This window comes from Pseudomonas sp. GW821-FHT10B02, assembly GCF_059415665.1.
Genome location: NZ_JBWKNR010000004.1, coordinates 57672 through 283319, shown reverse-complemented (window position 1 = coordinate 283319; position 225648 = coordinate 57672). Strand labels below are relative to the sequence as shown.

The 225648-nt window shown below is 61.6% G+C and carries 212 protein-coding genes, 2 tRNA genes and 2 pseudogenes (2 of these 216 running past the window's edge); 106 read left to right on the top strand and 110 right to left on the bottom strand.

Translation table 11 applies throughout. The features are described 5' to 3' along the window. From AC07OF_RS09150 to rarD, 3 genes are all read left to right on the top strand, one after another. Positions 1-542 carry the final stretch of a PhoX family protein gene (locus AC07OF_RS09150; protein WP_157190906.1) on the top strand. It extends 1360 nt beyond the left edge of the window, so the window shows 542 of its 1902 coding nt (coding positions 1361-1902); its start codon lies beyond the left edge, outside the window; the stop codon is at positions 540-542. A gap of 121 nt (positions 543-663) precedes the next feature. After that, the gene (locus AC07OF_RS09145; protein ID WP_038605942.1) at positions 664-1638 is read left to right on the top strand and encodes a serine/threonine protein kinase; all 975 of its coding nucleotides are present in this window, start codon (positions 664-666) and stop codon (positions 1636-1638) included. A gap of 63 nt (positions 1639-1701) precedes the next feature. Next, the gene (gene rarD, locus AC07OF_RS09140; RefSeq protein ID WP_157190905.1) at positions 1702-2589 is read left to right on the top strand and encodes an EamA family transporter RarD; all 888 of its coding nucleotides are present in this window, start codon (positions 1702-1704) and stop codon (positions 2587-2589) included. Positions 2590-2800: 211 nt separating this feature from the next. Here rarD and AC07OF_RS09135 read toward each other — a convergent pair whose 3' ends face one another. Then, positions 2801-3319, bottom strand: a complete 519-nt coding sequence (locus AC07OF_RS09135; protein WP_157190904.1) for a glycine cleavage system transcriptional repressor — start codon at positions 3317-3319, stop codon at positions 2801-2803. A 433-nt stretch (positions 3320-3752) separates the two neighbouring features. On the opposite strand from AC07OF_RS09135, the gene AC07OF_RS09130 reads away from it, so the two are divergent. Then, complete coding sequence (locus AC07OF_RS09130; RefSeq protein ID WP_157190903.1) at positions 3753-5930, top strand: malate synthase G; 2178 nt, start codon at positions 3753-3755, stop codon at positions 5928-5930. 67 nt (positions 5931-5997) lie between these two features. On the opposite strand, the gene AC07OF_RS09125 is transcribed toward AC07OF_RS09130, so the two are convergent. Next, complete coding sequence (locus AC07OF_RS09125; protein ID WP_495072778.1) at positions 5998-6441, bottom strand: response regulator; 444 nt, start codon at positions 6439-6441, stop codon at positions 5998-6000. Between the two features lie 236 nt (positions 6442-6677). Here AC07OF_RS09125 and AC07OF_RS09120 point away from each other — a divergent pair, with 236 nt between their 5' ends. The 8 genes from AC07OF_RS09120 to AC07OF_RS09085 all read left to right on the top strand — a co-directional run bounded on the left by AC07OF_RS09120 (position 6678) and on the right by AC07OF_RS09085 (position 17698). After that, positions 6678-8615: a DUF294 nucleotidyltransferase-like domain-containing protein gene (locus AC07OF_RS09120; RefSeq protein WP_157190901.1), complete on the top strand. Its 1938-nt coding sequence runs from the start codon at positions 6678-6680 to the stop codon at positions 8613-8615. Beyond that, positions 8612-9316: a 3'-5' exonuclease gene (locus AC07OF_RS09115; protein ID WP_038605930.1), complete on the top strand. Its 705-nt coding sequence runs from the start codon at positions 8612-8614 to the stop codon at positions 9314-9316. The genes AC07OF_RS09120 and AC07OF_RS09115 overlap by 4 nt, the downstream gene beginning before the upstream one ends. Before the next feature lie 95 nt (positions 9317-9411). Continuing rightward, positions 9412-9930: an RNA polymerase sigma factor gene (locus AC07OF_RS09110; RefSeq protein ID WP_191831326.1), complete on the top strand. Its 519-nt coding sequence runs from the start codon at positions 9412-9414 to the stop codon at positions 9928-9930. Further along, the gene (locus tag AC07OF_RS09105; RefSeq protein WP_157190898.1) at positions 9927-10892 is read left to right on the top strand and encodes a FecR domain-containing protein; all 966 of its coding nucleotides are present in this window, start codon (positions 9927-9929) and stop codon (positions 10890-10892) included. Before AC07OF_RS09110 ends, AC07OF_RS09105 begins: the two co-directional genes overlap by 4 nt. 203 nt (positions 10893-11095) lie before the next feature. After that, positions 11096-13519 (top strand): TonB-dependent siderophore receptor, encoded by a 2424-nt coding sequence (locus AC07OF_RS09100; protein WP_157190897.1) that lies wholly within the window; start codon positions 11096-11098, stop codon positions 13517-13519. Between the two features lie 8 nt (positions 13520-13527). After that, on the top strand, positions 13528-14646 hold the full coding sequence (locus AC07OF_RS09095; protein ID WP_157190896.1) for a PepSY-associated TM helix domain-containing protein: 1119 nt from the start codon (positions 13528-13530) through the stop codon (positions 14644-14646). Next, positions 14643-14834, top strand: a complete 192-nt coding sequence (locus tag AC07OF_RS09090; protein WP_157190895.1) for a hypothetical protein — start codon at positions 14643-14645, stop codon at positions 14832-14834. The genes AC07OF_RS09095 and AC07OF_RS09090 overlap by 4 nt, the downstream gene beginning before the upstream one ends. 68 nt (positions 14835-14902) lie before the next feature. Next, on the top strand, positions 14903-17698 hold the full coding sequence (locus AC07OF_RS09085) for a dermonecrotic toxin domain-containing protein (protein WP_157190894.1): 2796 nt from the start codon (positions 14903-14905) through the stop codon (positions 17696-17698). Here AC07OF_RS09085 and AC07OF_RS09080 read toward each other — a convergent pair. The 8 genes from AC07OF_RS09080 to glnE form a co-directional block, all read right to left on the bottom strand. Then, positions 17671-19113, bottom strand: a complete 1443-nt coding sequence (locus AC07OF_RS09080; protein WP_157190893.1) for a lipopolysaccharide kinase InaA family protein — start codon at positions 19111-19113, stop codon at positions 17671-17673. The genes AC07OF_RS09085 and AC07OF_RS09080 overlap by 28 nt on opposite strands. Next, entirely contained in the window at positions 19113-19865 is a 753-nt protein-coding gene (locus AC07OF_RS09075) for a lipopolysaccharide kinase InaA family protein (protein WP_157190892.1), read from the bottom strand. Before AC07OF_RS09075 ends, AC07OF_RS09080 begins: the two co-directional genes overlap by 1 nt. Next, positions 19862-20596, bottom strand: coding sequence for a lipopolysaccharide kinase InaA family protein (locus AC07OF_RS09070; protein ID WP_157190891.1), 735 nt, complete (start codon positions 20594-20596; stop codon positions 19862-19864). The genes AC07OF_RS09075 and AC07OF_RS09070 overlap by 4 nt, the downstream gene beginning before the upstream one ends. After that, positions 20596-21402, bottom strand: coding sequence for a lipopolysaccharide core heptose(I) kinase RfaP (gene rfaP / locus AC07OF_RS09065; protein WP_157190890.1), 807 nt, complete (start codon positions 21400-21402; stop codon positions 20596-20598). Before rfaP ends, AC07OF_RS09070 begins: the two co-directional genes overlap by 1 nt. Continuing rightward, complete coding sequence (locus AC07OF_RS09060) at positions 21399-22523, bottom strand: glycosyltransferase family 4 protein (RefSeq protein ID WP_157190889.1); 1125 nt, start codon at positions 22521-22523, stop codon at positions 21399-21401. The genes rfaP and AC07OF_RS09060 overlap by 4 nt, the downstream gene beginning before the upstream one ends. Continuing rightward, entirely contained in the window at positions 22523-23581 is a 1059-nt protein-coding gene (waaC, locus tag AC07OF_RS09055) for a lipopolysaccharide heptosyltransferase I (protein ID WP_157190888.1), read from the bottom strand. The genes AC07OF_RS09060 and waaC overlap by 1 nt, the downstream gene beginning before the upstream one ends. Further along, positions 23582-24631, bottom strand: coding sequence for a lipopolysaccharide heptosyltransferase II (gene waaF, locus AC07OF_RS09050; RefSeq protein ID WP_157190887.1), 1050 nt, complete (start codon positions 24629-24631; stop codon positions 23582-23584). A gap of 157 nt (positions 24632-24788) precedes the next feature. Continuing rightward, a complete protein-coding gene (gene glnE, locus AC07OF_RS09045; protein ID WP_495072777.1) occupies positions 24789-27725 on the bottom strand; it encodes a bifunctional [glutamate--ammonia ligase]-adenylyl-L-tyrosine phosphorylase/[glutamate--ammonia-ligase] adenylyltransferase in 2937 nt (978 codons plus the stop codon). Positions 27726-28108: 383 nt separating this feature from the next. Here glnE and aceE point away from each other — a divergent pair, with 383 nt between their 5' ends. The 5 genes from aceE (at position 28109) to AC07OF_RS09020 (ending at position 36739) form a co-directional block, all read left to right on the top strand. Next, positions 28109-30754, top strand: coding sequence for a pyruvate dehydrogenase (acetyl-transferring), homodimeric type (gene aceE / locus AC07OF_RS09040; protein ID WP_157190885.1), 2646 nt, complete (start codon positions 28109-28111; stop codon positions 30752-30754). A gap of 13 nt (positions 30755-30767) precedes the next feature. Beyond that, a complete protein-coding gene (aceF, locus tag AC07OF_RS09035) occupies positions 30768-32402 on the top strand; it encodes a dihydrolipoyllysine-residue acetyltransferase (RefSeq protein ID WP_495072776.1) in 1635 nt (544 codons plus the stop codon). A gap of 266 nt (positions 32403-32668) precedes the next feature. Then, entirely contained in the window at positions 32669-35362 is a 2694-nt protein-coding gene (locus AC07OF_RS09030; protein WP_157190883.1) for a putative bifunctional diguanylate cyclase/phosphodiesterase, read from the top strand. A gap of 69 nt (positions 35363-35431) precedes the next feature. Next, positions 35432-36097: a peptide-methionine (S)-S-oxide reductase MsrA gene (msrA, locus tag AC07OF_RS09025; protein WP_157190882.1), complete on the top strand. Its 666-nt coding sequence runs from the start codon at positions 35432-35434 to the stop codon at positions 36095-36097. A gap of 9 nt (positions 36098-36106) precedes the next feature. Next, positions 36107-36739, top strand: a complete 633-nt coding sequence (locus AC07OF_RS09020) for a glutathione S-transferase (RefSeq protein ID WP_495072775.1) — start codon at positions 36107-36109, stop codon at positions 36737-36739. Positions 36740-36911: 172 nt separating this feature from the next. On the opposite strand, the gene creD is transcribed toward AC07OF_RS09020, so the two are convergent. The 4 genes from creD to rloA2 form a co-directional block, all read right to left on the bottom strand. Further along, positions 36912-38246: a cell envelope integrity protein CreD gene (gene creD, locus AC07OF_RS09015; RefSeq protein ID WP_157190880.1), complete on the bottom strand. Its 1335-nt coding sequence runs from the start codon at positions 38244-38246 to the stop codon at positions 36912-36914. A gap of 95 nt (positions 38247-38341) precedes the next feature. Then, positions 38342-39775: a two-component system sensor histidine kinase CreC gene (gene creC / locus AC07OF_RS09010; RefSeq protein WP_157190879.1), complete on the bottom strand. Its 1434-nt coding sequence runs from the start codon at positions 39773-39775 to the stop codon at positions 38342-38344. After that, positions 39775-40455 (bottom strand): two-component system response regulator CreB, encoded by a 681-nt coding sequence (gene creB / locus AC07OF_RS09005; RefSeq protein WP_157190878.1) that lies wholly within the window; start codon positions 40453-40455, stop codon positions 39775-39777. Before creB ends, creC begins: the two co-directional genes overlap by 1 nt. An 89-nt stretch (positions 40456-40544) precedes the next feature. Beyond that, positions 40545-41048: a retropepsin-like aspartic peptidase RloA2 gene (gene rloA2 / locus AC07OF_RS09000; RefSeq protein ID WP_038605873.1), complete on the bottom strand. Its 504-nt coding sequence runs from the start codon at positions 41046-41048 to the stop codon at positions 40545-40547. A gap of 181 nt (positions 41049-41229) precedes the next feature. On the opposite strand from rloA2, the gene yihG reads away from it, so the two are divergent. Both yihG and AC07OF_RS08990 read left to right on the top strand, forming a co-directional pair. Beyond that, on the top strand, positions 41230-42132 hold the full coding sequence (gene yihG / locus AC07OF_RS08995; RefSeq protein ID WP_157190877.1) for a 1-acylglycerol-3-phosphate O-acyltransferase, YihG family: 903 nt from the start codon (positions 41230-41232) through the stop codon (positions 42130-42132). Between the two features lie 103 nt (positions 42133-42235). After that, on the top strand, positions 42236-43600 hold the full coding sequence (locus tag AC07OF_RS08990) for an APC family permease (protein WP_157190876.1): 1365 nt from the start codon (positions 42236-42238) through the stop codon (positions 43598-43600). Positions 43601-43606: 6 nt separating this feature from the next. Here AC07OF_RS08990 and AC07OF_RS08985 read toward each other — a convergent pair whose 3' ends face one another. The 8 genes from AC07OF_RS08985 to glyA form a co-directional block, all read right to left on the bottom strand. Next, positions 43607-44173, bottom strand: a complete 567-nt coding sequence (locus AC07OF_RS08985; protein ID WP_157190875.1) for a DUF2780 domain-containing protein — start codon at positions 44171-44173, stop codon at positions 43607-43609. A gap of 171 nt (positions 44174-44344) precedes the next feature. Beyond that, on the bottom strand, positions 44345-45544 hold the full coding sequence (gene fdhA, locus AC07OF_RS08980; RefSeq protein WP_028942224.1) for a formaldehyde dehydrogenase, glutathione-independent: 1200 nt from the start codon (positions 45542-45544) through the stop codon (positions 44345-44347). Between the two features lie 168 nt (positions 45545-45712). Then, positions 45713-46570 carry a formyltetrahydrofolate deformylase gene (gene purU, locus AC07OF_RS08975; protein ID WP_157190874.1) on the bottom strand — a complete coding sequence of 286 codons (858 nt, stop codon included), beginning with the start codon at positions 46568-46570 and terminating at the stop codon, positions 45713-45715. 11 nt (positions 46571-46581) lie between these two features. Then, the gene (locus AC07OF_RS08970) at positions 46582-47214 is read right to left on the bottom strand and encodes a sarcosine oxidase subunit gamma (protein WP_157190873.1); all 633 of its coding nucleotides are present in this window, start codon (positions 47212-47214) and stop codon (positions 46582-46584) included. Between the two features lie 37 nt (positions 47215-47251). Continuing rightward, complete coding sequence (locus AC07OF_RS08965; RefSeq protein WP_157190872.1) at positions 47252-50269, bottom strand: sarcosine oxidase subunit alpha; 3018 nt, start codon at positions 50267-50269, stop codon at positions 47252-47254. After that, a complete protein-coding gene (locus tag AC07OF_RS08960) occupies positions 50266-50595 on the bottom strand; it encodes a sarcosine oxidase subunit delta (RefSeq protein ID WP_157190871.1) in 330 nt (109 codons plus the stop codon). Before AC07OF_RS08960 ends, AC07OF_RS08965 begins: the two co-directional genes overlap by 4 nt. 14 nt (positions 50596-50609) lie before the next feature. After that, on the bottom strand, positions 50610-51860 hold the full coding sequence (locus tag AC07OF_RS08955) for a sarcosine oxidase subunit beta family protein (protein WP_038605844.1): 1251 nt from the start codon (positions 51858-51860) through the stop codon (positions 50610-50612). A 20-nt stretch (positions 51861-51880) separates the two neighbouring features. After that, positions 51881-53134, bottom strand: coding sequence for a serine hydroxymethyltransferase (gene glyA, locus AC07OF_RS08950; protein ID WP_157190870.1), 1254 nt, complete (start codon positions 53132-53134; stop codon positions 51881-51883). Between the two features lie 277 nt (positions 53135-53411). On the opposite strand from glyA, the gene AC07OF_RS08945 reads away from it, so the two are divergent. Then, complete coding sequence (locus AC07OF_RS08945) at positions 53412-54452, top strand: threonine aldolase family protein (RefSeq protein ID WP_157190869.1); 1041 nt, start codon at positions 53412-53414, stop codon at positions 54450-54452. Between the two features lie 94 nt (positions 54453-54546). Here AC07OF_RS08945 and AC07OF_RS08940 read toward each other — a convergent pair whose 3' ends face one another. From AC07OF_RS08940 to AC07OF_RS08925, 4 genes and pseudogenes are all read right to left on the bottom strand, one after another. Next, positions 54547-55275, bottom strand: a complete 729-nt coding sequence (locus AC07OF_RS08940) for a methyl-accepting chemotaxis protein (RefSeq protein ID WP_408635415.1) — start codon at positions 55273-55275, stop codon at positions 54547-54549. 132 nt (positions 55276-55407) lie between these two features. After that, positions 55408-56439: pseudogene (locus tag AC07OF_RS08935) on the bottom strand (HAMP domain-containing protein); the annotation flags it as partial. 201 nt (positions 56440-56640) lie between these two features. Next, positions 56641-56943 carry a cell division protein ZapA gene (locus AC07OF_RS08930; protein ID WP_028942233.1) on the bottom strand — a complete coding sequence of 101 codons (303 nt, stop codon included), beginning with the start codon at positions 56941-56943 and terminating at the stop codon, positions 56641-56643. Further along, positions 56940-57170, bottom strand: a complete 231-nt coding sequence (locus AC07OF_RS08925) for a hypothetical protein (RefSeq protein ID WP_038605832.1) — start codon at positions 57168-57170, stop codon at positions 56940-56942. Before AC07OF_RS08925 ends, AC07OF_RS08930 begins: the two co-directional genes overlap by 4 nt. A 240-nt stretch (positions 57171-57410) precedes the next feature. Here AC07OF_RS08925 and AC07OF_RS08920 point away from each other — a divergent pair. Both AC07OF_RS08920 and AC07OF_RS08915 read left to right on the top strand, forming a co-directional pair. Then, positions 57411-58214, top strand: a pseudogene (locus AC07OF_RS08920) (MCP four helix bundle domain-containing protein); the annotation flags it as partial. Continuing rightward, positions 58197-59069 (top strand): methyl-accepting chemotaxis protein, encoded by an 873-nt coding sequence (locus AC07OF_RS08915; RefSeq protein WP_371261986.1) that lies wholly within the window; start codon positions 58197-58199, stop codon positions 59067-59069. The pseudogene AC07OF_RS08920 and the gene AC07OF_RS08915, both read left to right, overlap by 18 nt. On the opposite strand, the gene gbcB is transcribed toward AC07OF_RS08915, so the two are convergent. Further along, positions 59070-60167 (bottom strand): glycine betaine monooxygenase reductase subunit, encoded by a 1098-nt coding sequence (gbcB, locus tag AC07OF_RS08910; protein WP_038605826.1) that lies wholly within the window; start codon positions 60165-60167, stop codon positions 59070-59072. It abuts the gene before it with no gap. Between gbcB and AC07OF_RS08905 the strand changes: the two genes are divergently transcribed. Beyond that, positions 60166-60309, top strand: coding sequence for a hypothetical protein (locus AC07OF_RS08905; protein WP_157190866.1), 144 nt, complete (start codon positions 60166-60168; stop codon positions 60307-60309). The two genes, gbcB and AC07OF_RS08905, sit on opposite strands and share 2 nt — an antisense overlap. A gap of 144 nt (positions 60310-60453) precedes the next feature. Next, on the top strand, positions 60454-61746 hold the full coding sequence (gbca, locus tag AC07OF_RS08900) for a glycine betaine monooxygenase oxygenase subunit (RefSeq protein WP_495072774.1): 1293 nt from the start codon (positions 60454-60456) through the stop codon (positions 61744-61746). Positions 61747-62420: 674 nt separating this feature from the next. On the opposite strand, the gene etfB is transcribed toward gbca, so the two are convergent. The 6 genes from etfB to AC07OF_RS08870 all read right to left on the bottom strand — a co-directional run bounded on the left by etfB (position 62421) and on the right by AC07OF_RS08870 (position 70194). Next, positions 62421-63191 (bottom strand): electron transfer flavoprotein subunit beta, encoded by a 771-nt coding sequence (etfB, locus tag AC07OF_RS08895; RefSeq protein WP_038605821.1) that lies wholly within the window; start codon positions 63189-63191, stop codon positions 62421-62423. A 15-nt stretch (positions 63192-63206) separates the two neighbouring features. Next, the gene (etfA, locus tag AC07OF_RS08890; RefSeq protein WP_495072773.1) at positions 63207-64430 is read right to left on the bottom strand and encodes an electron transfer flavoprotein subunit alpha; all 1224 of its coding nucleotides are present in this window, start codon (positions 64428-64430) and stop codon (positions 63207-63209) included. Continuing rightward, complete coding sequence (dgcB, locus tag AC07OF_RS08885) at positions 64430-66379, bottom strand: dimethylglycine demethylation protein DgcB (RefSeq protein ID WP_495072772.1); 1950 nt, start codon at positions 66377-66379, stop codon at positions 64430-64432. Before dgcB ends, etfA begins: the two co-directional genes overlap by 1 nt. A gap of 155 nt (positions 66380-66534) precedes the next feature. Further along, on the bottom strand, positions 66535-68595 hold the full coding sequence (dgcA, locus tag AC07OF_RS08880; RefSeq protein WP_038605814.1) for a dimethylglycine demethylation protein DgcA: 2061 nt from the start codon (positions 68593-68595) through the stop codon (positions 66535-66537). A gap of 15 nt (positions 68596-68610) precedes the next feature. Continuing rightward, the gene (locus AC07OF_RS08875; protein WP_495072771.1) at positions 68611-69141 is read right to left on the bottom strand and encodes a DUF5943 domain-containing protein; all 531 of its coding nucleotides are present in this window, start codon (positions 69139-69141) and stop codon (positions 68611-68613) included. A gap of 75 nt (positions 69142-69216) precedes the next feature. Next, complete coding sequence (locus AC07OF_RS08870; protein ID WP_157190862.1) at positions 69217-70194, bottom strand: dipeptidase; 978 nt, start codon at positions 70192-70194, stop codon at positions 69217-69219. 244 nt (positions 70195-70438) lie between these two features. Here AC07OF_RS08870 and AC07OF_RS08865 point away from each other — a divergent pair, with 244 nt between their 5' ends. After that, positions 70439-70846 (top strand): lysozyme inhibitor LprI family protein, encoded by a 408-nt coding sequence (locus AC07OF_RS08865; protein WP_157190861.1) that lies wholly within the window; start codon positions 70439-70441, stop codon positions 70844-70846. Between the two features lie 7 nt (positions 70847-70853). Beyond that, complete coding sequence (locus AC07OF_RS08860) at positions 70854-71273, top strand: DUF3010 family protein (protein WP_157190860.1); 420 nt, start codon at positions 70854-70856, stop codon at positions 71271-71273. On the opposite strand, the gene AC07OF_RS08855 is transcribed toward AC07OF_RS08860, so the two are convergent. Next, on the bottom strand, positions 71260-72219 hold the full coding sequence (locus AC07OF_RS08855) for a GlxA family transcriptional regulator (RefSeq protein ID WP_157194678.1): 960 nt from the start codon (positions 72217-72219) through the stop codon (positions 71260-71262). The genes AC07OF_RS08860 and AC07OF_RS08855 overlap by 14 nt on opposite strands. A gap of 170 nt (positions 72220-72389) precedes the next feature. On the opposite strand from AC07OF_RS08855, the gene choX reads away from it, so the two are divergent. From choX to AC07OF_RS08830, 5 genes are all read left to right on the top strand, one after another. Beyond that, a complete protein-coding gene (choX, locus tag AC07OF_RS08850; RefSeq protein WP_157190859.1) occupies positions 72390-73334 on the top strand; it encodes a choline ABC transporter substrate-binding protein in 945 nt (314 codons plus the stop codon). 61 nt (positions 73335-73395) lie between these two features. Continuing rightward, positions 73396-74280 (top strand): 3-dehydrocarnitine:acetyl-CoA trimethylamine transferase CdhC, encoded by an 885-nt coding sequence (gene cdhC / locus AC07OF_RS08845; RefSeq protein WP_157190858.1) that lies wholly within the window; start codon positions 73396-73398, stop codon positions 74278-74280. A 15-nt stretch (positions 74281-74295) separates the two neighbouring features. Next, a complete protein-coding gene (locus tag AC07OF_RS08840) occupies positions 74296-75261 on the top strand; it encodes an L-carnitine dehydrogenase (protein WP_157190857.1) in 966 nt (321 codons plus the stop codon). 13 nt (positions 75262-75274) lie between these two features. Further along, positions 75275-75745 (top strand): thioesterase family protein, encoded by a 471-nt coding sequence (locus tag AC07OF_RS08835; RefSeq protein ID WP_157190856.1) that lies wholly within the window; start codon positions 75275-75277, stop codon positions 75743-75745. A 319-nt stretch (positions 75746-76064) separates the two neighbouring features. Continuing rightward, entirely contained in the window at positions 76065-76325 is a 261-nt protein-coding gene (locus AC07OF_RS08830) for a hypothetical protein (RefSeq protein WP_157190855.1), read from the top strand. 96 nt (positions 76326-76421) lie between these two features. Here the strand turns inward: AC07OF_RS08830 and gbdR are convergent, their stop codons facing one another. Both gbdR and AC07OF_RS08820 read right to left on the bottom strand, forming a co-directional pair. Further along, positions 76422-77525: a choline metabolism transcriptional regulator GbdR gene (gene gbdR, locus AC07OF_RS08825; protein WP_038605789.1), complete on the bottom strand. Its 1104-nt coding sequence runs from the start codon at positions 77523-77525 to the stop codon at positions 76422-76424. A 392-nt stretch (positions 77526-77917) separates the two neighbouring features. After that, positions 77918-79294, bottom strand: coding sequence for an L-serine ammonia-lyase (locus AC07OF_RS08820; protein ID WP_157190854.1), 1377 nt, complete (start codon positions 79292-79294; stop codon positions 77918-77920). A 451-nt stretch (positions 79295-79745) separates the two neighbouring features. On the opposite strand from AC07OF_RS08820, the gene AC07OF_RS08815 reads away from it, so the two are divergent. From AC07OF_RS08815 to choV, 3 genes are all read left to right on the top strand, one after another. Then, positions 79746-80693 carry a choline ABC transporter substrate-binding protein gene (locus AC07OF_RS08815; protein WP_342623955.1) on the top strand — a complete coding sequence of 316 codons (948 nt, stop codon included), beginning with the start codon at positions 79746-79748 and terminating at the stop codon, positions 80691-80693. Positions 80694-80759: 66 nt separating this feature from the next. Next, positions 80760-81608 carry a choline ABC transporter permease subunit gene (gene choW, locus AC07OF_RS08810; protein ID WP_174446953.1) on the top strand — a complete coding sequence of 283 codons (849 nt, stop codon included), beginning with the start codon at positions 80760-80762 and terminating at the stop codon, positions 81606-81608. Next, on the top strand, positions 81605-82783 hold the full coding sequence (gene choV, locus AC07OF_RS08805; protein WP_157190852.1) for a choline ABC transporter ATP-binding protein: 1179 nt from the start codon (positions 81605-81607) through the stop codon (positions 82781-82783). Before choW ends, choV begins: the two co-directional genes overlap by 4 nt. 99 nt (positions 82784-82882) lie before the next feature. On the opposite strand, the gene hisF is transcribed toward choV, so the two are convergent. From hisF to AC07OF_RS08775, 6 genes are all read right to left on the bottom strand, one after another. Next, the gene (gene hisF / locus AC07OF_RS08800) at positions 82883-83653 is read right to left on the bottom strand and encodes an imidazole glycerol phosphate synthase subunit HisF (protein WP_038605774.1); all 771 of its coding nucleotides are present in this window, start codon (positions 83651-83653) and stop codon (positions 82883-82885) included. A 10-nt stretch (positions 83654-83663) separates the two neighbouring features. Next, positions 83664-84401, bottom strand: coding sequence for a 1-(5-phosphoribosyl)-5-[(5-phosphoribosylamino)methylideneamino]imidazole-4-carboxamide isomerase (gene hisA, locus AC07OF_RS08795; protein WP_038605771.1), 738 nt, complete (start codon positions 84399-84401; stop codon positions 83664-83666). A gap of 42 nt (positions 84402-84443) precedes the next feature. Then, on the bottom strand, positions 84444-84704 hold the full coding sequence (locus tag AC07OF_RS08790) for a DUF2164 domain-containing protein (RefSeq protein ID WP_038605769.1): 261 nt from the start codon (positions 84702-84704) through the stop codon (positions 84444-84446). Next, the gene (gene hisH, locus AC07OF_RS08785; protein WP_157190851.1) at positions 84704-85342 is read right to left on the bottom strand and encodes an imidazole glycerol phosphate synthase subunit HisH; all 639 of its coding nucleotides are present in this window, start codon (positions 85340-85342) and stop codon (positions 84704-84706) included. Before hisH ends, AC07OF_RS08790 begins: the two co-directional genes overlap by 1 nt. Beyond that, complete coding sequence (gene hisB / locus AC07OF_RS08780; RefSeq protein ID WP_476446394.1) at positions 85342-85935, bottom strand: imidazoleglycerol-phosphate dehydratase HisB; 594 nt, start codon at positions 85933-85935, stop codon at positions 85342-85344. The genes hisH and hisB overlap by 1 nt, the downstream gene beginning before the upstream one ends. A 141-nt stretch (positions 85936-86076) precedes the next feature. Continuing rightward, positions 86077-87738: an OFA family MFS transporter gene (locus tag AC07OF_RS08775; protein WP_495072770.1), complete on the bottom strand. Its 1662-nt coding sequence runs from the start codon at positions 87736-87738 to the stop codon at positions 86077-86079. A gap of 359 nt (positions 87739-88097) precedes the next feature. On the opposite strand from AC07OF_RS08775, the gene AC07OF_RS08770 reads away from it, so the two are divergent. The 6 genes from AC07OF_RS08770 (at position 88098) to AC07OF_RS08745 (ending at position 93546) form a co-directional block, all read left to right on the top strand. Then, complete coding sequence (locus AC07OF_RS08770) at positions 88098-90344, top strand: AsmA family protein (RefSeq protein ID WP_495072769.1); 2247 nt, start codon at positions 88098-88100, stop codon at positions 90342-90344. After that, positions 90341-91405, top strand: a complete 1065-nt coding sequence (gene mutY / locus AC07OF_RS08765; RefSeq protein WP_157190848.1) for an A/G-specific adenine glycosylase — start codon at positions 90341-90343, stop codon at positions 91403-91405. Before AC07OF_RS08770 ends, mutY begins: the two co-directional genes overlap by 4 nt. Next, entirely contained in the window at positions 91402-91674 is a 273-nt protein-coding gene (locus tag AC07OF_RS08760) for an oxidative damage protection protein (RefSeq protein ID WP_038605754.1), read from the top strand. The genes mutY and AC07OF_RS08760 overlap by 4 nt, the downstream gene beginning before the upstream one ends. A 91-nt stretch (positions 91675-91765) precedes the next feature. Next, positions 91766-91841 (top strand) — tRNA-Phe (locus tag AC07OF_RS08755). A 144-nt stretch (positions 91842-91985) separates the two neighbouring features. After that, positions 91986-93026 (top strand): polyphosphate kinase 2, encoded by a 1041-nt coding sequence (ppk2, locus tag AC07OF_RS08750; RefSeq protein WP_476446391.1) that lies wholly within the window; start codon positions 91986-91988, stop codon positions 93024-93026. Positions 93027-93105: 79 nt separating this feature from the next. Beyond that, positions 93106-93546 carry a hypothetical protein gene (locus tag AC07OF_RS08745; RefSeq protein WP_157190846.1) on the top strand — a complete coding sequence of 147 codons (441 nt, stop codon included), beginning with the start codon at positions 93106-93108 and terminating at the stop codon, positions 93544-93546. 71 nt (positions 93547-93617) lie between these two features. Here the strand turns inward: AC07OF_RS08745 and gabP are convergent, their stop codons facing one another. After that, entirely contained in the window at positions 93618-95012 is a 1395-nt protein-coding gene (gabP, locus tag AC07OF_RS08740; protein ID WP_157190845.1) for a GABA permease, read from the bottom strand. A 608-nt stretch (positions 95013-95620) separates the two neighbouring features. Here gabP and AC07OF_RS08735 point away from each other — a divergent pair. The 5 genes from AC07OF_RS08735 to AC07OF_RS08715 are packed head-to-tail and all read left to right on the top strand — an operon-like array spanning position 95621 to position 99874. After that, positions 95621-96394, top strand: a complete 774-nt coding sequence (locus tag AC07OF_RS08735) for an ABC transporter ATP-binding protein (protein ID WP_157190844.1) — start codon at positions 95621-95623, stop codon at positions 96392-96394. 13 nt (positions 96395-96407) lie between these two features. Then, complete coding sequence (locus tag AC07OF_RS08730) at positions 96408-97169, top strand: ABC transporter substrate-binding protein (protein WP_157190843.1); 762 nt, start codon at positions 96408-96410, stop codon at positions 97167-97169. Between the two features lie 57 nt (positions 97170-97226). Continuing rightward, positions 97227-97922 (top strand): ABC transporter permease, encoded by a 696-nt coding sequence (locus AC07OF_RS08725; protein ID WP_157190842.1) that lies wholly within the window; start codon positions 97227-97229, stop codon positions 97920-97922. Beyond that, on the top strand, positions 97919-98608 hold the full coding sequence (locus AC07OF_RS08720; RefSeq protein ID WP_157190841.1) for an ABC transporter permease: 690 nt from the start codon (positions 97919-97921) through the stop codon (positions 98606-98608). Before AC07OF_RS08725 ends, AC07OF_RS08720 begins: the two co-directional genes overlap by 4 nt. 45 nt (positions 98609-98653) lie before the next feature. Beyond that, positions 98654-99874 carry a methyltransferase gene (locus AC07OF_RS08715; RefSeq protein WP_495072768.1) on the top strand — a complete coding sequence of 407 codons (1221 nt, stop codon included), beginning with the start codon at positions 98654-98656 and terminating at the stop codon, positions 99872-99874. Positions 99875-100113: 239 nt separating this feature from the next. On the opposite strand, the gene mdtI is transcribed toward AC07OF_RS08715, so the two are convergent. After that, the gene (mdtI, locus tag AC07OF_RS08710) at positions 100114-100443 is read right to left on the bottom strand and encodes a multidrug/spermidine efflux SMR transporter subunit MdtI (protein WP_157190839.1); all 330 of its coding nucleotides are present in this window, start codon (positions 100441-100443) and stop codon (positions 100114-100116) included. Then, the gene (locus tag AC07OF_RS08705) at positions 100437-100796 is read right to left on the bottom strand and encodes an SMR family transporter (RefSeq protein ID WP_495072767.1); all 360 of its coding nucleotides are present in this window, start codon (positions 100794-100796) and stop codon (positions 100437-100439) included. The genes mdtI and AC07OF_RS08705 overlap by 7 nt, the downstream gene beginning before the upstream one ends. Before the next feature lie 518 nt (positions 100797-101314). Between AC07OF_RS08705 and AC07OF_RS08700 the strand changes: the two genes are divergently transcribed. The 5 genes from AC07OF_RS08700 to AC07OF_RS08680 all read left to right on the top strand — a co-directional run bounded on the left by AC07OF_RS08700 (position 101315) and on the right by AC07OF_RS08680 (position 102948). Further along, entirely contained in the window at positions 101315-101893 is a 579-nt protein-coding gene (locus AC07OF_RS08700; protein ID WP_191831274.1) for a hypothetical protein, read from the top strand. Between the two features lie 9 nt (positions 101894-101902). Then, on the top strand, positions 101903-102109 hold the full coding sequence (locus tag AC07OF_RS08695) for a helix-turn-helix domain-containing protein (RefSeq protein WP_038605723.1): 207 nt from the start codon (positions 101903-101905) through the stop codon (positions 102107-102109). A gap of 18 nt (positions 102110-102127) precedes the next feature. Continuing rightward, on the top strand, positions 102128-102508 hold the full coding sequence (locus AC07OF_RS08690; protein WP_157190837.1) for an Aq_678 family protein: 381 nt from the start codon (positions 102128-102130) through the stop codon (positions 102506-102508). Between the two features lie 24 nt (positions 102509-102532). Continuing rightward, entirely contained in the window at positions 102533-102775 is a 243-nt protein-coding gene (locus AC07OF_RS08685; protein WP_157190836.1) for a hypothetical protein, read from the top strand. Positions 102776-102872: 97 nt separating this feature from the next. Continuing rightward, positions 102873-102948, top strand: a tRNA-Thr gene (locus AC07OF_RS08680). Positions 102949-103018: 70 nt separating this feature from the next. On the opposite strand, the gene AC07OF_RS08675 is transcribed toward AC07OF_RS08680, so the two are convergent. The 3 genes from AC07OF_RS08675 to rfaD form a co-directional block, all read right to left on the bottom strand. Continuing rightward, positions 103019-103426, bottom strand: coding sequence for a type II toxin-antitoxin system HicB family antitoxin (locus AC07OF_RS08675; RefSeq protein WP_157190835.1), 408 nt, complete (start codon positions 103424-103426; stop codon positions 103019-103021). Positions 103427-103452: 26 nt separating this feature from the next. Then, on the bottom strand, positions 103453-103632 hold the full coding sequence (locus AC07OF_RS08670) for a type II toxin-antitoxin system HicA family toxin (protein WP_157190834.1): 180 nt from the start codon (positions 103630-103632) through the stop codon (positions 103453-103455). Between the two features lie 176 nt (positions 103633-103808). Continuing rightward, entirely contained in the window at positions 103809-104816 is a 1008-nt protein-coding gene (gene rfaD, locus AC07OF_RS08665; protein ID WP_157190833.1) for an ADP-glyceromanno-heptose 6-epimerase, read from the bottom strand. Between the two features lie 174 nt (positions 104817-104990). Here rfaD and AC07OF_RS08660 point away from each other — a divergent pair, with 174 nt between their 5' ends. Next, positions 104991-106139 carry a lysozyme inhibitor LprI family protein gene (locus AC07OF_RS08660; protein ID WP_157190832.1) on the top strand — a complete coding sequence of 383 codons (1149 nt, stop codon included), beginning with the start codon at positions 104991-104993 and terminating at the stop codon, positions 106137-106139. Between the two features lie 4 nt (positions 106140-106143). On the opposite strand, the gene AC07OF_RS08655 is transcribed toward AC07OF_RS08660, so the two are convergent. Beyond that, a complete protein-coding gene (locus AC07OF_RS08655; protein ID WP_157190831.1) occupies positions 106144-107334 on the bottom strand; it encodes an MFS transporter in 1191 nt (396 codons plus the stop codon). 222 nt (positions 107335-107556) lie between these two features. On the opposite strand from AC07OF_RS08655, the gene AC07OF_RS08650 reads away from it, so the two are divergent. Further along, entirely contained in the window at positions 107557-109221 is a 1665-nt protein-coding gene (locus AC07OF_RS08650) for an FMN-binding glutamate synthase family protein (RefSeq protein WP_495072766.1), read from the top strand. Positions 109222-109250: 29 nt separating this feature from the next. Here AC07OF_RS08650 and AC07OF_RS08645 read toward each other — a convergent pair whose 3' ends face one another. Then, on the bottom strand, positions 109251-110543 hold the full coding sequence (locus tag AC07OF_RS08645; RefSeq protein WP_157190829.1) for an OprD family porin: 1293 nt from the start codon (positions 110541-110543) through the stop codon (positions 109251-109253). Between the two features lie 387 nt (positions 110544-110930). On the opposite strand from AC07OF_RS08645, the gene AC07OF_RS08640 reads away from it, so the two are divergent. Then, a complete protein-coding gene (locus AC07OF_RS08640) occupies positions 110931-113033 on the top strand; it encodes a TonB-dependent receptor (protein ID WP_157190828.1) in 2103 nt (700 codons plus the stop codon). Positions 113034-113127: 94 nt separating this feature from the next. On the opposite strand, the gene AC07OF_RS08635 is transcribed toward AC07OF_RS08640, so the two are convergent. From AC07OF_RS08635 to AC07OF_RS08615, 5 genes are all read right to left on the bottom strand, one after another. Continuing rightward, positions 113128-113751, bottom strand: a complete 624-nt coding sequence (locus tag AC07OF_RS08635) for a hypothetical protein (RefSeq protein ID WP_157190827.1) — start codon at positions 113749-113751, stop codon at positions 113128-113130. A 93-nt stretch (positions 113752-113844) separates the two neighbouring features. After that, positions 113845-114045: a hypothetical protein gene (locus AC07OF_RS08630; RefSeq protein ID WP_157190826.1), complete on the bottom strand. Its 201-nt coding sequence runs from the start codon at positions 114043-114045 to the stop codon at positions 113845-113847. Positions 114046-114227: 182 nt separating this feature from the next. Continuing rightward, a complete protein-coding gene (aguA, locus tag AC07OF_RS08625) occupies positions 114228-115334 on the bottom strand; it encodes an agmatine deiminase (RefSeq protein ID WP_157190825.1) in 1107 nt (368 codons plus the stop codon). Positions 115335-115394: 60 nt separating this feature from the next. After that, a complete protein-coding gene (gene aguB / locus AC07OF_RS08620) occupies positions 115395-116273 on the bottom strand; it encodes an N-carbamoylputrescine amidase (RefSeq protein WP_157190824.1) in 879 nt (292 codons plus the stop codon). Positions 116274-116457: 184 nt separating this feature from the next. Then, positions 116458-119364 carry an aminotransferase gene (locus AC07OF_RS08615; RefSeq protein WP_495072765.1) on the bottom strand — a complete coding sequence of 969 codons (2907 nt, stop codon included), beginning with the start codon at positions 119362-119364 and terminating at the stop codon, positions 116458-116460. Positions 119365-119554: 190 nt separating this feature from the next. Between AC07OF_RS08615 and rfbB the strand changes: the two genes are divergently transcribed. The 7 genes from rfbB to AC07OF_RS08580 are packed head-to-tail and all read left to right on the top strand — an operon-like array spanning position 119555 to position 126634. Next, positions 119555-120637, top strand: a complete 1083-nt coding sequence (gene rfbB / locus AC07OF_RS08610; RefSeq protein WP_157190822.1) for a dTDP-glucose 4,6-dehydratase — start codon at positions 119555-119557, stop codon at positions 120635-120637. Continuing rightward, positions 120634-121506, top strand: a complete 873-nt coding sequence (gene rfbA, locus AC07OF_RS08605; RefSeq protein ID WP_157190821.1) for a glucose-1-phosphate thymidylyltransferase RfbA — start codon at positions 120634-120636, stop codon at positions 121504-121506. The genes rfbB and rfbA overlap by 4 nt, the downstream gene beginning before the upstream one ends. Next, positions 121506-122051 (top strand): dTDP-4-dehydrorhamnose 3,5-epimerase, encoded by a 546-nt coding sequence (gene rfbC / locus AC07OF_RS08600; RefSeq protein WP_157190820.1) that lies wholly within the window; start codon positions 121506-121508, stop codon positions 122049-122051. The genes rfbA and rfbC overlap by 1 nt, the downstream gene beginning before the upstream one ends. Beyond that, a complete protein-coding gene (gene rfbD, locus AC07OF_RS08595) occupies positions 122048-122923 on the top strand; it encodes a dTDP-4-dehydrorhamnose reductase (RefSeq protein ID WP_476446381.1) in 876 nt (291 codons plus the stop codon). The genes rfbC and rfbD overlap by 4 nt, the downstream gene beginning before the upstream one ends. 35 nt (positions 122924-122958) lie before the next feature. Continuing rightward, on the top strand, positions 122959-124773 hold the full coding sequence (locus AC07OF_RS08590) for a sensor histidine kinase (RefSeq protein ID WP_157190818.1): 1815 nt from the start codon (positions 122959-122961) through the stop codon (positions 124771-124773). After that, positions 124770-126182, top strand: a complete 1413-nt coding sequence (locus tag AC07OF_RS08585) for a sigma-54-dependent transcriptional regulator (protein WP_157190817.1) — start codon at positions 124770-124772, stop codon at positions 126180-126182. Before AC07OF_RS08590 ends, AC07OF_RS08585 begins: the two co-directional genes overlap by 4 nt. After that, positions 126179-126634, top strand: coding sequence for a YiiD C-terminal domain-containing protein (locus AC07OF_RS08580; protein WP_157190816.1), 456 nt, complete (start codon positions 126179-126181; stop codon positions 126632-126634). Before AC07OF_RS08585 ends, AC07OF_RS08580 begins: the two co-directional genes overlap by 4 nt. Here the strand turns inward: AC07OF_RS08580 and cysQ are convergent. Next, positions 126623-127450 carry a 3'(2'),5'-bisphosphate nucleotidase CysQ gene (cysQ, locus tag AC07OF_RS08575; RefSeq protein WP_157190815.1) on the bottom strand — a complete coding sequence of 276 codons (828 nt, stop codon included), beginning with the start codon at positions 127448-127450 and terminating at the stop codon, positions 126623-126625. The two genes, AC07OF_RS08580 and cysQ, sit on opposite strands and share 12 nt — an antisense overlap. Next, positions 127447-128013: an ADP compounds hydrolase NudE gene (nudE, locus tag AC07OF_RS08570; RefSeq protein ID WP_157190814.1), complete on the bottom strand. Its 567-nt coding sequence runs from the start codon at positions 128011-128013 to the stop codon at positions 127447-127449. The genes cysQ and nudE overlap by 4 nt, the downstream gene beginning before the upstream one ends. A gap of 80 nt (positions 128014-128093) precedes the next feature. Between nudE and yrfG the strand changes: the two genes are divergently transcribed. Beyond that, complete coding sequence (yrfG, locus tag AC07OF_RS08565) at positions 128094-128756, top strand: GMP/IMP nucleotidase (protein WP_157190813.1); 663 nt, start codon at positions 128094-128096, stop codon at positions 128754-128756. Here the strand turns inward: yrfG and lysM are convergent, their stop codons facing one another. After that, positions 128757-129197: a peptidoglycan-binding protein LysM gene (gene lysM / locus AC07OF_RS08560; RefSeq protein WP_157190812.1), complete on the bottom strand. Its 441-nt coding sequence runs from the start codon at positions 129195-129197 to the stop codon at positions 128757-128759. Between the two features lie 84 nt (positions 129198-129281). On the opposite strand from lysM, the gene AC07OF_RS08555 reads away from it, so the two are divergent. From AC07OF_RS08555 to AC07OF_RS08530, 6 genes are all read left to right on the top strand, one after another. Next, positions 129282-130169 (top strand): LysR family transcriptional regulator, encoded by an 888-nt coding sequence (locus AC07OF_RS08555; RefSeq protein WP_038605654.1) that lies wholly within the window; start codon positions 129282-129284, stop codon positions 130167-130169. Between the two features lie 92 nt (positions 130170-130261). Further along, a complete protein-coding gene (gene fdhD / locus AC07OF_RS08550; protein ID WP_157190811.1) occupies positions 130262-131092 on the top strand; it encodes a formate dehydrogenase accessory sulfurtransferase FdhD in 831 nt (276 codons plus the stop codon). Between the two features lie 2 nt (positions 131093-131094). Continuing rightward, a complete protein-coding gene (locus AC07OF_RS08545; protein WP_476446379.1) occupies positions 131095-133431 on the top strand; it encodes an FdhF/YdeP family oxidoreductase in 2337 nt (778 codons plus the stop codon). Positions 133432-133642: 211 nt separating this feature from the next. After that, a complete protein-coding gene (locus AC07OF_RS08540) occupies positions 133643-134119 on the top strand; it encodes a glycine zipper domain-containing protein (RefSeq protein WP_174446934.1) in 477 nt (158 codons plus the stop codon). Between the two features lie 289 nt (positions 134120-134408). Further along, positions 134409-135224, top strand: a complete 816-nt coding sequence (locus tag AC07OF_RS08535; RefSeq protein ID WP_495072764.1) for a CheR family methyltransferase — start codon at positions 134409-134411, stop codon at positions 135222-135224. Positions 135225-135342: 118 nt separating this feature from the next. After that, positions 135343-135999: a response regulator gene (locus AC07OF_RS08530; protein WP_157190808.1), complete on the top strand. Its 657-nt coding sequence runs from the start codon at positions 135343-135345 to the stop codon at positions 135997-135999. A gap of 9 nt (positions 136000-136008) precedes the next feature. On the opposite strand, the gene AC07OF_RS08525 is transcribed toward AC07OF_RS08530, so the two are convergent. Then, entirely contained in the window at positions 136009-136437 is a 429-nt protein-coding gene (locus AC07OF_RS08525; RefSeq protein ID WP_157190807.1) for an acyl-CoA thioesterase, read from the bottom strand. Positions 136438-136561: 124 nt separating this feature from the next. On the opposite strand from AC07OF_RS08525, the gene AC07OF_RS08520 reads away from it, so the two are divergent. Together AC07OF_RS08520 and AC07OF_RS08515 are read left to right on the top strand one after the other, a co-directional pair. Beyond that, entirely contained in the window at positions 136562-137005 is a 444-nt protein-coding gene (locus tag AC07OF_RS08520; protein WP_157190806.1) for a ParC-related protein, read from the top strand. Beyond that, positions 137005-137277 (top strand): type II toxin-antitoxin system RelE/ParE family toxin, encoded by a 273-nt coding sequence (locus AC07OF_RS08515; protein WP_495072763.1) that lies wholly within the window; start codon positions 137005-137007, stop codon positions 137275-137277. Before AC07OF_RS08520 ends, AC07OF_RS08515 begins: the two co-directional genes overlap by 1 nt. Before the next feature lie 68 nt (positions 137278-137345). Here AC07OF_RS08515 and AC07OF_RS08510 read toward each other — a convergent pair whose 3' ends face one another. From AC07OF_RS08510 to AC07OF_RS08500, 3 genes are all read right to left on the bottom strand, one after another. Then, positions 137346-138887, bottom strand: a complete 1542-nt coding sequence (locus AC07OF_RS08510) for a phosphoenolpyruvate carboxykinase (protein ID WP_191831250.1) — start codon at positions 138885-138887, stop codon at positions 137346-137348. 179 nt (positions 138888-139066) lie between these two features. Then, a complete protein-coding gene (gene hslO, locus AC07OF_RS08505; protein ID WP_157190803.1) occupies positions 139067-139969 on the bottom strand; it encodes an Hsp33 family molecular chaperone HslO in 903 nt (300 codons plus the stop codon). 62 nt (positions 139970-140031) lie between these two features. Then, a complete protein-coding gene (locus tag AC07OF_RS08500; protein ID WP_157190802.1) occupies positions 140032-140433 on the bottom strand; it encodes an RNA-binding S4 domain-containing protein in 402 nt (133 codons plus the stop codon). 141 nt (positions 140434-140574) lie between these two features. Between AC07OF_RS08500 and rimB the strand changes: the two genes are divergently transcribed. Next, complete coding sequence (gene rimB, locus AC07OF_RS08495) at positions 140575-141057, top strand: retropepsin-like aspartic endopeptidase RimB (protein WP_157190801.1); 483 nt, start codon at positions 140575-140577, stop codon at positions 141055-141057. Continuing rightward, positions 141054-141959: a 30S ribosomal protein S6--L-glutamate ligase gene (gene rimK, locus AC07OF_RS08490; RefSeq protein WP_038605625.1), complete on the top strand. Its 906-nt coding sequence runs from the start codon at positions 141054-141056 to the stop codon at positions 141957-141959. Before rimB ends, rimK begins: the two co-directional genes overlap by 4 nt. Here rimK and AC07OF_RS08485 read toward each other — a convergent pair. Further along, complete coding sequence (locus AC07OF_RS08485; RefSeq protein ID WP_038605623.1) at positions 141956-143269, bottom strand: ATP-binding protein; 1314 nt, start codon at positions 143267-143269, stop codon at positions 141956-141958. The two genes, rimK and AC07OF_RS08485, sit on opposite strands and share 4 nt — an antisense overlap. Positions 143270-143396: 127 nt before the next feature. Next, positions 143397-144137, bottom strand: a complete 741-nt coding sequence (gene ompR, locus AC07OF_RS08480; RefSeq protein ID WP_045180947.1) for an osmolarity response regulator transcription factor OmpR — start codon at positions 144135-144137, stop codon at positions 143397-143399. Between the two features lie 240 nt (positions 144138-144377). On the opposite strand from ompR, the gene AC07OF_RS08475 reads away from it, so the two are divergent. From AC07OF_RS08475 to AC07OF_RS08460, 4 genes are all read left to right on the top strand, one after another. Further along, on the top strand, positions 144378-146696 hold the full coding sequence (locus AC07OF_RS08475; RefSeq protein WP_157190800.1) for a Tex family protein: 2319 nt from the start codon (positions 144378-144380) through the stop codon (positions 146694-146696). Beyond that, positions 146696-147079, top strand: coding sequence for a PaaI family thioesterase (locus tag AC07OF_RS08470; protein WP_157190799.1), 384 nt, complete (start codon positions 146696-146698; stop codon positions 147077-147079). The genes AC07OF_RS08475 and AC07OF_RS08470 overlap by 1 nt, the downstream gene beginning before the upstream one ends. A gap of 153 nt (positions 147080-147232) precedes the next feature. Next, positions 147233-148819 carry a glutamate--cysteine ligase gene (gshA, locus tag AC07OF_RS08465; protein WP_157190798.1) on the top strand — a complete coding sequence of 529 codons (1587 nt, stop codon included), beginning with the start codon at positions 147233-147235 and terminating at the stop codon, positions 148817-148819. A 1-nt stretch (position 148820) separates the two neighbouring features. Continuing rightward, on the top strand, positions 148821-149447 hold the full coding sequence (locus tag AC07OF_RS08460) for a TetR/AcrR family transcriptional regulator (protein WP_157190797.1): 627 nt from the start codon (positions 148821-148823) through the stop codon (positions 149445-149447). 113 nt (positions 149448-149560) lie between these two features. On the opposite strand, the gene AC07OF_RS08455 is transcribed toward AC07OF_RS08460, so the two are convergent. From AC07OF_RS08455 to AC07OF_RS08420, 8 genes are all read right to left on the bottom strand, one after another. Next, the gene (locus tag AC07OF_RS08455) at positions 149561-149776 is read right to left on the bottom strand and encodes a TOBE domain-containing protein (RefSeq protein WP_010221227.1); all 216 of its coding nucleotides are present in this window, start codon (positions 149774-149776) and stop codon (positions 149561-149563) included. An 18-nt stretch (positions 149777-149794) separates the two neighbouring features. Continuing rightward, positions 149795-150607, bottom strand: a complete 813-nt coding sequence (gene ssuB, locus AC07OF_RS08450; RefSeq protein ID WP_495072762.1) for an aliphatic sulfonates ABC transporter ATP-binding protein — start codon at positions 150605-150607, stop codon at positions 149795-149797. Next, positions 150604-151398 carry an aliphatic sulfonate ABC transporter permease SsuC gene (ssuC, locus tag AC07OF_RS08445; RefSeq protein ID WP_157190795.1) on the bottom strand — a complete coding sequence of 265 codons (795 nt, stop codon included), beginning with the start codon at positions 151396-151398 and terminating at the stop codon, positions 150604-150606. Before ssuC ends, ssuB begins: the two co-directional genes overlap by 4 nt. Positions 151399-151408: 10 nt before the next feature. Further along, positions 151409-152557, bottom strand: a complete 1149-nt coding sequence (gene ssuD, locus AC07OF_RS08440; protein WP_157190794.1) for an FMNH2-dependent alkanesulfonate monooxygenase — start codon at positions 152555-152557, stop codon at positions 151409-151411. Between the two features lie 58 nt (positions 152558-152615). Continuing rightward, the gene (locus AC07OF_RS08435) at positions 152616-153581 is read right to left on the bottom strand and encodes a sulfonate ABC transporter substrate-binding protein (protein ID WP_157190793.1); all 966 of its coding nucleotides are present in this window, start codon (positions 153579-153581) and stop codon (positions 152616-152618) included. Positions 153582-153674: 93 nt separating this feature from the next. Further along, entirely contained in the window at positions 153675-154268 is a 594-nt protein-coding gene (ssuE, locus tag AC07OF_RS08430) for an NADPH-dependent FMN reductase (protein ID WP_157190792.1), read from the bottom strand. 200 nt (positions 154269-154468) lie between these two features. Further along, entirely contained in the window at positions 154469-155107 is a 639-nt protein-coding gene (locus AC07OF_RS08425) for a peroxiredoxin (protein ID WP_038605590.1), read from the bottom strand. A gap of 158 nt (positions 155108-155265) precedes the next feature. After that, positions 155266-156603, bottom strand: coding sequence for an OprD family porin (locus tag AC07OF_RS08420; RefSeq protein ID WP_157190791.1), 1338 nt, complete (start codon positions 156601-156603; stop codon positions 155266-155268). A gap of 509 nt (positions 156604-157112) precedes the next feature. Here AC07OF_RS08420 and tauA point away from each other — a divergent pair. Genes tauA through tauD form a run of 4 tightly spaced genes read left to right on the top strand, consistent with a single transcriptional unit; the run spans position 157113 to position 160587 of the window. After that, on the top strand, positions 157113-158090 hold the full coding sequence (gene tauA / locus AC07OF_RS08415) for a taurine ABC transporter substrate-binding protein (RefSeq protein ID WP_476446373.1): 978 nt from the start codon (positions 157113-157115) through the stop codon (positions 158088-158090). 12 nt (positions 158091-158102) lie between these two features. Further along, positions 158103-158897, top strand: a complete 795-nt coding sequence (gene tauB / locus AC07OF_RS08410) for a taurine ABC transporter ATP-binding subunit (protein ID WP_495072761.1) — start codon at positions 158103-158105, stop codon at positions 158895-158897. Continuing rightward, entirely contained in the window at positions 158894-159733 is an 840-nt protein-coding gene (tauC, locus tag AC07OF_RS08405; protein ID WP_038605579.1) for a taurine ABC transporter permease TauC, read from the top strand. The genes tauB and tauC overlap by 4 nt, the downstream gene beginning before the upstream one ends. Before the next feature lie 20 nt (positions 159734-159753). After that, complete coding sequence (tauD, locus tag AC07OF_RS08400; protein WP_157190788.1) at positions 159754-160587, top strand: taurine dioxygenase; 834 nt, start codon at positions 159754-159756, stop codon at positions 160585-160587. Positions 160588-160686: 99 nt separating this feature from the next. On the opposite strand, the gene betT is transcribed toward tauD, so the two are convergent. Both betT and epsC read right to left on the bottom strand, forming a co-directional pair. Then, complete coding sequence (gene betT / locus AC07OF_RS08395; protein WP_038605575.1) at positions 160687-162687, bottom strand: choline transporter BetT; 2001 nt, start codon at positions 162685-162687, stop codon at positions 160687-160689. A 173-nt stretch (positions 162688-162860) separates the two neighbouring features. Continuing rightward, positions 162861-163793: a serine O-acetyltransferase EpsC gene (epsC, locus tag AC07OF_RS08390; protein ID WP_038605573.1), complete on the bottom strand. Its 933-nt coding sequence runs from the start codon at positions 163791-163793 to the stop codon at positions 162861-162863. A 192-nt stretch (positions 163794-163985) separates the two neighbouring features. Here epsC and AC07OF_RS08385 point away from each other — a divergent pair, with 192 nt between their 5' ends. From AC07OF_RS08385 to AC07OF_RS08335, 11 genes are all read left to right on the top strand, one after another. After that, positions 163986-164984 carry a D-cysteine desulfhydrase gene (locus AC07OF_RS08385; protein ID WP_157190787.1) on the top strand — a complete coding sequence of 333 codons (999 nt, stop codon included), beginning with the start codon at positions 163986-163988 and terminating at the stop codon, positions 164982-164984. Between the two features lie 107 nt (positions 164985-165091). Further along, a complete protein-coding gene (gene tcyJ, locus AC07OF_RS08380) occupies positions 165092-165886 on the top strand; it encodes a cystine ABC transporter substrate-binding protein (protein ID WP_157190786.1) in 795 nt (264 codons plus the stop codon). Further along, positions 165883-166548, top strand: coding sequence for a cystine ABC transporter permease (gene tcyL, locus AC07OF_RS08375; RefSeq protein WP_051939131.1), 666 nt, complete (start codon positions 165883-165885; stop codon positions 166546-166548). The genes tcyJ and tcyL overlap by 4 nt, the downstream gene beginning before the upstream one ends. 6 nt (positions 166549-166554) lie before the next feature. Further along, positions 166555-167316 carry an L-cystine ABC transporter ATP-binding protein TcyN gene (gene tcyN, locus AC07OF_RS08370; RefSeq protein ID WP_157190785.1) on the top strand — a complete coding sequence of 254 codons (762 nt, stop codon included), beginning with the start codon at positions 166555-166557 and terminating at the stop codon, positions 167314-167316. Positions 167317-167486: 170 nt separating this feature from the next. Continuing rightward, on the top strand, positions 167487-168209 hold the full coding sequence (locus tag AC07OF_RS08365; protein WP_495072760.1) for a hypothetical protein: 723 nt from the start codon (positions 167487-167489) through the stop codon (positions 168207-168209). Positions 168210-168384: 175 nt separating this feature from the next. Further along, a complete protein-coding gene (locus tag AC07OF_RS08360) occupies positions 168385-169626 on the top strand; it encodes an SfnB family sulfur acquisition oxidoreductase (protein WP_157190784.1) in 1242 nt (413 codons plus the stop codon). A 21-nt stretch (positions 169627-169647) separates the two neighbouring features. Then, entirely contained in the window at positions 169648-170853 is a 1206-nt protein-coding gene (locus AC07OF_RS08355; RefSeq protein ID WP_157190783.1) for an SfnB family sulfur acquisition oxidoreductase, read from the top strand. Continuing rightward, on the top strand, positions 170853-172238 hold the full coding sequence (locus tag AC07OF_RS08350; RefSeq protein WP_157190782.1) for an LLM class flavin-dependent oxidoreductase: 1386 nt from the start codon (positions 170853-170855) through the stop codon (positions 172236-172238). Before AC07OF_RS08355 ends, AC07OF_RS08350 begins: the two co-directional genes overlap by 1 nt. Further along, positions 172231-173034, top strand: a complete 804-nt coding sequence (locus tag AC07OF_RS08345; RefSeq protein WP_038605553.1) for a MetQ/NlpA family ABC transporter substrate-binding protein — start codon at positions 172231-172233, stop codon at positions 173032-173034. Before AC07OF_RS08350 ends, AC07OF_RS08345 begins: the two co-directional genes overlap by 8 nt. A gap of 1 nt (position 173035) precedes the next feature. Next, entirely contained in the window at positions 173036-174163 is a 1128-nt protein-coding gene (locus AC07OF_RS08340; RefSeq protein ID WP_495072759.1) for a methionine ABC transporter ATP-binding protein, read from the top strand. After that, positions 174153-174797: a methionine ABC transporter permease gene (locus tag AC07OF_RS08335; protein ID WP_342623897.1), complete on the top strand. Its 645-nt coding sequence runs from the start codon at positions 174153-174155 to the stop codon at positions 174795-174797. The genes AC07OF_RS08340 and AC07OF_RS08335 overlap by 11 nt, the downstream gene beginning before the upstream one ends. A 12-nt stretch (positions 174798-174809) precedes the next feature. On the opposite strand, the gene AC07OF_RS08330 is transcribed toward AC07OF_RS08335, so the two are convergent. Continuing rightward, positions 174810-175865, bottom strand: coding sequence for an HAD family hydrolase (locus AC07OF_RS08330; RefSeq protein WP_157190780.1), 1056 nt, complete (start codon positions 175863-175865; stop codon positions 174810-174812). A gap of 241 nt (positions 175866-176106) precedes the next feature. On the opposite strand from AC07OF_RS08330, the gene AC07OF_RS08325 reads away from it, so the two are divergent. Further along, positions 176107-177498 (top strand): L-cystine transporter, encoded by a 1392-nt coding sequence (locus AC07OF_RS08325; RefSeq protein ID WP_476446365.1) that lies wholly within the window; start codon positions 176107-176109, stop codon positions 177496-177498. A gap of 103 nt (positions 177499-177601) precedes the next feature. Here AC07OF_RS08325 and AC07OF_RS08320 read toward each other — a convergent pair whose 3' ends face one another. Continuing rightward, entirely contained in the window at positions 177602-178120 is a 519-nt protein-coding gene (locus tag AC07OF_RS08320) for a dihydrofolate reductase (RefSeq protein WP_157190778.1), read from the bottom strand. A gap of 63 nt (positions 178121-178183) precedes the next feature. On the opposite strand from AC07OF_RS08320, the gene AC07OF_RS08315 reads away from it, so the two are divergent. Then, positions 178184-179575: a DUF2868 domain-containing protein gene (locus AC07OF_RS08315; protein WP_495072758.1), complete on the top strand. Its 1392-nt coding sequence runs from the start codon at positions 178184-178186 to the stop codon at positions 179573-179575. Beyond that, positions 179568-180932 carry a GTPase/DUF3482 domain-containing protein gene (locus AC07OF_RS08310; protein WP_495072757.1) on the top strand — a complete coding sequence of 455 codons (1365 nt, stop codon included), beginning with the start codon at positions 179568-179570 and terminating at the stop codon, positions 180930-180932. The genes AC07OF_RS08315 and AC07OF_RS08310 overlap by 8 nt, the downstream gene beginning before the upstream one ends. Here the strand turns inward: AC07OF_RS08310 and AC07OF_RS08305 are convergent. The 7 genes from AC07OF_RS08305 to AC07OF_RS08275 all read right to left on the bottom strand — a co-directional run bounded on the left by AC07OF_RS08305 (position 180915) and on the right by AC07OF_RS08275 (position 189926). Next, positions 180915-181469: a phosphonate degradation HD-domain oxygenase gene (locus AC07OF_RS08305; RefSeq protein ID WP_157190775.1), complete on the bottom strand. Its 555-nt coding sequence runs from the start codon at positions 181467-181469 to the stop codon at positions 180915-180917. The two genes, AC07OF_RS08310 and AC07OF_RS08305, sit on opposite strands and share 18 nt — an antisense overlap. 10 nt (positions 181470-181479) lie before the next feature. Continuing rightward, entirely contained in the window at positions 181480-182607 is a 1128-nt protein-coding gene (locus AC07OF_RS08300; RefSeq protein ID WP_476446362.1) for a TIGR03364 family FAD-dependent oxidoreductase, read from the bottom strand. Between the two features lie 121 nt (positions 182608-182728). Beyond that, on the bottom strand, positions 182729-183754 hold the full coding sequence (locus AC07OF_RS08295) for a putative 2-aminoethylphosphonate ABC transporter substrate-binding protein (protein ID WP_038605526.1): 1026 nt from the start codon (positions 183752-183754) through the stop codon (positions 182729-182731). A 41-nt stretch (positions 183755-183795) separates the two neighbouring features. Then, a complete protein-coding gene (locus AC07OF_RS08290) occupies positions 183796-185520 on the bottom strand; it encodes a putative 2-aminoethylphosphonate ABC transporter permease subunit (protein ID WP_157190773.1) in 1725 nt (574 codons plus the stop codon). 1 nt (position 185521) lies between these two features. Then, complete coding sequence (locus tag AC07OF_RS08285; protein WP_157190772.1) at positions 185522-186586, bottom strand: putative 2-aminoethylphosphonate ABC transporter ATP-binding protein; 1065 nt, start codon at positions 186584-186586, stop codon at positions 185522-185524. A gap of 228 nt (positions 186587-186814) precedes the next feature. Continuing rightward, positions 186815-187684 carry a LysR family transcriptional regulator gene (locus AC07OF_RS08280; RefSeq protein ID WP_157190771.1) on the bottom strand — a complete coding sequence of 290 codons (870 nt, stop codon included), beginning with the start codon at positions 187682-187684 and terminating at the stop codon, positions 186815-186817. Between the two features lie 7 nt (positions 187685-187691). Beyond that, on the bottom strand, positions 187692-189926 hold the full coding sequence (locus AC07OF_RS08275; protein WP_495072756.1) for a heavy metal translocating P-type ATPase: 2235 nt from the start codon (positions 189924-189926) through the stop codon (positions 187692-187694). Between the two features lie 82 nt (positions 189927-190008). Here AC07OF_RS08275 and cadR point away from each other — a divergent pair, with 82 nt between their 5' ends. The 5 genes from cadR (at position 190009) to AC07OF_RS08250 (ending at position 193141) form a co-directional block, all read left to right on the top strand. After that, a complete protein-coding gene (gene cadR, locus AC07OF_RS08270) occupies positions 190009-190452 on the top strand; it encodes a Cd(II)/Pb(II)-responsive transcriptional regulator (protein ID WP_495072755.1) in 444 nt (147 codons plus the stop codon). A gap of 229 nt (positions 190453-190681) precedes the next feature. After that, positions 190682-191170, top strand: coding sequence for an Hcp family type VI secretion system effector (locus AC07OF_RS08265; protein WP_342623884.1), 489 nt, complete (start codon positions 190682-190684; stop codon positions 191168-191170). 7 nt (positions 191171-191177) lie between these two features. Continuing rightward, positions 191178-192155 (top strand): hypothetical protein, encoded by a 978-nt coding sequence (locus tag AC07OF_RS08260; protein WP_495072754.1) that lies wholly within the window; start codon positions 191178-191180, stop codon positions 192153-192155. Further along, positions 192152-192544 carry a hypothetical protein gene (locus AC07OF_RS08255; RefSeq protein WP_495072753.1) on the top strand — a complete coding sequence of 131 codons (393 nt, stop codon included), beginning with the start codon at positions 192152-192154 and terminating at the stop codon, positions 192542-192544. Before AC07OF_RS08260 ends, AC07OF_RS08255 begins: the two co-directional genes overlap by 4 nt. A gap of 231 nt (positions 192545-192775) precedes the next feature. Beyond that, positions 192776-193141: a hypothetical protein gene (locus AC07OF_RS08250; RefSeq protein WP_495072752.1), complete on the top strand. Its 366-nt coding sequence runs from the start codon at positions 192776-192778 to the stop codon at positions 193139-193141. Between the two features lie 191 nt (positions 193142-193332). Here AC07OF_RS08250 and AC07OF_RS08245 read toward each other — a convergent pair whose 3' ends face one another. Genes AC07OF_RS08245 through AC07OF_RS08235 form a run of 3 tightly spaced genes read right to left on the bottom strand, consistent with a single transcriptional unit; the run spans position 193333 to position 195958 of the window. Then, positions 193333-194304 (bottom strand): thymidylate synthase, encoded by a 972-nt coding sequence (locus AC07OF_RS08245; protein WP_191831210.1) that lies wholly within the window; start codon positions 194302-194304, stop codon positions 193333-193335. Positions 194305-194351: 47 nt separating this feature from the next. Next, positions 194352-195161 (bottom strand): prolipoprotein diacylglyceryl transferase, encoded by an 810-nt coding sequence (gene lgt / locus AC07OF_RS08240; RefSeq protein ID WP_342623881.1) that lies wholly within the window; start codon positions 195159-195161, stop codon positions 194352-194354. Between the two features lie 14 nt (positions 195162-195175). Next, positions 195176-195958 (bottom strand): sulfite exporter TauE/SafE family protein, encoded by a 783-nt coding sequence (locus AC07OF_RS08235; protein WP_038605510.1) that lies wholly within the window; start codon positions 195956-195958, stop codon positions 195176-195178. 129 nt (positions 195959-196087) lie between these two features. Here AC07OF_RS08235 and AC07OF_RS08230 point away from each other — a divergent pair, with 129 nt between their 5' ends. Beyond that, entirely contained in the window at positions 196088-196834 is a 747-nt protein-coding gene (locus AC07OF_RS08230) for an NRDE family protein (protein ID WP_157190761.1), read from the top strand. 88 nt (positions 196835-196922) lie between these two features. On the opposite strand, the gene ptsP is transcribed toward AC07OF_RS08230, so the two are convergent. Together ptsP and AC07OF_RS08220 are read right to left on the bottom strand one after the other, a co-directional pair. Beyond that, the gene (gene ptsP / locus AC07OF_RS08225; RefSeq protein WP_157190760.1) at positions 196923-199202 is read right to left on the bottom strand and encodes a phosphoenolpyruvate--protein phosphotransferase; all 2280 of its coding nucleotides are present in this window, start codon (positions 199200-199202) and stop codon (positions 196923-196925) included. A gap of 22 nt (positions 199203-199224) precedes the next feature. Further along, positions 199225-199704 (bottom strand): RNA pyrophosphohydrolase, encoded by a 480-nt coding sequence (locus AC07OF_RS08220; protein ID WP_010222140.1) that lies wholly within the window; start codon positions 199702-199704, stop codon positions 199225-199227. A gap of 140 nt (positions 199705-199844) precedes the next feature. Here AC07OF_RS08220 and AC07OF_RS08215 point away from each other — a divergent pair, with 140 nt between their 5' ends. Continuing rightward, positions 199845-200501, top strand: a complete 657-nt coding sequence (locus tag AC07OF_RS08215) for a histidinol-phosphatase (RefSeq protein ID WP_157190759.1) — start codon at positions 199845-199847, stop codon at positions 200499-200501. Between the two features lie 96 nt (positions 200502-200597). Here AC07OF_RS08215 and AC07OF_RS08210 read toward each other — a convergent pair whose 3' ends face one another. Both AC07OF_RS08210 and ilvA read right to left on the bottom strand, forming a co-directional pair. Continuing rightward, complete coding sequence (locus AC07OF_RS08210; protein WP_157190758.1) at positions 200598-201026, bottom strand: DUF2269 domain-containing protein; 429 nt, start codon at positions 201024-201026, stop codon at positions 200598-200600. Between the two features lie 38 nt (positions 201027-201064). Further along, a complete protein-coding gene (ilvA, locus tag AC07OF_RS08205) occupies positions 201065-202579 on the bottom strand; it encodes a threonine ammonia-lyase, biosynthetic (protein WP_157190757.1) in 1515 nt (504 codons plus the stop codon). 136 nt (positions 202580-202715) lie between these two features. On the opposite strand from ilvA, the gene rpiA reads away from it, so the two are divergent. Beyond that, positions 202716-203390 carry a ribose-5-phosphate isomerase RpiA gene (gene rpiA, locus AC07OF_RS08200; RefSeq protein ID WP_157190756.1) on the top strand — a complete coding sequence of 225 codons (675 nt, stop codon included), beginning with the start codon at positions 202716-202718 and terminating at the stop codon, positions 203388-203390. On the opposite strand, the gene AC07OF_RS08195 is transcribed toward rpiA, so the two are convergent. The 4 genes from AC07OF_RS08195 to AC07OF_RS08180 all read right to left on the bottom strand — a co-directional run bounded on the left by AC07OF_RS08195 (position 203377) and on the right by AC07OF_RS08180 (position 207559). Beyond that, positions 203377-204282 carry an SdiA-regulated domain-containing protein gene (locus tag AC07OF_RS08195; protein WP_157190755.1) on the bottom strand — a complete coding sequence of 302 codons (906 nt, stop codon included), beginning with the start codon at positions 204280-204282 and terminating at the stop codon, positions 203377-203379. The two genes, rpiA and AC07OF_RS08195, sit on opposite strands and share 14 nt — an antisense overlap. A 91-nt stretch (positions 204283-204373) precedes the next feature. Beyond that, complete coding sequence (locus AC07OF_RS08190; protein ID WP_157190754.1) at positions 204374-205306, bottom strand: SdiA-regulated domain-containing protein; 933 nt, start codon at positions 205304-205306, stop codon at positions 204374-204376. A gap of 148 nt (positions 205307-205454) precedes the next feature. Next, positions 205455-206120 (bottom strand): fumarylacetoacetate hydrolase family protein, encoded by a 666-nt coding sequence (locus AC07OF_RS08185; RefSeq protein ID WP_157190753.1) that lies wholly within the window; start codon positions 206118-206120, stop codon positions 205455-205457. 41 nt (positions 206121-206161) lie between these two features. After that, on the bottom strand, positions 206162-207559 hold the full coding sequence (locus AC07OF_RS08180) for an FAD-binding oxidoreductase (RefSeq protein WP_157190752.1): 1398 nt from the start codon (positions 207557-207559) through the stop codon (positions 206162-206164). A 172-nt stretch (positions 207560-207731) separates the two neighbouring features. On the opposite strand from AC07OF_RS08180, the gene serA reads away from it, so the two are divergent. Further along, on the top strand, positions 207732-208961 hold the full coding sequence (serA, locus tag AC07OF_RS08175; protein ID WP_157190751.1) for a phosphoglycerate dehydrogenase: 1230 nt from the start codon (positions 207732-207734) through the stop codon (positions 208959-208961). A 60-nt stretch (positions 208962-209021) separates the two neighbouring features. On the opposite strand, the gene AC07OF_RS08170 is transcribed toward serA, so the two are convergent. Further along, positions 209022-209498, bottom strand: a complete 477-nt coding sequence (locus AC07OF_RS08170; RefSeq protein ID WP_157190750.1) for a DUF4399 domain-containing protein — start codon at positions 209496-209498, stop codon at positions 209022-209024. A 225-nt stretch (positions 209499-209723) separates the two neighbouring features. Between AC07OF_RS08170 and AC07OF_RS08165 the strand changes: the two genes are divergently transcribed. Then, positions 209724-210491: a transporter substrate-binding domain-containing protein gene (locus AC07OF_RS08165; RefSeq protein WP_495072751.1), complete on the top strand. Its 768-nt coding sequence runs from the start codon at positions 209724-209726 to the stop codon at positions 210489-210491. A gap of 47 nt (positions 210492-210538) precedes the next feature. Here the strand turns inward: AC07OF_RS08165 and AC07OF_RS08160 are convergent, their stop codons facing one another. Then, on the bottom strand, positions 210539-211021 hold the full coding sequence (locus tag AC07OF_RS08160) for a 2-thiouracil desulfurase family protein (protein ID WP_495072750.1): 483 nt from the start codon (positions 211019-211021) through the stop codon (positions 210539-210541). 1 nt (position 211022) lies between these two features. Beyond that, positions 211023-211655, bottom strand: a complete 633-nt coding sequence (locus tag AC07OF_RS08155) for a 2OG-Fe(II) oxygenase (RefSeq protein ID WP_191831375.1) — start codon at positions 211653-211655, stop codon at positions 211023-211025. A 113-nt stretch (positions 211656-211768) separates the two neighbouring features. On the opposite strand from AC07OF_RS08155, the gene AC07OF_RS08150 reads away from it, so the two are divergent. Next, positions 211769-212518, top strand: coding sequence for a DUF2059 domain-containing protein (locus AC07OF_RS08150; RefSeq protein WP_157190746.1), 750 nt, complete (start codon positions 211769-211771; stop codon positions 212516-212518). Here AC07OF_RS08150 and bipL read toward each other — a convergent pair whose 3' ends face one another. Further along, positions 212519-213460 (bottom strand): phospholipase BipL, encoded by a 942-nt coding sequence (gene bipL / locus AC07OF_RS08145; protein ID WP_157190745.1) that lies wholly within the window; start codon positions 213458-213460, stop codon positions 212519-212521. A 99-nt stretch (positions 213461-213559) separates the two neighbouring features. Here bipL and AC07OF_RS08140 point away from each other — a divergent pair, with 99 nt between their 5' ends. Then, positions 213560-214129, top strand: coding sequence for a DUF6436 domain-containing protein (locus tag AC07OF_RS08140; RefSeq protein WP_157190744.1), 570 nt, complete (start codon positions 213560-213562; stop codon positions 214127-214129). On the opposite strand, the gene AC07OF_RS08135 is transcribed toward AC07OF_RS08140, so the two are convergent. After that, the gene (locus tag AC07OF_RS08135; protein ID WP_157190743.1) at positions 214126-214674 is read right to left on the bottom strand and encodes a sugar O-acetyltransferase; all 549 of its coding nucleotides are present in this window, start codon (positions 214672-214674) and stop codon (positions 214126-214128) included. The two genes, AC07OF_RS08140 and AC07OF_RS08135, sit on opposite strands and share 4 nt — an antisense overlap. An 84-nt stretch (positions 214675-214758) precedes the next feature. Between AC07OF_RS08135 and AC07OF_RS08130 the strand changes: the two genes are divergently transcribed. Then, positions 214759-217128 (top strand): penicillin acylase family protein, encoded by a 2370-nt coding sequence (locus tag AC07OF_RS08130; RefSeq protein WP_495072749.1) that lies wholly within the window; start codon positions 214759-214761, stop codon positions 217126-217128. Between the two features lie 93 nt (positions 217129-217221). On the opposite strand, the gene AC07OF_RS08125 is transcribed toward AC07OF_RS08130, so the two are convergent. The 11 genes from AC07OF_RS08125 to AC07OF_RS08075 form a co-directional block, all read right to left on the bottom strand. After that, complete coding sequence (locus AC07OF_RS08125) at positions 217222-218100, bottom strand: transporter substrate-binding domain-containing protein (RefSeq protein ID WP_038605460.1); 879 nt, start codon at positions 218098-218100, stop codon at positions 217222-217224. Beyond that, the gene (locus tag AC07OF_RS08120; protein ID WP_495072748.1) at positions 218097-218870 is read right to left on the bottom strand and encodes an amino acid ABC transporter ATP-binding protein; all 774 of its coding nucleotides are present in this window, start codon (positions 218868-218870) and stop codon (positions 218097-218099) included. The genes AC07OF_RS08125 and AC07OF_RS08120 overlap by 4 nt, the downstream gene beginning before the upstream one ends. Then, on the bottom strand, positions 218867-219526 hold the full coding sequence (locus AC07OF_RS08115) for an amino acid ABC transporter permease (RefSeq protein ID WP_495072747.1): 660 nt from the start codon (positions 219524-219526) through the stop codon (positions 218867-218869). The genes AC07OF_RS08120 and AC07OF_RS08115 overlap by 4 nt, the downstream gene beginning before the upstream one ends. After that, entirely contained in the window at positions 219507-220172 is a 666-nt protein-coding gene (locus AC07OF_RS08110; protein WP_157190738.1) for an amino acid ABC transporter permease, read from the bottom strand. The genes AC07OF_RS08115 and AC07OF_RS08110 overlap by 20 nt, the downstream gene beginning before the upstream one ends. A 271-nt stretch (positions 220173-220443) precedes the next feature. Continuing rightward, on the bottom strand, positions 220444-221229 hold the full coding sequence (locus tag AC07OF_RS08105) for a MetQ/NlpA family ABC transporter substrate-binding protein (RefSeq protein WP_038605448.1): 786 nt from the start codon (positions 221227-221229) through the stop codon (positions 220444-220446). 160 nt (positions 221230-221389) lie between these two features. Continuing rightward, positions 221390-222331 carry a sigma 54-interacting transcriptional regulator gene (locus AC07OF_RS08100; RefSeq protein WP_495072746.1) on the bottom strand — a complete coding sequence of 314 codons (942 nt, stop codon included), beginning with the start codon at positions 222329-222331 and terminating at the stop codon, positions 221390-221392. Positions 222332-222396: 65 nt separating this feature from the next. After that, a complete protein-coding gene (locus AC07OF_RS08095; RefSeq protein WP_495072745.1) occupies positions 222397-222978 on the bottom strand; it encodes an alpha/beta hydrolase in 582 nt (193 codons plus the stop codon). Positions 222979-223159: 181 nt separating this feature from the next. Beyond that, on the bottom strand, positions 223160-223561 hold the full coding sequence (locus tag AC07OF_RS08090) for an ExbD/TolR family protein (RefSeq protein WP_157190735.1): 402 nt from the start codon (positions 223559-223561) through the stop codon (positions 223160-223162). Position 223562: 1 nt separating this feature from the next. Beyond that, positions 223563-224285 (bottom strand): MotA/TolQ/ExbB proton channel family protein, encoded by a 723-nt coding sequence (locus tag AC07OF_RS08085; protein WP_157190734.1) that lies wholly within the window; start codon positions 224283-224285, stop codon positions 223563-223565. Positions 224286-224312: 27 nt separating this feature from the next. After that, positions 224313-225107, bottom strand: a complete 795-nt coding sequence (locus tag AC07OF_RS08080) for an energy transducer TonB (protein WP_476446350.1) — start codon at positions 225105-225107, stop codon at positions 224313-224315. A 244-nt stretch (positions 225108-225351) separates the two neighbouring features. Next, positions 225352-225648, bottom strand: partial view of a TonB-dependent receptor gene (locus tag AC07OF_RS08075; RefSeq protein ID WP_495072744.1) — the final stretch only. It continues 2046 nt past the right edge of the window; only the last 297 of its 2343 coding nucleotides appear in the window; the start codon falls outside the window, past its right edge — the gene reads right to left on this strand; the stop codon is at positions 225352-225354.

The window sequence follows — 225648 nt, the reverse complement described above, 5'->3', positions numbered from 1 at the left end:
AACGCGGGGAAGAAGGCCAGCCGGCAGGCGGCCCCAACCCACGGGAGAAAAATCTCTACGGGCAGATCCTGCGCTGGCGCGAAAGTGATAATGACCACGGCGCCATGAGCTTCGACTGGGACCTGTTCGTGGTCGCCGGCAACCCTTCGGTACACCCTGATGATGCCAAGGGCGGTTCAAGCAACATTACCCCGCAGAACATGTTCAACAGCCCGGACGGGCTGGGCTTCGATCCGGATGGCCGGCTGTGGATCCTCACCGATGGTGACTACAGCAATAGCGGTGATTTCGCCGGCATGGGCAATAACCAGATGCTCTGTGCCGATCCGGTCAGCGGCGAGATCCGGCGCTTCATGGTCGGGCCGGTGGCCTGTGAGGTGACGGGCATTGCCTTCTCGCCGGACCAGCGCACCCTGTTCGTCGGCATTCAGCATCCAGGTGAAACCGGCGGCTCGACCTTTCCCGAGCACTTGCCCAATGGCAAGCCGCGCTCGTCGGTAATGGCGATCAGCCGGGAGGATGGCGGGATCGTCGGGACCTGAGATCAGCAGGGGCTGCTACGCAGCCATCGCCGCCAAGGCCGGCGATGGGTCGCGCCAGCGGCCCCGCTGTGGGGTACCATGCCCACATGATGCGGCCACCTGCCGCACAGCAGGAGCTGACATGTCGCACCCCTTCGAAACCCTTACCCCCGACCTGGTCCTCGACGCTGTGGAGAGCATCGGCTTTCTCAGCGATGCCCGCGTTCTGGCACTCAACAGCTATGAGAACCGCGTCTACCAGGTAGGTATCGAAGAGTCTGAACCACTGATCGCCAAGTTCTACCGCCCGGACCGCTGGACCGATGCGGCGATTCTCGAGGAACACAGCTTCACCGCCGAACTGGCCGAGTGCGAAGTCCCTGTCGTAGCGCCACTTATCCACAACGGCAAAACCCTGTTCGAACACAGCGGTTTTCGCTTCACCCTGTTCCCCCGCCGTGGCGGCCGCGCCCCGGAACCCGGCAATCTCGACCAGCTCTATCGCCTCGGCCAGTTGCTCGGACGCCTGCATGCAGTCGGCGCTACCCGCCCGTTCGAGCACCGTGAAGCCCTGGCAGTGGATAACTTTGGCCACGCCTCGCTGGCCACTCTGCTTGAAGGCAATTTCGTGCCGAAAAGCCTGCTGCCGGCCTTTGAGTCAGTCGCCCGCGACCTGCTCAAACGGGTCGAAGCCATCTATGCCAGCACCCCGCACAAAACCATCCGTCTGCACGGCGACTGCCACCCAGGCAACATGATGTGCCGCGACGAAGTCTTCCACATTGTCGACCTCGATGACTGCCGCATGGGCCCCGCTGTCCAGGACCTGTGGATGATGCTTGCCGGCGACCGTCATGAACGCCTGGGCCAACTGGCCGAACTGATGGATGGCTACAACGAGTTCCACGATTTCGACCCGCGCGAGCTGGCCCTGATCGAGCCGCTGCGCGCCCTGCGCCTGCTGCACTACAGCGCCTGGCTGGCACGGCGTTGGGACGATCCGGCGTTTCCGCGCAGCTTCCCCTGGTTCGGCCAGGAGCGTTACTGGGGCGACCAGATTCTCGCCCTGCGCGAGCAGATGGCGGCGCTGGATGAAGAACCGCTGAAATTGTTCTGAAGCACGCCCAAGTCTGTCTACAATAGCGGTGCTTTTAGATAGCTGCCTAAGCAAGGAATTTGCATGCACGCCGCCAACCCGCGCCGCGGGTACATCCTGGGCTTGACCGCCTACATCATCTGGGGCTTGTTCCCACTCTACTTCAAAGCGCTGCAAAGCGTGCCAGCGGTGGAAATCATCGTCCACCGCGTGCTCTGGTCGGCACTGTTCGGCTCGTTGCTGTTGCTGGTCTGGAAGCATCCGGGCTGGTGGCGCGAGCTGCGTGAGAACCCCAAGCGTCTGGCGATCCTGGCCCTCAGTGGCTCATTGATTGCCGGCAACTGGCTGACCTATGTCTGGTCGGTGAACAACGGACGCATGCTGGAAGCCAGCCTGGGCTACTACATCAACCCGCTGGTCAACGTGCTGCTGGGCATGTTGCTGCTGGGTGAGCGCCTGCGCCGCCTGCAGTGGGTTGCCGTAGGCCTGGCGGCACTCGGTGTGGCTCAGCAAGTCTGGCAAGTCGGCAGCCTGCCCTGGGTTTCACTGGTACTGGCACTGAGCTTCGGCTTCTACGGTTTGATTCGCAAGCAGGCACCGGTCGCGGCCTTGCCGGGCTTGGTGGTGGAAACCTGGATGCTGATACCGCTGGCCATCGGCTGGCTGCTGCTCAACCCCATGGCCCATAGCGCTCAAGCGAGCTTCTATACCAGCAGCGAAGCGCTCTGGCTGATCGCCGCCGGCCCGGTGACCCTGGTGCCGCTGGTATGTTTCAACGCTGCCGCTCGGCACCTGCCTTACACCACATTGGGCTTTCTGCAGTACCTGGCGCCGACGCTGGTGCTGCTGCAGGCGGTGCTGCTGTTTGGCGAGCACCTGTCGAGCAGCACACTGGTGGCCTTCATGTTCATCTGGGCCGGTCTTGCCCTCTACAGCGTCGATGCCTGGCTGAGCTTGCGCCGGCGCAGCTGATCAAAAAACGTACAAATACCTACAGGCCACGTGATTCGTGGCCTGCAGCAACCTCTCCCAAGGTTATCCACACCCTCATCCCCGTGCTTTGTGCACAAGCCACTGATTATTGGTGGTTTTTTGCTCAATTCCTGCAAAGCCGCGGCCCGTCTGGGCTGGCGCAGGCTTCCCCCAGCTTATCCACAGGCCGGTCCCCGGCAAACCGGGATAACTATTCTTCCGGCCGCAGCTTGAGTTCCACCATCAGGTCATCCGCCAGCTCCTCAAGCTTGGCCTGCAGCACATCCAGAGAAAGGGTCAAAGGCATCGCCAGCAACGCATCGGCGTGAAACAGTGGCTCGCTGCTCATCGGCGCCGGACGCACGTCGGTGCTGAGGCGCTCGACATTGACCCCCTGTTCGGCCAGTAAGCGGGTGATGTCACGGACAATACCCGGGCGATCATTGCCCACCAGCTCCATGGCAATCGGCTTCCAGGTACAGGACGGATCGATACCGCTTTTGGCAATCAGCACGCGAATATCATGTTTGCCCAAGGCTTCCAGGGCCCGGACCAGCTCTTCGTAGGACTCGGCCGGCACCGCTACCTTGAGGATCCCGGCAAACTGCCCGGCCATCCGCGACATGCGGCTCTCCAACCAGTTACCGTTATGCTCGGCAATGCATTCAGCGATACGTTCGACCTGGCCGGCTTTGTCGGGGGCGATCACTGTCAGTACGAGATGATCCACGCGGTAACCCTCTGCTTTTAAAGGTTAGGCCCCTGAATTCAAAGGGCGCGGAGAAAGTATAGGCAAGGCGCGGCAACCTGCCGCAGCAGCCTTTGAAGACAAATCGTGTACCGTTTCAAGATTTATCTGGAACAATCTGCCACTTTTTTGAGAACATACTGATTCCCAGCGTGACCCTCTGCGACCAAATGGTCGCAGAACGACGTATTTAGTCTGATTTTCACAACCGCAGCGCATCATGTAGTATGCCGCAGCGCGGACTACAAAACGTCGAATCGATGTCTGCCAAGGCGCCTGTGAAAATACGCAACCGCTCGCCAGCCCGTCTGGCAGGCAGCACCCAGCCGCCCATCGGGCATGTTCTGGTGCCGTGTTTAGAGAAGCGCGCAAGGCCTAAATAGAAGAGCAATAGCTGAGCAGAGTGAGGCAAGCAATGACTGAACACGTTCAAGTCGGTGGCCTTCAGGTCGCCAAAGTCCTGTTCGACTTCGTGAACAACGAAGCCATTCCCGGAACTGGCGTCAACGCCGAGCAGTTCTGGGTGGGGGCAGAAAAGATCATCAACGACCTCGCTCCAAAGAACAAAGCACTGCTGGCCAAACGTGACGCACTGCAGGCACAGATCGATGCCTGGCACCAGGCGCGCAAAGGCCAGGCTCACGATGCCGTGGCTTACAAAGCCTTCCTCCAGGACATCGGTTATCTGCTGCCAGAAGCTGCAGACTTCCAGGCCTCGACCCAGAACGTCGACGACGAAATCGCCCGCATGGCCGGCCCGCAACTGGTTGTACCAGTGATGAATGCGCGCTTCGCCCTGAACGCCTCCAACGCCCGCTGGGGCTCGTTGTACGATGCCCTGTACGGCACCGACGCGATCAGCGAAGCCGGTGGCGCGGAAAAAGGCAAAGGCTACAACAAGGTTCGCGGCGACAAGGTGATTGCCTTCGCCCGCGCCTTCCTCGACGAGTCCGCGCCGCTGGCCGCCGGCTCGCATGTCGACTCCACCGCTTACCGCATCGAAGGCGGCAAGCTCGTGGTTGCCCTCAAAGGTGGCAGCAACAGCGGCCTGCGCGATGACGCCCAGCTGATCGGCTACCACGGCGACGCCTCGGCGCCGACCGCGATTCTGCTCAAACACAACGGCCTGCATTTCGAAATCCAGATCGATGCCAGCACGCCGGTCGGCCAGACCGACGCTGCCGGGGTCAAGGACGTGCTGATGGAAGCCGCCCTGACCACCATCATGGACTGCGAAGACTCGGTTGCCGCAGTCGATGCCGATGACAAGGTAGTGATCTACCGCAACTGGCTCGGCCTGATGAAGGGCGACCTCTCGGAAAGCGTCAGCAAAGGCGGCCAGACCTTCACCCGGACCATGAACCCGGACCGCGAATACAGCGCGCCGAACGGTGGCACTGTCACCCTGCACGGTCGCTCGCTGCTGTTCGTGCGTAACGTCGGTCACCTGATGACCATCGACGCCATCCTCGACAAGGACGGCAACGAAGTGCCCGAGGGCATCCTCGACGGTCTGGTCACCAACCTTGCCGCGATCCACAACCTCAATGGCAACACCAGCCGCAAGAACAGCCGCACCGGCTCCGTGTACATCGTCAAACCGAAGATGCACGGCCCGGAAGAAGCAGCGTTCACCAACGAGCTGTTCGGCCGCATCGAAGATGTGCTGGGCATGAAGCGTAATACGCTGAAGGTCGGCATCATGGACGAGGAGCGCCGTACCACGGTCAACCTCAAGGCCTGTATCGAAGCGGCCAAGGAACGTGTGGTGTTCATCAACACCGGCTTCCTCGACCGTACCGGCGACGAAATCCACACCTCCATGGAAGCCGGCGCAGTAGTGCGCAAGGGCGCGATGAAGACCCAGAAGTGGATCGGCGCCTACGAGAACTCCAACGTCGATATCGGCCTGGCCACCGGTCTGCAAGGCCGTGCCCAGATCGGTAAAGGCATGTGGGCCATGCCGGACCTGATGGCCGATATGCTCGAGCAGAAAATCGCTCACCCGCTGGCCGGTGCCAACACCGCCTGGGTACCGTCGCCGACCGCCGCTGCGCTGCACGCGCTGCACTACCACAAGGTCGACGTGTTCGCCCGTCAGGCGGAACTGGCCAAGCGCGCACCGGCATCGGTAGATGACATCCTGACCATCCCGCTGGCAGCTGACACCAACTGGTCGGACGAAGAGATCCGCAACGAGCTGGACAACAACGCCCAGGGCATCCTCGGCTACGTTGTACGCTGGATCGACCAGGGCGTGGGTTGTTCGAAAGTGCCGGACATCAATGATGTCGGCCTGATGGAAGACCGCGCCACTCTGCGTATTTCTGCGCAGTTGCTGGCCAACTGGCTGCGCCACGGTATCGTCACCGAGGCTCAGGTACTGGAAAGCCTCAAGCGCATGGCGCCGGTGGTCGACAAGCAGAACGCCAACGACCCGCTGTACCGCCCACTGGCACCGGACTTCGACAACAACATCGCCTTCCAGGCGGCGGTCGAACTGGTGGTAGAAGGCACCAAGCAGCCGAACGGCTACACCGAGCCGGTGCTGCATCGCCGTCGTCGTGAGTTCAAGGCCAAGAACGGTCTGTAAATAGCCCGTCGCGGGTCAAGCCCGCTCCCACAGGTTTTGTGGGAGCGGGCTTGACCCGCGATCAGCTTCAAGCGATTCCCAACTCCCTGCGCACCAACTCCATCAACTTGTCCGGATCGATCGGCTTGAGCAAAAAGTCGACGACACTCAAATGCATCGCCGCTATGGCGTCTGGCACGTCGGCATCACCGGACACAATGATGATCGGCAACGCCGCTTTGTCCGATTCGCGAATCTGCCGGATCAGCTCCAGGCCATCGAACGGCCCCATACGCAGATCGGTAATCAACAAACCGATATCCTGCTTACCTTCCAGACGCTCCAGGGCCTGTTCGGCATTTTCCGCCATCACGCACTTGATACCCTTGGTTTTCAGGTAACTGGCCAACGCTTCGCGAGCCAGCTTATTGTCATCGACGATCAATACTTTCTGTGGCACAGCCCGCGGCGCCGTAACCGTTGCCAGTGCTTCACGTTCGGCATCACTCAGTATGTCTTCTTGGTCGGGCATGGCTGTCTCATCATCAATGACTCGCAAAATGTCCCTCGAATCAAGTTCAGACCGCTTTTGATCACCTTGCAACCCGCCTCTCGTCGACAATTTGACACCCGTCGCGTTTCTCACCCTGGCCGTCGCCCCATTTAGACTTACGTCCAATGGGCACTGGGCACCCTGCAGCCGACCATGAGGGTCGAAAACAACAAGGTCGATATCTTCAAGGTCGACACAAAGACGCGGTAATGCTCATGAGCAAAATGGACGCCTTCTCCCAGGCCGGAAAAACTGCAGTACTGCAGAACATCCAGGGGACCCTGCAATTCCTGCAACGCTTTCCCCCCTTCAACCAGATGGAGAACGCTCACCTGGCGTTTCTCGTCGAGCAGTGTCAGCTGCGTTTCTATGCGGCCAATGACAGCATCATCAAGCCCGCTGACGGGCCGGTCGAGCACTTCTACATCGTCAAACAGGGCCGGGTGATCGGCGAACGCCAGCACGTCACCCGCCCCGGCACCGAAACCACGTTCGAGATCACCAGCGGCGAATGCTTTCCCCTGGCCGCCCTGCTCGGCGAGCGCGCAACCCGCACTGAACATCTGGCCGGTGAAGACACCTTCTGCCTGCAGCTGAACAAGGCGGCATTCATTCGCCTGTTCGCCCTCTCCGACGTGTTTCGCGACTTTGCCCTGCGCGGCGTCAGCAGCCTGCTCGACCAGGTCAATCAACAGGTCCAGCGGCGCGCGGTAGAAACCCTCGGCACCCAATACTCACTCAATACCCGTCTGGGTGAGCTGGCCATGCGTCACCCGGTGGTCTGCGAACGCCACACGCCGCTGCGTGAGGCCGTGGCGCTGATGCACGAGCAACAGGTCGGCAGCATCGTGATCGTCGATGAGCAGCGCTTTCCGTTGGGGATCTTCACCCTGCGCGACCTGCGCCAGGTGGTGGCCGACGCCAGCGCCGATTTTGCCCAGCCGATCGCCGGCCATATGACCCACAATCCGTTCTACCTGAGCCCCCAGGCCAGCGCTTTCGACGCCGCCATTGCCATGACCGAACGGCACATCGCCCACGTCTGTCTGGTCGAGGACCAGCGCTTGTGCGGGGTGGTCTCCGAGCGCGACCTGTTCTCCCTGCAACGTGTCGACCTGGTCCACCTGGCGCGGACCATCCGCCATGCCACGCGGATCGAAAGCCTGGTGTCGCTGCGCGGCGAGATCGGCCAACTGGTCGAACGCATGCTGGCCCATGGTGCGTCTTCAACCCAGATAACCCAGATCATTACCCTGCTCAACGATCACACCGTGTGCCGGGTGATCGAGTTGGCCATCGAAGAAAAAGGCGATCCGGGCGTGCCGTTCAGCTGGCTGTGCTTTGGCAGTGAGGGCCGGCGAGAACAGACCCTGCACACCGACCAGGACAACGGCATTCTGTTCGAGGCCCGCGATGCCGCCCACGCCGCCGAGATCCGTGGCCGCCTGCTGGCGCTGGCGCAACACATCAACCAGGGTCTGGCGCAATGCGGCTTTACCCTGTGCAAGGGCAACATCATGGCCGGTAACCCCGAGCTGTGCCTGTCCCGTGCCGAATGGGCGCGACGCTTCGCCGCCTTTATCCGCGAAGCCACCCCGGAAAACCTGCTGGCCTCGAGCATCTATTTCGACCTGCGGGTGGTCTGGGGCGACGAAAGCGCCTGCGAACAACTGCGCCAGAGCATTCTTGAACAGGTTGCCGATAACCGCCTGTTCCAGCGCATGATGGCCGACAATGCCTTGCGCCAGCGGCCACCGGTCGGGCGCTTCCGCGAGTTCGTGTTGACCCGTCAGGGCAATGACAAGGCCGCCACACTGGACCTCAAGGTCCAGGGCCTGACGCCGTTCGTCGACGGCGCGCGGTTGCTGGCCCTGGCCAATGGCATCAGCGCCAACAACACCCTGGAACGCCTGCGCGAGCTGGTGACCCGCGAGGTCATCGACCCGCTCGACGGCGCCGCCTATGAAGAGGCCTACCACTTCATCCAGCAAACCCGCATGCAACAACACCAGTTACAGAGCCGGCAGCACCTGCCGTACTCCAACCGCGTCGATCCGGACAGCCTCAACCACCTCGACAGGCGCATCCTGCGCGAGTCCCTGCGCCAGGCCCAGCGCCTGCAGAGCAGCCTGGCCCTGAGGTATCAGCTGTGAGCCTGTTCACCTGGCTGCGGCCCCGGCAGATCAACGAGCACATACGCCAACGGGCAGCACAGCTGGCACCCGCCGCCACCCTCAGTGAAGATTCGCTGCGCAGCCAGCGCTGGGTGGTACTGGACCTGGAAACCAGCGGCCTGAATACCCAGCGCGACCAGGTCCTGTCGATTGGCGCAGTGGTCATCGAAGACGGCGCCATCGACTTCAGCCAGCAGTTCGAGCGCACCCTGTACCAACGCGATCACAAGCTGACCTCCAGCGTCCTGATCCATGGCCTGGGGCCCAGCGCCATCGCTGCTGGCTGCGATCCGGCCGAGGCGTTGCTCGACCTGATGACCTTCATTGGCAACAGCCCGGTGCTGGCCTTTCATGCGCCCTTCGACCAGCGCATGCTCAGCCGCGCCCTGAAAGACCACCTGGGCTATCGCCTGCAGCACCCGTTCTTCGACGTGGCCGAACTGGCGCCGCTGCTGAACCCGCAGATCACCCTGCGCGAAGCCGGGCTGGACGACTGGACGGCCTGTTTCGGCCTTGAGGCGATCGAACGGCACAACGCCAGTGCCGATGCCATGGTCACGGCCGAACTGGCCCTGATCCTCTTCAGCCAGGCCCGGCGCCAGCACCTGGACAGCCCGGCGCAACTGGACCAGCACCTGCAGCGCTGGCGGCGGCGAAAGCAACAAAGTCACGGCTTCTAGCGCCATCCGATGAGCGTCAATTGCGTTCCACAAGAAGATTCTGCAACAATCGCGAATAATTCTCGTTAGTTAACGCATCTTTTTCGGGGAACGCCTTGTCGTCCGTGCAAAGCCCACACAGTGAGCTGGTCGGTACGCTCTACCGCGACCATCGCAGTTGGCTACTCGGCTGGCTACGGCGTAATATCGCCTGCGCCGAGCGTGCCGAAGACCTCAGCCAGGACACCTTCGTGCGCCTGCTGGGTCGCGACCAGTTGCCGCCACCGCGTGAACCCCGAGCCTTTCTCCTGGCCATCGCCAGGGGCCTGTTGTTCGATCATTTTCGCCGCGCGGCACTGGAGCAGGCCTATCTGGCCGAGCTGATGCTGATCCCCGAAGCCGAACAACCGTCCCCGGAAGAACAACACCTGATTCTCGAAGACCTCAAGGCCATTGATCGCCTGCTGGGCAAGTTGTCGAGCAAAGCCCGCGCGGCGTTTCTCTACAACCGTCTGGACGGCCTGAACCATGCGCAGATTGCCGAACGCCTGGGTGTTTCCGTATCCCGTGTGCGCCAGTACCTGGCCCAGGGCATGCGCCAGTGCTACATCGCCCTGTATGGCGAGCCGACATGAACAACAAGCCGGTCAGCGCCCGCGTTCTTGATGCCGCCATCGCCTGGCAGCTGTGCCTGGATTCAGGCAGCGGCACTGCTGACGAGCGCGCCGAATTCGCCCGCTGGCATGCCGCCAATGAAGAGCACGCCCGCGCCTGGATGCAACTGGGCATGCTCGACCAGCGCTTCAGTGCCGCAGCCGGGCCCGCGCGCCAGGCTTTGCTGCAGTCGCGCGCCAGCCTGCGTCAGCGTGTACGCAAAATTGGCAGTGGCGTCGCCAGCCTGGTGCTGGTGGTTGGCTTGCTGAGCTGGGTCAGCGCCTATCAGTCAGTCGGTTACTGGCTCGCCGATCAGCGCACCGGCACCGGCGAGCAACGCAGCCTGCGCCTGACCGACGGCACCCTGATCAGCCTCAATACCCATTCGGCGGTGGACATCCGCTTCGATGAAAAGGAACGCCTGATTGTCCTGCATGAGGGCGAGGTTTCCATCGAGACCGGACACAAGGATGATCGTCCCTTCATCGTCGCCACCGAAGACGGGCGCATGCGTGCGCTGGGCACACGCTTCCTGGTCAAAGTGGAAGATCAGGGTACCCGCCTGAGCGTGTTGCAGTCGGCCGTGGCGGCCAGGCCGCAGGACAGTGGCGACGAACAGATTCTGCATGAAGGCCAGCAGGTGCTGATGAGTCATGACCGGCTTGGGCAGATTGCCGGCCTCAACGTCGGTGCCGACGCCTGGACCCGCGGCATGCTGGTGGTCGACAACGTGCCTCTGAGCGAGTTGATCGACGAGCTTGGCCGTTACCGCAGCGGCTACCTGGGGGTTGCGCCGGAGGTGGCCAACCTGCGCATCACCGGTAGCTTCCCGCTGAACGACACCAACCTGGCGCTGACCTCATTGCTGCCGACCTTGCCGGTACAGATCGAGCAGCACACCCCGTGGTGGGTGACGGTGGTGGCTAAACCTAATTCGCCTTAAGGGCCTCATCGCCGGCAAAGCCGGCTCCCACAGAGGATTGGGGTGCTCAGTAAACCCTGTGGGAGCCGGCCTTGCCGGCGATGGGCTGCGCCAGCAGCCCCTTCTGGAATATAAATCAAAATAATTTTCACTAACCCCTATCACTTTTTCTCTCTCGCTCGGCAAGGAAGCTAGTTAGCACTTATTCGTCGAGGAGTTGCTGCATGTCCCGCGTTTTCCAAACCTTCCTGCGCCCCAGCTTGCTGGCCATCGCCATTGCCCTGTCCGCCCCCGTGGTGAGCAGCTCGCTGGTGGCCGCCGAGCAATCCGGCCTGCACAGTTACAACCTGCCTGCCGCACCGCTGTCGAGCACCCTGAACCAGATCGCCAGCCAGGCCGGCATCGCCCTGACCCTGGACCCGAGCCTGGCCAGCGGTCGCACCTCGGCACCGGTCAGCGGCGAGTACAGCGGCGTGGGCGCCTTGCAGGCGGCATTGCGGGGCACCGGTCTGCAACTGCAGCAAAGCAGCGCGGGCACCTACAGCCTGGTCGCGACGCCCGAAGGTAGCCTGGCGCTGCCGGAAACCAGCATCAACGCCACCGGCGATTATGAAAGCGCCTGGGGCCCGGCTACAGGATTCACCGCTACCCGCAGCGCTGCGGGCACCAAGACCGACACCCCGATCGTCGAAATCCCGCGCTCGATGACGGTCATCACCCGCGAGCAACTGGATGATCGCCAGGTCCTCAACCTCAACGACGCCCTGCGTTACACCGCAGGCGTGCAGAGCAGCGGCTACGCCTCCGACCCCCGCGCCGACTGGCTGCGGGTCCGCGGCTTCGATCCGACCCAGTTCCTTGATGGCTTGCCGCTGCCAAAAGGCTCGTTCGCCAACCCCAAGGTCGAACCATGGAACCTTGAGCGTATCGCGGTGCTGCGTGGTCCGGCTTCGTCCGTCTACGGCCAGACCCCGCCAGGCGGCATGCTCGACATGGTCAGCCGTCGCCCGCAGGCCGAAAGCGCCCACGAGGTCGAGGCGCAGACTGGCAGCAACAACCATCGCCAGATCAACTTCGACAGCACCGGCAGGATCGACGACGAGGGCCAGTTCCTCTACCGCGTCAGCGGCGTGGTGCGCGACAGTGGCTCGCCAACCGACCATGTTCCGGACAAGCGCTACAACCTTGCGCCCAGCCTGACCTGGAACATGGATGAAGACACCAGCCTGACCTTCATCACCCAGTTCACCCGCGACGATACCGGCATCTCCGGGCAGTTCCTGCCGATACAAGGCACCAAGCTGGACTCGCCGGCCGGCGATATCTCCCACCACAAGAACCTCGGCGATCCGGACTGGGAATTCTACGACCGCACCTACTACGCGCTCGGTTACGCCTTCGAACATCGCTTGAACGATGTCTGGCAGTTCCGCCAGAACCTGCGCTACACCAAGAGCGATCTGTCGTTCCAGGGCATCAACGTCGCGACCATGAACAACGGCTTTGTCGAGGCAGACGGCACGGTTCCGCGGGAAACCGGCATCGTCGATGAAGACATCAGCCAGTTCGCCGTGGACAACAACTTCCAGGCCGACTTCCAGACCGGTGCCTTGAGCCACACCCTGTTGATCGGCCTCGACCACCAGCGCTCGAACACCAACTACCAATGGGACTACGGCCTGAGCTTCAGCGTGCCGCCAGGCAACGTGATCAAGCCGCCGTATGGCCAGGACTTCTCCAACGTCCAGTACTTCACCATGTACGACTACAACCAGAAGACCCGCCAGACCGGCCTCTACGTCCAGGACCAGATTGCTCTGGACAACTGGCGCCTGACTTTGGGTGGTCGTGAAGACTGGGTACACACCGGCACCACCTTCCACAATCAGAACGATGCCACCAGCACCGAGCGCGACACGGCCTTCACCGGCAACGTCGGCCTGAGCTATGTCTTCGACAATGGCGTGACCCCGTACATTTCCTACACCGAGTCGTTCCAGCCGACCACCGGCGCAGCGGTCTCGGCCACTGAGTCGTTCAAGCCGACCGAAGGGCGCCAGTATGAAGTGGGCGTGAAGTATCAACCGGTAGGCAGCAAGAACCTGTACACCGCCGCCGTGTACGACCTGCGCCAGGAAAATGTGAAGGTTACCGAAGGCAATATTACCAGTCAGGTTGGCGAGCTGCAGGTTCGCGGTCTTGAACTGGAAGCGACTACCCAGGTAACCGACAACCTCAAGCTGATCGGTTCCTACAGCTACACCGACACCGAAATCCTCAAGGGCGCGGCCACCGAGCAAGGCAATCGCATGGCCCTGATCCCGCGTAACCAGGCGACCCTGTGGGCTGACTACACCTGGTACAACGGCCCGCTTGACGGCTTTGGCATCGGCGGTGGCGTGCGCTACGTCGGCGACAACTATGGCAACACCGCCAACACCGATCTGGCCCACGTTGGCTCCTACACCGTCTACGATGCCTCGGTCCACTACGACCTGGGCCGCAAGATCAACACCCTCAAAGGCATGACCGTAGCGGTCGAAGCCAAGAACCTGTTCGACAAGGACTACCTGGCCAACTGCGACGGCTACTGGTGCTACTACGGTGACGAGCGCAACGTGGTTGCCAGCGTGAATTACAAGTTCTAAGGGCGTTAATGAAAAGCCAGACCATACGCCGCTGGTCCTTTGTCCACACCTGGACCAGCCTGATCTGCACCCTGTTCCTGCTGATGCTGGCAGTGACCGGCCTGCCGCTGATCTTTCACCACGAGATCGACCACTTGCTGGGCGATGCTCCGCAACTGCAGGAGATGCCCGCCGACACGCCGAAACTGGACCTGCAGCAACTGGTACTCAAAGCCCAGGCGCATCGCCCGGGCGAGGTCATGCAGTACTTCGGCTGGGATGAGGACGACAGTAATGGTGTGATCGCGATCATGGCGGCCACCGCCGGTACCGAGCCGAACTCATCGCATACCTTCATGCTCGATGCCCGCAGCGGTGAAGCGGTGGAAATGCCGTCGGCCAATGGCGGCTTCATGATGACCATGCTGCGCCTGCATGTAGACATGTTTGCCGGCCTGCCCGGCAAGCTGCTGCTGGCGTTCATGGGCGTGCTGTTCGTCGTCGCGATCATCTCCGGCACGGTGCTCTATGCGCCGTTCATGCGCCGTCTGAAGTTCGCCACAGTGCGCCATGAAAAGTCATCGCGCTTGCGCTGGCTCGACCTGCACAACCTGATCGGCATCGTCACCCTGACCTGGGCCCTGGTGGTTGGCGTGACCGGGGTGATCAGTGCCCTGTCGGACCTGGTCATCGCGGCGTGGCGCAACGACAGTTTGAGCGCGATGGTGGCGCCTTACCGTGATGCCCCGCCCTTGGCGCAACTGGCACCGGTCAGCCGGGTGCTGGACATCGCCGCCGAAGCCGCACCGGGGATGGTGCCGGACTTTATCGCGTTTCCGGGCACGCGTTTCTCCAGCGAGCATCATTACGCGGTGTTCATGAAAGGCGCTACGCACCTGACTGCACACCTGCTGACCCCAGTACTGATCGATGCATCGAGCCTGGCGGTGACCGCGGTTGGCGATCGCCCCTGGTACATGGACGCGATGGGACTGTCGCAGCCACTGCACTTCGGTGACTACGGCGGCCGGCCGATGCAGATCCTCTGGGCGCTGCTCGATGTGCTGACCATTATCGTGCTGGGCAGCGGGCTGTACCTGTGGTGGGGCAAGCAACGGCGTCCGCGGGCGCAGGAGGTGGCAGCATGAGCCACCGATCGCAATCAACCCGCAGGGTCTTTGCCTGGCCGCTGGTCATTGGCCTGTCAGGTGCAGCCGGACTGTTTGCCGCGCTGCTTGGCGATGGCTGGTGGGATGCTCTGGCCTGGGTCGGCCTGGGCATTCCCGCTGTGTTGGGCCTGCGTGGGCTCTGGCGCCCCCGCACCTCAGTGTCATAACAGTGTACCGACTGCGCCCGACAGCGCGCTCCTAGCATGGCCAGCTCCTTTTCTGCAGGAGCTGGACCATGACCCCCCTTGAACGCATCGAAGCTGTCGATCAGCAAATTGCCGAGCTGCTCAAAGACCTTCCACCCCCTGAGCAACCCCCGAATGACAACCAGGGTGCGCGTCAGCATCTGCATGGCGCATTGGCGAGTTTCTGGTCGAGCGCCAATCCAGAAGGTGTCACGCGCAAGCAGCAACTTATCACCCTGCGCCGCGAGCAGTTGCTCGCTGAAATCGACCTGCGCGTGGCCGACCAGACCCTGAGCGCCGACCGGGCCTGGCAGATGCGTACCTGCCTGGAGCTTCCTCAGTCCTGGCAACGCCGGCATCTGCCACAGCAGCAGCGCCCACAGGTCTATCGGCCGCTGCTGGAGAGCAGCCAACCGAACTGGCGCAGCTACCTGCATGGCACCCTGGTGATCATTGCAGGCACCCCGGAAGGCACCCTGCTCAACCCGGGAGAGACCAGTGGCCGGGCGTTGCTATGCAGCTTGTCCCATGGCATCGAAGCCTATGCCACGCTTGCCGAGCTACACGCCGAACTGTGCGAGCGCCTGGACGATCCACAGCAAAGCAAACCCCTGCTCCATCTCTTCAGCAACCAGGAGGATGCCGAACGCGCGCGTCATGCCGAACGGCTGCGCTATGACTGGTACGCCGATGATCTGCTCGAAGAACAGATCGAGCGTCTGCTCGATACCCAGCGACAACGCCTGAGCAACGCCTGGCGGCAAGAACAACAGGGCAACCTCCTGGCCCGGCTCGACAAGGCAATGAGCCTGAAGCAAGACTGTGGCGCTCAGGCTGCACTGCAAACCCGCTACTCATTGCTGCTGGAGAAACACTTGCCTGCATGGCTGCGCAAGACCAGCGCCCAGGGGCTTAGCCACATCATGCAGACCTTACAAGAACTGGTGCTGGCCACAGAAGAAGCGGCCGCACCCGGCATCCTCACCCTCGCCCGGTTTCAACAGCAACACAGCTTGCTGGCATGGACCCGCGAGCGCCTGCAGACACGCATTCGACACGATCTGGGCGTAACGCTTGCGCCTGAGCAGATCAAGGTCAGCATCACCCGCGGGCGCCAGACCGGGCCACATCTGAACCCGCTGAACCCATCGAGTCATGTCACCTGGCAAGGCGTAGTCCGCGTTGGCGACGAACTCGTGGAGATGATCACCCAAACCTTTCCGTTAGACCTATTGGCGTTGAACAATCTGCCCTGGTTCGATTTCGACTACTGGCTGACGGCGAGGATTTCTCATGCGCAAGGAGCGGAGCTTCCCGCCGAGCTCTCCCCCGCCTATGTGAAGACGCTGATCCGCGATCTGAACGTCGGCGGGAGCTACGCCGAGTTTCTCTATACTCAATTGATCGATTCACGCGCCGGGCGTTGGCGCACGCAGGCGCACGCCCGGATCAACCGTGCCCGGATGCGCGCCGAAGCGGCCAAAGCCCGCTATGCCGGGCACTTCGCCGAAGATCGGCTGGAACGTGGGTACCGTTGGGTGACTGCCGTACTCGACGCCCCTGACAATGGCAACCGCCGCCAAGTGGAAGGCCACTCGATTCAGGTTCGGCAATTGCTGATCAAGGGACACACCCTACAAGGCGTACTGTTGATCAATGCTCAGGAGCAGAGCATTCCCTCCTTTGTCCTGTACACCCCGGACGCACCGGACAGGCGATCCTGGCGCGAATACGGCAGCGTGCGTGACTTGTTACGAGCGGTACGCGCCAGCCCGCCACTACGCCAGTACATTACCCAACGTCTGCCGCAACTCGATCCGGTCATTACCGAGCGACTGCTGACCAAAGGTCGACTGGGCCCTTATTTCACCCAGCCAGCCATCTCCGGTGATCTGTTCTTCGCTTACTACATGGCAGAAGTACGCGGCCTGCTCGCGGCGGTCAGCACCAGCAGTCGAACGACCGCCGAGGTCAACGTGCAGTCGGTCATCGATGCAGCCTGGCTGATCGTCGATTTGATCAGTCTGGTACTCCCCAATCGCGCCATGCTGGCACTGTCCACAGGTCGCCTGGCGCTTGAGGTCTGGGATGGTTTCGAAGCCTATAGACAAGAGGACCGGGAAGGCGTTCTCAGGCACCTCTACAACGCCCTTAGTCACGCCAATGACGCGGCCACCAGCTACGTTGGTACAGGCTTCATGCGCCGGGCCATCCGCGGCATACCCAAGCGACCACCGTTGCCGGTGCCAGGCCGCTTTCAGGTCAGCCCCGAAACCAGCACGTTGCGCTACCGTATCGATGGCATCTATGGCGAAGGAGTGTACGAAAAAGCTTCTGCGTTTGAAGGGCTCTCCCAGTACTACGTGAAGGATAACCAGGGGCACTATTACAAGGTCAGCTTCGATGGCCAGCGTTGGCATGTACTCGATCCCGAGGAACCGGACGCCTACCTTCAACTCCCGCTCAAACGTCGCGAGAATGGTGACTGGGTTATCGATTCACCGGTGATCTGGAACGAAGGACTGCCGGACCTGAAACGCTTGCTGGATGACTGTCGCCTGGCAGACCCGCTTGATGGCCAAGCTGTCGACGGCGGCCATGGAGTGTATGAGGACGACGGCCAGCTGTACCTGCAGGCCGGCCCCAGGCAGCTGCCTCTGCGTCGGCACCTGCTGGACAAGCACTACCACCTGATTATTCCCGACGCTCAGCGCGCCGCGATTGTTGCCTGGGCGGTGCTGCGCTGGCACCAGGGCAATTGGCGCATCAGGGTCCGCCAGACCGGCCGCAGCAGCGACTGGCTGGCGTTGCCTGCGGGCTACTCGGAGATACGTGGCAGCAACTGATCCAGGCGTTGATGCAAGGCACTGCCACTCGGCCAGTTACGCAACAGCCGCGCCCGGTCACGGGCGAAGGCCGGGGCGAAACTGAGCTGGGTGGCGTGCTGGCACATGGCGTCCAGGTCGATCAGCGACCACTGGCCGTCCTGCCAGAACAGGTTGTGGCCCTTCATGTCGCCATGGCTGATGCGCTCATGGATCAACTGTTTCAACAGCGCCTGCAAGGCCTGCAGCTGCGCCTCGGGCACCTCGCCACTGTCAACGTAAGGCGCAAAACATTCGATCAGGTCCGGCCCGTCGGCATACTCGGTCACCAGGTAGGCGCGACTGCGCAGGCCAATGACCCGCTGCTCCAGCACCGCCAGCGGCCGTGGCGTGGCAATGCCGAGAAACTCCAGGCGATGCCCTTCGATCCACGAGTGCCAGGCCCGGCTCGGGCGCCAGAAGCGCTTGAACCAATGCGCGGTGTTCTTGATGTTGTAGCGCTTGAGGACCAATGGCCGGCCGCTCACGTCAATGCGCGCGACACTGGCGGCACCACCGGTCTTGTACAGGTGACCCTGGTCGATCAGCGCATCGGCCTGCTCCAGCACCGGCAGCATGGCCGCCAGCTCGTTGCGGCGGATCGAACGCAAGCCGGAGAGACCGCGCTCGACGCTGAACAACGTGCACTCGCGCCCGGCCTTCTCCAGGTAATCCTTCAGGCGCCAGTTGCGTACCTTGTCGATCTGCTTCTGCAGGGCTTCCAGCGGCAGCGCATGCTCGGCGTTGGCCAGCAGATAGTGCACCAGCAGTTCTTCGATGAACGGCTCCAGGCGCTTGGGCAGTTGCGCGAAGAGGACACCAAGGTTCTGCAACACTTGCGGGCGAGACAGAGGTTTGCCGAGGGTTTCGGCTTTGATCCCAGCACCATCGATCAGGTACAGCTGGCCGCCATGGCGCAACAGGTTGTCCAGGTGCAGGTCTTCCTGCCACAAGCCTTTGGCATGCATCTGCCCGACTGCCGCCAGCGCTTCAGCGAGCACCAGCTGCTGCTCATCGGCCAGCGGCGGCAAGGCTTCGACTGCGGCCCAGGCATCGGCCAGGCTCTGCGCGTCTTCGAGGAATTCGAACAGTAACCAGCCACCCTCACCTTCGCGCAAGCCATCGGCAAGCAACAGCGGCGTGGTCAGGCCTTGTGCCGCCAGCAGGCGAGCACCTTCAAGCTCACGCTGGAAATGCCGCGAAGCACTGCTGCCCACCAGCAACTTTGCCAGCACCGGCTTGCCACGCCAGACGCCGGCGCCGACATAGCGCTGCCCGGGCAACACCCGCAGCAGGCTCAGCAGTTGCAGCTCGGCATTGCCAGCGGCGTCGGCCAGGCTGATGTTCAGGGGCAGGTCCGGGTGTCGCCCGGCATCCTTGAGTTCGGACAAACGCATCAACGAGCCTCTTTCGCACGGCGGCGGCGCGTCAGGCGCTGCAGCCAGGTATCGACCAGCATGCTGTCGGCAGGCTGTTCCAGGTAGGATGACAGCATCACCCGCACTTCAGCTTCGCTCCAGACCGGGGCTCGGCGCAACAGCGGTTCAAGGTCCTTGAGCCGGTCACGCATGCCCAGCAACAGCGGCCGGGTTTTCTCCAGGTCGATCAGTTGCGCCAGCCAGCCTTCGCTGCGCTCGCGCAGGAAGATGTGCTTGGGATAGAAACAGCCATGCACCTGACCGGCGGCATGCAGGGTACGCGCCAGCAGGCCGCAGGCGCGCAGGATGTCCTGGCGCTGGCCGATCTCCAGCATCGGCCACTGCCCGAGCAAGCCATCCAGATCGTCCCAGTCGTCGAGGGCACGGGTCATCAGGATCGCCCGGCGTTCGCCGTCGACTGTGCGCTCGCCATAGTAGACCGCCTGCAGCGCGGGAATCCCCAGCTTCTGATAGCGGCTGATATTGCGAAACTCACGGGCGAAGGTCGGCTCGCCGAAAGGCCGGTGCAAGGTACGGGTCAGGTAATCGCTCTGGCGCTTGAGGTAGTAGCCCTTACCCTCCAGCTCCAGGCGAAAGACGCTGCTCCAGCCGCCGCGACCGGTATTGGGCTCATCCACCGCATCGAGTTGCAGTGCCCAGAGCTGGTCGAAACCGTTCAGGCCATGGCGCTCAAGCAGTGCCGTCTCGGCACTGGCGAGAAAGTCATTCATTCGCGTCCCTCGAAAAACGTCACGACATGCCGGATCCGGCGCTTGTCCGCCGCATTCAGGCGCTCGCGTCCACGATACTGCAGGTAAAAGCGCAAACGCTGGGTGGCCGACAGGTGATACTTGGCCACTTTGTCCAGGCAGGCCAGGTCTTTGGTGATCCGGTAGCGCAGCATGAAGCCCCACCAGAAGTCGCCGGTCGGGCAATCGATGAAGAATAGCCGGGCCTGGTCATCGACCAGCAGGTTGCGCCACTTCAGGTCGTTATGGGTGAAATGGTGGTCATGCATGATCCGCGTATGCCGGGCCAGTTGACGGCTGACATGATCTACCCAGCCGCGATCGGCCAGGCGTTGATCCTTGCGCTCGGCCAGCGCCGACAGGTCTTCGGTGCGCGGCAGCTCACGGGTGATCATCGCCCCGCGGCCAAAGGCCAGGCCGTTGCGCTCCAGGCCCCAGGCCACGACTTCGGCGGTGGGAATGTCCCACTTGGCGAACTGCTTGAGGTTCTGCCACTCCGCCTTGATCCGCGGGCGCCCCAGGTAGCGGCGCAGGCCTTTGCCGGCACCGGTGTAGCGTTTGACGTAATAGTTGACGCCGTCACGCTGAACGCGGATCACCTCACTCAACGGGTCGTGCGTCAGGCGCTCGCCCTGCAAGGCGAAGACCGCCTCGATGCTGCCAAAATCTGCCGCCAGTGCCTGGCAATCAGGCGCCAGTGTCCATCCCGCCATCAGAGCGCATCCCCGTATCGTTGTTTACGCTCGTAGAGCTTCTGGGCCTTGCCTTCCAGCCAGCGCAGCAACGCGGCTTCTTCAGCAAGGATCTGACGCAGCGGTTGCTGGAAATAACCTCGCAGGAAGCGCAGCTTGTCGCGCGAGGTCAGGCCGATGTCCAGCGCCGAAAAATACAGCGCGGCCAGGTCCTTGTTACGCCAGCGTCGGGAGATGGTGGTGCGGGTCTGTGCACGGTGCAGATCGATCACCGACAGCCTGAAATCATCAGCCGTCACTTCACGATCGGTGTGCAGCAGGAAATGGCAGATGTAGCAGTCACGGTGATTGACCCCGGCGCGGTGCATCATCCCGGTCATGCGTGCCACTTCGGCAATCAGCGCATGTTTGAGACGCGGCAGCGGCGGCTGCTTGACCCAGTCGATACTGAAGTCTTCCAGGCTGATGGTCGGTGCCAGTTCTTCGGTGACGATGAACGAATGCTGCCCGGCCGGATTGCTGCCACGCTCGCCGTAAGCGACGGCGGTCATGGTCGGCACCCCGACTTCATGCAGGCGCTGGATCGCCCGCCATTCCTGGCCGGCGCCGAGCACCGGCAGCTTGGCAGTGAACAGGTTCTTGAAGATCTCGCCCCAGCCAATGCCGCGGTGGATCTTGACGAAGTAGCCACGCCCTTCGACTTCAGTACGCAGGGTGCGACGGCCTTCCAGCTCGCGGTACACCTGGCCCTGCAGGCCCTCCACGGCATCGAAGGCATCGCGCCCGGCCCACAGGCGTTTGAACGGCTCGGCCAGTATCAGTTTCATTTACGCTCCGGGGCCAGGATCACATCGGCGGCATGCTCGGGCATGCTGTAGAGATCAGCGCTGTCGGCGAAGGCCAGCCCGTTGCGCGCCCAGCTGGCGCGGGCCGCATCGTCTTCGAGCATGCGTTGCAGGTACTGGTTGAGCTGTTCCTGTTCGAACGGCTCGTCAAGCACCAGGCCACTGTCGGCCTCGGCAATGTAATGGGCATAGCCACAGACCTTTGACACCAGCACCGGCAAGCCGGCAACCAGCGCTTCGAGCAACACCGTGCCGGTGTTTTCGTTATAGGCCGGGTGAATCAACAGGTCGGCACCGAGCAGGAAACGCGGGATATCACTGCGGCCCTTGAGGAACTGCACCTGATCGGTCAAGCCAAGGGTCGCGCTTTGCAGCTGGAACACCTTGGGATCATCCTGACCGATGACCATCAGCCGCGTGCGTTTGCGCAGTGCCGACGGCAAGGCCGCCAGGGCCTTGAGACTGCGGTCGACGCCCTTGGTCTTGAACCCGGAGCCGATTTGCACCATCAGCAGCTGGTCGTCCTTGAGGTCGAACTCGCGACGAAATTCGGCGCGGATCTCGGCGGCATTGGCCGGTGCCCGGCGGTCCTGGGAAATACCCGGTGGCAGCAGATGGAAACGCTCCAGCGGGGTGCCGTAATGCTTGATGAACAGCGGTTGCTGGACTTCCGAGATCATCAGGACCTCAGTCTTGGCGTCCTTGGCAAACACCGCACGCTCGTACTCGGCAAAGTGCCGGTAGCGGCCCCAGCGCCGGTACAACGAGTTACGCAGGTTCTGCGCCTTGTCTTCGAAACAGCCATCGGCGGCGTAGTAGACATCCAGCCCCGGCATCTTGTTGAAGCCGATCAGGCGGTCGACCGGACGCTTGGCCAGGTCCGCTTCCATCCAGGCGCTGAGTTTTTCGTTGCGCCGATGGTTGAACAGCGCCTTGACCGGCGCCACCAGCACTTCGAAGCCTTCCGGCACATCGCCTTCCCAGATCAGCGTGTAGACGCGGATCTGATGGCCACGGCGCTGGCACTCCAGAGCAATACGCATGAAGTCGCGCTGCAGGCCACCGAAGGGGAAATATTTGTACAGCACAAAAGCCAGTTGCATTAACGAACATCCTCAGCCAGCAGCAACGCGCGCAATTGGCTCGCCACACGCTCGGGATTCAGGCGAGTGAAGCACAGCGGCCACTCGCGTTTGAGATCGAACCGGCGCTGGTCTTCAGCGCTCGGTTTATAGGTACATTTCTTCTGCAGGCAGGGTGCGCAGGCAAGATCGCTGGCCAGGTGGACCTGAGACTTGCCGTAGGCGCCGGTCAACCCCGGGTTGGTCGGGCCGAACAGCGACAGGGTCGGCACATCCAGCGCTGCCGCCAGATGGCCAAGACCGGTATCCACCGCCACACAGGCTTTGGCAGCCGCCAATACGCGAGCCACACCGGCCAGGTTCAATTTGGGCAGTACCTGGCAGTTATTCAAGCCCTTGGCGATGCGCTCGGCGCGCGCCTGCTCGGCCGGGTTGCCCCACGGCAGACGCACCTCCAGGCCCTGCTGGCCGAGGCGCTCGGCCAGCTGACGCCAGTAGGCCTCGGGCCAGTGCTTGGTCGCCCAGGTCGTACCGTGCAGAAACACCACGAACGGCGCGGCCGGTGGCAACTGCAGGCGATTGAGGTCCAGGCCGTAGTCGCCCAGACCGGCCGGCAGGTCGTAACCCAGGGCCAGGGCGAACAGCTGACGCACCCGTTCCACCGCATGTTGCCCACGCTGCACCGAAAAACGCCGGTCATAGAAGCGGCTGGCCAAGCCTTCGCGCGCCGAATAACGATCGAGCCCGGCCACCGGAGCCTTGACGTAGCGGGTCAGCCACGCGGACTTGACCAGGCCCTGGGCATCGATCACCAGGTCATATTTGGTCTCGCGCAAACGCTGCTTGAACTGGCGCCATTCGCCATTCTTGAAGGTCTGCCAGAGGTTCTTGCGCCAGCGGCGGATCGCCACCGGAATCACCTTGTCCACCGCCGGGTGCCAGCTGGGGATCTCGGCAAAGCCTTCCTCGACCACCCAATCGAAGCGAATACCGGGAATCGCCCGGGCCGCGTCGGTGAGTGCCGGCAGTGCGTGAATCACGTCGCCCAGGGAAGAGGTCTTGATCAGCAATACCCGCACTTAGTCGACCTCGGCCAGAACATCGATCAGGTTCGGACCGTTGAGGCGCTGCAACGCAGCCACCACCGCCTCGGGTTCGAGCTGACGCAAGCAGTTGTAATGGCCGAAACGGCAGGTACGGTCGAAGCAGGGGCTGCATTCCAGGCCCAGGCGCACCACTTCGACCTGATCGGCCAGCGGCGGAGTGAAGCCCGGCGAGGTCGAGCCGTAAACAGCCACCAGCGGCCGGTTGAGGGCAGCGGCGACATGCATCAGCCCGGAATCGTTGGACACCACGGCATCACTGCACGACAGCAGGTCGATGGCTTCGGCCAGCGAGGTTTCGCCACTGAGGTTGCTGGCTTCCTCACGCAGGCCAGGAATCAGCCGGTCGCGAATCGACTCGCCCACCGCGTGATCGTTTTTCGAGCCGAACAGCCAGACCTGCCAGCCCTCACGGATCTTGGTCTCGGCCACTTTGGCGTAATGCTCCGACGGCCAGCGCTTGGCTTCGCCGAACTCGGCGCCCGGACACAAGGCCAGTACCGGACGATCCAGGCTCAGGCCGAACTTGGCCAGGGCGGCATCGCGGCTGGCAGCCTCGATCTGCAGGCTCGGGCGCGGGTACGGCTTGGGCAGCTCGGTACCCGCCGGGTAGGCCAGGGCCATGAAGCGCTCGATCATCAGCGGATAGCGCGCCTTGTCCAGCTTGCGCACATCGTTGAGCAGGCCGAAACGCAGCTCGCCGCGCCAGCCGGTACGCTTGGGGATACCGGCAAAGAACGGCACCAACGCCGACTTCAGCGAGTTGGGCAGCAGGATCGCCTGGTCGTACTGACCGGCCAGGGACTTGCCGATACGCCGCCGGGTCGCCAGTTCCAGTGCGCCGTGGCCGAGCGGAAAGCTCAAGGCCTGGCGCACTTCAGGCATGCGTTCGAGGATCGGCCGGCTCCACTCGGGGGCCAGCACGTCGATCACACACGCCGGATGTTGCTGCTTCAGGCAATGGAACAAGGTTTGCGCCATTACCATGTCGCCCACCCAGCTGGGGCCAATGATCAAAATTCTCATGCTTTATCCAGAAACGATCAGGGAGGCTGCAGCCTGTCCGCGAACAGCCTGGCCTCCCCTCTTTATATTCAGGCTATATGTGGACCAGTGTACGCCACTCGGGCTGTAGTGTGGTCGTGGCAGGCTTCCTGCCGCCTGATTCGCCTGGTTCAACCGCTCATGTCAGCCCCAGCTCAGCCCAGATACGCCGCACTTCCTGGCGTTCCTGGACAAACTGCGAGGCATCGATCACCCCGGCCTGCTTCTGCAAGGCCTGGCGGTGCGCCGCCGAGCGGAACGCTTTGTACACCTCACGCAGCAGTATGGCGTCGCTGGCGGGCATCAGTCCGGCCTGCTCGAGCTCTTCGAGGATGCGGATGTTGTCGGTCCAGCGCAGCAGCTCCGGATGGTCGTGAGACCAGGCCAAAGCGGCGTATTGCACCATAAATTCGATATCGACGATACCACCGGCATCCTGCTTGATATCGAAGGGCACACCGGCCTCGAACGCGTTGGCACCGGTACCGGCGGCGCTGACCTTGGTCCCCAGGTTGTCGCGCATCTTGGCGCGCATCTCGCTGACTTCGGCCTGCAGCTTGGGCAAGTCGCGGGCCTGGCCCAGAATCTGCGCACGTACCGCCTCGAACGCGCTGCCCAACTGCGCGCAACCCGCCAGCACCCGCGCCCGCACCAGCGCCTGGTGCTCCCAGGTCCAGGCCTCGTTCTGCTGATAGCGCTCGAAGGCGCCCAGCGAACTGACCAGCAGGCCGGAAGCGCCGGAAGGACGCAGGCGCATGTCCACGTCGTAGAGCTGCCCGGAGTTGGTCTGGGTGGCCAGCAGGTGGATGATCCGCTGGCCCAGGCGGGTAAAGAACTGGGCACTGTCGATCGGTTTGGCGCCATCGGTTTCAGCCTGGGGGTCGCCATCATGGATGAACACCAGGTCAAGATCCGAACCATGGCCAAACTCGATACCACCGACCTTGCCATAGCCAATAATGATGAAACCGGGGTCACACAGGCTGCCATCGCTGCGTTTGGGCTGTCCATGGCGCGCCACGGTCTGGCGCCAGGCCAGGGCCAGCACCTGGTTGAGGATGGCTTCGGCCAGCCAGGTCAGGTAATCGCTGACCTTCATCAGCGGCAGATTGCCGGCGATTTCCGACGCCGCTACCCGCAGGCTGTGGGCCAGCTTGAAGTGCCGCAGCGCTTCCATCTGCTGTTCAAGATCGTCCTCGGGAATCCGCGTCAGCCGCTCGCGCAATTCAGCCGCCAGCTCCGGCGCCTTGGGCGGGCTGAACAAACGGCCTTCGTTAAGCAGCTCGTCGAGCAACAGCGGGAAACGGGTGATCTGTTCGGCAATCCACGGGCTGGCGGCGCACAGGGTCAGCAAGCGCCGCAGCGCCCCCGGGTTCTCGGTCAGCAACACCAGATACGCCGAACGCCGGGCCACCGCCTCTACCAGCGGCAGCACACGTTCCAGTACCAGGTCCGGGTCGGCGTGCTCCACCGCCTGGGCCAGCAAACGCGGAATGAAGGCGTCCAGACGTTCGCGCCCCAAGCGCTGCATGGCGCGCAGCTGCGGGCTGGAACGCAGCCCGGCGAGCTGCTTGAGTGCCTTGCCCGGATCGGCAAAGCCGGCGTCTTGCAGCTGACGGCAAGCGGCTTCTTCATTCTGGGCTTCTTCCCACAGCGGCAGCCATTCACCACCGACAATCACTTCGCCCTCTTCGTTTTCGTCCTCATCCGGATCGGCGATGACCTGACGGAAGTGCCAGTCGATCCGTCCGCGCCAGTGCATCAATTGGTCTCGGAAGCTCGCCCAGTTGCTGAAACCGAGCATAAAGGCAATACGCACACGGTCCAGTTCATCATCCGGCAACATCTGCGTCTGACGGTCGGCAATCGCCTGGATCGCATGCTCGGTGTAACGCAGGAACTCATAGCCCTCACGCAGTTCGGCAACCACTGCAGGCGGCAGGTAACCCTGGCCCTCAAGGGTCGCAAGGACTTTCAGCAAAGGCCGCTGTTGCAGGCTCAGGTCGCGGCCGCCGTGGATCAGCTGGAACGCCTGGGCGATGAACTCGACCTCGCGAATGCCGCCGGCCCCCAGCTTGATGTTGTCGGCCATTCCCTTGCGCCGCACTTCCTGCTGGATCAGCTGCTTCATGGTGCGCAGCGCTTCGATCGCGGAAAAGTCCAGGTAACGCCGGTAAACGAAGGGTCGCAGCACATCCAGTAACTGCGCGCCGGCCACCTGGTCGCCGGCCACTACCCGCGCCTTGATCATCGCGTAGCGTTCCCAGTCGCGGCCCTGGTCCTGGTAGTACTGCTCCAGGGCATTGAAGCTGAGTGCCAGCGCACCGGACGAGCCGTAAGGACGCAGGCGCATGTCGACGCGGAACACGAAGCCGTCGACGGTGATCGGGTCCAGGGCCTTGATCAGGCGCTGGCCCAGGCGGGTGAAGAACTCCTGGTTGTCCAGCGAGCGCTTGACCCCCTCGGTCTCGCCGCCTTCGGGGAAGGCGAAGATCAGGTCGATGTCCGACGACAGGTTCAGCTCGACAGCGCCAAGCTTGCCCATGCCCAGCACCACCATATGTTGCGGCAGGCCACTGCGATGCCCGATCGGGGTACCGAACTGCTGGCAATGGCGTGGGTACAGCCATTGGTAGGCCTGATCGATGCAAGCGTCGGCCAGGTCCGACAGGTCACGGCAGGTCTGCACCAGGTCGGCCTGGCGGTTCAGGTCACGCCAGATGATCCGCACCTGCTGGCGGCTGCGCTGACGCCGCAGGTTGCGCGCCAGCTCGTCTTCGCTCGTGGCAGCCTGGGTGGCAGCGGCAATCTGCGCGCACAGCTCGCCCGGCGCGAAGCTGCGATCAAGTTCGCCGCTGGCGACCAGATCGAGGAGCATGGCCGGATCACGCAGTGCTTGTTCGAAGACAAAGTCGCTGGCCGCGGTAACCCGGGCGAACTGCGCCCAACGCTGGTCCGTCCAGCTCTCGAGCGATAAAGAAGGCGTCTGGGCAACCGCGTCACGCAACGATTGCTCGCTGCGGCTGACAAACGGCGCAAGGGTGGCGGGCACATCGGCCAGCAATGGCAGGCTCATGGTCTATCCTTGATCGGCGAGAAAAGATTGGCAGCGAGCGGACGAGGGAAGCCTGACCACGGTTGGACTGTCATACAAAAGTTAGAAATAGCTGAAAAACCTGATTCTTTGGCAGAAACCATCGCAGCAAACCTTTTCTTAACTTGTTTTTAACTACCGGTATCGATTTTTCTCACAACCCGAACAGAGGCCACGAGCCATTTTTCTGTAGTTTTACTACTGCTTCTTCACTTCAAAAGCATGAAATGGTGATTCATTTGTAGTAAAACTACACAACGCCGGTACACTCTCCGGTAATCCAAGAATTTCATGTCGTCTGCCCAAAAGGCCAGTCGCAAACTCAGGCAACCGATTCTGGAAGCCTTTCCGCCCTGGAGCAAGCCATGCAAGACCTCGATCCCGTCGAAACCCAGGAATGGCTGGACGCCCTGGAGTCGGTTCTCGACAAAGAAGGCGAAGACCGCGCTCACTATCTGATGACCCGTATGGGCGAGCTGGCCACCCGTAGTGGCTCCCAGCTGCCATATGCCATCACCACGCCATACCGCAACACCATCCCTGTCACCCACGAAGCACGCATGCCTGGCGACCTGTTCATGGAACGCCGCATTCGCTCGTTGGTGCGTTGGAACGCGCTGGCCATGGTGATGCGCACCAACCTGAAAGACTCGGACCTGGGCGGCCACATTTCGAGCTTCGCCTCCAGTGCCACCCTGTATGACATCGGCTTCAACTACTTCTTCCAGGCTCCGACCGACGAGCACGGCGGCGACCTGATCTTCTTCCAGGGCCACGCCTCGCCTGGCGTCTACGCCCGCGCCTTCATGGAAGGCCGGATCAGCGAAGACCAGATGAACAACTTCCGTCAGGAAGTCGATGGCCAGGGCCTGTCGTCCTACCCACACCCTTGGCTGATGCCTGACTTCTGGCAGTTCCCGACCGTTTCCATGGGTCTGGGTCCGATCCAGGCGATCTACCAGGCACGTTTCATGAAGTACCTGGAAGCGCGCGGCTACATCCCGGCTGGCAAGCAGAAAGTCTGGTGCTTCATGGGCGACGGCGAGTGCGACGAGCCGGAATCCCTGGGTGCGATCTCGCTGGCTGGCCGCGAGAAGCTGGACAACCTGATCTTCGTCATCAACTGCAACCTGCAGCGCCTCGACGGCCCGGTTCGCGGCAACGGCAAGATCATCCAGGAACTCGAAGGCGTGTTCCGTGGCGGTGGCTGGAACGTCAACAAAGTGGTCTGGGGCCGTTTCTGGGACCCACTGCTGGCCAAAGACGTCGACGGTATCCTGCAGCGTCGCATGGACGAAGTCATCGACGGCGAGTACCAGAACTACAAGGCCAAGGACGGCGCGTTCGTCCGTGAGCACTTCTTCAACACCCCGGAACTCAAGGCCATGGTCGAAGACCTGTCCGACGAAGAGATCTGGAAGCTCAACCGTGGCGGCCACGACCCGTACAAGGTCTACGCGGCCTATCACCAGGCGGTGAACCACAAAGAGCAGCCGACCGTCATCCTGGCCAAGACCATCAAGGGTTACGGTACCGGTGCCGGCGAAGCCAAGAACACCGCGCACAACACCAAGAAGGTCGACGTCGACAGCCTGCGTCAGTTCCGTGACCGCTTCGACATCCCGGTCAAGGACGAAGAGCTGGAAAACCTGCCGTTCTTCAAACCGGAAGAAGGCAGCGCCGAAGCCCGTTACCTGGCCGAGCGCCGTGCAGCCCTGGGCGGTTTCGTGCCGCAGCGCCGCGCCAAGAGCTTCAGCATCCCGACTCCGCCACTGGAAACCCTCAAGGCAATCCTCGACGGCTCGGGCGACCGCGAAATCTCCACCACCATGGCCTTCGTGCGGATCCTCGCGCAGCTGGTCAAGGACAAGGAAATCGGCCAGCGCATCGTGCCGATCATCCCGGACGAAGCCCGTACCTTCGGTATGGAAGGCATGTTCCGCCAGCTGGGCATCTACTCGTCCGTCGGCCAGCTCTACGAGCCAGTCGATAAAGACCAGGTGATGTTCTACCGCGAAGACAAGAAAGGCCAGATTCTCGAAGAAGGCATCAACGAAGCGGGCGCCATGTCCTCCTTCATCGCTGCCGGTACTTCGTACTCGAACCACAACCAGCCGATGCTGCCGTTCTACATCTTCTACTCGATGTTCGGCTTCCAGCGTATCGGTGACCTGGCCTGGGCCGCTGGCGACAGCCGTACCCGTGGCTTCCTGATCGGCGGTACCGCCGGCCGTACCACCCTCAACGGTGAAGGCCTGCAGCACGAAGACGGTCACAGCCACATGCTGGCCGCGACCATCCCGAACTGCCGCACCTATGATCCGACCTACGGCTACGAGCTGGCGGTGATCATTCAGGACGGCATGAAGAAGATGACCGAAGAGCAACAGGACGTCTTCTACTACATCACCGTGATGAACGAAGCCTACACCCAGCCAGCGATCCCTGCCGGCGCCGAGGAAGGCATCATCAAGGGCATGTACCTGCTCGAGGAAGACACCCGCGAAGCGGCGCACCACGTTCAGCTGATGGGCTCCGGCACCATCCTGCGTGAAGTGCGTGAAGCGGCGAAGATCCTGCGTGAAGAGTTCAACGTCGGTGCCGACGTCTGGAGCGTCACCAGCTTCAACGAACTGCGTCGCGACGGCCTGGCCGTAGAACGCAGCAACCGTCTCAAGCCTGGTCAGAAGCCACAGATCACCTACGTCGAAGAGTGCCTGGCTGGCCGTAAGGGCCCGGTCATCGCCTCTACCGACTACATGAAGCTGTTCGCCGAACAGATTCGCCAGTGGGTACCGAGCAAAGAATTCAAAGTCCTGGGTACCGATGGTTTCGGTCGCAGCGACAGCCGCAAGAAGCTGCGTCACTTCTTCGAAGTCGACCGTCACTTCGTCGTGCTGGCTGCACTGGAAGCCTTGGCTGACCGTGGCGAGATCGAACCCAAGGTTGTGGCCGACGCCATCGCCAAGTTCGGTATCGACCCGGACAAACGCAACCCACTGGACTGCTGAGGAGTATTTTTAAGTGAGCGAACTCATTCGCGTACCTGACATCGGCAGCGGTGAAGGTGAAATCATTGAGCTGTTCGTCAAAGTCGGCGACCGCATCGAGGCTGACCAGAGCCTGCTGACCCTGGAGTCCGACAAGGCCTCCATGGAGATCCCGGCCCCCAAGGCCGGTGTGATCAAGTCGCTGAAGGTCAAGCTCGGCGACCGCCTGAAAGAAGGCGACGAGCTGATGGAACTGGAAGTCGAGGGCGCCGCTGCGGCGCCTGAGACTCCGGCTGCTGCCCCGGCTGCCGCGGCTCCTGCTGCCGCTCCGGTTGCAGAGGCTGCGCCTGCTCCGGCAGCTGCCCCGGCGGCTGCCACGGTTCAGGACATCCACGTTCCGGACATCGGCTCCTCGGGCAAAGCCAAGATCATCGAAGTCCTGGTCAAGGTCGGCGATACCGTCGAAGCCGACCAGTCGCTGATCACCCTGGAATCGGACAAAGCCTCGATGGAGATCCCGTCTCCAGCCGCTGGCGTGGTCGAAGCCGTGATTGCCAAGCTGGACGACGAAGTCGGTACCGGCGACCTGATTCTCAAGCTGAAAGTTGCCGGTGCCGCTCCGGCTGCCGCTCCAGCACCTGCTGCTGCTCCGGCGCCAGCTGCTGCTCCTGCTCCTGCTGCTGCAGCCGCACCTGCACCTGCGCCGGCTGCCCCAGCCGCCGCACCGGTTGCCGCCCCAGCAGCAGCCAACGGTGCCAAGGTTCACGCCGGCCCGGCCGTGCGTCAGCTGGCCCGTGAGTTCGGCGTCGAGCTGAGCGCAGTAGCGGCCACCGGCCCGCACGGTCGTATCCTCAAGGAAGACGTGCAGGTTTACGTCAAGGCCATGATGCAGAAGGCCAAGGAAGCCCCGGCCGCCGGTGCAACCGGTGGTGCAGGCATCCCGCCGATTCCGGAAGTCGACTTCAGCCGCTTCGGTGAAATCGAAGAAGTGCCGATGACCCGCCTGATGCAGATGGGCGCTACCAACCTGCATCGCAGCTGGCTGAACGTGCCTCACGTGACCCAGTTCGACTCGGCCGACATCACTGAGCTGGAAGCCTTCCGCGTTGCGCAGAAAGCCGTTGCAGAGAAAGCCGGCGTCAAGCTGACCGTCCTGCCACTGCTGCTCAAGGCCTGTGCCCACCTGCTCAAGGAACTGCCGGACTTCAACAGCTCGCTGGCGCCTAGCGGCAAAGCGATCATCCGCAAGAAGTACGTCAACGTCGGTTTCGCCGTAGACACCCCGGATGGCCTGCTGGTCCCGGTGATCAAGAACGTCGACCAGAAGAGCCTGCTGCAACTGGCTGGCGAAGCGGCGGCCCTGGCGGAAAAAGCCCGGACCAAAAAGCTCTCGGCAGACGACATGCAAGGCGCCTGCTTCACCATCTCCAGCCTCGGCCACATTGGCGGCACCGGCTTCACGCCGATCGTCAACGCGCCGGAAGTGGCGATCCTCGGTGTTTCCAAGGCCACCATCCAGCCAGTCTGGGACGGCAAAGCCTTCCAGCCGAAGCTGATGCTGCCGCTGTCGCTGTCCTACGATCACCGCGTGATCAACGGTGCAGCTGCCGCGCGCTTCACCAAGCGCCTGGGCGACCTGCTGACCGACATCCGCACCATGCTGCTGTAATGCTGTTTCCGGTCTCCCTCTGCCGAGGGAGACCGGCTCCCTTTTCGAGCTGCCACGCTCGTACCTCAACCCCGCCACTTTGGCGGGGCTTTTTTTGCCTGTGATTTGCTGGCCGCCGCGAAGCCCCCAACGTTTAAGATTCACGCTTGGGTGCCGACACAGTAGATGCAGGCTTGTCAGCCTCAAGCGCATGATGCAACCTTGCCAAAACGCGTAGCAGCAGATTGCGCTATCTTCGCGAACAGCCTTCTTGAAGCGAGCCCTCAATGAAAAGCCAACCCGATGCCGCCAGCCGTATGGTGGCCGAGGTCGTGACGCAATTGCCCGTGCCTTCGCGGCTCGGCATGCTGCGTTTCGAACGGCTGAATGAAGCCAGTTGGGCCCTGCTGTACCTCGACCCCGCCTGCGAACGCCAGTTCGGCCTGGCCGCGGTCGAGCTCTGCGCCCTGGTCGGCTCGCCCTACGCCAGCCTGATGGAGCCCGAGGCTCGCTACAAACTGCATGACGCCATCCAGCTGCAGCTGGGCCAGCGCCCGCACTACCTGGTGCGCTACACCCTGCACACCGCTCAAGGACCGCTGCACCTGCTGGAACTCGGTGAAGCCTACAAGCAGCACAACCGCCAGTTGCTGCGCGGCTACCTGATGGTCCTCGACACCCAGCCCGGTGACGGCCCGGACCTCAGCGCTGCCGACCTGGAAACCCGCAACAACCGCCTGCAGATCGCCCTGCAGCTCAACCAGCAGGCGCAGCAGGAACAACTTGAGCATCTGGAACGGGTGCGCGCCCAGCAGGAGCTGATCCTGCACCTCGCCCGTCATCGCTACAGCGCCAGCAACTCGCTGCTCGAAGCCGCCGAGCTGATCACCCGCAGCGCTTGTGAGATCTACAAGATCGAATGTGCGAGCATCTGGTACCTGGAAGGGCAGCGCCTGGAGCCTATCTCCGCGTACTACCGCGAGAGCCAGGAATACCACCTGCCCGATCCCATCGACGCCAGTTGCTTTCCCGACTACCTCGACGCCCTGCACACCAGCCGCGCCATTGACGCCCACAACGCCAGTCACGATCCGCGCACCCGGGAAATGGCTGAAAGCCTGCGCCCGCGCGACATCAACGCGATGCTCGATGCCAGTATCCGCATCGATGGCCAGGTGGTCGGCGTGCTCTGCCTGGAGCACACCGGCTCGGCACGGGCCTGGCAGTCGGATGAAATTGCCTTTGCCGGCGAGCTCGCCGATCAGTTCGCCCAGGTCATCAACAATCACAACCGGCGTACCGCCACCAACGCCCTGCATCTGTTCCAGCGTGCTGTCGAGCAGAGTGCCAACGCCTTTTTGCTGGTCAACCGCGATGGTGTGGTCGAGTACGTCAACCCGAGTTTCACCGCCATCACCCAGTACAGTACCGAGGAGGTCCATGGCCATCGCCTCTCCGAGCTACCGGCCCTGGAAAACCTCAGTGAGCTGTTGTTCGACGCCCCTTCGAGCCTGGCCATGGGCAACAGCTGGCAGGGCGAATTCAAGAGTCGGCGCAAGAACCTCGAGCCCTACTGGGGGCAGCTGTCTATCTCCAAGGTCTACGGTGACAACCGCGAACTGACCCACTACATCGGCATCTACGAAGACATCACCCAGAGCAAGCTGGCGCAGCAGCGTATCGAACGCCTGGCCTACACCGACAACCTGACCAGCCTGGGCAACCGGCCGGCGTTCATCCGCAACCTTGACGAACGCTTCGCCCGCGACAGCGACAGTCCGATCTGCCTGCTGCTGGTGGACATCGACAACTTCAAACGGATCAACGACAGCCTCGGCCACCAGACCGGCGACAAGCTGCTGATCAGCCTGGCCCGGCGCCTGCGCAACAGCCTCAGCGCCGGCGGCAGCCTGGCGCGCTTTGCCAGTAACGAATTCGCCGTCCTGCTCGAAGACACCGACCTCAAAGACGGCAAGCAGATTGCCCAGCAACTGCTCAGGACCCTCGACAAACCGCTGTTCGTCGACAACCAGCTGATCAACGTCACCGGCTCCGTGGGCCTGGCCTGCGCTCCGCTGCATGGCCGCGACCCGCAGACCCTGATGAAAAACGCAGGCCTGGCCCTGCACAAGGCCAAAGCCAACGGCAAGCACCAGGCCCAGGTGTTCACCGAAGCCCTGAATGCCGAAGCCAGCTACAAACTGTTCGTCGAAAACAACCTGCGCCGCGCCTTGACCCAGAACGAGCTGGATGTGTTCTACCAGCCCAAGCTGTGCTTGCGCAGCGGCCGTCTGCTGGGCCTGGAAGCCCTGCTGCGCTGGAACCATCCGGACAAGGGCATGATCCGCCCGGATCAGTTCATCAGCGTTGCCGAGGAAACCGGGCTGATCATCCCGATCGGCAAGTGGATCGCCCGCCAGGCCTGCAGCATGAGCCAGAAGTTGCGCACTGAAGGGCTGGGCGATCTGCAGGTGGCGATCAACCTGTCACCCAAGCAGTTTTCCGATCCCGAGCTGGTTGCCTCGATCGCCAATATCCTCAAGGAAGAAGCGCTGCCGCCCCATCTGCTGGAGCTGGAGCTGACCGAAGGCCTGCTGCTCGAAGCCACCGAAGACACCCACCGCCAGCTCGACCAGCTCAAGCAGCTGGGGCTGACCCTGGCCATGGACGATTTCGGCACCGGCTATTCCTCGCTCAGTTACCTGAAGAAGTTTCCGATCGATATCATCAAGATCGACCGTAGCTTCATTCATGAAATCCCCGACAACCAGGACGACATGGAAATCACCTCGGCGGTGATCGCCATGGCCCACAACCTCAAGCTCCAGGTGGTCGCCGAAGGCATCGAGACCGCCGAACAGCTGGCGTTCCTGCGTCGTCACCGCTGTGATGTCGGCCAGGGCTATCTGTTCGACCGCCCGATTCCGGGGGCCGAGCTGGTCAACAAACTCAAGCGTTATCCGCGTGGACCAAGCGCCTGACAGCGGCGTAACACTCGGGCACACTACGACTCTATCCCTTATCGTCCTACTTTGAAGAGGAATGGGTTCATGGTCCTGCGCTCGGAAATCCTGGTGAACAAAAACGTCCTGCCTACTGCGGAACAGGCCCTGCCTGGCCGCGAAACCCCGATGCCCCTGCCCGAGAAGCACTTTGTCTTCAAAGACACCCCACTGCTCGGGCCGTTCTTCGAGAACGTCGACTTTGCGATCTTTGGCCTGGGTTGCTTCTGGGGTGCCGAGCGGCGCTTCTGGCAACGTGAAGGCGTGGTCAGCACCGTGGTTGGCTATGCCGGCGGCTTCACCCCCAACCCGACCTACGAAGAAGTCTGCTCGGGCCTGACCGGCCACACCGAAGTGGTACTGGTGGTATTCGACAAGGACAAGGTCAGCTATCAGGAACTGCTGGCGATGTTCTGGGAACTGCACAACCCGACCCAGGGCATGCGCCAGGGCAACGACATCGGCACCCAGTACCGCTCGGTAATCTACTGCACCAGCCCCGAACAACTGCAACAGGCTCAGGCCAGCAAACAGGCCTACCAGGCTGAACTGAGCAAAGCCGGCTTCGGCGAGATCACCACCGAGATCGACCAGGCGCCGACCGTCTACTTCGCCGAGGCCTATCACCAGCAGTACCTGGCGAAAAACCCTGACGGCTACTGCGGTATCGGTGGCACCGGTGTCTGCCTGCCGCCCAGCCTGCAAGGCAACTGAGGGTTCGACATGTCCGCACCGAGCATGGTCCTGTTCTACTCGCCGGCTTCGCCCTTCGTGCGCAAGGTCATGGTGGTGCTGCACGAGACCGGGCAGACCGAGCGCGTAGCGCTGCAGAGCGTCAACCTGACGCCGGTCAGCCCGGTTGCCGAGCTCAACCAGGGCAACCCGGCCGGGAAAATCCCGGCCTTGCGCCTGGCTGACGGCAACGTGCTGCACGACAGCCGGGTGATCTGCGAATACCTCGACCTGCAGCATGTTGGCAACCCGCTGATCCCCAGGGAAGGCTGGTCGCGCTGGCATCGCCTGACCCTCGCCTCGCTGGCCGACGCGGTCATGGACGCGGCGGTGCTGACCCGTTACGAAACCTTCCTGCGCCCGCAAGAAAAACGCTGGGACAGCTGGATCGACGCCCAACAGGACAAGATCCGCCGCGGCCTGGCCAGCTTTGAGCAGGAGCATATTGCCGAGCTGAGCGCGGCGTTCGACATCGCCGCCATCGGTGTGGCCTGTGCCCTGGGTTACCTTGATCTGCGCATGCCGGACCTCGGCTGGCGTGAACAACAGCCGAAGCTCGCGGCCTGGTATGCCGAGGTCAGTCAGCGGGCGTCGATGCGGGCGACGGATCCTTCGCTCACCTGATTCAACCCCTGTGGGAGCTGGCCTTGCCAGCGATGCAAACGCCGCGCACTAGCTGACACCGCAGCGATCTCATCGCCGGCAAGGCCGGCTCCCACACTGACCTCTGCCGTCCACACATTGGCAATACCCCGTGCCAACACCATTCCCAGATGCCTTTCCTCGCGCAAGCCGCTCATTGCAGTTTCCCCTGACCAACGCTGTACCAGTCCAGTCGCCGGGTCAGAACCATGAACACACCCAACAGCCCGAACAGCAGCAGCGAGCCCATCAACAAGGCATAGTCCTCGGCGCTGAGCAGCCCGTAGAGCATGCCGTAGAGCACCGCCAGCCCGAGGGCAAAGCCCATGGCGCGCAACAGGCTGTGCAACACATGAGACAGATAGAAACCGATCAGCAGTACACAGGCGCCGGCAGACAGCAGATACGCCAGGCCAAAACCCAGATGCTCGGACAACGACAGCAACAGCAGGTAGAACAACGCCAGGGCCGCACCCACCAGGGCGTATTGAATCGGGTGCACGCTGAGGTTCTTGAGAATCTCGAAGAGGAAGAAGCCAGCAAAGGTCAGGGCGATGAACAACAACGCATACTTGATCGCCCGCTCGCTCTTGAGGTACTGATCCACCGGGTCGACAAAGCTGACCCCGAAGGCGCGGTCGCGGAAATCCGCGCAACTGGCATTGACCGCACATTGGCTCAGGGCGTCTTCCAGGTTGGTAGAGAAGAACGACGTCTGCCAGCGCGCCGAGAAGCCACCCGCGTCAATCTTGCGGCTGCTGGGCAGGTAGTTGCCGACAAAGCTTGGGTGCGGCCAGTTAGCCGCCATGCTGACACTGGTGCTGCGGCCAACCGGCAGCACATACAGCTGACCAGTGCCCTGCAAGCTGAGATCGAAGGCATAGTCGAACAGGGTTTCTGCCTTGCCGTCGAGGCGGCCCAGGGGCACGTGCACACCACCACCCAGCCAGCTCAGGCCGGTGCCGGCCTGGAAGTCCAGGCGCTGGTCATTGAACTGTAATTGCAGGCCCTTTTCGATACCGCGGATATCACTGATGCCGACCGCAAGAAAGGCTGGCTCGAAGCGATAATCCTCGAGGTCCTGGTTAATGCCCCAATTCGCCGGCACTTTGAACTGGCCACTGATGTGGTTATCGGCATGAAACAGCCGCGCCTGGTAAATCCCTCGCGAACGCAGTTCGGTGTCGATGCCCGACTTCAGCTCGAAGGTCTCCGGCAGAAAGTACAGGTGACCACTGACTTGCTTGGTTTCCACGAAGGTTTTGCCCTCTTCGGTCTTCCAGCTTCGCTCGGTCTTGCGATACGGCACCACCAGCACCGGGCCGCTGATCTGCTGGCTGAAACTCGCGCTCTGGGCGATGTCCTGTACGACGTTGTCACGCAGTTGCTGACGCTCACCAATCAGGCCGCCGATCATGAACAGCGGGATCAGCAACAGCACAATCAGCAAGGCGATGGTGCCAAGTTTCAGACTCAGGGTTCGACTCATGGGGCAACACTCCGGTTTCGATGAGCAGAGTCTGCGCAATGAAAATGGAGCGTTTGGGGAGATGTGTGGAGCTTGCGTGCAGAGTGTGTGAAGTTTCAGTCCAGGCGTTTGGCGGGCAGCCACAAACGCACGCGTACACCGTCCTCGACGTTGGCGACTTCCAGCGAACCGCCATGCAGCTGCATCACTTCCTCGACAAAGTTCAGCCCCAGCCCGGTGCTCTTGCGCCCGCTAAGCGGCCGCGGCAGCGAATAGAAGCGCTCGCTCACCCGCCCCAGGGCATAGTCGGGAATCGCCTCACCCTGGTTGAACAGGCTCAGAGCCACGCGCGCGCCCTGTCTCTCCAGCTCGAACACCAGCTTGCCGCCGGGCGGGGTGAAGTCCAGGGCGTTGTCCAGCAGGTTGGCGATGGCCTGGCGCATGAGGAACGGCTCACACAGCAGGCGGGTACTCGCCGGTACACGTTGGCGCACCTGCAGACCGTTGCTTTCGATCCGCGCACTCTGGGCCAGCAACAGCTCATCGACCAGGGCCGCCAGCGACACATGCTGCTGTTCTTCCAGAGCTTGCAGCTGTTCGACCTGCGCCAGGTTGAGCAGGCGCTCGATCAACTGCTGCATGCGCGCACTTTCGCTCTCGATGTTGTCGGCAAAGCGCTGGCGCTGTGCTTCCGGCATCGGTCCCTGGAGCAGCTCCGATGCGCCGCGAATGGCCGCCAGCGGGCTCTTCAGCTCATGGGTCAGGGTATGAACGTAGCGCTCGACATAGTCCTTGCCTTCCAGCTGGGTGCGCATGCGCTCCACCGCCGCCGCCAGCTGTCCCAGCTCACCGCCGCGATAGTGCGGTAGCGCGGTGCGCTCTCCTTCGCTGACAGCCTGGGCGTAATGGGTCAGGCGTCGTAGCGAACGGGCCAGCCACCAGGACAGCGCGGCACCGACCAGCAAGCCCAGGCCGATCAGGCCCAGTCCCAGGTACAGCAAACGCTGCTCGGAGCGATCGATATACGGCTGCAATGACTTGTTCGGCTTGGCCACGGTGACCACGCCGATGATCTTGCCTTCATCGAGAATCGGCGCGGCGACGTGCATCACTGACGACTCGGGATCCTCCGGGTCGCTACGGGTCGAACGTGCACCATACTCACCGCGCAGGGTCAGGTAGACGTCGTTCCAGCGGGAATAGTCCTGGCCCACCGCCGCACCACTGGAGTCGAGCAGGACAATGCCCTTGGCATCGGTGACATAGATGCGATGGTTGACCTGATTCTTCGACAGCCCCCAGATATCGGCATTCGGCTGACGCTGGCCGTAAGCACGCAACACCTGCGGCAAGCGGCTCTGGCCGAGGGTACCGGCCTTGACGTCGTCGTGAAGGATTTCGGCGAGCAGGTTGGCAGTGTCCACCAGGGTTTCTTCGGTGGACTGGCGCACTCCGGGACGGATCTCTTCACGCACGGTGCTGAGAATGAAGTAGCCGGTCAGCCCGACAAACAGGAAGTAGACCAGGAAGATGCGGATGCCCAGGCGCATCAGCTATGGCTCGGGCTGTAGCTGTAACCCAGGCCACGGTGGGTCTGGATCGGCTCGGCATCGGCGGCCACCTGCCGCAACTTGGCACGCAGGCTCTTGATATGGCTGTCGATGCTGCGTTCATAACCTGCGTCGGCGGGCACGCCGACGGCATCGAGCAACTGCTCGCGGCTGAACACCCGCTCGGGTTGTTCCAGCAGGCTCTGCAACAGGCGGAATTCGTGGCGGGTCAGGCTCAGGGCTTGGCCGCGGTAGCTGATCTGCATGCGCAGGGTATCGACCTGGAACAGCAGCGGTGCGCTCACCGGCTCCGCACGCGGTGCCATGCGCTTGAGGATTGCCCGTACCCGCGCCGCGACTTCGCGCGGGCTGAAGGGCTTGACCACATAGTCGTCGGCGCCGATTTCCAGGCCCACCACGCGGTCGATTTCACCGTCGCGGGCACTGAGGAACATCACCGGCACATCGCTGAAACGCCGGAGCTGACGGCAGGTTTCGAAGCCGCTGATATCCGGCAGACCGATGTCGAGGATGATCAGATCGGCTGGCCGCTGACGCTGCTGATCGAGCGCCGCACTGCCCAGGGTCACCCACTCCGTGCTGTGACCATCACCCTGCAAGGCAAAAATCAGGGTGTCGGCAATGGCCGCTTCGTCTTCGACAATGAGTATGTGAGGCATGGCGTCCGGGCCTGGCACTGGGGTGTTGCATCTTGTAGGAGATTCTCAGGGGTCTGGCAAGGCCCATAGGATGTTTTCCCCACCAGGTATCAGCACTCAGGCTTGCCCGCCGTGAAGCGTCGCGCCGGGTTCACCGCCGCCTTGAACTCACGCAAGGCCTTGGCACCGATCAGCAGTGGATAGTTGAAGCTGCTGCGGTCGGTCAGGTTGACTTCAACGGTACGCTTGACGTCGCCCAGGCACAGCTCAAGGTCCACCACCGGACGCTTGCTGATCTCCGCCCCCTCGCCGTCTTCATCTTCATCGGCGCGGTTCTTGATCTTGCTGATGCGCGCCAGCTTGTGTTCGTAAACCTTGCCGCTGGAGTCCTTGGTCGCCAGGCGGAAACGCACCCACTCTTCACCATCACGAGTAAAAAGCTCGATGTCTTTGGCCGACAACGACGCGGTCAGCGCCCCGGTGTCCATTTTCGCCTTGAGGGTTTCACCGCCAAACTCCGGCAGCGTGATGTATTCGTAGCGGCCATACAGGGTCGGCTCGGCAGCCATCACCGGAAGGGCCAGCAGCGACAGCAGTGCAAGTACAGATTTCACAGGGATCCGCTTCCTTGAGATAAGACAGTGTTTAGACTGCGAAGGCAGGATAGGTTCGCGTTAATAGCTTATTCAACACAATGTGAAACATTTGTCCCAGTCGAGCAGACCTGAGCATTTGGCGTATGCCGACAGGCTGCTTATCATTGCCGGCCGCTTACTTGAATATAAGAGCTTTCTTATGCGCCGCTTACTGACGGGCATTCTTGTGACCTTGCTGTTGCTGCTCAACACCCTGGTCCTGATCGGCCCATTGCTGGTCTTTGCCCTGCTCAAACTGGTCCTGCCCGGCCGTTACCGTGACTATGCCTCATGGACGGTGATGTGGATCGCCGAAACCTGGTCTGAAATCGACAAACTGATTTTCCGTCTGTGCATCCCCACGGTGTGGGACGTGCGCGGTGCCGATGACCTGCGCCTGGACACATCCTACCTGGCCATCAGCAACCACCAGAGCTGGGTCGATATCCCGGCGCTGATCCAGGTGCTCAACCGACGTATCCCCTTCTTCAAGTTCTTCCTGAAAAAAGAACTGATCTGGGTGCCATTGCTGGGCCTGGCCTGGTGGGCGCTGGATTACCCGTTCATGAAGCGCTACAGCAAAGCGTTTCTCGACAAACATCCGGAGCTCAAAGGCCAGGACCTGGAAATCACCAAGGCCGCCTGCGAGTTGTTCAAGCGCCAGCCGGTAACCGTGGTCAATTACCTTGAAGGCACGCGCTTCACCGAAGCCAAGCGTGTGGCCCAGCAGTCACCCTACAAGCACCTGCTCAAACCCAAGGCCGGTGGTGTCGCCTTTGTGCTGGCGGCGCTGGGCGAACAGCTCGATGCCCTGCTTGACGTCACCATCGTCTACCCCGGCGACAAGGCGCCGGGCTTCTGGGACCTGCTCAGTGGCGCTGTGCCAAAGGTGATCATCGACATCCAGGTGCACGAGCTGGATCCGGCGCTGTGGGATGGCGACTACGAAAACGATCCGCTGTTGCGCCAGACCGTGCAGGACTGGGTCAACCAGCTGTGGCGCGACAAAGATCAGCGGATTGAAGCATTGCGGGCGGAGCTGGCCCCCGCGATAGCCGATTAAAATCTGCGTTAATAATCAAGATAAGGGAATCTTCTTTGCTATTGGCGGATTAACTGGATAAAAATCGATCAACTAACAACTACAAGAAAGCCAGGATCGATCAATGGCCAACCAATCCAGCAATGCTGCCCAGGCAGATTCCGCACAACTGCGCCGCGTCCTCGGGCTTCCTGCCCTGGTGTTCTTCGGGCTGGTGTACATGGTCCCGCTGACCATTTTCACCACCTACGGCATCGTCACCGAACTCACCGGGGGACGCACCGCCGGCGCCTACCTGGTCACCCTGCTGGCCATGCTCTTCACGGCCACGTCCTACAGCTTCATGGTCCGGCGTTTTCCGGTTGCCGGCTCGGCCTACTCCTACACCAACCTGGCATTCGGGCCGAGCATCGGCTTTCTCGCCGGCTGGTCGCTGCTGCTCGACTACCTGTTCCTGCCGATGATCAATTACCTGCTCATTGGCCTGTTCCTGAACATCGCCTTCCCGAGCATCCCGGTCTGGACCATCATTCTTGCGTCGATCGCCCTGGTTACCGTGCTCAACGTCGTCGGCATCAACTCGGTGGCCAAGGCCAGCAACCTGATCGTCGGCGCGCAGATCATTTTCATCGGTGTGTTCGTCGCACTGTCGCTGAAAACCCTGGGCGGCGGGCAACCGGTCGATGTGCTCTCACCTTTTCTCGGCGATGGCACTCAGCCGGGCTTCAGCCATCTGATGGCGGGGGCGGCGGTGCTGTGCCTGTCGTTCCTCGGCTTCGATGCCGTGTCGACCCTGGCCGAGGAAACCAAAGACCCGGAACGTAACGTGCCACGGGCGATCATCCTCACCACCCTCGGCGCTGGCCTGCTGTTCACCCTGCTGGCCTATATCAGTCAGCTGGTGCTGCCAGGCAGCCATTTCGCCAATACCGACGCGGCCGCCAATGAAGTCATGTTCAAGGCTGGCGGTCAGTTCCTGGCCAACTTCTTCACCGCTGCGTTCGTCGCCGGCAGCCTCGGCTCGGCCCTGGCTTCGCAAGCGGCGGTATCGCGGATTCTCTACACCATGGGCCGTGACAAGGTCTTGCCACAACGCTGGTTCGCCACCCTCTCGCCACGCTTCGGCACCCCGGTCACCGCTACCCTGGTGGTCTCGGCGTTTTCGCTGCTGGCGCTGGTGATCGACCTCGCGACCCTGGCATCGCTGATCAGCTTTGGCGCCCTGGTGGCGTTCTCGGCGGTGAACCTGGCGGTGATTCGCACCCACCTGATCAGCGACACCTGCCAGCGCAACCTGGCCGGGTTGCTGCGTTATGGCCTGATCCCGCTGGTGGGCATGAGCCTGACCCTGTGGCTGTGGACCAGCCTGTCGACCATGACCCTGACCATCGGCCTGAGCTGGTTCGGCCTGGGCCTGGGCTACCTGATGGTGCTGACGGGCGGGTTCCGCCGCCCGGTGCGCACGGTGAACTTCTCCGAAGCAGCCTAAGCGCCGTTATACCGACGGCACTGTAGCCGGCGCGCCCCACAGGCCGCCGAGGCTCTGCAACAGCGAACCGGTAACGCCCTGCTGACCGAGGTACTGCAAGATCAGCGGGGCAAACTGGCCGATCATGCCGGTGTCCATCCCCAGGGCACTGAAGGCGTTGTTCAGGTCATTGGTGTCTTTGACGTTGCCGCCCAGGGCATTGCTCAGGGCCGACGAATTGCCGCTGTTGCCGAGCAGTTCACCCAGCCCGCTCAAGCCGCCCAAGGCGTTTTCGCCAGAGAGCAGATCAAGGCCCGGCACGGCTTTGCTCAGTTGTTCATAGTCAGTGCTGCTGAGTTGATTACGGGCCAGACCGAGCAAGGCGCCGGTGCCACCGATGGCTTGTTCCGGGGTGATTTTCAGCTCGCTACCGAGGGTGTTGAGCAGATTCGCCGAGGCGGCTGGCGCCTGCACTGCAGCGCCGTCCTTGTTGCCCTGCATGGCGGAAACGGCGTTGGCCGCATCGCTGAGGTTGAAGGCAAACACCGGGCTGGCAGCCAGGGTCATCAGGGTGACCAGTGCGAAACGTTTCATGAATGGACCTCGTCGGCCGTAAAGGCGGGGGGAAACGAGGGTTGGACTGTGAAGGTGGGGGAATGTTCCATTGGCCTCATCGCCGGCAAGGCCGGCTCCCACAATGACACTGCATGCTGTGAACACTGTGGGAGCTGGCCTTGCCAGCGATGGCGGCCCTAAAACAACTCGTCAGGCCGCGCTGAACAGCTTGTGCGGATCGATAACGAATTTCTTCGGCACCCCGGCATCAAACTCGCCATACCCTTCAGGCGCCTGATCCAGGCTGATCACCTGTACACCCACCACTTCGGCAATGTTGATGCGGTCCCACATGATCGCCTGCATCAGCTGACGGTTGTACTTCATCACTGGCGTTTGCCCGGTGTGGAAGCTGTGCGACTTGGCCCAACCCAGACCGAAGCGGATGCTCAGGCTGCCGATCTTCGCTGCAGCATCCACCGCACCCGGATCTTCAGTGACATACAGGCCGGGAATGCCGATCTTGCCGGCAACACGGACCACACCCATCAGCGAGTTGAGTACGGTAGCAGGTGCTTCATGCTTGGCACCGGCATGGCCATGACCACGGGCTTCAAAGCCTACGGCATCCACCGCGCAGTCGACTTCCGGTTCGCCCAGCAGGTTGGCGATCTGTTCGTGCAACGGGGTGTCCTGGGACAGGTCGGCAATTTCAAAGCCCTGGGCCTTGGCGTGCGCCAGGCGCACCGGGTTGACGTCACCGACGATTACCACTGCCGCCCCCAGCAAACGTGCCGAAGCTGCCGCAGCCAGGCCCACAGGGCCGGCACCGGCGATGTACACCGAACTGCCCGGGCCAACCCCGGCCGTTACCGCGCCGTGATAGCCGGTCGGAAGAATGTCGGAGAGGCAGGTCAGGTCGCGGATTTTCTCCATGGCCTTGTCGCGGTTGGGCAGTTTCAGCAGGTTGAAATCGGCGTAAGGCACCAGCACGTATTCCGCCTGGCCACCGGTCCAGTCGCCCATGTCGACATAGCCGTAGGCACCACCGGCACGCGCCGGGTTGACCGTCAGGCAGACGCCGGTGTGTTGTTCCTTGCAGGAGCGGCAACGGCCACAGGCGACGTTGAAGGGTACCGAGACCAGATCGCCGATCTGCAGGTTTTCCACGTCGCGGCCTTTTTCGATCACCTCGCCGGTGATTTCATGGCCCAGCACCAGGCCGACCTGGGCCGTGGTACGGCCACGGACCATGTGCTGGTCGGAGCCACAGATGTTGGTGGAGACCACCCTGAGGATCACCCCGTGCTCGATCTTCTTGCCACGCGGATCCTGCATTTTCGGGTAGTCAATCTTCTGCACCTCGACCTTGCCGGCGCCGAGATACACCACACCACGATTACCAGACATGCTTTTACCTCGCTAAAGTTTGTTGTTATGTAGCGGTGCAAAGTGCGCTGCCCGGGGGCGGCGCTGTGTTACTGGAATCTGTTTTGATCTTGAGGGCCTCATCGCCGGCAAGGCCGGCTCCCACAGTTGTGTTTGTGTGGGAGCCGGCCTTGCCGGCGATGGCGTCAGTCAGAGCACTACCGTCCTGTTGGCGTTCAAAAACACTCGCCGCTCAATGTGATAACCCACCGCCCGCGCCAACGTCAGGCACTCGATGTCGCGGCCTTTGGCGATCAGGTCTTCCGGATAGTGACTGTGATCGACCGACTCCACGCCCTGGGCAATGATCGGCCCTTCGTCGAGGTCGTTGTTGATGTAGTGGGCCGTCGCCCCCACCAGCTTCACGCCTTTGTTGTAGGCCTGGTGATAGGGCTTGGCGCCCTTGAAGCCCGGCAGCAGCGAGTGATGGATGTTGATCGCCCAACCGTCGAGCTTGCGGCACAGTTCCGGCGACAGCACCTGCATGTAGCGGGCAAGGATCACCAGTTCGGCACCGGATTCCTCGATCACCTGCAGCACCTTGCGCTCCTGCGCCGGTTTGTCGTGCGGATCAAGGGCGAAGTGGTAGTAGGGAATGCGGTGCCAGTGCGCCAGCGGTTCAAGGTCCGGGTGGTTGGAGATCACCGCCACAACGTCCATGCTCAATTGCCCGATGCGCTGGCGATAGAGCAGGTCGTTGAGACAGTGATCGGCTTTGGACACCATGATCACCACTTTCGGTCGATGCTTGGGCGCGGTCAGCTCGAACAGCATGCCAAAGGCCTCGCCCCGCTCAGCAAGGCCTGCGCGAAAACTGGCTTCGTCGAAGTCATCCGGCTGACGGAATTCCACGCGAATGAAGAAGCGCCCGGACAGCCGGTCATCGAACGAATGGTGTTCGGTGACGTAGCAGTGCTGCTCATACAGATAACGCGTCACCACATCCACCGTACCGAGCAGGCTCGGACAGTCAGCGGTGAGAATCCAGGTGTCCGGTGCTCGGCTCATGACGACTCTCCCTAGGCCTCGATGCTCAAACCGTATTCGGCTGCCGCGTCCTGCAGCCACAGCCACCAGTAATCGGAGAAGCTGCGACGGATCAGCAGTTCCCAGGTTTCCTCGCCGGTACGGCGGATCACCAGTTGCGACTTGGCGAATACCGTGCCCACTGCCTTGCCGACCGGGAAGTTGTTTGGATGAACATCATAGCTGGTGGATTTCATCAGCACTTCGCGCACATTCGGGCCGCTCAGTTCCAGCAGGGTTTGCCCGCCGCTGACGTTGACCACCTGGATATGCTGACCGTCGAGGGCATCGCGCAGCTTCTGCTCGACCGCCAATTCCTGGCCGCCAGGGACGATCAGCAGCCACTCATCCGGGCCCAGCCACTGCAGCGACATCTCGCCGTTGGCGACCACGGTCAGCGCCACTGGCAGTTCCAGGCCCAGGGCCTTGAACACACCACCGGCGAACGCTGGATCGCGGCCGTCGCCACGCAGGGTCAGATGACCGAGAAACTTGTGTTCCCGCAGGGTCACCCCGGCGTTCTTGCGGCCTTTGCCGACCAGGCTGGGCAGGTCGGCGTGATGCAGTGGCGACTCGGCTTTGACGTCGTTGCCGGGGCGTTGCTGGTAGACGTTGATCGTGCTCATTACTCACCTGCCTTGAATTCTATGGACCCTAAACCGGTCAAATGTTCTGCCGCTCGCCCTTTGGATCGAAGAACACCGAAGAACAGATCTCCGCTTCAATCACGCTGCCATCGGCCTGCGGCGAGTAGACCCGTTCGCCGATCCGCTTGAGCCCGCCTTTGACTACGCCCATGGCAAAGGAATAGCCCAGGGAGTTGCTGGCATAGCTGGAGGTGACGTGACCGACCATGTCCATCGGGATCGCTTGTTTCGGGTCGAACACCAGTTGCGCGCCTTCCGGCAGCCACTGGGTCGGGTCGACCGGCTTGAGCCCGACCAGCTGCTTGCGGTTTTCGCGCACGCAGTCTTCGCGGTTCATGCCGCGCCAGCCAATCCACGAGAACGGCTTGGTACGGCCCACACACCAGCCCATGTTGAGGTCGTCCGGGGTCATCGAGCCGTCGGTGTCCTGACCGACGATGATGAAGCCCTTCTCGGCCCGCAGGACGTGCATGGTTTCGGTGCCGTAAGGGGTGAGGTTGTACTGCTTGCCGGCCTCGGCGATTTTCTCCAGCACGCCCATGGCGTAGTTGGCCTGGATGTTGATCTCGTACGACAGTTCACCGGTGAACGAGATGCGGAATACCCGCGCTGGCACACCCGCGACCAGGCCTTCCTTCCAGCTCATGAACGGGAACGCGTCCTTGTCCAGGTCGATATCGGTCACTTCGCTGAGCAGCTTGCGGCTGTTCGGGCCCGACAGGGTCAGGGTCGCCCAGTGGTCGGTCACCGAGGTGAAGTACACCTTCAGGTCTGGCCATTCGGTCTGTTGATAAATCTCCAGCCACTGCAATACGCGTGCGGCGCCACCGGTCGTGGTGGTCATGATGAAGTGGTTTTCGCCGACGCAAGCCGTCACGCCGTCGTCGAAGACCATGCCGTCTTCCTTGCACATCAGGCCATAACGGGCCTTGCCCACGTCGAGCTTGGTCCAGGCGTTGGTGTAGATGCGGTTGAGGAACTCGCGGGCGTCCGGGCCCTGGATGTCGATCTTGCCCAGGGTCGAGGCATCGAGCAGGCCGACGCTGTCGCGCACGGCCTTGCACTCACGGGCCACAGCGGCATGAAGGTCTTCGCCGTTGCGCGGGAAGTACCAAGGCCGTTTCCACTGGCCGACATCTTCAAACTCGGCGCCGTTTTTCAGGTGCCAGGCATGCAGCGCGGTAAAACGCACCGGCTCGAACAGGTGCCCACAGTGCCGGCCAGCCACGGCGCCGAAGGTGATCGGCGTGTAGTTGGGGCGGAACATGGTGGTGCCCATTTCCGGGATGCTGATGCCCATCGAGCGCGCCGCGATGGCCAGGCCGTTGATGTTGCCCAGCTTGCCCTGGTCGGTACCGAAGCCCAGGGCGGTGTAGCGTTTGACGTGCTCGACCGACTCGAAACCTTCACGTGTAGCCAGTTCGATGGCAGCAGCGGTGACGTCGTTCTGTTGGTCGACGAATTGCTTCGGCGCCCGTGCGGTGTTTTTGTCGTGGGGCACCTGGAACAGCGCCACAGTGGCTTCTTCCTGACGCGCCAGGACTTTCGGCAGGGTGCCCTGCACAGCCTTGAAACCGGCTTCGGTTGCCGCACGCACGCCGCCTTCGAAACCGTCTGCCAGGGTGTCGGCCAGGGCGAACACACCGTTGATGCCACCGACACACACACGCTTCTGCGGTGCGTCGCCCGGCACGAAGCCGAGAATGTCTTCACGCCAGACCGGCTTGCCGCCCAGGTGCGAAGCCAGGTGCACGACCGGGCTGTAGCCACCGGAAGTGGCAACCAGATCGCAGTCCAGCCATTCGCCCGGGCTGGTGATTTTGTGCGCTTTGACGTCAATCGCGGCGACACGGGCTGCGGTCACATGCTTGCTGCCACGCGACTCGATCACCGCGCTGGAGGTGAGGATGCGCATGCCCTTGGCCCGCGCTTCTTCCACCAGCGAACCGCGCGGGTTGTGCCGGGCATCGGCGATGGCGACCACTTTCAGGCCGGCGTCATGCCAGTCCAGCGCCACACGGTAGGCATGGTCGTTGTTGGTCGACAGCACCAGGTTGCGGCCCGGCGCCACGCCATAACGACGCACGTAGGTGGAAACCGCGCCGGCCAGCATGTTACCCGGCACATCGTTGTTGCCATACACCAGTGGACGCTCATGGGCGCCAGTGGCCAGCACCACGCGCTTGGCACGCACCCGGTGCATACGCTGACGCACGGTGCCGATCGGTGCGCGATCGCCCAGGTGGTCGGTCAGACGCTCGTGGATGGTGAGGAAGTTGTGGTCGTGGTAACCGTTGACCGTGGCCCGTGGCAACAGGGTCACTTCACGCATGCCCCTGAGCTCGGCGATTACAGCCGCGACCCATTCAGCAGCCGGTTTGCCATCCAGGCTTTCACGGCTGTCGAGCAGACTGCCACCGAATTCTTCCTGCTCATCGGCGAGGATCACCCGCGCACCGCTGCGCCCGGCGGCCAATGCCGCGGCAAGGCCGGCAGGCCCTGCGCCGACCACCAGCACGTCGCAGTGCTGGTTCATGTAGTCGTAGCTGTCCGGATCGTTTTCCAGCGGCGCACGGCCAAGGCCGGCCGCCTTGCGGATGTACTTCTCGTAGGTCATCCAGAACGACTGCGGGTACATGAACGTCTTGTAGTAGAAGCCCGGCGGCATCAGCTTGCCGCCGACCTTGCCGAGAATCCCCATGACGTCGGTGTTGACGCTCGGCCAGCCGTTGGTGCTGGTGGCCACCAGGCCGGCATACAGGGCCTGCTGGGTGGCGCGCACGTTGGGCACCTGGGTGGCTTCGGTGGCACCGATCTGCAGGATCGCGTTCGGCTCTTCGGAGCCTGCGGCAATGATCCCGCGGGGGCGCGAGTACTTGAAGCTGCGCCCGACGATGTCCACACCGTTGGCCAGCAACGCTGCGGCCAGGGTGTCGCCGGCATAACCCTGGTAGGTCTGGCCGTTGAAGGTGAAGTTCAAGACTTTGCTGCGATCGATACGACCGCCGTTGGACAGGCGATAGACCTGGCTCATACCTTTTCTCCCTGACCACTGACTGCCAACTGCGGGCTGGTGTTTTTGCCGGTCACTTGCGGCTTGGCGCCGATCGGATAGGTTTCCAGAATTTCGTAGGTCAGCGTGTCACGGGTGGCGTTGAAGTACTGGCGGCAACCGGCGGCGTGAATCCACAGCTCGTGGTGCAGGCCACGCGGGTTGTCACGGAAGAACATGTAGGTGCCCCACTCCTCGTCGGAGCAGGCGTTGGGGTCCAGCGGCCGCGGAATGTGCGCCTGGCCTGCAGCGTGGAACTCCTCTTCGGAGCGCAGCTCGCCGCAGTGGGGACAGAAGATATGCAACATAGGGATTTCTCCTGTTAGTGGGCGACAGCGGCGGCGCCGTGTTCGTCGATCAGTGCACCGTTGTAGAAACGGTCGATGGAAAAAGGTTTGGCCAGCGGGTGCATTTCGCCCTTGGCCAGACTGGCGGCAAAAACGTTGCCCGAGCCCGGGGTGGCCTTGAAGCCGCCGGTGCCCCAGCCACAGTTGAAGAACATGTTCTTCACCGGGGTCTTGGAGATGATCGGGCAAGCGTCCGGCGTGGTGTCGACGATGCCGCCCCACTGGCGGTTCATCCGCACCCGCGAAAGAATCGGGAACATTTCGACGATCGCCTGCAGGGTGTGTTCGATCACCGGGTACGAACCGCGCTGACCGTAGCCAACCCAGCCGTCGATACCGGCGCCGATGACCAGGTCGCCCTTGTCCGACTGGCTGATGTAGCCGTGCACGGCGTTGGACATGATCACGCTGTCGATGATCGGCTTGAGCGGTTCGGACACCAGCGCCTGCAGCGGATGCGATTCGATCGGCAGGCGGAAGCCGGCGAGCCTGGCCATGTGCCCGGAGTTACCGGCGGTGACCACACCGACGCGCTTGGCGCCGATAAAGCCCTTGTTGGTCTCGACCCCGATAACCACACCGTTTTCCTTGCGAAAGCCGATCACTTCGGTCTGCTGGATCAGGTCCACGCCCAGGGCATCGGCGGCACGCGCGTAGCCCCAGGCCACGGCATCGTGACGGGCCACGCCACCGCGCCGTTGCACGGTGGCGCCGAGGATCGGATAGCGGGTGTTTTTCGAGCAGTCCAGGTAAGGAATTTCTTCGGCGACCTGCTGGGTGTTGAGCAGCTCGCCATCCACGCCATTGAGGCGGTTGGCGTTGACCCGACGCTCGGAGTCGCGAATGTCCTGCAGGGTGTGGCAGAGGTTGTAGACGCCGCGCTGGGAGAACATCACGTTGTAGTTGATGTCCTGCGACAGCCCTTCCCAGAGCTTCATGGCGTGTTCATAGAGATGCGCCGATTCGTCCCACAGGTAGTTGGAACGCACGATAGTGGTGTTGCGCGCGGTGTTGCCACCGCCCAGCCAGCCCTTCTCGACCACGGCAACGTTGGTGATGCCGTGCTCTTTGGCCAGGTAGTAGGCCGTGGCCAGGCCGTGCCCGCCACCGCCGACGATGACCACGTCGTAGACCTTTTTCGGGGTCGGCGTGCGCCACATGCGCTGCCAGTTTTCGTGGTGGCTGAGCGAGTGCTTGAGAAGGCCGAAGCCCGAGTAACGTTGCATAGTCTTCACTCCTGAACCGCTCAGCGATAAACCGGGAAATCTGCACAGAGTGCCGACACGTTCTTCGCAACATCGGCCTCGACATCGGCATCGCCGAGGTTGTCGAGGATGTCGCAGATCCAGCCGGCCAGTTCCACGCACTGGGCAACCTTGAAGCCGCGGCTGGTAACCGCCGGGGTGCCGATGCGCAGGCCGGAGGTAACGAACGGCGACTGTGGATCGTTGGGCACGGCGTTCTTGTTGACGGTGATGTGGGCGCGGCCCAGGGCAGCGTCGGCATCTTTACCGGTCAGCCCCTGGCGAATCAGGCTGACCAGGAACAGGTGGTTGTCGGTACCACCGGAGACCACATCGAAGCCGCGCTCGATAAACACCTTGGCCATCGCCTGGGCGTTGTCGATCACCTGCTGTTGATACGTCTTGAAGCCCGGCTCCAGGGCCTCCTTGAAGCACACGGCCTTAGCGGCGATCACATGCATCAGCGGGCCGCCCTGGGCACCGGGGAATACCGCGGCGTTGAGCTTCTTCTCGATCTCTTCGTTGCTTCGCGCCAGGATCAGACCGCCACGTGGACCGCGCAGGGTCTTGTGGGTGGTGGTGGTGACCACATCGGCGTAAGGCAGCGGGTTCGGATACAGACCCGCAGCCACCAGACCGGCAACGTGGGCCATGTCGACGAACAGGTAGGCGCCGACCTTGTCGGCGATCTGACGGAAACGTGGGAAATCGAGGGTTTTCGAGTAGGCCGAGAACCCGGCGACGATCATCTTCGGCTTGTGTTCCACGGCCAGGCGCTCGACTTCGTCGTAGTCGATCAGCCCGGTGTTGGTGTCGATGCCGTACTGCACGGCGTTGTACAGCTTGCCCGAGGACGACACCTTGGCACCGTGGGTCAGGTGACCGCCATGGGCCAGGCTCATGCCGAGAATGGTATCGCCGGCCTGCAGCAGGGCCAGATACACCTCGCTGTTGGCCGAAGATCCGGAGTGCGGCTGGACGTTGGCGTAGTCGGCGCCGAACAGCTGCTTGGCGCGATCGATAGCCAGTTGCTCGACTTTATCCACATGCTCGCAACCGCCGTAGTAGCGCTTGCCTGGATAACCTTCGGCGTATTTGTTGGTCAGGCCGCTGCCCTGGGCCTGCATGACGCGCTTGCTGGTGTAGTTTTCCGAGGCGATCAGTTCGATGTGATCTTCCTGGCGTTGTTCTTCGGCATTGATCGCCGCCAGCAGTGCATCGTCGTAACCCTGGATCTGGTCTTGCTTGCTGAACATCGCGTCTCTCCCGGCAGCGGCATCGGTTCTTGTCGGGCAATTGCCCTTTTGCAGCGATGGTATGACCGACGCAGACAGCCCAGATGCCTATGGACGCCACACAAAGGTGCGTTTACGACATGCGACCTGATCGCGGGGCAAGCCCGCTCCCACCGGGTTGTGCAGATCCTGTGGGAGCGGGCTTGCCCCGCGATGCGTTACCGTCCAATACAGCTGTATAGGCGACTTCATAAATCTTGTTTACAGTGCTCACCTGCGTCGTTCACAGGACAGTGTCATGACAGATAAAAGCCAGCAATTCGCCAGCGACAACTACTCAGGTATCTGCCCGGAAGCCTGGGCCGCGATGGAAAAAGCCAACCAGGGTCACGACCGCTCCTACGGTGATGACCAGTGGACCGCGCGCGCCTCGGAGTACTTTCGCAAACTGTTCGAAACCGACTGCGAAGTGTTCTTCGCCTTCAACGGCACCGCCGCCAACTCGCTGGCGCTGTCGTCGCTGTGCCAGAGCTATCACAGTGTGATCTGCTCGGAGACCGCCCACGTCGAGACCGACGAATGTGGCGCGCCGGAGTTCTTCTCCAACGGCTCGAAACTGCTCACCGCCCGCACGGTGGCCGGCAAGCTGACCCCTGAATCGATCCGCGAAATTGCCCTTAAACGTCAGGACATCCACTACCCCAAGCCACGTGTGGTGACCATTACCCAGGCCACCGAAGTCGGCAGCGTATATCGCCCGGAAGAGCTCAAGGCCATCAGCGCCACCTGCAAGGAGCTGGGCCTGAACCTGCACATGGACGGCGCCCGCTTCAGCAACGCCTGCGCCTACCTCGGCTGCACGCCGGCCGAGCTGACCTGGAAGGCCGGTGTCGATGTCCTGTGCTTTGGCGGTACCAAAAACGGCATGGCGGTAGGCGAGGCGATCCTGTTCTTCAACCGCAAACTGGCCGAAGACTTCGACTACCGTTGCAAACAGGCAGGCCAGTTGGCCTCGAAGATGCGCTTTCTGTCTGCGCCATGGGTAGGTTTGCTGGAAACCGGCGCCTGGCTCAAATACGGCGCCCATGCCAACCGCTGCGCACAACTGCTCAGCGAACTGGTGAGTGACGTGCCGGGCGTAGAGCTGATGTTCCCGGTGGAAGCCAACGGGGTGTTCCTGCAGATGTCGGAACCGGCGCTGGAAGCCTTGCGCAACAAGGGCTGGCGCTTCTACACCTTTATTGGCAGCGGTGGCGCACGGTTCATGTGCTCGTGGGACACCGACGAGGCGCGGGTGCGTGAGCTGGCGGCGGACATCCGTGAGGCCATGGGCGCCTGACAGCGCCATCGCCGGCAAAGGCCGGCTCCCACAGGAACTGCATACACCGGCCCTTGTGGGAGCCGGCCTTGCCGGCGATGAATTTCACACAGACCTACAGCCTGAACCCACCCATCTGCCGCGCCAGATCATCGGCCAACCCGCGCAACGCCTGACACTCCTCACGACATTCCTGCACTTCGGATGCCGTCTCCCGAGCCAGATCGGAAATCCCCTGAACGGTACGATTGATCTCCTCGGTCACCGCCGACTGCTCCTCGGTAGCCGTGGCCACCTGATGGTTCATGTCGCTGATGTGTTCGACCTGATCGGTAATGGTGCTCAGTGAGGCGCCGGTCTGCTGGCTGGATTGCACACCGGTGCCGGTTGCCGCCTGCCCGGCCTGCATCGATGTCACAGCGCTGCCGGCGCCGTGCTTCAGGCGCAGGATCATCTGCTGCACTTCGTCGGTGGACACCTGGGTGCGCCGGGCCAGGGTGCGCACTTCGTCGGCGACCACGGCAAAGCCGCGGCCCATCTCCCCGGCACGCGCCGCTTCGATGGCGGCGTTGAGCGCCAGCAGGTTGGTCTGTTCGGAGATGCTGCGGATGACCGCCAGCACCTCGTCGATTGACGCCACTTCACTGGCCAGCTCACCCACTGCATGGGCCGCCTGGCCTATTTCACCGGACATGCCCTCGATGTGGGCAATCGAGCGGCGCACCACTTCACGGGCGGCAAGCGCTTCAGTACGCGCGGTTTCCGACGCCTGTGCGGCATTGCCGGCGTTCTGCGCAATGTCCTGTACGGTCAGGCCCATTTCATGCACTGCCGTGGCAACCATTTCGGTCATTTCCTGCTGACGCCCCGAGCGGTCTGCGGTGTTCTCCACAACCTGGGTCACCAGTTCGACCGAACGGTGCAAGCGTTCGCTGGTGTGCAAGACCTCGCCGATGAGGTCGCGCTGGCTGTCGAGAAAGCGGTTGAACCCGCGAGCCAGGTCGCCCAGTTCATCCGCACGCGTCGCATCCAGGCGCTGGGTCAGGTCACCGCCACCATTACCAATCGCCATGAGCGCCCCGGTGACCCGGCGGATCGGCCGGACAATGCCACGGGCCAGCAACACCACCAGCAGCAGCGACACCAGCGCCACGCCGGCACCAATCAGGCTGGTCAACCACACCGTCTCGCGCACCGGGGCATAGATTTGCGCTTCCGGTACTTCAGCGACCAGAGTCCAGTTCAGGTCGCGCAGCGGCAGGCTCAGGGCCAGGTAGTCCTCGCCATCACGCTCGAAGCGGCTGCTGTGCAAGCCTTCGGTTCGGTTCAAGACAGCCTGGGCGGCCGACTCACCGATCTGCTCGGCAAGCTTGGTTTTGCCACTCAATTGCTGCTCCGGATGAACCTGGATCAGGCCATCGCCGCGCACCAGAAACACCCGGCCGCGCTCACCGAAACTGAAGTTGTGGATCAATTCCGACAGTTCGGTCATGCGCAGGCCGAGCCCGGCAATGCCGACCAGTTTTCCGGCCTTTTCCACCCGGTAGTCGATGAACAGTGCCAGTTCACCGGTACTGCCATCGGTGTCGATGTTGAGCAGGCGCGGATTGCCGCTGTCGATGAAGCCAAAGAACCATTTGTCGGCCGGATTGCTGCGGCTCAGCGTACGATCAAGGCCTTTCTCGTTGTAGTAATGGTTGGTTTCAGTCGCTGCGAACAACGCCGTGAAAGCCTGGTTTTTCTGCCGCAGCGCCTCGAGGTACTCGATAAATTGCGGCGCCTGGGCACTGTCTTCGCCCGCCGCCAGCCAGTCGCGCAGCAGCGTGTTGTTGGCAATATCGGCGGCGGCGGTGAGCGGACGGCTCAACATCCGCTCGATGTCGTTACGAATCGCCTCAATGCTGGCCGGCAACGCCGTGTCGACCAGGTAACGCTCGGTCAGGCGATTGACCGCCACCGAGTAGATGCCGACCACGATAAGAATGCTCACCAACAGGGCTGCGCCCATGCTTGCAATCAATTGCCACTGGATACTGCGCCGCCAGAACTGCATGAACCTTCCCCTGAGTAAATAAGCCTTGTGCTGCAATAGCCAGGCCAATTGTATACAGACGAAAATACAATTATTCCATTGACCCACGACAATGCCGCCCACTGCCGAAAGGGCAGTGAGCAAGCAAAAGAAGTGGAACGGTGTAGCGGGAGCCGATCAGCTGTTGCCGATGGTCCGGGCAATGACATCGACCGTGGCGCTGACTTGCTCTTGGTAACGGTCGAGGGCCTGCTGGTGCTGCTGTTGCAGTTCGATCTGCTGCGAGCACAGGTTCAGGGCTGCCAGAACCAGCAGCTTGTCACCAATCAGGGTCGGGTATTTACGCTTGGTCTCGGCCAGCGACGCGTTGAGCATCTGCACGGCCTGCGCCAGGGCCTGTTCCTGGCCTTCGGGGGCCTTGATCGAATAGTCACTGCCGAGGATCGACACGACATTGATCGGCTGTGCTGAAGTTCTCATGCGTTAACGGTACCAACGCTGGCGCGCTCGACCAGGGCCTGGATGCGCGCGGCGGTGGCGCCCTGTTTTTCTTCCTGTTCCATCAGCGCCAGTTGCAGGCTTTCGTTTTCATCTTTGGCCTGGGCCAGTTCAGCAGCGATCTGCTCGTTGCGTTCGGTCAGTTCCTGATTCTTCTGTACCAGGTCGCTGACAAGTTGTTCCAATTGACTGAGGGAAGTTTCCAACATGATTGCCTTCTCGGGATTTTCAGGGGGCGCACACGATAAAGAAAAGTCCGCGTGGTCGCCAGGGATATCGGGTTAGACGCTTCGGCCTGGTGCAGATTGACCCACCGATCACGGTCCGGTTCCCGCTGCAGATGCCCGCCCGTCAGGAAAACCGATCGCTATTTCACAGTTTCACCTTCCGCCCCTCAAGTCTGCCAAAGGTTGTCCGATAGGGAAGGCAATCCTGAATCCGGCGCCGGTATGGCGCGCCTTTTCCCCCTCCGGAAGACCACCATGTCCCTACGTAATATGAATATCGCCCCGCGCGCGTTGCTGGGGTTCGCCTTGATCGGCGCGCTGATGCTGGGCCTGGGTCTGTTCGCCCTGAACCAGATGAGCAAAATTCGCCAGGCCGGCGAATTCATCGAGCAGTCCTCGGTGCCGAGCATCACCAACCTCGATCAGCTCACCCAGCTGACCCTGCGCCTGCGCACCTTGTCCTATCGCCTGCTGCTCAACCGCGAAGCCAACACCCTGCAAAACACCCTCAAGCTGATCGGCCAGCGCAACCAGCAGATCGATGAAGCGCGCCGGGCTTATGAACCGCTGATCAGCAGTCCGCAGGAGCGTTCCGCCTACAACCAGTATGTGCAACTGCTCAGCGACTACCGCCAGCTGGAAAGCCGCATGCACCAGGCTTCGCAGAGCAACGATCTGGAAACCCTGCGCACCCTGATCAACCGCGACATGCTCAACAGCTCCGAGCAGATCAACAGCGTCATGGATCAACTGGTCAGCATCAACACCGAGCAGACCCGTACCATCAACCAGACCGCTGCCGATCAGTATTCCAACGCCATCAGCCTGGTCATCAGCCTGCTGTTGGCCGCCACGGTGCTGACCCTGATCTGTGCCCTGCTGCTGACCCGCAGCATCGTCAAACCGATCGACGAGGCCCTGCAGGCGGCCGAGCGCATCGCCGAAGGCGACCTCACCCGTACCATCGAAACCGAGGGCCACGACGAAGCCGCACGGCTACTGCGGGCCATGGCCAAGATGCAGAACAAACTGCGCGACACCCTGCAACTGATTGCCGGCTCCGCCACGCAACTGGCCTCGGCTGCCGAAGAGTTGAACAGCGTCACCGACGAAAGCGCCCGTGGCCTGCAACAGCAGAACAACGAGATCGAGCAGGCCGCCACTGCTGTTACCGAGATGACCAGCGCGGTTGAAGAAGTGGCGCGCAATGCCGTGAGCACCTCCGAAGCGTCGAAGGAAGCCACCCGTTCGGCAGGCGACGGTCGTGATCTGGTGCTGGAAACCGTCAGCGCCATCGAGCGCATGAGTGTCGATGTGCAGGGCACTGCCGAACTGATCGGCAACCTGGCGGAAGAATCGCGGGATATCGGCAAGGTCCTGGATGTGATTCGCGGCCTGGCCGACCAGACCAACCTGCTGGCACTCAACGCCGCCATCGAGGCCGCGCGTGCCGGTGAAGCCGGTCGTGGCTTTGCCGTGGTCGCCGATGAAGTCCGCGCCCTGGCCCACCGCACCCAGCAGTCGACCAGTGAAATCGAGCGGATGATCGGCAGTATCCAGGGCGGTACCGAGCAGGCGGTCAACTCCATGCGCAACAGCACCGAACGTGCCGAGTCGACGCTGAACATCGCTCGCGGTGCAGGCCTGGCGCTGGACACCATCACCGGCGCGGTCGCCGAGATCAACGAGCGCAACCTGGTGATCGCCAGCGCCGCCGAAGAGCAGGCTCAGGTGGCCCGCGAAGTTGACCGCAACCTGGTCAACATCAACGACCTGTCGGTGCAATCGGCCACCGGTGCCCACCAGACCACTGCGGCCAGTGCCGAGCTGTCGCGCCTGGCGGTTGACCTGAACGGGCTGGTGGCACGCTTCAGCGTCTGATCAGTACTCGATCCGCACGTCGCCCTTGGGCACGCTGCAGCACGACAGGATATAGCCTTCGGCGACGTCATCATCGGTGATGCCGCCGTTGTGCTCCATCTCCACCTCGCCGCCCAGCTTGAGCACCTTGCAGGTGCCGCAGATGCCCATGCCACAGGCCTTGGGAATCATCAGGCCAAGCTTGGCCGCCGCGGCATGCACGGTCTCACCCGGCGCCACCCGAATACTCTTGCCGGCAGCGGTGAACTCCACCTGATGCAGATCGGCATTGTCCACTTCCGGTGCGTCGGCCGCTTGCTCGGCGAGCTCGACGGCATCGGCCTTGACCTCGGCCGGGGTCGCGCCGAACGACTCCTCATGGTAACGGGTCATGTCATAGCCGCTGCCTTCAAGCAGACGCTTGACTGCATGCATGTACGGGGTCGGGCCGCAGCAGAAGATTTCCCGTTCCATGTAGTCCGGGGCAATCAGCTCCATCAGCTTCTGGTTCAGGTAGCCGCGATAGCCCGCCCAGGGCTCGCCCAGGCCGTGCTTCTCACAAATGATGTGCAGGCTGAAGTTGTCGATCCGCGACGCCATGTGCTCCAGCTCGCGGTGATAGATGATGTCTTTCGGCGAGCGCGCGCTGTGCACAAAGACCATGTCGACATTGCCGTTGGTGTCGTAGAACCAGCGGGCCATGGACATCACCGGGGTGATGCCGACGCCGCCACTGAGGTACAGCACCTTGGGGCTGGGGAAGTCGATGGCGTTGAACAGCCCGACCGGCCCGTGCACCGCCAGCTCCTGGCCTTCGTGCAGGGTGTCGTGCAGCCAGTTGGAGACCTTGCCGCCCGGCACCCGCTTGATCGTCACCGAGAAGCTGTAAGGCACCGAAGGCGAGCTGGAGATGGTGTACGAACGCATGATCGGCTCGCCGTCGATCTCCAGCTCCAGGGTGACGAACTGCCCGGGCTTGAAGAAGAACATGATCGGCTGGTCGGCCATGAAACAGAAGGTGCGCACATCCCAGGTTTCCTGGATCACCTTGACGCAACGGACGATGTGGCGGCCGTTGGCCCAGGTCTGGGTGCTGACCGGATTGAGGAAATTGGACATGCTCGTCTCCACGGCCGACTGCGGCCTGATGCTTGCGATTCTGCTCAAGCTGCACGGCGGACACATTCCTATCCGCGACATCGGCGTGCTTATCGCGACCAGCCCCCTGCGACAAGGGCTGGCGCGTCGGAAACGGATCTGATCATGTCGTCCATGGATATGGATCGCGGCGGCTTCGAACGCACACTCCATCGCAAATGATCCTGCTGTTATTCAGCCTTGCGTCGCCATAACAATGATTAGCCACTTTCACCGGCCACAAACACCGGCCATGAGGACCTGAACGATGGACGTCACCGCAACTTTGAGTCTGGGCGATCCACTGGAACCTGCGCGCAAGGCGACTGCCGAGATGCTGCAGAGCCGCGAGCGCACCTTCTCGCTGCCACAGCCGTTCTATTGCGACGAGCGCCTGTTCCAGATCGATATGGAAGAAATTTTCCAGAAGGAATGGCTGATCGCCGGGATGACCTGTGAAATCCCGGCCAAGGGCAACTTCCTCACCCTGCAGATCGGCAAGAACCCGATCCTCGTGGTGCGCGGTGCTGAAGGCCAGGTGCATGCCTTCCATAACGTCTGTCGTCACCGTGGTTCGCGGCTGTGCACCAGCGACAAGGGCAAGGTGGCGAAACTGGTCTGCCATTACCACCAGTGGACCTACGAACTCGATGGCCGCCTGCTGTTCGCCGGCACCGAGATGGGCGCCGATTTCGACATGAAGCAGTACGGGCTCAAACCGGTCAACGTCAAGACCGCTGGCGGCTACATCTTCATCAGCCTGGCCGAGAATCCACCGGCGATCGACGACTTTCTTGCCACCCTGGCTCACTACATGGAGCCCTATGACATGGAAAACACCAAGGTGGCGGTGCAAACCACCTTGATGGAAAAGGCCAACTGGAAACTGGTGCTGGAAAACAACCGCGAGTGCTACCACTGCAGCGGTTCGCACCCGGAACTGCTGAAAACCCTGCTGGAATGGGACGACGTCACCGACCCGCGTGCCGACCAGGCCTTCAAGGATCACGTCGCCGCCTCGGCTGCGGCCTGGGACGCCGAAAAGATTCCGTACGCCCGCGCCAGCTTCGGCCTGCGCAACCGCATCGTGCGCATGCCGCTGCTCAAGGGCACGGTGTCGATGACCCTGGACGGCAAGCAGGGCTGCCAGAAGCTGATGGGCCGGATCAAGAACCCGGACCTCGGTTCGATGCGCATCCTGCACCTGCCGCACTCGTGGAACCACTGCATGGGCGATCACATGATCGTCTTCACCGTGTGGCCGATCAGTGCCCAGGAAACCATGGTCACCACCAAGTGGCTGGTGCACAAAGATGCGGTCGAAGGCGTGGACTACGACCCACAACGCATGCGCCAGGTGTGGGACGCCACCAACGACCAGGACCGGCGTCTGGCCGAAGAGAACCAGCGCGGGATCAACTCCACGGCGTACCAGCCTGGGCCGTATTCCAAGACCTATGAATTCGGGGTGGTGAACTTCGTTGACTGGTACAGCGAGCGTATGTTGAACAACCTGGGGGCGGCGCCTGCGCCTTATCTCAAGGGTGTGGCTGCGCAGTAAAGCGGGGCCGCCTTGCGGCCCATCGCCGGCAAAGCCAGCTCCCACAGGGACCAAGAACATATGGAACCTGTGGGAGCCGGCCTTGCCGGCGATGGGGCAAACACTATCTGTACGAATTTTGACCAGCCACCGCAACGCCCCGGCCCCACTGGGCCCCTGCACACAGCAAACACTTTATCCACAGGACAGCCCACAGCTAATGTGGGCAAGTCATTGTTTTTCCCTGCAAAAAATATTGATCAATATTTGATCAAATCTCTACAAGCCTTTAAATACAAGGCTCACAGCAGAAGGCGAACACCTTATCCACAGAGACGCCAACAGACTTTGTGTGCAAAAGTCCCAAGCGTGGAAAACCGTTGTGGATAACGCCTCAAATGGCCCAGATGCACTGCATTGGCTAAGGCAAACAGGCGAATTGGGTGTTTTTTGATCAACCTCGTGAAACCCTTGCCACACGGGGCTCTCAGCCATGGGCAAACATATTATCCACAGACCCGCCAACAGCGATTGTGGGCAATATCAACCAAGGCGGTGAGAGAAAAGCCCGAAAAATCCGCCACTTAGCCTGATCATTTTTTGACCACAACGCCGAAAGGCACGCCATGCGTGCCTTGCAGCCATACACAAACACTTTATCCACAGATCGGCCAACAGACTTTGTGAGCAACTGCTCAGCGCAGCACACCCTCTTCCACCAGCAGTTTGAGGATGGCCTCGGCACCGGCTTGCGGGCTGACATCCTTGAGCACCTGTCCACCGCCACCACTGGCCTTGGCCGTGGCCGCTTTCATGCGATCGGCACCGCTCTTGGCCTTGATCACTTTCAAGCGCTTGGGCCGCGGCTTGGCCGGCTGCAGTTCGGCGCTTGTGAATAACTCGTCTTCGACAATCTGCACCTGGCGGGCGGCCAACACACCGCGCCGGGCCGGGCCAAAAGCGCTTTGGCGTGGCTTTGGCGCGGCGTTATCCACCGTTGCCAGCAGCGGCAGGCGCACCTTGAGCCGGCGCCGCTGGCCGCGTGGCAGCGCCTGCAGCACCTGGGCCACGCCATTGTGGATAGATTCCACTTCGGCCAGCCCCACCACCAGCGGCCAGCCCAGGCGTTCGGCCAGCAGGAACGGCAGCATGCCTGAGCCTTCACCGGTTTCCGCCTGGCTCCCGGTCAGTACCAGCTGGGCACCGGCATCGCGCAGGTAATCGCCGAGTACCCCGAGGGCATCGGCGCCCGACGGTTGCTCAAGTACATCCAGTTGCTCCAGGCCCATGCCCAGATAGGCACGCAAAGCCGGCTCCTGAGGATCGCCAGCATGCAGCACCTGCAAGTTATCCCCAGCCAGCTGCAGGCCCAGCTCCACCGCCCGTGCGTCCTGCTCGGCGCGCCGGGTGCGGCCGGAGCTGGGATGAGCACCGATCGAAACCAGACTGATGACCTTGGTGTTCATAGTTGTCCCCTGCCCTTATGCCGCGTCGCGCTTGGCGTCGTTGCGATAGTTTTCCACAGCCTCGATCAGCGCCTGGAGGATCGCCGCACTGTCGCCGATGACCGACAGATCGGCACGTTTGATCATGTCGCAACCAGGGTCCATGTTGATCGCCACCACCTTGTCACAGGCGCCAATGCCCTGCAGGTGCTGGATCGCCCCGGAGATACCCACAGCCACATAGACCCGTGCGGTCACCCAGGTGCCGGTGGCCCCGACTTGTCGATTGCGCGGCATGAAGCCGTCATCCACCGCCACCCGCGACGCGCCCTCGGTGGCGCCGAGGGCCACGGTGGCGCGGTGGAACAGCTCCCAGTCCTTGACCCCGTTGCCGCCGGACACAATGAACTCGGCTTCGGCCATGGCAATCGCGGCCGGGTCGACAGCCACCGGGCCGAGGTCTTCGATACGTGGCAGACTGCGCGCCACGCTTGTGGATAACTGCTCTGACAAGGCTTCGTGACGCGTTTCACTGACCGGCTCGGCGCATTCGGCCGCCGCCAGAATCAAGCGCGGCAAGCCACGTATCAGGTCCTGCTGGCCAGCACCGGCACGACCGCTGCATTGCCCGTCCTTGACCTGCCAGACCCGCGTAGCCGGGCGTTCATTGATCGCCGCGGCAAAACGCCGGCCCAGTTCGCCGCCACCGGTACGGCTGTCGGGCAGCAACCAGTGGCGCGGGTTGAACTGGTTATCCACAGCACGCAGGCCCTGCACCAGTTGCTCCGGTGCATAACCGTCGAATTCATCCCCCTCGATGATCAGCAAGCGATCAACACCGGCTGTGGAAAAGTTGTTTTCCTTGTGCTCGCCAAACACCACGGCCAACACCGCGCCGTCACTCCCGGCCAGGCTATGGGCGAGGCCAAGCAGGTCGCGATCGTGGCTGCCCAGGCGGCCACCGACCATGTCCGGGACCACGGCGATGTAAAACGCCGGTTGCAGCACTTGATGCAGCGGCAACTCCACCACCGCTGCCGCACTGCGCTTGTTGCTGGTGCCTTGTTGGGCGCCACTGCGGTCGATGCGTTTGATGCCGTTGGGGCCGATAAAGCCGACGCCATGGGGGTTCTTGCGGATGACCCCGTTGGGGCCCATCCAGCTGTGCTGCTGGCCCTGTTGCATAGCTGCGTGCAGCGGGTGCAGGCGGTTGCGGGCAATCCACTCGGCGCGCGGATCACGGCGAATAATGTCGCTCATCAGTGCACCTCCGCAGGTTCACGCTTTGCCGGGGCAGGTTTACTCGCCGGGGCCTGTTCTTCGAGCAGGGCATCGGCGACCAGCTCTGCCAGGTCCTTGATCAATGGGCGCGGTTCGACCACCCCTTCGAGCATCGCCGTGCACTGTGGACAACCCACGGCCACCAGCTCGGCGGCGGTCTCGCGGATATCCTCCATGCGCATGTCGGGAATCCGCTGCTTGCCGGGAATGTCGGTGATCGGCGCACCGCCGCCACCGCCACAACAACGCGAGCGGAAGCCCGAGCGCTGCATTTCCTTCACTTCGATGCCCAGGGCCCGCAGTACTTCACGCGGTGCCTCGTACTCACCGTTGTAACGGCCCAGGTAGCACGGGTCGTGATAGGTGACGCTGCCGCCCTTGTGCTGCCCAAGATTCAGCGCACCGGCGCCGATCAGCTCGGCAATGTAGGTGCTGTGGTGTTGCACCCGATACTCGCCGCCGAAGGCGCCATATTCGTTCTTGAGCACATGGAAGCTGTGCGGATCGCAGGTGACGATGCGCTTGAAGCTGTACTTGGCCATGGTCTGGATATTGCGCTTGGCCAGTTGCTGGAAGGTCGCCTCATCGCCCAGGCGCCGGGCCACATCACCACTGTCGCGCTCTTCAAGACCAAGCACGGCAAAGTCCACCTGAGCCGCTTTCAGCACTTTGACGAAGGCGCGCAGGGTGCGCTGGTTACGCATGTCGAAGGCACCGTCGCCGACCCAGAACAGCACGTCTGTGCTCTTGGTATCGCTGAGCAGGCTCAGGTTGAGGTCCGCGGCCCAGTTCATCCGGCCGCCCGGGGCGAAGCCGCCAGGGTTGTCGGTGGCGATCAGGTTATCCAGCACCTCGGCGCCCTTGTTTGGCGTGGCGCCCTTTTCCAGGGTCAGGTGCCGACGCATGTCGACGATGGCATCGACGTGCTCGATCATCATCGGGCACTCCTCCACGCAGGCGCGGCAGGTGGTGCACGACCACAGGGTTTCGGCATCGACCAGGCCGTTGACGATGGGCTGGTGCGGGTTGCCGCCGTGCTCGCCGATTGGCTTGCCGGGGTACGGGCTGCCGGCGAACTTGGCATCGGTGCCGCCGGCCAGGCCGACGACCATGTCCTGGATGAGTTTTTTCGGGTTCAGCGGCTGCCCGGCAGCAAATGCCGGGCACGCGGCTTCACACTTGCCGCATTGCACGCAGGCGTCGAAGCCGAGCAACTGGTTCCAGGTGAAATCCTTGGGTTTCTCGACGCCCAGCAATGCCTGCGGATCTTCCAGGTCCAGCGGTTTGAGGCCGGTGGAACGGCCACCACCGAAGCGCTCGGCGCGACGGTGCCAGGCCAGGTGCAGGGCCCCGGCAAAGGCGTGCTTCATCGGCCCGCCCCAGGTCATGCCGAAGAACAGCTCGGACACACCCCAGAGCACGCCAAGGCCGAGCAAGGCCACCAGCAGCCAACCGCCAAAGCCTTCGGGAAGGATGCCGGCCACCGGCAAGGTGGCAATGAAGAAGCTGGCGGCAAACACCAGCAGGCTTTTCGGCAAGCGCATCCACGGCCCTTTCGACAGGCGCGAAGGCGGGTTGAGCCGGCGTTTGTAGACGAACAGCGCACCGGCAAACATCAGCACCGTGGCCAGCAGCAAGGCATAACCAAGGATCTTGTTGTGCAGGCCAAAGCCGTGCACCAGGATCGCCAGCACCGCAGCCAGCACAAAGCCACCGGCGGTGGCGACGTGGGTGTTGGCCATGTATTTGTCACGGGCGACCACGTGGTGCAGGTCGACCATATAGCGCCGCGGCATGGCCAGCAGGCCGCCGAGCAGGTCGACCTTGGACGGCCGGCCTTGGCGCCACATCCGCACACGTCGCAGCGCGCCGAGGACGGCGAGGCCCAGGGCGGCGAACAGGAGGATGGGGATCAGGGTGTTCAACATGGGAAGCTCCCAAAAGGCACCTCAGTGCCTTGCCAGGGGATCACTGTGGGAGCTGGCGTTGCCAGCGATGCAAACACCGCGCAACAACGGGTATTGCGCTGATCCCATCGCCGGCAATGCCGGCTCCCACAGGGGAAGTAGCAAACCTTGTGCGATCAGAAATCCTTGCACAGGCGCAAGGCGTCGTAGATCGCCGCGTGGGTGTTGCGCTGAGCCACGCAGTCACCGATGCGATACAGCAAGTAGCCTTCGCCCGCTTGACTGAGGATCGGCTGCGGCTGGATCGCGAACAGCGCCTCGACATCGATCTGGCCCTTGTTGCGCGAACCTTCCTTGAGCCCGTAGTAGAGCGCTTCGTCCGGCCGCACGCCGTTCTCGATCACCACCTGGTCGACCACCCGCTCCTCTTTGGCGCCGGTGTATTCGTTCTCCAGCACCGCCACCAGCTTGTCGCCCTCGCGGTAGACCTTTTCCAGCGCCAGGTCGCCAGTCATGATCACTTCCTTGGGGTACATGCTGCGGTAGTAGGTCGGGAACGACGTGCCACCAATGGCCACGCCCGGTTTGATGTCGTCGGTGACGATCTCGACCTGGCTGCCTTTGTCGGCGAGGTAATCGGCCACCGACATCCCGGTGAACTCGCAAATGGTGTCGTAGACCAGCACGTTCTTGCCCGGCGCCACCTTGCCGTCGAGCACATCCCAGCTGCTGACCACCAGGCCTTCAGCAGCGCCCCAGTGCTCGTTCTGCTCGAGGAACGGATGACCGCCCACCGCCAGCACGATCACGTCAGGACGCAAGTCCTTGATGGTGTCGATATCCGCGGCGGTGCCCAGGCGCAGGTCGACCTTCAGGCGCGCCAGCTCCAGCTGGTACCAGCGGGTAATACCGGCGATCTGATCGCGTTGCGGGGCCTTGGCGGCGATGCTGATCTGCCCGCCAATGGCGTCCTTTTTCTCGAACAGAGTCACGTCGTGACCACGCTCGGCCGATACCCGCGCCGCTTCCATCCCGGCAGGGCCGGCGCCAACCACCACCACCTTGCGTTTGGGCCCGGTGGTTTTTTCGATGATGTGCGGCACCCCCATGTATTCACGGGAGGTCGCGGCGTTCTGGATGCACAGCACATCCAGGCCCTGATACTGACGGTCGATGCAGTAGTTGGCACCGACGCACTGTTTGATCTGGTCGACCTGGCCCATCTTGATCTTGGCGATCAGGTGCGGGTCGGCGATGTGCGCACGGGTCATGCCGACCATGTCGACATAGCCGCCTTCAAGGATGCGCGTGGCCTGGTTCGGGTCCTTGATGTTCTGCGCATGCAGCACCGGAACCTTGACCACTTCCTTGATCCCGGCCGCCAGGTGCAGGAACGGCTCCGGTGGATAACTCATGTTGGGGATAACGTTGGCCAGGGTGTTGTGGGTATCGCAACCCGAACCGATCACCCCGAAAAAGTCGAGCATGCCGGTGGCGTCGTAGTACTTGGCGATTTCCTTCATGTCCTCGTGGCTGAGGCCATCAGGATGGAATTCGTCACCGCAGATACGCATGCCGACGCAGAAATCCGGGCCGACCTCCGCACGCACGGCCTTGAGCACTTCCAGGCCGAACTTCATCCGCCCCTCGAAGCTGCCGCCCCATTCGTCGGTACGTTTGTTGACCCGCGGGCTCCAGAACTGGTCGATCATGTGCTGGTGCACCGCCGACAGCTCGACACCGTCCAGGCCGCCTTCTTTGGCCCGACGCGCAGCTTGCGCGTAGTTGCCGATCACCCGCCAGATTTCCTCCGGCTCGATGGTTTTGCAGGTCGCGCGGTGTACCGGTTCACGGATGCCCGAGGGCGACATCAGGGTTGGCCAGTTGAAACCGTCCCAGCGCGAGCGACGGCCCATGTGGGTAATCTGGATCATGATCTTGGCGCCGTGCTTGTGCATGGCGTCGGCCAGGTTCTGGAAGTGCGGGATGATGCGGTCGGTCGACAGGTTCACCGAGGCCCACCATTCCTGCGGGCTGTCGATGGCCACCACCGAGGAGCCGCCACAGATCGCCAGGCCCAGGCCGCCCTTGGCCTTCTCTTCGTAGTATTTGATGTAGCGCGCGGTGGTCATGCCGCCGTCAGTGGCGTAGACCTCTGCGTGCGCAGTGCTCAGGACCCGGTTGCGGATGGTCAGTTTGCCGATCTGGATCGGCTGGAACATTGCTTCGAAAGCCATGGCGAGATCCTCGACTTACAGCGGCTTGACGATGAACAGGCCGTCGTCGTGGCCTTCTTCCGAACCGCCGTAGACCTGCTCGGCGATCGTACGGATGGAACTGCCGCGAGTGGCAAGGATCTGGTCCATGGCCCCGGCGAACCAGCCGGTGAACATGTAGTCGACCTTGCGCCCGACCTTGCCGTACACATAGACGAATGCCGAGTGCTCAAGCTTGACGCTGGCGGTGCCTTTCTCCAGGTCGATGTCCTGGATCTTGAACAGGCCCCAGCCGCGCTGCGACAGGCGTTTCATGTAGTGCTCGAACACCGCCACGCCTTCCAGGCCGTGACATTCAGCTTCTTTCTCGCACCAGTGCCAGGCGGACTTGTAGCCGGCTTTGTAGAGGATTTCGGCATAGGCTTCAGCGCCCAGCACTTCCTCGATACCCATGTGGTTGTTGACGAAGAAATGCCGCGGCACGTACAGCATCGGCAGGGCATCGCTGGTCCAGACACCGGTCTCGCTGTCGACTTCGATAGGCAATTGCGGGGCGATCTTGGCCATGGAAACTGAACTCCAGAAAATTTGGTTGGCTGCCCCTGCGCCGGTGGCAGGGGTCGGAAGACGGTTACTGGCGGCTTATTCGCCCCAGACATCCTTGAGCACGTTGACCCAGTTCTCGCCCATGATCTTGCGCACCACGCGCTCGCTATGGCCGCGTTTGAGCAGGGTTTCGGTGAGGTTGGGGAACTCGCCCACGGTGCGGATGCCCAGCGGGTTGATGATCTTGCCGAAGTTGGTCAGGCGCCGGGCGTAACCCTTGTCGTGGGTCAGGTACTCGAAGAAGTCCTGGCCATGGCCCTGGGTGAAGTCGGTGCCGATACCGATGGCGTCTTCGCCAACGATGTTCATGGTGTATTCAATGGCTTCGGCGTAGTCGTCGATGGTCGAGTCGATGCCTTTGGCTAGGAACGGGGCGAACATGGTCACGCCGACAAAGCCGCCATGGTCGGCGATGAATTTCAGCTCTTCATCGGACTTATTACGCGGGTGCTCCTTGAGCCCGGAAGGCAGGCAGTGCGAGTAGCACACCGGCTTTTTCGATTCGAGGATGACTTCTTCGGAGGTCTTGGAACCGACATGGGACAGGTCGCACATGACCCCGACCCGGTTCATTTCCGCGACGATCTCGCGGCCGAAGCCCGACAGGCCGCCGTCGCGCTCGTAGCAACCGGTACCGACTAGGTTCTGGGTGTTGTAGCACATCTGCACGATACCGACGCCGAGCTGCTTGAACACCTCGACATAACCGATCTGGTCTTCATAGGCATGGGCGTTCTGGAAGCCGAAGAGGATGCCGGTCTTGCCCAGTTCCTTGGCCTTGCGGATGTCGGCGGTGGTACGCACCGGCATCACCAGGTCGGCGTTCTCGCGAATCAGTTTCTGGCTGGCGGCAATGTTGTTGACCGTGGCCTGGAAGCCTTCCCAGACCGACACTGTGCAGTTGGCCGCGGTCAGGCCGCCCTTGCGCATGTCTTCGAACAGCTCGCGGTTCCATTTGGCAATGATCAGCCCGTCGATAACGATGCTGTCGGCGTGTAATTCGGCTGGGCTCATCAGGCTGTCCCCTTTATTGGCATTACCTGCGCCGAATCGTCTGCCGGCGCTTTGGGGCCAGCATATGCCTAGGGGCCAGGTCGCTAAGATGCAAAAACGACAGGGGAATTGCCGAAAGCGTCAAACCACGACAAAGGGCTCACGCAAGTTTCATTCGGAGGGTGACGGGGCTTGCGGCTACCCTGTTCTTTGCTGCGGCGCTGAGCGAGAATCGGCGCCCATGTTCCCCGGGGAGGATGATTGAATGAAATCGATGGTATGGCTGGTTCTGGCCGCGCTGGCCTTTGGTGCCCACGCCAGTGAAGAAGACAGTACGCCGTGCGACAACGTCGAGACCGACCAGCAGAACTACGACTGCGCACTGTTCAGCCGCACCACCGCCGAACGTGAGCTCAACGCCGCGTTTAGCGACCTGCTCGATCGCATCAAAGAACAATATGCCGGGCAGGACGCGAAGATCAGTGAGGTCAGCAAGCGTTTGAACGCCGCCGAAACCTTGTGGAAACAACTGCGCGATGCCGATTGCAAGGTGGAAACCTTCGACGAAAAACCGGGCAAGACCTTCGACGCGGCCCTGAATACCTGCCTGGCCCAACGTAGCGATGACCGCTCCGAATACCTGCAGTCCCTGGGTCTGCAAAACTCCGATTGAGAACAGCATGAAAATCTGCGGAATTGAAATCAAAGGCAGCGAAGCGCTGCTCGCCGTCGCCACGCTGGACGGCGCAAGCCCGGTGCATGTTGCCCTGGCGACGAAAAAGATCGGTCTGGAAGACGATGAGCAGGCAGACAACGTCAAAGCCTTCGCCAGCCAGGCCCGGCAGTTCATCGCTGAGCACGACATCAGCCACCTGGCAATCAAGAAGCGCAGCAAGAAAGGCGATTTCGCCGGTGGCCCGACCACCTTCAAGATCGAAGGCGTGCTGCAGTTGCTGGACAATTGTGAGGTGGAGCTGGTTTCACCACAGACCGTCAGCGCTCAGGCCAAGAAGCACAACATCGAGCTGCCCGCTTCGTTGAACAAATACCAGCACGAAGCCTTCAAGAGCGCCTGCGCGGTGTTGCTCAAGCGCCGCTGAGGCTGGCAGTTCGGGCCTTGCGATCCTCCCGTGGACAACGCTCGAAACGCGCCCGGTAGCAGCGGGTGAAATACGATGCTGATTCGAATCCGCAGGCAATACTCACCTCCAGCACGCTCATGCCGGTCTGGCGCAGCAGTTGCCGCGCCTTGTCCAGGCGCAGGCGCAGGTAGAAGCCGCTGGGGGTGTCGTGCAGGTACAGGCGGAACAGGCGCTCCAGCTGACGCCGGGTAACCTGCACCGACTCGGCCAGCACCAGGGTGTTGAGCGGTTGCTCGGTGTTGCGCTCCATCTCGCCGATCACCTGCACCAGTTTCTTGTTGCTGATGCCGTAGCGTGAGGCGATCTGCATGCGCTGGTGGTCCTGGCGCGGGCGGATGCGCCCGAGCACGAACTGCTCGGACACCTGGATCGCCAGTTCCGGGCCGTGAGCCTGAGCGATCAGGTCGAGCATCAGGTCGATTGACGCGGTGCCGCCGGCCGAGGTGATACGCCGGCGATCGACTTCGAACAGTTCCTGAGTCGCCTGCAGCTGTGGATAAGATTCCTTGAACGCTTCCAGCGCCTCCCAGTGCAGGGTCACCCGGTGGCCATCGAGCAGGCCGGCCTCGGCCAGTACCACCGTACCGGTGTCGATGCCGCCAAGCACCACACCGTCGTGATCGAGCTTGCGCAGCCAGTGCTGCAGCGTCGGGCTGAAACTGCCCAGCGGCTCGAACCCGGCCACCACCAGCAGGGTTGCACCTTTGGCCAGCGGCTGCAGCGCGCCATCGGCGTTGACCGACATGCCATTACTGGCCTGCACCGCCCCGCCCTCTATGCTCAGCACCTGCCAGCGATACAAGCCGCCGCGAAAGCGGTTGGCCACCCGTAGCGGCTCGATCGCCGAGATAAAGCCGATCGCGGAAAAACCGGGGAGCAACAGAAAGTAGAAATCCTGGGGCATAGCGAACGACTCGACGGCCACGGGTCTGCGGTTAATACCCTGCAGGTCGCCACTGTGCAAGTGCGGGTCGCCAGGGTGCGTATTTTCCCGCTGCGGTGGGCGTAGTTTGATCAGCACGGCACGCAGAGGCCGCCCCTATAACAATTAGAACTGCCGTTGGAGGAGCCACCATGAACAGATTGATCAGCCGTAGCCTGCTGACGCTCGTCGGTACCGCAATCCTCAGCACCAACGTAATGGCCGCCGAACCGGCCGTATGCAAGAACGTGCGCCTTGGCGTGGTCAACTGGACCGACGTGATGGCCACCAGCGCCATGACCCAGGTACTGCTCGACGGCCTCGGCTACAAGACCAAGCAGACCAGTGCCTCGCAACAAATCATCTTCGCCGGTATTCGCGACCAGCGCCTGGACATGTTCCTCGGTTACTGGAACCCGATCATGACCCAGACCATCACCCCCTTCATCGACGCCAGGCAGGTCAAGGTCCTTGAACAACCCAGCCTGAACGACGCCCGCGCGACCCTCGCCGTACCCAAATACCTGGCCGACAAGGGCCTGAAAACCTTCGCCGACATCGCCAGGTTTGAAAAAGAGCTGGGCGGCAAGATCTACGGCATCGAACCCGGCTCCGGCGCCAACACCCAGATCAAGGCGATGATCAGCAAGAACCAGTTCGGTCTGGGCAAGTTCCAGCTGGTCGAATCCAGCGAAGCCGGGATGCTCGCCGCCGTCGACCGTGCCGTGCGGCGCAACGAGGCCGTGGTGTTCTTCGGCTGGGCGCCGCACCCGATGAACGTCAACATCGACATGGCCTACCTCAGTGGCAGCGAAGACGCCCTGGGCCCGGACGAAGGCCGCGCCACGGTGTGGACCGTCACCGCCCCGGACTACGCCGAACGCTGCCCGAACGCCAATCGCCTGCTGAGCAACCTGAAATTCAGCGCCGAAGACGAGAGCCGCATGATGCAACCGCTGCTCGAGCATAAAGACGCCCTGGCCTCTGCCCGCCAGTGGCTCCAGGACCATCCCGAGGACAAGGCGCGCTGGCTCGAAGGGGTGACCACCTTCGACGGCAAACCCGCTGCCGACAACCTCAAGCTCACCTCCAACTGACAGACCCTGTGGGAGCGGGCTTTGCCCGCGATGGCCCCAACACGCCTGAAGGAAACCGCACATGAACCACGACGTCATCATCACCTGCGCCCTGACCGGTGCCGGCGACACCGCCAGCAAGAGCCACCTGGTCCCCGTCACTCCCAAACAGATCGCCGCAGCCGCCGTGGAAGCCGCCAAAGCCGGTGCCACCGTGGTCCACTGCCACGTCCGTGACCCGCAAACCGGACGCTTCAGCCGCGATGTCGCGCTGTACCGCGAAGTGATGGAACGCATCCGTGAAGCCGACGTGGACATCATCGTCAATCTCACCGCCGGTATGGGCGGCGACCTGGAGATCGGCCCGGGTGAAACACCGCTGGAGTTCGGCGCCGGCACCGACCTGATCGGCCCGCTGGAGCGCCTGGCCCATGTCGAGGCACTGCTGCCGGAAATCTGCACCCTGGACTGCGGCACCCTCAACTTCGGCGACGGCAACAGCATTTATGTCTCAACCCCGGCCCAGCTGCGCGTTGGTGCCAGGCGCATCACCGAACTCGGCGTCAAAGCCGAACTGGAGATCTTCGACACCGGCCACCTGTGGTTCGCCAAACAGATGATCAAGGAAGGCCTGCTCGACGACCCGTTGTTCCAGCTGTGCCTGGGCATTCCCTGGGGCGCGCCGGCCGATACCGCGACCATGAAAGCCATGGTCGACAACCTGCCAGCGGGCGTGACCTGGGCCGGCTTCGGCATCGGCCGCATGCAGATGCCCATGGCCGCGCAGGCGGTACTGCTCGGCGGCAACGTGCGTGTGGGCCTGGAAGACAACCTGTACCTGGACAAGGGCGTGCTGGCCAGCAACGGCCAATTGGTCGAACGCGCCACGGAAATCCTCAGCCGTCTCGGCGCACGGGTGCTTACCCCTGCTGAAGGCCGCGCGAAAATGAACCTGACCCGTCGCTGATTGAAGGAGTTGAAGATGAGCTTTATCACCGAGATCAAGACGTTTGCAGCCCTGGGCAGCGGCGTGATCGGCAGTGGCTGGGTCGCCCGCGCCCTGGCCCATGGCCTCGACGTGGTGGCCTGGGACCCGGCGCCCGGCGCTGAAGCGGCGCTGCGCAAACGCATCGCCAATGCCTGGCCGGCCCTGGAAAAGCAGGGCCTGGCGCCCGGTGCATCACCAGATCGCCTGCGCTTCGTCGCGACCATCGAGGAATGCGTACGCGATGCCGACTTCATCCAGGAAAGCGCCCCGGAGCGCCTCGACCTCAAGCTCGACCTGCACAGCAAGATCAGCGCCGCGGCCAAACCCAACGCACTGATCGGCTCCAGCACCTCTGGCCTGCTGCCCAGCGAGTTCTACGAATCGGCGACCCATCCTGAACGCTGCGTGGTCGGCCACCCGTTCAACCCGGTGTACCTGCTGCCGCTGGTGGAAATCGTCGGCAGCAACAAGACCGCGCCGGAAGCCATCGAAGCGGCGAAAGCGGTCTATACCGCCTTGGGCATGCGCCCGCTGCATGTACGCAAGGAAGTCCCCGGTTTTATTGCCGACCGCCTGCTCGAAGCGCTGTGGCGCGAGGCCCTGCATCTGGTCAACGACGGCGTGGCGACCACCGGTGAGATCGACGATGCCATTCGCTTTGGCGCCGGCTTGCGCTGGTCGTTCATGGGCACCTTCCTCACCTACACCCTGGCCGGTGGCGATGCCGGCATGCGCCACTTCATGGCGCAGTTCGGTCCGGCCCTGCAACTGCCGTGGACCTACCTGCCGGCGCCGGAACTGACAGACGGCTTGATCGACGCTGTAGTCGAAGGCACCGGCGAACAGTTGGGCGAACGCAGCATCAGCGCGCTGGAACGCTATCGTGATGATTGCCTGCTGGCCGTGCTGGAGGCGGTAAAAACCACCAAGGCCAAGCATGGCATGGCCTTCAGCGACTGAACGGAGCCCTCGGATGCCGACACTGATCACCTACCAAACCCCGGTCCAGGCGGACTGGGTCGATTACAACGGGCATCTGCGCGATGCCTTCTATCTGCTGATCTTCAGTTACGCCACCGATGCCTTCATGGACCGTATCGGCCTTGATAGCGACAACCGCAGCGCCAGCGGCAACTCGCTGTTTACCCTGGAATGCCACCTGAACTACCTGCATGAGGTAAAGCTGGGTACTCAGGTATGGGTGCAGACGCAGGTGATCGGTTTTGATCGCAAGCGCCTGCACCTGTATCACAGCCTGCACCGTGAAGGTTTTGCAGAGGCGTTGGCGGCCAGTGAGCAGATGTTGCTGCATGTGGACCTGGCCGGCCCGCGTTCGTCGCCGTTTGCGCCGGAGGTGGTGGAGTGCTTGCAGGGCATAGTCGATGAGCAGATTGATTTGCCTGCTGCCGAGTTTGTTGGCCGGGTGATGGGCTTACCAGGCTAAAGGCCTCATCGCTGGCAACGCCAGCTCCCACAGTAGTTGGACACTGTGGGAGCTGGCGTTGCCAGCGATGAAGTCACCACCGAAACTGAGACAAAAAATAGCCCCGGAAAGCCGTGAAGCAACCGGGGCTGAAGCGGACGGTGACCAAACCTTCCTTTTCTGTGCATGGCCTCAGTGTGCAGCCTCCCTTCCCTGTCGATTTGCCCGAAAACGACCTGTTCTTAGGTAAAGCAGCCATTACGTCATTCTGTCCTTGCCGCCCTGCACCTGTGCCCACAGAATCGACTGACGATCACACCTGCAAACAAGGACAACAACCATGATGCATGCGGATTTGATTGATCAAGACGACCTGCTGGGTCAGTTGCGCGCCCTGGGTTTCGAGATGCCGGCCGACGCCAGCGCCGAACAGGCCTGCGAGTACGCAGTGCGGGGTTTGAGTGAACCACGGGCCAAAGCCCTGAAGGGCATGGTTGAGCAGATGTACACCGGCAATGCGACCATCCTGCCCGCTGTGCGTCAGGCAATCGAAAAGCAGCTTTTGCCGGCCTTGGCGCAGTTCAACAGCAATCGTGGCTGACCCCATCGCCGGCAAGGCCGGCTCCCACAGGGACCACATGTTCTGATCGATTGTGGGAGCCGGCCTTGCCGGCGATAAGGCCCGAAGGGCCTTCAGTTACAGGCGTACACTGGCAAACGTCGATTCATTGCGCGCCTGGCTCAACGCCGACATCGGCCCGGCCAGCGGCGACAGCACCAAGGCCTGCGGAATCGGCATCATCGCCACCTGTTGCGCGGTATTGGAACCCACGCGCTCATCACGCGGCGGAATACCGAAGTACTCGCGGTAGCACTTGGAGAAGTGCGGCGTGGAGACAAAGCCGCACACCGACGCCACTTCGATGATCGACATCGGCGTCTGCTTGAGCAGTTGCCGGGCACGGATCAGGCGCAGCTTCAGGTAGTAGCGCGACGGCGAGCAGTGCAGGTATTTCTGGAACAGGCGCTCAAGCTGGCGCCGCGACACTGCGACATACACGGCCAGTTCATCCAGGTCGATCGGCTCTTCCAGGTTGGCTTCCATCAGCGCGACGATTTCCTGCAGCTTCGGCTGGTTGGTGCCGAGCATGTGCTTGAGTGGCACACGCTGGTGATCCTGCTCGTTGCGAATGCGCTCGTAGACGAACATCTCGGAGATCGCTGCCGACAGCTCGCGACCATGATCGCGGCTGATCAGGTGCAGCATCATGTCCAGCGGCGCGGTACCACCGGAGCTGGTGAAGCGGTTACGGTCGAGGGTGAACAGCCGGGTACTCATGCTCACCCGCGGGAAAGCTTCCTGCATTGCCGCCAGGCATTCCCAGTGCACACTGCAATCAAAACCGTCGAGCAAACCCGCGCACGCCAGTGCCCAGCTGCCGGTGCATACCGCACCCAAACGCCGCGACTGGCGGGCCTGGCTCTGCAGCCAGGTCACGTGCTCACGGGTCACGGTGCGCTGAATACCAATACCGCCGCAGACAATCACGGTGTCCATGGCCGGTGCCTTGTGCATCGCCGCATCCGGGGTGATCTGCAAGCCGTCGCTGGCCCACACCTGCCCACCGTCCACGCTCAAGGTACTCCAGCGGTACAGCTCGCGGCCGGATAGCTGGTTGGCCATGCGCAGCGGTTCGACTGCTGAAGCCAGGGAGATGAGAGTGAAGTTGTCCAGCAGCAGGAAGCCGATGGATTGAGGTGCGCGGTTCTGGGTTGGGGTCCCGGAGTTGTACGACGTCATCGCGGTATCTCCTCACACAATGCAGGGTGCGCCTCAGGCAGGCACGGGCTTTTTTTGTCACGGCCCCGATTCGAATGCAGGGGCTTTGCCAATCACAACGCAATTGCCATGCCTGAAATTGAATGGGCATTCAATAAAACCCAAAAACGACGTCGCGCAGCGTCTAAATCGCCTTTGTTCCGAGCGCCGGTTTTAAACGGGAAAGACCGTGCTAGCGCCGCTGCGTAGGAAACATGAGCAATTCGGTAGCACTTGTGGGAAGGATGCCCAGAAACGACATCGACGATGTGTCACCCCAGGCGCAAATGACCGGGGTGACAGGCGTTTATCGAAGCGCTAGCGAGTGCTGCGCCAAAAGGTGGCATGCATGGGCATTAACGGCGCAGGCCGGATCAACATTCGATGGCGTTGACCGCCAGACCACCACGCGAGGTTTCCTTGTATTTGTCATGCATGTCGGCGCCGGTGTCGCGCATGGTGCGGATCACCCGGTCGAGCGAGATGAAGTGCTCACCATCGCCACGCAGCGCCATCTGCGCGGCATTGATCGCCTTCACCGCGGCAATGGCATTGCGTTCGATGCACGGCACCTGAACCAGACCGCCGACCGGATCACAGGTCAGCCCGAGGTTATGCTCAAGACCGATTTCTGCGGCATTCTCAAGCTGCCCCGGCGTCGCCCCGAGCACTTCGGCAAGCCCTGCCGCCGCCATCGCACAAGCCGAACCGACCTCGCCCTGACAGCCCACTTCGGCACCGGAGATCGACGCGTTTTTCTTGCACAAAATACCCACCGCCGCCGCCGCCAGGAAGAAGTCGACCACACAGGCTTCGCTGACCTCGTCGCTGAAGCGCATGTAGTAGTGCAGCACCGCCGGAATGATCCCGGCCGCGCCATTGGTCGGCGCCGTGACCATGCGCCCACCGGCTGCGTTTTCCTCATTCACCGCCAGCGCGTAGAGGTTGACCCACTCCATGGCGCTCAAGGTCGAGCCGATCACATTGGGCTTGTTCAGTTCCTGCAGGCTGCGATAAAGCTTGGCCGCCCGGCGCTTCACATTCAGCCCGCCGGGCAGAATCCCTTCGTACTTCAGACCGTTTTCGACACAGGCCTGCATGGCCTGCCAGAGCTTCAGCAGACCGGCGCGAATCTCCGCTTCGCTACGCCAGACCTTCTCGTTTTCCAGCATCAGTTGCGACACGCGCAGGTCGTTTTTCTTGCACAGTTCCAGCAGTTCCACAGCGCTGTTGAAATCGTAGGGGAGCACCGTGTTATCGGCGTCCAGCACACCACTGGCGGCCTGCGCCGCATCCACCACAAAGCCGCCGCCGACCGAGTAATAGGTATCGCGATGCAGCTCGCCCGCCGCGCCTTCAGCGATCAGGGTCATGGCGTTGGGGTGATAAGGCAGGTTCTCGTCGAGCAACAGCATGTCGCGCGCCCAGACAAAGCCGACGTGCAGCCGGCCATCGAGCAGCAAGGTGTCTGTTTCGCGCAGTGCGGCGATGCGGGGGCCGATTTGCGAGGGGTCGATAGCGTCCGGCCACTCGCCCATCAGGCCCATGATGACCGCATTGTCGCTGCCGTGACCGATCCCCGTGGCCGACAACGAGCCGTACAAGCGCACCTCGATGCGGCGCACCTGCTCGAGCTCACCACGTTCACGCAGGCCCTGGACGAACAGCGCCGCGGCCCGCATGGGCCCGACAGTATGAGAGCTGGACGGGCCGACGCCAATCTTGAACAGGTCGAACACACTGATGGCCATGCCACCTACCTCCTGATTGAGCAGCCACCCCCAAGCCAGGCCAAGGGCGTTGCAACTGCTACGCTAAATAGGCGGCAATCCGCCGAATTCGCGCATCATCAGGCTTTTGAGCGGACTTCTGACGTCTACAACCGACGCGATCTTGCCCAGCAACGCCGCCAGCTGTCACGACCGTTTCTGCGCCGTTTTTTTGCGGTGCAGAAGCAGCAAAACTGCGTTTACGGGGTGGGATAAATCTGTAAACGACCTCATCGACACTGGATGCGACCCTGTCTGTACTGGATACGACGCACCCTGTAGGCGTTTGATTTTCGCTGTTAGATGATCGGTATCGACTCGATTGCACGGCACCTGTCCCGCTATCGCCCGATAGTCAGGCCCGACCGAATGCAAACCATAAAGCACGGCGGTCCCGTGGGACATCCGAGAAAAAACATCAGGAGTCCATCGCATGAAAGGTTCACCCTCGCTATTGCTGACCGCGCTACTGAGTGTGCCGCTGTTGGCCCAGGCCGCCGAGCCTGAGCAGTGTCATACCGTCAACTTCTCCGATGTCGGCTGGACCGATATCACCGTGACCACCGCGGTGACCAGTGTGGTGCTGCAATCGCTGGGCTACAAAACCAAGACCACCATGATTTCGGTGCCCGTGACCTACAAGTCGCTGGCCGACGGCAAGAATATGGATGTGTTCCTCGGCAACTGGATGCCGACCATGGAAAACGACATCAAGCAGTACCGTGATGCCGGTACGGTGGAAACCGTGCGAGCGAACCTGGAGAACGCCAAATACACCCTGGCCGTACCGCAGGCGCTGTATGACAAGGGCCTGAAAAACTTCGCCGACATTGCCAAGTTCAAGAAGGAACTGGACGGCAAGATCTACGGCATCGAGCCGGGCAACGACGGCAACCGCACCATCCAGAGCATGATCGACAAGAACGCCTTCGGCCTCAAGGACGCCGGTTTCAAGGTGGTCGAGTCCAGCGAGGCAGGCATGCTCTCGCAGGTTGAACGTGCCCAGCGCCGCGACACTGCGGTGGTGTTCCTGGGCTGGGAACCGCACCCGATGAACACCCGTTTCAAGATGAAATACCTCGACGGCGGCGATGATTTCTTCGGCCCCGACTACGGTAAAGCCACCGTGCTCACCAATACCCGCAAGGGTTATGTGCAGGAATGCAGCAACGTCGGCCAGCTGCTGAAAAACCTGTCCTTCACCCTGGACATGGAAAGCACCCTGATGGGCAACGTCCTGGACGACAAGATGAAACCCGACGCAGCCGCCAAAGCCTGGCTGAAAAACAACCCTCAGGTACTCGATACCTGGCTGGCAGGGGTTACCACCGTTGACGGCAAACCGGGCCTGGAGGCGGCCAAGGCCAAACTGACGCAGTAAGCACTGCCTGCGGCGGGCTGGCCCCGCCGCAGGCTGTCTTCAATTTTTTGCAGGTGGACGCTCGCTATCATGCTGATCGATGAAAAACTCCCTCTGGGCCAGTACATCGCAGGCTTCGTTGAATGGTTGACGCAACACGGCGCCAACTACTTCGATGCTTTCGCTGCGGCACTGGAATACATGATCCACGGTGTAACCGGGGCACTGACCTGGTTCAATCCCTTCGTCCTGATCGGCCTGATTGCAGTGATCGCGCACCTGATCCAGCGCAAATGGGCGCTGACCACCTTCTGCGTGCTGTCATTCCTGCTGATCCTCAACCTCGGTTACTGGCAAGAGACCATGGAGACCCTGGCCCAGGTGCTGTTCGCCACCCTGGTCTGCGTGGCTATCGGCGTACCGCTGGGCATCCTCGCTGCGCACAAACCGATGTTCTACACCGCCATGCGCCCGGTCCTCGACCTGATGCAGACGGTACCTACCTTCGTGTACCTGATCCCGACCCTGACCCTGTTCGGTCTGGGCGTGGTCCCCGGGCTGATCTCGACGGTGGTGTTTGCCATCGCCGCGCCGATCCGCCTGACTTACCTGGGTATCTGTGATGTGCCCCAGGAGCTGCTCGATGCCGGCAAGGCCTTCGGTTGCTCACGCCGCCAACTGCTGTCACGCATCGAACTGCCGCATGCCATGCCGAGCATCGCCGCCGGCGTCACCCAATGCATCATGTTGTCGCTGTCGATGGTGGTGATCGCTGCCCTGGTGGGTGCCGATGGCTTGGGCAAACCTGTTGTCAACGCACTGAACACTGCCGATATCGCTCTGGGCTTCGAAGCGGGTCTGGCGATCGTCCTGCTGGCGATCATGCTCGACCGTATCTGCAAACAACCCGACGCACCGGTGAGGAGTGAAGCATGAGCATTATTCGCTTCGAAGATGTAGACGTTATCTTCTCCAGCCGACCGCGTGAGGCCCTCAGCCTGCTAGACCAAGGCCTTTCGCGGGAGCAGATCCTGAAAAAAACCGGGTTGGTAGTCGGCGTGGAAAAGGCCAACCTGGATATCAACAAAGGCGAGATCTGCGTGCTGATGGGCCTGTCCGGTTCGGGCAAGTCGAGCCTGCTGCGCTGCATCAACGGCCTCAATACCGTCAGCCGCGGCAAGTTGTTCGTCGAGCACGAAGGCTCGCATATCGACATCGCCCATTGCACCCCGGCAGAGCTGAAGATGATGCGCACCAAGCGCATCGCCATGGTGTTCCAGAAATTCGCCCTGATGCCCTGGCTGACGGTGCGCGAGAACATCAGCTTCGGCCTGGAAATGCAGGGGCGTCCGGAGAAAGAGCGGCGCAAGCTGGTCGACGAGAAACTCGAACTGGTCGGCCTGACGCAATGGCGTAACAAGAAACCCGATGAACTCTCAGGCGGTATGCAACAGCGCGTCGGCCTCGCCCGTGCGCTGGCCATGGACGCCGACATCCTGCTGATGGACGAACCCTTCTCGGCCCTCGACCCGCTGATCCGTCAGGGCCTGCAGGACGAGCTGCTGGAGCTGCAACGCAAGCTGAGCAAGACCATCGTGTTCGTCAGCCACGACCTGGACGAAGCGCTGAAGCTGGGCAGCCGGATCGCCATCATGAAAGACGGCAAGATCATCCAGTACAGCAAGCCTGAAGAGATCGTCCTCAACCCGGCAGACGAATATGTACGGACCTTCGTCGCCCATACCAACCCACTCAACGTGCTGTGTGGCCGCAGCCTGATGCGTACCCTGGACAAGTGCAAGCGCATCAATGGCTCGGTGTGCATCGATCCAGGCGGCGACTCTTGGCTGGACCTGGCCGAAGGCAACACCATCAAGGGTGCACGCCAGGGCGCCACAGGCATGGACCTGCAGAACTGGGCACCGGGGGAAGCGGTGGAAGGGCTGGGCCGCAAGCCAACGTTGGTCAGTGCCAGCATCGGTATGCGTGAGGCCCTGCAGATCCGTTACCAGACCGGTAACAAGCTGGTGCTGCAGGAAGGTAATACGGTGGTGGGGATTCTCGGCGACAGCGAGCTGTATCACGCGCTGCTGGGCAAGAATCTGGGGTGAAAGCATTTGTGGGAGCCGGCCTTGCCGGCGATGCAGACGACACGGTGCACCTGACACCGCGCTGAAAGCATCGCCGGCAAGGCCGGCTCCCACAAGGGTTCAGCGAACGACGATGCCTTGCTTGGCCATGAAGGCCTTGGCTTCCGGTACCGTGTACTCACCGAAGTGGAAGATGCTCGCTGCCAGCACCGCGCTGGCATGACCTTCCAGAATCCCGTCAGCCAGGTGCTGCAGGTTACCCACACCACCTGAAGCAATCACCGGAATGCCCAGGGCATCGCTGATGGCCCGGGTCACGCCCAGGTCAAAGCCGTTCTTCATGCCGTCCTGATCCATGCTGGTCAGCAGGATCTCACCGGCACCCAGGCCTTCCATCTTCTTCGCCCACTCCACCGCGTCCAGGCCGGTCGGCTTGCGACCGCCGTGGGTGAAGATTTCCCAGCGCGGGGTTTCGCCCGGGCCGGAAACCTTCTTGGCGTCAATGGCAACCACGATGCACTGCGAACCGAAGTGCGCGGCAGCCTCGCCAACGAACTCCGGGTTGAACACTGCGGCAGTGTTGATCGAGACCTTGTCGGCACCGGCATTGAGCAGGTTGCGGATGTCCTGCACGGTACGCACGCCACCGCCCACGGTCAGCGGGATGAACACCTGGCTGGCCATGCGCTCGACGGTATGCAGGGTGGTATCGCGACCATCGACGCTGGCAGTGATGTCGAGGAAGGTGATTTCGTCAGCGCCCTGTTCATCGTAGCGCCGGGCGATTTCCACCGGGTCGCCGGCATCGCGGATGTTCTCGAACTTGACGCCCTTGACCACCCGGCCGTTGTCCACGTCCAGGCAAGGGATGATGCGCTTGGCCAGTGCCATGTCGGAGTCCTCAGCCTTTATAGCTGTCGCAGAAGGCTTGTGCCTCGGCGACATCCAGGGTGCCTTCGTAGATGGCGCGGCCGGTGATCGCACCGATGATGCCTGGCGCCTTGGCGTCGAGCAGGGCCTTGATGTCACCCAGGTTGTGGATACCGCCGGAGGCGATGACCGGGATCTTGGTGGCCGCGGCCAGGGCGGCGGTGAAAGGCACGTTGCAGCCTTGCATCATGCCGTCTTTGGCGATGTCGGTGTAGACGATGGCCGAGACGCCGTCAGCTTCGAAACGCTTGGCCAGGTCAATGACCTGCACCGAGCTGACTTCAGCCCAGCCGTCGGTGGCGACGAAGCCGTCTTTGGCGTCCAGACCGACGATGACTTTACCCGGGAACGCGCGGCAGGCTTCGGCAACGAACTCTGGCTCTTTGACCGCCTTGGTGCCGATGATCACGTAGCTGACGCCAGCCTTGACGTAGTGCTCGATGGTTTCCAGCGAACGGATACCGCCGCCGATCTGGATCGGCAGGTTCGGGTAGCGCTTGGCAATGGCGGTAACCACTTCGCCGTTGACCGGCTGGCCTTCGAAGGCGCCGTTGAGGTCAACCAGATGCAGACGGCGGCAGCCGCCTTCGACCCACTTGGCGGCCATGCTCACCGGGTCGTCGGAGAAAACCGTGGAATCTTCCATGCGGCCTTGGCGCAGGCGTACGCAAGCACCGTCCTTGAGATCGATAGCGGGGATAATCAGCATCTGCAAAACCTGTCTATTCGGTAAACAGTGATGCTCGGGAAGTCAGTTCTTCTCGAGCGCCCACAGGTCGCTTTCGATGCTTTCGAACCGTTCCTTGAGGTGGTTCTGCACATCGAAAATCGCCCTGTTGTAGTAGTGCGGGGCAATCTCTTTGGTAAACAGATCCAGCACCTCGGCGACCTCGAACGACCCCAGCTGCAACTCGAAACGGTCTTCGAGGAAGCGCTTGAGAACATCCAGCGCCTCGCGTTCCTGTTCCGGGGCGAGGGTGAGGATCGGTGCCTTGGTCCTGGACTTGCTCATTACCAGCGGCCGTCCCAAGCGGCGAAGTTCTGCAGCAGCTGCAGGCCATGGGTATGGCTCTTCTCCGGATGGAACTGCACGGCAAAACGCGAACCTTCGGCCAGCGCGGCGGCGAAATCGACGCCATAGTGACCGCGCCCCACCACCTGCACGGCCTTGGCCGCGGTGATGTAGTAGCTGTGGACGAAATAGAAGCGCGCCAGGTCAGGAATGTTGTGCCACAGCGGGTGGTCGATGGACTGGGTGACTTCGTTCCAGCCCATGTGCGGCACCTTCAGGTGCTCGCCGTCTTCGTGCAGGTCTTTGCCGAAGAACTTCACCTGGCCTGGGAACAGGCCGATGCAGTCGACACCGTCGTTCTCTTCGCTGTGATCGAGCAAGGCCTGCATGCCGACGCAAATGCCGAGGAACGGACGGTCCTGGCTGACTTCACGCACCAGGCTGTCGAAGCCCAGGCGGCGAATTTCGGCCATGCAATCGCGAATCGCGCCGACACCCGGGAACACCACTCGATCAGCCTCGCGGATGACCGCAGCATCGCTGGTGATCAGTACCTTGCCGGCACCCACGTGTTCCAGCGCCTTGGCCACCGAGTGCAGGTTACCCATGCCATAGTCGATAACGGCAACTGTCTGCATTACAGGCAACCCTTGGTCGATGGCATTTGCCCGGCCATACGCTCATCCAGCTCGATGGCCATGCGCAGCGCGCGGCCGAACGCCTTGAACACCGTCTCGATCTGGTGGTGGGTGTTGTGCCCACGCAGGTTGTCGATGTGCAGGGTGACGTTGGCGTGGTTGACGAAGCCCTGGAAGAATTCCTGAAACAGGTCGACATCGAAACCGCCCACCGAAGCGCGGGTGTACGGCACGTGCATCTGCAGGCCAGGACGGCCGGAGAAGTCGATGACCACACGCGACAGGGCTTCATCCAGCGGCACATAGGCATGGCCGTAGCGGCGGATGCCCTTCTTGTCGCCGACGGCCTGGTTGAAAGCCTGGCCGAGGGTGATACCGACATCTTCGACGGTATGGTGATCGTCGATATGCAGGTCGCCCTTGCACTCGATGTCGAGATCGATCAGCCCATGTCGGGCGATCTGGTCGAGCATGTGTTCAAGGAAAGGCACACCGATATCAAATCGGGCCTTGCCGCTGCCATCCAGGTTGATCGAGGCCTTGATCTGGGTTTCCAGAGTATTGCGCTCGACGGAAGCCTTACGTTCGACCATCACCAGCTCCGCAAAATCATTGGGCGAAAAAGGCGATCATTATAGGCCTAGAAGCGCGTGGCATGAAACGAAGATGACATGTGGCAGGGGATTTACCTGCCACATGATGATTTTCTGCAACTTCTGACCAGAACAGAGGGGTCAGTTGAACAGCACTGCGGTTTTTTGCAGTGTCACCCAGATCCCCCAGGCCAGTGGAATCCCCACCAGCAGCCAGGCAGCGACCACCAGCGGCAGGCTTCCCGGCGCCGCATGCCACTCCAGCACCCGGGTGTTGCCGTTGCCCTGGTCATGGCTCAGCGCCTGTTCCGCCGCCAACTGTGCGTCAGTCATGAAGTACTTGTCGGCCACCGGGCGCACCAGCGCGTTGCAGACAAACCCCAGCACCAGCAGGCCGGCCAGGATGTACAGGGTGATGTCGTAGACCGCCGCACGCTCCACGCCCAGCGCCAGCTGGTACTCACGCAGGTAGGTAATCAGCACCGGCCCGAGCACGCCGGCAGCAGCCCAGGCAGTCAACAGACGACCATGAATGGCACCGACCATCTGCGTGCCGAACAGGTCGGCCAGATACGCCGGCACTGTGGCGAAGCCGCCGCCGTACATCGACAGGATGATGCAGAACGCCGCCACGAACAGGGCGATGTTGCCCAGGTGGCCCATGTTCGGCACCAGCGCATACAGCGCGACACCCAGGGCGAAGAAGGCGAAATAGGTGTTCTTGCGCCCGATGTAGTCGGAGAACGACGCCCAGAAAAACCGCCCACCGATATTGAACAGGCTCAAAAGGCCGGTAAAGCCGGCAGCGATTGCGGCAATCTGCGCCAGTTGCGTGCTGCTGAGTTCGCTGAAGCTCAAGTCGTTACCCAGCAATTTACCGGCAAAAACTTCCTGCAACAGCGGCGAGGCCATGCCCAGAATGCCGATACCCGCCGACACGTTCAGACACAGTACCAACCAGATCAAGGCAAACTGCGGCGTTTTCCACGCCACACTGACATGTACGTGGCGGTGGGTAATCATCGCGTTGCTGGCTTTCTTCAGCGGAGCGGTCCAGCCCTCGGGCTTCCAGCCGGTCGGCGGCACTCGATAGGCCAAGGCACCGCCGATCATAAACACGAAGTAGATTACCGCCATCACCACGAAGCTCTGCCAGACGCCTACACCTTCAGGGCTGGCAAAGTGGTTCATCAGCGCTGCCGCCAATGGCGCGCCGACCATGGCGCCACCGCCAAAGCCCATGATCGCCATACCGGTGGCCATGCCGCGCTTGTCCGGGAACCACTTGATCAGTGTCGAAACCGGCGAGATATAGCCCAAACCCAGGCCGATACCGCCGATGACACCCGAGCCCAGCCACATCAGCCAGAGCTGGTGGGTATAGATACCGAACGCCGAGATCAGCAGGCCACCACACCAGCACAGCGCCGAAACCACCCCGGCCTTGCGCGGCCCGGCGTGCTCCAGCCAGCCACCCCAAACGGCTGCAGAGCAGCCGAGGAACACGAAGAACAGGGTATAGATCCAGCTGAGCATCGAGATCTGCCAGTCGCATTCAGTGCTGAACAGGCGGGCGAAGAAGCTCATGTCCGGCGCACAGGCAAGCGGCGCGGTGATACCGATCGCTTGCGACAACGGCAACCAGAACACCGAAAAGCCGTAGGCCATGCCAATGCACAAATGGATGGCCAGCGCCGCCGGTGGTACCAGCCAGCGGTTGAAACCAGGCGCGGCGATGATCCGCTCCTTGGACAGAAAACCAGGGCTGCTGGTTAACGTGCCTGCCGTGATACTGCTGTTCATTTATTGTGTTCCCCGCGTAGAGATGGTCAGCTCACGGCTCACGACCTTGGCACTAAGGCAACTGATCGTTTTTTGGCACAATTGCCCTGTAGAACGCGACAAATCGCCGCACAAGGGCCTGTGAGCGGCGCAAGAGTAGCATTAGCCTCTGCCTTTGAAAGCAAACTGATATCGTCTTTTGTTCGGCAGCTGATTGCTCTGTGCAAGGAACTGTCATACCCATCGCTGTCGAAATCCTGAGCAAATCAGGCCAGCGCTGTAGGAGAAATCCTCAGTAATCCTTGAGCATCTCCAGCGACGCCAAGCGCAGCGCTATACTCTGCGGCTAAATTTTAGAATCGAACTACAAGGACTCGCCCATGAAAGCGTTCGGCAAAATCCTGGGGCTGGTGCTTCTCGGGTTGTTGCTGATCATTGTGGCTCTGGGATTTGCCCTGACCCACCTCTTCGATCCCAACGACTACAAAGACGAGATTCGCCAGCTTGCACGCGACAAAGCCCACGTCGAGCTGACGCTCAATGGCGACATCGGCTGGAGCCTGTTCCCCTGGCTGGGGCTGGAGCTGCATGAAGCCAGCATCGCCACCCTGAACAACCCGAAAGTGCCGTTTGCCGACCTGCAGATGCTCGGTCTGTCAGTGCGCGTCCTGCCGTTGTTGCGCCGCGAAGTGCAGATGAGCGACGTACGCGTCGAAGGCCTGAACCTGAGCCTGAATCGCGACGAGAACGGCCACGGCAACTGGGAAGACATCGGCAAGCCATTGCCGGTCGCTGCCGCAGCCCCCGCCGACGGCGCCGCACCTGCTGGCGAAGCCACGGCCAAGGCCGAGACCAAGAGCGACAGCAACGAGCGTCCGGTCAAGCTGGATATCGACAGCCTGACCGTGAACAACGCCCGGGTGCAGTACAGCGATGCCCGCAGCGGCCAGACCTTTGGCGCCGAAAGCATCCAGCTGAGCACCGGCGCGGTCCACGAAGGGGTGAATATCCCGCTGAAAATGACCGCCTTTGTCAGCGTCGGGCAACCGGTACTCAAAGCACGCACGGAACTCAACGGCGAGCTGCGTTTCGACCGCCGCCTCAAGCGCTACCAGTTCGAAGACATGAAGCTCAGCGGCGAAGCCTCGGGCGAGCCTCTGCAGGGTAAAACCCTGACCTTCGCTGCCCAGGGTCAGTTGCTGGTCGACCTGGCGGCCAACGTCGCCGAATGGAACGGCCTGAAACTCTCGGCCAACCAGTTGCGCGCCCTTGGCGAACTGAACCTGCGTGACCTGGACAAAACCCCGCAACTGACGGGTGGCCTGTCGATCGCCCAGATCAACCTGCGTACCTTCCTCGACAGCGTCGGCGTGACGCTGCCCGCCACAGCTGACGCCAGCGCGCTGAACAAGTTCGAACTGGTCAGCCGCCTGCAAGGCAGCCCTACCAGCCTGGCCCTGGAAGACCTGGCGGTAAAACTCGACGACAGCACCTTCAGTGGCCGCCTGGCGGTCGAAGACTTCGCCAAACAAGCCCTGCGCATCCAGCTCAAGGCCGACAAGTTCGACGCCGACCGCTATATGCCGGCCAAGAGTGAAGCGGCGGCCAGTGCCACTGCAGCGCGCCAGGCCGAGGTCAAGAGCAAGGAACAAAGCGCCCTGGCCAGTGCCGGCAACACGCCGCTACCTGACGCCCCGACCCAGGTGGCCTGGAGCAACGACAAGCTGCTGCCGGTCGATCGCCTGCGCCGCCTCGATCTGCAAGCTGACCTGACGTTCGGCCTGCTGACCCTGGAAAAACTGCCGATCGAAAACGCCCACCTGAAAACCCAGGGCCAGGGCGGCCTGATCACCCTGGAAGCCCTGCGCGGCGGCTTGTATGACGGCGACTTCGAAAGCAAGGGCACCCTGGATGTTCGCCCGGCGGTGCCACAGATCGGCCTCACCACCAAGGTCAACCGGGTGCCGGTCGAGCACTTCATCAAGAGCCAGACCGAAACCCCGCCGGTCAAGGGCCTGCTGACCCTGAGCAGCGACCTGACCGCCACCGGCAACAGTCAGAAGGCGCTGGTCGACACCCTCAATGGCAACGCCAGCTTTGTCATCAACGACGGCATCCTGGTCAACGCCAACCTTGAACAACAGCTGTGCCAGGCCATCGCCACCCTCAACCGCAAAACCCTGAGCGGCGAACCCCGCGGCAAGGACACGCCCTTCCAGGAGCTCAAAGGCAGCCTGGTGCTGCGTAATGGCGTGGCCAGCAACCCTGACCTCAAGGCGCGTATTCCCGGTCTGACGGTCAATGGTCAGGGCGACCTCGACCTGCGTGTACTGGGCATGGACTACCGGGTTGGCGTGATCGTCGAGGGCGACAAACGCGACATGCCCGACCCTGCCTGCCAGGTCGGCGAGCGCTATGTCGGCCTCGAACTGCCGCTGCGCTGCCGTGGCCCGCTTGAGCTGGGCGCCAAAGCCTGCCGCCTGGACAAAGATGCGCTGGGCAAAGTCGCCGCCAAGCTGGCGGGCGACAAAGTCAGCGAAAAACTCGGTGACAAGATCGACGAGAAGCTCGGTGACAAGGTCAGTCCGGAACTCAAAGATGCGCTCAAGGGGTTGTTCAAGCGATGAGTCCTGAGCAGTTTTCCAGCGCCGTGCTGGAGTGGTACGACCGTAACGGCCGTCATGACCTGCCCTGGCAACAGGGCATCACGCCTTATCGGGTGTGGGTTTCGGAAATCATGCTGCAACAGACCCAGGTCAGCACTGTGCTCAATTACTTCGACCGCTTCATGGCCGCGCTGCCGACCGTGCAGGCCCTGGCTGAAGCACCTGAAGACGAAGTGCTGCACCTGTGGACAGGCCTGGGTTACTACACCCGCGCGCGCAACCTGCAGAAGACCGCGAAAATCGTCGTCGAGCAGTACGCCGGCGAATTCCCCCGCGATGTCGAAAAGCTGACCGAGCTGCCTGGCATCGGCCTGTCCACCGCCGGCGCCATTGCCAGTATCAGCATGGGCCTGCGCGCGCCGATCCTCGACGGCAACGTCAAGCGCGTACTGGCCCGCTACACCGCCCAGGAAGGCTATCCGGGCGAGCCGAAAGTGGCCAAAGCCCTGTGGGCCAATGCCGAACGCTATACCCCTCACACCCGGGTCAATAATTACACCCAGGCAATGATGGACCTCGGCGCCACCCTGTGCACCCGCAGCAAGCCCAGTTGCCTGCTGTGCCCGCTCAAGCTCGGCTGCGAAGCGCACATGCTCGGCCAGGAGATCCGCTACCCGATACCCAAGCCGCGCAAGGAGCTGCCACAGCGGCGCACGCTGATGCCGCTGCTGGCCCGCGAAGGTGCCATCCTGCTTTACCGGCGCCCTTCCACGGGGCTCTGGGGCGGCTTGTGGAGCCTGCCGGAGCTGGACAGCCTGGAGCAGCTCGACGACCTGGCCGACCAGCACGGGCTGAGCCTCAGCGCCAGTCAGGCGCTGGACGGCCTGACGCACACCTTCAGCCATTTCCAGCTGGCCATCGAACCATGGCTGGTCCGGGTCGATGACACCCGGGCCCACGTGGCCGAGGCCGACTGGCTCTGGTATAACCTCGCCACCCCGCCGCGCCTGGGCCTTGCCGCCCCGGTGAAAAAACTGCTGAAACGCGCGGCCGACGTTTTGATTGCAGGAGAGTCGCGATGACCCGCACCGTAATGTGCCGCAAGTACAAAGAACAACTGCCAGGCCTGGAGCGTCCACCGTACCCGGGCGCCAAGGGCCAGGACATCTACGAGCACATCTCGCAGAAGGCCTGGGCCGACTGGCAGAAGGAACAGACCATGCTGATCAACGAGAAGCGCTTGAACATGATGAACGCCGAGGACCGCAAATTCCTCCAGGGCGAGATGGACAAGTTCTTCTCCGGCCAGGAATTCGAAAAGGCCGAAGGCTACGTTCCACCAGCCGAATAACCCCGGAAAATCGTAAGCGACGGAATTAATTTAAAAAATTTTCAAAAAGTCGTTGACGTAAATCCGAAAAAGCCTTTTAATGCGCCCCGTTGCCCAGATAGCTCAGTCGGTAGAGCAGGGGATTGAAAATCCCCGTGTCGGCGGTTCGATTCCGTCTCTGGGCACCACTAATACCGAAACCCCTGAATCGTGAGATTCAGGGGTTTTTTGTTTGCGCCATAAAAAAGCGCGGCGTTGACCACCGTCAGTACGCGCTTGCCACACCGCCGTATGCTGCCTGAAGGACATTCGAAAAAACCAACAGGCCCCCAATGAGCGAAGAATCCACTGCCCTGCCTCTGCCCTCACCGACTTCAGATACATCGGCCAGTACCAGCCAGACCCCGTCACGCGCGCCCGGCACCAGCCGCCCACGGCGACCACGCACCACCCGCAAGCCCGGCACTGTTGCCGCCGACAGTGAAATCAGCGCCATCAGCCAGCAACCCGCCGCCCTCAAGGTTGCCTCCGCCCCACGCGGCTCGAACGAAGACAGCACCACTGCAAAGCTGCCCGCCAGCTACCCCTACCGCAACCGCATGCGTCGCGCGGAGTACGACAAGGCCAAGCACGAGCTGCAGATCGAGCTGCTCAAGGTGCAGAGCTGGGCCAAGGAAACCGGCCAGCGCATCGTCGTGCTGTTCGAAGGCCGTGACGCGGCAGGCAAAGGCGGTACCATCAAACGCTTCATGGAGCACCTGAACCCGCGTGGCGCGCGTATCGTCGCCCTGGAGAAGCCTTCCGAGCAGGAAAAGGGACAGTGGTACTTCCAGCGCTACATCCAGCATCTGCCGACTTCAGGTGAGATGGTCTTCTTCGACCGCTCCTGGTACAACCGTGCCGGCGTCGAACGGGTAATGGATTTCTGCTCGCCGCTGCAGTACCTGGAGTTCATGCGCCAGGCACCTGACCTGGAGCGCATGCTCTGCAACAGCGGCATCCTGCTGTTCAAATACTGGTTCTCGGTCAACCGCGAAGAACAGCTGCGCCGCTTCATCTCGCGCCGTGACGATCCGCTCAAGCACTGGAAACTGTCGCCCATCGACATCAAGTCGCTGGACAAATGGGACGAGTACACCGCCGCCAAAGAAGCGATGTTCTTCCATACCGACACCGCCGACGCGCCCTGGACGGTGATCAAGTCCGACGACAAGAAGCGCGCACGGATCAACTGCATCCGTCACTTCCTGCATTCGCTCGACTACCCGGGCAAGGACCTGAGCGTGGCCCACCAGCCCGATCCACTGCTGGTTGAGCGCGCGGCACGGGTGCTTGTCGAGGAAGACCGTGGGGAGCTGGCACAGCCCGCCTGAGCGAAGGCCGTCGGCGGCACTTGGGTTTCTTTGCCAACTAGGCTTCAATACGCAAAATTTTACGACTCAGGATTCACCGATGGCCTCCAACAGCAAACAGCAAAAACGCGCCAAGCGCGCCGCCACCAAGGCTCGCGAGAACCGCATGGTGCGCAGCGGCCAGGCGGTCAAGAGCTCCGGCGAAAGCTCCAGCGCCAGCGTCGAGCAGGTGTTCGACAAGGCCATGAACTCGGGCAGCTACACCGCCCTGTTCGACAAGATGAAGCAAGCCCAGGAAGGCGGCCTGGTGGCCTTGATTTCGGTGTTCCTGGTCGATCCGCTACTGGCCCTGGTACTCAAAGGCCACAAGGAAGAGCACGCCACCGACTACATCGTCATGGTCTTCAGCGCCTACCGCAAATGGCTGGACGGGGCTGACGAAGCCACCACCATGGCCTGGCTGGAAAGCGACGAATTCCAGGAAGCCTACATCTCGGCCTCGGAAGCGGTGGCCAAGCAGCAACAGAAGATGTTTGGCTGAGTCAGGCCAGCAGCAATAAAAAAGGCCGCGATCCTCTCAGATCGCGGCCTTTTCATTTCAACAGCACTGAATCAGTTGTTCAGCACCGCACGCCCAGCCGCCTCGGCCTTGCGCTTGCGCGCCACCAGCAGGCCGGCCGCAACCACGGCAATCGACAGCAAGCCGGTCGCAATGATCTCGATACGGTGATCCGGACGCACCAGCATCACGGTGAGAATGGCGACGATGAAGAAGATGGTCGCCCAGGTCAGGCCCGGGAACAGCCACATCTTGAAGGCAATCTTCTCGCCACGCGCCATACGCTGGCGGCGCATGCGCAGCTGCGAGATGGCAATCACCAGATACACCAGCAAGGCAATGGCGCCGGAGCTGGCCAGCAGGAACTCGAACACCGCGGCAGGTGCCACGTAGTTGGCAGCCACCGTCAGGAACGCCGCTGCGGTCGACAGCACCACCGCAACATACGGGGTACCGCTGGAGGTGGTGCGCTGGGCCACGGCCGGTGCATCACCACGCTTGCTCAGGGAGAAGAGCATGCGCGAGGAGGTGTACAGCGCCGAGTTCAGGCAGCTGGTTACCGCGATCAGTACGACGATGTCGACGATCAGCTTGGCGTTAGGGATGCCCATCAGGTTCAGCACGGTCTGGTAGGAACCGACTTCAGCCAGCTCACTGCTGTTCCATGGAACCAGCGCCACGACCAGGAAGATCGACACGAGGTAGAACAGGAAAATCCGCCAGATCACCGAATTGGTGGCCTTGGAGATCTGCTTGCCCGGATCCTTGGATTCGGCTGCCGCGATCGTAACGATTTCGGTACCCATGAACGAGAACATGGTGGTCAGCATGGCTGCCAGCACTGCGCCCAGACCGTTAGGCATGAAGCCCTGGGTGTCGAACAGGTGGCTGACGCCGCTGACCTGGCTGTTAGGCAGGAAACCGAACACGGCCGCCGTGCCAAGAATAATGAAGCCGATGATGGCGATAACCTTGAGCAGGGCAAACCAGAACTCGAACTCGCCGTAGTTCTTCACGCTGAACAGGTTGGTCGCGGTCAGCAGCAGGGTAATGACCAGACTAAAGACCCAGATGCCGACATCAGGGAACCAGGCATGCAGGATGGCCGCTGCGGCGTTGGCTTCCAGCGGAATCACCAGTACCCAGAACCACCAGTAAAGCCAGCCAATGGTAAAGCCGGCCCAGTGGCCGATGGCCTTGTCGGCATAAGTAGAGAAGGACCCGGTATCCGGCGAGGCGACTGCCATCTCCCCGAGCATGCGCATCACCAGCACCACCAGGGTCCCGGCGGCGGCATAGGCCAGCAGAACGGCCGGACCGGCGGCGGCGATGGCGTGGCCAGAGCCTACGAACAGGCCGGCACCGATAACACCAGCAATGGACAGCATGGTGACATGCCGTTGTTTGAGCCCCTGAGCGAGGTCATTGGAATTGTGCGTACCGCTCATAAAACTACCTTTGCAAGAATTGCGTTCTGATCCTGCGACCTGAGGCGCGCCTTGGATAAAAAGATTGCTACATCCTGTTGCCGATCCATAAGGCAATATCCGCGCCAGCACGATGACCGTTCGTTCGAAATATCTCACACCCCCGTCAAACAAGGCTTACAGGCCTTTCTGCCAGAAGCTGACCGAAAGACCCTCAAAAACCCTCGGAAACCACGATTACTGAAATACCCACTTACAAATGCCCCAGGTGCACCAAAATCATCCTGCGGTAACACCTCACGCACATCGAAGAAACAAAAAGGCGCAACCCTCAGGTACAACCAAAGCCGCCATTCACGGCCCGAAGCTGTACCCAAGGTCAGAAACGACTTCCCAGCACTGGCCAAAAATGGCACCATCGCGCCTTTTTTCATCAAGGCTCCGGCCCTGGAAACGAGGGCAAGTGGTCATCCGCGCGACAGTCCGCTGCAGCGATGCGACACTCGCCCACCTGGCAACTGCTTGCCCCTCCCGACCTTGTTGGCTGTCATTCGGCCGCTATGCTAGCTTGGCGCTCGCCAAGAAGGCCGCCAACAGCAGGAGCGCACCAGAACACATGAGGACCGCACATGGCTGAGGCCACGCCCGCGCTGGAAATCCGCAACCTGCACAAACGCTACGGCGACCAGGAGATCCTCAAGGGCATCTCGCTGACCGCACGCGATGGCGACGTGATCTCGATCCTGGGATCCTCCGGCTCCGGCAAGTCCACTCTTCTGCGCTGCATCAACTTGCTGGAGAACCCGCACCAGGGCCAGATCCTGGTGGCCGGTGAAGAACTCCGGCTCAAGGCCGCAAAGAACGGCGAACTGGTGGCTGCCGACAACAAGCAGATCAATCGCCTGCGCAGCGAGATCGGCTTTGTGTTCCAGAATTTCAATCTGTGGCCGCACATGAGCATCCTCGACAACATCATCGAGGCACCACGCCGCGTGCTTGGCCAGAGCAAGGTCGAAGCCATCGAGCATGCCGAGGCGCTGCTCAACAAGGTGGGGATCCACAACAAGCGTCACAGCTACCCGGCCGAATTGTCCGGTGGCCAGCAGCAGCGCGCAGCCATTGCCCGTACCCTGGCAATGAAACCCAAGGTCATCCTGTTCGACGAGCCGACCTCGGCCCTGGATCCGGAAATGGTCCAGGAAGTGCTCAACGTTATCCGCGCCCTCGCCGAAGAAGGCCGTACCATGCTACTGGTTACGCACGAAATGGGCTTCGCCCGACAGGTGTCCAGTGAAGTCGTCTTCCTGCACCAAGGGCTGGTCGAAGAGCAGGGAACGCCGCAGCAGGTTTTTGAAAACCCGAACTCGGCGCGTTGTAAACAATTCATGTCCAGCAACCGCTAACGGAGCAACACGCATGCAGACCTATAAGAAATTCCTCCTGGCCGCTGCCGCCACGCTGGTGTTCTCGGCCAATGCAATGGCTGCCGAGAAACTGAAGATGGGCATCGAGGCGGCTTACCCGCCGTTCAACAACAAGGATGCCAGCGGCCAGGTCGTCGGCTTCGACAAAGACATCGGTGACGCCCTGTGCGCCAAGATGAAAGTCGAGTGCGAAGTGGTCACCTCCGACTGGGACGGCATCATCCCGGCCCTGAACGCCAAGAAGTTCGACTTCATCGTCTCGTCGCTGTCGATCACCGACGAGCGCAAGCAGGCCGTGGACTTCACCGACCCGTACTACTCGAACAAGCAGCAGTTCATCGCCCCGAAAAACGTCGACTTCAAGACTGACGATGCGTCGCTCGCCGGCAAGACCCTCGGTACCCAGCGCGCCACCCAGGCCGCTATCTGGCTGGACGATCACGGCGGCATGGACGGCAAGTTCAAAGTCAGCCTTTACGACACTCAGGAAAACGCCTACCTGGACCTGACCTCAGGCCGCGTCGACGCCCTGCTGGCCGACAAGTACGCCAACTACGACTGGCTCAAGTCCGAAGCCGGCAAAAACTACGAGTTCAAAGGCGAGCCGGTGAACGAAAGCGACAAGGTCGGTATCGCTGTGCGCAAAGGCGACAATGAACTGCGCAACAAGCTGAACGCCGCACTGAAGGAAATCGTTGCCGACGGCACCTACGAGAAGATCAACAACAAGTACTTCCCGTTCAGCATCTATTGATTCGCCCCGACCGGCATCGCCCTGAGGGCGATGCCGGTCCCTTGAACAAACCTGCCCATGAATATTGATCTCTACGGATTCGGTCCGGCCCTGGTGGCCGGGACGCTGATGACCGTCAAACTCGCGTTGTCGGCCCTATGTCTGGGGCTGGTACTGGGGCTGCTTGGCGCCCTGGCCAAGACTTCGCCGTACAAACCCCTGCGATGGCTGGGTGGTTTCTACTCCACACTGGTTCGTGGCGTGCCCGAACTGCTCTGGGTGTTGTTGATTTACTTTGGCACCGTCAGCCTGATGAACCGGCTCGGCGAAGCCCTGAATATTCCCGGCCTTGAGCTCAACGCCTTTGCTGCGGGCGTCATTGCTCTGGGCCTGTGCTTCGGCGCTTATGCCACGGAGGTGTTCCGTGGCGCGATCCTGGCCATCCCCAAGGGCCACCGTGAAGCAGGCCTGGCCCTGGGCCTTTCCAAAGGGCGGATCTTCTCCAAACTTATCCTGCCGCAGATGTGGCGCATCGCCCTCCCGGGCCTTGGCAACCTGTTCATGATCCTGATGAAGGACACTGCACTGGTATCGGTGATTGGCCTGGAAGAGATCATGCGTCACTCGCAGATCGCCGTGACGGTGAGCAAGCAGCCCTTCACCTTCTATATGGTCGCCGCGGTTATCTACCTGGGCCTGACCATCCTTGCCATGATCGGCATGCACTTCATGGAAAAACGTGCCGCACGCGGCTTCGTGAGGCCTAACCAATGAACTGGGAAGTCATCATCAAGTGGCTGCCACGCCTGGCCCAAGGCGCCACTCTGACCCTCGAGCTGGTAGCCATCGCCGTGATTGCCGGCCTGATCCTGGCCATTCCGCTGGGTATCGCCCGCTCTTCCCGGCACTGGTACGTGCGCGCCCTGCCCTTCGGCTACATCTTCTTCTTCCGCGGCACGCCGCTACTGGTTCAGCTGTTTCTGGTGTACTACGGCCTGGCGCAGTTCGATGCCGTGCGCAACAGCGCCTTGTGGCCCTACTTGCGCGACCCGTTCTGGTGCACCGTGCTGACCATGACCCTGCACACCGCCGCCTACATCGCCGAGATCCTGCGCGGCGCGCTGCAGGCCATACCCCGCGGTGAAATCGAAGCGGCACGGGCATTGGGCATGTCCAGGGCCAAAGCGCTGTTCTACATCATGCTGCCGCGCGCAGCGCGGATCGGCCTGCCAGCCTACAGCAACGAAGTGATCCTCATGCTCAAGGCCAGCGCCTTGGCGAGTACCGTGACACTGCTGGAGTTGACCGGTATGGCGCGGACGATCATCGCCCGCACCTATTTGCCGGTGGAGATCTTCTTCGCAGCGGGCCTGTTCTATCTGTTGATCTCGTTCCTCCTGGTGCAAGCGTTCAAGCAACTCGAACGCTGGCTGCGTGTCGACGCCTGCCAGGGTCGCTGAACCTGTATAACGGGGCTGATCACAGCCCCGTTTTCGTATCTGCCCATGACCACTGCCCGCCCGCTCGAAGATAACCAGCTGCTCAGCCGCTTCCAGGCCCTGGACGCCTTCCTGCGCGAGCACCAGTCGCTTTGGCGACCACGCCCCTTCACCCAGCTGCACCTGCCCTGGGAGACTGAGCACTCGGCCCTGTCCAGCTGGTTGCGGCAACGTTCGCTGAACGAGGCGGAAGCAGCACACAATCACCCCGAACAATTGCACGCCCCCGCGCCTTTTCCACAGCTGGCCAGCCTGGCCGCTCAGCTGTCAGAGGTCGGGGAGTTATCCACAGTCGCTCTACCCTCGGCAGGTCATCGTTTGAATGTCGATGTCCCCGGGCGCAAGTGGCAGCAGATCGAAGCGTTTGCCAGCCACCTGGGTTTTACCCGCCAACCGCAACACTGGCTCGACTGGTGTTCGGGCAAAGGCCACCTCGGGCGACGACTGCTGCAGGCCGACCGGCAACGTCTGACCTGCCTGGAATACGACGCGGCACTGGTCGAAGCAGGCCAGCAGCTCAGTCAGCATCACGGCCTGCCCAGCCAGCACCTGCTGCAGGACGTGCTGGCCGACGATGCCGATCGCCACCTGAGTAGTGCACATACCGCGGTGGCCCTGCATGCCTGCGGTGATCTGCATGTCCGCCTGATACAACTGGCCAGCCGTCAGGGCTGCCGCCAGCTGGCCATCGCACCTTGCTGCTACAACCGCATTCAGGCAGCGCAGTACCAGCCGATGTCCACTGCTGCCATTGCTTCAGGGCTACAGCTGTCCATTGATGATCTGGGTCTGCCCCTGAGCGAAACCGTTACCGCTGGCGCGCGGGTACGACGCCAGCGCGACGAGTCGATGGCCAGGCGTCTGGGATTCGATCTGCTGCAACGCCAGCTGCGCGGCAAGGATGAATACCTGCCAACACCATCATTGCCGGTCAGCTGGCTACACAAGCCCTTTGCCGACTACTGCCGGGATCTGGCTGCCCTAAAAGACCTGCAGATCGATCACGCCCCCGACTGGCAGGCATTGCAGGCCAAGGGCTGGCAGCGTCTGGCCGAGGTACGCAACCTGGAACTACTGCGCAATCTGTTCCGGCGCCCGCTGGAAATGTGGTTGGTACTGGACCGCGGCTTGTACTTGCAGGAGCAAGGCTACCGGGTGCAGTTGGGGGTGTTTTGCGAGCAACCGCTGACACCGCGCAATCTGATGCTTCTGGCCGAACGCCAGTAGCCGCTGCCAACTGTGCGCAGCCTGTGGATAAGTCTGTGGGCAACCTTTTGAAAAAACCCTGAAAAACCTTGGATCCAAGCGCTTTCGGTGATTGGTGGTTTTTTATCCAGCGGCTTATCGCCAGCAAAAACAGCCATTTGCGCAAAGACCAACGGCCTGCGTCGCTCCGACGCACGTACTGCCTGGCTGGCACGTGCGTTGTGCATAAGCGCTTTAGCGATTTGCTCTAAGCAGGCAAATCAGGCCAGTTTCAGCAGGCTCATACCGGCCAGCAACAGCACCAGGCCCAACCAGCCCCGCCCGGCCAGACGCTGACCAAACAATGCCCAGCCCATCGCCACGGTAGCGAGGATGCCGAAGCCGCCCCAAATGGCATAAGCCAGCGACAGTTCAATATCGCGAACAGCCTGGGCCAGTGCGGTAAAGGCTGCCAGCACACAGAGAATCGACAGGACGCCCAGGCCACGCTTGCGGAAGCCGTCGGAGTATTTGAGCAGCAGGTTGGCGATAACTTCCAGCACGATAGCCAGGCCCAACCAGGCAAAAGGAATCCAGTTCATGCTTAGCATGGCAGGGCCTCCATGTTGCGTTCGGCAGGTGCCGGGCGGGTACCGGCCTTGATCAGCAGGATACCGGCGATCATCACACCCAGGCCCGCGGCTTTAAGCAGGCCGAGGCTTTCACCCAGCCAGGTAACGCTGATCAGGGTGATCAGCACGATACCGATGCCTTCCCACAGCGCGTAAGCCACGCCGATCGGTACACGTTTTACTGCCAGGGCCAGGAAGAAGTACGACAGACCGATCATCGCGTACATCAAGCCATGGCCAAGCACCGGGTGCTCAGTGGCGGCGAATTTCATCGACGCGGTGCCGATCACCTCAGCGGTGATAGCGATAAACAAATAGATCCAGGAACGCATGATGCCCTCCCACGGGCGACACAAACCCGGCGCACAAACGGCGACGGCTACAGACAAAAAGAGAGAAAAAGCTGTTTGTCGGGGGAGGCGCTAGAGACCGCCGGTCCAGTGATTTTCACGGGAAGCCAGACGAGAGGTGGGGAGCAGAAACGCTTTAGTGTTCAACATAATGAACAACAAATTAGCTCAAGGCATCGTTAAAGTCAAATCGATAGAAAATGACTAATTAAATTTCGCGCCTTTGAGCACGTATTCAGGTGAAAGCCCTTAAAGGCTGCAGAAAGGTTCGTAAATTATATTACCCAACCTGCGCAATCCTCTGTGGGAGCTGGCCTTGCCAGCGATGCAGACGCCACGTAGCAACTGACACCGCGCTGATGCCATCGCCGGCAAGGCCGGCTCCCACAGACCAAACTGTTTCAAAACGCCGCACCTCCACAAAAACAACAATTAATTATTGTATTACGATAATTTCTAGAAAATAATGCCCACCGCTCAACACCGAACGGAGGCAATTCATGAACAGTAAAACAGTGGCCTATGCGCGCTCGCGCCTTCGAGTGATCGGCGCCTTCGCCGCCCTCCTCACCTGGACAACCGCCATTGCCGAATTTGGCGGCAACTTGCTGCTCTGGGTATTCGACAAAGCCCAGGTACAAAGCGCCTACCTGCAAAGCTATGGCGATCAGATGCCACTGCTGCTGGCACCCGACCATCAACCCTCGACCCTGGCCTTGAGCCTGGTACTGGCCCTTGAGCTGATCCCCAGCAGCCTCTCGGTGCTGGCGCTGTTCTTCACCGGCCTGTTCTTCATGCGCCTGTCAAAAGGACAAACCTGGACCGCGTCGAACATCAAGTTGCTGTGGTGGGTAGGTCTGCTGTGCATCTGCACACCTATGCTCTGGCCGCTGATCGGCACCCTCCAGGGCCTGGCCTTTGCCATCGACCTGCCGGCCGGGGAAAGAAGCTTCAGCGTATCGATCGGTGTATCATCCGTGGCGGTTTACGAGATCATGAAAGGGATATTGCTCTGTGCCTTTTCACTCCTCATGCGTGACGCCAAAACCATCAGCGATGAACACAACTGTTATGTCTAGCTTCCCCCTATGCCGATAATCATCCGCCTCGACGTGGTCATGGCCAAAAACAAGATCCGTTCCAAGGATCTGGCCGAAATTATCGGGATTACGGAAGCGAATCTGTCGTTGCTGAAAAACGGCAAGATCAAGGGTTTCAAGATCGAAACCCTGGAGAAACTCTGTCGCGCGTTGAACTGCCAGCCAGGTGACCTGCTGGAGTTCAGCGAGGAATGATCAAGGAAGTGGTAACTCGTGAGCAATTCACTCAAGTGGCGCGTTGCGCTGCTCCTGGCTGTCGCCCTGCTCGGCGGCTGCGGCCCCAGCTACACCTATAGATACTCGCCCCCGCCCAGCGTGATGGGCATGAACTGCATCAACAGCTGCGCCAGCGAACGCAACCACTGCAAACAGATGGCCCGCCTGCAAGAGAACAGCGAGCAGGCCCTGTACCAGGCCAACCTCAGAAGCTATCAATACTGCCAGGCCGGCAAGAGCAAAAAAGACGCACGCAAAAGTTGCTACTACCCCAGCTACCCGTACAGCAGTGGCTCGAGCTTCAGTTGTGGCAACGACTACGACAGCTGCTACCAGGCCTGCGGCGGCACCATCCAGCGCATTCTCAGCAAAGACTGAAACCTTCGGAAAACGGAATTCACTGTGAACACACTCAGCTCACTTGCCTTGCTCACCTTCATCCTGACCCTGGCCGGTTGCAGCAGCTCAAGCTACACGCCGGACGCTGGCTGGGACATGCCGAAGATGCAGGTCTTGGGCGACAACGGCCTGCCGGCTCAGCCCTACATGCACTGCAACAAACGCGGCTGCCACGATCACAAACCGATGTTGTTCGACCCGAGCAAAGCCGAACCCGACGCCACGACATTGCACCGCGGCTGGTAAGAAAATGCCTCGTGATGCCTGTTGAAAACAGGTATTGCGAGGAATGTTGCAGAAGTAGTTTACAGACGCAAACTGATCGCTATAATGACGCCCCTGTGCCGGTATAGCTCAGATGGTAGAGCAACTGACTTGTAATCAGTAGGTCCCGGGTTCGATTCCTGGTGCCGGCACCATACGCAGCAAAAAAGAGGCTCACCGCAAGGTGGGCCTTTTTTGTTTGTAGCTTTTCCTGCTCAGGCCTGATCAGGAACTCTGCAGAACCTTCAACGCAGCCTCTGCCAAAAAACCTGATCGGCTCTTCTGCTCAGGATGGTTTTTCACATACGCATCGATACGGCTTAGCAAATAAGCCGGTAACGTGATGTTCAGCTTTTCAGCCTTGCCCAGATACTTGGTGATATCGATATCAATCACCGCCCAAGTGCATCCTGCAAACGCTGGATTGGTCGCATGGGTTGTCACCTTGCTGGCTTTGGGAATCATCTGCCCATCCTGGGCAAGCATCTCAAGGTGGCCTTCGATGGCTTCGCGCGCCATCGCCATGGCATCGTCAAGATCGTCCCCTGCAGAGAAGCATCCCGGGATGTCTGGAACCTCAACCCCCCAAGCGTGCTGCTCATCACCGGGAAGAATCGCAATAGGAAAAAGCATCTTGAGATCCTCTTCCGCTCTACACATCAGAGCTGGGCTTGTTTCAATATGCTGCTCGCCGTCCTGGCCAGGAGATCCTTCTTCGGGTGAGGGATCGTCACCAGGCCAGGCTTTACCGGATGCTTGAAATGGTGATGGCTGCCTCTGATTCTCACCAGATACCAACCGTCAGCTTCAATTTGAGCAATGAGTTGTCGGCTATTCATAGTCGTCCCTGACCAGCCGATTGGTAGTTATTATAACCACCAACCAACATTCATCAACACTGTACCCACCGATACCCAGACGAGCTAATTCGCTAGAGCCAGTGACAGCGCAGTATGACAAAGGCCGTGACGCCCTCTCGCTGCGAAGTGCTGCAGCATTTTGCGATGTGGAGGTCCTACATCGGCGGCGGACTTTCGAGCCCCAGCAACCAGTCACAGTAACGCGCCACACCCTGCCCAACCGTCAGCGTCGGCGCCTGATAGCCCACAGCGCGCAAACGCTCAATATCGGCACAGGTGTAGCACTGGTACTTACCACGCAGATGCTCGGGAAATTCGCTGTACTCCAGAATGCCTTCAAGCAAGGCCATTTCCAGTGACAAGGGCGGTTGATCCTGCTGTTCACGCAGGCGGTTGATCACCGCCAAGGCCACGTCGTTGAACGGCTGGGCGCGGCCGCTGCCGACATTGAAAATGCCGCTGAGCTGCGGGCGTTCAAGGAAGAACAGATTGACCTTGACCACATCCTCCACCGAGACGAAATCACGCAGGTGCCCACCACTTGGGTAATCACCATAACTGCCGAACAGGCTGACCTTGCCATGGGCCTGGTACTGGTTGAAGCAGTGCAAGGCCACCGATGCCATCGCGCCTTTGTGCTGTTCATGCGGGCCGTAGACGTTGAAGTAACGCAGGCCGACGATCTGGCTACGCGCAACGGGCAATTGCCTGCGTACACGCTGGTCGAAGAGAAACTTGGAGTAGCCATAAACGTTCAGTGGTCGCTCACTTTCGCGCTGTTCGCGAAAGTCCCGCCCGGCGCCATACACCGCTGCCGACGAGGCATACAGCAACGGCACCTGCAGCCCTTGGGCAGCTTCGAGCAGGTCGCGGCTGAAGCGGTAGTTGTTGTCCATCATGAAGCGCCCGTCGCCTTCGACGGTGCTGGAGCAGGCACCCTGGTGCAGCACAGCGCGGACCTTGCCGAACTGGCCGCGGGCAAAGCGCTCAAGGAAGTCGTCCTTGTCGAGGTAGTCAGCAATTTCGCTGTCGGCCAGGTTGCGAAACTTGTCGCCATCGGTCAGATCGTCAACAGCGATGATCTCGGTTTCGCCGCGCTGGTTGAGGGCCTGCACCAGATTGCTACCGATAAACCCGGCGGCGCCGGTCACGATAATCGTCATGCCATTTCCCCTTCAAGGGTGGAGAGCCGACAGTCTAGGCAAGGGATTTGTACAAAAATTAACCAGGATCAATAAAAGTGCGGATAGCCGTGACGCTCGTCAGGCCGCGATTTTGCCGTGACTGTAGACTCTGCCTTATCATCCCCCACCCGCTTCTGTGCACATGGATGTCCGATGAAAGCCTTTACGCGCCTGCTGCCCGCCCTGATCGTCGCTTGCCTGACCAGCCCTGCTGCCTTTGCCGCCAGTTTCGACTGCAGTAAAGCCCGAACGCTGGTGGAAACTGCCATCTGCACCACACCTTCACTGTCGGCCAAGGATGATCTGCTCAATGAGCACTATCGTCCGCTGCAACACCTGAAGATTTTCCGTGAGCTGGAAAGGCAATGGCTGCGTGAGGTACGCAATCGCTGCACGGCGGTCCCGTGCATCGAGGAGGCTTACGATCAACAGATTTCACGGCTCACACCGGTGCCGGCCAACCCTCAAGCCGAGACACCTGCGCTAAAGCCTGCACAGGACCAGCAACCCTACCTGCAAATCGAGGATGCAGCCTGGCAACGCTTTGCCTTGGCCAGCTTCCCGCAGGTCAAGGGTGTCGACTATGCCCAGGTGGTTGACGTGGCAACCCTGGACGGTGTGCTCAACGTGGTGATTTTTGTTGGCGAGCACCTGGACCAGACCATCCGCAGCCCTGGCAATAGCTATGAGCGCCGCTACTTCGGCTCGCTGTACGAGTACTCCGACGCCCGTCCAGGCCTTCATCCGATTGTCCGTGACATCCGTTTCAGCGGCTGGAACAAGATCGGCGCCAATGATCAGGGCGAGCGCTTTGCCGGCATCATCGATGGGGTGTTTTACTACCGTCATCGCGTGAAGGGCGAAGCCGAACAAAGCATGGCCTACACCTTGGGTTCCAAGGCCGAACCACAACCTTCAACGCAGCTGTTTTCCGCAGAATCCGGGAGCAAACGCTTTTCCAAGGCGCGGATCGCCAATGACCTGAACGTCGAAAACTACCACCTGCGGCTGTACTACCCCTACGAGTACGACTCGAACGCTTACGACCAGGTAATGGACAAGAACGACAAAGGCTGGAGCCTGGTCAATCCGGTGTGGAACGAAACCCGGCCAGTGCTGTACTTCGACAACAGCGGCGACTTTGCCTGTGTCTGGCGTGTTGATCTACAGAACAAGACACTTGAAAAGATCGTCCCCGAGCATGAAGCGATTTCGGCTGTTCCGGTGGATGTTCTGGGCCACGAAGCCGTCGTGTATCTCGAAGGCGACAAGCTGATGTTCGCTATCGCCCCCGGGCAGTAATGGCTCAGCCTGGCACCGACAGTGCCACCGCGCGTCGGCGCCCGTACAGACGGCCGACGCTGATCGCCCAGTTGAGCAGGGCCACAACCAGCAGGCTGATCATCATCGCCTCGGTACCCTTGCTGACAATCAAGTGGCCCGCCAGCCAGGGAAAGCCGAACACCCCGAGAAAGTACGCCAGGCTGAACAGCAGCAAGGCCTGCGGGGTGTGCCCGGGCGGTGCCTGGTTCGCCGCCAGGCCGTTGATCACCGAATAGTTCAGGCCATAACCGACGCCCAGCAAAGCCGCCGCCAGCAAGTAACCCAGGTTGCCCTCCACGCCCCAACCCAAGCCCAGCACCGCCAGGACGATAAAGCCCGAAAGCAGGCACGACGCCCGATAGGCATCGCGTTTGACCACCCAGCCGGCGATCAGCAACCGGCAGCTGATCGCCGCGCTCATGAAGCCAATGAAAAACAACGAGTAGTCCAGGCCACGTCCCGCTGCATAGGAAGTCTGGAAGCTGCCCAGGCCACCGAAGATCGCACCGCCCAGGCCGACCATGAGAATCGGCCAGCGCGCCTTTGAACCCAGCACCTCGATACAGGCGCGGCGACTGATGCTGACCGGGCTCGAAGCCGGACGTGGCAGTCGCGCCAGATGGTTGAAAATCAGCAGGCCGCACAGCGCGGCCAGGGCTGCAGTGTAGAACGCAGTCTGTACCGGCAGATCGAAAACGCTGGCCAGCTTGCCGACCAGCGGCCCGGAACCGATGCCGCTCATCATGCTGCCTGAGAGCAGGGCAAAGCTGTGCGTGCGCCGCTGAGCATCGACCCGTTCACTGACCAGGATTGGCCCCAGGGTGTAGAACGCTCCCCAGCCAAGGCCGAGGACCAGACCACACACCATCAACCCGCTGCCTGTGCCAGGCACCAGAGCAAAGCCCAGGCACGCCGTCACCAAGCACAGTGCACAGAACGCGATGGCCCGCGCCGAACCCAGGCGATCGGCCAGATGCCCACTGCCCAGCACGGCGACTACGGTACTGAGCATGGCCAGCGAAATGATCTGCCCGGCGTCCTGTTCGTTACCGCCACGACTGCTGACCAACAGCGACAGCAAAAACGTCGAACCGTAGGACAACGACAGCAGATAGCTGGCCAGGCACAGCAGGCCAAAGCCCTGTGCCGGGGGTGCTGCGCGGGTAGCGGGCATGGTCTGGCTTCACTTGGCAAATACTGGAAATGCCTTGTAGCACGGCTGCTGCAAGCGGCAGTTATGCAAGTGCCGGAGTCAGGTTCAGCAGGCAGCGAACTAACCCGCCGAGGCCGGCCTTGCAAGCACGCCGGGGATAAAAGTCTTTTACTGATTTCACGGGTTTTCCGCCCGGGCGCTTGCCCTATCCTTGGCAGGATCTCTCATATCAGTGGAAGATTCATGAAAGCTTCGCTTCCCAGCCGCTACGCCTGTCTGGCCGGCTGCCTGCTCTTCGCCTGCATCAGCCTGCCCTTTCTTGCGAGTCATGCCTGGCTCTGGCCCTTCACCCTGATCTGCGCCCTGCTCAGCCTGGTTGGACTGAACGACCTGCGCCAAAGCCACCATGCGGTACGGCGCAACTATCCGATTGTGGGCAACATCCGTTACCTGATCGAAACCATCCGCCCGGAAATTCGCCAGTACCTGCTTGAGGGCGATGATGACAAGCTGCCGTTCTCCCGCGCCCAGCGCTCGCTGGTCTACGCCCGGGCCAAGAATGAAAGCGCCGAGAAGGCCTTCGGTACGCTCAACGATGTCTACCGGCCCGGCTTCGAGTTCATCAGCCATTCGATGCTGCCAGCAGATACCCCCGATCCCGCCTCGTTCCGTATCGCCATCGGTGGTCCGCAGTGTCGCCAGCCCTACTCCGCCTCGATCTTCAATATCTCGGCCATGAGCTTCGGCGCCCTCAGCGCCAACGCCATTGCCGCGCTCAACCAAGGGGCCAAGCGCGGCCGCTTCGCCCACGACACCGGGGAAGGCAGTATCAGCCCGTATCACCGTGAGCACGGCGGTGACCTGATCTGGGAAATCGGCAGCGGCTATTTTGGCTGCCGCACCGCTGCTGGCCGTTTCGATCCCGAACGCTTCGCCGAGCAGGCCCGCGACCCGCAGGTGAAGATGATCGAAATCAAGCTGAGTCAGGGTGCCAAGCCTGGACATGGCGGGATACTGCCCGGGCATAAGGTCAGCAGCGAAATCGCCGCTACCCGTGGGGTGGAGGTCGGCGAGGACTGTATCTCACCGGCAGCGCACAGTGCCTTTCGCACGCCGGTCGAGCTGTTGCAGTTCATTGCGCAATTGCGCGAGTTGTCCGGCGGTAAACCGGTAGGCTTCAAATTCTGCCTGGGCCACCCCTGGGAGTTCATGGGCATTGCCAAGGCCATGCTGGTGACCGGTATTGTTCCGGACTTCATCGTCGTCGACGGCAAGGAAGGCGGCACCGGCGCCGCACCGCGTGAGTTCAGCGACAACATCGGCGTGCCGATGCGTGAAGGGCTGATGTTCGTGCACAACACGCTGGTGGGGCTGAACCTGCGCGACAAGGTGCGCATCGGTGCGGGCGGCAAGATTGTCAGTGCCTTCGATATCGCCAGCGTACTGGCCATCGGCGCAGACTGGGTCAATTCGGCGCGTGGTTTCATGTTCGCCATTGGCTGCATTCAGTCGCAGAGCTGCCACACCAATAAATGTCCCACGGGGGTGGCGACCCAGGACCCGCTGCGACAACGCGCACTGGTGGTGCCGGACAAGGCCGAGCGCGTCTACAGTTTTCACCGCAACACCCTACATGCCCTGGCCGAGATGCTCGCTGCCGCAGGTCTTGAGCATCCGTCACAGCTCAAGCCCAAACACCTGGTCCGACGCACCAGCGCCAGCGAAATCTGCCTGTTTTCCCAGTTGCATGTATTCCTCAAGCCCGGTGAGTTGCTCAACGGCTCGATCGACAGTGAGTTCTATGCGCGGATGTGGCGGATGGCCCGCAGCGACAGTTTCGAGCCAGAGCCGGGTGAGGTTCCGGCAGTCAAGCCGGTGCTACGCCACAAAGAAACAACCCCGGCCTAGGCCGGGGTTGCTGGAGACGCAAACAGCAATCAGAGAATGCTGATCGGGTACTCGACGAACACGCGGACTTCGTTACCGTCGTCGTTGAGTTCGGCCTGACGCATGCTGGTGTCGGTACGCAGGAACGAGCTACGCAGTTTGATGGACAGGTCCTTGGCCGGGCCTTCCTGAACTACGTATTTGAACTGGTTGAAGATCTCACGCTCTTCACCTTCGCCGAAGCCACGGGTGTTGATGTGGTCACCACGCACGTAAGCCACTTTGTAGGTCAGGCCCGGTACGCCGAAGGCGCCGAAGTCCAGACCATAGGCCAGCTGCCAGGAACGCTCGTCTTCGTTGTTGAAGTCAGACCAGTAGGAGTTGGCCAGGTAGATGGTCGAACCACCATCACCCACGCCACCGGCGTTCTGGTAGAAGCCGTAGTTGTAGCCGGTGTTACCGGTGCTGCGCTGGTGCGCGATGGTCACCGAGTGCGCGCCGAAACCGTAAGTTGCCGCCAGGCTCCAGATGGTGTTGTCACGACGGTCGTCAGTGGCGAACTCGCGATCCAGTTTGGTCTTGTAACCGTTGAAGTCCAGGGTCAGGGACTGGTCAGACGCGAGCGGGTGAACGTAGTTGACGCCCAGGTACTGCTTCTTCAGCACGTCTTCGACGTCGGAGCCGTACAGGGAGGCCGACAGGTTCTCGGTGAACTTGTAGCTACCGCCGAATACGTTGATCGACTTCAGACCACCGCTGTCACGGCCTTCAGCACTTTTACGCGCTTCCTGGGTGAAACGACCGGCGTTCAGTTCCAGGCCCTGGATTTCCTTGGAGGTGATCAGGGTACCGGTGTAGCTCTCTGGCAGCAGGCGGCCGTCGTCGTACTGCAGTACCGGCAGTTCCGGCATCTGGTCACCGTACTTCAGTACAGTGTTGGAGACGCGGAATTTGACCGCGGCGCCACCACGGGCCAGGTTGTGCGGGGAATTCTGTGGGTTTAGCTCGGTATCACCATCAGCCGGCTTGAAGAAGTCGATACCGGCGCCGCCGTTGTGACCTTTACCACCGTCCAGACGCACAGCGTACAGACCGAAAGCATCCACACCGACACCGACGGTGCCCTGGGTGAAGCCGGAGGAGAACTTGCCGATGAAGGCCTGACCCCATTCGCGCTGGTCCTGGGTGTCGTGCTTCTTGTCACGGTTGATGAAAGCGTTGCGCAGCAAAAGGCTGGCGCTGCTGTCTTCGATGAAGCCCTTTGAAGAGGCCTGGTCATTGGCCGAAGCCTGAGTCGCCGCCATAAGCCCCAGCGCGATCAGACTGATCCTGGTTTTCAACATTTTATTTTCCTTATTACGTAGTCAAATACGCTCTGCGGCCTACGCCAAAAACCACGCCCCCTGCGTGGGTTGACGCTCGCGGGTCAGAAAATGAAAAGCCCGCCTGCGAGTGATCGCAGCGGGCCTTTTATTCTGGACTCTTGGCCTATGGGCCTACAGGCGTTGACCGAATCCTATCCGTGTGCGGATCAGCATGTCAAAAATTCGTGAAATTGAATTGATAATTGAGTCAATTCGCCGCAGACAGACACCACTGAAACAATTTGAAACATTAAACAGTAAGAGCAAATGAGAAACAATTAACGCAAGTAAATAGCAAGCATTATCATCCGCGCAAAATTTCTATCCCTTTTCCGTCTGCTACCCAACCCCCTTCGGATGTCCTTGATGCCTGCCCCTTGCCGCCTGTCACCCTTGACCCTGGGTGTGTCCCTGTTTCTGAGTTCCGGATTGGCGCTGGCCGCCACAACCACCCTGCCTGAAGTCTCGGTGACCGCCGAAAGCGATCGTGATCGCGATGATCCACGGGTCAAGGAAGTCAGTACCGCCACCCGCACCTCCACCCCGGCCCGCTACGTGCCCCAGGCTATCGACTCGGTGAAAACCAGCAACGTCCTGGACTACGGCACCAGCGATCTGGGCAAGGCGCTGAGCGGTATCCCCAACGTCAGCAACGGTGCCGACACCCGCTTCGACAGCGTGCGCATCCGCGGCTTCGATGCCAGCAACGACTTCTACCTGGACGGTATCCGCGACGATAGCCAGTACGTGCGCGACCTGCATAACATCGAGCGCATCGAAGTGCTCAAGGGCCCGGCTGCGGTGCTTTACGGACGCGGCAGCCAGGGCGGCATCGTCAACCGCGTGAGCAAGATGCCGGAAGCCGGCCGGCGCTCGACCATCGAAGCGCAAGGCGGCAGCGAAGACCTGCGCAGCCTGTACGCCGACCTCAGTGCCGATCCGTCGGAAAACATCAGCCTGCGCCTGAACATGGGCAACCAGGACAACAACAGCTTCCGCGACGGCATCGACGGCAGCCGCCAGCTATTCGCCCCGTCCATGAGCTGGCAGCTGACCCCGGACCTCAACTGGTTGGTGCAGTACGAATACAGCCGCTACAACCGTACCCCTGATCGCGGCATCCCCAGCGTCAATGGCCGCCCGGCCGATGTCGGCCGCGACACCACCTACGGCGACACTCAGCGCGATTTCATCGACGACAAGGCGCAATCGCTGCGCTCGCGCCTGAACTACCAGCTCAATGAAAACTGGCAGGTACGCCACACCCTGGGCCTGTTCAAGCTCAATAGCGACTTCGACAACACCTACCAGACCGGCTACAACGCCAGGACCAATCAGGTCACCCGGCAACGCTGGCAGCAAGACCTCAACACCCGCAACCTGTTCAACAACCTTGAGCTGGAAGGCGACTTCGACACCTTCGGCCTGCAGCACACCTTGCTGACCGGCGTTGAGTTCGGCAACCAGCGCCGCGATCCGCTGCTGTACAACGCCGCCACCAAGGGGCCCGGTGCCAGTCCGGTGCCAAGCGTGGACCTGGACAACCCCAACCGCGATCTGCAGCACAACGGCACAATGGCGCTATCGAGCAACAACCACACCGTGGTCGATAGCCGCGGCCTGTACATCCAGGATCAACTACGCCTGAACGATCAGTGGCAGGTGCTGGCCGGTGTGCGCTTCGACCAGTTCGAGGTGGAGACCACCAACAAGATCAAAGGCATTTCCGAGAAGCAGGACAGCAACAGCACCAGCCCACGCCTGGGTGTGGTCTATTCACCGTGGAAAGAGCACTCCTTCTACGCGTCCTGGAGCAAGACCTTCTCGCCGGTAGGCGGTGGCTTGATCGGTATCACTCCGGGTGCGGCCGGCAACAGCAACGAAACCAGCCCGGAAGAGACTCGCCAGAAGGAGATCGGGGTCAAGAGCGACTGGCTCGACGAGCGCCTGAGCACCACCCTGGCGATCTACGAGCTTGAGCTCTACAACCGTCGCACCAGCGACCCGAACGACCCGAGCATCACTCTGCTTACCGGCATGCAACGCTCGCGCGGCGTGGAGCTGACGGCTACCGGCAACATCGTTGGCAATTGGTATGTGCGCGGTGGTATCGGTATTCAGGATGCAACCATCGTCGAGGACAACAATGGTTTTGAAGGCAACCGTGTCAGCGACGTCGCCAAACGCAACGGCAGCCTGTTCGTTACCTGGAAACCGGAGATGGGCTGGTACGGCGAAACCGGTCTGACCCTGGTCGGCGAACGCTACGCCGACAACCAGAACACCGCCGTGCTGCCAGGCTACGGCCGTTGGGACGCCCTGGCGGGCTTCCGCAGCAAGGACTGGGACCTGCGCGCGGCGCTGAGCAACATCACCGACAAGACCTACTACAGCTCGGCCACCAGCGCCGCGCAGATCCAGTTCGGCGATCCACGCAGCCTGGTGGTTACCGGTACCTATAGTTTCTGATTTTTCCCGACCAGAAAGGGCGGCAAACATTCGATTTGCCGCTGTTGTTCTCTATACCCAAGCGCAAGCAACGCCATAGCAGGCGGTTGCGCCTTCAGACTTCATCGGGGTTATCCAGATAAGGTGCGTTGGTCTGAACGACTTTGAGGCGCAGGTGAAGCGGTTCACCGCCACCAGCAGCAACGAATGTACAAAGCTTGTCTTCATAGTGGTTTTTGCGAACACGATATCGAAAGTACCTGCTTCGCAGGCAGAGCGGTTGGCCTGTGTCCAGTGAGATCAGTCTGGTGACGAACTCTTCCCCGAGTCGGTGTTCTTCACCAATGAGGGGGTCAAAACGGAACGTGGAGCGGCCCTCATCGTTCGTGCTAAACGCACCAAAGCAGGATCTTCTGTGACCAATGTACCTACCGAAAAACTGTTGGCTTCTAACGTAAATCAAATAACCCGTGTCGGTGGAACGAAAATACCAATGCAATGTTGGTATGGCCCTGGGTTCCCCTACATGTCCGAGAACATGGGAAGCGAAATGACTATTCCCGACACCGAACCAAGAAAAATCATTGAAGGGGTTTATGAGGCTTTCCGCATGCAACTGCCCGAAATATCCAAGCGAACCGGACTCCGACGCAACGCTGGCAATAAATGATCGTTCTCGATGAGTGCCCATAGAACTACTTCCTTGTGTCAATGAAGGCAAAATCGCCTGCAGCTTCATTCTGGAAGAGCGCGCCTGAGCAACAGCTGTACTTAACTAACACCCGAAAAAAAGCCCGATTCAAAAATCGGGCTTGTTCTTGGCAAATACCACTCAGCCGTGCCAGACACCCAGCAGCGCTTCAAGCTCTGCGTCGGTAATCAGCCCCGTCGGGTAACGGGCCAGCAACGAGCGGCGCTGATCGGGCTTCCTGCCGCGGATTGCTCCATTGTCTTTCAACCACTGGGCTACCCGCTGAAGGGCCTCGTGATTCACTGCTGATGAGGGCGAAGCCGGCTCACTTACTGCATTCATTTCGACACATACTCCCTGGGCCGTGAGCGGCAAACTACTCAAACTTTGTGACAGAACGAAGCTGCCCTATCCGCTTGAAATACAATGCAAAACAAATACAAGAGATGTGCCAGCGCGCCTCGCCGATCGTCGCCCGCGCATAAAAAAACCCGTCCGAAGACGGGTTTTTGTTGGGCTTGGATTCAGCCCTTGAACGGTGCCGGTTGCTGCTGGGTCAGGCAGTGGATGTTGCCGCCCCCCAGAAGCATCTCGCGGCCCGGGATCATGACCACTTCATGCTCCGGGAACACCCGCGCCAGAATCGCTCTAGCCTCGGCATCTGCCGGGTCGTCGAAGCTCGGCGCAATGATGCCGCCGTTGACGATCAGGAAGTTGACGTAGGACCCGGCCAGGCGAACCGACGGGTTACGCTCCTGACTGCCGGCCACCGGATCGACACCCGCACACTCTTCTTCAGTGGCGAACAGCGGTCCCGGGATCGGCATTTTGTGCACGGTAAACGCGCGTCCTTTGGCATCGCGGCTGTTCTGCAGCACTTCGAGTGCAGCATGGCAACGCGCGTAGTTGGGGTCTTGCGGATCATCTGTCCAGGCCAGTAACACTTCACCTGGGCGCACGTAACAACAGAAGTTGTCGACGTGGCCATCGGTCTCGTCGTTGTACAGGCCATCGGGCAGCCAGATGATGGTGTCCACCGCCAGGTGATCGCGCAGCACCGCTTCGATCTGCTCACGATTGAGGTGCGGGTTGCGGTTGTGGTTGAGCAGGCATTCTTCGGTGGTGATCAGGGTGCCTTCACCATCGACGTGAATCGAACCGCCCTCAAGCACAAAGCCTTCGGTGTGATAACGCTGGCAGCGTTCCATCTCCAGGACTTTACTGGCCACTTGCTCGTCACGGTTCCATGGCGAGTACAGCCCGCCCTCGAAGCCGCCCCAGGCATTGAAGCCCCAGTCGACGCCGCGCACTTCGCCGCTGTTGTTGATGACAAAGGTCGGGCCGGTGTCACGCACCCAGGCGTCGTCGTTGCTGATTTCCACCACACGGATGTTCGGCCCGTCCAGACGGGCACGGGCGTTGTCGTACTGAGCGGCAGAAACGGCCACGGTCACCGGCTCGAAACGGGCGATGGCCTGGGCCAGCGTCACGTGTGCGGCCTGTACCGGTTTGCCGCCCAGGCGCCAGTTGTCCGGACGCTCGGGCCAGACCATCCATACCTGGGTTTGCGGCGCCCATTCGGCTGGCATGTAGAAGCCGTCGGCGCGTGGGGTGCTGGTCAGGGTCTTCATGAGTAAACCTTTGCAGTGTCCGACGCAGGCATCGAGGCCTGCGTCGAGGTCATTGAATGATCAGGATTCCAGCGCGCCATCGAGGGTCTTGACCGGGCCGTACAGGTTCGGACGGCGGTCACGGAACGTGCCCCAGGCGCTGCGGATGTGCTCCAGTCTGTCGAGGTCGAAAGTATGCACCAGCACGCCCTCTTCGGTCTCGTTGAGCTCCTGCACTTTCTCACCAAACTGGTTGGCGATGAACGACGAGCCGTAGAAGGTGATGTCGTAGCCGTCCTGTTCTTCGGTGCCGATACGGTTGCTGGCGATCAACGGCATCAGGTTGGCACCGGCGTGGCCCTGCTGCACACGCTGCCAGTGGTCACGCGAGGAAATGCTCTTGTCATGCGGCTCGCTGCCGATGGCGGTCGGGTAGAACAGTACTTCGGCACCGAGCAACGCCATGCTGCGCGCGCACTCCGGGAACCACTGGTCCCAGCAGATGCCGACGCCGATCTTGGCGTAGCGGGTCTGCCAGACCTTGAAGCCGGTGTCGCCCGGGTTGAAGTAATACTTTTCGTGGTAGCCAGGGCCATCCGGGATGTGGGTCTTGCGGTACACACCGAGGTTGCTGCCGTCGGCATCGATGATCGCGATGCTGTTGAAACGCGCGCGTCCCGCCAGTTCGAAGAAACTGATCGGCAGTACAACCTGCAGCTCTTTGGCCAGTGCCTGGAAATGCTCGATAGCGGCGTTGGTTTCAACCGGGGTAGCCAACTGCAGATAGTCCGGGTTCGGCTTCTGGCAGAAGTACGGGGTTTCGAACAGTTCCTGGATCAGGATGATCTGCGCGCCCTTGGCCGCGGCTTCGCGGACCAGCTTTTCGGCGGTGGCCAGGTTGTCCTGGCGATCCCAGGAGCACGCCATCTGGGTGGCGGCGACGGTGACGGTGCGGCTCATGAAAACCTCCTCGAAGGATGACTGGGCCGGCTGACCGTGCAGACGACCGATGACAGATTGCTGGGTGATGGTCGACTTTATATCCGATAAATATCGACTTTAAAAGCCAACAATAAAAATATCTAGGCGTAAAAAAGCCGCTTAAGCCGATAACAATCGACTTAAGCGGCTGTCAGCCCACGGGCTAGAGCTCTTCTGACAGGACCCTGTCGATGCTGTCGACGAAGAAGTCCACGCTTTCACGGGTCGTGCACATCGGCGGCTTGATCTTGAGGATGTTCAGGTAGTCGCCGGTAGGCTGCATGAAGATCCCCAGGTCGCGCAGGCGGTTGCACAGGGTGGTGGTTTCTGCGCTGGCCGGCTCCAGGGTGCTGCGATCGCGTATCAGCTCCAGGCCCAGGTAGAAGCCCGAGCCGTGCACGGCACCGGCAAGCGGATGTTTATCGACCAATGCCTGCAGGCGCGCCTTGAAATACCTGCCAACGTCGCGGGCGTTGTCCCACAAGCCCTCTTCCTTCATGACATCGAGTACGGCGATGCCGATCCGGCAACTGACCGGGCTGCCGCCAGCAGAGGAGAAGAAGTAACCCTCGGCTTCCAGCGCTTCGGCAATCTCCCGACGGGTGATCACTGCCCCCAGGGGCTGACCATTGCCCATGCCCTTGGCCATGGTGATGATGTCCGGCACCACGCCCTGCTGCTCGAAGCCCCAGAAATACTCACCCAGCCGCCCGTAGCCGACCTGTACTTCATCGGCGATACAGACGCCACCCGCGGCCCGGACTTTGGCATACGCCTGCTGCAGGTAACCCGTTGGCAGGGAGATGCCGCCGGCGTTGCCGTACACCGGCTCACAGATGAATCCGGCCAATTGACGCTGCTCGGCGGCCAGAGCCTGCAGCTTGGCATCGACATCGCGCAAATACTCGGCGCTGCTGTCTTCGCCGCGATAGGCACCGCGGTAAGTGTTCGGTGCAATGACCGGATGCACCCAGTCAGGCCGGGTGCTCAGGGCTTGAGGGTTATCGGCAATCGAGGTGGAAATCGCATCGGTGGCCACCGACCAGCCGTGATAGGCCTCCAGCACACTGAGCATGTCGCGGCCACCGCTGTAGGCCCACGCCAGGCGAATCGCCAGGTCGTTGGCTTCGGTGCCGCTGTTGACCAGGAACACCCGGTCCATGGAGTCAGGCGCCAGCTCCAGCAAACGCTCGGAGAACTCGGCGATAGCCGAGTAATGGAAACGTGAGTTGGTGTTGACCAGCGACCACTGCCGGGCCGACTCGCTGGCCATGCGTGGATGACCGTGGCCGAGTACCGCGACATTGTTGAGCATGTCCAGGTACGAGCGTCCCTGCATGTCGATCAGGTAGTTGCGCCAGCCGCGTTCGATATGCGGCGGCTGCTCGTAATAGTGCTTCTGCGAGCGGGCGAAGCTGGCGTCGCGGCGTTCCAGCAATTGTTGCGCATCGACCAGCGGCTCGGCCTCACAGGCGAACCCCAGCAATGCTTGCGGCGACGGACACAGTGTCTGCCAGGCGGCAGCTCGCGACGGCACAACGAAAGACGGCGGATACAGGTCCGCGACCCGGCACAGCTGGATCCGCAAGATGCCGTCAGTCTGCCCCAGGCGCTGCCCTGGGATCAGTTGCGTCCCCGAGTCAGGCGCATCCTCCAGCCCGCGCAACCACAGGCTGCACTGCTCGCCTTTGAGGCAACCCTGCCCCTCTGCCGTTTGCACCCACACCCCCGCCCAAGGCGCTTGCACCTCGGTAGTCGCCGCCACCTGCAGCTCAACATGCAAAGCAAAGGTACGCGGCTCTTGCGGGTTGTCGATATGGGTTTGCGACAGACGATACTGACCGTAGAGCGAACAGGCTGCACCTTGTGTTCCGGCCTGTTCGCGCAACAGCTGTTGGTCGATACCGGGCTGTTCCCAGTTGCCAGCCTGGAAGTGACTGCTCAATACCCCCAGGTCCACGCGGGTGACGGTGCTGGCTTGCAAGCCAGGCAGCAACTGGCTGGCCTGCAGCGGCAATATGGGCTGATCGAAACCGGCGACCTGCACAATAGCCGATTCCATCAGTTCGAACGGTACGCTGGTGGCGACGTCAAAGATTTCCCATTCGTGACTGAGGTTGTCACGAATGTAGCCGTTGCCCGGATCGACGCTCAATTGCTGCTCACTGCTGAGCACCAGCACCGCAGCGCGGGCAACGATCAGTGGCCAAAGGGCTTTGAGCTCGGCTTCAGTCAGCGGATTGAGCGCATGGTAGGCCTGGACGGCAGGCAGGATGCGCAGCGGGTCACCCTCGGCATGATGGAGCAAGGCCGCGCAGGTTACCGACAGGTCGGCGATTCGCCAGGTGTGCAGCAGATCACCGAAATCGATGACCCCTTGCAACTGCCATTGGCGCTGCTCGTCACGTTGCCAGACAGCGTTGTCATCGGTGATGTCCAGATGCACAGCCTGCATCGGCAGTTGCTCGATCAATGGCTGCAAGCACTGCTCGGCCTTGGCGGTGGCGGCTAGCAGCTGCGCCTTGCGCGGCCCGTCGGTGAGTACTGGCGACAGATGAGCGATAAGGGCCGGGGCATGGCGTGGGTCCCATTGCAGCGTGCGCTCAAGTCCTGGATGGGTGAATCCGGCCAGCGCCTGGTCGATGCGCGCACAGAGCCTGCCCAGCTCAGCGACCAACTGCGGGGCCATATACTTCAGGCGGGTCAGCGACTGCCCTTCGATGTAGTCGAGCAGGCGTACACGCAGGGGCTGGCCGTCCAGGTCCAGCGCCAGCAGTTGCTCCCCGGAACCTGCAGCGATTACGGCGGGCACCGGTAAACCACGTTCGAGCAAGTAGCTCAGAGCGGCATGCTGGGCTTCCAGTTCAGCAACGGTATAATCGCCGTGGCAGATTTTCAGCACATAGCGCCCCTGGGCGCTATCGACACGAAAGTTCAGGTCTTGCTGACTACCTAAAGGTTGCAAAGAACCACTGAGCCCATAGTGCTCCTGCAATACCCGCAGCGCCTGCTGCTCGCTGACGTCGGGACAAGGCTGGCTGGAGCGGTGGAGCAAGGTACTGAGCGGCATGGTGAGACCTCATTTTTTTGTTGCTTATATCGCCACCGCTTTTGCCGATAAGCAAGTACGGCCAGGAAAAAGCGATGAACAACGAGGTGTACCGCAGTACCCTGCCGTAGCGGCGTAACTGCCTTGCACGGGTTTGCCCGCAAGCTAGGCTTGAGCAGATCATCATAAGATTCATCAAAGGTCACTGGATATGCGCATACTCATAACCGGCGGAGCCGGTTTTATTGGCTCAGCCCTGATTCGCCACCTGATCAGCGCCACTGAGCACGAGGTTCTCAACCTCGACAAACTGACCTATGCCGGCAATCTGGAATCGCTCACCAGCATCGCGACCAATACCCGCTATGAATTCGTCCGCGCCGATATTGCTGATCAGGCAACCGTCAGTGCGCTGCTTGAGCGATTCAAGCCCCATGCAATCATGCATCTGGCGGCAGAGTCGCACGTCGACCGCTCGATCGATGGCCCGTCAGACTTCATTCAAACCAACATCGTCGGCACCTACAGCCTGCTGGAAGCAACCCGCGCCTACTGGCTGACACTGCCAGCGCAGGAGCGTGCAGCGTTTCGCTTCCATCACATCTCCACCGACGAAGTGTATGGCGACCTGCATGGTGTCGATGACCTGTTCACCGAAACCACGCCTTATGCGCCAAGCTCGCCCTACTCTGCGAGCAAGGCGGCATCCGACCATCTGGTCCGCGCCTGGCAACGCACCTATGGCCTGCCCGTACTGATCACCAACTGCTCGAATAATTACGGGCCGTTCCATTTCCCGGAAAAACTGATTCCGCTGGTGATTCTCAATGCGCTGGCCGGCAAGCCCCTGCCTGTTTATGGCAATGGCCTGCAGGTACGCGACTGGTTGTTCGTCGAAGATCATGCCCGTGCCTTGTTCAAAGTGGTAACCGAGGGCAAGGTCGGTGAGACCTATAACATCGGTGGGCACAACGAGCAGAAGAACATCGATGTGGTCCGGGGTATCTGCGCCTTGCTCGAAGAGCTCGCGCCACAGCGTCCGGCAGGCGTTGCCAACTATGCCGACCTGATTACTTACGTTCAGGACCGCCCTGGTCACGACCAGCGTTACGCCATCGACGCCAGCAAGATCGAGCGCGAACTGGGGTGGGTCCCGCAAGAGACATTCGAAACCGGCCTGCGCAAGACTGTGCAGTGGTACCTGGACAATCTGGAATGGTGCCAGCGGGTTCAAGACGGTAGTTATCAAGGCCAACGCCTGGGCGCCAGCGACTTCAAGGATCTTATTGCATGACCAAAGGTATCGTTCTGGCCGGAGGCTCCGGCACCCGCCTGCACCCCATCACCCTCGGTGTTTCCAAGCAACTGCTGCCGATCTACGACAAGCCGATGATCTACTACCCGATCTCGGTGCTGATGCTCGCCGGTATTCGGGAAATCCTGCTGATTTCCACCCCGTACGACCTGCCCCAATACAAACAACTGCTGGGCGACGGCAGCCAGTTCGGTATCGAACTGAGCTACGCCGAACAGCCTTCTCCGGATGGGCTGGCCCAGGCCTTCCTGATCGGTGAAGAATTCATTGGCGACGATTCGGTCTGCCTGATCCTGGGCGACAACATCTTCCACGGCCAGGGCTTCAGCGAACAGCTGTTGCGTGCCATCAAGCAGCCCTCTGGTGCCACGGTGTTCGGCTATCTGGTCAAGGACCCGGAGCGCTTCGGGGTTGTCGACTTCGACCAACACGGCCGCGCGTTGTCGATCGAAGAGAAACCCGCCAGGCCCAAGTCGCGCTATGCGGTGACCGGTCTGTATTTCTACGACAACGATGTGGTGGAAATAGCCAAGAACGTCAAACCGTCGCCACGTGGCGAACTGGAAATCACCGACGTCAACAACGCCTACCTGCAACGCGGCGATCTGCGTGTGGAGCGTTTCGGTCGCGGCTTTGCCTGGCTCGATACCGGTACCCACGACAGCCTGCTGGAAGCTTCGCAGTACGTGCAGACCATCGAACATCGGCAGGGCTTGAAGGTTGCCTGCCTTGAAGAGATCGCATACCAGCAAGGCTGGATCGACCGCTCGCATTTGCTGGAACGTGCCAAGACATTCGGCAAGACCGGCTACGGACAATACCTCTATGCCTTGGCTGAAGAACATTAATGAACGTAATTACTACTGATCTGCCGGGTGTACTGATCCTCGAACCGAAAGTATTCGGTGATGACCGCGGTTTCTTCTACGAGAGTTTCAACGCCAAAGCGTTCGAAGAAAAAACCGGTGTAAGCACAACCTTTGTCCAGGACAACCACTCCAAGTCGCAGAAAGGCGTACTTCGTGGGCTGCACTATCAACTGGAAAATACCCAAGGCAAGCTGGTTCGCGTGACCCACGGTGAAGTGCTGGATGTTGCTGTCGATGTCCGCCGCAGTTCCCCGCACTTCGGGCAGTGGGTCGGGGTAAGGCTGTCTGCCGACAATCGCCGCCAGCTTTGGATACCGGAAGGTTTCGCTCACGGTTTCGTCGTGTTGAGCGACAGCGCCGAGTTTCTCTACAAAACCACCGACTACTACAACCCGGCCGCTGAACGCTGCATTCGTTGGGATGATCCAGACCTGGCCATCGACTGGCAACTGACTGAAGCACCGCAGTTGTCCGCCAAGGACCAAGCCGGAAAATCGCTGAAAGAGCTGGACCTGCTCCCATGACCGCACGCCGACTGAATATCCTGATCAGCGGCCAGCACGGCCAGGTATCCCGGGAGCTGCAACAGCACCTGGGCGATCTCGGCCAGTTGCACGTCCTGGGTCGTAACCAGCTCGACCTGGCCCACCCCGAAAGCATCCGCGAGCGGGTGCAGGCGCTCAAGCCTGACCTGATCATCAATGCTGCCGCTCACACTGCGGTGGATCAGGCCGAAAGCGAGCCGGAACTGGCGTTTGCGATCAATGCCAAGGCACCGGGCATCTTCGCCGAAGAAGCCGCGAAGCTGGGAATCCCGCTGATTCACTATTCCACTGACTACGTGTTCGACGGCAACAAGGACAGTCCTTACACCGAAGACGATGTGCCCAATCCGCTGGGCGTCTACGGGCGCAGCAAGCTGGCCGGTGAACAGGCCATTGCCTTGGTCGGTGGCGAGCACCTGATCCTGCGGACCAGTTGGGTGTATTCGCGCCACGGGCGTAACTTCCTGCTGACCATGCAGCGCTTGCTGCAGGAAAAGCCTGAACTGCGCATCGTCGCTGACCAGATCGGCGCACCGACCTGGGCCGGTACCATCGCGCTGAGCACCCGGGCTCTGATCGAACGCTGGCAGGCAGGCCAGGCTGGCGCCTGGGGCACCTACCACCTGACCGCTCAAGGTGAAACCTCCTGGTTTGGCTTTGCCCAGGCCATCGGCGAGCAACTCAAGGCCCAAGGTCTGCCGTGCGCCGAGCTGCTACCGATCTCTTCAAGCGAGTACCCTACCCCGGCCCGTCGTCCGCACAACTCGCGCCTCGATTGCAGCCGCCTGCAACGCGAGTGGCAGGTCAGCCAACCGCACTGGCAGCAAGCGCTGATCGACTGCCTGAAGTAGCGCATAATGCGCCAGATCATTCTGGCGCAGTTACCATGACCAAGATTCCACCTCTTCCCCGCCGCCCTCGATGGCGCAGCCTGGCATTGCTGGCGGTGTGCCTGGCGCCCTTGCTCTGGCCCCTGCAGCACCTGGCCAAACACTATTACCAAGGTGAGCTGGCCGGCCAGAACCGCCAGACCCTGGACCTGTACGTCGCCAACCTGCTGGGCACCCTGCATCGCTATGAAACGCTGCCGCAGATCCTTGGCGACCTGCCCGCCCTGCGCGCGGTGCTGGCCGATCCGCTACGCCTGGAAACCCTGACCAACGCCAACCGTCTGCTCAAGGACATCGCCACCCAGACCGGCGCCGAAGTCATGTACCTGATGGACGCGCGGGGCAATACCCTGGCGGCGTCCAACTGGGACAAGCACGACAGCTTCGTCGGTCGCAACTTCGCCTTCCGCCCGTACTACACCGAAGCGATTGCCGGACGCCTGGGGCGCTTCTTCGGCCAGGGCACAACCTCGGCCAAACGCGGCTATTTCTTCGCCGCGGCCGTACGCGATGGTGAACAGATCATCGGCGCGCTGGTGGTCAAGGTCGATCTGGATCACACCGAAACCCTGTGGGGCAAAACGCCTGAACAGTTGCTGCTGACCGACCATAACGGCGTAGTGATCCTCACTTCACGTCCGGACTGGCGCTTTCGAGCCACCCGGCCGCTGAGCGATGCCGAACGCGAAGCGATTGCCGCCATCCAGCCCTACCCGACCCAGGCCCCGCAGCCACTGAACCTTGACCAGGCGGCCTGGTTGATCCAGACCCAGGCGATTGAGGAAACCGGCTGGCAGGTCAGCATCCTCGCCCCGCGAACCCTGATCGACCGCTCGGTAAACACCGTGGTCGCCATCGGCGCCGCCGCCCTGCTGGTACTGATGTTGTTGTTGGGCCTGATGATGCAACGCCGACGCCATTACATGGACCGCATAGACTTTGAGGCGCATGCCCGCCAGGAGCTGGAGAAGCGCGTGATTGAGCGCACCGCCGACCTCGAAGGGCTCAACAGCCGCCTGAAAGACGAGGTACTGGAGCGCGAGCAAGCCCAGCAGGAACTGGTGCGCGCCCAGGACGAGCTGGTCCAGGCCGGCAAACTGTCGGTGCTGGGGACCATGTCGGCAAGCATCAGCCACGAGCTCAACCAGCCCTTGGCGGCGATCCGCAGCTATGCCGAAAATGCCGAGATCCTGCTCGATCACCAGCGCACCGACGATGCCCGCAGCAACCTCAAACTGATCAGCGAACTGACCGGGCGCATGGCTTCGATCATTGCCCACCTGCGCGCCTTCGCCCGCCGCGACAGGCATGCGCCGGAAAGCGTGGCACTGCAGCCGGCGCTGGATGACGCCCTGGCCCTGCTGGCCAAGCGCCGCCGTGCCATGGCGGTGGAGCTGGTGCGCGACCTGCCGGACGCTACGCTGTGGGTCCAGGCCGGCGAAACCCGCCTGCGCCAGGTGCTCGGCAACCTGCTGGCCAACGCCCTCGATGCCCTGACCGAAAAAGCCAACCCGCGTAAACTCATGCTCAGTGCCGAACAGCGCGACGGCAACGTCTACCTGTACATTCGCGACAACGGCCCGGGTTTTACCAGCGAAGCGCTGGCCCGTGCGCGCGAACCGTTTTTCACCACCAAGACGCGTACCCAGGGGCTTGGCCTGGGCCTGGCGATCTGCGATACCTTGATGCGCGCGCTGGGCGGCGAATTGCTGCTCGGCAACCACCCGGAAGGTGGCGCCTTGCTTACCCTGCAGCTGCGCGTCGCCAAGCCCGGCGCCAACCTGCAAACTTCGGAGGACCCATCGGCATGACGACCGAGCCGCTCATCGACAGCCGCGTACAGGTGATTCTGGTCGACGACGACCCGCACCTGCGCCAGGCCCTGAGCCAGACCCTGGATCTTGCCGGTCTCAACGTCCTGTCGCTGAGCGATGCGCAGAACCTGGCCGCACGCATCGAACAGGACTGGCCCGGCGTGCTGGTCAGCGATATCCGCATGCCTGGCATTGATGGTCTGCAGCTGTTGCAACAGGTGCACGCCCAGGACCCGGAACTGCCGGTGCTGCTGATTACCGGGCACGGTGATGTGCCGCTGGCGGTCCAGGCCATGCGTGCCGGCGCCTATGATTTTCTCGAAAAGCCTTTCGCCAGCGACGCCCTGCTCGACAGCGTGCGCCGCGCCCTGGCCCTGCGCCGCCTGGTGCTGGACAACCGCAGCCTGCGCCTGGCTCTGAGTGACCGCCAGCAACTGAGCACCCGCCTGGTCGGGCACTCCACTCCCATGCTGCGCCTGCGCGAACAGATCGGCGCCCTGGCCGGGACCCGCGCCGACGTGCTGATCCTCGGCGAGACCGGAGCCGGCAAGGAAGTGGTCGCGCGCGCCCTGCATGACCTGTCGAGCCGTCGCGACGGCCCGTTCGTGGCGATCAACGCCGGCGCCCTGGCCGAATCGGTGGTCGAAAGCGAACTGTTCGGCCACGAGCCGGGGGCTTTTACCGGGGCGCAGAAACGCCGGATCGGCAAATTCGAGTTTGCCAATGGCGGCACGTTATTCCTAGACGAAATCGAGAGCATGAGCCTCGACGTACAGGTCAAGCTGCTGCGTCTGCTGCAGGAGCGCGTGGTCGAGCGTCTGGGCGGTAACCAGCAGATCCCGCTGGACATCCGCATCATCGCCGCCACCAAGGAAGACCTGCGTCAGGCCGCCGACCAGGGCCGTTTCCGCGCCGACCTGTACTACCGCCTGAACGTCGCGCCGCTGCGCATTCCGCCGCTGCGTGAACGCGGCGATGACATTCTGGTGTTGTTCCAGCATTTTGCCGATGCCGCGAGCGAACGCCACGGTCTGCCAGCGCACAGCTTGCAGCCAGCACAGCGCGCGCTGTTGTTGCGTCACAACTGGCCTGGCAACGTACGTGAACTGCAAAATGCCGCCGAACGCTTCGCCCTCGGGCTGGAGCTGGCACTGGACGGTGAAGCACCGGCACAGGTCCACGAACAATCAATCGCTACCAGCAGCGGCAACCTCAGCGACCAGGTCGAGCAGTTCGAACGCTCGCTGATCGCCGCCGAACTGGCCCAGCCGCACAGCTCCATGCGCAGCCTTGCCGAAGCCCTGGGTATTCCACGCAAGACCCTGCACGACAAACTGCGCAAGCATGGCCTGAGCTTCGCCGACAGCAATACCAGCCCTGACGAGATGGAGGACAACCGCCCATGACCACGGACAGCCGCTACCTGGAATCTGTGCTGCACGGCGACATTCCGCTGACCCGCGAAATGGGCTTGCAGGTGCTCGACTGGCAGCACCAGCAACTGCGCCTGCAGTTGCCGCTGGCCGCCAACGTCAACCACAAGAGCACCATGTTCGGCGGCAGCCTGTACTGCGCTGCCGTGCTGGTCGGATGGGGCTGGTTGCACCTGCGCTTGCGTGAGGTGGGCATCGACGATGGTCATATCGTCATTCAGGAAGGACAGATCAGCTATCCGCTGCCGGTCACCGGGGCGGCCATCGCCGTGTGCGCAGCACCGGAGGAGAAAGTCTGGGAACGCTTCGTTGCTACTTACCAACGTCGCGGCCGGGCGCGCCTGAACCTGCACACCCAGGTCAGCAATGCGGGTAGCGATGAGGCCGCCGTGCTGTTCAGCGGCCAGTACGTGCTACATCGTTGAAGCCAGTTGCAGCAGCTTGCCGCGCCACGGCGCGGCGGCTGGCAAGGCGAGGAAGAAGGGGTTGAGCAGCGACTCGCGCGGCGGGTAGGCAAAGGCCTGGCCATCGAGATCGAGGACTTCCCCACCAGCCCCCTCCAGCACACCTTGCGCGGCTGCAGTGTCCCACTGGGACGTTGGCGCCAGGCGCGGATAGCAGTCGGCAGCCCCTTCAGCCAACAGACAGAACTTCAGCGAGCTGCCGATATTGGCAAGCTCAAGCTCACCGACCGCTGTACTCAAACCGGCCAGCAGGGCTTCCTGCTGCGGGCTTGAATGGCGTCGGCTGGCGACCACGGTGAAGCCCACGCCCACGGGTGGGGCCAAGCGAACCTTGATGGTCTGCGGCGCCGCATCGGCTTCGGCGCACCAGGCACCGAGGCCCTGGCCGCCGTAGTAGCAGCGACCATTGGTGGGAATCGCCACCACGCCAAACACTACGCGGCCCCGCTCGATCAGGGCGATATTGACGGTGAACTCTTCCGTACCGGCGATGAACTCCTTGGTGCCGTCGAGCGGGTCGACCAGCCACCAGCGCTGCCACTGCTGACGCTCGCTCAAGGGGATATTGCAGTCTTCCTCAGACAGCACCGGAATCTCCGGTGCCAACGCCTGCAGCCCCTTGGCAATCACTTCATGGGCGGCCAGGTCAGCAGCGGTGACCGGTGAATCATCAGCTTTCGCCGTTACCGCGACATCGGCGCGCCAGAACGGCAGGATGGCCTTGCCCGCCTCGCGTGCCAGGCCAACCACCTGTTGCATCAGTTGCTGGTCATTCATGCGCTGAACACCCCACGTTGCGTCAGCAGGTCGCGCACCAGGTACAACGCTGCCAACGCGCGACCTTCGGAGAACTGCGGGTGCTGGGCCAGCGCTGAAAGTTCGCGCAGGTTGATCTTGTCGACGCGCATCGGCTCCGGCTCATCGCCTTCCAGGCGCTCTTCGTACAGATCAGTGGCCAACACCACCTGGATCTTCTGGCTCATATAGCCCGGCGACAGCGACAGTTCGGTCAGGTGCTCGAGCTGACGCGCTCCAAAGCCGGCTTCCTCCTTGAGCTCGCGGTCCGCCGCCGCCAACACATCCTCGCCTGGCTCGATCAGGCCCTTGGGCAAGGACAGCTCGTATTCGTCGGTACCGCCGCAATACTCCTCCACCAGCACCGCGTGCTCGGCATCGAGCATCGCCACGACCATCACCGCACCATAACCGTTGCCGCGCCCCACCAGACGCTCGTAGGTGCGCTCGTTACCATTGGCAAAACGCAATTGCACAGCTTCGACCCGAAACAGACGGCTGCTGGCGACAATTTCGCGGGAGAGGACGGTGGGTTTCTGGCGCATGGGGCGGCTCCTGGGCGTGAACGGGTTACTATACCGTGGCTTGCCCGGCCACCGCTGCCCTGACTGTCCGAGAATTTCATATGCCCGTTTTAGCCTGGTCCACCATCGACACCGTCCTGCTGGACATGGACGGCACCCTGCTGGACCTGCACTTCGACAACCACTTCTGGCTCGAACACCTACCCCAGCGCTATGCCGACCTGCACGGTATCAGCCGGGCGATGGCCGAGCTGGAAATGCAGCCCCTGTTCGAGCAGCACGCCGGCTCGCTGAACTGGTACTGCCTGGATTTCTGGAGCCGCGAGCTGAATCTGTCAGTGCGCGACCTGAAGCTGGAAACCGCCCACCTGATCGCCTTGCGCCCGGACGCTGACACTTTTCTCCAGGCCATCAAGCAGGCCGGCAAGCGGGTGATCCTGATCACCAACGCCCACCGCGACTCGCTGTCGCTGAAACTGGAGCGGGTGGAACTTGCGCCCTACTTCGAGCGCCTGATCAGCTCGCATGACTACGGTTATCCCAAGGAAAACCCGCAGTTCTGGGAAGCCTTGCAGGCCGATATCAATTTCACGCCTGAGCGCAGCCTGTTTATCGACGACACCTTGTCGATCCTGCGCAGCGCCCGTGATTTCGGCGTGGCGCACCTGCTTGCGGTGCGCCAGCCGGATAGCCGCAAAGGGCCACGGGATACCGAAGAGTTCGCCGCGGTCGAAGACTACCGGGCGCTACTCGAAGGTTTGTGATTACTCGGGAATGCGCAGCGACTGGCCCGGATAGATCTTGTCCGGGTGCTTGAGCATCGGCTTGTTGGCTTCGAAGATCTTGTTGTACAGATTGGCGTTGCCATACACCGCCAGCGAAATCGCGCTGAGGGTATCGCCCTTTTTCACCACCACAAAGCGCGCAGCGGCGACGACCGGTCCGGTCACGGTGATCTGATCATCCACGCTAGCCACGCCGGCAATGTTGCCCAGCGCCAGAAGAATCTTCTCCTTTTCTTCCTGGCTGGCCACTTCTCCAGTGACCGTCACCTTGTCGCCATCAACCGTGGCTTTGATGTTCGGGTTACCGAGGCCAACCGCTTCCACGTGCTTCTGCAGTTGGTCGCTGGCATTGGCATTACCCGGGGTCAGCAGGTCGATGATTTTCTCACCGGCCTCTTTGATGAAACTGAAAATGCTCATACCGCTCTCCTTGGTGATGAATCTCGGAGCCTGGAGTCTAGGACAGGTTAGAATGCTCCGCCTGCTTTGCGCCACGGAGCGACGATGGACATCAAACAACTCAAATTCCTCATCGCCCTGGATGAAACCCGCCACTTCGGCCAAGCCGCGGCCCGCTGTCATGTCACCCAACCGACCTTGTCCATGCGCCTGCGCAACCTGGAACAAGAGCTGGACCTGGCGTTGGTCAACCGTGGCCAGCGCTTCGAAGGCTTCACCGCCCAGGGCGAGCGGGTGCTGGCCTGGGCGCGTACGGTGATTGCGGCTTACGATGGCCTGCACGCTGAAGCCGCTGCCTGTCGCGGTCACCTGGTCGGTAACCTGCGCCTGGGCGTGGTGCCGCTGTCGAGCTTCGATCCGTTGCCCTTGCTGCAACGCCTGCACCAACACCACCCGGACCTGAACTTCGAACTCAGCGCGCTGAGCTCCGAGCAGATTCTTGAGCAGTTGACCAGTAACCGTCTGGATCTGGGGGTGTCCTACCTCGAACGCCTGGACCACGAGCGTTTTCTGTCCCTGCCTCTGGGTGAAACACGCATGGGCCTGTTGTATGACCCAGATCATTTTCGCTTCGACGAGCAGCCCTTAAGCTGGCAGGCATTGACCGAACTACCGCTGGGCCTGTTGACCGCCGGCATGCACTTTCGCCAGTCGATCGATCACAACTTTCACAGCCGGGGGCTGGAGCCGCGGTTGCTGCTACAGACCGATGCCGTCCATCAGCTGGTCCAGGCGGTCGGCGGCGGTTTGTGTTGCGCGATCATGCCGCTGGCGGCGGGCCTGGAAGTCCTCACCGAACGGCTGCGCCTGCAACCGATCGAGCAGGCCAGCACCCTCGCGCCACTGGGCCTGATCATGCGGCGCACGGCGCCACGCTCGGCCCTGGCCGAAGCCTGCCTGGCTGAATTCCAAGCCTTGCAAAGCGGTGCCTGATCGACGCCATCTATCAAGGCATCAGCATTAGCGATTAGACGATACCCGAGCGCAAGCCTAGGCTTAAACCAGACCAGCCGCCGGTATCTCTAATGAGCACAACACCTCCGGCCTGCGCGGCGTCCGCCCCCCTGACTGCGCCCGCGGCCAGCAACCGCTATGACTACAGCCACCTGACCGATGACAGCCAGGCCAGCACACCGCTGGCCGAAGAAGTCGCCCTGGGCATTGCCTACAACGGCATCAACCAGGCGGTAATGCTGGTGAGCCCGACCGACCTTGAAGACTTTATCGTCGGCTTCAGCCTCGGCAGCGGCATCATCACTTCGCCTGACGACATCTATGACCTCAAGCTCACCGGCCGGGGTTCGGCGATCAGTGCAGAAGTAGAAATTGCCAGCCGCGCCTTCTGGAACCTGAAAGACCAACGCCGCCAGCTGGCTGGCACCAGTGGCTGCGGTCTGTGCGGTGTCGAAGCCCTGGAACAGGCGCTGCCGGAACTGAAGGCGTTGCCTGGCGCTCCGCTGCCGCCCGCGCACTGGCTCGACGGCCTGCGCCAGCGCATCGATGCTTTCCAGCCGCTGGGCCAGCACTGCGGTGCGGTACACGCGGCACTGTTCATGAACAACCAGGGTGAACTGCTGCTGGGCCGCGAAGACATTGGCCGGCACAACGCCCTCGACAAACTGATCGGCGCCCTGTTGCGCCAGCACATCAGTCTCGACGGTGGCCTGGCGATCGTCACCAGCCGCTGCAGCCTGGAGCTGATCCAGAAAGTCCTGCGCGCCGGCATACAGACCCTGGTCAGTCTGTCGTCGCCGACCGGTCTGGCCCTGCAATGGGCACGTCGCCACAACCTCAACCTGATCCATCTGCCCAAACACAGTGCGCCACGGGTGTTCAGCCCCGTGCTGGAGAATTGACCGTGAGCCTGCATCACCAAGCCGATCAGAAGCCCGTCCCGCGTTACAAGCCCTACCACGGTGCCGCCGGCGGCTGGGGCGCGCTGCGCAGTGTGGCCCAGGCCTGGATCGGCAGCGACAACGCGCTGAAGAACATCCGCGCCCTGCTCAAGACCAACCAGAATGGTGGCTTCGACTGCCCGGGCTGCGCCTGGGGCGACTCGCCGGAAAGCGGCATGGTCAAGTTCTGTGAGAACGGCGCCAAGGCAGTGAACTGGGAAGCCACCAAGCGCCGCGTCGATGCCGCGTTCTTCGCCCGCCACAGTGTCACCTCACTGCTGGCCCAGAGTGATTACTGGCTCGAATACCAGGGGCGGCTGACCGAGCCGATGGTCTATGAACCAAGTACCGACCGCTACCGCCCGATCGACTGGGATGGCGCTTTCGCCCTGATCGCCAGCCACCTGCAAAACCTCGCCAGCCCCGACCAGGCCGAGTTCTACACCTCGGGCCGGGCCAGTAACGAGGCGGCTTATCTGTACCAGCTGTTCGTGCGCGCCTACGGCACCAACAACTTCCCGGACTGCTCGAACATGTGCCACGAGGCCAGCGGCGTGGCGCTGGGCCAGAGTGTCGGGGTCGGCAAAGGCACGGTGACGTTTGACGATTTCGAGCACGCCGATGCGATTTTCGTCTGGGGCCAGAACCCCGGCACCAACCACCCGCGCATGCTCGAACCGCTACGTGAGGCGGTCAAGCGCGGCGCCCAGGTGGTGTGTATCAACCCTCTCAAGGAGCGCGGCCTGGAGCGCTTCCAGCACCCGCAGCATCCGCTGGAAATGCTCACCAACGGCGACCGTCCGACCAACACCGCGTACTTCCGCCCGGCGCTGGGCGGCGACATGGCGGTGTTGCGCGGCATGGCCAAGTTCCTGTTGCAGTGGGAGCGCGAAGCGCAGGCCAACAACGCCCCGGCTATCTTCGATCATGACTTCCTCAAGCAACACACCCAAGGTGTGTCCGACTATCTGCAAGCGGTGGATAACACCTCATGGGCGCAGATCGAGGCCCAGTCCGGCCTAAGCCTGGCCGATATCGAACAAGCCGCGCGGATGTACTGCAAAGCCAGGAAAGTCATCATGTGCTGGGCCATGGGTATCACCCAGCACCGTCACTCGGTGGCGACCATCCAGGAAATCGCCAACCTGATGCTGCTGCGTGGCAACCTCGGCGCTCCCGGTGCCGGCCTGTGCCCGGTGCGCGGCCACAGCAACGTCCAGGGCGACCGGACCATGGGCATCAACGAACGCCCGCCGGTGGCCCTGCTCGATGCCCTGGAGCGTCGTTTCAGCTTCAAGGTGCCGCGCCATAATGGCCACAACACCGTGGAAGCGATCGGCGCCATGCTCGCCGGTCAAGCCAAGGTGTTCATCGGCCTTGGCGGCAACTTTGCCCAGGCGACACCCGACACCGAACGTACCGCCCAGGCCTTGCGCAGCTGCGAGCTGACCGTGCAGATCAGCACCAAGCTCAACCGCAGCCACCTGATACACGGTAAACAGGCGCTGATCCTGCCCTGCCTGGGCCGCACCGACATCGACCTGCAAAGCGAAGGCCCGCAGGCGGTCACGGTGGAAGACTCGTTCAGCATGGTGCATGCCTCCAACGGCCAGTTGCAGCCACTGTCACGGCAAATGCGTTCGGAGCCTGCGGTGATCGCCGGCATTGCCGCCGCCACACTCGGCGCCAAACCGGTGGACTGGAACTGGTTGGTGGCCGACTACGGACGTATCCGCGACCTGATCGGCGACACCATCCCCGGCTTCGACAACTTCAACCAGCGCCTGGAGCACCCTGGCGGGTTCTATCTGGGCAACAGCGCCGGGCAGCGGCAGTGGAAGACCGCCAGCGGCCGGGCCAACTTCAAAGCCAACGGACTGCCGGACGACTTGTTGCACGAGTGCGTGCGCGCGACCGGCCAGGTACCGGACCTGATCATGCAATCGATGCGCTCCCACGATCAGTACAACACCACCATCTATGGCCTCGACGACCGCTACCGGGGGGTCAAGGGCCAGCGCAACGTCCTCTTTGCCAACGAAGCCGACATCATTCGCCTGGGCTTTCACCCAGGGCAGAAGGCCGATATCGTGTCGCTCTGGAGCGATGGCCGCGAACGTCGGGTCAAGGGTTTCACCCTGCTGGCTTTCGACATCCCGGCGGGTCAGGCGGCGGCGTATTATCCGGAAGTCAATCCGCTGGTACCGCTGGAAAGCGTCGGTGACGGCAGTCACACCCCGACCTCGAAGTTCGTCGCGATCAAACTGCTGGCCGCCAGCGACAACGCCCGCATCCTGTGACAGCATTCTCTGTTCGAGAACGAAAAAAAAGGCCCTGGCAGCGATGCCGGGGCCTTGTCTCAAGTAAGCTCAGACAGCGTAAAATCAAGAAAGTTTCACAGTTAAAACAGTAACTTAGCGAATTGTGCACAAGTCGTGTTACTCGTCGGATTTCCGTTGCCAGCCCCCTTCGCCAGCCTCAGGATCGCCTCGTCATCCCTATGAGGCTTTCTTGATGAAGTACTCCTCGATTCTGTTGTTGTCTCTCGGCCTGCTCAGTGGCGTTGCCTCGGCAGGTGGCACCACCGAAGCCGGTATTGGCGGCGCATTGGGTGGGGTACTGGGCTCAGTGGTCGGCAACTCGATTGGCGGCAGCACTGGCTCGACAATCGGCGCGGGCCTTGGCGGCGCGGCAGGCAGTGCGGTCGGTGCGAACAAGCACAGCCGCGGTGAAGCGGCCATCGGTGGCGCCTTGGGCGCAGCGGGCGGTAACGCAATCGGCCGTAGCGTGGGCGGCACTACTGGTGGCTACATGGGTGCCGCCGCAGGCGGTGGTGCCGGCGGTGCGCTGGGTAACTACATGGGCAAAGAAGCGGACGAGGACGATTATCGCCATAGCCGACGCGGTTATGACGACCGTCGTTACTACCACGACCGTGGCCACCACTATGGCCATCGCAAGCACAAGAAGCACTGGCGCCACCGCTAAGCGTGCCTGGGCTTAAGCCAATCTCTTAGTCCCTGCCTTCACCGGCAGGGACTTCGAGCGCTCCATCCGCGTTACCGCTCAAGCCGTTCAGGCAAATCTCCCGCTGACTCAGCAAAACCTCACAGCGCCCTATTACCCCTACCTTGTCTATGGCCTTAGGGGTCACCCCGATTCTGCCAGTAATAGCCAGTAGCTATCATTGATCATTCCCCAATCAGCCAATGGACGCAGGGAATGCGCATCGATTCTGCAACGCCGACCCGACTGCCCATTGCCCGCAGAGGCTGATATGCCGGCCGGCAAACGCTTACCCGCGCTCAACGAAATACAGTTTCTTGAGCTGCAATCACTGGTCGAACACGCATCGGGCGTGATTCTGCTACCTGACCGCCGTGCGGTCATTGCAGCCCGCCTGGCCAGACGCCTGCGACACTATCAGTTGGCAACCTTCGCCGATTACCTGCACCTGCTCACGCTGCCCGGACAGCATGCCGAGCGCCAGCGCGTGGTCGAATTGCTGGTCGCCAAAGAGACCTATTTCTTCCGTGAGCACCGGCATTTCGAGTTCCTTGCCCACTGGCTGGCTGAGCACCCCGGTCCTACACGCCTGTGGAGCGCCGCCTGCGCGTCTGGCGAAGAAGCCTACAGCCTGGCCATGGTCGCCAGCGAACACGCCGTCAACGACAACTGGCGCATCCTCGCCAGCGACATGAGCCCAGGCATGCTCGGACTTGCCCGCGAAGGCATCTACGACATTGCCCAGGCACGTTACTTTCCGCAGGGCTGGTTGCAGCGCTACTGCCAGTGTGGCGTTGGCGAAATGGCCGGGCGCCTGCAAGTACAGCTTGCCTTGCGTGAGCGCGTCAGCTGGCGGCAAATCAATCTGATCCAGGCATTGCCGGATGACCTCGGCGTATTCGATGCGATATTGCTGCGTAATCTGCTGAGCTGTTTCAGTCAGGATGACAAGCAACGGGTGGTCCAGCGCCTGCTGGCGCGGCTGCGCCCAGGTGGGCTGCTGTTGATCGGCCACAGCGAAAGCATTCACGGGCTTGATCTGCCATTACGGCCGATACTGCCGTCGGTGTTCGAGCGCCTATGTTGACCTGCGCTGCCGACACCGATGGCAGACCTTCGATACTGATCACGCGCCGTCGCGGCAGCACTCATACGGACCGAGCAAACCTGCCGCCTCCCAACACTTGCGAAACAGGCTCGAACCCATGCTTTGCCGAATCCTACTTGCCGACGACTCGCCGCTCTTTCGAGCCGGCCTGCGCGCGTTGCTCGAACAAAAAAAACAATACGCCGTAATCGGTGACGCAGGCGACGGCATGACCGCTGTCGCCCTGGCGGAAAGGCTCAAGCCTGATGTCATCGTTCTCGCCATGACTGCCGACACCCTGGACAGTGAGCAGATCCTGCGCGAGCTGTATTTACGTGCACCGACTTGCCACGTACTGATGCTCTCGTCACGTTCGGAACTGGACTTCGTCATGCGTTGCCTGCAACTCGGCGCCCATGGCTTTCTGCTCAAAAGTGCCACCGTGCAAGAGCTGGAGCAGGCGTTGCAGGCCTTGAAGAATGGCGGTCAGTACCTGTCTTCGGCGGTTCTGCCAATGGTCATCGGCCAGGCGGTCAAACACAGCCGCAAGCGCACGCCCGCAAACAACGCCATGCAACTGACAACCCGTCAGCTAGAAATCCTGCGGCTCATTGCCCGTGGCGAAAGCACCCGCTCGATTGCCGACGGCCTGGGCCTGAGCGTGAAAACCATCGAGGCGCACCGCTCACAGATCATGCATCGCCTGCAAATTCATGATGTGCCGGGTCTGGTGTTGTTTGCGGTTCGTGAAGGCATCATTTGCCTGAACGACTGAACGCGCTGCTCAGCCTTGCAAGCTCAGCAGCGCCGCCTGCAACTCGGCCGGCAACGACACTGGCCGGCCCGTGGCACGCTCGACGAACACCTGGACCACCTTGCCCGCCGCGCAGGGTTGCGCCTCGCCGACCCGGAACAAGCCCAACTGGTACTCCACCGAGCTGCCGGCCAGGCGTGCTACCCGCAGACCGACTTCAAGGGTATCGGGAAATGCCGGCAAGGCGAAAAAGTCCGCCGCCGAGCTGACCACAAAACCGACAACCGCCCCTTCCTGCGGGTCCAGACCGCCCTGCTGCTGGAGGAATGCCTGGATGGTGGTGTCGAAGTAGCTGTACACCGTGGCACCGGCGATATGGCCGTTGAGGTCACTGTCCTGCCAGCGCGTGAGGATCGGTTGCAGGTGGGGATAGTCGTGGCGCTGAGGGGTATCGGTCATGGCTGGCCTGTGCTGCTGATACGGATCGAAGAAGCTTCCCACAATCACATCAGAAGTCCTATAGTCGCAATCAACTATAGATCGCATAGCATGGGTTGACCGAATGAAACAGAGACTTTCCCCTATGCCGACTCACCACGTTGACCACTCGAACCTCAGCCAAATGGCAGGGAGTGGCCGTATTGATGCAACACATATAGTCGGGCAACCGGGTGGATGGGCAGTGCAGGTGTCCATCAATGATCAGGAACATATCCTGACTGCACAGCGCAGCGGTAATGTTCGATTGTTCAAAAAGCTCGAAACCCTGGTCAGCTATCTCCAAGGATTGGGAATCGAGTACTTCAAGGTCGATACCTCCGGCTACGACCCCAAAATGCTCAAGACCTACCAGCGCCCTGATCGCGCACAAGCACTCAAACTAGCCCATGAGGCAGCGGCCTATGAGACCTGGTTCAACGCGCAGGTTGAAGCCAGTCTGCAAGACCCGACACCGGTAGTTGAAGACGACGAGGCTCGACGCCTGTTTGCCGCTCGCAGGGCAGCACTCAAAGCCCGTTCTCATTAATGCGCCTGGTATGGCGAGCTCTGGCGTTAAAGGACCGGGAGCGGATCATGGAGCATATTGCGACGGCCAACCCGGATGCTGCTATCGCTCTGGATGAGGCCTTCAAGAACAAAGCCCAACAAGCTCAGCAAACGCCAATGCTTTACAAAGCAGGCAGATTTCCAGGCACTCACGAATTTGTCGTTCGCCCGAATTATGTGATGGTCTACCGGGTGACCGCTGACTACATCGAGTTCATTCGTGTTCTGCATTCAAGGCAGCAATGGCCGTGATGCATTGAAACCCCGGACAACAAAAAGCCGCCCCTAAGGGCGGCTTTTTGTTTCACACCGGCGTCAGCTTACAGCTGTGGGCCAGCGGCCTTGATGGCGTCGGACACTTCAAATTTCTTGAAGTTGTCGATGAACAGGTTGGCCAGGGCCTTGGCTGCTTCATCGTAGGCGGCTTGGTCAGCCCAGGTGTTGCGTGGGTTGAGCAGGACGGTATCGACGCCAGGAACGGCTTTTGGCACGTCCAGGTTGATGATGTCCAGGTGCTCGGTCTCGGCACCGACCAGCGCGCCGCTCTGGATCGCTGCGATCACCGCACGGGTGGTCGGGATGTTGAAGCGCTTGCCGACGCCGTAGCCACCACCGGTCCAGCCAGTGTTGACCAGGTAGACCTTGGAGCCGAAGCCCTTGATACGCTTGATCAGCAGTTCAGCGTACTCGCCAGCCGGACGCGGGAAGAACGGCGCGCCGAAGCAGGTGGAGAAGGTCGACTTGATGCCGCTGCCCGAACCCATTTCGGTGGAACCGACCAGCGCGGTGTAACCGGACAGGAAGTGGTAGGCCGCCTGCTCGTTGTTCAGGATCGAAACCGGTGGCAGTACGCCAGTCAGGTCGCAAGTCAGGAAGATAACAGCGTTTGGCTCGCCACCCAGGTTCGCTTCGGAACGCTTGGCAACGTGCTCCAGCGGGTAAGCGGCGCGGCTGTTCTGGGTCAGGCTGACATCGGCGTAGTCGGCGTGTTTGGCGTCGTCGATCACGACGTTTTCCAGCACCGCACCGTGCTTGATGGCTTTCCAGATGACCGGCTCGTTCTTCTCGGACAGGTCGATGCACTTGGCGTAGCAGCCGCCTTCGATGTTGAAGACAACGCCTTCGCCCCAACCGTGCTCGTCGTCACCGATCAGGTAACGGCTTTCGTCAGCCGACAGGGTGGTCTTGCCGGTACCCGACAGACCGAAGAACAGGGTGACGTCACCCTCTTCGCCGATGTTGGCAGCGCAGTGCATTGGCAGCACGTCAGCAGCCGGCAGCAGGAAGTTCTGCACCGAGAACATGGCTTTCTTCATTTCACCGGCATAACGCATGCCAGCGATCAGCACCTTCTTCTGGGCGAAGTTGAGGATCACGCAGCCATCGGAGTTGGTGCCGTCACGCTCTGGCACGCACTCGAAGTTGGCAACGTTGAGAACTTGCCACTCATCACGGCCAGCAGGGTTGTACTGCTGCGGGTTGATGAACAGGCAACGACCGAACAGGTTCTGCCAGGCAGTCTGGGTGGTCATCTTCACCGGCAGGTAGTGCTCGGCGGCAGCGCCTACGTGAACGTAGGAAACGAAGTGCTCTTGTGCGTTGTTGAACGCCTCAACGCGGTCCCACAGGGCATCGAACTTGTCGGCCGGGAACTTGCGGTTGATCGGGCCCCAGGCGATGGCATCCTGAGTGGACGGCTCTTCGACGATGAAACGGTCAACCGGCGAACGACCAGTGCGATGACCAGTTTTCACAACCAGCGCGCCAGTATCGGCCAGCTCGCCTTCACCGCGGTTCAGCGCTTCTTTTACCAGCTCATCGACGCTCAGGTCGGTGTACACGGTGTTGTTGGCTTGCGTCATGAGATTCCCCATCCGGCCTGCGGCCGAGTGCTCCAAACGTTTTGTAGTAGAGCTTTGAAAACTACTACAGCGAAAAAAGTGGCCGGATTATGCCAGAAACGCCCAAAAAAAGTAGGGCCCTCCTGTCAGAACGGCGAGTTTCCGGCGTTAGACAGGAGATTTACCTGTAGTGAAACGTTTTAGTGCCGAGTATCTGACGGCGTGTCTACACCGCCACCGGCGAACAATTGCTCGATATCGGCAGCATCGAATGGGTAGCTCTGGTTACAGAACTGGCAATCGACTTCGATCTTGCCGCCATGCTCTTCGATCAGCGCCAGCGCATCATGTTTACCCAGGCTGACCAGGGCATTACCGGAGCGCTCGCGCGAGCAGCTGCAGCGGAAATGCAGGGGCTGGATATCGAACAGGCGTACGGCGTCTTCGTGATACAGGCGATGCAGTACGGTCTCGTTGTCCAGACCGAGCAGTTCCTCGGCTTTCACCGTGTTGGCCAGAGCCTTCACGTGGTTCCAGCTTTCCTCTCGCTCCTCGATGTCCTTCTGGCGATCGGCGGGCAGCTGCTGCACCAGCAGGCCACGGGCACGGATGCCATCGGCGGTGAGGGAAATGCAGGTGTTGATCTGCTGGGACATGACGAAATAGTTGGTAAAACATTCCGACAGGTCCTTGCCGTCCAGCTCCACGGTGCCCTGGTAGCGCTGACCGTTGACCGGAATGATGGTCAGGACCAGATGCCCGCCAGGCATCAGGTCGGCAAGGGTTGCATCATCCTTGATCTGCTCGGCCACATAGCGTGCCAGGCCGCGAATCTCGTGCTCGCTGGTGCATTCGATGGCCAGCAGCGGCACCGGCCCGCTCGACTGTGCCTGAAGGATCAGCAGGCCATCGAACTTCAGCGTGCCGACCAGCAGTGCGGCAGCCGCCATCAGCTCGCCGAGCAGTTGCGCGACAGGCTGCGGGTAAGGATGCTTGGCCAGCACTTCGGCGTAGCTGCGCTCCAGCCCGACCATTTCACCGCGTACATCGCGGTCGTCGAAGATGAAGCGTTGGGTGTAATCGGTATCCGGCAATTCAGACATGGGTTCGGGTTTTCGCGTAAATGAGTTAATGGCACCTAGTTTATCAGTGCGCCCCGCGCCCGTTAACCAGCGCTGTCGTGAAGCTGGTGGAGCTGACGCCGTTGTTTCTTGGTCGGCCGACCATCGGTCGTCACGCCCAGTGCGCCAGCCTTGCGCATGGCGGCCGCCTTCTCGCGCCGCTCGATACTCTCGGCGGTTTCTTCATACAGCGCCTGGGCCTCAGGCGCGCCACGACGCACCACTGATAGCGCCTTGACCACCACCGTGCGCTCATCAAAGCCGGTGCGCAAGACGAATTCGTCGCCTATTCGTGGCTCTTTGCCTGGCTTGCATCGTTCACCCCGGCAGTGCACCTTGCCGCTCTCGATGGCCGCCTTGGCCAGTGCCCGGGTCTTGTAGAAGCGCGCTGCCCATAGCCATTTGTCCAAGCGGACCTTATCGTCCTCTTCCGGCTTTTGTGCCATGACATTTCCCCGCTTAATTTCGTAAACGGAACTGTACTACCGTATCTGGCGGATGCAAAAAAACTGCGGCGTGCTTACAGTTCACCGACCTGTCGCGCACGCCGGTTCCGGCCTTGCGACTTTTTATGCTGGTTGAGCAATTTGAAGACATTTGACCATTTGACTGTGATTGGCCTGCGCGAGTGGGTAGCCTTGCCCGACCTCGGCGTGGCCGGCCTGCGCGCCAAGATCGACACCGGCGCCAGCACCTCGAGCCTGCATGCCACCGAGGTCGAGCCTTTCGAGCGCAACGGCGAGCCCTGGGTGCGCTTCAATGCGCACCTGGGCTCGGTCGTGCAGCTACGTCACCGGCGTTGCGAGGCGCCGCTGGTGACGATGAAAACCATCAAGAGCTCCAATGGCCAGGCGCAAATCCGCTACGTGATCCGCACACCGCTGGCGCTGGGTGACCGGGTCTGGCAAGTGGAATTCACCCTGGCTTGCCGCAAGGCCATGCGCTATCGCCTGTTGCTCGGTTCCAAAGCCCTGATCCATGGCCAGTTGGTGGTCAATCCGGGCCTCAAGTACGTTCAGGACAAGCCGGCATTTCCGGCCACTATTTCTCCTTCCACAGGTGTTGCATGAAGATCGCCGTGCTGTCGCGAAACCCGCGTCTGTATTCCACTCGTCGTCTGGTTGAAGCCGGTACTGCACGAGGCCATGAAATGGTTGTGATCGATACCCTGCGCGCCTACATGAACATCGCCAGCCACAAGCCGCAGATCCACTACCGCGGCAAGCCCCTGGAAGGCTTTGATGCGGTGATCCCGCGCATCGGGGCCTCGGTGACCTTCTATGGCTGCGCGGTGCTGCGTCAGTTCGAAATGATGGGTGTGTTCCCGTTGAACGAGTCGGTGGCCATCGCCCGTTCGCGTGACAAACTGCGCTCCCTGCAACTGTTGTCACGCCGTGGTATCGGCCTGCCGGTCACCGGCTTTGCCCACTCTCCCGACGATATCCCCGACCTGATCCAGATGGTCAACGGCGCACCGCTGGTGATCAAGGTACTCGAAGGCACCCAGGGCATCGGCGTGGTCCTGTGTGAAACCACCAAGGCGGCCGAGTCGGTGATCGAGGCGTTCATGGGCCTGAAGCAGAACATCATGGTCCAGGAATACATCAAGGAGGCCGGCGGCGCCGATATCCGCTGCTTCGTGGTCGGCGACAAGGTCATTGCCTCGATGAAGCGCCAGGCCAAACCCGGCGAGTTCCGCTCCAACCTGCATCGCGGCGGCAGCGCCAGCCTGATCAAGATCACCCCGGAAGAGCGCATGACCGCCATCCGCGCGGCCAAGGTCATGGGGTTGAGCGTCGCTGGCGTGGATATCCTGCGCTCCAATCACGGCCCGCTGGTGATGGAGGTGAACTCGTCACCTGGGCTTGAGGGCATCGAGGTCACCACTGCCAAGGACGTGGCAGGGATGATCATCGAGCATCTGGAGAAGAACGGCGGGCCAAACCTGACCCGCACCAAAGGTAAGGGCTAAACCGCGTCGCGCGGCAGCAACAGCCCCAGCGGCAGGCGTACCCGGGCTTCAAGGCCGCCGCCGGAGCGGTTGCGCAGCTCGACATTGCCGCCATGCTGGGCGGCGATTCGCTTGACGATCGCCAGCCCCAGCCCCGTGCCCTTGCCGCTGCGGGCACGGTCACCACGAATGAACGGGTTGAAGATCCCTTCCAGCTCGTTCGGATCGATGCCCGCCCCCCGGTCCAGCACACTGAGCACCACGTAAGGCGCACTGCTGTCACCCGATACGTAGGCCGCCACCTCAACCCCTTTACCGGCGTGATACAGGGCATTTCCAATCAGGTTGTTGAGCATGCGCTTGAGCGACACCCGGCGCAGCGGGAATGGCGGAATCGGCTCGAGACACAAACGCACCCGCTCTTCAGGCTGATTGAACGGCGCGACCACTTCGCGCACCAGATCGCTCAGGTCGACCTCTTCCACCGGTTCGTCACGCCCATCACGGATGAAGGCGAGGAACTGGTCGAGGATCGCGTCCATGTCTTCGATGTCCCGCACCATGTCGTCGGTCAGGTCGCTTTCGTTGGCCAGCAACGACAAGGACAGGCGCAAACGGGTCAGGGGCGTACGCAGGTCGTGGGACACACCCGCCAGCATCAACTCCCGCTCGCGTCCGGCCTGCTCGACATCTTCGGCCATCTGATTGAAGGCCCGGTAAACCTCGGTCATCTCGCTCGGCGTATCGCTGACCGGCAAGCGCACACTGCGCCCCTGCCCCAGTTGCCGGGCGGCAAACACCAGACGTTTGAGCGGCTGGTTGAGCTGGCGGACAAAGATCCAGGCCGAGGCCGTGGACAACAGACCAATGGCCAGGAACCAGCCGAGCACGCTCCAGATTTTCTGGCCGCGCAGCGGATGTGGATACAGCGGCACTTTCAACCAGCCATCACCCAGGCTCGGCGCCCTTACCCACAGCGCCGGCGGCGCGTGAATGCGCAGGCGTACCTCGGTATCGGCGCCAAGCTCGGCCTGCATCTGACGCTGGTAGATTTCACTGTACGGCCAGTGCTGCTCACCTTCCGGCACACCGGAGCCGACCACCCGGATCAATCCTGCCGCTTCAGCAATCTTGTCACGGTCGGACTCATCGGCAGCCCAGTAGGCACGCAGGGTCAGGGCCACCCCGTGGCTGTACTGACGATCGACCAGCACGTCTTCGTTCATCAGCAGGTAAACCAGGGTCAGGGCCTTGGAAAACAGCACGACTATCAGCACCAGCCAGAGGGTGCGGGCGAAGAAGCTTTGCGGGAACCACAGGGGCGTTTTCATTAACAACGGCTACACACTTTGCAGGAACGAGCATGGCTCGCAGGCTTTGCGGATCTCGGCACACGCAAAAACAGGGCAACCCGAAGGTCCGCCCTGCTTGCGGTGACTGGCTCCTACACTCGAAACATCACTTGCTGGCATTGCCATCCGGTACAAACACGTAGCCAACGCCCCAGACGGTCTGGATATAGCGCGGCTTCGACGGGTCGGGTTCGATCATCCGGCGCAGGCGGGAGATCTGCACGTCGATGGAACGCTCCAGGGCATCCCATTCACGGCCACGGGCCAGGTTCATCAGCTTGTCGCGGGTCAGCGGCTCGCGAGCATGCATGACCAGCGCCTTGAGCACGGCGAACTCACCCGTGGTGAGCATGTGCACTTCTTCGCCACGCTTGAGTTCACGGGTCGCCAGCGACAACTCATAGTCGCCGAAGGTGACGGTTTCATCTTCGCTGCCCGGTGCGCCCGGTACTGCGGGGGCCTGACGACGCAGCACGGCCTTGACCCGCGCCATCAACTCGTCGGGGTTGAACGGTTTGGCCAGATAATCGTCGGCCCCCAGTTCCAGGCCCTTGATCCGGCTCAGTTCGTCGCCCTTGGCGGTGAGCATGATGATCGGGATCTGGTTGTTGGCGGCGCGCAGGCGACGGCAGGCAGTAAGACCATCCTCGCCAGGCAGCATCAGGTCGAGAACGACCAGGTTGAAAACCTCACGGGCCAGCAGGCGGTCCATCTGTTCGGTGTTGGGTACTGCACGGGCGCGATAGCCCTTACTGGTGAAGAAACGTTCCAGCAGGCTGCTCAAGCCCGGGTCGTCATCGACGATGAGAATTTTTTCGCCTTCAGCGGTTTGTGCAGTGCTGCTCATGAATAACTCCTCTAATCTCGGCACGCATTATGGCTTAGCCGCCATTGGCCGTGCCGTGTGCATTGTTAGCAGATTTTTCCCGGTGCGCCAGTTCTGCCTGGTCAGGAGCTGGCGCGCTGCTATCACCGCAAGTCCGGCGCGCTGGGTATAATGCGCCGCTTTCAGCCAGCGCCGCATTGCTCCGGGTGCCCCATGGCGCCCGCCCGCGGCCTTTGTTTTCACAATTTGTCAGGTGGTTTTATGGACAGCATCAACAGCCGCATCGCCGAGGAACTCGGTGTCCGCCCACAACAGGTCGAAGCGGCCGTGGCCCTGCTGGATGAAGGCTCGACGGTGCCTTTTATCGCCCGTTACCGTAAAGAAGTGACCGGCAGCCTGGATGACACCCAACTGCGCCATCTGGAAGAACGCCTGCGCTACCTGCGTGAACTGGACGACCGCCGCGCCAGCATCCTGGCCAGCATCGAAGAGCAAGGCAAACTGACCCCGGAGCTGGCCCGCGAGATCAAGCTGGCTGACACCAAGACCCGCCTCGAAGACCTCTACCTGCCTTACAAGCAAAAACGCCGCACCAAGGGCCAGATCGCCCTGGAAGCCGGCCTCGGCGAGCTGGCCGATGGTCTGTTGAACGACCCGCAATTGAGCCCTGAAGCCGAAGCCGCACGTTTTGTCGACGCCGAAAAAGGCGTGGCCGACGTCAAGGCCGCGCTCGAAGGCGCCAAGTACATCCTCATGGAGCGCTTTGCCGAAGACGCCAGCCTGCTCGACAAGCTGCGCAACTTCCTCAAGCAGGAAGCCGTGCTCAGCGCCCGCCTGGTGGCCGGCAAGGAAGAGGAAGGGGCCAAGTTCCGCGACTATTTCGAACACGATGAACTGCTCAAGAGCGTGCCGTCGCACCGCGCCCTGGCGATTTTCCGTGGCCGCAACGAAGGCGTCCTGGCCGCGTCGCTGAAGGTCGGCGAAGAGCTGCCGGGCACCCTGCACCCGTGCGAGATGATGATTGCCGAGCGTTTCGGCCTGCAGAATCAAAACCGTCCTGCCGACAAATGGCTGGGCGAAGTGGTGCGCTGGACCTGGAAGGTCAAACTCTACAGCCACCTGGAAACCGACCTGTTCGGCGAGTTGCGCGACAATGCCGAAGGCGAGGCGATCAACGTCTTCGCTCACAACCTGCACGACCTGCTGCTCGCCGCGCCAGCCGGCCCGCGCGCGACCCTGGGCCTTGACCCGGGCCTGCGTACCGGTTGCAAGGTGGCAGTGGTCGATGCCACCGGCAAACTGCTCGACACCGCCACGGTCTACCCGCACGTGCCGAAAAACCAGTGGGACCAGACCATCGCCGTCCTCGCCGCCCTGTGCGCCAAGCACTCGGTAGAGCTGATTGCCATCGGCAACGGCACCGCCAGCCGCGAGACCGACAAGCTGGCCGCCGAGCTGATCAAAAAATACCCAGCACTGAAAATGACCAAGATCATGGTCTCCGAAGCCGGCGCTTCGGTGTACTCGGCCTCGGAACTGGCTGCCCGCGAATTCCCGGACCTCGACGTGTCGATCCGTGGCGCCGTGTCGATTGCCCGCCGCCTGCAGGACCCGCTGGCGGAACTGGTGAAGATCGATCCGAAATCCATCGGTGTCGGCCAGTACCAGCATGACGTTTCGCAGCTCAAGCTGGCGCGCGGCCTCGACGCCGTGGTCGAGGACTGTGTGAACGCCGTCGGCGTCGACGTCAACACTGCCTCGGTGGCGCTGCTGGCGCGGATTTCCGGCCTCAACAGCACCCTGGCGCAGAACATCGTCAGCCACCGCGACGCCAACGGTGCGTTCAAAACCCGTGCGGCATTGAAAAAAGTCAGCCGCCTGGGCGAAAAAACCTTCGAACAGGCCGCCGGCTTCCTGCGCGTAATGAACGGCGACAACCCGCTGGACGCCTCGGCGGTGCACCCTGAGGCCTATCCTCTGGTGCAACGCATCGCTGCCGAAACCGACCGCGACATCCGTTCGCTGATCGGCGACAGCGGTTTCCTCAAGCGCCTGGACCCGAAGAAATTCACCGACGAAACCTTCGGCCTGCCCACCGTCACCGACATTCTCCAGGAACTGGACAAGCCCGGCCGCGACCCGCGCCCCGAGTTCAAGACCGCTGAGTTCCAGGAAGGCGTCGAGGACCTCAAGGACCTGCAACTGGGGATGATCCTCGAAGGCGTGGTGACCAACGTGACCAACTTCGGTGCCTTTGTCGACATCGGCGTGCACCAGGACGGCCTGGTGCACATCTCGGCGCTGTCGGAGAAGTTCATCAAGGACCCGCGTGAAGCAGTCAAGGCTGGCGACGTGGTCAAGGTCAAGGTCATGGAAGTCGACATCCCGCGCAAACGCGTCGGCCTGTCGATGCGCATGAGCGACACCCCGGGCGAGAAGATCGACGGCGCCCGCGGCAGCCGTCCAGGCTCGGCACCACGCCAACAGGGCGCTCCAGCCCGCACCAAAGAAACCCCGGCCCCGGCCAACAACGCCATGGCGTCGCTGTTTGCCAACGCCAAACAGTTGAAGAAGAAGTAATGGAGACCCCGCAAGAGGTCGTCCTCAGCGCCTTCAGCCAGCTGCTTGGCTGCCGCCTGCAACGTCTGGAAGCGGGGGTTGCAGAAATGACCCTCGCCCTGCAGCCGCATTTGCGCAACCGCGGCGCCAAGCTGCACGGCGGGGCGATCTTCAGCCTGGTCGATACCGCCATGGGGCTGGCCTGCTCCAGTTCCCATGGCTTCGATCAGCACAGCGTGACCCTGGAATGCAAGATCAACTACCTGCGCGCAGTCAGCGAAGGTGAGGTGCGCTGTATAGCCCGGGTGCTGCATGCCGGGCGGCGCACCCTGGTGGTCGACGCTGAAGTACTTCAGGACGACAAGCTGGTGGCAAAAGCGCAGGGAACGTTCGTCGTCCTCTAGCCGCAAACAGCCAAATTGCGATACTTTCGGCAGAGCGCAGGCACTGCCGAAAGCCGGCCAAAACCAGGCGACAACGCCAGTTCCTCTGTCCACCCTTGTAGACCGTCATTTCCACCCCCATATTGGGGCGACTGACGCGTGAAGGAATCCATCTTGAGCGAACTTCTCAACCGCCGCCTGAGCCTGCTCGGCCAAGGCGACAACCTCTCCCTGCTCAAGCAGTGCCTGCACGGCATCGAGCGCGAATGCTTGCGTGTGACCGAGGACGGTCGCCTGGCACAAACCCCGCACCCCGAGGCTCTCGGCGCGGCGTTGACCCACGAGCAGATCACCACGGACTACTCGGAGTCGCTGCTGGAGTTCATCACCCCAGCCCTGGCCGACCCGGCGCAGACCCTCGAAAGCCTGGAGAACATCCACCGCTTCGCCTACTCCAAGCTGGGTAGCGAATACCTGTGGAGCCCGTCGATGCCCTGCCCGCTGCCGGCCGAGGAAGACATTCCGATTGCCTGGTACGGCGATTCCAACATCGGTCAGCTCAAGTACGTCTACCGCAAGGGCCTGGCCCTGCGTTACGGCCGCACCATGCAGTGCATTGCCGGGATTCACTACAATTTCTCGCTGCCAGAAAAACTCTGGCCGCTGCTGCGTAGCGCTGAAGGCAGCAACCTCGATGACCGCGCGTATCAGTCGGCGGCCTACATCGCCCTGATCCGCAACTTCCGCCGTTACAGCTGGTTGCTGATGTACCTGTTCGGCGCCTCGCCGGCGCTGGATGCCGGCTTCCTGCGCGGCCGCGCGCATCAGCTCGAGCAGTTCGACGCCGATACCCTCTACCTGCCGTACGCCACCAGCCTGCGCATGAGCGACCTGGGTTACCAGAGCAACGCCCAGGCCGGCCTGACGCCTTGCTACAACGATCTGAACAGCTACACCGACAGCCTGCGCAAGGCCGTCGCCACCCCGTATGCGCCGTATGTCGAAATCGGCACGCACAAGGATGGTGAATGGGTGCAGCTCAATACCAACATCCTGCAGATCGAAAACGAGTACTACTCCAACATCCGCCCCAAACGCGTGACCTACAGCGGTGAGCGGCCGATCCAGGCCCTGATGGCCCGCGGTATCCAGTACGTCGAAGTGCGGTGCCTGGACATCAACCCGTTCCTGCCGACCGGCATCGATTTGCCAGAATCGCGCTTCCTCGACGCCTTCCTGTTGTTCTGCGCCCTGGAAGACAGCCCGCTGCTGGGTTACCTGGAATGCGGCAACTGCACGGGCAACTTCCTCAGTGTGGTCAAGGAAGGTCGCCGCCCGGGCCTGGTGCTGCAACGCCACGGCAAGCCGGTGGAACTCAAGGAATGGGCCAATGAGCTGCTTGAGCGGATTGCGCCACTGGCCGCGCTGCTCGACCGCAGCCTGGACAGCGAAGAACACGCCAAGGCGCTTGAACTGCAGAAGGCCAAGGTCAGCGACCCGTCCCTGACGCCGTCGGCCCAGGTCCTGGCGAGCATGACTGAACACAAGGAAAGCTTCAGCCGCTTTGCCTTGCGCCAGAGCCAGGCACATGCCGAGTTCTTCCGCGCCCAAGCCCTGCCGGCGGACGAGCAGCAGCGCTTCGAAACAGCGGCGCGCGAATCCCTGGAGGCCCAGGCCAGACTTGAGCGCGAAGAGGACAAGGGCGACTTCGACCTGTTCGTCAGCGCTTATCAGGCCAGCATCCTGGCAATCAGCAACTGACATGAGCCGGACTGTCTCCACACGCAAACCCCGCGCCGCCAGTCAGGCGCGGATCGACTCGATCCTCGAGGCGGCGCGTACCCTGCTGGCCAGCGAAGGCGTGGCCAGCCTGTCGATCTACAGCGTCGCCGAGCGGGCGCAAATCCCGCCGTCCTCGGTGTATCACTTTTTCGCCAGTGTCCCGGCCCTGCTCGAGGCCCTGACCGCCGATGTGCATGGCGCCTTCCGGGCGTGCCTGGCCGAGCCGATCGAAGCCAACACGCTGAACACCTGGCACGACCTCTCGCGCCTGGTCGAACAGCGCATGCTGAGCATCTACAACCAGGATGCCGCAGCCCGTCAGTTGATCCTCGCCCAGCATGGCCTGAGCGAAGTGACCCAGGCCGACCGTCAACACGACATCGAACTGGGCGACCTGATGCACAAGCTGTTCGCCCAGCACTTCCAGTTACCGGTGCTGCCCGATGATGTCGATGTATTTGCCCTGGCCATGGAGCTGGGTGATCGGGTGTATGCCCGCTCGGTGCAACTGCATGGGCAAATCACGCCGCGTATGGCGGAGGAAGGAATGCGGGTGTTTGATGCGTATCTGGGGTTGTATCTGCCGCCTTTCCTGCCTAAACGCTGACAGCCCTATCGCCGGCAAGGCCGGCTCCCACAGAAGTCTGCATGGGCCAGGACTTTGTGGGAGCTGGCGAAGCCTGCGATCGACCGCAAGGCGGTCGCAATCGAGCTGAAATTTCAGAGCTTGGCGATCGACACTTCAGTCGACTTCACAAAGGCAATCACTTCACTGCCGATGGTCAGTTCCAGCTCGCGCACCGAACGGGTGGTGATCACCGAGGTGACGATACCCGACGCCGTCTGCACGTCGATTTCCGAGAGCACCGGGCCTTCGAGGATTTCCTTCACGGTGCCTTTGAACTGGTTACGTACGTTGATCGCTTTGATGGTCATCTGCTTGCTTCCTTCAGGTCAATGAGCCCAACGCAGCTGCGTTGGCAAAGGTGCTACGGGTTCCGGCTCGGGCGGTGCAGCCGGCACCGAGAGCACGCGGTTGAGAACTTCGGTTTCCAGCGCCGCCAGGCGATGGGAGCCACGCACACGAGGGCGTGGCAGGTCGACGATCAGGTCCAGGCCTACTTCACCGTCTTCGATGAGAATCACCCGGTCTGCGACGGCAACCGCTTCGCTGACATCGTGGGTCACCAGCAGGACGGTGAAGCCGTGCTGGCGCCAGAGCCGCTCGATCAATTGCTGCATTTCGATACGGGTCAGGGCATCCAGCGCGCCTAACGGTTCATCGAGCAACAACAGACGCGGCTGGTGGATCAATGCACGGGCCAGGGCCACGCGCTGCTTTTGCCCGCCCGACAGCGCCGCCGGCCACTCGTTGGCACGTTCGGCCAGGCCGACTGCCTCCAGGGCTTGCAACGCCTGTGGGCGCCAGTTGCCGGACAAGCCCAGGCCGACGTTGTCGATCACCTTTTTCCACGGCAACAGCCGCGCTTCCTGGAACATCAGCCGGGTGTCTTCGCGTGCCTCGCTCAATGGCGCCGAACCTGCCAGCAGCTCGCCGCCGCTGGGTTGGTTGAGCCCCGCAAGCAAACGCAACAGGGTGCTTTTACCGCAACCGCTACGCCCAACGATGGCGACGAACTGTCCGGCAGGAATATGCAGCTCGATGTCACGCAGTACCTGGCGCTGGCCAAAGGTTTTCTGCAGGTTGTGCGCCGCCAGCGGTATGCCGCGCAATAGCCGTGCGGGTGGTTCTTTGAGGATGGTCATGCGCCCTCTCCCCGGGTCGGTTGATAGGCCGGGTGCCAGCGCAGCCAGACCCGCTCAAGGCCCCGCGCGGCCAGGTCGGCAAGCTTGCCGAGCACGGCATAAAGAACAATTGCCAGCACCACCACGTCGGTCTGCAGAAACTCACGGGCATTCATCGCCAGGTAGCCGATGCCGGCGTTGGCCGAAATGGTTTCGGCAACGATCAGGGTCAGCCACATGAAGCCCAGGGCGAAGCGCACACCGACCAGGATCGAAGGCAAGGCACCGGGCAGAATCACCTGGCGAAACAGCTCGAAGCCGGACAAGCCATAGCTGCGCGCCATTTCCACCAGCGCCGGATCGACGTTGCGGATGCCGTGGTAGGTATTGAGGTAAATCGGGAACAGGGTGCCCAGGGCCACCAGGAAAATCTTCGCCGACTCATCGATGCCGAACCACAGAATCACCAGCGGGATCAGCGCCAGGTGCGGAACGTTACGGATCATCTGCACCGAGCTGTCGAGCAGGCGTTCACCCCATTTCGACAGACCGGTGATAAAGCCCAGGGCCAGGCCGATTGCGCCACCGATCAGGAAGCCCAGCGCGGCGCGCCAGCCACTGATTGCCAGGTGGGTCCAGATTTCGCCGCTGCGCACCAGCTCGACACCGGCGCTGAACACCGCGCTCGGTGCCGGCAGGATACGCGTCGACAACCAGCCGACGCTGACTGCCAATTGCCAGACCGCCAACAGCAACAGCGGCAGCGCCCAGGGCGCCAGGCGCTGCGGCCAGGGAGTGGATGCTCGACTCATGGCCAGGTCCTCAGCGCTGTGCTGCGGATTTGGGCAGGATGTCGTTGGCGACCATCTCGCCGAAGGGGCTCACGTAACCACCGCTTTTCGGCAGTTCCGGGCGCTCCACATCCAGATGCGGGAACAGCAGCTCCGCCACCCGGTAGGATTCTTCCAGGTGTGGATAACCGGAGAAGATGAAGGTGTCGATGCCCAGTGCGGCATATTCCTTGACCCGCTGCGCCACGGTCGGGCCATCGCCCACCAGCGCCGTGCCGGCACCGCCACGCACCAGACCGACCCCGGCCCAGAGGTTGGGGCTGACTTCCAGGTTGTCACGGTTGCCGCCGTGCAGTGCGGCCATGCGCTGCTGGCCCACCGAATCAAAGCGCGCCAGCGACGCCTGGGCGCGGGCAATGGTGTCGTCGTCCAGATGGGAAATCAGGCGTTCGGCGGCCTGCCAGGCCTCGGCATTGGTTTCGCGCACAATCACATGCAGACGAATCCCGAAGCGCACGCTGCGGCCTTGCTTGGCGGCCTTGGCGCGAACTTGCTCGATCTTCTCGGCAACCGCTTGCGGTGGCTCACCCCAGGTCAGGTACAGCTCGACCTGCTCGGCGGCAAGATCCTGTGCAGCCTCTGAAGAGCCACCGAAGTACAGCGGCGGACGTGGTTGCTGGATCGGCGGATAGAGCAGCTTGGCGCCTTTGACCTGGATGTGCTGACCGTCGTAATCGACGGTTTCGCCTTCCAGCACCCGACGCCAGATACGGGTGAACTCCACCGACGCCTGGTAGCGCTCTTCATGACTGAGGAACAGACCGTCACCCGAGAGCTCTTCCGGATCACCACCGGTGACCAGATTGAACAACGCCCGGCCTCCGGACAGACGATCCAGGGTTGCCGCCTGCCGTGCCGCCACGGTCGGCGAGATGATGCCCGGACGCAGCGCGACCAGAAATTTCAGACGCTGAGTCACCGGTATCAGCGACGCCGCGACCAGCCAGGAGTCCTCGCAGGAACGCCCGGTCGGAATCAGCACGCCGCCAAAGCCCAGGCGGTCGGCAGCCTGGGCAATCTGCTGCAAGTACCCGTGATCGACTGCTCGCGCACCTTCGGCGGTGCCCAGGTACTGGCCGTCGCCATGGGTGGGAAGAAACCAGAAAACGTTGAGGCTCATTGGAGTTGTCTCCTAAGGGGAACGCAAGCCGGGACTGCGTCCCGGCACGGGCGAATCGTCAAGGCGCGGTAGCGACCTTGGCCGGGGGAGTCCAGATCACATCCTTGATACTGAGCGGCTTGGGAATCAGCTTGAGCGTATGGAAGGTGTCGGCGATTTTCTGTTGGGCGCTGACCACGTCCGGGGTCAGGAAGTGAGCACCATAGCCCTGGCGTTTGACCGAGGTCAGGGTGATGTCGGCCGGCAGGCCCAGCAGCGGTGCGACCTGGTCGGTGACCTCCTGCGGGTTGGCCTTGGACCACTCGCCTACGGCGCGCACTTCCTCGACCAGGGTGTTGATCACTTCAGGGTGCTTCTGCGCGTAGGGTTTGGTCGCCAGGTAGAACTGGTGGTTGTCGACGATGCCTTTGCCGTCCCGCAGGGTGCGGGCCTGCAACTGCTGTTCGGCAGCGGCCTGATAGGGGTCCCAGATCACCCAGGCATCGACGCTGCCACGCTCGAAGGCGGCGCGGGCATCGGCAGGGGGCAGGAACACCGGCTGGATGTCGGTGTATTTGAGGCCGGCATCTTCCAGAGCGCGCACCAGCAGGTAGTGCACGTTGGAGCCTTTGTTCAGCGCGACTTTCTTGCCTTTGAGTTCCTTGACCGACTGGATCGGCGAGCCCTTGGGCACCAGGATCGCTTCGCTGTGCGGCGCAGGCGGCTCATAGGCCACGTACAGCAGATCGGCACCGGCTGCCTGGGCGAACACCGGCGGGGTTTCGCCGGTCACACCGAAATCGATGGAGCCGACGTTCAGGCCTTCAAGCAACTGCGGGCCGCCGGGAAATTCCGTCCATTGCACCTGTATGCCCTGAGCGGCCAGGCGCTTCTCCAGCGAGCCCTTGGCCTTGAGCAGCACCAGGGTGCCGTATTTCTGATAACCGATACGCAGGCTTTCAGCCTGGGCTTGAGTAATGGCGCCGAAGGACACAGCCGCAGCAAACAGAGCGACCAGACCACGACGCAAAATGACAGTGCGCATAGCGCTCTCCTTTTGCTGTTGGGTTCAGGCTGCACCTGCTTGCCCGTTGGCGGGCGAGTAAGGTGGGAATTGCAGAAAATCGGGTGGTGCGGCTCAGATGCTCCAGCGAGCACTGAGCAGACGCTCATTCAGTACACCGGGGGCGACCGGTTTCGGCCGGCGTGCCAGGGCACTGTGAAACAGTTCCAGCGACTCGTTCAGACGTTGTTCCAGAACCGGAGCCAATTGTGCGGCGGCATTGCCTTCGCCATAAGTGATCTGGCTGTCATCCGCGAAGATCCCTTGCAGGGTTTCCTGGGCCTTGAGCGCAGACAACACCGGCTTGAGTGCGTAATCCACCGCCAGCATGTGGGCGATGCTGCCGCCGGTGGCGATGGGCAATACCACCTTGTGGCTCAACGCGCGCTCAGGCAGCAGATCGAGCAGGGTTTTCAAGGCTCCGGCAAACGACGCCTTGTAGACCGGCGTCGCCACCACCAGGCCATCGGCCTGCTCTACCAGTTGCAGAAAATGCTGCACCCGGGGGCTGTCGAAACGCGCATGCAGCAGGTCTTCGGCCGGAAAGTCGCGCACCTGGAAAGTCACCACTTCAACGCCCTGGCCTTGCAACCACTGGCGGCTGCGCTCGAGCAGCACACCGGAGCGTGAACGCAGACTGGGACTACCACCGAGAGAAACAACCAGCATTGGAGCGCATCCTTGATCGTGTTCTAAAAGGCCGCGAGTTTGAGTTCTCGCTGGAATGCAGTGACCTTAACAGCTCGACACATATACCAATAAATCATATTTTTTCATTTGTTTATTCCTTTATTGCCTATGCAAATTTCACAGACAGCCAATAAAAAAGGGCCGTCGAAACGGCCCAAAATCCCTGCTATGGCTAAAGATCAGCGATTGGGTTGCGGGGTCAGGCGCAGGTACGGCTTGACCGCCCGGTAACCCTTCGGAAAGCGTTGCTTGATTTCGTCCTCATCCTTGAGCGACGGCACGATCACCACCTCGTCACCGTCCTGCCAGTTGGCCGGCGTGGCGACCTTGTGGTTGTCGGTCAGCTGCAACGAGTCGATCACCCGCAGAATCTCGTGGAAGTTACGCCCGGTACTGGCCGGGTAGGTAATGGTCAGGCGGATCTTCTTGTTCGGGTCGATGACGAACAGGGAGCGAACCGTCAGGGTGTCGCTGGCGTTGGGATGAATCAGGTCGTAGAGGTCGGAAACCTTGCGATCGGCATCGGCCAGGATCGGGAAGTTGACGATGGTGTTCTGGGTTTCGTTGATGTCTTCGATCCAGCGGTGATGGGAGTCCACCGGGTCCACCGACAGGGCAATGGCCTTGACCCCACGCTCGGCGAACTGTTCCTTGAGCTTGGCGGTAAAGCCCAGCTCGGTGGTGCACACCGGGGTGAAGTCGGCCGGGTGCGAGAACAGCACGCCCCAGCTGTTGCCCAGCCATTCATGAAAGCGGATCTTGCCTTCGCTGGATTCCTGTTCGAAGTCGGGGGCGATGTCGCCGAGTCTGAGGCTCATGGTGCGGCTCCTTGGCTGGGTTCGTTATGGGATTACTGTGCCTGCACCGGGATAAAAACAAAAAGAATAAATATCGATTTATTTATAACTTTTAAACCTATAAACCAGCAGGCATAAAAAAGCCTCGCATCGAGCGAGGCTTCTTGTTTCAACCGGACTTACATGAAGCTGTAAGTGTAGTTGAAGATCAGGCGGGTCTGATCCTGGTCAGCACTGGCTTCGTTACCAGCACCGCGGTACACACCGTGACGCAGGCTGGCGCCCAGGCCTTTGAGGGTGCCTTCCTGAATGACGTAGTCGATGCGCGCATCGCGTTCCCATTCGTGATAGCTGCTGCCGTTCTTGGCGCTCTTGATGTCATCGCCGCGCAGGTAGGAAACCGAGGTCTTCAGACCCGGTACGCCCAGGCGTGCGAAGTCATAGGAGTATTGACCGAAAGTGGTGTTCTCACCGGCTTTGGCGAACTGGTTGATCATGCTGTCGGTGAACAGGTAGAAGCTGGCGCCAGCGTTACCTTCGGTGCTTGTGTTGGTAGTACCGTCTTTAGTCACACCGCCTTGGTTCGCCCAGACAAAACCACCGTCATCACCGATCTGCTGGTGACCCAGCAGGAAGGCATGGCCGCCAAGGGTATAGGTGAACATGGCGCTCCAGGTCTTGTTGTCGACCTCGCCCTTGTTCTTGGCAAAACCCTTGTTGTTGTCGAAGGCATAACCGGTCTGACCGTTCTTGCCATCGCTGCTGCTGTCGAAGTAGCGCAGGTCAGTCTTGAACGACTGGTCTTCGGCGATCGGGTAGACGTGAACCAGGCCCAGGAAGTGCTGCTTGTAGAAGTCTTCCAGGTTCGAGTAGTAGTACTGCAAGGTCAGGTCTTTGGTGACCTTCCAGTCGCCACCGGCGAACTGGAACTTGTTGCTGTCCTGAGTTGCGCCGGAGACGGACAGACCAGTACGGTTGCTCGACGCACGACCCATGGCGTGGGTCAGTTGACCGGCATTGAGGGTCAGGTTGTCGATTTCTTTCGTCTGAATAGTGCCGCCTTCAAACGTTTGCGGCAGCAGACGGCCATCGTTGGAGACCAGGATTGGCAGGTTCGGCGCCAGAGCGCTACCGAAGTGGACTTCGGTCTTGGAGAAACGCGCTTTGGCGTTGGCGCCAAAGCGACCCCACTGGCTCTCAGCCGACTTATCGGTGTCGCTTGGGAAGAAGCTGCTGTTGTCCGGGTGATGGCCTTTACCGCCATCCAGGTGAATGCCCCACAGCGCTTGTGCATCGACACCGAAACCTACGGTACCTTCAGTAAAGCCCGAGATGTAGTCGAGCTTGAAGCCCTGACCGGACTCGCGGTTGTCAGAGCCACCGTCACGGTTGTCGTTATTGAAATACATGGTCCGCGAACTGAGCGACAGCTTGCTGTCCTCAACGAAACCGGCGGCATTCGCTTGCTGGGCCAGAACCCCTACGGCCACGGCGAGTGCCAAGGTCGACTTGTACATGTTTTGCTCCTCTACGTTTCTAATTCTTGTGTGTCGCTTACGGCAGGATCTATTGCCCTGCTCGACGTCGATTGGCGATTAGCACCAAAGCGTGACCGTCAAGTCAATCGTAACCATTCATTTCACGACTTTGGTCTAATGCGCCAGCCCTTGGGGTCAAGGATAATGACAATCCTATAAATCCAAAAAGACTTATTTCGTAATTTTTCAGATTATTACGGAATATGCACCGAAATTTTCTCCGCTGTCGTTATCGACACACAAGCTAATTCCTAAAGGTTATTAGCAGATAATTTTTTAGACCGCCTGATCTGGCGTGTTCGCTGCATTCACCCATCATTTCGTTTTCAGCGGCTGATGACCTTGACTTCCGTCATCGCGAGGCAGCCTGAAAGCTTAAAGCGATTGGCTCCTAAGCTAATGCTAAAAAGTTATTTATTTTAAGTTTCTTAGATCATCTAGTCTTCCGACCATTATCTCCCCACTGCTCGCCTGACTAGGAGTTCACCATGACCCTGCATGCTCCGTTGCGCCTGTTCGCCGCCCTGACCCTGGCTGGCGCCAGCTGGTTCGCTCAGGCGGCTGACCTGACCGTTGCCTACCAGACCACCGTCGATCCGGCGAAAGTCGCTCAGGTCAACGGCGATTATGAAAAAGCCAGCAAGGCCAGCATCGACTGGCGCAAGTTCGACAGCGGTGCCGATGTGATCACTGCGGTGGCCTCGGGCGATGTGCAGATCGGCTACCTCGGCTCCAGCCCCCTGGCCGCCGCCGCGACCCGCAAACTGCCGGTGGAAACCTTTCTGATCGCTACCCAAATCGGCGCCGCTGAAGCCCTGGTGGCCCGCGAAGGTGCCGGGATCAATTCGCCGCAGGACCTGATCGGCAAGAAGATCGCCGTGCCTTTCGTTTCGACCGGTCATTACAGCCTGCTGGCCGCGCTTAAACAGTGGAACATCGACCCGGCCAAGGTGCAGATCCTCAACCTTGCGCCGCCGGCGATCATCGCCGCGTGGAAACGCGGTGACATCGACGCCACCTACGTCTGGGACCCGGCTCTGGGTGTGGCCAAGGAAAACGGCAAGGTGCTGATCACCTCCGGTGAGCTGGCCGAGAAAGGCGCACCGACCTTCGATGCCTGGATCGTGCGCAAGGACTTTGCCGCCAAGCATCCGGAAATCGTCAAGGCCTTCGCCAAAGTCACCCTGGACGCCTACGCCGACTACCGCAAAGACCCACAAGCCTGGCTGGCCAACCAGAGCAACGTCGACAAACTGGTCAAGCTCTCTGGCGCCAAAGCCTCGGACATTCCAGCCCTGCTGCAAGGCAACGTGTTCCCGCTGGCGGCCGACCAGATTGCCGCACTCGGTGCGCCGACCACCCAGGCCATCACCGACACCGCCACCTTCCTCAAGGAACAGGGCAAGGTCGAAGCGGTACTGCCGGACTACGCGCCGTACGTCAGCGCCAAGTTCATCGCCAACTGATCGGAGCTTGTCATGGCATTGCTTGAACTGGAGCGCATCAGCGCACAGTACCCCGGCGCAGCCGAACCGGTGCTGGCCGATATCAACCTGAGCCTGGGCCCACAGCAGTTGCTGGTGGCCCTCGGCCCGTCGGGCAGCGGCAAGACCTCGCTGCTCAACCTGATCGCCGGATTCGTAACGCCCAGCGCCGGGCGCATCAGCCTCGATGGTGTGCCGGTGCAAGGCCCGGGTGCCGAGCGCGGCGTGGTATTCCAGGACGATGCCCTGCTGCCCTGGCAGGATGTCCTGGCCAACGTTGCCTTCGGCCTGGAACTGGCGGGTGTGCCGCGCCCCGAGCGTGAACGCAAGGCCTGGGAAATGCTCGCGCTGGTTGACCTGGCCGACTTCGGCATGCGGCGCATCTGGCAATTGTCCGGTGGCCAGAAGCAACGCGTCGGCCTGGCCCGCGCCTTGGCCGCCGACCCGCGGGTGCTGCTGATGGACGAGCCGTTCGGTGCCCTCGATGCCTTTACCCGCGAGCAGATGCAGGAGTTGCTCCTGCAGGTCTGGCAACGCACGGCCAAACCGGTGTTCCTGATCACCCACGACATTGAAGAAGCGGTGTTCCTCGCCACAGATCTGATTCTTCTGGCACCCAATCCAGGGGAGATCGTCGAGCGTCTGCAATTGGACTTCGGTCAGCGTTATGCCGCGGGAGAATCGGCCAGGGCGATCAAGTCCGACCCACGCTTTATCGAAACCCGCGAGCATGTGCTGAGCCGGGTGTTTTCGCAACGCAGCGCCGCCGTGCGGCAGGAGTTCGCATGAGCAGCCTGGAAGTGCCGGTCGCGGCCAAACGCAGCAGCCCGTCAACCCCGGCGGTGAAGATCCGCCGCAGCCTGAGCACCCGCTGGATCAGCGGCCTGACCCTGGCCACCCTGCTCCTGCTGTGGTGGGCGGTGACCGCCGCCGAGTGGATCGAACCGTTGTTTCTGCCCTCCCCCGATGCCGTGCTGGCCAAGGCCTGGTTGCTGCTGACCCAAGGCTATATGGAGTCGACCCTGTGGCAACACCTGGGAGCGAGCCTGGGACGTATCGGCCTGGCGCTGGGTGCGGCGATTGCCACGGCGATTCCGATCGGCATCGCTATCGGCCATAACCGGATTGCCCGCGGCATTCTCGATCCGCTGATCGAGTTCTACCGCCCTATTCCACCCCTGGCCTACCTGCCGCTGATCGTGATCTGGTGCGGCATTGGTGAGTTGTCGAAGGTACTGCTGATCTACCTGGCAATCTTCGCCCCGATTGCCATCGCTACTGCCACCGGCGTGCGCACGGTCGATCCGACCAAACTGCGGGCGGCGCAATCGCTGGGTGCCACGCGGGCCCAACTGATCCGCCACGTCATCCTGCCCAGTGCCCTGCCCGACATCCTCACCGGTGTACGCATCGGTCTGGGTGTGGGCTGGTCGACCCTGGTCGCCGCCGAGCTGATCGCCGCTACCAGCGGCCTGGGCTTCATGGTCCAGTCGGCGGCGCAGTTCCTGGTTACCGACGTGGTGGTGCTGGGCATCCTGGTGATCGCGCTGATCGCCTTTGCCCTGGAAATGGGGCTGCGCGCCCTGCAGCGCAAACTGGTGCCCTGGCACGGCCAGAGTCATTGAAGACCCATCGAGAATTAGCCATGAGCCTGACCATTACTCCGCTGAGCACTGCACTCGGCGCACAGATTAGCGGTATCGACCTCAGCCGCGCGATCAACGACGAACAACGTGACAGCATCGAGCAGGCCCTGCTCAAGCATCAGGTGCTGTTCTTCCGTGACCAGCCGATCAACCCACAGCAGCAGGCTGACTTTGCCGCGCGCTTTGGCGACCTGCATATTCACCCGATCTACCCCAACGTGCCGGAAACCCCGCAGGTGCTGGTGCTCGACACCGCCGTGACAGACGTGCGCGACAACGCCATCTGGCACACCGACGTGACCTTCCTGCCGACCCCGGCATTGGGTGCGGTCCTCAGCGCCAAGCAACTGCCGAGCTATGGCGGCGATACTTTGTGGGCCAGCGGTATTGCAGCCTTCGAAGCCTTGTCGGCGCCGCTCAAGCAATTGCTCGACGGACTGACCGCAACCCATGACTTCACCAAGTCGTTTCCGCTGGAGCGCTTCGGCACCACGCCTGAGGATCTGCAACGCTGGGAAGCGACGCGGCGCAACAATCCGCCGCTGTCACACCCGGTGATCCGCACGCATCCGGTGAGCGGGCGCAAGTCGCTGTTCGTCAATGACGGTTTCACCACGAGGATAAATGAGCTGAACGAGGCGGAAAGCGAGGCGATACTGAAGTTGCTGTTCGCCCATGCCACACGGCCGGAGTTCACCATCCGCTGGCGCTGGCAGGAGAATGACGTGGCCTTCTGGGACAACCGCGTGACCCAGCATTACGCGGTGGATGACTACCGGCCGCAGCGGCGGGTGATGCACCGGGCGACGATTCTCGGGGATGCGCCGTTCTGAGTTGGCGGCGCGGCTATCGCCGGCAAGGCCGGCTCCCACAGGGCGGCATACACCGAGCCAGTGTGGGAGCCGGCATTGCCGGCGATGAGGGCGGTAGACTCAACGCACCAGATGCAAAAACTGCATATGCCGCTCGTACTGATCAAGGATGTCGTTGATGATCTGCTCCTTGCTGTAACCCACCAGGTCATAGTCCTGGCTGCCTTCGCTCAGGTGCACCTCGGCCCGATAGTAACGGCGGTTCTTCAACTCCTGGGTACCCAGCCCGCCCAAGGCGAATGACGGCGTGAAGTAGCCGCGCATCTGCACCTGATAGATGAACGGCTGCTCCTCGCCATGACCAATCTTCAGGCTGACGTTGTCATGGCTCGGGTCTTCCTGGGTAATGACGTTCAGGCCCTTCTCGACGAATACCTCGGTCACCTCGGCAATCGCCGGGCGCACCACGTCATCCATGAACCGGTAGACCTCGTCGCGGGACGGGAAATGCACCGCCTGGCTCAGGCGCTGACGCCAGCCACCGCGGCCACGCCGGGAGTTGGCGAACGGCGCCAGCGAATGCATCTGCGCGATCTGCCGTTGCGACTCCAGGTAAAACGCCTTGTGCAGGCCCCACATCATTGCCAGGAGAATCACCGAGAACGGCAACGAAGTAAGCACCACCGCCGACTTCAATGAGTCGATGCTGCCGGCGAACAACAGGCCGATGGTCACCAGGGCAGTCATCGCGCCCCAGAACACCCGCAACCAGTTCGGCCCGTCTTCATCAGCGTTGCCGCCGCGGGCGGACAAGGTCGACAGCACCACGGTGCCGGAGTCGGCCGAAGTGACGAAGAACACAAAGCTGATGAACACCGTGACGGCAATGACCGCCTTGCTCCACGGATAGGTTTCCAGCAGCAGGTAGAGGGTCATCGACGGGTTGTCGATGGCCGACTGACCCAGCGCGGTCATGCCGTGATCGAGCACCTGGGTCATCGCACTGTTACCGAAGATCGACATCCACGCCAGAGTGAAACCCAGCGGGATCAGCAGCACACCGAAGACGAACTCACGGATGGTGCGGCCACGGGAAATACGCGCGATGAACAGCCCGACAAAGGGCGCCCAGGCAATCCACCAGGCCCAGTAGAACACGGTCCAGCCACCCAGCCAGTCTCTGGCTTCGTTATAGGCATAGACGTCGAAGCTCTTCCTCGGCAGTGCGCCCAGGTAGTCGCCCAGGTTCTGGATCAGGGTATTGAACAGGTGCTGGGTGGGCCCGGCGAACAGGACGAACAGCAGCAGCGCGCAGGCGAGGAACATGTTGATGTCGGACATCACCCGCACGCCCTTCTCGACCCCGGCCACGGCAACTGCAACCGCCGCGCCCATCATCAGGGTGATCAGCGCCACCTGCACCCATTGGGTATGCGGAATGCCGAACAGGTAATCCAGGCCCGAGTTCAGGTGCAACACGCCAAAGCCCATGTCCGCGCCCAGGCCGAACACCGTGGCGATGATGCCGAAGCCATCCACCGCATAGCCGATCGGCCCGTTGATGCGTTTGCCGATCAACGGGTACAACGCGGAACGCAGGGCCAGCGGCAGGTTATGGCGGTAGGCGAAATAGGCCAGGGCCATACCGACGAAGGCGAACACACCCCAACCGTGCAGGCCCCAATGCAGGAACAGCAACTGCATCGCCTGACGCCCGGCCTCGACCGTTCCGGCTTCACCCTGGGGCGGCTGGAGCATGTGGGTAAGGGGTTCGGAAACGCAGAAGAAGAACAGGGTAATGCTGATACCGGCGGCGAACAGCATGCCGGCCCACGACAGGTAACTGAACTCGGGTTCGTCGTGGTCGGCACCGAGCTTGATCTTGCCGTAGCCGGACAAGGCGGTGACCACCACGAAGACCAGGTACAGCGTCATCGCCAGCATGTAGTACCAGCCGACCGTATTGGCCGCCCAGTTCTGTGCCGCCAGCAACCATTCACCGGCCGCTTGCGGATTGCTGATGACCACCAGTCCGAAAATGAGGATAAAGCTCGCCGCGAAATAGAAAACCGGCGGATTCATGCGGATCTTGCCGCTGGCTGAAGAACTCGGTGCACCCATTAAACGTGCACCTCGATATGAAGGGAAAGGCTTGGATTGAACGGGTTCAGCAAAGGGTTTCCTCCTGTTGAACGCCGGCAGCGGACCACCGTTTTAACTTGAACAAGCGTTCAAGTTAAACATGGATGGGGTCCGCAATGCGACCCAATGCCGCAATCCAAGCCTTGCTGCGGTTACTTCTGGGTCCCGTCATCGTGCTGCAGATTGGCCTGGGTCAGGTTGCTGCCCGGGGCCACACTGCGGGTCAACCAGACGTTGCCGCCGATGGTCGAACCCTTGCCGATGGTGATACGCCCCAGAATAGTTGCACCGGCATAAATCACCACGTCGTCCTCGACGATCGGGTGGCGCGGATGGCCTTTTTGCAGCTGCCCGTCCTCATCCGCCGGGAAGCGTTTGGCCCCCAGAGTCACGGCCTGATAGATGCGTACCCGCTCGCCGATGATCGCCGTTTCGCCGATCACCACACCGGTGCCATGGTCGATGAAGAAGCTTTTGCCGATCTGCGCACCCGGATGGATGTCGATACCGGTGGCCGAATGCGCCAGCTCCGAGCTGATCCGCGCCAGCAAAGGCAGGCCGGAACGGTAAAGGTGATGGGCCAGACGGTGATGGATCACCGCCAGGATTCCCGGGTAGCACAGCAACACTTCATCGACGCTGCGTGCTGCCGGGTCGCCATGGAAGGCCGCCAGCACGTCAGTGTCGAGCACACTGCGCAGCTCCGGCAACGCGGCAGCGAAGTCCTGGATCAAACGCAGCGCCGTGGCGTCGACGTCGGCAGTGTTGCACTTGCCATGACGGGCGACGTAGCGCAGCTCCAGGCGCGCCTGGGCAAGCAAGGCAGTCAGGGCCGAATCGAGGGTATGCCCGACGTAGAAATCTTCGCTTTCCTCGCGCAGGTCCACCGGACCCAGGCGCATGGGAAACAGCGCCCCGCACAATTGCTCAAGGATGTGGCGCATGGCTTCGCGCGAAGGCAGCTCGCGCCCCCCTTGCTCACCACTGCTGCGACCATTGCTGCTGCGCCATTTGTCACGGGCGCTACGCAAGCCGGCAACAATGCCCTGCAGTTGCCAATGCCCTGTCTGCGCGTTTTCGCTCACGGTTACGTCTCCTGCCGCGGCGGCGATAATGGAATGAGAAGGCCGCCAGATAGACGCTCACTTTACGGCAAATGCTGGGGGGAGAAAAAATAACCCTTTATTCCAAAACGCAATATAGCCGGCATAAGGCCGGGAGTTGCCCGCTGGCCCGACGCTGCCTATAGTCGGATTTTCCCTTGCAGATGTATTGCCATGATCGACCGACAGCTCTCCCGCTTCAATCGTCTGGACCTGCTTGGCGCGCCGACCGCGCTGGAAAAGCTGCACCGCCTCTCGGCCTGGGCTGGCCGCGACATCTACGTCAAACGCGACGACTGCACCCCGCTGGCCCTGGGCGGCAACAAGCTGCGCAAACTCGAATACCTGGCTGCCGATGCCCTGAGCAAGGGCGCCGATACCCTGGTCACCGCCGGGGCGATCCAGTCCAACCATGTGCGCCAGACCGCGGCACTCGCTGCGCAACTGGGCCTGGGTTGTGTCGCGCTGCTGGAAAACCCGATCGGCACCGAATCACCGAACTACCGAGGCAATGGCAACCGCCTGCTGCTGGACCTGTTCGATGCCAAGGTCGAGCTTGTGGATAACCTCGACAACGCCGACGAGCAACTGCAATCTCTGGCTGTACGTCTGCACGCCAGCGGGCGCAGACCGTACATCGTGCCGATCGGCGGCTCCAACGCGCTCGGCGCACTGGGCTATGTGCGTGCAGGACTCGAGCTTGCCGAACAGATCAAGCACTGCGGCCAGACCTTTGCCGGCGTTGTACTCGCTTCCGGCAGCGCCGGCACCCATAGCGGCCTGGCCATCGCCCTGGCCGAGAAATTGCCAAAGCTGCCGGTGATCGGCGTTACCGTGTCGCGCAACGACGAGGCGCAACGGCCGAAAGTTGAGGGGCTGGCCGAGCGCACCGCCGAACTGCTGGGCATCCGCCTGCCGAAGACATTCAAGATCGAACTCTGGGACGAATACTTCGCCCCGCGCTATGGCGAACCGAACGCCGGCACCCTCGCCGCCATCCGCCTGCTGGCGAGCCAGGAAGGTTTATTGCTCGACCCGGTGTACACCGGCAAGGCCATGGCCGGCCTGCTCGACGGCATTGCGCGCCAGCGATTCGACGATGGTCCGCTGATTTTCCTGCATACCGGTGGGGCACCGGCATTATTCGCCTACCCTGAGGTCTGGAATAGCTAAATGACATATACAAAAATAATATAAGAAAATGAATTTATATTATTTTTAAGCCTATTAGCGTCACCCTATAGTCGCCAACCACTACACAACAACATTGGGGCTTCGTCATGACAGTAATCGCTAAACAGATTCTCAACGCAGGCGTCGCCCTGCTGCTGGGCGCCAGTCTGCTCGGTCAGGCGGTTGCCGGCGAGCAGCTGAAAACCATCAAGGACAAGGGTGTCATCAACATCGGCCTGGAAGGCACCTACCCGCCGTTCAGCTTCGTCGATGAAAGCGGCAAACTGTCGGGTTTTGAAGTGGAGCTGTCAGAGGCCCTGGCCAAGGAGCTGGGCGTCAAGGCGAAGATCCAGCCAACCAAGTGGGACGGCATCCTGGCTGCCCTGGAGTCCAAACGTCTGGACGCCGTGGTGAACCAGGTGACCATCTCCGAGGAGCGCAAGAAGAAGTACGACTTCTCCGAGCCTTACACCGTTTCCGGTATTCAGGCACTGGTGCTGACGAAAAAGGCCGCCGAGCTGAACATCAAATCCGCTGCCGACCTGGGCGGCAAGAAGGTCGGGGTAGGCCTGGGCACCAACTACGAACAGTGGGTCAAAGCCAATGTACCGACCGCTGACGTGCGCACCTACGAAGACGATCCGACCAAGTTCCAGGAACTGCGTGTCGGCCGGATCGACGCCATCCTGATCGACCGCCTGGCCGCTCTGGAATACGCCAAGAAAGCCAAGGACACTACCGCTGCCGGTGACGCATTCTCGCGTCAGGAAGCCGGTATCGCCCTGCGCAAGGGCGAGCCTGAACTGCTCGACGCCATCAACAAGGCGCTGGACAAGCTGCGCGCCGACGGCACCCTGGCCAAGCTCTCTGAGAAGTACTTCGGCGCCGATGTGACTAAATGATCGAAGACAGCCTGCAGCTTGCGCTGGACAGCGCGCCCTTTCTGCTAAAGGGCGCGTACTTCACCGTCATTCTCAGCCTCGGCGGGATGTTCTTCGGCTTGCTGCTGGGCTTTGGCCTGGCCCTGATGCGCCTGTCACGCATCAAGCTGGTGAGCTGGATCGCACGGGTCTATGTGTCGTTCTTTCGCGGCACCCCGCTGCTGGTGCAGCTGTTCGTGATCTATTACGGCCTGCCCCAGGTGGGCCTGGAACTGGACCCGCTACCGGCGGCGCTGATCGGCTTTTCGCTGAACATGGCCGCCTATGCCTGTGAAATCCTGCGCGCCGCGATCGGCTCCATCGACCGCGGCCAGTGGGAGGCCGCCGCCAGTATCGGCATGACCCGTGGCCAGGCCATGCGCCGGGCCATCCTGCCGCAGGCGGCGCGCACCGCGCTGCCGCCGCTGGGCAACAGTTTCATTTCGCTGGTCAAGGACACTGCCCTGGCCGCGACAATCCAGGTGCCGGAGCTGTTCCGCCAGGCGCAGCTGATCACCGCGCGCACCTTCGAAGTCTTCACCATGTACCTTGCCGCCGCACTGATCTACTGGGTGCTGGCCAGCGTTCTCGCGCACCTGCAGAACCGCCTGGAAGCGCGGGTCAACCGGCACGACCAGGAGTAACGCGGCATGATCGTGGTAGAGCGACTGAGCAAACAGTTCAATGGCCAGACGGTTCTGAACGACATCAGCCTGAAGGTCGAGGCCGGCGAAGTCATCGCCATCATCGGCCCCAGCGGCTCCGGCAAGACCACCTTCCTGCGTTGCCTGAACCTGCTGGAAACGCCCAGCAGCGGCCGCATCCAGGTCGGTGACGTGACCATCGATGCCAACCTGCCCCTGACCAAACAGCAAGGCCTGATCCGCAAGTTGCGCCAGCAGGTCGGTTTCGTGTTCCAGAACTTCAACCTGTTTCCCCATCGCACGGCGCTGGAGAACGTGATCGAAGGGCCGTTGGTGGTCAAGAAGACCCCGCGTGAGCAAGCCGTGGCCCTGGGCATGAAGCTGTTGGCCAAGGTCGGCCTGGGGGGCAAAGAGGCGTCGTATCCGCGCAAACTGTCCGGCGGCCAGCAGCAACGGGTGGCGATTGCCCGGGCGCTGGCGATGGAGCCTGAAGTGATCCTGTTCGACGAACCGACCTCGGCGCTGGACCCGGAACTGGTCGGTGAAGTACTGGCAACCATCCGCGGTCTGGCCGAAGAAAGACGCACGATGATCATCGTCACCCATGAAATGAGCTTTGCCCGTGATGTCGCCAACCGGGTGATCTTTTTCGACAAGGGCGTGATTGTCGAACAGGGTGAAGCCAGGGCGCTGTTCGCCCACCCCCGGGAAGAGCGAACCCGGCAGTTCCTCGGCAAGTTCCTCGGCGTCCAGAACACCGGGTACTGAGTTCCCCACCAGACCCCATCCCCAATCGCGCCCGCAGGTTTTCCCTGTGGGCGTAGTCCTGTTCCGAAGTTTTCCGTCAGCAGCCAAATGGCAGTGTGCGGGCTTGATCCTGCGCGTCTGCTGGCCAATAACCGCCAATCCAGCAGATGCTCATGCCAAGGATGCGCGCCATGCCCAATGTCAGCCAAGGACCCGAACTTTCCCCACCGATTCTCCCCGGCATCAATGCGGCCGGTATTGGCTGCCACAGCGCCGCGCGATTACGGGCGCGTGTGCCGATCCAGCCACCCATGGAAGCCGGCGACCTGCTGACCTTGTTCTGGGGCCAGCGCTTTGTCGCCGCCCACAGCCTGCAAGCCCATGAGCCGGATGGCAGCATCGACCTGCGCATACCCGCCAGCTTGCTGCACAACGGTATCCACCGCCTGCATTACCGCCTGCTCAAACCCGGCCACCACCCGCTGCGCTCACCTGAACTGCAGGTCCTGGTAAAACTCGACTGCCCTGGAGGCAACAGCCCCCACGAGCACTTGCAGCCAGTGCAGTTGGCGGGCCGGTTGCGTCGCGAGGGCCTGTTTCTGCACAGCCTGAACAACGACCTGCCCTGCACCCTGGCGCCCTACCGGAACATGGCCGAAGGTGACCGGATCACCTTGCGCTGGGGCGATCTGCGTGTGGACTTGCCTGGCGTGAGCAAGTGCCAGGTCGGCCAGCCGCTGCCGGCCAGGATCCCCCTGACATTGATTGAGGAAAACGGCCCCGACCCACATCTGGAACTGAGTTACTGCATTCTCGACCGGGTCGGCAACCGCTCGCAGTGGGCGCCCGCGGTGCACCTGCGAGTGTCTGCCGGGCGAGCGTCGAGTACTTCTATCTATATTCCAACAAGTTAGTTTATTTAATTTTTATACAGCATTAGGGTATATGAACCGGACCACCGGACCAGCGCATTTCAGTCGGCGCAGCCCGCGCCGACCTTTCCAATACGTGAGGTAAGGTTATGGTCAGGAACACAATCACCCCAGTGCGTAACGCCAGGGCATTGAGTGCAGCCAGGGAGCGGCACTGATGTCCAGTCTGGCAGATACCAACGTCCACAGTGATCTCGACAGCGCACCGCTGCTGTTGCCGGCCAAAGTCCTGCGCAGCGACGCCGAGGCCCTGCAGGCTGCCCGTGAACTGGCCGAAGTTGCCCGCAGCCAGGCTGCCCGGCGCGACCAGCAACGCAAGCTGCCCTGGACAGAAATCGAACAGTTCACCCGCAGCGGCCTGGGCAGCATTTCCATTCCCCGCGCCTACGGCGGTGCCCAGGTGTCGTTTGTCACCATCGCCGAAGTGTTTCGCATCATCAGCGCCGCCGACCCGGCGCTGGGGCAAATCCCGCAGAACCAGTTCGGCATCCTGCAGTTGCTCAAAGGCACGGCCAGTGAACGGCAGAAGGACCTGCTGTTCAAATCGGTGCTCGACGGCTGGCGAATCGGCAATGCCGGTCCCGAACGCGGCAGCAAGCACACCCTGGAACTCAAGGCACGGATCACCCGCGAGGGCGACCACTATGTGCTCAGCGGCCAGAAGTTCTATTCCACCGGCGCCCTGTTCGCCCATTGGGTAGCGGTCAAAGCGCTGAACGATGAAGGCCGTCAGGTCATGGCCTTCGTCCGCCGCGGCACGCCCGGGCTGCGCATCGTCGATGACTGGTCCGGCTTCGGTCAGCGCACCACCGCCAGCGGCACCGTGCTGCTGGACCGGGTTCAGGTCGACGCCGAGCTGGTGATCGACAACTGGCGCCAGAACGAGGTGCCGAATATCCAGGGCGCCGCTTCGCAACTGATCCAGGCTGCCATCGATGCCGGCATCGCTGAAGCCGCAGTCGCCGACGCCATCGCCTTTGTCCGGGAAAAATCACGGCCATGGATCGATGCCAAGGTCGAGCGCGCCAGCGATGACCTCTACGTGATCGCCGATATCGGTCGCCTGCAACTTGAGCTGCATGCGGCCCAGGCCTTGTTGAGCAAGGCCGCGCGCACTCTCGATGAAGTCAACGCCGCACCGGTGGACGCCGCCTCGGCAGCCCGGGCTTCGATTGCCGTGGCCGAAGCCAAGGTGCTGACCACCGAGATCGCCCTGCAGGCCAGCGAAAAGCTCTTCGAGCTGGCCGGCAGCCGCGCCACCCTCGCCGAGTTCAACCTCGACCGGCACTGGCGCAATGCCCGCGTGCACACCCTCCACGACCCGGTGCGCTGGAAATACCACGCCGTCGGCGCCTATCACCTCAACGGTACCTTGCCTGCCCGGCATTCCTGGATCTGACCAGACCACTGGAGCCTATTTATGAGCCTTCTGCCGCAACCGCACGAAAACGTCGCGGTCATCCACACTGACGCCCAGGCTTTGCAGATTGCCGAAGAACTGGCCGGCGAATTGCGCCGCGACAGCATCCTGCGTGATCGCGAACGTCGCCTGCCACACCCGGAACTGGCGCTGTTTTCGCGCTCTGGCCTGTGGGCCATCAGCGTCCCCAAAGCCTTTGGCGGCGCCGGTGTTTCCAACGTTACCCTGGCCAAAGTCATCGCGCGCATCGCCCAGGCCGATGCCTCCCTGGGTCAGATTCCGCAAAACCATTTCTATGCCCTGGAAGTGCTGCGGGTAAACGGCAGTCCGCAGCAACAGCAGCGCCTGTACGCCGAAGTACTGGCCGGCAAACGCTTCGGCAACGCCCTGGCGGAACTTGGGACCAAAACCGCCCATGACCGCACCACGGCCCTGAGCCGGGACGGTGACGGCTACCGCATCAACGGGCGCAAGTTCTACGCCACCGGCGCGCTCTATGCCCAACGCATTCCCACTTCGGTGGTCGACGAGCAGGGCGTGCAGCAGCTGGTGTTTGTCCCCGCCGACAGCGCCGGGTTGCAGGTGATCGACGACTGGAGCGGTTTTGGCCAGCGCACCACCGGCAGCGGCTCGGTACTGTTCGAGAATGTCCGGGTCGCCGCCGAGGATGTGGTGCCGTTCCAGAGCGCCTTCGAACGGCCGACCACGGTCGGCCCATTGGCGCAGATCCTTCATGCCGCGATCGACACCGGCATCGCCCGCGCCGCCTACGAAGATGCCCTGCAGTTCGTGCGCAGCCGCAGCCGGCCATGGATCGATTCCGGCATCGACAAGGCCAGCGACGACCCGCTGACGCTGAAGTCCTTCGGTCATCTGGCGATCCGTGTGCACGCCGCTGAGGCCCTGCTTGAACGCGCCGGCGAGTACCTCGACCAGGCCCAGGCCGCCCCCAACGCCAGCACCGTGGCCGCTGCCTCCATCGCCGTGGCCGAAGCCCGGGCGATCAGCACCGAAATTTCCCTGGCCGCCGGCAGCACCCTGTTCGAACTGGCCGGCAGCCAGGCCACCCTCGCCGAACATGGCCTCGACCGTCACTGGCGCAACGCCCGCGTGCATACCCTGCACGACCCGGTGCGCTGGAAGTACCACGCCATCGGCAACTACTACCTCAACGATGAGAACCCACCGCTACGGGGGACCATCTGATGGCCAAGAAGAAAATCCTCCTCAATGCCTTCAACATGAACTGCATTGGCCACATCAACCACGGTCTGTGGACTCACCCACGGGATACGTCCACCCAGTACAAGACGCTGGAGTACTGGACCGAACTGGCGAGGTTGCTTGAGCGCGGGCTGTTCGACGGCCTGTTCATCGCCGACATCGTCGGGGTCTACGACGTTTACCGGAACAACGTCGAGGTACCGCTCAAGGAGTCGATCCAGCTGCCGGTCAACGACCCGTTGCTGCTGGTGTCGGCCATGGCCGCGGTGACCCGGCATCTGGGCTTCGGCCTGACGGCCAACCTGACCTACGAGCCGCCCTATCTGTTCGCCCGCAAGCTCTCGACCCTCGATCACCTGAGCCGTGGCCGGGTGGGCTGGAATATCGTCACCGGTTATCTGGACAGTGCCGCCCGGGCCATGGGCCTTGAGCAGCAAGCCGAACACGACCGCCGCTACGACCAGGCCGACGAATACATGCAGGTGCTGTACAAACTGCTGGAGGGCAGCTGGGAAGACGGCGCGGTGGCCAACGATCGCCAGCAGCGGGTCTACGCCCACCCGGAAAAGGTCCATAAGGTGAACCACCGGGGTGAGTTCTACCGGGTCGAAGGCTATCACCTGTGCGAACCCTCACCGCAACGTACGCCGGTGCTGTTCCAGGCCGGCAGCTCCGAGCGCGGCCTGGGCTTTGCCGGCAACCATGCCGAATGCGTGTTCATCAGCGGCCAGACCAAGGCCGGGACCCGCGCCCAGGTCGACAAGGTTCGTGCAGCTGCCGTGGCCGCTGGCCGTGATCCCGAGGCGATCAAGGTGTTCATGGGCCTGACCGTGATCGTTGCGCGTACCGAGGAGCAAGCCTGGGCCAAGCACGCCGAATACCTGCGTTACGCCAGCGCCGAAGCAGGGGTTGCGCACTTCGCCAGCTCAACGGGTATCGACTTCTCGGCCTACGCACTGGACGAACCGATCCAGTACGTCAAAAGCAACGCCATCCAGTCGGCGACCAAGACCTTGCAGAACAACGACTGGACCCGGCGCAAGCTGCTCGACCAGCACGCCCTCGGCGGGCGCTACATCACCCTGGTCGGCTCACCGACCCAGGTCGCCGACGAGCTGGAAAGCTGGATCGCCGAAACCGGCCTGGACGGCTTCAACCTGACCCGCACCGTGACCCCGGAAAGCTATGTCGACTTCATCGACCTGGTGATCCCCGAGCTGCAGCGTCGCGGCTCGTACAAGACTGCCTACGAAGACGGCACCCTGCGCGAAAAACTCTTCGCCAGTGACCAGCCCCTGCTGCCCGCCGGGCATCCCGGCGCCAGCTATCGCCACACCACCCCGAGCGGAGCGCTACAGCATGCTTAAGACCTTCCTTGCCCGCCCCGTCGCGGCGCTGGCCCTTACCCTCGGCCTGTTTTCCACCACTCAGGCTGCCGATGCGTTAAAGGTCGGCACCACCGCAGCCTTCGCCATCCCGCTGGAAGCGGCCGTCAGCGAAGCGAAGAAGCAGGGGCTGGATGTCGAACTGATCGAGTTCAGCGACTGGATCGCACCAAACGTCAGCCTGGCCAGCGGCGACATCGACGTGAACTATTTCCAGCACATCCCGTTCCTGGAAAACGCCAAGGCGGCGGCCGGTTTTGACCTGGTGCCTTATGCATCGGGGATCATCAACAACGTCGGCCTGTACTCGAAAAAGTACAAAAGCTTTGACGCGTTGCCACAAGGCGCCAGCGTGGCCATCGCCAATGACCCGATCAACAGCGGCCGCGGCCTGCAGCTACTGGCCAAGGCCGGGCTGATCACCCTCAAACCCGGTGTGGGCTACAAGGCCACTGAAGAGGATATCGTCGCCAATCCCAAACAGTTGAAGATCCTCCAGGTCGAAGCCGTGCAACTGGTGCGGGCCTACGATGATGCCGACCTGGTCCAGGGTTATCCGGCCTACATCCGCCTGGCCAATACCTTCGATGCCACCTCGGCCCTGCTGTTCGACGGCCTCGATCACAAGGAATACGTAATCCAGTTCGTCATCCGCCCGCAGAACAAGGACGATCCGCGCCTGGCCAAATTCATCGATATTTATCAGCACTCGCCAGCCGTGCGTGCCGCGCTCGACAAAGCCCATGGCAAGCTTTACCAACCGGGCTGGGAGAGCTGAGATGAGCGCCGCCACCGCCCTCCTGGCGCCAGAGGAGTCCTCCTTTGCGCCGCTGCAGCAGGCCCGGCAACGGGCCCTGCACCCTGAGCTGGGCAACGCCCATGTGCGCTTCATCGGCCTGGGCAAAACCTATCCGGGGCAAACCGCCCCGGCGCTGGAAGGTATCGACCTGAACATCCAGCGCGGCGAGATCTTCGGCATCATCGGCCGTAGCGGTGCGGGCAAATCGTCGCTGATCCGTACCATCAATCGTCTTGAGCAGCCTAGCGCCGGTCGTGTGCTGATCGATCAGGTCGATATCGGCGAGTTCGATGAAGACCGCCTGGTGCGCCTGCGCCGGCGCATCGGCATGATCTTCCAGCACTTCAACCTGATGTCGGCCAAGACCGTGTGGCAGAACGTCGAACTGCCCCTCAAAGTCGCCGGTGTACCCAAGGCGCAACGCCAGCGCAAGGTTGCCGAGTTGCTGGAACTGGTCGGCCTTGAACAGAAGCACCACGCCTATCCCGCGCAATTGTCCGGCGGGCAAAAGCAGCGCGTCGGCATCGCCCGGGCGCTGGTTCACGACCCGGACATCCTCCTCTGCGATGAAGCGACCTCGGCCCTCGACCCGGAAACCACGGCGTCGATTCTTGAGCTGCTGCGCGACATCAACCAGCGCCTGGGCCTGACCATCATCCTGATCACCCACGAAATGGCAGTGATCCGCGATATCTGCCAGCGGGTGGTGGTACTGGAACGCGGACGTATCGTCGAACAAGGCGCGGTCTGGCAGGTCTTCGGCAATCCCCGCCACGCCGTCAGCAAGACCTTGCTCGCGCCCTTGCAAGCCGCCGTGCCGGCCACTTTGCAGGCCCGCCTGCAGCCGCAACCGGGCAGTGCCGAGGCGGCGCTGGTGCTGAACCTCAAAGTCAGCGGCACTGAGCGCCAGGCACCGGAGTTATCCACATTGTTCGCCAGCCTCGGTGGCCGGATCAGCTTGCTGCAAGGCGGTATCGAGTCGATCCAGGGGCGGCCGCTGGGGCAATTGCTGGTGTCGGTGGCGAACTCGCCGCACAGCCATGAACAGGTCATCGAACGTGCCCGGCAGTGGGCCACGCAGGTAGAGGTACTGGGTTATGTGGACTGATCGCTTGCTCCAGGGCGTACTCGATACCCTGTTGATGGTCGGGGTGTCGTCGCTGATCGCCCTGCTGGCCGGGATTCCGTTGGCGGTGATTCTGGTCACCAGCGGCAAGGGCGGGATTTACCAGGCGCCGACCCTGAACCGGCTGCTCGGGGCGTTCGTCAACCTGTTCCGCTCGATCCCGTTTCTGATCCTGATGGTCGCGCTGATCCCCTTTACCCGCCTGATTGTCGGTACCACCTATGGGGTCTGGGCGGCGGTGGTGCCACTGACCATTGCCGCCACCCCGTTCTTTGCGCGGATCGCCGAAGTCAGCCTGCGCGAAGTCGACCATGGCCTGATCGAAGCCGCCCAGGCCATGGGCTGCCGACGCTGGCATATCGTCTGGCACGTACTGCTGCCCGAAGCCTTGCCAGGCATCGTCGGCGGTTTCACCATCACCCTGGTGACCATGATCAACTCCTCGGCCATGGCCGGCGCCATCGGTGCTGGTGGCCTGGGCGATATCGCCTACCGCTACGGCTACCAGCGTTTCGACAGCCAGATCATGCTCACCGTGATTGTCATGCTGGTGGTGTTGGTGGCCTTGATCCAGCTGGGCGGTGACCGGCTGGCCAAGGGCCTGAACAAGCGCTGATTCCACAGGGCATCATTGAATCTGCTCAGGGGTAACAATCACCCAGTTCTTGTCCGCCGTCACCGGCAAGCCCTCTTTGGCCTGGGCGGCCGCGTTCTGGGCGATCATGCCGTTGAGCTGGTCCATGTACTTGGCTTTGCGGTTTATCCACAGGTGAATACCGCCCTTGCCGACATCGACACTGTGGAACTGCATGTAGCCGTCACTGGTGGGTGTATCGCCACCAACCAGTACCGGCTTCTTCCATTGATCGATGTAGGTCAGGATCGCCGCCTGTTTGCCCGCCATCCAGGTTGCCGGGGTCCATAGATAAGGGGTCAGTTCCAGGCCCAGGTTGGCCTGCGGGTCATAACTGCCCGCGCTGATCTGTTTGCGCGCGGTGGTCAAAGCGCCATTCTCGCGATCCTTGAGCAGCAGGCTGACACCGATGACATTCTGCGGTTTGACGTTGTAGCCGTATTTGGGGTCGGAGGCGACCATGCGCACCAGCTCTTCGGAGGCGGCGGTCATCACATACACCTCGATGCCGTTGGCCATCAGCTTGTTGAACAGCTCAGTCTGGCCGGTGAAGATTCTCGGCGGCTGCACCTCGATGGTCTTGACCTGATCGCCCTCGTAGTAGGTGCTGGGGATCGGTTTGCCAGAGGCCATCAGCTCATCGACATAGCCCTTGAGCTGCTTGAGGGTGAAGCCGGAAAACACCTGGGCAACCCAGGGATAGCAGACCATGTCGTCGATTTCACAGAGCCGGTAGTAGTAGCTGAACAGGCTCTCCTTGTGTTCGGCAGTGTCTTTGAAAGGCATCAGCTTCAACGACGGATCAAGCTTTTCCCGGCTGAGCAGGCCCTTGTTTTCCATGAACGGCAACAGCGACTCTTCGAGGTCGAAGCGATAGCTGGTGTTGTCCATGTCGAACACCGCGTAGTTACCCTGGTTGGCATTGGCCGCGATCATCGTGTCCAGCTGCCTGGCTGCATCAGCAGGCCAATGCTTGAGTTCACTGGCCCAGGTTTGGCCGGTCAGCAGCAGTGCCAGGCCGGCGGCGAGTACTTTCGGAGCAGACGTCATGTGCATTTCTCCAGAAAAGAGGCTCGCCCACGCTAGCCAAAGCAAAGGGCTGAGAACGACCTGACAACGACGCCAACACACTCCTCAGCGGCGTTGCACATGCCATTTGCGACATGCCTATATTCCAAAAACGACTATGCAAATTACCTTTTGATATAAATTCGTTCGTTTTCATGCTGTTAGCATTTCTGTTCGCAATCGCACACAGAGGCGATGCCCCCGCCTTTTCTCTGGAGCTTCAATGAATCTGCCGCTGTCACTCAACCTGCTGGCGTTCCTGGCGTTGCTGCTAGGCCTGGCTCAAACCCGTCATGGCAACTGGAGCCTGGCCAAGAAAGTTCTGGTCGGCCTGGTCCTCGGTGTGCTGTTCGGGGCTGCCTTGCATGCCATCTATGGCGCCGGTAACCCGATCCTCAAGGCCACCATCAGCTGGCTCGATCTGGTCGGTAACGGCTACGTGCAGTTGCTGCAGATGATCGTCATGCCGCTGATCTTCGCCTCGATCCTCAGCGCCGTGGCTCGCCTGCACAACGCCTCGTCGCTCGGCAAGATCAGCTTTCTGACCATCGGCACCCTGCTGTTCACTACGGCCATTGCCGCGCTGATCGGTATCGTCCTGACCAACCTGTTCGGCCTGACCGCCGAAGGCCTGGTTGCCGGCACCGCCGAAACCGCACGGATGCAGGCGATCCAGAGCGACTACGTGGGCAAGGTCGCCGAGCTGAATATCCCGCAGCTGCTGCTGTCGTTCATCCCCAGTAACCCGGTAGGCGACCTGGCCCGGGCCAAGCCGACCTCGATCATCAGCGTGGTGATCTTTGCCGTGTTCCTCGGCATGGCTGCCCTGCAGTTGCTCAAGGATGATGCGGAAAAGGGCAATAGCGCCCTGGCCGCCATCGACACCCTGCAAGCCTGGGTGATGCGTCTGGTGCGCCTGGTGATGAAGCTCACCCCGTATGGCGTACTGGCGCTGATGACCAAGGTGGTAGCCAGCTCGAACCTGGACGACATCCTCAAGCTCGGCAGCTTTGTCGTGGTGTCTTACATCGGCCTCGGCCTGATGTTCGTGGTGCATGGCGTGTTGCTGGCGATCAGCGGCGTCAACCCGCTGCGCTTCTTCCGCAAGGTCTGGCCGGTACTGACCTTTGCCTTCACCAGCCGCTCCAGCGCCGCCAGCATCCCGCTGAGCATCGAGGCGCAAACCCTGCGCCTGGGTATTCCGCAGTCGATTGCCAGCTTCGCCGCTTCGTTCGGCGCGACCATCGGCCAGAACGGTTGTGCCGGTCTGTACCCGGCAATGTTGGCGGTGATGGTGGCTCCGGCTGTGGGCATCAACCCGCTGGATCCGCTGTGGATTGCCACGCTGGTGGCCATCGTGACCCTGAGTTCGGCGGGCGTGGCCGGGGTGGGCGGCGGTGCGACTTTCGCCGCGCTGATCGTGTTGCCGGCCATGGGCTTGCCCGTCGAGCTGGTGGCGTTGCTGATCTCGGTTGAACCGCTGATCGATATGGGCCGTACGGCACTGAACGTGAATGGTTCGATGACGGCGGGGGCGATTACCAGCCAGATGCTCAAGCAGACTGACAAGTCAGTGCTGGAGACTCAGGAGCATGCGCAGCTGACGCATTCCTGAGGTGTTGTAGCGCCTTTTCGGGCCTCATCGCCGGCAAGGCCGGCTCCCACAGTGTCTGGCATGTGCTGGACCTGTGGGAGCCGGCCTTGCCGGCGATGCGTTCTTAGATCCTTTCCCAAACCTCGAAGTGATACGCCGGCTTGTCTCCCTCTGCCGGATTCTCCTGGCTCGACGCCAACGTCCACTGCGCCGCATCAAACTCAGGGAACCAGGCGTCCCCTTCCGGGCTCAATTCGACCCGCGTCAGGTACAGCCGATCCGCCAGACCACGCTCAATCGCCTGGGTATACAGCTGTGCGCCACCAATCAGCATCAGCTCATCGACACCCTGCGCCAGCGCCCACTGCTCGGCGCGCAGCATGGCCTCGTCGAGCGAAGCGAACACTTCGGCGCCTTCGAGCTGCAGGCCGGGCTGACGGCTGACCACCAGGTTCAAACGCCCGGGCAATGGCCGCCCCAAGGAATCCCAGGTCTTGCGCCCCATGATGATCGGCTTGCCCAGAGTGGTGGCCTTGAAATACTTGAAATCCCCCGGCAGGTGCCAGGGCATGCTGTTGTCGATGCCGATTACGCGGTTCTCGGCGAGCGCCGCGATCAGGCTGAGGGGAAGTGATGTTTTCATGTCGGCGAGGATAGCAAAGCCCGATCTTCGATGCCTGGGTTATGCTTTGGGCTGACTTGATCAATGGAAGACTGTGTGACTGCACTGACTGACCTGGACAAACGCTGGCTCACTGAGGCGGTACGCCTGCGCGAGGAACATGCAGGCCCCCTGGAGGATCAGGAAGCCAATCGCCGCGCCCGGCAACTGGGCGGCGACCTGCCGACGCGCATCGAACAGCGCGCCTTGTGGCTGGCCGAACGCGACGGCATGCGCAGCGCCCTGCAGCACTGGAAGCAAGGTGCGCGCCTGGCCCTGGCGCTGTTGTTGGTGCTGGCAATCTTCAGCGGTGCCGGCCTGGCCCTGGCCGCTCTGGGCGACAGCCAGCGCCCGGTAAATGTGTTCTGGGCGCTGGGCAGCCTGCTGGGTTTGAACCTGCTGTTGCTGGCCGGCTGGGCTGTGGGCTTTATCTTCGCCGGTGAGCAAGGCGCGACCTTGGGCAGGCTGTGGTTATGGCTCAGCGAGAAATTCGCCCGTAATGCCCAGGCTGCACATTTAGCCCCCGCCCTGCTGGTGTTGCTGCAACGCCAGAAACTCAATCGCTGGCTGCTCGGGCTGCTGGTTCACAGCTTGTGGCTGGTGGCCTTGGGCACAGCGCTGATGATGCTGCTGATTCTGCTCGCCACCCGGCGTTACGGTTTCGTCTGGGAGACCACCATTCTCGGCGCCGACACCTTCGTCGGCCTGACCCAGGCCCTCGGCGCCCTGCCTGCCTTGCTCGGCTTCAATGTGCCGGACATCGACATGATCCGCGCCAGTGGCGACAGCCAACCCGCGCTTGAACTGGCTCGCCAGGCCTGGGCCAGCTGGCTGCTCGGAGTGTTGCTGGTATTCGGCATCCTTCCACGTTTGCTGCTCGCCGCCTTGTGCCTGTGGCGCTGGCGCAGCGGCCGCAAGCGCCTGGGCCTGGACCTCAACCTCCCCGGCTACAGCCAGTTGCGCGAAGCGTTGATGCCCAGCAGCGAACGCCTTGGTGTCAACGATGCCGCGCCGGATGCCTTGCCGCAGATTATCCGTGGCGTGGGTGATGAACACAGCAACGGCGCCTTGCTGGTCGGCCTGGAGCTGGACGACCAGCGCCCCTGGCCGCCCGCCTTGCCCCCCACGGTCAGCGACGCCGGCGTGCTCGACAGCCGCGAGTCGCGCAACAAATTGCTCGAACAACTCAGCCGCTTCCCGCCAGCGCGCCTGGCCATCGCCTGCGACCCGCGCCGCTCGCCAGACCGCGGCAGCCTGGCGCTGCTTGCCGAACTAGCCCGCAACGCCGGCGCCACCCGCATCTGGCTGTTGCAGGGCCTGCCCGGCCAGGCCCTGGATGCCGATCGCCTCGGCGACTGGCATCAGGCGCTCGACCAGCTTGGGCTCGAGCACGCCGACAGCGCCCCGCTGAACTGGCTGGAGCATGGTCATGACTAAGCCGCTGAAACTGGCCGTGGTCGGCCACACCAACGTCGGCAAGACCTCGCTGCTGCGCACCCTGACCCGTGATGTCGGCTTTGGCGAAGTCTCCCATCGGCCCAGCACTACCCGCCATGTCGAAGGTGCGCGGCTGTCGGTGGATGGCGAACCGCTGCTGGAGCTCTATGACACTCCCGGCCTGGAAGACGCCATTGCCCTGCTCGACTACCTCGAACGCCTGGAACGGCCGGGCGAACGCCTCGACGGTCCAGCGCGCCTGGAACGTTTTCTTCAGGGCAGTGAAGCGCGTCAGCGTTTCGAGCAGGAGGCCAAAGTGTTGCGCCAACTGCTGGCCAGCGATGCCGGCCTGTATGTGATCGATGCCCGCGAGCCGGTGCTGGCCAAATACCGGGATGAACTGGAAGTGCTCGCCAGCGGCGGTAAACCGCTGCTGCCGGTGCTCAACTTTGTCGCCAGCAGCGACCACCGCGAGCCTGACTGGCGTGAAGCGCTGGCCCGGCTTGGCCTGCATGCGCTGGTGCGCTTTGACAGTGTCGCGCCGCCGGAAGATGGTGAACGTCGCCTCTACGAAAGCCTGGCGCTGATGCTGGAAAAATCCCGCCCGGCCCTGCAACGCCTGATCGACGATCAACAGGCTCAGCGCCTGGCCCGCCAGCTCAGCGGCAAACGCCTGATTGCCGAATTGCTGCTCGATTGCGCTGCCTGCCGCCGTAGCGTGGTGGCTGAACCAGGTGCCGAAGCAATCGCTATCGAAGCTTTGCGCAAGGAGGTTCGCCAGCGTGAACAGCGCTGCGTCGAGGCCTTGCTCAAGCTGTATGCGTTTCGCAAGGACGACGCCAGTGCCAGCGAACTGCCGCTGCTGGATGGGCGCTGGGGTGATGATCTGTTCAATCCTGAAACCCTTAAATTACTGGGCGTACGCCTTGGTAGCGGGGTGGCCGCCGGCGCGGCGGCGGGTGCCGGTGTCGACCTGCTGGTCGGCGGTTTGACCCTGGGCGCTGCGGCGCTGGCCGGGGCCATTGCCGGTGGTGCATTGCAGACCGCACGCAGCTACGGTTCACGCCTGCTGGGCAAGCTCAAGGGGCAACGGGAATTGACGGTGGATGACAGCGTGTTACGCCTGCTGGCCCTGCGTCAGCATCAGCTGATCCAGGCCCTGGACAGCCGCGGGCATGCGGCGATGGAGCGGATCAAATTGAGCGCGCCGCAGGAGCAGAGCTGGCGCGAGGGCAAGCTACCGGAAGCCTTGAGCAAAGCCCGGGCGCATCCGCAGTGGTCGTCGCTCAATCCCGGCGCGCGGCTCAATCAGGCCGAGCGCCAGGAGCAGATCGACTTGTTAGTGCAGGAGCTTTAGCGCCTTGGCCTTGAGCACATCCAGATCAATCACCGGCACATGCATCTCCTTGGCCAGCTCATCCCATTCGCGCATGCGCAGGCTCACCGTGCACAACGGATCGCGCTCGAAAGCATCGGCCTCAGCCTCGCTCATCACCCCACCCTGATACTCCAGGGTGCGCCGGCTGGCTTCGCTCAAGCGCTGGTAGTAGCCCGGTTTACGCAGCGTCAGATACCGCTTGGCCTCGACGTGGTATTGCACCAGTTTGGCCAGTCGCTCGCTGAAACCGCAGCGCAGCAGATAGTTGGCGCCAACCTGTTCATGGCTGACCACACCGTAACCACCCATGTCGCCTTCGGCCCCACCGCAGATGTGGCCGATATCATGGAAGAACGCCGCCAGTACCACTTCATCATCAAAACCTTCATCCAGCGCCAGCTGCGCCGCCTGGGACATGTGCTCCAGCTGCGACACCGGCTCGCCGATGTAGTCCTCATTACCGTGCTGCTGGTACAGGGCAAATATTTCGCTGACAACCTGTTCGGCCGTTCTCATCGTTATCCCCTCAAGCGTTTTCGTTGAACAGTCGAGCGATATGCCGCTCGGCCAGGGCCGGACCGACGCTCATGCCGACGCCACTGTGCATCAGCGCCGCGCTGATACCCGGCGCCACCTGCAACAGTGAAAACGGTCCGCGACCGCCAGAACCATAGACGCCCTGCCAGCGTTCGACCACCTCGATACGACCACCGAGGGTGTGCTCGGCCAGTTCGATCATCCAGTTATCGACCTGCTCGGCATTGAACGGCGCGACATCGCTGCCATAGGCATGCGAGTCACCGATGATCAGCTCGCCATGGGGCGTGGGGCTGATCAGCAAGTGAATGCCGTGCTTCATCAGGTGTGGACTGTCGCTAAGCAGTTGCGCCTTGAGGGCCTGGGCCTGAGGCAAGTCGGCGAAGGCGCCGTAATGCACGCAGCTCAGACCGGTCAGCAGGGCATGCTGCAGATTCAGGTTGAAACGCGGACGGGCACGCAGCATCTGCAAGCGGCAGACTTGCGGCTGCAGCTTGGCGATGGGTTCGGCGAGCAGGGTCTGATAGTCATGCCCGGAACAGACCACGATCTGCGCGGCGCTGAAATCGCCCGCAGTGGTCGAGACCTTTCCTGGCTCGATACCGCGAACCAGCGTGGAGAAATGAAACTGCACATCCAGTTCCTGCTGCAGGAAACGGATCAGTGTGGGAATGGCTTCACGGGAGTACAGCTGCTGGTCATCCAACCCGCGCAAGGCTGCGCGGTGGTGGCGGAACTGACCACCGTAAAGATCGTTGAGAGCCGCACCTGACAACAGCTCGACCTTGTAACCGTGCTCTACGGCCCGCTCGGCACAAAAGGCTTCCAGCAGTTCCTGTTCAAGGGCAGTACGGGCGAACAATAGCGAACCATTGCTCTTCAATTCGAAGCCGGCCTGACGCGACCAGTGCGCCCAGATCCCGCGACTAGCCTTGGCCAGATCGAGCATTTCACCCGGTGGCTGGCCGGTGACCAGCGCCTGGCCGAAGTTGCGTACCGAGGCCCCCAACGGGGTAGCGGTGCGTTCGAAAACACGGACCTTGAGGCCGCGCCGAGCGGCGGCGTAGGCATGGGAAAGTCCTAGAATGCCGGCGCCGACAATCAGTAGATCGGTCATTGGAAGTGTCCTTCAGAATTGGCGGTGAGCCTATCGCTGGCAAGGCCAGCTCCCACAGAGATCTCTACAGCACCTTGATCTTGTGGGAGCCGGCCTTGCCGGCGATGAAGCCAACCCGGTCTTACTGCTGCGCCACCTTCTCCGACTTGCCGTCATAGCGCTTGCGCCATTCGGCGAGGATGCTGTCGCGGTTCTGCGAGGCCCAGGCGAAGTCGTTCTTGATCAGGCGCTGTTCGTAGTCAGCCGGCAGCTCGGTCTGCGGCTTGGCGATACCCGGCTGAGCGAGCACGGCAAAGTTTTCCTTGTACAGCTCCATCGCTGCCGGGCTCGCCGAGAAGTCGGCCAGGCGCTTGGCGGCGTCTTCATGCTTGCTGCCCTTGAGCACGGCGGTGGCTTCGATTTCCCAGCCCAGGCCTTCCTTCGGCAGGACGATGTCCAGCGGCGCGCCCTGACGCTTGAGCTGCACGGCCGGGTATTCGAAGGAGATACCGATCGGGAACTCACCGGCCGCCGCCAGCTTGCACGGCTTGGAACCGGAATGAACATACTGGCCGATGTTCTGGTGCAGGCCGTCCATGTACGCCCAGCCCTGCTTCTCGCCAAAGGTCTGCAACCAGGCGCTGACATCGAGGAAGCCGGTGCCGGACGACGCGGGGTTCGGCATGACGATCTTGCCCTTGTACTCAGGCTTGGTCAGGTCCTGCCAGCTCACCGGCTTGGTCAGGCCCTGCTTCTCGGCTTCGATGGTGTTGAAGCAGATGGTCGCCGCCCAGACGTCCATGCCGACCCAGGCTGGCGGGTTGGCGGCATCGCGGTAGTTGCCGCCGATCTTGTCGAGATCCTTCGGGGCGTAGCTTTGCAGCATGCCCTGCTGGTCGAGGATCGCCAGGCTGGAAGCGGCCAGGCCCCACACCGCATCAGCCTGCGGGCGGTCTTTTTCGGCCAGCAGCTTGGCGGTGATGATGCCGGTGGAATCGCGTACCCACTTGATCTCGATATCCGGGTTGGCCTTTTCGAAGGCCTGCTTGTAGCTCTTGAGTTGTTCGGCTTCAAGCGCGGTATAAACCGTCAGCTGGGTGTCAGCGGCAGTGGCCTGCAGACTGAACGCAGTGAGGACGGCAGCGGCAAGAGCAAGTGGCTTGAACATGATGCGGTTCCTTTGAACGGTACGAGGGATGGGTAAGGCAATCACTGGCCCGGCGCGCGCTGGCGCCAGGCTTGGGAACGTTGCAGCAGGCCACGCGAGGCCCAGGCCAGGAGCAGCGAAACGCTGGCGCTGGTCAGCAGAATCAGGGTCGACATCGCCGCCGCGCCGCCGACGTTGCCGGCATCGTCCATGTTCAACACGGCGACGGCGGCGAGGATGGTGTCCGGGCTGTAGAGGAAGATCGCCGCCGACACCGTGGTCATCGCCGACACGAACAGGTAGCGGATGATGTCCAGCAGTGCCGGCAGGCAGATCGGTACGGTGACCCGCAGAAAGTGCCGGTACAGCGGCGCCTTGAGCGACAGCGCAGCGGCTTCGAACTCACCGTCGAGCTGGCGCAGGGCGGTGGTCGCGGTCATGTTTGCGGTGGTCAAATAGTGAGCAATGGTGCACACCACCAGCAGCGCCATGCTGCCGTAGAACACATGCAGCGGGTTGCTGGTCAGGTTGAAGAAGAACACGTAGCCCAGACCCAGAACCAAACCGGGTACCGCCATCGGCACGAAGCTGAGCAAGCGCAGCAGCAGATTGAGTGAACGCTGGCCCTTGGTTTTTTCCATCAGGTAGGCGCCGGTGAAAATCACCGCGCTGCCGATCAATGCGGTTCCCAGTGCCATGGTCAGGCTGTTGGTGTAAGCCAGCCAGCCACCGCCGGCGGTTTCATCGAACTGATAGTGCTTGAGCGACAAGGTCATGTTGTAGGGCCAGAAGGTCACCAGCGACGAGTACACCGCCATGCCCACCACCAACAGCAACACCGCACAGACCGTCAGCACCACAGCGAGGAACCAGGCATCGCGACGACGCGACGGCTGCGGGATGAACACCTGGGCACGGCCACTCATGGCATCGCCCTGACGGCGGCGCAGCCAGGCATCGACGGTAAAGCTGAGCAGCGCCGGTACCAGCAGCACCATGCCGATCAACGCACCACGACCGAACTGCTGCTGACCGACCACCGCCTTGTAGGCTTCCAGCGCCAGCACCTGATAGTCGCCACCAACCACTACCGGTACACCGAAATCGGTGATGGTCAGGGTGAACACCAGGCAGAACGCCGCGAACACCGCCTGACGGGTCGCCGGCCAGGTGATGCTATGGAAGGCGCGCCAAGGACCGGCGCCCATGCTCGAAGCAGCATCGAACAAGCGCGCGTCGGCCAGCGACAGCGCCGACAGCAAGATCATCAGGGCATGTGGAAAGGTGTAGATGGCCTCACCGAGGACGATGCCCCAGAAGCCATAGATATTGTCGCTGAGCAGCCCGCGCAGCAGCCCCTGGTTGCCGAACAGGTAAACCAGGGCAATGGCTGGCAGCATCGACGGCGCCAGCAAGGGCAGCAGCGAAATGCCACGCCAGATGCGCTTGCCGGGGATCAGCGTGCGTTGCAAAGCATAGGCGAACAGGTAGGCCAGCGGCACCACAATCGCGGCGACGCTGAGCGAAACTTTGAGGCTGTTACCCAACAGCCAGTGAAAGTTGGCGCTGGCAAACAGTTCACGTGCGGCAACCAGACCACCGCCCTGCCCGGCATCACTGCTGAAGCCGCGCCAGAAGATCGCCAGCAGCGGCATCAGCACCGCAACCGTCAGCAAGAGCAGCAGCAACCATTTACCGCCGACCACGAACAGTCGATCACCCAGTGAAGCGCCGGAGCGCTGTGCTGCCTTCGCCTGCGCGATCGGCATGGCCATTGGCGCGGCCATCTCAGGCAAACACCTGCAGGCTGCGCGGTGGCAGGGCGACCCAGATGTCCTGCGAACCCAGGCGCGGCATCGACTCCGGCGCGACTTCGGCCAACAGTGCGTGACCCGGCAGCTCGTTGAACTCGAAACTCATGCGGCAGCGGTTACCGAGGAAGGTGATTTCGCGCACCCGCGCCGGAAACAGGTTCTCTTCATGCACCGGCGGGTTGACGCTGATCGCTTCAGGACGGCAGAACAAACGACCGCTGCGGGCCTGGCCGGCACCGTCGGCCAGGCGCATGTTCAGGCCGCCGACCTGCGCATGGCTGTCGGTGTGGCGCTGGAACGGCAGCCAGTTGCCCTGGCCAACGAACTCGGCCACAAACGGTGTGGCGGGTTTGTCGTAGATTTCCTGGGGCGTGGCGTATTGCTCGACCTGACCGTTGTTCATCACCGCGATACGGTCGGCCATGAGCATGGCTTCGTCCTGGTTGTGGGTGACCATCAGGGTGGTGATGCCCAACTGGCGTTGCAACTGACGCAGCTCGGTACACAGGTGCTCACGAACCCGGGCGTCGAGGGCCGACATCGGCTCGTCGAGCAGCAGCAACGAAGGTGCCGGAGCCAAGGCGCGCGCCAGAGCTACCCGTTGCTGTTGGCCACCGGAAAGCTGGCCGGGGTACTTTTTCTCGCTGCCGGACAGACCGACCAGCTCGAGCATCTGCGCCACCCGCTGGCGCACCTCATCACGACCGCTACCGGCCAGACCGTAGGCGATGTTGGCTTCAACTGTCAGGTTCGGAAACAGCGCATAAGACTGAAACAGGATGCCGTAGTCACGGGCCTGGGGCGGCAACTCGGAGATGTCGCGATCGCCGATGTACAGGGTGCCACGGTCCTGGCGTTCGAGGCCGGCGATGCAGCGCAGCAGCGTGGTCTTGCCACAGCCGGACGGGCCGAGCAGGCACACCAGTTCACCGGCGGCGATGTCGAGGGAGACATCCTGCAGGGCGGTAAAGGCGCCGAAGCGCTTGTGGATACCGCGCACTTTCATCTGTGCGCCTGGGTTTGCGACCGGAGTGTTCATGGCAGGACCTCATCGAACGAATGAGGGCCATGCTAGGGAGGTAATGCGAAGGTTCTGTGGCTGGGAAGCAAAAGATGGTGATAGTGGTATAGGCAGATTTTGGTGTGGCGGGGGGTTGGCAAGGCTACGCCTTGCATCGCCGGCAACGCCGGCTCCCACAATGGATACTCACCACTGACACTGTGGGAGCCGGCCTTGCCGGCGAATCGGGCGCAAAGCGCCCGCCTGCTATATCTCCAGCGCCGACACTTCCTGCGCCAACCCCAGAAAAGCCGCAGGCAACCGCGCCTGCCTGCGCTCCTTCAGGCAATACAGGTATTCATGCATCACCGGCGCATTGTCCAGGCTCAACACCCGCAGCTCAGGGTTATGCGGCACTTCATGACGGGCAATGATGCTGATGCCGATGTTGCGCAACACCGCTTCACGGATCGACTCGCGGCTGCCGATCTCCAGCATCGAACCGACCTTGACCCCGGCCTCTTCCAGCATCTGCTCGGTCAGTTTGCGTGTCGTCGAGCCTTGCTCACGAACCAGCAGACAATGCCCGGCCAGTGCCGACAGCGGCAGCGATTCACGGCTGGCCAATGGATGATTGCGATGCACCGCCACCACCAATGGATCAGTGCCCAGCACCCGCCGTACCAGGCGCGCGTCTTCCAGCAGCTGTGACGAAGCAGCCAGGTCCACGCGATAGTCCTCCAGCAACTCCAGCACCTGCTGGGAGTTGCCGATTTCCACCGAAACTTCCACCTGCGGCAAGCGCTCGCGAAAGATCTTCACCAGATCGAGGATGTAGTACGGCGCGGTGGCGGCAATGCGCAAACTGCCCTGGCCCTGACCACTGTTGCGCAGGAAGAACTCGATATCGGCTTCCTGCTGCAACAGGGTCTTGACCATCGGCAGCAACCGCGCGCCGTCATCGCTTAGGGTCAGGCGCCGACCGCCACGGTAGAACAGCTCCACCGCGTACTGGCTTTCCAGATTGCGGATCTGCGTGGTCACCGTCGGTTGGCTGAGCCCGAGTTTCTTCGCCGCCAGGGTAATGCTGCCCAGGCGGGCAACCATGTAGAAGGCTTTCAACTCGGAACTCAACATACATCCTCTATTTTCGCAGCAGGCGCAGGCCGTTGAAGACCACTAGCAAACTCACGCCCATATCGGCGAACACCGCCATCCACATGGTTGCCATGCCGGCGAAGGTGATCGCCAGAAAGATTGCCTTGATTCCCAGCGCCAGCACGATGTTCTGGGTCAGGATCGTAGCGGTCTGACGCGAGAGCCTGACGAAGGCCGGGATTTTGCGCAAGTCATCATCCATCAGCGCCACGTCGGCGGTCTCGATCGCCGTGTCGGTACCGGCCGCGGCCATGGCAAAGCCGATCTCCGAGCGCGCCAGTGCCGGGGCGTCGTTGATGCCGTCACCGACCATGCCGACCCGATGCCCTTGGCCGTACAGGTCCTCGATGGTCTTGAGCTTGTCGGCCGGCAACAGGTTGCCATGGGCCTGGTCGATGCCGACCTGAGCGGCGATGGCCTGAGCGGTGTGAGGATTGTCGCCGGTAAGCATGACAGTCTTGATACCCAGCTCATGCAGTTCGGCAATTGCCTCGCGGCTGCTGTCCTTGACGGTGTCAGCTACCGCGAACAGGGCCAGCGGGCCTGACTTGTCGAGCAGCAGTACTACGGTCTTGCCCTGACGCTCCAAGGCATCGAGCTGTGCTTCGAGCTGCGGCGAGCACAGGCCGAGCTCTTCGACCAGACGATGGTTGCCCAGGTGGTACAGCTCACCGTCCACTTCGCCGCGCACGCCACGACCGGCCAGAGCTTCGAACGCCGAGACTTCACTCAGGGTCAGTTGCTGCTCGTTGGCCAATACCGCAATGGCACGTGACACCGGGTGATCGGAACGGTCGGCAAGGCTGGCAGCCAGCGCCTGGGCGCGGCCTTCGAACAGCGGATCAAGCACGACATGATTGGTCTGTACCGGCTTGCCGTGGGTGATTGTGCCAGTCTTGTCCAGCGCCAGGAAATCGAGCTTGCGCCCGCCTTCCAGATACACCCCGCCCTTGACCAGAATGCCTTTGCGCGCCGCTGCGGCCAGGCCGCTGACGATGGTCACCGGAGTGGAGATCACCAGCGCGCATGGGCAGGCCACCACCAGCAGCACCAGGGCGCGGTAAATCCAGTCGAACCAGGCGCCGGCCATGAACAGCGGAGGTATCACCGCAACCGCCAGGGCAAAGGCGAACACCGCCGGGGTGTAGATCCGCGAGAACTGGTCAACGAAACGTTGAGTCGGTGCACGGGCACCCTGGGCCTCTTCCACGGCCTTGATGATCCGTGCCAACGTCGATTGCCCGGCAGCTGCCGTCACCCGGTATTCCAGGGCACCGGCCTGGTTGATGGTGCCAGCGAAAACCTTGTCGCCCGGGCCTTTTTCCACCGGCAGGCTCTCACCGGTAATCGGCGCCTGGTCGATGCTCGACTGGCCACTGACCACCTCGCCATCCAGGCCGATGCGCTCACCGGGGCGCACTCGCACCAGCGCGCCCAGTGCCACTTGCTTGACCTCGATTTCACGCCACTGGCCGTCAGCCTGCTGCACCGTGGCCATGTCCGGGCTCAGTTGCATCAGCCCGCCAATCGCATTGCGCGCACGGTCCAGCGAGCGCGCTTCGATCAGCTCGGCGACGGTAAACAGGAACATGACCATGGCCGCTTCCGGCCACTGGCCGATCAGCACCGCGCCGGTGACGGCGATGCTCATCAGCGCGTTGATGTTCAGGTTGCGGTTCTTCAGGGCAATCCAGCCCTTTTTATAGGTGCCCAGGCCGCAACTGAGGATCGACACCAACGCCACCAGCGCCACCACCCAGGAAGGCGCCAGCTCGGCGAAGTGAATGCCTTCGGCGGCAATGGCCGCAACCCCGGACAGCGCCAGCGGCCACCAGTGCTTTTTCCCCGGAGCCGGCGGCGCGGCAGGTTCTTCGCTGCTCTCGGTCAGTGGCTCGGCCTGCATACCCAGCGAAGCGACCGCCTGCTCGATGGCCAGGGTATCGCTGTGGGTGTGGCGCACCCCGAGGATACGGTTGATCAGGTTGAACTCCAGCTGCTCGACGCCTGTCAGCTTGCCCAGTTTGTTCTGGATCAGGGTCTGTTCGGTCGGGCAGTCCATGGCCTCGATCCGGAAGCGGCTCAGGCGCGCATCGCCACTGGCCGCTTCACTCAGCTGCACCAGAGAGGGTGCGGCATCGTGGGAGCAGCAGCTGTGGGCATGCTTATGGCTGGCGTGATCATGCGGGTCTTTACCCGGGGTATGGCTGACAGGCTGGTTCATGGGTTCATCCTTAAATGTCCTGTTGCCAAGTGAACACCCTGTAGCCACTATAGGGTCAAGCAACCTGCCGAGGTATTTTCAGATGAAGATCGGAGAACTGGCCAAAGCCACCGACTGCGCAGTGGAAACCATCCGTTATTACGAGCGGGAGAGCCTGCTGCCGGAGCCTGCGCGCAGCGAGGGTAATTACCGGATGTACACCCAGGCCCACGTCGAGCGCCTGACCTTCATCCGCAACTGCCGCACCCTCGACATGACCCTGGAAGAAATCCGCAGCCTGCTGCGCCTGCGCGACAGCCCGGATGACCAGTGTGAAAGCGTCAACGCCTTGATCGACGAGCATATCCAGCACGTCAATGCGCGAATCGAAGGGTTGCAGGCGTTGCAGGCGCAATTGCTGGAGCTGCGCCAGCATTGTCATCCCAAGGAAGTGCAGTGCTCGATCCTCCAGCATCTGGAGGTCAATGGTGCGGTGACGGCTCCCGAGGCCGAGCATTCACATGTAGGCAGAAGCCACGGCCACTGACGAAAAACCACCCGGTGGGAGCGGGCTTGCCCCGCGATAGCGGTCTGTCATTCACATCTCATCGCGGGGCAAGCCCGCTCCCACCGAACAGCCAGCTGCTTTCAGACCACTCCTACGAATGCTGTCGCGCTTTCTCATTGTTGAGAAGGTTCATGAGGACTAGTTTCCTCAGGACGTCGCGCTGATGTACGCCGACACGGAGCATTGACCATCACCAAGGAGTGGCACTATGGCGTTTGACGCATTCATAAAAATCGACGGTATTCCTGGCGAAGCGCTGGACGAAACATACCGGGACTGGATTGAAATCACCGGCTATAGCTTTGGGGCCCACCAAAGCACCTCCGCAACCGCCAGCTCGGCGGGCGGCGCATCCTCTGGCCGCACGACCATGACCGCATTCACGTTCACCAAGGCAATGGATAAATCCAGCTGCAAGCTGCTGGAAGCCAGTTGCGCAGGCGAGCACTTGAAAGAAGTGACCTTGGCGCTTTGTCGTGCGGGCACTGACAAACTCAAGTACTTCGAGATTGTTCTTGAGCAAGTCATCATCGCTGACTACATGCAAAACGCTGGTGCAGGTGTCCCTCAGGAAGTAGTGCAGCTGGATTTCGGTCGCATCAAAACCACCTACACCCAGCAAAAGCGTAGCGATGGTGCCGGCGGCGGCAATGTCGCAGGCGGCTGGGATCGAATTGGCAACAAACGGTATTCGTGAGGCGAACATGGCTGAGCCTCAGGTTTTTATCAATACCAGAACCCAGACCTTCGATTCCTTGAGGGCCGGGCTTAACCTTTCCGGTATCGCGAATCGCAAATTCATAGCCCTCAACAGCCACATCGCCAACAGCGTTGTGCTGGCGGGGGAGCTCGTCATCCTCGGCGATCTGTCCACGCCATCAAGTACCAGCCAAGAGGCCTACATGATGGCCAGGGCGAATGAAGTTCATATCGCCCTGCTGTCGAATAACACTGACGCCGACGACTTTCTGCTGGACAACTTTGACCTGCTCCAGAACATGCTCGCCCATGGCGCCCTCGGCGCAGGGGTGGTAAGTGACGCCTGGAGCAAACACCTGGAAGCCATTCGTAAATCCTTGCTCGACATCGAAAAGCTCCATAACGAATATTTGCGTACGGGCTCGCCAGCGGCTCGAGACAAGTTCTATGTCGAGCGTGCCGTGTTATTCGGCAAGCTGGGGTCTCAGCTAGACAACGTGGCGGCATACGGTGCCGGATTGCAGCAACAGGGGTCCATCAAGCGAATGTTGGGCATTTCCACGAAGAGCTTCCTGCACAAGGGCGAAATCGACGGCTACGCCGGCAAGATCAGCGGTGTGGCCAAAGCTGCGAAATTTGTGAAAAAAGGTACTTACATAGGTACCGCACTGGAGGTCGCATCCACCGCGCTTAGTATTCAAAAAGCCTGTTCATTGGGCCGGGAAGAGCAGTGCAGGAAGGCCAAGTATGTGGAGGGGAGCTCATTGGTGGGTGGATTAGCGGGGGGCGCCGGGGGAGGAGTTGCAGGAGGCTATGCCGCAGTACAGGGCTGCATCATCGTTTTAGGCATCGCCAGTGGCGGCCTAGGAGCCCTAGTGTGCGGTGTCGTAGGCGGGGCGGTGGGAGGTTGGGCAGGAGGCAAAATCGGACAGTCCGGTGGCGAGCAGTTCGGTGAGTATTTATATGGGGAATATACTAAATGACTCAGGTACCTATAGGCCTAATTGCAGGCTTCGTCTTAGTACCATCATTTTTTATATTAATTTGGTTAGCCTACGTGGCACATGCTTACACAGAAAAGGCGGAAGCTTATTTAAGCAACAGTAGTATTGTCGTGGGTACCAGATCAATATATTCGCAAGCAGGCTTGCCGGGGAAAGCTATACGTATTGGCGGCCTTACCATGGCCTTGATATTCAAAAACGCATACATAAAGAAAGGGCTATTAGATCCAGATGAGGAAAAGCAATTTCCGGATAATCTGAAGCGACTGCTGGTCATATCGTGGAGCTTGCATATGTTGGTATGTGCTGCCTGGATGGCATTTGGCATTCACTCTTATTTTATAGGGTCTTCTACTCTTATTTCCTAAAGTGATGATAGCTTGCGCAAATATGACCAACCTTATCGCAGGCCAATCCCGCGATAAGGTTAGTGATTATCTGCAAAAATGAACTTGCCGACAATTGCAGTCAATCAGACCGCCATCGGTGCCGTCATCGGCGCATGGTGCTCGTAACGCGATGGGCGGAAAGATCGGTGGTGACATCGGTAGTGACAGAGGCGAGGTGCTGGGTGACTTTTTGTATCGTGTGGTATCGGAATGAATGAAGTCGATCCAGGACTGGTTGCGCTGCTGATCTTCGCCCCTATGGGGCTGGCTATCATCGTGCAGTGTTACATTGCCCATAAATACACCGAGCGCTTTGAGTCATTGCTGACGAATTGCGCCTTCGTGACAGGCAATAAAAATATTTATCAGCATGCAGGCTTGCTGGGCAAGGTCATGCGCACGGGATTGATCTCTATGGTGTTGGCCACACCTAGGATCTTCGTGCGCAGAGGGTTGATCGACTTTGATGAAGTGAAACGCTTCCCGACGCGGATGAGACGGTTGCTGGTAAGCCTGTTGTGCATTCACATCGTGCTGTCAGCCGCGATGGTCATTTCCTATTATGCACAGCCCTGAGCCTTAACTGACTGGCCTTAGCTTTATAGCGGCAAGCGTCCGCCAACTCACCTTGCGGGAAGAAGAAGGCTCTCTTTAAATTCATAGAGCCTCGATAGCCTGCTCAAACAGGACCAACCTTATCGCAGGCCAATCCCGCGATAAGGTTAGCGGTTGTCTGCAAAAGTGAACTTGCCGACAGTTGCAGCCAATCAAACCGCCATCGGCGCCGTCATCGGTGCATGGTGCTCGTAACCTTCCAGGCTGAAGTCGCTCGGCTCGACCTTCTCCAGCCACTCCGGCTCGTACACACCAGTCTTGGCATACTCAGGCACGCGATCATTGATCACCAGCTTCGGCGCCGCCAGCGGCTCGCGCTTGAGCTGTTCGTTGAGCATGTCGAGGTGGTTCTCGTACACATGCGCATCACCGATGAAGTAGGTGAACCAGCGCGGCGTGTAGCCGGTCAGGCGACCGACCAGCGACAGCAGTGCGGCGCCTTCGGTGAGGTTGAACGGTGTGCCCAGGCCCAGGTCGTTGGAGCGGATGTAGAGGGTCAGGGAGATTTCCCTGGTCTCGACATTCGGGTGGAACTGGTACAGCAGGTGGCACGGCGGCAGGGCCATTTCGTCGAGCTGCGCGCAGTTCCAGCCGTGGAACAGGATGCGGCGGCTGCCCGGGTCTTTGTGGATGGTGTCGATGCACTGGCGAATCTGGTCGATGGCCTTGTACAGCACCACAAAGGCTTCGCCGTCTTCTTCGGCTTCGGCAATTTTCTGGAAGCCCTGGCTCTGCGCCAGTTCGATCGCGGCCGGGTTGCTCAGCGGGATACGCTTGTAGGCCGGCCACTGGCGCCATTGCACGCCGTAGATCTCGCCGAGGTCGTCATGCCCCTGGCGGAACGGGTTGGCCAGCCACTGGGCGTTTTCGTTGGCGTTCTGGTCCCAGACCTTGCAGCCCAGTTCACGGAACTCGCCGGCATTTTTAACGCCGCGCAGGAAGCCGACCATTTCACCGATGGCCGACTTGAACGCCAGCTTGCGGGTGGTGATGGCCGGAAAGCCTTTCTGCAGGTCGAAGCGCAGCATGGCGCCAGGCAGGCTGATGGTGCGGATACCGGTACGGTTACCTTGCAGGGTGCCGTTTTCGATGACGTCGCGGACCAGATCTAGATACTGTTTCATGGCTTACCTGTAGCAAAGACGGCAGGGGATCGCCCTGCCGTGGAAAATCAAACGGCGGCCTTGACCGTGGGTTTGCGGTTGTAGGCCCACCAGATCAGGAAGATGCCACCGACAATCATCGGCACGCAGAGCAACTGACCCATGGTCAACCAGCCGAAGGCGATGTAGCCAAGCTGGGCATCGGGTACCCGCACAAACTCTACGATGAAACGGAAAATACCGTAGAACAGCGCGAACATGCCGGAAACGGCCATGGTCGGGCGCGGTTTGCGCGAGTACAGCCAAAGGATCAGGAATAATGCCACACCTTCCAGGGCGAACTGGTACAGCTGCGACGGGTGACGCGGCAATTGCGCCGGATCGCTGAACGGCGGGAAGACCATGGCCCATGGCACATCAGTGGCCTTGCCCCACAGCTCAGCGTTGATGAAGTTGCCGATCCGTCCGGCGCCCAGGCCAATCGGCACCAGCGGCGCAACGAAGTCCATCAACTCGAAGAACGACTTGTTGTTGCGCTTGCCGAACCACAAGGCCGCGAGCATTACGCCGATGAAGCCGCCGTGGAACGACATGCCGCCCTTCCACACTTCGAAGATCAGCGCCGGGTTGGCCAGGTAGGCATGCAGGTCATAGAACAGCACATAACCCAGGCGCCCGCCGACGATTACGCCCATCGACAGCCAGAACACCAGGTCCGAGAGCTTTTCGCGGCTCCAGGTCGGGTCGAAGCGGTTCAGCCGCCGCGAGGCCAGCAGCCAGGCGCCGCCGATGCCGACCAGGTACATCAGGCCGTACCAGTGAATTTTCAGCGGTCCCAGGGCAACGGCCACGGGATCTATCTGCGGGTAAGGCAGCATGGTGACTCCTCTCGTTAAAGCAAAAAGCTTAAGCCCACGCAGAACAGCAGCGCGGCGAACAGCCGCTTGAGCAGGCGTGGCGACAATTTGTGCGCCAGACGCGCGCCGAAGCGGGCAAAAAACATACTGGTCAGGGCGATCCCCAGCAGCGCGGGCAGATAGACAAAGCCCAGGCTATGCGCCGGCAGGTGCGGGTCGTGCCAGCCCAGCCAGATGAAACTCAGCGCGCTGGCCACGGCAATCGGGAAACCGCAAGCCGAGGACGTTGCCACGGCCTGCTGCATCGGCAGGCTGCGCCAGGTCAGGAACGGCACGGTCAACGAGCCGCCACCGATGCCGAAAATCGCCGAGGCCCAACCGATCACGCTACCTGCGGCCGTCAGTCCGGGCTTGCCGGGAATGCTGCGGCTGGCCTTGGGCTTGAGGTCCAGGGCCATTTGCGCGGCAATCACCAGGGCAAACACGCCGATGATCTTCTGCAGCATCGGCCCCTGGATCGCCGAAGCGGTCTTGGCACCGATACCGGCGCCGACCAGGATCCCCAGGGTCATCCAGACAAAGATCGGCCACTGCACCGCACCCTTGCGATGGTGCTCGCGAATGGCATTGATCGAGGTAAAGACAATGGTCGCCAGCGACGTGCCCACCGCCAGGTGGGTGAGCACCGAGGCATCGAAACCCTGCAAGGTGAAACTGAACACCAGCACCGGCACGATGATGATGCCACCGCCAACGCCGAACAGCCCGGCCAGCACGCCTGCGCAGGCGCCCAGCAGCAAATAGAGCACGAATTCCATTGTCGCCCCCGTCAATTCAGTCCGGCATGGTAACGGAAGGGAGGCCTGCGGCTCTAGTGAAGACACACTTAGTCGATGGATCAGACCCGCCGCTATGGGTAGAGTGGGCAAAAACACAGAGGTCCACCTATGTGTCTGATCGTTTTCGCCTGGCGGCCCGGGCATGCCCAGCCGCTGATCGTCGCGGCCAACCGCGATGAGTTCTATGCCCGTCCCAGCCGCATGCTGGGCGCCTGGGACGATGCGCCCGGGGTATATGCCGGGCGCGACCTGGAAGCGGGCGGTACCTGGCTGGGCGTAGGGCCAGCGGGGCGTTTTGCCGCGCTGACCAATATTCGCGACCCGCAGCAAGTCCTGGGTGCACGTTCACGGGGCGAGCTGGTGGCAGCCTTTTTGCGGGGTGATCTAGGGGTCGAAGCCTATCTTGACCAGGTCGCCAGCCGCAGCCAGCAGTATTCGGGGTTCAATCTGCTGGTGGGCGATAACGGCGCACTGGGCTACCTGAGCGCCCGTGAGGCGCAGGTACGGCTGCTTGGCGAAGGTGTTTATGGCCTGTCCAACGCCGGGCTGGATACGCCCTGGCCGAAGCTGGTCAAGGCCCGTGCCGGGTTGACGCAACATCTGGCCGACCCGCAGCCCGAGGCCTTGTTGGCGTTGCTTGGGGATAACCTGCAAGCGGCGGACGGCGAACTGCCGGAGACCGGCGTAGGGCTGAGTACCGAGCGGTTACTGTCGAGTGTGTTTATCGCCAGCCAGAACTACGGGACGCGGGCCAGTACGGTGTTGATTGTCGAGGCAGATGGTCGGCGGCGATTGGTGGAGCGCAGTTTCGGGCCGTTTGGCGGGCATCTGGGAGAAGTGGATTTGCAGGTCTGACGCTATCGCCGGCAAGGCCGGCTCCCACAGGAGCTGATGCACACTGTTCCATTGTGGGAGCCGGCCTTGCCGGCGATGCCTGTGAGAATCACAGATTCTTCGCCGACCCCGGATTGATCATCCGCGCCAGCCCCAGGTTTTTCAGGGCCAATTGCAGCGAACTGTGGATAACTTGCGGGTTGTCGATGCCCATGGCCTGGGCCAGCAGCTCCTGGGACTTGCTCAGGCTGACCTGACGCAGCATCCATTTCACCTTCGGCAAGTTGGTGGCGTTCATCGACAGGCTGTCGAAACCCATGGCCATCAGCAGCACTGCGGCCGCCGGATCGCCGGCCATCTCGCCGCAAATACTTACCGGCTTGCCTTCGGCATGGGCGTCGCGCACCACGTTCTGCAGGGCTTGCAGCACGGCCGGATGCAGGTAGTCGTAGAGGTCGGCAACCCGCGGGTTGTTACGGTCGACCGCCAACAGGTACTGGGTCAGGTCGTTGGAACCGACCGACAGGAAGTCCACCTGGCGCGCCAGTTCGCGGGTCTGGTACACCGCAGCCGGGATCTCGATCATCACCCCCACCGGCGGCATCGGCACGTCGGTGCCTTCGTCACGCACCTCGCCCCAGGCCCGGTGAATCAGGTGCAGGGCTTCTTCAAGTTCGTGGATACCGGAAATCATCGGCAGCAGAATGCGCAGGTTGTTCAGGCCTTCGCTGGCCTTGAGCATAGCGCGGGTCTGCACCAGGAAGATTTCCGGGTGGTCGAGGGTCACGCGGATACCGCGCCAGCCAAGGAACGGGTTGTCTTCCTTGATCGGGAAATACGACAGCGCCTTGTCGCCACCGATGTCCAGGCTGCGCATGGTCACCGGCAAGGGATGGAAGGCCGCCAGTTGCTCGCGGTAAATCGCCAGCTGCTCCTTTTCGCTGGGGAAGCGCTGGTTGATCATGAACGGCACTTCGGTGCGGTACAGGCCGACCCCTTCGGCACCACGCTGCTGGGCGCGGGCGACATCGGCAAGCAGGCCGGTGTTGACCCACAGCGGCATACGGTGGCCATCGAGGGTGATACACGGCAGTTCACGCAAGGCATCCAGGCCCTGGGCCAGCTGGCGCTCTTCCTCGACCACTTCGGCATACTGCTTGCGCAGCACGTCGCTGGGGTTGGTGTAGACATCGCCCTTGTAGCCATCGACGATCATGTCGATGCCGTCGACCTTCGAATACGGCAGGTCAACCAGGCCCATCACGGTCGGAATACCCATGGCCCGGGCCAGGATCGCGACGTGGGAGTTACCTGAGCCAAGAACTGAAACCAGGCCGACCAGCTTGCCTTCCGGCACTTCGCCGAGCATTGCCGGGGTCAGTTCTTCGCTGATCAGAATGGTGTTATCGGGATAGACCAGTGTCTGCTGCCGTGCTTCCTGCAGGTAGGCCAGCAGACGCCGGCCCAGATCCTTCACATCGGAAGCCCTCTCGCGCAGGTAGGCGTCGTCCATCAGCTCGAAGCGGTTGACGTGCTCGCCCACCACCTGGCGCAAGGCGCCCTGGGCCCACTGCCCGGTCTTGATCACCTGCACCACTTCGCCGCCGAGGGCCGCGTCTTCGAGCATCATCAGGTAGACGTCGAACAACGCGCGCTCTTCCGGGCGCAACTGAGTGGCGAGTTTGGCGGACAGGCTGCGCATGTCGGCGCGAACGCCTTCCAGCGCATTGTTGAAGAGTTTGAGTTCGGCGTCGATGTCATCCACCGACTTGTCCGGCACCACATCGAGATCGGCCGGTGGCAGCATGACCACCGCCTTGCCCACCGCAGCGCCGGGCGAACCGGGCACGCCAACGAACTTGGCCTCCTGAATGCCTTTGCCCTGACGGCCAAGACCACGGATCGAGCCGGTGGCCTCGGCATGCGCGATTACGCCGGCCAGCTGAGCGCTCATGGTCACCAGGAAGGCTTCTTCACCTTCGTCGAACTGGCGCCGCTCTTTTTGCTGGATGACCAGAACCCCGACCACCCGCCGGTGGTGAATGATCGGCGCACCGAGGAACGAGGCGAAACGCTCTTCACCGGTTTCAGCGAAGTAACGGTAACGCGGGTGGTCGGCGGCGTTTTCCAGGTTCAGCGGCTCTTCCCGGGTGCCGACCAGACCGACCAGGCCCTCGTTAGGGGCCATGCTGACCTTGCCGATCGAACGCTTGTTCAAGCCTTCGGAGGCCATCAGCACGAAACGGTTGGTCTCCGGGTCAAGCAGGTAGACCGAGCATACCTGACTGCCCATGGCCTCTTTGACGCGCAACACAATGATCCCCAACGCCGTCTTGAGATCCTTGGCGGAGTTAACTTCCTGGACGATCTTGCGCAGCGTATTGAGCATGGCTCGGGGTCGAACTCCGTCGTCAGTCGCGCGCCAGCAGGCGCGGGGCAAGCTCTTTGAGAGCGCGGCGGTAAACCTCGCGCTTGAATGTCACCACCTGGCCCAGCGGATACCAATAACTGACCCAGCGCCAGCCATCGAACTCCGGTTTCCCGGTCAGATCCATCCGCACCCGCTGCTCGTTGGAGACCAGGCGCAGGAGAAACCATTTCTGTTTCTGGCCGATACACAGCGGTTGGCTGTGCGTCCGCACCAGGCGTTGGGGTAAACGATAACGCAACCAGCCGCGGGTGCAGGCAAGAATTTCAACATCATCGCGCTCTAGCCCCACTTCTTCGTTCAGCTCGCGGTACAGGGCATCTTCCGGCGTCTCTTCAGGGTTGATACCGCCCTGGGGAAACTGCCAGGCATCCTGGTTGATCCGCCGAGCCCATAGCACCTGCCCAAGATCATTCGTCAGAATGATCCCGACATTGGGGCGAAAACCATCGGGGTCGATCACGGCAGCAACCTCGCAAACGCATGTCACGGCATTGTTCCACAAAGGCCACAAGGCCAGCAACGCGCCTGTTTACCTTATGTGCACCGATGTGAAAAGTCCGTATTCTGTGGGACTTTTCAGATGTTATGCGAGTGACTTAAATGCGCCTGGCTTTATTCGATCTGGACAATACCCTCCTCGGCGGCGACAGCGACCACGCGTGGGGCGACTACCTGTGCGAGCGCGGCATTCTCGACCCGGTGGCCTACAAGAACCGTAACGACGAGTTCTACCAGGACTACCTGGCCGGCAAGCTGGACCTCAATGCCTACCTGGAATTCACCCTGGAGATCCTGGCCAACACCGAAATGGCCCAGCTCGACGAATGGCATGCCGATTTCATGCGCGATTGCGTCGAACCGATCATCCTGCCCAAATCCCTGGCCCTGCTGAAAAAGCACCGCGATGCCGGCGACAAGCTGGTGATCATCACCGCCACCAACCGTTTCATTACCGGGCCGATTGCCAAGCGCCTGCAAGTCGAGACGCTGCTGGCCACCGAATGCGAGATGGTTGACGGTCGCTACACCGGTCGCAGTACCGGTGTGCACTGCTTCCGTGAAGGCAAGGTGACGCGTCTGAATCACTGGCTGGAAGAAAACGGCTTCAACCTGGAAGGCAGCTATTTCTACAGCGATTCGATGAATGATCTGCCGCTGCTGGAGCAGGTGGCCAATCCGGTCGCCGTCGATCCGGACCCGAAGCTGCGCGCCGAAGCTGAAAAGCGTGGTTGGCCGGTGATCAGCCTGCGCGATTGATTGGGGCCCTATCGCCGGCAAGGCCGGCTCCCACAATGAAGCGGAATGCATCCGACCCTGTGGGAGCCGGCCTTGCCGGCGATGGCGACACTGCAATCAGACCGGCTTGGCGCCCATCAGGCCGGCGATAGCGATGAAACACACACCACTGAACAGCGCCAGCGCCAGGGTGAACTTCGGATTACCCGCAGTCGGTGCCGTGCGCAGGCGATTGACCCGCTCCAGCAGCCAGAACCAGCTGAACGCGCCGAAGGTGTAGATCACACTGGAGCCCAGCACCCAGGTCTGGCCCAGTGGCCAGCCGATCAGGTGCACCAGCCACCAGCCGGTGAACGGCATGCTCACCAGGCAGATACCCATCAACAGCCAGACAAACACCAGCGGCCGCTGCATCAGTCGGCTCGCTGCTGCCGTGTCGCCCTTACGGCGTGCCAGCCAGACCCAGATCGCCAGACCGAGGGCACTACCGAGCAACAGCACGGTGGCCGAGATGTGCAGGACCTTGAGAGTAGTCAGGTATTCCATGTCATTGCTTCCTTGTGAGCTGTCCTGAGCTTAGCTGCTCAGCCCAGGAACAGCCGGTACGCGGGGTTATCGGTTTCATCCCAGTACGGGTAGCCGATCTTGGCCAGGGCGGCAGGCACCAGATGGCGCTCATCATCCGGAACTTGCAGCCCCGCCACCACGCGACCATCGGCCGCGCCATGGTTGCGGTAATGGAACATCGAGATGTTCCAGCGCCCGCCGAGCTTGTTGAGGAAGTTGAACAGCGCCCCCGGACGCTCCGGGAACTCGAAACGCAGCACCAGCTCGTCACTGACCCGCGCGGCATGGCCGCCGACCATGTGGCGGATATGCAGCTTGGCCAGTTCGTTGTCGGTCAGGTCGAGTACCGGGAAGCCTTGCTCGGTCAGGCTGTGGATCAGCGCACTGCGCGGGTCGGTGTCCGGATGGGTCTGCACGCCAACGAAGATGTGCGCCTCACCATCGGCATGGTAGCGGTAGTTGAATTCGGTGATCTGACGTTTGCCAATCGCCTCGCAGAACGCCTTGAAGCTGCCCGGCTGCTCTGGAATGGTAACGGCAATGATGGCTTCGCGGCCTTCACCCAGCTCGGCACGCTCGGCAACATGGCGCAAGCGGTCAAAGTTGACGTTGGCACCGGAGTCGATGGCTACCAGGGTCTGGCCGTGAACGCCCTTGAGCTCGACGTACTTCTTGATCCCGGCCACACCTAATGCGCCGGCAGGTTCGGTGATCGAGCGGGTATCGTCGTAGATATCCTTGATAGCTGCACAGATTTCGTCGGTGCTGACGGTGATCACTTCATCGACATAGGTCTTGCAGATGTCGAAGGTGTGCTGGCCGATCTGCGCTACCGCCACACCGTCGGCGAACAGCCCGACCTGCGGCAGCACCACCCGCTCGCCCGCAGCCATGGCGGCTTGCAGGCAATTGGAGTCGTCCGGCTCGACGCCAATCACCTTGATCTCCGGGCGCAGGTACTTCACGTAAGCCGCGATACCGGCGATCAAACCGCCGCCGCCGACCGGCACGAAGATCGCGTCCAGCTGGCCCGGGTGCTGGCGCAGGATCTCCATGGCCACCGTGCCCTGCCCGGCAATGGTGTGCGGATCGTCATAGGGGTGGATATAAACGAAGCCTTTTTCATCGACCAGCTTCAGCGAATAGGCCAGCGCTTCCGGGAACGAGTCGCCATGCAGCACGACCTTGCCACCGCGCGAGCGTACGCCTTCGACCTTGATCTCCGGGGTGGTCTTGGGCATGACGATGGTCGCCTTGATCCCCAGTTCACGCGCTGCCAGGGCCACGCCCTGGGCATGGTTGCCGGCCGAGGCAGTGACCACGCCACGGGCCAGCTCCTCAGGGGTCAGCTGCGCCAGCTTGTTATAGGCACCGCGGATCTTGAAGGAGAACACCGGCTGCAAGTCTTCGCGCTTGAGCAGGATGTTGTTGCCCAGGCGCTTGCTCAGTTGGCCGGCGGTCTGCAACGGGGTTTCGACGGCAACGTCGTAAACGCGCGAGGTGAGGATCTTCTTGACGTACTGTTCGAGCATCGGGAAAGCATCACTGAGCGGTTGGGCGGGGTTTGCGAGTCTACCCCAGCGCCCTGTCGGGCGACCACAGCAAGTCCGGGGTTTTAGCCGCTATACTACGCGCCTTCACGATACTCCTCCCCGCTTCGGAGCCCGCATGACCCAGGACCAACTCAAACAGGCTGTCGCCCAGGCCGCTGTCGATTTCATTCTGCCCAAGCTCGACGACAAGAGCATCGTCGGCGTCGGCACCGGCTCGACCGCCAACTGCTTCATCGACGCCCTGGCCCAGCACAAGGCTGCCTTCGATGGCGCCGTGGCCAGCTCCGAAGCGACGGCTGCACGCCTGAAGGGTCATGGTATTCCGGTATACGAGCTGAACACCGTCAGCGACCTGGAGTTCTACGTCGACGGCGCTGACGAGAGCGACGAGCACCTGAACCTGATCAAAGGCGGCGGCGCAGCCCTGACCCGCGAGAAGATCGTTGCCGCTGTGGCCAAGACTTTCATCTGCATCGCCGACGCCAGCAAGCTGGTGCCGGTGCTGGGCGCCTTCCCGCTGCCGGTCGAAGTGATTCCGATGGCCCGCAGCCACGTGGCACGCCAGCTGGTCAAGCTGGGCGGCGACCCGGTCTATCGTGAAGGCGTGGTCACCGACAACGGCAACATCATCCTCGATGTGCATAACCTGCAGATCACCAACCCGGTGGAGCTGGAAAGCCAGATCAATGCGATTGTTGGCGTGGTTACCAACGGCTTGTTCGCGGCACGGCCGGCGGATCTGCTGTTGCTGGGGACTTCTGAAGGGGTGAAAACCCTCAAGGTTTCTTGAACACGTAAAACAGGTTCGGCTCGCTGACCAGGTAAATGGTCCCGGCATCGTCCATGGCGATGCCTTCAGCCTGCGGCACACTCTGTTTCAGGCCCTGAAAGCCCTTGCGCAGTGACAGACTGCTCAAGGGTTTACCCTTCACATCCAGCTCCAGCACCAGCTGCGACTCATCCGACAACGCCAGCAGATGGCCGCTGCGCTCATCGAACTGCAAGCTCGACAGATCGCGCACAAACAGCCGTGAATCACGCTTCTGGTCCTGCACCACGTGCACCGCATAAGGCTGCTCAGGGTTTTCGTGGGGGAAGCCATGCACCTCGTAAATCAGCATCGGGTCGCGCTCCTTGGCCACGAACAGGCGCTTGCCCACCGAGTCGTAGGCCAGGCCCTCAAAGCCCTTGTTGCCGTTCAGACCGATCCCCAAGGTCAGTTGCTCGGCATCCTTGGCATCAAGAAATAGCGTGTTGTCGTTGAGGTGCACACGAATCAGGCGCTGCTCACGCTCATCGGTGATCACATAACTGCCGGGGCCGACGTACTCGACCGCCTCGGGATCGCCGAAACCGGTGAGCGGTATCCGCCGCAGTACGCGCCCGTCCAGCGACAGTTCAATCAACTCCGAACGCTGATTGGTCACGGTGAACAGGCTGTTGCGGTCCGGATCGAAGGTGAGTGCGGAGATATCGTCATTCAGCCCTTCGAGGGGCTGTGCCTCGATCGCCACGCGGTACTGGTCCAGACCGATGCTCAGCTCGGAGGGCTGCCACCAGGTCTTGATATTGAACCAGCCGCGCTCGAACAGGCGGTACTGCTGCCCCGCCACGATAACCAGCAGCAGGGCGAACAGGCTCAGAACCAGGAAAATCAGTGGCAGGCGGATGTAGCGGCGCATTCAGGAAGACTCGACAAGGAACAGCCTGAATCAAACCATACCCAACTGAAGCCAAACTTAATCTTCGAGTAGGAAAGTTCTGAATCTCAGCTCAGGGCTTACGGAAACGATAGAACAGATTCGGCTCACTGACGATGTACAGGTTGCCCTGCTCGTCCATGGCCACACCTTCGGCCCGAGGAATGCGTTTGTTCAAGCCGTTGAAGCCGCCCAGCAGGGTCATGAAGCTGACCTGCTCGCCGTTCTCATCCAGCTCCAGCAACATATTGGAATCGGCAGACAGCACCAGCATATGCCCGGTACGCGGGTCGATGCCCAGGGCCGAGAGGTTGCGCAGATCCAGCTCTTCGTTTGGCAATGGCTGCTTGTCACCGGCCAGCGGGCTATGGCCATCGCTGCTCCAGGCGAACAACGCCGGCGGACGCTCTTCGCCAAGGACGATACGTTGCTGACGAGGGTCCCAGGCTATCGCCTCGAACGCCTTGTTCTGATTCTCCGACGGGCCGAGATCGTACTGCGGGAAATCAGCGATATTCAGGGAACGGGTATCGGCAGTCAGGGTGACGATGGTCAGCGAGTGATCACGCTCATCGACAATCGCCAGCCGCCCGCCCTCAAGTACCGCCACACCTTCAGGGTTGCTCCAGCCCTCCAGCGGCATCTTGCGCAGCACATCACCTTCAAGGTTCAGCTCGACCAGGAAGGGGTTCTTGCCCATGACCGCGAACAGGGTTTTGCTGACCGGGTTGTAGGTCAGGTCGGAGGCTTCGTCATCTTCCATGCCCGGCAGTACCTTGGCATCGATATCGACCTGGTAGTCCGGCAACCAGATGCTGGCTTGCTGCTCGACCGGGCTTTCAAAGCGCTCTTGCAACCACAACAGACCGCGATCGTCCCAATGCATGGCAATCGCCACGCCATAACCGATGATCGCTGCCGCCGCCAACCAGGTCGACCAACGCAAGGCAAGCCCACGCTTTCGCGCAGACGGCACGGATTTACTGGATGGAACGGGAGAGGCCATGGGATTGCTGCTCTTTTTGCCAGTTAATAACACATTACCGGCACGTTCGCAGAGCCAGATCCGCAAGCATTATCCGGATTGATTGTGAAAAAAATGACAAAAGCCGACAGCGCGCAGGGCAGCCAGCGTGACTGGCTGCCCTGGCGGGTTACAACACTGTGCTTTCGAAGCGGCTGACACCCGGCAATTCCAGCACCAGCTCATCGCCCGGATTGAGCGGGCCGACACCCACCGGAGTACCGGTCAGGATCACATCACCGGCCTGCAGGCCGAACTGCGAAGCCATGTGCTGGATCATCGGTACGATCGGGTTGAGCATCAGCGCGCTGTTGCCGTCCTGGCGCACTTCGCCGTTGATGGTCAGGCGAATGCCGATATCGGCCAGGTCCTCGAAGGTGCTGCCGGCGACAAAGGGTGCCAGCACACAGGCGCCGTCGAAACACTTGGCGCGCTCCCACGGCAGGCCTTTGTCCTTGAGCTGCGCCTGCAGGTCGCGCAGGGTCAGGTCCAGGGCTGGCGCGAAGCCGGAAATGGCGTCGAGTACTTCTTCTTCGCTCGGCTCGGTAGACAGCGACTTGCCCAGCAACACGGCGATTTCCGCCTCGTAGTGCACCGAACCGCGCTCGGCCGGGATCTTGAAGCCGCTATTGATCGGTACCACACAGCTGCCCGGCTTGATAAACAGCAGGGGCTCGGTCGGGATCGGGTTGTCCAGTTCTTTGGCGTGCTCGGCATAGTTGCGCCCGATGCACACCACCTTGCCCAGGGGAAAGTGAATACGCGTGCCGTCTACATACTGGTGCTGATAGCTCATTACCGACTCCTGGCGCTATTGGAAGCTCTTATGCCTTTGACTTACTCGACAGCGAAGATTTTGCCCGGGTTCATGATCCCGTTCGGATCGAACACCGCCTTCACCGCTTTCATGTATTGAATTTCCACGGGCGAACGGCTGTAGGTGAGGTAATCACGCTTGGTCATGCCCACGCCGTGTTCGGCCGAAATCGAGCCGTTGTACTTCTGCACGATCTCGAACACCCACTTGTTCACCGTAGCGCACTTGGCAAAGAACTCGTCCTTGCTCAGGTCATCGGGCTTGAGGATGTTCAGGTGCAGGTTGCCGTCGCCGATGTGGCCATACCAGACCACTTCGAAATCCGGATAGTTTTCTGCGACGATCGCGTCAATATCCTTGAGAAAAGCCGGTACTTTCGACACGGTGACCGATATGTCGTTTTTGTACGGAGTCCAGTGCGAAATGGTTTCGGAGATGTACTCGCGTAGCTTCCACAGGTTCTGCAGCTGTTGCTCGCTCTGGCTCATTACGCCATCGAGCACCCAACCCTGCTCCACGCAGTGTTCGAAGGTAGCCAGGGCGGCGTTGGCCACTTCCTCAGTGCTGGCTTCGAACTCCAGCAGGGCATAGAACGGGCACGGGGTTTCGAACGGCGCGGGAACATCGCCACGGCCCATGATCTTGGCCAGGGCCTTATCAGAAAAGAACTCGAAAGCCGTCAGGTCGAGCTTGTCGCGGAAGGCGTGCAACACCGGCATGATCGAGTCGAAATCCGGCGTGCCGAGGACCATCGCGGTGAGGTTGTTCGGCGCACGATCCAGACGCATGGTCGCCTCGACCACAAAACCCAGGGTGCCTTCGGCGCCGATGAACAGCTGGCGCAGGTCGTAGCCCGTGGCGTTCTTGATCAGGTCCTTGTTCAGCTCCAGCAGGTCGCCGGTGCCGGTGACCACTTTCAGGCCGGCCACCCAGTTGCGGGTCATGCCGTAGCGAATCACCTTGATTCCGCCGGCATTGGTGCCGATATTGCCGCCAATCTGGCTTGAACCTGCAGAAGCGAAGTCCACCGGATAGTACAGCCCCTGGTCTTCGGCAAAGTTCTGCAGTTGCTCGGTAACCACGCCCGGCTGGCAGACCACACTACGGTCGAACTCATCGAAGGCGAGAATCTGATTCATGTAGTCGAAGGACACCACCACTTCGCCATTGGCCGCCACCGCTGCCGCCGAAAGGCCGGTACGCCCGCCCGAAGGCACCAGGGCGACCTTGTGCCGGTTGGCCCAGCGCACGATCGCCTGGACCTGCTCGGTGCTCTTGGGAAACACGATGGCCAGCGGTGCCGGGGCAAAGTGTTTGGTCCAATCCTTGCCGTAAGTCTCGAGGGAATCCGCATCGGTCAGCACCTTGCCGGGCTCAACCAGGGTCATCAGCTCATCAAGCAACGCAGAATTGGTCATCGACAGAACTCTCGAACTATTCATAGTCACCCTGAGCACTCTTCACGTGCCAGGGATGGGCGTATCGGGGGGGACTCATGCTAGCATACGCCCCCCGCTGATCGAGCTTTAAGCCGATGCTGCGAGAGCTTCACTTCCCTGCCATTTTTCTCCGGGACACAGGTTTACGCAGATGAGCAAGACTTCTCTCGATAAGAGCAAGATCAAGTTCCTTCTTCTCGAAGGCGTCCACCAATCCGCCGTGGACGTCCTCAAGGCCGCCGGGTATAGCAACATCGAGTACCTCACCGGTTCTCTGCCCGACGCTGAGCTGAAAGAAAAGATCGCCGATGCCCACTTCATCGGCATCCGCTCGCGCACTCAACTGACCGAAGAGGTTTTCGACTGCGCCAAGAAACTGGTCGCTGTCGGCTGTTTCTGCATCGGTACCAACCAGGTCGACCTGGACGCGGCCCGCGAGCGCGGTATCGCCGTGTTCAACGCGCCGTACTCCAACACCCGTTCGGTCGCCGAGCTGGTGCTGGCCGAAGCGATCCTGCTGCTGCGCGGCATCCCGGAGAAAAACGCTTCCTGTCACCGTGGTGGCTGGATCAAGAGCGCGGCCAACTCCTTCGAAATCCGGGGCAAAAAACTGGGTATCGTCGGTTACGGCTCGATCGGCACCCAACTGTCGGTCCTGGCCGAAAGCCTTGGCATGCAGGTGTTCTTCTTCGACCCGCTGACCAAGCTGCCACTGGGCAACGCTACCCAGGTCGCCAGCCTGACCGAGCTGCTGGGTCTGGCCGACATCGTCTCGCTGCACGTGCCTGAGCTGCCATCCACCCAGTGGATGATCGGCGAGAAAGAAATCCGCGCGATGAAGAAAGGCTCGATCCTGATCAACGCCGCCCGCGGTACCGTGGTCGAGCTGGATCACCTGGCTGCAGCGATCAAGGACAAGCACCTGATCGGCGCCGCCATCGACGTGTTCCCGGTCGAGCCGCGCTCCAACGACGAGCAGTTCGAAAGCCCGCTGCGTGGCCTGGACAACGTGATCCTGACCCCGCACATCGGTGGCTCCACCGCCGAAGCCCAGGCCAACATCGGTCTGGAAGTGGCCGAGAAACTGGTCAAGTACAGCGACAACGGTACTTCCGTTTCGTCGGTCAACTTCCCTGAAGTGGCCCTGCCGGCGCACCCGGGCAAGCACCGTCTGCTGCACATCCACGAAAACATTCCGGGCGTACTCAGCGAGATCAACAAAGTCTTCGCCGAAAACGCGATCAACATCTCCGGTCAGTTCCTGCAGACCAACGAGAAAGTCGGTTACGTAGTAATCGACGTTGACGCCGAGTACTCGGATCTGGCGCAAGAAAAACTGCAACACGTCAAGGGCACTATCCGTTCCCGCGTACTGTTCTAAGTTTTTCTGACGACAAAAAAAGGGAGGCCCTGGTGGCCTCCCTTTTTCATGCTGCGCCGATCACTTCACTTCTACGGTGATCTTCTTCGACTCAACACTTGGCTTGAACGGCACGTGGAACTTGTCGCCCAGCACCAGTTGCAGGGTGTGCTTGCCTGGGGTCAGGGTCAGTTCGACCTCGGTCTGCGCCTTGCCGAAGTGCAGTACTTGCGGACCGGCTGGCAGCGGCGCCTTGTTTTCCGGCAGCAGGCTGGTAGGCAATACCTGATCAGCGGCCGGCTCCTTGTCGACATCTACCAGCAGGTGGTGGTGGCCGGTGTGCGGGGTCTGGTCACCCGCTGGCTTGAGCTCCATGCCCTCGATACCGAATTTGACGGTGAAGGTCTTGTCGACCGTCGCGCCATCGGCCGGGGAAACGATGAAGACCTTGGCGTCTTTCGGCGGCTCCTGGCTCTTCAGGCCTTCGGCGGCTGCAGCAAACGCCGAAACTCCCATCAACAAGCCAACGACGGCTGCACGCGAAACTAGGCTTTTCATTCACTTCTCCTGTGATTTGCTTCTTTAACCTTGCCTGTTAAACGGAAGGCAATGGTTGGTAACCATAGATCAATTGGATCAGAACATACCCGGAAATTTGCACAGAAAATATTTCTCCGGGCGTCTAACATCCCCCTTTCGATGTTGTCCTAGTTGCGCTCGACCGTGGCATTATCAGAAAGCCGCGGCGATCTTCTTCACTGCCAATGACTTCAAGGGACTTAAATGCGCCTGACCATAGGGATACTACTTGCCGCCCTGCTCAGCCCATGGGCACATGCCGAACTGATCGATGACATGAATGACCGTGGCGAATTGCGCATTGCCGTCGAAGCCAACATGTCGCCGTTCAACTTCAAGGATGACGGCAAGCTGGCGGGGTTTGAAATCGAACTCGGCCGGTTGCTGGCCGACGAGCTGGAAGTACGCGCCGAGTTCGTGGTGACGACGCGCGACGATTTGCTGCCGGGTGTCGAGAGTGGCAAATACGACATCGCCCTGAACCAGGTCGCTGCCACCCCCGAACTCAAGGAACGTCTGGATTTCAGCGAACCCTATAGCTATTCCAGCGCCCAGTTGATCGTGCGCAAGGACGAAAAGCGCTCGCTGGCCAACCTCGGCGCACTCAAGGGCCACAGCCTCGGCGTGGTTCAGGGCAGTCAGTTCGCCGAGCAGGCGCGGAGCGTCGAAGGCGTCGATCTGCGCAGCTATCCAGACGCCAGCCAACCGATCAAGGACGTGGCCAACGAGCAGATCGATGCCGCCATCAGCGACCGTCTGCTAGTGCCTTATGCCATTCGTGACAGCCAGCAGGCGGTGACCGAAGGCGCCACTGTCGGCCCGATCCTGAGCCTGGCGATTCCGTTCCAGAAGGGTAACCCGGCGTTCCACAGTGCAGTGGACAAAGCCCTGCAACGCATCAAGGCCGATGGCCGGCTCGAAGCCCTGTCGCAGAAGTGGTTCGGGATGGATGCCAGCAAGCCGCCGAAGTAAGCAGAAGCATCGCGGGGCTGTGGGAGCGGGCTTGCCCCGCGATGCATTTAAAGCTGTCCCAAGGCCTGCTCTGCCGCCTCAAGCTCAAGCTCACTGAACACCTGCACCCCTTCCCGGCGCAGCAAGGCCGCAGTCACCCCTTCGCCGGTGACTTTGGTGCCACTGAAGGTACCGTCATAGGTCAGCAGATTGCCGCACGACGGGCTACCCGACTTGAGCACCGCGATACGGATGCCATGCCGTCGCACCAGCTCCAGCGCCAACTGCGCACCGGCGAGAAACTGCGCGCTGACATCCTCGCCAGCAACCGTAATCACCTGCGCATCGCCATCCAGCACGGCACTGCCCTGACCGCCTGGGATTTCCGCCGGTGGCCGTGGTGTCGGTAGACCACCTGCCACTTCCGGGCACAACGGCACGATCCGGCCTTCGCTTTGCCAGCGCTGCAACAGATCCGGGTAGCCGCTGGCGCGCCCGTCATAGCGCACCGGCTGACCGAGCAGGCAGGCACTAACCAGAACCCTGCGCATCTCAGAACGGCTCGTTGCCACGACGACGGAACCAGCCGGTCAGTGACAGGCGATCGCGCTGGGCCGGCAATACCTCATGGGGTATTTCGCCGGAAAGAAACACCACCAGACACCCGCCGATCGGTTGCACGTCGTGCTCGACGTCGCCCTTGAGGGTCATGCGCAACTGACCACCGTGTTCGGGCTGCCAGCCTTCGTTAAGGTAAATCACCGCCGAGACCATGCGCCGGTCGTCATCGCGAAAGCGGTCGAGGTGCTTTAGATAGAAGGCGCCCGGTGGATACAGGGCGAAATGGCACTCGAAGTCCTCAAGACCAAGGAACAAGCCGCGGTTAAGGGCTATGCGCAAGCTGTCCATAAGCTCGAGGTAGTGGTCGCAAGGCTCGGCCTGGCCGGGCTCCAACCACTGGATACGATCGCCGCGAATGCCCTCGCGGACCTCCTGGGCAACGCCCCGACCCACGGCTGCTGGCTCCAGTTCGCCCTCGGCGGCGCGTTTGCGGCACTCGGCCGCCAGTGCCAGGGTCAGAGACTCTGGAAGAAAGGTATTTTGCTGCGACCAGCCACGGGTGGCCAGGTCGTCGACGATGCGCAACAGCAGGGGGTCATCAGGGGATATGTGCATGTCGCGCATAGTATCCATCTGCCGCGAAATCCGACAGCGCCACTTGGCCGAGAGTATGCAATGGCTTCTCGACAAAGCCCGGCCAGGCCAAGACAATAGCGCCCTGCCGACAGGAGTCCTGAATGCGCCGTTTGTTTTTTTTGCTGATGATGATCTGCACCACGCCTGTCTGGGCAGACAGCCTCGACCAACTCTACAAGGTCGCCGGCTGGCCTGAGCAGCGCGCCCACTTTACCGATGCCCTCGATGCCGCCCAGCAGCGCTATCGCAATAGCCTGCCGCCCGCGGTTTATCAGGCGTTGGTCAATAACAGCAACCAGCGCTTCCAGGCCCAGGCTGTGGACAAGCGCGCCCAGGCGCAATTGCGTGCCAACCTGAGCAATCCCGGCCCTGCACTGGCCTTCTTCCAGTCGCCGCTAGGGCGCAAGATTGTCGCCGCCGAACTGCTGGCCACCCGGCGTGACCAGCTGGCCAAGAATGCCAAGGGCTTGCCCAAGATCCAGGCCAGCGACAACCGCCTGCTGATCATCGGCCACCTGGCCCAGGCCCTGCCCGCCCGTGAAGCCGGTGCCGAAGTCAGCCTGGCGATTGCCGGGGTCGCGGCCGACAGCCTCAGCCAGATGATCCCCGGCCTGCTCGGCGGCGCTCAGGCCCAAGGCCTGCTCGACGGTCAGCGCCAGCGGCTGATGCAGCAGATCGGCAGCGAACTGAACAATACCCTGCTCTACGTGTATCGCGACTTGTCCGATGCAGAGCTGGATGAGTTCGCTACCTTTGCCGAATCGGCAGAGGGTCAGACTTACTACAAGGCTGCCCTGGCTGCGATCCGCGCCGGCCTGGCCGTCGGGCAGAACACTTCGGACCTGAAGTGATCAGCCCAGACGCTGGTCGATGAAGTCAAAATAGCGCTGACGGATCGCCGGCAGCTCGTTGGCCAGGTGATGGCGCGCCTCGGGAATCAACAGGATGTCGGGCGCGGCGAATTTCTCCTGCAGCACCTTGAGGTTGTGCGGCCAGTCCACGGTCATGTCGGACTGGCCCTGAATAATCAGCGGCCGCCGCGCGCTGACCGGCGCCGCCTCGATGCGCTTGACCCAATCGACCAACGCCCCGACCCAGGCTGTCGGCAAGCACCGCGGCTGCAGCGGATCGGCCTGCAGGAACGGCAGGAAGGTCGGGTCGTTGCTGTTTTCACTGAAGCGCCGCTCGATACCTTTCACGAACGGGCGCAGCAGGTGATAGCTGAATTTCGACCAGCGCCACGAACGTGGCCGCACCAGCGGCGCCAGCAGGATTACCTGGCCCTGGGCCGGGCTCTGTGCGCCACCGTGCAGCAGATGATCAATGACAATCGCCCCGCCGGTACTTTGCCCACATAGATGCCAGGGCTGCGGCAACTCAAGGGCTCGGCCCTGCTCGAACAGCGCCTGCAATACCTGCTGGTAGGCAGCGAAATCGTCGATGCTGGCCCGCTCGCCGCTAGACAGACCGTGCCCCGGCAAGTCACAGGCGATCACCGCGTAATCCTGATCCAGCGCCCAGTCGATCACATGACGGTACAAGCCCATGTGGTCGTAGAAGCCATGCAGCAACACCAGGGTCGCCACTGGCGCCGCTGGCAACCAGACCTGCCCGACCAGCTCGAAGCCCGCCGCCTCGAAACGCCCCAGCCAGCGTTGCGCGGCGACCTTGCGCGCTGGAAAATCCAGCCCGTAGTAACGCTGATAGGCCTGGGCCTGGGTCGACAACGGCTGACGCGCCGTCATCGGCGCCAGGCTGGCGCGTAACGAGTCGGGCTGAAATGACGCAGGCATAGAAGATTTCCACACAGCAAAAGCCGGATTTTGACCTGTGATATTCAGCTGTTGCCAGCAGCATGGCAAGCTAGGCGACTTTTCCCGGATATTGCCTTCATGCTCGCGTCATCCACCCGTACCCTGCTCGGCCTGTTGATCGCCGCTCTTTGCGCCGCCGGTTTGTGGTGGGCCTACGACAGTTTCCAGAGCCGCTATCTACGCCCGTTCGATAACCAGACCGCATTGTTCTCCGGCGACCGGCTGCAGCTGCCGGCCGAGATCGCCGGGCCCGGGCCGATCCGCCTGGTGCACTTCTGGGACCCGGCCTGCCCGTGCAACGTCGGCAACCAGCAACACCTGGCGGAACTGATCGAGCATTTCGCTCCGCAGGGGGTGGCGTTCTATGTAGTACAGAAGCCCGGCAGCCGTGGACAGTTGCCAAGTACGCTCAGCGCCCTCAAGCCACTGACTGAACTGCCCGGTGCCGAACACCTGCCGGCCAGCCCTGGCGTAGCGATCTGGGATCGTCAGGGCAAGCTGGCCTACTTCGGTCCTTACAGCGAGGGGGCGACCTGTAACTCGAGCAACAGTTTTATCGAACCGATATTGCTGGCGCTGAGCCAAGGGCGTGCGGTCAGTGCCACGCATACTATGGCAGTGGGGTGCTATTGCCCCTGGAGCCCTTAACGCAAGCGTGCCGGATTACCCACCACCGTCGCCCTGGCCGGCACATCGCGGGTCACCACGCTCCCGGCACCGATTACCGCGTTATCGCCCACGGTAACCCCGGGCAGGATGATCGCCCCGCCGCCAATCCAGACGTTGTTGCCGATCTTCACCGGCCGGCCACTTTCCAGACCACTGCGACGTACCTTCGGGTCCAGTGGGTGGTCGGCGGCGTAGATCTGCACCGCCGGGCCGATCTGGCAATCGTCACCGATGCTGACCGGGCAGACATCGAGGATCACGCAGTTGAAGTTCATGAACACGTTGCTGCCCAGGCTGATGTTGTAGCCATAGTCGCAATAGAACGGTGGGCGAATCACTGCGCCGTCCCCCACCACTTTGAAGTGTTCTGCCAGCAGTCCATGCCGCTGTTCGTTGAGCAGTTCGGCGCTGTTGTTGTAGCGCTGCATCCAGTGCTTGTTGGCGATCTGCTCGGCCTGCAGCTCCGGGCAGCTGGCGTGGTAGAGCTGGCCGCTGAGCATCTTCTGCTTTTCACTGAGCGTCATCTTCCCTCCTTTGGGACTATCCTCTGTCCGAATTTACCTCGATGATCGGACCACAATATCCGCTAAAAAGCACAAGGAGTCTTGATGAAGCGCAGCCTGACCTTTCTCGCTGTGGTCATTGCCGCGGCAGCCGGCGGCGGTTACTGGTATGTGCAGGGCAAGCTGCCGCAGCGTGAAGGCGAAGTCGCCTTGGCCAGCCTGCAGGCCCCGGTCAGCGTGCGTTATGACGCCCGTGGCGTACCGCACCTGCAGGCCAGCAACGAGACCGACCTGTATCGCGCGCTGGGCTATGTGCATGCCCAGGACCGGCTGTTCCAGATGGAGATTATCCGCCGCCTGGCCCGCGGCGAGCTGGCCGAAGTGCTCGGCAGCAAGCTGCTGCCCACCGATACCCTGTTCCGCACCCTGCGTATTCGTGAACAGGCCGAGCGCTACATCGAACGCCAGGACAAACAATCGCCTGCCTGGCTCGCACTGCAGGCCTACCTCGATGGCGTCAATGCCTGGCAGGACAGCCACCCCAAACCCATGGAATTCGATGTGCTGGGCATCACGCCACGGCCGTTCACCGCCCAGGACACCCTGAGCATTGCCGGCTACATGGCCTACAGCTTTGCCGCCGCCTTTCGCACGGAACCGGCATTGACCTATGTGCGCGACCAGCTCGGCAGCGAATACCTGAACATCTTCGACCTCGACTGGAACCCGGAAGGTGCGTTGCACAGCCGTCCGCCGCTGGCAGCTGCCGACTGGAAAAGCCTGGAGCAACTGGCACTGATCAGCCAGCACGCCTTGAGCGAGGCTGGCATTCCACAGTACGAAGGCAGCAACGCCTGGGCGCTGTCCGGCAGCCGCACCCGCAGTGGCAAACCATTGCTGGCTGGCGATCCGCATATCAGCTTTGCCGTGCCCGCCGTGTGGTACGAAGCCGAACTGTCGGCGCCCGGCTTCAACCTCTATGGCTATCACCAGGCGCTCAACCCCTTCGCTTCGCTGGGGCACAACCGCGAGTTCGGCTGGAGCCTGACCATGTTCCAGAACGACGATGTCGACCTGATCGCCGAGCAGGTCAATCCGGCCAACCCTGACCAGGTGCGTATCAACGGCCAATGGCAAGCGTTGACCATCACCCAGGACACTATCGCGGTGAAGGGCGAGGAGCCTGTCACCATCACCCTGAAGCGCTCGCCACACGGCCCGATCGTCAACCAGGTGATCGGTGCCAATGCCGGGCCGACACCGATTGCCATGTGGTGGGCGTTCCTGGAAACCGACAACCCGGTGCTCGAAGGCTTCTACCAGGTCAACCGCGCCGACACCCTGGACAAGATGCGCAGCGCCGCCGCGAAGATCCAGGCGCCTGGCCTCAACCTGGTGTGGGCCAACGCCCGTGGCGACATTGGCTGGTGGGCCGCGGCGCAGCTACCGATTCGCCCGGACGGGGTAAACCCGTCGTTCATCCTCGACGGCAGCACGGCCCAGGCCGACAAACTCGGTTTCTACCCGTTCAGCGCCAACCCGCAGGCGGAAAACCCGGCCAGCGGCTATATCGTCTCGGCCAACTATCAGCCGCCCGCCGCCATGCCGATTCCCGGGTACTACAACCTCGCCGACCGCGGCCAGCAGCTCGATCGCCAGCTGGCCGATGCAACGATCAAATGGGATACGCAAAACAGTCAGGCGCTACAGCTCGACACAGCCAGCGGCTATGGCCCACGCACCCTGGCACCGTTGTTGGGAGTCTTGCGAGAAGTGGCTGCGGGCGATCAGGAAAAAGAGCTGGTCGAACAGTTGGCCAGCTGGAATGGCGACTATCCGCTGGACTCGGTCAGCGCCACGCTGTTCAACCAGTTGCTCTACGACCTGGCGTACGCAGCCATGCATGACGAACTGGGCGATGCCTGGTTCCAGATGCTGATCAGCACCCGCGTCATCGATGCCGCCTTGCCACGCCTGGCCGCCGACGCCGAGTCGCCCTGGTGGGGGCTGCATGGCAGCAGCGAGCATGGTAGCCGCAGCGACGCGGTGAAACGCGCCTGGCAGGCCAGCCTGGCCCACCTGCGCGAGACACTGGGCAACGACCCGACCGCCTGGCAATGGGGCAAGGCGCATACCTTGACCCACAACCATCCGCTCGGGCTGCAGAAGCCGCTGAACCTGCTGTTCAATGTCGGCGCTTTCGCCGCACCGGGTACGCATGAAGTGCCGAACAACCTGTCGGCGAAGATCGGCCCGGCGCCCTGGCCGGTCACCTATGGCCCTTCGACCCGGCGCCTGATCGACTTCGCCGATGCCGGGCAGGCCCTGACCATCAACCCGGTCGGGCAAAGTGGCGTGCTGTTCGACCGGCACTATGCCGATCAGGCCAAAGACTATATCGAGGGGCAGTACCACAAGGCGCAGATGGGGGTGATTCCGGAGCAGAGTACTTTGAGGTTGGTGCCCAAAAACTAGCAAGGCTTTGCCTTGCATCGCCGGCAATGCCAGCTCCTACATTATCGGAGCCGGTCTTGTCGGCGATGGGGCGACAGCAGCCCGGGTCTCACATCAGCCCTGCCACTTGCCGCCCTCGACAATCACGCTCTCCGGCTTGGTGTCGTCGCTCAGCTCTTTGCGCACGTACTGGTCATACAGCTTCAGCAGGTACTTCTGCTCACCCAGGCGCGCCAGTTCAGCGTTGACCCAGTCACGCAGCTCGATATTGCCCTTCTTCACCGCCGGTGCAATCGGCGCTTCTTCGCCCAGTTTCTCGGCCAGCACGCGGTACCCCGGATTCTGCTTCGACCAGCTGAACAGGATCAGGTTGTCCTGGGCATAGGCATCGCCACGACCATTGGCCAGCGCTTGCAGCGACTCGGAGTTCTTCTCGAACTTGAGCAGTTTCCAGTCCGGGTGGTTCTTGGTCAGCCAGATATCGGCGGTGGTACCGGTGGTGACGATGGTGGTCTTGTCGGCCAGGTCATCGAGCTTGTTCACACTGCTGCCTTCAGGCACCAGGGCCTGGACCGCGACGCGCAGGTTGGGGTTGGTGAACTCCACCGCCTCCTTGCGTTCCGGCGTCACGGTCATGTTGGCGAGAATCAGATCGACCTTGTCGCTCTGCAGGAACGGGATGCGGCTGGCCGGCTCAACCGCAACGAACTCGACCTTGTTCTCGTCGCCGAGCAGCGACTTGGCGAACTGGCGGCCGATGTCGGTATCGAAGCCGACATAGCGGCCGCTCTCGTCGACAAAGCCGAACGGTGGCTTGTCGGTGAATACGCCGACAATCAACTTGTCGCGGGCCTTGATGGTTTCCAGGTAGCTGGTGGCTGGCGCCGCACCAGCGCCAGCAGGCTTGGCGGGCTCTTCCGCCTTGTTGCAGCCGGCCAGCAGGGCCAGGCTGAACAGGGACAACAGCAGTTTCGAGGTTTTGGCAGTTTTCATGACAGTTCCTTTGCGGGCATTTTGGGCAGGCTTTCTACGAAGGAGAATTTCTCCAGGAACTGCTGCGCGCGTGCGGTCTGCGGGTTCGTAAAGAAGCTCTCGGGGTCGCGCTGTTCAAGGATCCTGCCGGCCTCCATGAACACGATGCGGTCGGCCACCGCGCGGGCGAAGGCCATTTCATGGGTCACGATGAGCAAGGTCATGCCGTCACGGGCCAGGCCCTGGATCACCTCCAGCACTTCCTTGACCATCTCCGGGTCGAGGGCTGCGGTGACCTCGTCGAACAGCATCACCTCAGGGTTCATGCACAATGAGCGAACGATTGCGATGCGCTGTTGCTGGCCACCGGAAAGCTGGCGCGGATAAGCGTCGCGCTTGTCCAGCAAGCCCACCCGGGCCAGCAGCGCTTCGGCCTGGGCCAGGGCTTCACGGCGTTCGCGCTTCTGCACCTTGAGCGGCCCCAGCAGCAGGTTGTCGAGCACGCTCATATGGCCGAACAGGTGATAACTCTGGAACACCATGCCCACCCGCTGGCGTACCTGACGCCAGTCGGTGCGCGGCTCGAGCAGCTCTTCACCGGCCAGGCGCAAGTGGCCGCTGTGGGCGTTTTCCAGGCCGTTCAGGCAGCGCAGCAAGGTGCTTTTGCCGCAGCCGCTGGGGCCGAGGATCACCACCACTTCACCGCTGCGCACTTGCAGGTCGATGTTGTTCAGCACCTGTTGCTCGCCGAAGAATTTGTTGAAGCCCTTGAACTCGATCAATGCACTCATGCGTGTGTCCAGCGGCGCTCAAGGGCGCGCGAAACAGCCGAGAGCGGGTAGCAGATAAAAAAGAAAAACAGAAACAGCACGCCGTAGATCAGCACCGACTCGTAGGTGCGCTCGATGATCTGCTGGCCGACCTTGATGACATCGACCACACCGATCAGCACCGCCAGCGAGCTGGTCTTGATGATCCGCGTGTAGATGTTGATGGTCGGCGGGGTCATGCGCTTGAGTGCCTGTGGCAGCAACACATAGCCATACAGCTGCCAGGCAGACAGGCCGATCGACAGGCCGGCCTCGCGCTGGCCGCGGGGCAACGAACGCAAGGCGCCGCGCACCACCTCGCCCACTTCACTGGCGCCCCACAGCGACAACACCAGCACCGCGCACCAGAAGCTGGGGATGCTCAGGGCAAAGAAAATCGGCAGGCCGAAGAACAGCAGGTACAACCAGACCAGCACCGGAATCGCCCGGAACAGCTCCAGGTACACCCGCAGCAGCAGATTCAGGCTGCGCAGGTTCAGGCTCGCCAGCACACCGTAGAGCACACCGCCAAAGGTACTGAAGACAATCCCCAGCGCCGAGATCGCCAATGTCTGCGCGGCACCCTTGCCCAGTTGCGGCAAGGACACCAACAACAACTCAAGACCCGAACTGGCCATGTTGCAGCCTCCGTTCCAGGCGGCTGAGCAGCAGCGACAATGGCAGGAACAGCAACACGCAGATCAGCGTCAGCACCGCGAGCATCTCGTAAGTCTTGTAGTACAGCGCGATGTAGCTCTTGGTGGTGTAGAGGATTTCCGGCACCGCCACCGCCGAGACCACCGTGGTTTCCTTGAGCAGGAAAACGAAGTTGGCAAACAGCGACGGCAAGCTGAGGATGCCGGCCTGAGGCAGGATCACATAACGCAGCAACTGGCCGTCGGACAGGCCGATCGAGCGTCCCGATTCCAGCTGTGCCTGTGGCACCGCCTCGACGCCGGCGCGCAGCACTTCAGTCAGGTAGGCGCCACCGAGAAAGGTCATGGTGATGATCGCGGCAGCGAAGCCGGAGATTTTCAGGCCCAGGCTCGGCAAGGCGAAGTAGACGAAGAACAGCTGGATCAGCAGCGGCGTGTTGCGCGCCAGTTCCACGTACAGCTGCACCAGACGCTGCAGGTAGGGCGTGCGGTAGACCAGGATTGCTGCGTTGATCAGCGCCACCAGCAGTGAGGTGGCAATGGCGATCAGGCCGACCTGCAGGGTAACGCCGACGGCTTTGAGAAACGCCGGTAGCGTGCTGAGGATAAAAGCGACATCGAAACTCATGAGAGGATCTCGGACCGGCCCGAGGGTAAACGGGCCGCTCTACACAGGGGTTGTCAGTGCGGGTGAGCACAATGACTAAGACTCTAAAGGTATAAAAACAAATATTTAAATACCTTTATTGCATATTGATATCACCCAAACAGCTAACTGCAAATGCCTGTGTATAAAGCGACTGTGGGAGCGGGCTTGCCCCGCGATTGCGATGTGACTGACACAACGCGATCGCGGGGCAAGCCCGCTCCCACAGGGCAGGATATGTATCAGTTGTTGCTTAGAACGCCGGCAGTACCGCGCCGCTGTATTTCTTCTCGATGAAGGTTTTCACTTCCGGGCTGGTCAAGGCTTTGGCCAGTTTCTGGATCGCGTCGCTGTCCTTGTTGTCTGGACGGGCGACCAGGAAGTTCACATACGGCGAGTCGGAACCTTCGATTACCAGGGCGTCTTTGGCCGGGTTCAGACCGGCTTCCAGCGCATAGTTGGTGTTGATCATGTCCAGGTCGACCTGGTCCAGAACGCGCGGCAGCATGGCCGACTCAAGCTCGCGGAACTTCAGCTTCTTCGGGTTCTCGGCGATATCTTTCGGCGTTGCCAGGGCGTTTTTCGGATCCTTCAGGGTGATCAGGCCAGCCTTCTGCAGCAGCAGTAGGGCACGACCACTGTTGCTGCCTTCGTTAGGGATGGCAACGGTAGCGCCGTCTTTCAGCTCGCTCAGGCTTTTAACTTTCTTCGAGTAACCACCGAAAGGCTCGACGTGAACACCGATAACGGTTTCCAGGTGAGTGCCTTTACCTTCGTTGAAGTTCTTCAGGTACGGCAGGGTCTGGAAGTAGTTGGCATCCAGACGCTTCTGGTCGACCTGCACGTTAGGCTGCACATAGTCGGTGAACACCTTGATCTCAAGATCTACACCTTCTTTGGCCAGGGTCGGCTTGATCAGCTCAAGGATTTCAGCGTGGGGCACCGGGGTGGCGGCAACCACCAGTTTCTCGCCGGCGTGGGCGAAACCTGCAACCGACAGAGCGGCCGCCAGAGCAGTGAACAACAGAGCCTTTTTCATGCGCAGTCCTTATTCGAATACAGGGCCATCGGTCGACGGCAAATCAGGTTGCCAGCCATTTGCTAGCTGGCTTGGAACGGACAATACCGAGATTTTTTATACCGGAACAATATCTTTTATTTCGCTGCTTATTCCATTTTTACCACGAAGCTGCACAGGGTTACCCGGCGCCTTGCGCCAGACGCAGCAAAGCCTGTTCCAACAGGCCCTGCAGGGCGCTGCGCTCACCGGCAAGCGCCCGCTGGCATAGCTGATCAAGCTGACTGGCCAGGGCTTGCAGCGGTGTTGGCAGGTTCAAGTGCCGGGGCAGAATCTCTTCACCACTGCTGACCAGCAACGCAAAGTGAATGACGTTCTCCAGCTCTCGGGTGTTGCCCGGCCAGCTATGAAACTCCAGCACACGCTGGGCGGCCTCACTGATCAACGGCACCGGCAGGTTCAGCCGCGGGCTGTAGATACCGACGAAATACTCGGCCAGCGGCAGGATATCGCCGACCCGCTCGCGCAAGGCTGGCAGCTCCAGATGCCCTTCGCATAGATAGTGGTAAAGCCGCTCATGGAACTTGCCGGCGCCGACTGCCTCGCCCAGGTCGATACTCGACGCCGCGACCAGACGCACATCGACAGGATTGGGTTGCTGGGCGCCGACCCGGGTGACTTCACGGTTTTCCAGGGCAGCGAGCAACTTCGCCTGAATCGCCAGCGGCAAGTCAGCGATTTCGTCCAGGTACAGGGTGCCGCCATTGGCCGAGCCGAACCAGCCGGCCCGGCTGCTGGCAGCACCACTGTGAGCACCGGCGCTGTAGCCGAACAGCTCGGCATCGGCGTAGGTCGGGCTGATCGCCGCGCAGTTGACCGAAACGAACAGGCCAGCGCGATCACTGGCGCGATGAATCTGCCGGGCCAGCAACTCCTTGCCGGTACCGGTCTCGCCGCGGATCAGTACCGGCAGCGCCAACGGCGCCAGCAGTTCCAGCTCCTCGCGCAATTGCCGCGAGCGCGGGTCGACGAACACCAGCGCCTTGGCGCGAATGCTCAGCGGGCTCTTGTCCAGCTCAGGGAAGGTCAGCAGCGGCTGACCGAAGGTGTCGTGATTACTCATGGCAAACTCCCGCCCGAAGCACCTGGGGCCGGGCGTTGGATCAGGATAAGGTCAGCGCCTGGAGTTCAGGCGCGGCGAAGGGCGTGCTGTTCCAGACGGTTCTGCAGGCGGTACAGGTAGGCGAAGCCCTGCTCCCAGCGGCGATGCCCGGACTTGACGTTGATATGCCCGGCCCCGGCCAGAAAACCCACCTCGGCGCCCCAGGCCCGGGCCAGCTGCATGGCGCGTGGAGCACTGATCGCCGGATCGTTGTCGGAGCTGACCACCTGGCTCGGGAACGGCAACGACTGCTGGGCAATCGGCGCAAAGTTGCGCAAGGCTGGCGAGCACGTTGGGCGCTCGACATCAGCTGGTGCTACCAGCAAAGCGCCGCGCACACGACGCAGCAGACCGGCACTGGCTTGTACGGCCCAATGGGCGACGGTGATGCAGCCCAGGCTGTGGGCAATCAGGATCACCGGCGAATCGTCGGCGGCCACGGCCTGTTCCAGAGCCGCCACCCAGTCGTGGCGCTGCGGCGTCACCCAGTCGAGCTGTTCGACCCGCGCACTGTTGGGCAGCACTTGCTGCCAGTGACTCTGCCAATGATCTTCTGGCGAACCTTGCCAGCCCGGCACAATCAGGTAACGGATCGACGTGTTGCGCATGGGGACGCCTCCTGCTGGGTTTGCGTGCTTGAGGCCAAGTATAGGGAGGTGGTTATATTCGTAAAGGAATAAGAAGCTATTTATTAATAACCAAAATCACAATCCATCCAGCCACAGAAATAAAAAAAGGGACCACCCCCTGCCCAGGAATGGCCCCCGAAGACTTGCCTGAGGGTGTTGCTCAGCGGGCGGTGATCACCGACAGCTTGGTAATCCCCGCACGTTCGATCGAGGCCATGGCGCGCGCCACTTCCCCATAATTCACGCCATCGTCGGCCTGCAGCTGCACACGCAGTTCCGGATCCTTGGCCTTGGCGCTCTGCAGGCTGGTTTCCAGCAGGTCGGGCTGGATTTCATCCTTGTTGATGAACAGTTTGCCGCCACCATCGATGCTCACCACCAGCGGGTCTTTCTGCTCCACCGGCGCCACGGCTTCGGTCTTCGGCAGGTTGATCGGGATGGCGTTGGTCAGCAGCGGTGCGGTGACGATGAACACCACCAGCAACACCAGCATCACGTCAACCAGCGGCGTCACGTTGATCTCGCTGAGTACTTCGTCACTGTCCTGGGTCGAGAAGGCCATATCAGGAAGCCTCCTTCACTTTTTGCGCGGTACTGCTGGCCGGCTTGTAGGCCGTCGGGTGCACCAGCACGCGGAAGGCACTCTTCTGCGCCAGGCTGTAGAAGTCGTGAGCGAAGTCATCGAGGTCGGCAGCGGTCAGCTTCAGGCGCCGCAGGAAGTAGTTGTAAACCAGCACCGCCGGCACCGCGACGGCGATCCCCACACCGGTGGCGACCAGCGCCGCACCGATAGGACCGGCAACGGTTTCAAGACTGGCGGAACCCGCCGCGCTGATGCCCTTAAGGGCTTCCATGATGCCCCAGACCGTACCGAACAGACCGATGAAAGGCGAGGTACTGCCGATACTGGCAACCACCGCCAGGCCGGTTTCCAGCGAGCGCCGCTCACGCACGATCTGCTGACGCAAGGCGCGCTCCAGGCGGTCCTGATGGTTGATGGCCTGGCTCAGGTCGCTGGCCTGACCAGGCTCGCCGACGGCAATGGCGGCGTAACCGGCCTGGGCCACCCGGGCGGCAGCGCCTGGTTGGGTTTCGCTCAGTTCTGCAGCAGCATCCAGGCTGGAGGCCGCCCAGAACTGCTTGTGAAAGCGTTTGTCCTGGTTTTTCAAGCGCACAAACTGCACACCTTTGATCAGGGCCAAACCCCAGGTGATGACAGAGAAGCCCACCAGCAGCCAGATCACCGCGCTTTCGATGGATTCGAGGGGGGATGCCAATAACGTCATGATCAATACTCTCTCTGTTAGCGCGAATTAGTGGATCTTGAATTCGATCGGCACGCTGACCCAGCCGTCCACGGCCACCTCACCCTGCTTGGCCGGAACGAAGCTCCAGCGCTTGACCGCGGCCAGGGCGGCGTCGTCGAGCTGCTGGCGGCCACTGCTTTTTTGCAGCTGAATCTCACCGGGTTTGCCGCTGGCCAGGACATGCACGCGCAACATCACCGTGCCTTCCCAGCCGCGCCGGTGGGCCAGCGCCGGGTACTCCGGGGCCGGATTCTTCAGGTACCCGGCGCTGGCCGAGGCCGGTGTCACCGGAGCGGGCGCAGGCGGCGTCGGTGCGGCAACCGGTTGCGGTGGCGCGGGAGGCTGCTCGAGCGCCTTGGGCGCAGGTTTGGGCTGCGGCTTGACCACGGGTTTTGCCACAGGCTTGGGTTTGGGTAACGGCTTGGGTGCAGGTTTTGCCGCCAGCTCATCGACCACCGGTGGCGGTGGCGCGACCACCGGTGGCGCAGGCGGTGGTGGCTCGACTACAGGCGGCGCTGGCTGCGAAAACTCGATGGTCATTGGCGGAATTTCCGGCGGCACCACCGGCAGCACCGGCGTTGGCGTCTGGCTGACCCAGTAGGCAACGCCACCGTGCAGAACCAGGGCGAAAACCCCCAGAAGGATTTTTTCCCGGCGCCCCAAAGTGCTTTTCGGCGTGCGCTGAAGACGTTGGTGCGCCAAGGGGACACGGTGCGGTCGGCCGAGATCGACCAGCTCGCCGCTCGGCGTCTGGCGCCAAAGCACATCAAGCGCGGTGGCGGCGGTCTGGACATTAGCCATTGATCAACTCCTGGGATCGCTATGTGTTTCACCGAAGGCAGCTCATTTGCCTTCGCTGTGCGGATCATCACTGCTGCCGACTTATTTCTTAAAGTAATCTTTAAAGTTATAAATAGAACCAAAACGAATAATAAACCCGACCTCTCGCTCTACCCCGCGCCATTCAAGGGCTTGGGCCAATCGCCGGATTGCCGATGCCTGCCGCGCATGAAAAGTATTCAGGGCAGGCATCGAAAAACCGTTCTCAGAAGTCGTAACGACCAGTCAGGCCCAGGGTTTTCGGCGTGCCCACCAAGCCTTCATAACCACCGTTGGCAGCGCTCCAGAGGGTGGTGTAGTAGGTCTTGTCGAAGGCGTTTTTCAGCCACAGCGAGACGTCCCACTGGCCCTGACCGAGATCGCCGCGCAAGCCGGTGGACAGGTTGACCACGGCGTAGCTGGGGATCTGTGCGAAGTCGGAATCCTCAACCGTGCCCACTGCCTTGGAGCGGAAGGCATAGCTGGCGGTGACATAGGGCTGCAGGCCGTTGTCCAGGTCCCA

Excerpts from the sequence above, each read along its gene's own strand:
- AC07OF_RS09145 (WP_038605942.1), top strand. The coding sequence starts at position 664 with ATGTCGCACCCCTTCGAAACCCTTACCCCCGACCTGGTCCTCGACGCT.
- rarD (WP_157190905.1), top strand. The coding sequence starts at position 1,702 with ATGCACGCCGCCAACCCGCGCCGCGGGTACATCCTGGGCTTGACCGCC.
- AC07OF_RS09130 (WP_157190903.1), top strand. The coding sequence starts at position 3,753 with ATGACTGAACACGTTCAAGTCGGTGGCCTTCAGGTCGCCAAAGTCCTG.
- AC07OF_RS09125 (WP_495072778.1), bottom strand. The coding sequence starts at position 6,441 with ATGCCCGACCAAGAAGACATACTGAGTGATGCCGAACGTGAAGCACTG.
- AC07OF_RS09120 (WP_157190901.1), top strand. The coding sequence starts at position 6,678 with ATGAGCAAAATGGACGCCTTCTCCCAGGCCGGAAAAACTGCAGTACTG.
- AC07OF_RS09105 (WP_157190898.1), top strand. The coding sequence starts at position 9,927 with ATGAACAACAAGCCGGTCAGCGCCCGCGTTCTTGATGCCGCCATCGCC.
- AC07OF_RS09100 (WP_157190897.1), top strand. The coding sequence starts at position 11,096 with ATGTCCCGCGTTTTCCAAACCTTCCTGCGCCCCAGCTTGCTGGCCATC.
- AC07OF_RS09095 (WP_157190896.1), top strand. The coding sequence starts at position 13,528 with ATGAAAAGCCAGACCATACGCCGCTGGTCCTTTGTCCACACCTGGACC.
- AC07OF_RS09090 (WP_157190895.1), top strand. The coding sequence starts at position 14,643 with ATGAGCCACCGATCGCAATCAACCCGCAGGGTCTTTGCCTGGCCGCTG.
- AC07OF_RS09085 (WP_157190894.1), top strand. The coding sequence starts at position 14,903 with ATGACCCCCCTTGAACGCATCGAAGCTGTCGATCAGCAAATTGCCGAG.
- AC07OF_RS09080 (WP_157190893.1), bottom strand. The coding sequence starts at position 19,113 with ATGCGTTTGTCCGAACTCAAGGATGCCGGGCGACACCCGGACCTGCCC.
- AC07OF_RS09075 (WP_157190892.1), bottom strand. The coding sequence starts at position 19,865 with ATGAATGACTTTCTCGCCAGTGCCGAGACGGCACTGCTTGAGCGCCAT.
- AC07OF_RS09070 (WP_157190891.1), bottom strand. The coding sequence starts at position 20,596 with ATGGCGGGATGGACACTGGCGCCTGATTGCCAGGCACTGGCGGCAGAT.
- rfaP (WP_157190890.1), bottom strand. The coding sequence starts at position 21,402 with ATGAAACTGATACTGGCCGAGCCGTTCAAACGCCTGTGGGCCGGGCGC.
- AC07OF_RS09060 (WP_157190889.1), bottom strand. The coding sequence starts at position 22,523 with ATGCAACTGGCTTTTGTGCTGTACAAATATTTCCCCTTCGGTGGCCTG.
- waaF (WP_157190887.1), bottom strand. The coding sequence starts at position 24,631 with ATGAGAATTTTGATCATTGGCCCCAGCTGGGTGGGCGACATGGTAATG.
- glnE (WP_495072777.1), bottom strand. The coding sequence starts at position 27,725 with ATGAGCCTGCCATTGCTGGCCGATGTGCCCGCCACCCTTGCGCCGTTT.
- aceE (WP_157190885.1), top strand. The coding sequence starts at position 28,109 with ATGCAAGACCTCGATCCCGTCGAAACCCAGGAATGGCTGGACGCCCTG.
- AC07OF_RS09030 (WP_157190883.1), top strand. The coding sequence starts at position 32,669 with ATGAAAAGCCAACCCGATGCCGCCAGCCGTATGGTGGCCGAGGTCGTG.
- msrA (WP_157190882.1), top strand. The coding sequence starts at position 35,432 with ATGGTCCTGCGCTCGGAAATCCTGGTGAACAAAAACGTCCTGCCTACT.
- AC07OF_RS09020 (WP_495072775.1), top strand. The coding sequence starts at position 36,107 with ATGTCCGCACCGAGCATGGTCCTGTTCTACTCGCCGGCTTCGCCCTTC.
- creD (WP_157190880.1), bottom strand. The coding sequence starts at position 38,246 with ATGAGTCGAACCCTGAGTCTGAAACTTGGCACCATCGCCTTGCTGATT.
- creC (WP_157190879.1), bottom strand. The coding sequence starts at position 39,775 with ATGCGCCTGGGCATCCGCATCTTCCTGGTCTACTTCCTGTTTGTCGGG.
- creB (WP_157190878.1), bottom strand. The coding sequence starts at position 40,455 with ATGCCTCACATACTCATTGTCGAAGACGAAGCGGCCATTGCCGACACC.
- yihG (WP_157190877.1), top strand. The coding sequence starts at position 41,230 with ATGCGCCGCTTACTGACGGGCATTCTTGTGACCTTGCTGTTGCTGCTC.
- AC07OF_RS08990 (WP_157190876.1), top strand. The coding sequence starts at position 42,236 with ATGGCCAACCAATCCAGCAATGCTGCCCAGGCAGATTCCGCACAACTG.
- AC07OF_RS08985 (WP_157190875.1), bottom strand. The coding sequence starts at position 44,173 with ATGAAACGTTTCGCACTGGTCACCCTGATGACCCTGGCTGCCAGCCCG.
- fdhA (WP_028942224.1), bottom strand. The coding sequence starts at position 45,544 with ATGTCTGGTAATCGTGGTGTGGTGTATCTCGGCGCCGGCAAGGTCGAG.
- purU (WP_157190874.1), bottom strand. The coding sequence starts at position 46,570 with ATGAGCCGAGCACCGGACACCTGGATTCTCACCGCTGACTGTCCGAGC.
- AC07OF_RS08970 (WP_157190873.1), bottom strand. The coding sequence starts at position 47,214 with ATGAGCACGATCAACGTCTACCAGCAACGCCCCGGCAACGACGTCAAA.
- AC07OF_RS08965 (WP_157190872.1), bottom strand. The coding sequence starts at position 50,269 with ATGAGCCAGGTCTATCGCCTGTCCAACGGCGGTCGTATCGATCGCAGC.
- AC07OF_RS08960 (WP_157190871.1), bottom strand. The coding sequence starts at position 50,595 with ATGTTGCATATCTTCTGTCCCCACTGCGGCGAGCTGCGCTCCGAAGAG.
- AC07OF_RS08955 (WP_038605844.1), bottom strand. The coding sequence starts at position 51,860 with ATGCAACGTTACTCGGGCTTCGGCCTTCTCAAGCACTCGCTCAGCCAC.
- glyA (WP_157190870.1), bottom strand. The coding sequence starts at position 53,134 with ATGTTCAGCAAGCAAGACCAGATCCAGGGTTACGACGATGCACTGCTG.
- AC07OF_RS08945 (WP_157190869.1), top strand. The coding sequence starts at position 53,412 with ATGACAGATAAAAGCCAGCAATTCGCCAGCGACAACTACTCAGGTATC.
- AC07OF_RS08940 (WP_408635415.1), bottom strand. The coding sequence starts at position 55,275 with ATGGTTGCCACGGCAGTGCATGAAATGGGCCTGACCGTACAGGACATT.
- AC07OF_RS08930 (WP_028942233.1), bottom strand. The coding sequence starts at position 56,943 with ATGAGAACTTCAGCACAGCCGATCAATGTCGTGTCGATCCTCGGCAGT.
- AC07OF_RS08925 (WP_038605832.1), bottom strand. The coding sequence starts at position 57,170 with ATGTTGGAAACTTCCCTCAGTCAATTGGAACAACTTGTCAGCGACCTG.
- AC07OF_RS08915 (WP_371261986.1), top strand. The coding sequence starts at position 58,197 with ATGGCCAAGATGCAGAACAAACTGCGCGACACCCTGCAACTGATTGCC.
- AC07OF_RS08905 (WP_157190866.1), top strand. The coding sequence starts at position 60,166 with ATGCTCGTCTCCACGGCCGACTGCGGCCTGATGCTTGCGATTCTGCTC.
- gbcB (WP_038605826.1), bottom strand. The coding sequence starts at position 60,167 with ATGTCCAATTTCCTCAATCCGGTCAGCACCCAGACCTGGGCCAACGGC.
- gbca (WP_495072774.1), top strand. The coding sequence starts at position 60,454 with ATGGACGTCACCGCAACTTTGAGTCTGGGCGATCCACTGGAACCTGCG.
- etfB (WP_038605821.1), bottom strand. The coding sequence starts at position 63,191 with ATGAACACCAAGGTCATCAGTCTGGTTTCGATCGGTGCTCATCCCAGC.
- etfA (WP_495072773.1), bottom strand. The coding sequence starts at position 64,430 with ATGAGCGACATTATTCGCCGTGATCCGCGCGCCGAGTGGATTGCCCGC.
- dgcB (WP_495072772.1), bottom strand. The coding sequence starts at position 66,379 with ATGTTGAACACCCTGATCCCCATCCTCCTGTTCGCCGCCCTGGGCCTC.
- dgcA (WP_038605814.1), bottom strand. The coding sequence starts at position 68,595 with ATGGCTTTCGAAGCAATGTTCCAGCCGATCCAGATCGGCAAACTGACC.
- AC07OF_RS08875 (WP_495072771.1), bottom strand. The coding sequence starts at position 69,141 with ATGGCCAAGATCGCCCCGCAATTGCCTATCGAAGTCGACAGCGAGACC.
- AC07OF_RS08870 (WP_157190862.1), bottom strand. The coding sequence starts at position 70,194 with ATGAGCCCAGCCGAATTACACGCCGACAGCATCGTTATCGACGGGCTG.
- AC07OF_RS08865 (WP_157190861.1), top strand. The coding sequence starts at position 70,439 with ATGAAATCGATGGTATGGCTGGTTCTGGCCGCGCTGGCCTTTGGTGCC.
- AC07OF_RS08860 (WP_157190860.1), top strand. The coding sequence starts at position 70,854 with ATGAAAATCTGCGGAATTGAAATCAAAGGCAGCGAAGCGCTGCTCGCC.
- AC07OF_RS08855 (WP_157194678.1), bottom strand. The coding sequence starts at position 72,219 with ATGCCCCAGGATTTCTACTTTCTGTTGCTCCCCGGTTTTTCCGCGATC.
- choX (WP_157190859.1), top strand. The coding sequence starts at position 72,390 with ATGAACAGATTGATCAGCCGTAGCCTGCTGACGCTCGTCGGTACCGCA.
- cdhC (WP_157190858.1), top strand. The coding sequence starts at position 73,396 with ATGAACCACGACGTCATCATCACCTGCGCCCTGACCGGTGCCGGCGAC.
- AC07OF_RS08840 (WP_157190857.1), top strand. The coding sequence starts at position 74,296 with ATGAGCTTTATCACCGAGATCAAGACGTTTGCAGCCCTGGGCAGCGGC.
- AC07OF_RS08835 (WP_157190856.1), top strand. The coding sequence starts at position 75,275 with ATGCCGACACTGATCACCTACCAAACCCCGGTCCAGGCGGACTGGGTC.
- AC07OF_RS08830 (WP_157190855.1), top strand. The coding sequence starts at position 76,065 with ATGATGCATGCGGATTTGATTGATCAAGACGACCTGCTGGGTCAGTTG.
- gbdR (WP_038605789.1), bottom strand. The coding sequence starts at position 77,525 with ATGACGTCGTACAACTCCGGGACCCCAACCCAGAACCGCGCACCTCAA.
- AC07OF_RS08820 (WP_157190854.1), bottom strand. The coding sequence starts at position 79,294 with ATGGCCATCAGTGTGTTCGACCTGTTCAAGATTGGCGTCGGCCCGTCC.
- AC07OF_RS08815 (WP_342623955.1), top strand. The coding sequence starts at position 79,746 with ATGAAAGGTTCACCCTCGCTATTGCTGACCGCGCTACTGAGTGTGCCG.
- choV (WP_157190852.1), top strand. The coding sequence starts at position 81,605 with ATGAGCATTATTCGCTTCGAAGATGTAGACGTTATCTTCTCCAGCCGA.
- hisF (WP_038605774.1), bottom strand. The coding sequence starts at position 83,653 with ATGGCACTGGCCAAGCGCATCATCCCTTGCCTGGACGTGGACAACGGC.
- hisA (WP_038605771.1), bottom strand. The coding sequence starts at position 84,401 with ATGCTGATTATCCCCGCTATCGATCTCAAGGACGGTGCTTGCGTACGC.
- AC07OF_RS08790 (WP_038605769.1), bottom strand. The coding sequence starts at position 84,704 with ATGAGCAAGTCCAGGACCAAGGCACCGATCCTCACCCTCGCCCCGGAA.
- hisH (WP_157190851.1), bottom strand. The coding sequence starts at position 85,342 with ATGCAGACAGTTGCCGTTATCGACTATGGCATGGGTAACCTGCACTCG.
- hisB (WP_476446394.1), bottom strand. The coding sequence starts at position 85,935 with ATGGTCGAACGTAAGGCTTCCGTCGAGCGCAATACTCTGGAAACCCAG.
- AC07OF_RS08775 (WP_495072770.1), bottom strand. The coding sequence starts at position 87,738 with ATGAACAGCAGTATCACGGCAGGCACGTTAACCAGCAGCCCTGGTTTT.
- AC07OF_RS08770 (WP_495072769.1), top strand. The coding sequence starts at position 88,098 with ATGAAAGCGTTCGGCAAAATCCTGGGGCTGGTGCTTCTCGGGTTGTTG.
- mutY (WP_157190848.1), top strand. The coding sequence starts at position 90,341 with ATGAGTCCTGAGCAGTTTTCCAGCGCCGTGCTGGAGTGGTACGACCGT.
- AC07OF_RS08760 (WP_038605754.1), top strand. The coding sequence starts at position 91,402 with ATGACCCGCACCGTAATGTGCCGCAAGTACAAAGAACAACTGCCAGGC.
- ppk2 (WP_476446391.1), top strand. The coding sequence starts at position 91,986 with ATGAGCGAAGAATCCACTGCCCTGCCTCTGCCCTCACCGACTTCAGAT.
- AC07OF_RS08745 (WP_157190846.1), top strand. The coding sequence starts at position 93,106 with ATGGCCTCCAACAGCAAACAGCAAAAACGCGCCAAGCGCGCCGCCACC.
- gabP (WP_157190845.1), bottom strand. The coding sequence starts at position 95,012 with ATGAGCGGTACGCACAATTCCAATGACCTCGCTCAGGGGCTCAAACAA.
- AC07OF_RS08735 (WP_157190844.1), top strand. The coding sequence starts at position 95,621 with ATGGCTGAGGCCACGCCCGCGCTGGAAATCCGCAACCTGCACAAACGC.
- AC07OF_RS08730 (WP_157190843.1), top strand. The coding sequence starts at position 96,408 with ATGCAGACCTATAAGAAATTCCTCCTGGCCGCTGCCGCCACGCTGGTG.
- AC07OF_RS08725 (WP_157190842.1), top strand. The coding sequence starts at position 97,227 with ATGAATATTGATCTCTACGGATTCGGTCCGGCCCTGGTGGCCGGGACG.
- AC07OF_RS08720 (WP_157190841.1), top strand. The coding sequence starts at position 97,919 with ATGAACTGGGAAGTCATCATCAAGTGGCTGCCACGCCTGGCCCAAGGC.
- AC07OF_RS08715 (WP_495072768.1), top strand. The coding sequence starts at position 98,654 with ATGACCACTGCCCGCCCGCTCGAAGATAACCAGCTGCTCAGCCGCTTC.
- mdtI (WP_157190839.1), bottom strand. The coding sequence starts at position 100,443 with ATGCTAAGCATGAACTGGATTCCTTTTGCCTGGTTGGGCCTGGCTATC.
- AC07OF_RS08705 (WP_495072767.1), bottom strand. The coding sequence starts at position 100,796 with ATGCGTTCCTGGATCTATTTGTTTATCGCTATCACCGCTGAGGTGATC.
- AC07OF_RS08700 (WP_191831274.1), top strand. The coding sequence starts at position 101,315 with ATGAACAGTAAAACAGTGGCCTATGCGCGCTCGCGCCTTCGAGTGATC.
- AC07OF_RS08695 (WP_038605723.1), top strand. The coding sequence starts at position 101,903 with ATGCCGATAATCATCCGCCTCGACGTGGTCATGGCCAAAAACAAGATC.
- AC07OF_RS08675 (WP_157190835.1), bottom strand. The coding sequence starts at position 103,426 with ATGCTTTTTCCTATTGCGATTCTTCCCGGTGATGAGCAGCACGCTTGG.
- AC07OF_RS08670 (WP_157190834.1), bottom strand. The coding sequence starts at position 103,632 with ATGAATAGCCGACAACTCATTGCTCAAATTGAAGCTGACGGTTGGTAT.
- rfaD (WP_157190833.1), bottom strand. The coding sequence starts at position 104,816 with ATGACGATTATCGTGACCGGCGCCGCCGGGTTTATCGGTAGCAATCTG.
- AC07OF_RS08660 (WP_157190832.1), top strand. The coding sequence starts at position 104,991 with ATGAAAGCCTTTACGCGCCTGCTGCCCGCCCTGATCGTCGCTTGCCTG.
- AC07OF_RS08655 (WP_157190831.1), bottom strand. The coding sequence starts at position 107,334 with ATGCCCGCTACCCGCGCAGCACCCCCGGCACAGGGCTTTGGCCTGCTG.
- AC07OF_RS08650 (WP_495072766.1), top strand. The coding sequence starts at position 107,557 with ATGAAAGCTTCGCTTCCCAGCCGCTACGCCTGTCTGGCCGGCTGCCTG.
- AC07OF_RS08645 (WP_157190829.1), bottom strand. The coding sequence starts at position 110,543 with ATGTTGAAAACCAGGATCAGTCTGATCGCGCTGGGGCTTATGGCGGCG.
- AC07OF_RS08640 (WP_157190828.1), top strand. The coding sequence starts at position 110,931 with ATGCCTGCCCCTTGCCGCCTGTCACCCTTGACCCTGGGTGTGTCCCTG.
- AC07OF_RS08635 (WP_157190827.1), bottom strand. The coding sequence starts at position 113,751 with ATGAAGCTGCAGGCGATTTTGCCTTCATTGACACAAGGAAGTAGTTCT.
- AC07OF_RS08630 (WP_157190826.1), bottom strand. The coding sequence starts at position 114,045 with ATGAATGCAGTAAGTGAGCCGGCTTCGCCCTCATCAGCAGTGAATCAC.
- aguA (WP_157190825.1), bottom strand. The coding sequence starts at position 115,334 with ATGAAGACCCTGACCAGCACCCCACGCGCCGACGGCTTCTACATGCCA.
- aguB (WP_157190824.1), bottom strand. The coding sequence starts at position 116,273 with ATGAGCCGCACCGTCACCGTCGCCGCCACCCAGATGGCGTGCTCCTGG.
- AC07OF_RS08615 (WP_495072765.1), bottom strand. The coding sequence starts at position 119,364 with ATGCCGCTCAGTACCTTGCTCCACCGCTCCAGCCAGCCTTGTCCCGAC.
- rfbB (WP_157190822.1), top strand. The coding sequence starts at position 119,555 with ATGCGCATACTCATAACCGGCGGAGCCGGTTTTATTGGCTCAGCCCTG.
- rfbA (WP_157190821.1), top strand. The coding sequence starts at position 120,634 with ATGACCAAAGGTATCGTTCTGGCCGGAGGCTCCGGCACCCGCCTGCAC.
- rfbC (WP_157190820.1), top strand. The coding sequence starts at position 121,506 with ATGAACGTAATTACTACTGATCTGCCGGGTGTACTGATCCTCGAACCG.
- rfbD (WP_476446381.1), top strand. The coding sequence starts at position 122,048 with ATGACCGCACGCCGACTGAATATCCTGATCAGCGGCCAGCACGGCCAG.
- AC07OF_RS08590 (WP_157190818.1), top strand. The coding sequence starts at position 122,959 with ATGACCAAGATTCCACCTCTTCCCCGCCGCCCTCGATGGCGCAGCCTG.
- AC07OF_RS08585 (WP_157190817.1), top strand. The coding sequence starts at position 124,770 with ATGACGACCGAGCCGCTCATCGACAGCCGCGTACAGGTGATTCTGGTC.
- AC07OF_RS08580 (WP_157190816.1), top strand. The coding sequence starts at position 126,179 with ATGACCACGGACAGCCGCTACCTGGAATCTGTGCTGCACGGCGACATT.
- cysQ (WP_157190815.1), bottom strand. The coding sequence starts at position 127,450 with ATGAATGACCAGCAACTGATGCAACAGGTGGTTGGCCTGGCACGCGAG.
- nudE (WP_157190814.1), bottom strand. The coding sequence starts at position 128,013 with ATGCGCCAGAAACCCACCGTCCTCTCCCGCGAAATTGTCGCCAGCAGC.
- yrfG (WP_157190813.1), top strand. The coding sequence starts at position 128,094 with ATGCCCGTTTTAGCCTGGTCCACCATCGACACCGTCCTGCTGGACATG.
- lysM (WP_157190812.1), bottom strand. The coding sequence starts at position 129,197 with ATGAGCATTTTCAGTTTCATCAAAGAGGCCGGTGAGAAAATCATCGAC.
- AC07OF_RS08555 (WP_038605654.1), top strand. The coding sequence starts at position 129,282 with ATGGACATCAAACAACTCAAATTCCTCATCGCCCTGGATGAAACCCGC.
- fdhD (WP_157190811.1), top strand. The coding sequence starts at position 130,262 with ATGAGCACAACACCTCCGGCCTGCGCGGCGTCCGCCCCCCTGACTGCG.
- AC07OF_RS08535 (WP_495072764.1), top strand. The coding sequence starts at position 134,409 with ATGCCGGCCGGCAAACGCTTACCCGCGCTCAACGAAATACAGTTTCTT.
- AC07OF_RS08530 (WP_157190808.1), top strand. The coding sequence starts at position 135,343 with ATGCTTTGCCGAATCCTACTTGCCGACGACTCGCCGCTCTTTCGAGCC.
- AC07OF_RS08525 (WP_157190807.1), bottom strand. The coding sequence starts at position 136,437 with ATGACCGATACCCCTCAGCGCCACGACTATCCCCACCTGCAACCGATC.
- AC07OF_RS08520 (WP_157190806.1), top strand. The coding sequence starts at position 136,562 with ATGCCGACTCACCACGTTGACCACTCGAACCTCAGCCAAATGGCAGGG.
- AC07OF_RS08515 (WP_495072763.1), top strand. The coding sequence starts at position 137,005 with ATGCGCCTGGTATGGCGAGCTCTGGCGTTAAAGGACCGGGAGCGGATC.
- AC07OF_RS08510 (WP_191831250.1), bottom strand. The coding sequence starts at position 138,887 with ATGACGCAAGCCAACAACACCGTGTACACCGACCTGAGCGTCGATGAG.
- hslO (WP_157190803.1), bottom strand. The coding sequence starts at position 139,969 with ATGTCTGAATTGCCGGATACCGATTACACCCAACGCTTCATCTTCGAC.
- AC07OF_RS08500 (WP_157190802.1), bottom strand. The coding sequence starts at position 140,433 with ATGGCACAAAAGCCGGAAGAGGACGATAAGGTCCGCTTGGACAAATGG.
- rimK (WP_038605625.1), top strand. The coding sequence starts at position 141,054 with ATGAAGATCGCCGTGCTGTCGCGAAACCCGCGTCTGTATTCCACTCGT.
- AC07OF_RS08485 (WP_038605623.1), bottom strand. The coding sequence starts at position 143,269 with ATGAAAACGCCCCTGTGGTTCCCGCAAAGCTTCTTCGCCCGCACCCTC.
- ompR (WP_045180947.1), bottom strand. The coding sequence starts at position 144,137 with ATGAGCAGCACTGCACAAACCGCTGAAGGCGAAAAAATTCTCATCGTC.
- AC07OF_RS08475 (WP_157190800.1), top strand. The coding sequence starts at position 144,378 with ATGGACAGCATCAACAGCCGCATCGCCGAGGAACTCGGTGTCCGCCCA.
- AC07OF_RS08470 (WP_157190799.1), top strand. The coding sequence starts at position 146,696 with ATGGAGACCCCGCAAGAGGTCGTCCTCAGCGCCTTCAGCCAGCTGCTT.
- AC07OF_RS08460 (WP_157190797.1), top strand. The coding sequence starts at position 148,821 with ATGAGCCGGACTGTCTCCACACGCAAACCCCGCGCCGCCAGTCAGGCG.
- AC07OF_RS08455 (WP_010221227.1), bottom strand. The coding sequence starts at position 149,776 with ATGACCATCAAAGCGATCAACGTACGTAACCAGTTCAAAGGCACCGTG.
- ssuB (WP_495072762.1), bottom strand. The coding sequence starts at position 150,607 with ATGACCATCCTCAAAGAACCACCCGCACGGCTATTGCGCGGCATACCG.
- ssuC (WP_157190795.1), bottom strand. The coding sequence starts at position 151,398 with ATGAGTCGAGCATCCACTCCCTGGCCGCAGCGCCTGGCGCCCTGGGCG.
- ssuD (WP_157190794.1), bottom strand. The coding sequence starts at position 152,557 with ATGAGCCTCAACGTTTTCTGGTTTCTTCCCACCCATGGCGACGGCCAG.
- AC07OF_RS08435 (WP_157190793.1), bottom strand. The coding sequence starts at position 153,581 with ATGCGCACTGTCATTTTGCGTCGTGGTCTGGTCGCTCTGTTTGCTGCG.
- ssuE (WP_157190792.1), bottom strand. The coding sequence starts at position 154,268 with ATGCTGGTTGTTTCTCTCGGTGGTAGTCCCAGTCTGCGTTCACGCTCC.
- AC07OF_RS08425 (WP_038605590.1), bottom strand. The coding sequence starts at position 155,107 with ATGAGCCTCAGACTCGGCGACATCGCCCCCGACTTCGAACAGGAATCC.
- AC07OF_RS08420 (WP_157190791.1), bottom strand. The coding sequence starts at position 156,603 with ATGTACAAGTCGACCTTGGCACTCGCCGTGGCCGTAGGGGTTCTGGCC.
- tauA (WP_476446373.1), top strand. The coding sequence starts at position 157,113 with ATGACCCTGCATGCTCCGTTGCGCCTGTTCGCCGCCCTGACCCTGGCT.
- tauB (WP_495072761.1), top strand. The coding sequence starts at position 158,103 with ATGGCATTGCTTGAACTGGAGCGCATCAGCGCACAGTACCCCGGCGCA.
- tauC (WP_038605579.1), top strand. The coding sequence starts at position 158,894 with ATGAGCAGCCTGGAAGTGCCGGTCGCGGCCAAACGCAGCAGCCCGTCA.
- tauD (WP_157190788.1), top strand. The coding sequence starts at position 159,754 with ATGAGCCTGACCATTACTCCGCTGAGCACTGCACTCGGCGCACAGATT.
- betT (WP_038605575.1), bottom strand. The coding sequence starts at position 162,687 with ATGGGTGCACCGAGTTCTTCAGCCAGCGGCAAGATCCGCATGAATCCG.
- AC07OF_RS08385 (WP_157190787.1), top strand. The coding sequence starts at position 163,986 with ATGATCGACCGACAGCTCTCCCGCTTCAATCGTCTGGACCTGCTTGGC.
- tcyJ (WP_157190786.1), top strand. The coding sequence starts at position 165,092 with ATGACAGTAATCGCTAAACAGATTCTCAACGCAGGCGTCGCCCTGCTG.
- tcyL (WP_051939131.1), top strand. The coding sequence starts at position 165,883 with ATGATCGAAGACAGCCTGCAGCTTGCGCTGGACAGCGCGCCCTTTCTG.
- tcyN (WP_157190785.1), top strand. The coding sequence starts at position 166,555 with ATGATCGTGGTAGAGCGACTGAGCAAACAGTTCAATGGCCAGACGGTT.
- AC07OF_RS08365 (WP_495072760.1), top strand. The coding sequence starts at position 167,487 with ATGCCCAATGTCAGCCAAGGACCCGAACTTTCCCCACCGATTCTCCCC.
- AC07OF_RS08360 (WP_157190784.1), top strand. The coding sequence starts at position 168,385 with ATGTCCAGTCTGGCAGATACCAACGTCCACAGTGATCTCGACAGCGCA.
- AC07OF_RS08355 (WP_157190783.1), top strand. The coding sequence starts at position 169,648 with ATGAGCCTTCTGCCGCAACCGCACGAAAACGTCGCGGTCATCCACACT.
- AC07OF_RS08350 (WP_157190782.1), top strand. The coding sequence starts at position 170,853 with ATGGCCAAGAAGAAAATCCTCCTCAATGCCTTCAACATGAACTGCATT.
- AC07OF_RS08345 (WP_038605553.1), top strand. The coding sequence starts at position 172,231 with ATGCTTAAGACCTTCCTTGCCCGCCCCGTCGCGGCGCTGGCCCTTACC.
- AC07OF_RS08340 (WP_495072759.1), top strand. The coding sequence starts at position 173,036 with ATGAGCGCCGCCACCGCCCTCCTGGCGCCAGAGGAGTCCTCCTTTGCG.
- AC07OF_RS08335 (WP_342623897.1), top strand. The coding sequence starts at position 174,153 with ATGTGGACTGATCGCTTGCTCCAGGGCGTACTCGATACCCTGTTGATG.
- AC07OF_RS08330 (WP_157190780.1), bottom strand. The coding sequence starts at position 175,865 with ATGACGTCTGCTCCGAAAGTACTCGCCGCCGGCCTGGCACTGCTGCTG.
- AC07OF_RS08325 (WP_476446365.1), top strand. The coding sequence starts at position 176,107 with ATGAATCTGCCGCTGTCACTCAACCTGCTGGCGTTCCTGGCGTTGCTG.
- AC07OF_RS08320 (WP_157190778.1), bottom strand. The coding sequence starts at position 178,120 with ATGAAAACATCACTTCCCCTCAGCCTGATCGCGGCGCTCGCCGAGAAC.
- AC07OF_RS08315 (WP_495072758.1), top strand. The coding sequence starts at position 178,184 with ATGGAAGACTGTGTGACTGCACTGACTGACCTGGACAAACGCTGGCTC.
- AC07OF_RS08310 (WP_495072757.1), top strand. The coding sequence starts at position 179,568 with ATGACTAAGCCGCTGAAACTGGCCGTGGTCGGCCACACCAACGTCGGC.
- AC07OF_RS08305 (WP_157190775.1), bottom strand. The coding sequence starts at position 181,469 with ATGAGAACGGCCGAACAGGTTGTCAGCGAAATATTTGCCCTGTACCAG.
- AC07OF_RS08300 (WP_476446362.1), bottom strand. The coding sequence starts at position 182,607 with ATGACCGATCTACTGATTGTCGGCGCCGGCATTCTAGGACTTTCCCAT.
- AC07OF_RS08295 (WP_038605526.1), bottom strand. The coding sequence starts at position 183,754 with ATGTTCAAGCCACTTGCTCTTGCCGCTGCCGTCCTCACTGCGTTCAGT.
- AC07OF_RS08290 (WP_157190773.1), bottom strand. The coding sequence starts at position 185,520 with ATGGCCGCGCCAATGGCCATGCCGATCGCGCAGGCGAAGGCAGCACAG.
- AC07OF_RS08285 (WP_157190772.1), bottom strand. The coding sequence starts at position 186,586 with ATGAACACTCCGGTCGCAAACCCAGGCGCACAGATGAAAGTGCGCGGT.
- AC07OF_RS08280 (WP_157190771.1), bottom strand. The coding sequence starts at position 187,684 with ATGTTGAGTTCCGAGTTGAAAGCCTTCTACATGGTTGCCCGCCTGGGC.
- AC07OF_RS08275 (WP_495072756.1), bottom strand. The coding sequence starts at position 189,926 with ATGAACCAGCCTGTCAGCCATACCCCGGGTAAAGACCCGCATGATCAC.
- cadR (WP_495072755.1), top strand. The coding sequence starts at position 190,009 with ATGAAGATCGGAGAACTGGCCAAAGCCACCGACTGCGCAGTGGAAACC.
- AC07OF_RS08265 (WP_342623884.1), top strand. The coding sequence starts at position 190,682 with ATGGCGTTTGACGCATTCATAAAAATCGACGGTATTCCTGGCGAAGCG.
- AC07OF_RS08260 (WP_495072754.1), top strand. The coding sequence starts at position 191,178 with ATGGCTGAGCCTCAGGTTTTTATCAATACCAGAACCCAGACCTTCGAT.
- AC07OF_RS08255 (WP_495072753.1), top strand. The coding sequence starts at position 192,152 with ATGACTCAGGTACCTATAGGCCTAATTGCAGGCTTCGTCTTAGTACCA.
- AC07OF_RS08250 (WP_495072752.1), top strand. The coding sequence starts at position 192,776 with ATGAATGAAGTCGATCCAGGACTGGTTGCGCTGCTGATCTTCGCCCCT.
- AC07OF_RS08245 (WP_191831210.1), bottom strand. The coding sequence starts at position 194,304 with ATGAAACAGTATCTAGATCTGGTCCGCGACGTCATCGAAAACGGCACC.
- lgt (WP_342623881.1), bottom strand. The coding sequence starts at position 195,161 with ATGCTGCCTTACCCGCAGATAGATCCCGTGGCCGTTGCCCTGGGACCG.
- AC07OF_RS08235 (WP_038605510.1), bottom strand. The coding sequence starts at position 195,958 with ATGGAATTCGTGCTCTATTTGCTGCTGGGCGCCTGCGCAGGCGTGCTG.
- AC07OF_RS08230 (WP_157190761.1), top strand. The coding sequence starts at position 196,088 with ATGTGTCTGATCGTTTTCGCCTGGCGGCCCGGGCATGCCCAGCCGCTG.
- ptsP (WP_157190760.1), bottom strand. The coding sequence starts at position 199,202 with ATGCTCAATACGCTGCGCAAGATCGTCCAGGAAGTTAACTCCGCCAAG.
- AC07OF_RS08215 (WP_157190759.1), top strand. The coding sequence starts at position 199,845 with ATGCGCCTGGCTTTATTCGATCTGGACAATACCCTCCTCGGCGGCGAC.
- AC07OF_RS08210 (WP_157190758.1), bottom strand. The coding sequence starts at position 201,026 with ATGGAATACCTGACTACTCTCAAGGTCCTGCACATCTCGGCCACCGTG.
- ilvA (WP_157190757.1), bottom strand. The coding sequence starts at position 202,579 with ATGCTCGAACAGTACGTCAAGAAGATCCTCACCTCGCGCGTTTACGAC.
- rpiA (WP_157190756.1), top strand. The coding sequence starts at position 202,716 with ATGACCCAGGACCAACTCAAACAGGCTGTCGCCCAGGCCGCTGTCGAT.
- AC07OF_RS08195 (WP_157190755.1), bottom strand. The coding sequence starts at position 204,282 with ATGCGCCGCTACATCCGCCTGCCACTGATTTTCCTGGTTCTGAGCCTG.
- AC07OF_RS08190 (WP_157190754.1), bottom strand. The coding sequence starts at position 205,306 with ATGGCCTCTCCCGTTCCATCCAGTAAATCCGTGCCGTCTGCGCGAAAG.
- AC07OF_RS08185 (WP_157190753.1), bottom strand. The coding sequence starts at position 206,120 with ATGAGCTATCAGCACCAGTATGTAGACGGCACGCGTATTCACTTTCCC.
- AC07OF_RS08180 (WP_157190752.1), bottom strand. The coding sequence starts at position 207,559 with ATGACCAATTCTGCGTTGCTTGATGAGCTGATGACCCTGGTTGAGCCC.
- serA (WP_157190751.1), top strand. The coding sequence starts at position 207,732 with ATGAGCAAGACTTCTCTCGATAAGAGCAAGATCAAGTTCCTTCTTCTC.
- AC07OF_RS08170 (WP_157190750.1), bottom strand. The coding sequence starts at position 209,498 with ATGAAAAGCCTAGTTTCGCGTGCAGCCGTCGTTGGCTTGTTGATGGGA.
- AC07OF_RS08165 (WP_495072751.1), top strand. The coding sequence starts at position 209,724 with ATGCGCCTGACCATAGGGATACTACTTGCCGCCCTGCTCAGCCCATGG.
- AC07OF_RS08160 (WP_495072750.1), bottom strand. The coding sequence starts at position 211,021 with ATGCGCAGGGTTCTGGTTAGTGCCTGCCTGCTCGGTCAGCCGGTGCGC.
- AC07OF_RS08155 (WP_191831375.1), bottom strand. The coding sequence starts at position 211,655 with ATGCGCGACATGCACATATCCCCTGATGACCCCCTGCTGTTGCGCATC.
- AC07OF_RS08150 (WP_157190746.1), top strand. The coding sequence starts at position 211,769 with ATGCGCCGTTTGTTTTTTTTGCTGATGATGATCTGCACCACGCCTGTC.
- bipL (WP_157190745.1), bottom strand. The coding sequence starts at position 213,460 with ATGCCTGCGTCATTTCAGCCCGACTCGTTACGCGCCAGCCTGGCGCCG.
- AC07OF_RS08140 (WP_157190744.1), top strand. The coding sequence starts at position 213,560 with ATGCTCGCGTCATCCACCCGTACCCTGCTCGGCCTGTTGATCGCCGCT.
- AC07OF_RS08135 (WP_157190743.1), bottom strand. The coding sequence starts at position 214,674 with ATGACGCTCAGTGAAAAGCAGAAGATGCTCAGCGGCCAGCTCTACCAC.
- AC07OF_RS08130 (WP_495072749.1), top strand. The coding sequence starts at position 214,759 with ATGAAGCGCAGCCTGACCTTTCTCGCTGTGGTCATTGCCGCGGCAGCC.
- AC07OF_RS08125 (WP_038605460.1), bottom strand. The coding sequence starts at position 218,100 with ATGAAAACTGCCAAAACCTCGAAACTGCTGTTGTCCCTGTTCAGCCTG.
- AC07OF_RS08120 (WP_495072748.1), bottom strand. The coding sequence starts at position 218,870 with ATGAGTGCATTGATCGAGTTCAAGGGCTTCAACAAATTCTTCGGCGAG.
- AC07OF_RS08115 (WP_495072747.1), bottom strand. The coding sequence starts at position 219,526 with ATGGCCAGTTCGGGTCTTGAGTTGTTGTTGGTGTCCTTGCCGCAACTG.
- AC07OF_RS08110 (WP_157190738.1), bottom strand. The coding sequence starts at position 220,172 with ATGAGTTTCGATGTCGCTTTTATCCTCAGCACGCTACCGGCGTTTCTC.
- AC07OF_RS08105 (WP_038605448.1), bottom strand. The coding sequence starts at position 221,229 with ATGAAAAAGGCTCTGTTGTTCACTGCTCTGGCGGCCGCTCTGTCGGTT.
- AC07OF_RS08100 (WP_495072746.1), bottom strand. The coding sequence starts at position 222,331 with ATGAGTAATCACGACACCTTCGGTCAGCCGCTGCTGACCTTCCCTGAG.
- AC07OF_RS08095 (WP_495072745.1), bottom strand. The coding sequence starts at position 222,978 with ATGCGCAACACGTCGATCCGTTACCTGATTGTGCCGGGCTGGCAAGGT.
- AC07OF_RS08090 (WP_157190735.1), bottom strand. The coding sequence starts at position 223,561 with ATGGCCTTCTCGACCCAGGACAGTGACGAAGTACTCAGCGAGATCAAC.
- AC07OF_RS08085 (WP_157190734.1), bottom strand. The coding sequence starts at position 224,285 with ATGACGTTATTGGCATCCCCCCTCGAATCCATCGAAAGCGCGGTGATC.
- AC07OF_RS08080 (WP_476446350.1), bottom strand. The coding sequence starts at position 225,107 with ATGGCTAATGTCCAGACCGCCGCCACCGCGCTTGATGTGCTTTGGCGC.